Genomic DNA, 230686 nt, shown 5'->3' with positions numbered 1-230686 from the left:
CCGCCGGACGCACCCTGCACCAGCACGGTTTGACCGGGACGCACACCGGCCTTCGTGAAGAGCATGCGGTATGCCGTCAACCACGCCGTCCCGAGCGCCGCGCCGTCGCCGAAGGTGAACGACTCGGGGAGCCGAATGACGTTGCGGCACGGCACGATCACAGTTTCCGCGAAGGTCCCCTGATGTCTCTCGGTCAGGAGCGATCGCCGCGGGTCGAGAGTCTCGTCACCCTGCCACGCGGGCTCGTTGATGACGGGATGGACGACAACGCGCGTCCCATCCTCGGTCTCACCGGCGGCGTCCATCCCGAGGATCATTGGGAAGTCCTCCGCCTTGATCCCCACCCCACGCATGGTCCACAGGTCGTGCATGTTCACGCTGGCGGCCTTGACCCGGACGCTGACCCAGCCCTCTGGTGCCACCAGCTCGGGTCGCTCGCCGGCGACGAGCGCGGCCAGCGGGTCATCCGGGTTGGGTGCATCGGCATAGACGGCGAACATTGGTTTCCTCCTTGTGGTCTCTCGGCTCTCGGACGCGTCGGCTCAGCGTCCGGCGGAAGCCCAGGCGAGTGTCTTGTCGCCGAACTTCTCGGCCCGCACGTCTCCGGAGCGCGCGTGGCCCTCGAAGAGCTCGACGCGGGCGGCGCGCCCGCAGAGCTCACCGAGGCCAGCGCTTGCCGCATCGCTCGTAACCTCCTGATAGGTGACCGTCTTGAGGTACTTGCCGACCCACAGGCCGCCGGTGTAGCGGGCCGCACCGCGAGTCGGAAGGGTGTGATTGGTGCCGATCACCTTGTCGCCGTACGAAACACAGGTGCGCTCGCCCAAGAACAGGGCGCCGTAGTCGTGCATCTTGTCCAGTGCCTCGCGCGGCTGGTCGGTCAACACCTGGACGTGCTCCGACGCAAAGGTGTCGGCGACCTCGTAGGCCTCGTCGATGTCGTCGACGACGATCACCTGGCCGTAATCGCGCCACGCCGGTCCTGCGTAGTCGGCGGTCGGCATGTCGAGGAGGATCTCGTCGATGAGCTCCAGGACCCGGTGACCGAGGGATTCGGAGGTCGTGATGAGGACGGCCGGCGAGTCGGGTCCGTGCTCGGCCTGGCTGAGCAGGTCCACCGCGGTGATGAACGGGTCGGCGTGCTCATCGGCAATGACGAGGACCTCGGTCGGGCCGGCGAAGAGGTCGATGCCGACCTCGCCAAATAGCTGCCGCTTCGCCTCTGCAACAAAGGCATTGCCCGGTCCGACGAGCAGGTTGACCTTCTCGATCGCGTCGGTTCCGATCGCCATCGCGGCGATTGCCTGGATCCCGCCGAGGAGGTAGATCTCGTCCGCTCCGGCCAGGTGCAGAGCCGCAACAGTCGCCGCGGGGATCTCACCTCGGATCGGCGGCGTACACGCCGTCACCCGTGGCACCCCGGCAACCTTGGCTGTCACGACCGTCATGTGAGCGGATGCCACGAGCGGATAGCGCCCACCCGGCACATAGGCGCCCACTGCGGAGACCGGGATGTTCTTCTGTCCAAGGAACACCCCGGGCTCGGTCTCCACCTCGAAGTCCTGCAATGAATCCCGCTGGTGTTGCGCGAATTTCCGCACGCGGTCCTGGACGGCAACGATGTCCTGGATGACCTGGTCGGGGAGTGACGCGACGATCTCCTTGATCTCGACCTCGCTCAGTTTGAAGCTCTCCGGCGACCAGCCGTCGAACTGTTCCGAGTAGCGGCGCACCGCCTCGTCGCCGTGACGGCGGACGTCGTCGATGACCGCCGTCACGGTGTCTCGGACACCCGCCAGACGCGGGTCGGTGCCGCCGGTTACAGCCGGGGTCTTGAGGTGCTTTTCCATGCTGATCTCTCCTAATTGGGTACGCCGGCACAAACCGGCCAGCTGCCCCGTGGGTGTTTGACGAGACGCGCGAGCGAGCGCTCAGGCGCCAGTAGTGGAGCCCCGTGTCACGAGCGTGACGGGGAGTTCTTCGAGGCGGCCCGCCGGGCCCGCCTCGTGTTGTGCGGCGTCGAGAATCGCCAAGGTGGCGCGGGCCATCTCGTCGACCGGTTGCCGCAGCGTGCTCAGGTCGTAGGACGGCCAGCTGGCGGACGGGATGTTGTCGAAGCCGACGACGGCTATGTCGTCCGGGACTCGGCGTCCGCGCTGACGGAGCCCGTCGAGCACGCCCATGGCGACGATGTCATTGCCGCAGAACACGGCATCGACGGCTTTCGGCTCGGAGACGATCCGCCCGGCCGCCTCAAAGCCCCACTCGTAACTGTAGGAACCGTCGACGTCGAGGACGAGCGAGTGGCCGGCTTCGGTCAACGCGTCCTGGAATCCGCGCCGCCGCTCCTGATTCGTCGACGTGCCGGCTAGGCCGCCGACGAACCCGAGACGTCGTCGTCCCAGGGACAGCAGGTGCTCCGCCGCGAGTCGTCCGCCGCCATAGTTGTCCGACTGGACGCCGGACGCGCCGCTGCCGGGTAGATAGCGATTGAGCAACACGAGCGGGACCTCTCGCTCACGACACAGGTCGACGACGTGCGACGAGAGTTCGGCAGAGCCGACGACGATTCCGGATACCCGGTGTGAAAGGGCTTGTGGCAGAATGTCGTCGACCTTGCCGCCGCGGGGCACGGTGAAGAGGAGGACGAACCTGCCCTCGGCGGTCAGTCGTCGCGTCAACTCCTCCAACACATAGGGATAGAAGGGGTTGTGGATGTCACCGAGCACGATCGCGACCAGGTTCGATTGGCCAGTCACCAGGCTGCGAGCGATCGCATCGGGTTCATAGCCGAACTCCCGGGCCGCGCGCAGGACCTTCTGGCGGGTGCTCTCGGCAACCCGGCCGCCACCGAAGGTGCGTGACACGGCCGACTGGGAGACGCCGGCCAGGCGCGCAATGTCCGCCTGTCGCAAGACGCCTGGGGCCTCGGTCATACCAATCCCTTTCCTGCTCAACGCCCTAGGACGTTTTGCCTAACTTCAGCAGCACGCCGCTCAGGTGCTCGTAGCTCTTGGCCGCGTCCTCGATGGATCCGCACTCCACGGACAAGACCAGGTCACGCGGAGCCTTCATCGCGATGCCGACGATGTGCTCCCAATCCAAAACCCCTTCGCCGCAGGCGCATCCGAGCATGCCATTGATCTTGCCGCGCATCGTCGCGGCCACATCGGTGGGGATGTCCTTGGCGTGGATGTTGACGACGTTGTCGAGGATCTCACCAAGCCATTGCGCCGGATCGTTGCCGCTGAGGAAGGCGTTGCCGGTGTCGAAGTTGATTCCTACCGACGGGCTGGTGCTCAAATCCAGGACGCGCTGCAGGCGTTCCGGGTTGTTGGTGTAGTTGCCGTGGGTCTCGATGGCCAGCGTGACATCGCGACGCTCCGCCAGCGGCGTGGTCTCGGCGAGTGTGTACTTCATCAGCATGAAGTCCTCCTCCGGGCTGGTCCACTCCGGCTTCGGCCCGTCATCGGTGACGACCATCGGGGCGCCGCACTCCTTGGCGAAGCGCACCGCCTGCTTGAGGTAGTCGACGCTGACGTCCGGCTTGGCCAGCGGTGCATGCGAGGACAACCCGGAGATCCGCACGCCGTGCTTCTCGCAGGTGGCGCGGACCTCCAACGGGTCATCCAACATCGATCGGGTGTGGAAATACCCTGCGGCACTGAGGAGCTCGCGTCCCCAGTGGACCATCGGCTCGACATACTCATAACCCATGTCAGCGGCCGCAGCCACGGCCCAGTCAAAGCTCTTGTCGGCGTATCGAACGAACTCGAGGTTGAGTCCCAACTTGACCGGACCCATGTGTTCACGTCCTTTCGTGTGGTGGTGTTGTCGTGATCTCGATCAGAAGCCGCGCTTCGTCTCGTATGCCGTGCGCTGCTCGCCGAGATAGGCCGGGACGGTGATGTCCCACCAGCCCGTGGGGTGCTGGCCGCTGTATGGGTAGTCGCGGGCCACGAGTGCCTCGACGACCGTGGGCTTTCCGGAGGCGAAAGCCCGCCTGAGGGCCGGACCCACGGCGCGCGGGTCCTCGACCCGCTCCGCCTGCACCCCGAGGCTCCGCGCGAAAGCCGTAAGGTCCGCCTGGTAGGGGTTTCCATTGGCGTAGCGGAAGCCGCTGATCATCTCCCGGTCGGCGCCGAACAGATTGAGCTGGAGGTTCTTGATGGCCTCCCAACCGCCGTTGTTGACGATGAGGAAGACGACCGGCAAGTCGAGCATGGCGGCCACCGCGAGCTCTTGGCCGGTCTGGAGGAAACTGCCGTCTCCGCACAGGCATAGGACCGGGGTTTCCGGTGCGCCGAGCTTGGCGCCGATCGCGGCGGGGATGGCGAACCCGATGCCGGAGAAGCCGCCTGCCGTGATGTGGGTGCCGGGACCATAGACGGGGAACTCGTTATAGGCCTGGTTCTGCGGGTTGCTGGAGTCCGTCACGAGAATTCCATTGCGCGGCAATACCTTACGAGCCTCCACCAACACACGGGAGATGGTCATCGGGGTGCGGTCCGTGGTGCGCATGGGTGCCAGGTGCTCATACCACTGAGCCTTCAATTGCTGCAGGCGGGTGAGCCGGTCGAGGCCGGCGAGATCCACCGGTTCCGCTCGGTGCTCGGTGACTGCGGTCAGCAGGTCGGCCAGCACCGAGGCGGCGTCGCCGATGATGCCGACCTTGACCGGATAGTTGCGGCCGATCTCGAAGGGGTCGATGTCGATCTGGATGAACTGGGTGGAGCGCGAATCGAAGGTGACGCCGTCTTTGTAGGAGGAGGCGATCCGGTCGGAGAACTTGCAGCCGATGGCCAGCACGACATCGGCCTCACGCGTCATGGCGTTGCCCGAGGAGGAGCCCATGTCACCGCACGGCTCGGCATACAACACGTGGTCCTCGGCGATCGCGCCCTTGCCCATGAAGGACACCGTCACCGGGACCCCGAGGTGCTCGGCGAGCGCGACCATCTGGGCGGATGCTCCGGCGGCGATGACTCCGCCGCCGGCCACGATGACCGGGCGCTCGGCGGACAGTAGCAACTGGGCCGCGCGCTCGATCGACTCGGCATCGCCACGTGGGGGTGCCGTCGGATGTGCTTGCGGGGCAATGAGTTCAAGCTCGGCTTCCTCGGCCTGAAGATCCTGCGGGATGTCCAGCAGGACCGGGCCGCGCCGGCCTTCGCGCATGCTGCGGAAGGCCTGGTCGAGCATGAGCGGGAACTGTTGGAGCGAGCTTGGCTGCCACCACCGCTTGACGACCGGCTCCGCCATCCGCGGGAAGGCGGCGTCGTGGGTGCGGTTGATCTCCTGCAGGATGCCGCGGCCGACCATGTAGGTGTGCACGCCGCCGGTGATGAGCAGCTGGGGCATGGAATCGGCGAAGGCGGTGGCGACACCGGTCAGGGTGTTGGTCGCCCCGGGGCCGATGGTGACGCAGCAGGCCGCGATGGTGCCCGACGAACGAAAGAACCCGTCGGCCATGTGCGACGCGCCCTGTTCGTGCATCGCCGGCAGGACGGTGATCTTGTCCTGAACTTCAACGAAGGCATCGAGGAGGGCGGTGTTCCCGTGGCCAGGTATGCCGAACATGTGAGTGACGCCCTCGTTGACGAGGTGCGCGGCCACGGCCTGTCCTCCGGTGTACTTCATGGCGACTCCAAATCCATTGTCGGGCTGCTTGATTTCGCATGGTGAGGCTGGGAGCTCCGGGGGATCCGCTCACCACGTCACTCGTGCCGAACAGCTGTGCATACGCATGCATCAGCGGGTAGTGCATACGCTTGCACACCCCGCCGGGAGATGTCAACCCGGCAATTCGGGACAGGTGGACTAATCAGTTCGGTGGCGGCGGAGCAGTGCTGCCGCGGACCACCAAGTCGGTCGGCAGCGTGACGGTCGCGGCCTGTGCAGGCGCCGAAACCGCCTCCAGGAGTAGCCGCGCCGCATGGGCCCCCTTGGCCACCTGGGACTGCCGAATGGTGGTCAGGTCGGCGGCCGCGGCGGCTGGGATATCGTCGAAGCCGATCACGGACAGCTGCTCGGGCACGCGAATCCCGCGATCACGTGCCGCGTCGAGGACGGCCAGTGCCATCACGTCGGTAGCCGCCAGCACGGCCGTGACATGTCGGGCATCGAGCAACGCCTCGGCCGCCGCCCGAGACTTCTCGTAGTCGAAGCCGCCGGCTTCGTAGACCGCCGGGGCCGCGCGTAGGGCCTCGCCGAAGGGCTCGAGATAGCCGCGGACCCGCGCCTTCAAGACCCGGTCCTTGGCTCGCGAAATGCGCGCGGCGCTGACCTCACCGGTACGGCCATCCGCGCTCAGCCGGCTGGCGAGGATCCCGACGTCACGGTGACCGAGAGTGAGCAGGTGCTCGGCGGCGCTCCGGGCGGCGCTATGATCGTCGATGCCGACGAAGGAATGACCCGGGAGCTGTGGGCCGTCGATGGCCACGACGGGCAATCCGCGCTTCAACACCAGATTCACCATGGGGTGAGCGTCCGGCAGTGCATAGATCAGGAAACCGTCGACCAGGGCGAGAGAGGTGTCCGCGGCGGCCTCCGGAACCGTCGCGAGCGGCGCCGGCAGCAGGGTCAGCGCCACCTGTGCCAGCTCCCCGACCTCAGAGATCCCGCGCATCAAGGACGCCGCGCCAGGGTCGTGAAAGGCATACGACAGCGAATCGGTCAGGACCAGCCCTAAGGCGCCGACCTTGCCGGTGCGCAACGCTCGCCCGGCCGGGTTCGGACCGGCATAGCCGAGTTCCTCGGCGACGGCGAAGATGCGCTCACGCTGCTCGGCGGACACCTTCTCCGGCCGGTTGTAGGCGTAGGAGACCGCCGCTTGGGAGACGCCGACCTGCCTCGCCACGTCGCGCATGGTCACCACGGGCTACACCTCCGACCACATCCGTCTCGACCGTTGCCCTCCGGCCACGGTCGATACGTTATCTCACCGGGCAGCGATAACTCATTCCTCACGCTCGCGCCACGTGAGAGGACCCAACAACCGCGGCACCACTTGCGCTAATATGGTTAATCGGATAACCTCGGTGCTGTCAAACAAAGCAGTAGGTCAGAGAGGACGCCGGAGATGCCCAACCTGAACATCGGCCTAGTCGGCGCCAGTTTCGTGGCCGCGGATCGGATGATGCCGATGTTCGCGCCGAACGGCTTCGAGGTCTCAGCTCTCTTCGACACAGACGAGCAGCGCTTCCCGCTGTGGGCCGAGCATCAGATCCCCATGGTCTCCGATGATCTTGACGCCGTCCTGGGTAGCGACATCGACGCGGTCTACATCTCCTCGCGCAACGAGCAGCACGCCCCCCAGGCCTTGGCTGCCGCGGCCGCCGGCAAGCACATCCTCCTGGAGAAGCCGATGGCCCTGACCATGGCCGACGCGCGCGCAGTGGTGGACGCGGCATACCGCAACGGAGTCAAACTCGCCGTCAATCACCACCTGCCCGGCGGCCCCGTACATTCGACCGTGCGGCGCCTCGTGGACGAGGGTCGTATCGGCCGGCTCTACTCCGCCCGGATCAACCACGCCGTCGCGCTCCCGCAGAAGGTGCGCGAGTGGCGCCTCGCTCCCGTTCCCGGAGGTGGCGTGATCCTCGACATCACGGTGCACGACGCCTCGGTCCTCAACCCGCTCTTTGGGACGATGCCGCTTCGGGTGAGCGCGCTGGGTGTCTCGCAAGCGCCGTGGAACGTGCATCGGACCATGGACTCGGTCATGACCACCATCGAATACGCCGCCGGTGACGGACTTCCGAAGCTCGCGCAGACGCACGAAGCCTTCGGCGTGCCCTTCCCCGGCACGAGCATGGAGGTCCACGGCGAGGACGGTGCCATCGTCGTGCACGACGCCATGACCCCGACGATCGAGGGCACCGTCACGTGGCACAAACCGGACGGAAGTGTCGAGGACATCCCGACCGGAGCGGGCGAGGACCTCTACAGCATCAACCTGCGTCGGTTCCGCGACTTCATCAGCGACGAGGGCACCCCGACGGTGACGTCGGACGAGGGCTTGCTGGCGCTCGCTGTCGCCTTGGCCGCGGAGCGGTCCATTGGCGAAGCACGCACGATCCCCCTTGAGGAGATGTAATCCGCCACGAACGCCATCGAGCCGACCACCCCACGTCCGGTAGCCGACGTCATCATTGTCGGATCGGGAATGGGTGGAGGCACGCTCGCCTTCGGTCTCGCCGGAACCGGCTTGACGGTCCTGCTGCTCGAACGTGGTGACTTCCTTCCGCAAGAGCGGCAGAATTGGGATCCGGTCGAGGTTTTCGGTCGCGGGCGCTACCAGAACGCCGAGAAGTGGTATGCCGCGGACGGCACCGCCTTCGTCCCCGGCACCTACTACTACGTCGGCGGCAACACGAAGTTCTACGGCGGTTCGCTGCCCCGCTTCCGTCGCGAAGACTTCGACGCCGTCCAGCACGCCGACGGGCTCTCGCCGGCCTGGCCGTTCGGCTACGACGACCTGGCGCCCTACTACGCTCGCGCCGAGCAGCTGTATGACGTGCACGGCGCCGACAACGACCCGACGTTAGTGCGGGAGAAGGACTTTCCCTTCCCGGCCGTTCCCCACGAGCCGGCCATCGCCGCCCTGGCTGATCGGCTCACGAAGAACGGACTGACTCCGTCCACGATCCCCCTCGGCGTGGATCTGCGACCCGACGGCACCTGCATCCGCTGTGCAACATGTGATGGTTTCCCGTGCCGGCTGCTGGCCAAGGCCGACGCCGAACGCAATGCCGTCCGTCCGGCACTGCGCTCGCCCAATGTCACCCTCCTGACCAATACCTATGTCCGCCGCGTCCTGACCGACCCGAGCGGCGCCATCGTGCGCGGCGTCGAGGTCGAGACCGACGGGGAAGTCCGCGAGTTCCTCGCTCCCACCGTTGCCGTCTCGTGCGGAGCCGTCAATTCCGCTGCCCTGCTGCTGCGTTCGCGCAGCGAGCAGCACCCGCAGGGCCTCGCGAACTCCTCAGGGCTGGTCGGTCGGCGCTACATGGTGCACAACAACACCGTGGCCATGGCGATCGACCCGCGCCGCAAGAACCGCACGGTCTTTCAGAAGACCCTCTATGTCAATGACCACTATCTGCCTGGCTCGGGCGGTCAGCGTGATGCGCTCGGCCACGTGCAGATGATCGGCAAGCTGCAGGGCTCGATGCTCAAGGCGCAGCGGCCGCGCATCCCGGAGTGGCTGCTGCGTCTGGTTGCCGAGCGCAGCACCGACTGGTGGCTGTTCACCGAGGACCTGCCCGACCCCGAGAACCGAGTCACGCTCACCGACGCTGGTGACATCCAGGTCGCCTACACGCCCAACAACGTTGCGGCACACAAGAAGTTGGTCCGCAAGATCCGCAAGGCCTTGCGCCGGGCGGGATACCCGATCCTGGTCTCCCAGCGCGCCGGCATCGAGGTCAACTCCCATCAGGCCGGCACCGTGTGCGCCGGCACCGACCCGGCCACGTCGGTCCTCGACCCTCAATGTGCCGCCCACGACGTCGGCGGGCTGTATGTCGTCGACTCGGCCTTCTTTCCCTCCCTGCCGGTCATGAACCCGGCTTTAACAATCGCCGCCAACGCACTACGCGTCGCCGACCACATCGCGCAGCAAACCCCGCGCGATGCGGCAGCGCAACCTCAATCCAGCACTCAGAACTAGCACGATCGAAGAGAGAACCCCAATGAACACCTCAGGTCCCGACGCCAAGGTCGCCACGCTCGACGGCCTCACCTCGGCCAAGATCGCCAAAATGGTCGACCACTCGATGCTGCACCCGGCCTTCACTGACGCAGAGCTGGAGTCGGAGTGCCAGATCGCACGCGAATATGCCGTTGGCGCCGTCTGCGTCAAGCCGTACCACGTCCGCCGCGCGGCGCAACTGCTCGCTGACAGCGGTGTCCTCGTTTCTGCAGTCGTCGCCTTCCCGCACGGCAACAGCACCACCGAGCTCAAGCTCGCCGAGACCAAGCAGGTTCTCGAAGATGGCGCCACCGAGGTCGACATCGTCGTCAACATCGGCAAGGTCATCGACGGCGACTGGGCTTATATCGAGGACGAGATCCGCCGCGTCAACGCACTCGTTGTCAGCTATGGCGCCATCCTCAAGGTCATCTTCGAGAACGACATGCTGACCGACGACGTGCAGAAGGTCACCCTCTGCACGATCTGCAGCAAGCACAAGGTGGCCTTCGTCAAAACCTCGACCGGCTACTGCTACAACAAGCAAGAGGACGGCAGCTACAACTACCTCGGTGCCACCCACCACGACCTAGCCCTCATGCGGGCCAACTCCGCGTCGTCTGTCCAGGTCAAGGCCGCCGGTGCGGTGAGCACCCTGGAGCCGGTCCTCTCCGCATACGAACTCGGCGCGACCCGCTTCGGCCTCAAGAACGTCAAGCAGCTCGTCGAGGACGCGCGCGCGAGGTTCGGCGAATAGCACCATGAGTACGGCATACCTCCTCGGTGTCGAGATCGGCGGCACCAAACTCCAGGTGGCGCTGGGGACGCCGGACGGCCGGATCGTCGAGCTGGCGCAGGGCCGCGTGGACCGCGGCCGCGGCCCCGCAGGGATCCTCGAGTGGCTGGCGGCCAACGCCGCCGCACTGAACGCTCGCGCCGGCGAGCACGGCGGCGACGTATGCGGCATCGGCGTCGGCTTCGGCGGGCCGCTGGAGACCGTCGGCGGCCGGATCATCGAGTCGGTGCAAATCCCGGACTGGGAGGGCTTCGAGCTCGGCCACTGGTTCGAGGACCACTTCGACCTGCCGACGCAGGTCTACAACGACTCCAGCGCTGCTGGCTACGGCGAATACCGTCTCGGCAGCGGGCGCGGCACGAGCGAGTTCTTCTACACCAATATCGGCAGCGGGATCGGTGGCAGCCTCATCGTCGACGGCCGGCTCTACGACGGCCAGGGGGTCGGCGCCGCGGAGTTCGGCCAGACCCGGATCCCGGACTGGACCTCGTCACGACCAGGCGCCGACATCAAACTTGAGGCGCTGTGCTCCGGCTGGGGGATCGAGCAGCGGCTGCGCGCCCCCGGCTACGTCCCCGCCGACTCGGCCGTCCTGGACCTCGCCGGTGGCGCCATCGAGCGGATTACCTGTTCGGCGCTCGGCGCGGCCGCGGCCGGCGGCGACGCCTTTGCTCTCGCCGAACTCGACGCCGTCGCACGAGGATTCGGCACCGCCCTGGCAAGTCTGCTGGTCATGTTCCAGCCAGAACGCATCGCCATCGGCGGCGGCGTGGCGCTCATCGGTGAGCCGCTGCTCGAACCGATCCGGCGGCATACGGCTGAGCGGGCTTTCATCAGCAACCTCGGCCGCTACGACATCGTCGCCTGCGAACTCGGCGAAGGCGTCGTCCTCCACGGAGCGCTCCTCCTCGCGCCCCACACCACGGCAGCAGCTTGACACGCAAGGAAGAAGCAACCATGAACCGTTCGCAGTTGATCAAGGACCGTTTGCACGACGTCGAGTTCCACGCGAAGAAGCAGTGGTGGGGGGAGGATCTGACCATCTTGGACGACCCGGCGACCTGCGCCGAACCTCTCGTCGTGCGCAAGGCGCTCGCCTGCCGTTTCGTCCTGAACAACATGCCCGCCGAACTCAAGCCTGACGAACTCATCGCCGGCATCTGCCGAATGTCGATGATCGGCTTCGGGCACACCTTTCCGCAGTACGCCCTGCCCGAGGAAATTGCCGACGCAGCGCGCGTCAACCTCTCGCCCTTGTCGGTCTGGGGGCATCAGCCCCCGAACTACGAAAAGGTTCTCGCCATCGGGCTCTCTGGTCTGCGCGTCCAGGTGCAGGACAGGCTCGACGCGGAGCTCGACGCCGCCCGTCCGGACACCGAACGCACCAATCTCTTCCGGGCCATGATCATCGGCCTGGACGCCATCCGCGATCTCGCTGCCCGCTACGCGACGATGTGCGAAGCGGCTGCGCGCGCCGAAACCGATCCCGCGAGGCGCGCCGAACTGGCCGCCATGGCCGAGCGTTGCGCTCGCGTCCCCGAACACCCGGCCACCTCATTCGCCGAGGCCCTCCAATGCGTTTGGTTCATCTACATCGCCTTGCAGAGCACCATCGAGAACATCCCCCTCGGCCGCATCGATCAGTACCTCATGCCCTACTACACCGCCGACATCGAGCGCGGCGCTCTCGAGGCAAGCGAGGCCGAGGAACTGGTCGTCAGCTTCCTGGCGAAGTTCAATGAGCGGGTCCAGCTCGACCCCGAGCTCTGGGAGGACCATAACGACCCGAGCATCTACTCCTTCGGATCAGACCCCAGCGATCATTCGATGTACATCGACCTGGAGAACGGCGAGACCTACAACTACGGCGTCTCGGCGAACCACTGGGACCTCAACGTCATCCTGGCGGGAGTCCGCCCCGATGGTGTCGACGGGACGAACGAGCTGACCTACCTCTTCCTGCGGGCCTGGGACTTCCTCAAGGTCGTCACCCCCGTGGTCTCGGTCCGGCTGAACCACGACTCCCCCGAGGAACTCTATCGAGCGTGCGCGGACATCCTTCGGGTCGGCACGGGCGAGCCGGTGCTCTACAACGAGACCCCGATCATCGACGCCTACGTGCGACTCGGCATCCCTGTCGAGGACGCCCGGGACTTCTCCAACGACGGCTGCTGGGAGACGCTCATCCCTGGCAAGTCGCACTACTCGTTCTCGCACATCGAGGTCCTGCAACTGCTCGAATACGTCTTCCAGCGCGGGCAGAGCCTGGTGCGTGGCGTCAAGGAGGGCCTGGATCTGGGCGATCCGGCACATCTGGAGACCTGGGAACAGTTCTATGCCGCCTTCAAAGCCCAGCTCGACACCAAGGTCGAAGAGGTCGTCGAGAACCGGATGAAATACTACGGCGCCTCCTATCGCATCGCTCCGGACCCGATTATCTCGACGCTGATCGACGGCTGCATCGAGAGCGGCAAGGACCTGACCGACGGCGGCGCCCAGTACACCATCTACTCTCCACTGCTGACCGGCGTCTCCGACTGCGTCGATGCCCTCGCAGCCGTCAAGAAACTCGTCTACGACGAACGCAAAGTCTCAATGGCCGAACTCGCCGAGGCGCAGCGGACCGACTTCGCCGGTCGCGAGCCGCTGCAGCACATGCTGCGTAACCGGGCGCCGAAGTTCGGAAACGACGACGGGTATGCCGATGACATCGCTCGGCGACTCGTGGCCGACTTCGAGGCCAAGGTGCAGGAACTTAACGTCAAGCACCCCGAGATCGTCATGCCGCTGGGCATCGGCACCTTCGAGAACTACAGCAAGTTCGGGCACAAGGTGGGCGCCTCGGCAAGCGGTCGCGCGGCGCAGGCGCCGATCGGCAGCAACTACTCGCCCGCCTTCGGCATGGACAAGAGCGGTCCGACCGCGGCGGTGAAGTCCGTCGTCGCTCCCGACTTGTGGCGGTTCGCGACGGGCGCTCCCTTGGACATCCAGGTCAACGCGGGCGAAACCTCCGGAGAGCCCAGGCTGCAACGCCTGGTTGGGCTGATCAAGGGATTCCTCGACGTCGGCGGCAACATCCTCACCATCACCGGCGTGAGCACCGAGATGCTCCTCGATGCCCAGAAGCACCCCGAGAAGTACCGCACCCTGCGCGTGCGTATGGGTGGGCTGTCGGCCTACTTCATCGCGCTGCCGAAGGAGATGCAGGACACCCTCATCAGCAAGACCAAGTTCTCCATCGGGTGACTCCGACCGATTGCCACCTCGGAAGGAGGCGAGTGTGATGCTCCAGGTCGAACGCACGAACAAAGCGGGTGTCCTCGACGGCCGACTCGCCGTTGTGACGGACATTCAGCGCTATTCCCTGCACGACGGGCCGGGCATTCGCACGCTCGTCTTCTTCAAGGGCTGCCGGCTGGCCTGCGAATGGTGCGAGAACCCCGAGACGCTGCGGCCGAAACCGCAATTGCTGTTCATCGAGTCCCTGTGCATCGCCTGCGGGCTGTGCGCCGAGGCGTGCCCAGAGCAAGTGATCTCGTTGCGGGACAAGGGTATCGCGTTAGATCGAGACCGATGCACTGAATGCGGGGCGTGCGCCGAGGTGTGTTACCCGGGCGCGCTGGCGATGGCCGGGCGATATCTGAGCGTCGAAGACATCATGGCTGACGTCCGCAAGGACGAGCCGTTCTATGCCAGCAGCGGCGGCGGTCTCACCCTAAGCGGTGGCGAGGTGCTTGTGTATGCCGCGTTCGCAACCCGCCTGTTGAGCGCCGCCCAAGACGAAGGCATCCATACCGCGATCGAGACTTCCGGTTTCGGGCGGTGGTCGGAGCTGGAATCCCTTGTGCCACATACCGATCTGTTCCTCTTTGATATCAAGCACGTCGATCCGGCGATCCATCGGGCGCGCACGAGCCGCGGCAACGCGGTGATCCTGGGCAACCTGGCCCGGCTGCGGCAGGCCGATGCGCGGGTGATCATCCGGATACCGGTTATCCCCGGCTTCAATGACGACCTCCAGACCGTCGCGGCGATCGGGCAGCTGGCCGTGGCGCACGGCATTGGCGAGGTGCACTTGTTGCCGTTCCACCAATTCGGCCAGCCGAAGTGGGACATGATCGGCCGGCCCTATGCCTTCGGCTCAGCGGGGTCGGTGCCCGAGGGCACCCTCGCGGTACTTCGCGAGTCGCTCGAGTCGCTCGGCCTCGACGTGAGTCTGGGCGGCAACTAAGATCGCGGGCCTGGCGGCGGTGGTCGGCCCTGGTGTTCGGGGCCTCGCAGTCGGGGATCGCGTTGCCGTGCTGCATTATTCGGGTTGCGACTACTGCTCGTGGTGCCGACAGGGCTTGCCGAACCACTGCACCGACAAGACCGTCTAGTCGTTCTCGCGGGATGGCGGTTTCCAGGACAAGTTGTTGGTCGACGCGGCGGTCCGCGCCAAAGTTCCCGACGCGATGACCATGCTTGCAGCCGCATTCACTGCCTGCGGCGGCGCAACGGCGTATCAGTCCATCTGCCGCGGCGGAGTGCGCGCGGGCCACCGCGTTCTCGTCGTAGGCCTCGGCCCGGTTGGCATCGTGACGATGATGTGGCTGCAGGCATTAGGCGCCACCGCCGAAGGGGTGGACATCGACGCCGCGCGGCGTGCGTTCGCCCGGACCATGCACGTGGGCGAGGTCTTGGACCGTGCGGACTTCGATGGGTATGACGTGACCATCGACTGCTCCGGTAGCGCGGACGGTCGGGTCTTGGCGGTCCGCAGGGTGAAGATCCTCGGCACCGTGGTCCTGGTCGGGCTCGGATCCGGTCTGGACGTCCAGGTGAACGAGGACCTGATCTATCGTCAGGTTGCCCTCGTCGCCTCCCACGTGTTCGGGATGCCAGCAATGATGGAGGCGGATGCGAAGGCGGCCGAGCTCGCGCTGCCGCTGGACCGGGTGATCACCGAGACGTGCGCTCTGGCTCAGGCTCCGGACGCCGTCCGGAGCTTCACCAGCGCCGACGGGTTTGCGCGGATGCGCCCACAGGTCGAGCCGGCATTCGCCTCCTGGGTCACGCAATTCCTCGTGGCCAGCTCCAAGAAGCGCAGCGCCCGCACGACCGCCGCGCTCCAGCAACTCGCCCGACAGGCCCAAGGACACGTCGAGGCGTTGCTTGAGCGCAACGTCGCCTTCGAACACCACACCGACGGACTGGCCGTCGTCTTCAAACAAGAGGACAACCTCGCCCATTACCAGCATTCTCGGGATTGTCGGGACGGTCATCACCCGCGTCACCGAGGACCTCGCCATGTCGACGTTCTGGGAGGGGCGATCGTTGCCTCGTCGCTGATTGGCATCTTTGTCGGTGCGCCGGTTGGCGGCTGGGCCAGTGACAAGTACGGTCGCAAGCCGCTCTTCATGGTGGACATGGCGCTCTTCGTCCTGGGCTCGGCAGTGCAGTTCGTGGTCGACACGCCCATGCAGCTCTTCCTGGCCCGTCTCGTCATGGGAATCGCGGTCGGCATGGCGTATTCCGTGGGCTGGCCGATGCTGTCCGAGTTCGTCTCGAGGCGCTCGCGGGGCCGGATTCTCGCCCGGAACCTCGTTGCCTTCGATGCCGGATTCATGATCGCCTTCATAGTCGGCTATCTCCTGACCGAGCACAGCGCGCTCGACTGGCGCTTGATCCTCGGCTCGTCCACCTTCTTGGCCGTCGCGTTGTTCGTGTGCCGGGTCGGCCTGCCCGAGTCACCCAGGTCGCTGATGGGTAAGGGGCGCATTGAGGAGGCGCAGGCCGTCGCCAGCCGCATCCTCGAGCACCCTGAGGACATCGACGACATCGGTCAGGAGACGCACACGGAGGGCACGTTCGCGACGCTCTTCTCGGGCCGCCACTGGCGTTCGACGCTCTTCACCTCGATGTTCTGGCTGAGCGCGGTCACCCCTGCTTCGCCATCGCAACCTTTGCCGAGAAGATCCTCGACAGCTACGGCCTGAGCAGTGGCCTGGTCGGCGGCTTAGCTTAGGCCTGTCCGCGCTCGCGCCCGCAGGCGTCCTCCTGACCGTCTATCTCATCAACAAGGTCGGCGGCCAGCGCCGCGAGCGCCACCTCCACTTGATCGCTCGTCGCAGCCGTTGCGTCAATGGCCACATGCGGTACGTGCGGCTGCGGCGGAGTCACCTCGTCGCGCGCATGATCGCGTGGATCTCCGCGGCGAACCCGCCGGGCCCGGAACTCCTCGGCCGGCCCGGCGAGATAGAGGACGACCGGGCTGGCCGGAGTGAGGCTCTCTCGCAAGGCGGTCCACTCTCGGCCCCCGGCGAGTTCGGCCGTGAACGGGGCGACGAGAACGACTCCGACCCCGACCGCGACAATGTCGGCGGCGGTGGCACGCAAGGCGGCATACCGCCCCGCGCGCACGCGCTCCGCAAGCGGCCCGGCTAGCCAGTGCGGGCCGGCGGTGGGAGTGATCTCGTCGAGCAATGGGTTCGTCAGACTGTCCAGGTCGAGGATCGGCAGCTGCAAGGTCGCCGCCAATGCCCGGCCGAGCGTGGTCTTGCCGCTGCCGGCGACGCCGGTCACCACAACAACGACCGGGGGCGGCTTGTCCAGACGGGCCATCGGCATCGCCGAAATCGCAGCAGCTCAGCGTTTGACGACGAGCACCGGGATGGGCGATTCAAGGATGAGGTCCTGGGCGATGCTGCCCATCAGCGCCTTGCCGACGGGCGAGCGCTGGCGCGCGCCGATGATCAACAGCTCCGCGCCCAGGTCGGCGGCCGTGGACAAGACGGTGTGCGCGACATCGTGGGCCAGCGGTGCGACATGGACGCGCCACGAGATCTCGTGGTCACCCTTGACCTCGTCCACGACGTCACCAATGCCGACTTCCAGCGCCTGGTTCTTGTCCATGTCGAGGTCACCGGTGACATTGAGGATCACCAGCTCGACCTCCCTGAAGGCGGCCTCGCGCACGGCTTCGGCCAGCACCTTCGCGCTGATCTCGGAGGCCTGGTGGGCAACGACGACGGTCATGAGCGACGGTCCTTCCCTGGTCGGATGCGAGTTCGGCAAGCCTACTGATCGACGCCGTCGACTGACGAGATTTCGCGCGGGGGCGCGCTCGAGCGGCGAACGACGAGCCGGGGAACGACGACGACGTCGGTGTCGCTCGCCAGCGGCCTCGCAGGGGGATGGCCATCGAGCCGGGCGCCGAGGATCGCCATCGTCGCGGATGCCAAGCCGACCGGGTCCTGACTGACCGAGGTGAGCCCGACCGTGCCGAGGCGCGCGAGCGCACTGTCGTCGTAGCCCACAACGGAAACGCCTTCCGGGACATCGATTCCCGCGCGAATAAGGCTGTCGCGCAACCCGATAGCGCAACGGTCGTTAAAGCACACGATCCCCGTGGGGCGGCCAGCGGGGGCCCGAGCGACAACGACGCCGGCGGCCGCGACACCCCCCTGCTCGGTGCTCCCGCCAGCGATGACGTCGACCAGGCCAGACAGGCCGTGCCGCGCCATGGCCTCCCGATAGCCGCGCCGCCGGGCGGTAGCGATGCTGCCGCGGGGGCCGTCGACGAAGGCGATCCGCTCGTGCCCCAGGCCGGTCAGGTGGTCGACCGCGACCTCCAGGCCCTGGCCATCCGCGGCCCGCACGCCCGGCACCTCGCGCGACCCGGTGCGGCCAATCACGACGGTCGGGCAGCGGACGCCGAGCTGGTCGAGCGCGGCTCGCGGCATGCCCGGGCCGAGGAGGGCTAGCCCCTCGCAGCGGAAGTCGAGCAGGGTCTCCACGGCGGCCGCCTCGTCGCGGCGTGCGGTCGTCGTGCTCAACACCAGGTCGAGACCGCGCGCTCCGGCAGCCTCGTCCAGGGCGAGCACGAGCTCACCGTGGAAGGGATGGGTGACGTCGAGCAGCACGCCGATCAGGCGACTGCGGTGTCGGGCAAGCACACTCGCGGCGCGATCGGGACGATAGCCCAGCTCCTCGGCGACCGCGCGCACGCGCTCCCGCGTCGCCGCGCTCGGCCCCGGCCGGTCGCGCAAGACCAGCGAGACCGAGGCGGTCGACACGCCGGCGCGCTCGGCAACGTCCTCGATGCGCACGCGCACGCGGCCTCCCGCGGTGGATCGGTTCAAGCGCTTCACATCCTAGCTACTCCGCAATCCGGGCCCGCACCAACGTCACCCGTGGCGGTGCCTGCTGCGGGTGCCTGCCCGGCCCGCAGGCCTTGACAGGACGGGCCGGGCGCGGCATTCTGGTGCCGTTCTTAAAGCGCTTTATATCACGCCCTGGTGGACAACCGCCGGAGAGAGGAACTCCCCCATGAGCAACCCGATCGGCGTCGCCGTCATCGGGGCCGGAATGGCCGGCCGAGCCCACTGCGCTGGATATCGCAGCGCGCCAACGCTCTTCGACCCGCCGCTCCCGCCGATCCGGTATGCCGCTGTCATCGACGCCGACGCGGCCGTCGCTGCCGACGCCGCCACGCGTTATGGCTTCGAGCGCAGCGGGACCGACTGGCGGGAACTGTTGACCGACGACGACGTGCACGTGGTCAGCATCGTCGTCGCCAACGCTCTGCACCGCGAAATCGCCGAGGCCCTCCTCGACGCCGGCAAGCACGTCCTGTCCGAGAAGCCGCTTGCCGACACGATCGACAATGCTCGCGCCATGGCGGACGCTGCCGCGGCACATCCCGATCTGGTCACCGGCACCGCCTTTGTCTATCGGCGTCAGCCGGCCGTCGCGGCCATCAAGAACCTCGTCGCCGAGCGCCTCGGCGCGGTCTCGCACTTCAACGGCCGCTACTGGTGCGACTACGCCAACAGCCCGCTGACCCCAATGGCCTGGCGCTACCAGGGCGGCCCCGGCACCGGAGCCCTGGGCGACATTGGCTCCCACCTCATCGACCTCGCCGAGTTCGTCTGCGGGCCTCTGCTTTCCGTCTCCGGCGCGGCCTTCACCACGCTCGTGAAGGAACGCTTCGTCGCCAAGGGCACGACCTACGGCCACTCCCGCGCGGAGCTGACCGAGGAGAAGCGCTCCGTCGAGAACGACGACGTCGCCACCTTCACCGCGACCTTCGCCAATGGTGCCGTCGGGACCTTCTCGATCTCGCGCATCGCCCCCGGGCACGCCAACTCGATGGCCTTCGACGTCTTTGCCCAAAACGGCGCCGCGAAGTGGGACATGGACCGGCCGGCCGAATTCTCGGTGGTGCTCAACGAAGCCGACGACGCGCTCGCGGCCTACAACGGCTACAACCAGGTCCTCGTCGGCCCGGCGCACCCCTACCTCAAGGGCGGCGTCCCGATGGACTTCCCCGGGGTTTCGTATGGCGTCGGCGACCTCTTCGGCTTCCAGGCCCGCGCCTTCCTCGAGCAGGTCGCCGGCATCGACGGTGGGCTGCCGCCGGTCGCGAGCTTCGCCGACGGGTTGCGCGACCTGGAGATCATCAACGCCGTCATCTCCTCGGCCGCCGCCGGTGGCGCCACGGTCGAGTTGCCGGCCCACCACTAAACCCCACGACGTGTCCTAGCTCCGCTGCTGTTACTTCGCGGGGAACCGGCCAACAAATATCCGAACCAGGAGTGACCAACTATGTACATCGGTGTCTACAATGCCTGCCTCGGCGACAAGTCGCTCGCCGAGGCCCTCGACGTCATCAAGGGTCTCGGGCTGAACAGCGTCGAGATCAACTCCGGCGGCTTCCTCCCGCCGATCCACCTGCCGGTCGCGGAGCTCAAGTCCAGCGAGGACGCCCGCCAGCAGTACCTCGGCGAGTTCGAGTCCCGCGGCCTAACGCTGACGGCGTTGAACTGCAATGGCAACCCGCTCTTCCCGACCGAGGGCTTCCCGCACGCCCAGGACCTCATCGACTCCATCGAGTTGGCGTCCCTGCTCGGGGTCAAGCGTCTGGTGACGATGTCCGGCGCCCCGGGCGCCGAGGCCGGTGGCAAGCACATGGCGTGGAACGTCCTGCCGTGGTGGAGCCCGCTGCTCGACGTACGCGACTACCAGTGGGAGGTCGCCGTGCCCTTCTGGAAGGACATCCAGGCCCGGGCTGCCGACGCAAACGTCAGGGTCGCCATCGAGATGCATCCCGGCAACATTGTCTACAACCCTGCGACGATGCACCGGCTCGCTGAGGAGATCAACGCCACCCACGTCGGCGCCGAGATGGACCCGAGCCATCTCTTCTGGCAGGGCATCGATCCCGTTCTCGCGCTGAAGGATCTCGGCTCGCTCGTGTATTGCTCGGCTGCCAAGGACACCCGGATCAACGAGGCCGCCAAGGTCAACGGCGTCCTCGATGACCGCTTCACCCGCGTCGCCGAGGGCGAGAAGGGTTACCTCCCGCTCGGCGGCGGCACCACCCTCTCCGGCTGGCCGAGCAACTCCTCCTGGGACTTCGTCGCCATCGGCAAGGGCCACGATGTCGCATTCTGGACCGAGTTCCTGCGCACGTTGCAGGAGATCGACCCCGACCTGCCGTGCAATATCGAGCACGAGGACGCCGAACTCGGTCAGCTCGAGGGCCTGGAGTTCGCCGCCCGCAACATGCTGGCCGCGGAGCAGGCGTTGTGACGGCTTCGAGCGCCGGCGAGCCACTGCGCATCGGGATCCTCGGCGCCGCCCGGATCGCGCCACTATCGATCGTCAGCCCAGCCCAGGCCACTGGCACGCGGCTGGTGGCGGTCGCGGCCCGGGACCGTTCTCGCGCAGCGGACTTCGCCGCCGAGAACGGCGTCGAGCGGGTCGTGGAGTCGTATGCCGCCCTGCTCGCCGACCCCGAGGTCGAGGTGGTCTACAACCCGCTCGCCAACGGCCTGCACGCGCCGTGGAACGCCAAGATTGCGGCTGCCGGCAAGCACGTGCTCACCGAGAAGCCCTCGGCGGCCAATGCCGCCGAAGCCCGCGACGTCGCCGCCGCCGTCCGTGAAGCCGGAACGGTCCTCATGGAAGCGTTCCATTACCCGTATCACCCGCTCTTCCAGCGGGCGTGTGAGCTGATCGCTCAGGGCGCAATCGGCGAGGTGCGACACATCGACGTCCCGCTGCTCATGCCCGATCCCGGCGCCGACGACCCGCGATGGCGGCTGGATCTGGCCGGCGGCTCGACGATGGACCTCGGCTGCTATTCGTTGTCGTGCCTGGCTTTGCTCGGCGAGCGGTTCTGCGGTGGGGCGTTCACCGTCAGCGAGGCGGTCGCAGCCGAGCGTGCCGGCCACCCCGGAGTCGACTCCCACCTCTTCGTCGCTGGCGCCTTCCCTTCGGGCGCAACCGGATCGGGCGGTTCCGACATGGATGCCGATGACTGGTCGTTCACCCTGGTGGTGACCGGGAGCGAAGGCGAGATCGTCGTCCCGAGCTTCCCGCTACCGCATCAGGACGACCGACTGATCCTGCGGCATACGGCATCGACGGCGCGGGCGCGCCGCTCTCCGCAGGACGCGGCCGACCTGGTCGCCGAGCGCGACGGCGATGTCGTTGAGAAGCTCGGCAACCGCTCGAGCTATACCTTCCAGCTCGAAGCCTTCACGGCCGCGGTCCGAGACGGGGCGCCGGTCACGACCGACGCCGACTTCGCGGTCCGCAACATGACGCTCGTCGATGCCGCGTATGCCGCCGCCGGCCTCCCCGCGCGGCAGTCGATCTCGCCGGGCTAGATCAGCCTCTCCGCGATCGCCCGGTTGCGCACGACCACCGTCGGGAGAATGCTGGGGCGGGGTGCTCCCGCACCTCAACGGCGAGTGAGGAGAGGCAAGGGCATGACGGGCGCATTGGCGGGCAAGACGGCGGCAGTCACCGGCGGGGCAAGCGGGATCGGAAAAGCGAGCCTGGACGCAATGGTGGCCGCCGGTGCTCGCGCCGTCGTCATTGATCGGGACGAGGCCGCAATGACGGCCCTCGCGGAGGAGCACGGCGATGCGGTCGTGCCGGTCGCCATCAACCTGCTCGACCCCACTGACTGCGCCACCTTGCTGCCACGGATCCTCGACGTCCTCGGCCACCTCGACATCTTCCACGCCAACGCCGGTATCTATGTCGGTGGCGACCTGGTCGATGCCACCGGCGAGGCGATCGACCGGATGCTTAACCTCAATGTCAACGTCGTCATGAAGAACGTCCGCGACGTGCTCCCGCACATGATCGAGCGCGGCACCGGCGACATCGTGGTCACGAGTTCACTTGCTGCGCATTTCCCGACACCGTGGGAGCCGGTCTATGCCTCGAGCAAGTGGGCGATCAACTGTTTCGTGCAGACCACGCGTCGGCAGGTCTTCAAGCACGGGATCCGCGTCGGATCGGTCTCACCCGGACCGGTCGTCAGCGCCCTACTCGCCGACTGGCCGCCGGAGAAGCTGCAGGAGGCGCGCGACTCGGGCTCGCTCATGGAGCCCAGCGATGTCGCCGACACCATCGTATTCATGCTCACCCGGCCACGACATGTGACGGTGCGTGATGTGGTCATGCTGCCGACCAACTTCGATCTCTGAGGCGCCGAGATGCTGACCATCTGGGGGCTGCTCATCGTCGTCATCTTCATGACGCTGATCATGACCAAGCGGACGACCCCGTTCACGGCGCTGGTCCTTAGCCCGGTGATCATCGCCATCTTCGCCGGCTTCGGTGGCAAGCTCGGCGAGTACAGCTCCGACGGGGTCAAGGGTGTCGCTCCCACCGTCTTCCTGCTGCTCTTCGCGATCCTCTACTTCGGGCTGATGCTGACGGCCGGGTTGTTCGACCCGCTGGTGCACGTCATCCTGCGGGCGGTCAAGGGTGACCCGCTGCGTGTGCTGGTCGGCACCGCGTTGCTCGCGGCCGTGGTGTCCGTCGATGGCGACGGTTCGACCACGACGATGATCGTCTGCTCCTCGATGATCCCGGTCTACCGGCGGCTGAACATGCGGATGATGGACCTCGCGGTGATCATCATCATGGCCAACTCGATCATGAACCTGCTGCCCTGGGGTGGCCCGACCGCGCGCATCATCGCGGCCCTGAAGGTCGATGAGGGCGAGCTGCTGCGCCGATTACTCCCGGGGATGCTGGTCGCGATCGTCTGGGTCGTGATCGTCGCCATCCTGCGGGGGCGTGCCGAGCGCAAGCGGCTCGGCATACATCAGCTCTCTGCCCAGGAGATCGCGGCGCTCTCCCCCGGCAGTTCCATGATCGAGGCGTCCAACGACAGCTCCGAAACGGCCGCCGCGCTGGAGCATGAGGCAGAAAAGCTCAAGCGCCCCAATATGATTTGGCCCAACTTCATCCTGACGATGATCATGATGGTGCTGCTCATTTTCGGAGGCATCGGCTTCATCCCCAAGGTGCCGTCGTTCATCATCTTTGAGATCGGCTTCGCGATCGCCCTGCTGCTCAACTACCGCAAGCTCAATGAGTCTCGTGATGTCATCGAAATCCATGCCGCCAACGCGATGCATGTCATCGTCATGGTGCTTGCCGCCGGGATCTTCATGGGGATCCTCAACGGCTCCGGCATGTCCGAGGCCATGGGCCAGTCCATCGCCGATGTCGTGCCCGCATCGCTCGGCGACCGGTGGGGCCTGGTCACGGCGTTCGCATCCATCCCCGGGACCTTCCTGCTGTCCAATGACGCTTTCTATCTCGGGGTGTTGCCGATCCTCAACGAGACCGGTGCCACCTATGGGTTCACGCCCATGCAGATGGCCGTCGCCTCGACGACCGGCCAGGCTTTCCACCTGCTCTCGCCGCTGGTCGGCTTCATCTATCTGCTGCTGCACCTGACCGGTGTCGACATGGGCGCCTGGCAGCGGACGGCCGCCAAGTGGGGCATCGGCACGTTCGTCATCTTCTTGCTGAGCGCGGTCACCGTCGGGGGTGTCCCGATCTGAGCCGCTAAAGCGTGAAGGCCTCCCGGAAGCGGGCCAGCGCGCGGCCGGAGTCGGTGGATGCAAACGCCTCCATTCCGACAACCCCGCGATATCCCATGTCCGCCAACGCTCTTGCCACGCCGGCGTAATTGATCTCACCGGTCCCAGGTTCGCACCGGCCGGGCACGTCCGCCACCTGGATCTCGCCGATCCATGGCAGCGCGGCGCGGCAGAGCTCGATGAGGTTCCCCTCGCCGATCTGCGCGTGATAGAGGTCGAGGTTCAGCTTCAGGTGGGGTGAGTCAACCCCGCTCACGAGGTCCAGGGTGTCGGCCGCCCGCGCGAACGGCGTGCCCGGGTGGTCGACGGCGAGGTTGAGGTTTTCCAGGACGAAGGTGACCTGCTCGCGTTCGCCCAACTCGGCAATCCGCCCGAGCGTATGCCGCGCGCACTCCCACATCTGCGGCGTCGCCTCGGTGCCAGCCGGGAGCGCCACGACGGGCAGACCCCGGTTGTCGAGCCCCGTGCCATGCAGGTTGAGTGCCCAGGCGCCGATCCGTCGAGCGATGGCAATGGACTCGGCAGCGGTCCGCAGCAACTCGTCCGCGCCCTGCGGGTCGCCGAGATTGCCGATGGTGTAGCCGGTCATCGAGGTGAACGTAACCCCGTCGGCGTGCAGTCGCTCCAGCTCGTCGATGTCGTGACCTCGCCAGTCCCAAATCTCCACGTGGAAGCCGCGGTCGCGGATGGCGATGATCCGGTCCCGGACGGGCAGATCGGGAAAGAGCATCTCGGCCGATGCCGCAAGGATGAAGCCGGCGCTTGGGCTCGCCGCGGGTGTCGTCATGGTGCCTCCATCATCTGGATCCAGGCATTCCGCTCCGGGTTTTTGTGCGCTAGTCTATATGTCCTAACAAAGTAACAACCTAGGGAGTATGACGATGACCACCGCCCAGACCAGCCAGCAGGCAGTGGCGACGGATTCGCCGTTGCTGACCATGACCCAGACCACACCCACGGTCTTGTGGAACGACAGCGCCGACCCCAAGGAGTTGAGCGAAGCCATCGGCTGGGGTGCCGTCGGCGCCACCTGCAACCCGGTCATCGCCCTGGCCGCGATCAAGGCCGACCTGCCCCGCTGGACCGCCCGACTCCACGAGCTCCTCGAGGAGATGCCCACGGCCACCGAGTCCGAGCTGGGCTGGCGAGTCGTCGAGGAGGTCTCCATCGACGCGGCCAAACTGCTCGAGCCCGCCTTCGCGAAGTACAACGGCCGCAACGGCCGGCTGTCGATGCAGACCGACCCGCGCCTGTGGCGCAATGCCGACGCGCTCGCCGACCAGGCCGAGCACTTCTCGACGCTCGCGCCCAACGTCATCGTCAAGATCCCGGCCATCAAGAAGGGGATCGCCGCCATCGAGGAAGCGACCTATCGAGGCGTGAACATCAATGTCACCGTGTCCTTCTCGGTGCCGCAGGCGATCGCGAGCGGCGAGGCCATCGAGCGCGGGCTCAAGCGCCGTGAGGCCGAGGGCAAGGACGTCTCGACGATGGGGCCGGTCGTCACGATCATGGTCGGCCGGCTCGACGACTGGCTCAAGGAAGTCGTCAAGCGAGACGGCATCGACATCGACCCTGCCCACCTCGAGTGGGCCGGCGTGGCCGCCGTCAAGCGCGCGTATGCCGAGTTCCAGGAGCGCAGCCTGCGCGCGCGGGTGCTCGTCGCGGCATACCGGAACAACCTGCAGTGGACCGAGTTGATCGGCGGGGACATGGTGCTCTCCCCGCCCTTCGCCTGGCAGCAGAAGTTCCAGGCGAGCGGGCATGACCCCAAGTCGACGATGGACACCCCGGTCGATCCGGCGATCATCGCCTCCTTGGAAACCATCGAGGACTTCCGCCGGGCCTACGAGCCGGACGGCATGACCGAGGACGAGTTCATCGACTTCGGCGCCACCCGCAAGACGCTGCGGCAGTTCCTCGGCGCCGACGAGGAACTCGACCACCTGGTGCGCGACATCCTGCTTCCCGCCCCCTGAGGTCACGGCAGTCGTCCTGACCCGCCCTCGATAACCTCCGCGATCGACACCCGACGTCCACTCTCGGCGGAACGCCAGGCCGCCAGGGCAACGGCAAAGGCGGCCTTGGCATCCGCTCCGCCAGCCCCCACGGGCGTTCCGCCCCGCACCGCGTCGCAGAAGGCGACGAACTCGGCTACATAAGCATCGTGCATCAGCTCGGTGTCGCTGCGGCTGGTGCGCCGACTCACACCCGCAGCGGTCCAGTGGGCCGCCGACTGCTGGACGGGACCACCGACGGTGACCATCCCGGCGGATCCAAAGGCTTCTGCTCGGACGTCATATCCGTATGCCGCAGCGAAGTTCGCCTCGGCCGTGGCCATCGCGCCGTTGTCAAAACGCATCGTCACAATCGCGGTGTCCAGCAGGCCGCCGGCGGCGAAGTCGGGGGCGACAAGCGCATCGGCAAAGGCGTGCACCTCCACAACGGCGGCACCCGGGTTGAGCCACAAGAGCGCGTCGAAGTCGTGGATCAGGGTCTGGGTGAAGATCGTTCCGGGAGGGACTGCTCCGGGGTTGGCGAGCCCGGGATCGCGCGTCAGCGAGCGCAGCAGTTGCGGCTTGCCAATCCCCCCGGAGTTGATGATCTCGTGCGCAGCAACGAAATCTGCGCTGAAGCGCCGGTTGAAACCCACTTGGAGAGGCACTCCTGCCAGCTGGCACGAGGCGATTGCGGCATCGAAGTCAGGGAGTGTCATCGACATCGGCTTCTCGCAGAAAACGGCCTTGCCCGCCGCGGCGGCCCGCTGGATCAGTCGGCTGTGCGCCGTGCTGGCGGCGGTAATCACGATCGCCTCGATGGCCTCGTCGCCGAGCAGCGCATCGATAGAAGCGGCCGCGGTGCCGAGCGCTTCGGCCAATGCGTGCGCCGCGGGTCGGTGGGTGTCCGCGACGCACACGAGGTTGGCACCCGGGACATGGCGAGCGAGAGCTGTTGCGTGGTGCCTGCCGATGCGGCCCGCGCCGATCAGCCCGACGCGAACGGGTGGCGGGGGTGCGTTCATGAGCTGCCGATCTACTAGAGCGCTCTAGGGCTGGGACCATCATGCGGCGCGATGACGCGGCCGTCAAGACCGTTCGCTAGAGCGATCTAGTAAACTGTGCACCCATGGCTGGATCCCGACCGACGATGGAGGATGTGGCGGCTCGGGCGAGTGTCTCGCGGGCGTTGGTGTCGATCGTCTTCAGGGGTGTGCCCGGAGCGTCCGAGCAGACTCGGCAGCGAGTGTTGACGGCGGCTGCTGAGCTGGGCTATGAAACCGACCGCAGGGCCAGCCGCCTGGGCCGCTCGCGCACCCGCATGATCGGTGTCGTCTTCGACTTCAGCGGTGACTTCCACGCCCACGTGATCGACGGCCTGTACCGGTCAGCCGATGAGCACGACTACGAGGTCGTCCTGTCGCCGGCAACCCCCCATCGCTCGGAGCGGCAGGCGATCGCGTCGGTCCTCGGCGAACGCTGCGAGGGCATCGTCCTCATCGGGCCGCGGATCGCCTCAACGGAGATCGCCGACTTGTCTCGGAGAATGGCGACGGTCGTCTTGCTCCGCCAAGTCAGGGCCGCGGGAGTCGATTCCATTCGCACCGATGACCAAGCCGGACTAGATCTGCTCGTCGACCATCTGGCCGGCTTGGGCCACCGGGAGATTCGTTATGTCGACGGAGGCGAGGCCGCTGGAGCTTCGCCGCGGCGCACGGCTTACCGGCGGGCGATGGCGCGGCTGGGACTCACCCCGCAAACCCTGGCGGGGGGCATGGACGAGGAGGCCGGCGCGGTCGCCGCCGAACTACTGCTCGGCGAGGCCTCGGTGAGCTTGCCGTCGGCGATCGTCGCCTTCAACGACCGCTGTGCCCTGGGGATCCTTCACCGCCTTCGCGGTGCCGGTCTGCACCTGCCCGGCGACTTGTCACTCACCGGCTTCGACGACATCGCGGCCGCTGGCTATCGTCACAACGCGCTGACCACGGTGCACCAGGACACCACGGCCCTCGGCGCCCTGGCCATGGACCGGCTGCGGGCGCGGATCGAGGATGACGGCGCGCCTGGAACTCGGCTGCTCGTCCCGCCCCGGCTCGTCCACCGCAAGACGACGGCAGCTCCCCCGCTCTAGACTTGGACCGGCAGGGCCCATCACGTGAGCCGGAGCGACGTCATGGCGTCGCTCCGGCTCATCTGACCGCTCACGTGCAATTGGTTGATCAGGTGTTCTGCGGGAAGCCCAGGTTGAGGCCACCGTGGGAGGGGTCGAGCCAGCGCGAGGTGACGACCTTGCCCCGGGTGAAGAAGTGCACGCCCTCCATGCCGTGGGCGTGGCTGTCACCGAAGAGCGAGGCCTTCCAGCCACCGAAGCTGAAGTAGGACACCGGGACCGGGATCGGCACATTGATGCCGACCATGCCGACCTCGACCTCGTTCTGGAAGCGCCGAGCGGCGCCACCGTCATTGGTGAAGATCGCGGTGCCATTGCCGTAGGGGTTGTCGTTGATCATCTTCAGGCCGTCGTCATAGGAGCCGACGCGCACGACCGACAGGACCGGGCCGAAGATCTCGTCGTCATAGACGGGCATTCCCGGAGTGACATTGTCGAAGAGTGTTGGCTTGAGGAAGAAGCCGTCGCCGTCGGCGTCGACATCGCCGTCGCGGCCGTCGACGACCAGCGTCGCACCCGCCTCGACACCCTTGTCGAGATACGAGATGACCTTGTCGGCGTGCTGGCGGGTGACGAGCGGTCCCATGTCGGAATTGCGCGTCCCGTCGCCGGTGACGAGTTTGCCCATCCGGTCCTTGATCTTCTCGATCAGGTCATCGGCAATCGGCTCGACAGCGAGCAGGGCGGAGATCGCCATACAGCGCTCCCCGGCGGAGCCGAAGCCGGCGTTGACGGCCGCGTCGGCGGCGAGGTCGAGGTCGGCGTCGGGGAGGACGAGCATGTGGTTCTTGGCGCCACCGAGGGCCTGGACCCGCTTGCCGTTCGCGGTGCCGGTCTCATAGACGTACTTCGCGATCGGGGTCGAACCGACGAAGCTGATCGCCTTGACATCGGGATGGGTCAACAGCGCATCGACCGCCTCCTTGTCGCCGTGCACGACGTTGACGACGCCGTCCGGGAGCCCGGCTTCCTTCCACATCTCGGCGACCGCGTTGACCGCCGACGGGTCCTTCTCGGACGGCTTGATGATCACCGCGTTGCCGCACGCCACCGCGATCGGCACGAACCACAGGGGGACCATCGACGGGAAGTTGAACGGGCTGATCACGCCGACGACGCCGAGGCTCTGCCGGATCGAATAGACGTCGACCTTGGTCGAGGCATTCTCGGTGAAGCCGCCCTTGAGCAGATGTGGTATGCCGCAGGCGAACTCGACGACCTCCAGCCCACGCGTGACCTCCCCGAGGGCGTCGGAGAGCACCTTCCCGTGCTCGGCGGTTATCAGGGCGGCGACCTCCTCCTTGCGGTTGTTGAGGATCTCGCGGAACTTGAACAGCACCTGGGTGCGCTTGGCCAGCGAGGCGCTGCCCCACTCCTGGCTCCAGGCCTGCTTGGCCGTCGCGACGGCCTCGCCGACCAGGTCGGTCGAGGCGAGGTCGAGGACACCGGTCTGTTGACCGGTCGCCGGGTTGTAGACCGGGCTGGTCCGCTCGGCGGTGCCGTCCCAGGACTCGCCGCCGATTACGTGGGTAATGCGGGTGGGGGTGGTCATCTCTCGCTCCTGTTCAACCAAATGTCAGTACATTCTAACATAAGCTCACTGCAGGATCTCGCGATCGGCGAGCGCGACGGCGACCGGCGCGCCGCTCGCGAGCGATTCCATGCCGGCCGCGCAGACTGCGGTGGCGGCATAGCCATCCCACGAGGTCGCGCCGACCACGCTACCGCGACGGGAGGCGTCGGCCCAGGCCTGGATCTCCAGGTCGTATGCCCGGTTGAACCGGACGGTGAAATCCGGATCGGCCAGCCCGCCCCAATAGCCCTCGCCGCCCTCGGCAAGCGTCGTGTAGAGACCGGTTTGTGGACGTCCGGCGATGGCCGTGCCGCGCTCGCTGACTGCTTCGCAGCGCACCTCGTAGCCGACCTGGCAGTTGACGAAGACCTCGTTGGTGACGATGCCGCCCCCGGCCATCGTGAAGACAGCGACCTGGGGGTCGATAACGCCCTCGCAGGCGTGACTCGTGGGTGCGGGGGAGAGGACCTGAATGGTCGTGATCTCCTCACCGAACATGAAGCGGGCGACGTCGACCTCGTGGACGAGGCTGTCGCGCACGATCATCTCGGATCGGAACTCGGGGTTGGGCACAGTCTTGTTTCGGTGCGTGTTGTGCAGCAGCAGGGTCCGGCCGAGTTGGCCGGAGGCGAGCAGCTGCTGCAACTGCGCATACTGCGGGTCGAAACGGCGCATGAAGCCGACCTGGATCAGCGCTCGCCCTGCGTCGCGCTCGGCTCGCAGCACGCGCAGGGAGGACTCGCTGTCCATGGTCAGCGGCTTCTCGCACATCGCGAACTTGCCGTTCGCAATGCATGCCAGGACCTGCTCCTCGTGGACGAATCCGGGGGAGGCGATGATCACCGCGTCCACGTCGTCGTCGGCCACGAGGGCCAGGGGATCCGCGATCATCCGGGCACCGTCATAGCGCGCGGCGAGGGCCCCGGCCCGGGCCGTGTCGGGGTCCGACACGGCCACGAGCCTGGCACCGGCGATGCGGTGGGCGACGCGCTCGGCGTGGTCGGCGCCCATCATGCCGACCCCGATGATCCCGACGCGCAGGTCCTGGGTGCTCATCACTTCTCCAGCGGGTCCGGTCGGACTTCGGTGGTCGTGTCCGAGACCTGGATCCCGAGCGCCCCTTCCAGCTCGTCCTCGACCGCGTCGGCGGCGGCGGCGTCGGCGCTGCCGTCGGTCTCGCTCGCGCGCAACTCATGGCTGAGCGCGGCGAGTTCCTGGCCACCGGCCATCTCCGCCGTTAGCTGGTCGAGCGTGATCTCGTCGCGGTGGGCGTCGAGGACCAGGCGGCCGAGCTTGAGGATGACGAAGTGGTTGCCGACCATGTAGGCGTGGTGCGGGTTGTGGGTGATGAAGATGACCCCGAGGCCGCTGTCGCGCATCTTAGTGACGTACTTGAGCACGACACCGGACTGCTTGACACCGAGCGCAGCGGTCGGCTCGTCGAGGATGACGACCCGGGCACCGAAATAGATTGCCCGGGCAATCGCGATGCACTGCCGCTGGCCACCGGACAGGGCACCGACCGGCCGGTCAAGGTCGGGGATGACGATCCCCATTTTCTGCAGTTCCTCGCCGGCGACCTGCTTCATGTGGTCGATGTCCAGCCCGAAGCCCTTCTTGACCTCGTTGCCGAGGAAGAAGTTGCGCCACACCGACATCAGCGGCGCGAGCGCGAGGTCCTGATAGACCGTGGCGATCCCCTTGGCCTGCGCCTCGCGCGGGCTGTTGAAGCGGATCTCCTCGCCGTCCATCCGGACAACGCCCTCGGTGTGTTGGTGCAGGCCGGCGATGATCTTGATCAGCGTCGACTTGCCGGCGCCGTTGTCGCCGAGGACACAGGTGACCTCGCCGGGGCTGACGTGGATGTTGACGCCGCGCAGAGCGTGCACATTGCCATAGCTCTTGCCGACGTCGTCGAGCTCAAGCAGGTGTGTCCCGGTTTCAGTTGCTGTCGCAGTGGCCATCAGGCGTCCGCCCTCTTCTTGACGTTCATGTTGATCAACACAGCGGCGATGAGCATGACGCCGAGGAAGGTGCGCAGCCAGTCGACATCCCAACCGGCATAGTTGATGCCGAGCACGGCCATGCCATAGATCAGGGCGCCGATCGAGCCGCCGACGATCGACCCGAAGCCGCCCGTGAGCAGGCACCCGCCGATGACGGCCGCGATGATGTAGATGAACTCATAGCCAGGGCCGGTGCCGGACTGCAGCGTGTTGTACTCGAAAAGCGTGTGCATCCCGAGCAACCAGGCGGCAAAGCCCGTGCCCATGAACAGGGCGATCTTGGTCGCCACCACGGGGACACCGACCGCACGAGCCGCCGCGGAGTCGCCACCGGCCGCGAGGATCCAGTTACCGTATTTGGTCCGCAGCAGCAGGAACGACACGGCGAGGGTGAGCAGGACCCAGTAGATGATCGGGATCTTGATGTTGATCGACCCGATCGAGAACTCCGAGGCGAAGACCGCGTGCGCCGAGTTGAACCCCTGCATGTCGCTGATCGAGTTCGAGGACACCCCACCAGTGACGATTCGCGTCATCGCGAGGTTGGCACCCCAGAAGACGAAGTAGGTGCCGAGCGTGACCAGGAAGCTCGGCAGCCCGGTGATGTGCAAGAGCCAGCCGTTGAAGGCGCCGATGGCCAGAGCGAAAAGCAACGAGAGCAGGACGCCAACCCAGACGTTCAGGTTGAAATACCAGGCCGTGTGTGCCGCCGTCAGTCCGGCCGTCGTGACCGCGACACCCGTCGACAGGTCGAACTCACCGCCGATCATCAACAGCGCAACGAAGACGGCCATGATGCCGATCGTCGACGACGAATACAGGATCGTCCCGATGTTGCCGACGCTCCGGAACGCCGGTGCGGTCACAAGGAACAGGCCCGCCAGCACGACGGCACCAATCAAGGCCCCCACGGCCGGCATACCGAAGAAGGTCGCCGCCGCGGACTTGGTGCGGACCCTGTCGTCGGATGCGGTTGCGGTCGATGTCGTCATCGCTCGCTCACCGAGTCCCGTTCGCGGCGAACGTGGCCACCGCATCGATGTTGGTCGAGTCGATGAACGCCGGTCCGGTCGGAACGCGCTGGCCACCACCGATCGTGTTGCCATTGATCTTGTAGAGGTAGAGCGAGGTCACCGCGAGGTAGCCCTGCAGGAAGGGCTGCTGGTCGATCGCCCAGGTCACCTTGCCGCTCTTGACGGCGCCGACCAAGGCCGGATTGGTGTCGAAGGTGCCGATCTTGGCGGCCGATCGGGAGTCCTTGACGGACTTGATCGCGTCGAGTGCGAACGGCGCGCCCAGCGTGACAACCCAGTCGATCGTCTTGTCCTGGGTCAGCTTGGCCTGGATGTTGGTCGTGACAGCGGCGTCATTGCGGCCGTCGACGTAGAACCGTTCGACCTTGACGACGCCTCCGGCTCCTTCTTCAACGCCCTGGCAGCGCTCTTCGAGCTGCTGTTGGCCCTGCTCCTGGATGACACAGATGGCGTTCTTGGCACCATCCTTGGCGAGCCGCTCCCCGACCGCTACGCCCGCGTCGGTCTCGGCCTGACCAAAGTAGCCGATGACGCCGAGGCCCATGGCGTCCGGGCCCCCCGCGTTGAACATCGATACCGGTATGCCCGCGGCGATCGCCTTCTTGACTGCAGGACCGATCGCGCCGGTGTTGGGGTTGGTCGCGGCGATGCCGTCAACCTTCTTGTCGATGGCGGCCTGGATGAGCTGGGCCTGCTTGGTGGCATCGGGGTCGTTGGTGTATTCGAGCGTCACCCCGACATCGCTGGCGGCCTGCTCGGCACCCTTGCGGATGATGTCCCAGAAGGTGTCACCAGGAGCCTGGTGGGTGACCATCGTGACCGTCATCGTCTTGGCCTTGCCACCGTCGGCGCCGGCGCGCTTTTGGGTCATCTGCCGGCCGCCGGTGGAGGAACAGGCGGCGAGGGAACCGGCCAACGCCAGCGCGAGTGTCGCGGCGCCGATCTTCTTGCTGTGACTCATGTCGTTGCACTGACCTTTCGAACATCACCGCTTCGTTGAGGCGGTGTCCTGGATGGTTCAGGGGCTGACCTAAAGGAGGGGCCCCGCGGTTGCGGAGAGCGGATCGGGTCGAGGATCGGTCACCGCGAGGGCCGCTTGCCTGGGAGGTGGTCCAAGGATGCGGTCCGGTGGCAAGTGGCCGACACGGCACCGGTGGGTGCCCGCGGTCACCGCCTGCCCGTCTTGCGGGTCGGCGCCGTGGCCGGCGCGAGGAACTGGCGTTGGGTGGACTTGTGATCGGTGTAGGTGTGGTAGGCCGCCTTGGTGGAGGCGAGGTCGCTGACCTGCGAAACGGGAACGTCCCACCAGCTGTCACTGTCGGGAGCAAAGACGAACGGATCGGTCTCGACGTGGATGACGACCGGCCCGCCCCCTTGCGGCCAGGCCTTCGCCTCGGCGATCGCCGCGGCCAGCTCCTCACGCGAGTGGACCTCGATGACGTGGCAGCCCAGTGAGCGGGCATTGGCGGCCAGGTCGACGGGGACGAACTCGCCGTCGAGCTGGCCGGACTTCTCCTCGCGCATCCGGTAGCGCGTGCCGAAACGTTGCGAGCCGAGGCTCTCCGAGAGTGAGCCGATCGAGTGGAAGCCGTGATTCTGGACGAGGACGACGATGACCTTGACCCGCTCTTGAACCGCGGTCACCAGCTCGGTCGGCATCATCAGGTAGCCACCGTCCCCGAGCATCGCGAAGACTTCTCGAGACGGATCGGCGAGCTTGATCCCGATCGAGGCCGGCACCTCATATCCCATGCAGGAGTAGCCGTATTCGACGTGGTAGGCCTTGCGGTCACGCACCCGCCACAGTTTGTGGATGTCGCCGGGCATCGAGCCAGCCGCACAGAGCACGACGTCGCGCGGGTCGGTCAACTCGTTGACGGCGCCGAGCACCTCACCTTGGGTGAGCAGGCCCGGCGCGAGCTTGCGCGTCACCGACCTCGGCGGGTCGTATGCCGCTTCGACGAGCTTGTCCCAGTCCTTCCACAGCTTGCCCTGCTTGCGCCGGTAGGCCGAGGTCACCGACCACCCGTCGAGCGCGGCGGTCAGCTCGATCAACGCTTCACGAGCGTCGGCGAGCACCATCAGACCGCTGTGCTTGACCGCATCCACCGGGGCGACGTTGATGTTGACGAAGCGGACGCCGTTGTCCTGGAAGGCTGTCCGAGAGGCCGTGGTGAAGTCGGAATAGCGTGTCCCGATGCCGATGACGACATCGGCTTCGCGGGCCAGGGTATTGGCGGCGGTCGTGCCGGTGGACCCGATCGCGCCCATCTCCTGCGGATGCCCATGCGGCAGCGATCCCTTGCCGGCCTGGGCTTCGCCGACCGGGATGCCGGTCGCGTCGCAGAACGCCAGCATTGCGTCCTCGGCGCCGGAATAGTGAACTCCGCCACCGGCAATGATCAGCGGCCGCTTGGCCGAGCGGATGACCTCCGCCGCGGCTGCTATGGCCCACGGCTCGGGGCGGGGCACGGCGACATGCCAGGTCCGCTCCGCGAACAGCTCCACCGGCCAGTCATGCGCCTCGGCCTGGACATCCTGGGGCAGCGAGATCGTCACCGCACCGGTCTCGGCGGGATCGGTCAGCACCCGCATCGCGCCGATCAGCGCCGAAACGAGCTGCTCGGGACGATTGACCTCGTCGAAGAACTTCGACAGCGGCCGGAAGGCGTCATTGACGGTGACATCCGCGGCATACGGCAGCTCGAGCTCCTGCAGCACCGGGGAGGAGGCGCGGGTGGCGAAGGTGCCCGAGGGCAGCAGCAACACCGGGATCCGGTTGATCGTCGCCAGGGCGGCGCCGGTGAGCATGTTGGTCGAGCCCGGGCCGACCGAGGCGGTGCATACCCAGGTCTGCAGCCGGTCCTTCTGCCGGGCATAGGCGACCGCCGTGTGCACCATCGCCTGCTCGTTGCGCGCGAGGACATAGGGCAAGTGGTCCTCGCCGCCGGCAAGTTCGTTCTGCAACAGCGCCTGACCGAAACCGGCGACATTGCCGTGCCCAAAGATGCCGAAGCAGCCGGCAAACAGCTTCTGCCGCACGCCGGCTCGCTCACTCCACTGGTTGGCGAGGAAGCGCACGGCCGCCTGGGCGACGGTCAGGCGAACGGTTTGGCTCACGAGGACGCACCTCCGGGGAAGGGGAGACGGGGATCGACGGGCAACTGCGGCCAGGAGTCGCGCACCCAGGCATGCGCCGGATCGTCGCAGATCCGCCAGGCGCGGACCGGCCCGGGACCGGCCATGACGTTGAGGTAGTAGAGGTCGGCGTTGGGAGCTGCCATCGACGGGCCGTGCCAGCCGTGCGGGACGAGGACGACGTCGCCGGTGCGGACCTCGGCGACGACGTCGATGGGCCGATCCGCGTGGTGTTCGGGGGAGCCATAAACCCGCTGGTAGCCGACCGGGCGCGTGCCGCGGTCATCGGTCGCGCGGCATTCGAAGTAGTAGATCTCCTCCAGCGGCGTCTCGGACTCGGTCTCGATGTCGTGCTTGTGCGGCGGCCACGAACTCCAGTTGCCGGCGGGGGTGATCACCTCACAGACGAGGATCGAGTCGGCGTCGAGGACATCGGGCAAGCCGAAGCCGCGCACCTCGCGGGAGGCGACTCCGGCGCCGCGCAGCTCCACCGGGACCTCCGCGGCCGTGATGTGCCGGAAGGGCTTTGGCTCTGCCGTTTTGTGTGCGGGGGCGCCGGCGAGCGCGACGCGGGCCGGCCCGTCGAGCGCGGTCAGCCGGATCCGGGAGCCCCGTGGGGCATAGGCGACATCGGTCGGGCCGGCGAAGACGTCGGGGCGTCCGGGCAGCGTGACATCGTGGGTGTCCCCATCGGCGTCGACGACCTCGACGCGCACCGATCCGCTCAGCGGCACGACGACAGTCTCCTCCTCGCCCGCCTCATGCGCCACTACCGTCCCAGGAATCAGCTCCGCCACGCGCAGCATCGTGTGCTGCCAGCCGTCGTGCGCGGTGATGCTCACCGCGAAGTCTGCCGCGGCGGCGCTGCCCAACGGGCGCACCCACCGCGCGTTGTCGCGTCCGGTTCCGGTGATCATTGGACCTCCCCATGCACAAGGTGAGCGGCGATGTCCACGGCGGCGGCGACATCCCCATCGGGTGGATAAAGCAGCGCTCGCCCGACGACCAGCCCGCGGACCGGGGGGATTCCCAGGGCGGCCGCCCAGCGGGCATACGTCTCATCGGGGCGTCCGTGGGGGTCCCCGCCGAGCAGCAGGGTCGGCAAGGTCGTGGCGTCCATGACTCGGGCCAGGTCGTCGACGACCGGCAGTTTGAGCCAGGTCTGGGCGCTGGTCGGGCCGAGGCCGGAGGCGATGTGGATGGCCCGGATCGCCGAGTCGGCGTCGAGCAGGTTGCGCACCCGGCCGTTCTCGACCGCCGAGAGGAACGGCTCAATCAGCGCCATGAGTCCGTATGCCGCGAGCTCGCCCACCGCCTGCGCGCTCGCCTCCAGCGTCGCGGACGTGCCCCGATCGGTCAGGGCGATGCGGGTGAGCATCTTGCCGCCGTCGATGCCGCGCGCGGCCAGCTCGGTGGCGGTGTAGCCGGTAAACCGGTCGTCAAGCTCGAAGACGGCGCCCTGCAGCCCGCCGCGGTTCATCGAGCCGATGGCGAGTTTGCCGTCGAGGGCGCCCATCAGCAGCAGGTCGTCGAGGACGTCGGGTGTGCCGAGAACACCGTCGACGCCGGGATGGGCGGCGGCGGTGGCCAGGCGCGCGAGGAAGTCGGTGCGGCTGGCCATCGCGAGCGGCTCGTCGCGCACGCCCAGGGCACCCCGGGCGGGGTGGTCGGCGGCGACGACGAGCAGCCGGCCGTCCGGGCCGATCCGCTGGCGACGCGGGCGGGTTGCCCAGGACTGCGCGATCCGGTGCGGCTCGCGAACCCGGATCTCGGTGAGCTGGTGGGGAGTCATCCCCGTGGTCGCGGACAAGGCCGGCGCACCCGGGGTCACGAGGTGCCTCGCGAATCTGCAAGCGCGGCCTCGATTTCGGCGCTGGTCGGCATCGCCGTCGAGCACTCCAGCCGCGAGGCGACGATCGCGCCGGCGACATTGGCGAACTCGATGACCCGACGCAGGTCCCAGCCGACGAGCAGGCCGTGCACGAGCGCTCCGCCGAAGGCGTCGCCGGCGCCGAGGCCATTGACGACGTCGACGGGGAAGGGCGCGACCTCGACGCGCTCCTCCCGCGTGACCGCCAGCACGCCCCTGGGGCCCTGCTTGACGACGGCCAACTCCAGCCCGCGATCGAGGAGGGCGTCGGCGGCGCGCTGGGGGTCGCTCTCGCCCACGGCAACACGGCACTCCTCGCGGTTACCGATCGCCGCGCTGACGTGCTCCAGCGCCGCGCCGATCTGCGTGCTCGCCTCGCTCGGATCGTCCCAGAACATCGGTCGGTAGTCGAGGTCGAGCACCGTGTGACGCTGCCGCCCGCGAGCCCGCCAGGCAGCGAAATGCGTTTCGCGAGAAGGCTCTTGGGACAACCCAGTGACCGTTGCCCAAAAGACGCGCGCCCGGGTGATCTCGGCGAGCGGCAACTCGCCGGGGTGGATGAGCAGGTCGGGTGCGGCGGGATAGCGATAGAAATAGAGCGGGAAGTTGTCGGGGGGAAAGATCTCGCAGAAGGCGACCGGTGTCGGCGGGCCATCGCCCTCGATCGCCGTGATGAACCGCGGATCGACGCCGAGGCGTTGGCTCTCGCTTTTGACGAAGCGCCCGAAGGGGTCGTTGCCGACCTTGGTCACCAGGGCGACGGCGTGCCCGTGCCGCGCAGCGGCAACGGCGACATTGGTGGCGCTGCCACCAAGGAACTTGCGGAACGTGTGGATGTCCTCGAGGCCGACGCCGTGATCCAAGGGATAGATGTCAATCCCGGTGCGCCCCATGGCAATCAGGTCATACGGCGTGTCCACGTCAGCTCACTCCGGGGATCTCGGACAGGTCGACGAGGCGCCGCTCCCGCCGGGAGAGATCGCATGCCTGGGCGATCCGGGTCGCCTCCAGCGCGTCGCGCACGGTGCAGGCACTGGCCGCCCGCCCGGCGGCGACGTCGATGAACGCCTGAAGTTCCTTGACATACGCCTCCCGGAAACGCTCGAGAAAGGACCAGCACTGTGGCCCGGTCGGGAAGTCGACATCGTCCTCCAGCGAGCGCAGCGCAAGCGAGTGGTCGAGCCCGACGGCGACCGCGCCCGCAGAGCCGGTCAGCTCCATCCGGATGTCGTGGCCGGCGCCGTTATAGCGCGTGGACGTCACCGTGACGAGAGTGCCGTCGTCCATCGTGATGATCGCGGCGGCGGTGTCGACATCACCCTCCTGGGTGAAGACCGGGTCGCCCTTGTTCTCTCCGGTGGCAAAGACCGCCGTGGCCTCACGTCCGGTGACGAAGCGAATGATGTCGAAGTCGTGGATATTGCAGTCGGCAAAGATGCCGCCGCTGGCGCGGATGTATGCCGCAGGCGGCGGCGCCTGGTCGTGCGTCGTCGCCCGGACCGCGTGCAGGGTGCCGAGTTCCCCGGACGCCACTGCGGCCCGGGCGCGCTGATAGCCGGTGTCAAACCGGCGCTGGAAGCCGATCTGGGCCGGGGTATGGCTCGATTCCTCGAGTGCGGCCAGCTCAAGGGTTTCAGCCAGGCTGGCAGCCACCGGCTTTTCGCAGAAGGTCGGGATGCCCGAGATCAGCCCGCGGCGCAACAGCGGTGCGTGCCCAGGAGTAGCCGTCGCAATGACAAGCGCATCGATACCGGCCGCCACGAGCGCCTCGGGGTCGGCCACGGCATCCAGGCCGAGTTCGTCGGCGACCCTGCGGGCCGCGGCAGCGTCCACGTCGGCCAGGACGAGCCCGTCGACTCCGTCGATGGTGGCGAGGGTCGCGGCATGGATCGCACCGATGCGACCGACCCCGGCCAGCCCGACTTTCATGTGCACGTCCTTGTCACTGCGTCGACTTCTCCCTCGCGCGACAGCGAGGGCGTCACGGGACCAGGATTCCGGCCGTAGCAACGGCTGTCAACTAATTGTCCTTACATTCTCATATTTTCTTGTGTGCTCGTCATCCCCCCGAACGCGGTCAACGTGGCTAGAGTTCGCCCATGGGCGCCCAGCTCGTCAACGTCACGATCGACCGGGATTCTCCTGTGCCGCTCTACCACCAACTGTCCGAGCAGTTGCGGGCGGCCATCGCCGACGGCCGGCTGCAGCCTGGTGATCCGTTCGAGAACGAAGTGGCTCTCGCGCAGCGGCTCTCCCTGTCGCGGCCGACCGTGCGCCGGGCAATTCAGGACATGGTCGATCAGGGTCTGCTGGTGCGCCGCCGCGGGCTCGGGACGACGGTTGCCAATCGCAAGGTTCATCGTCGCGCCGAATTGAGCAGCCTCTTCGACGACCTCGTCCGCGACGGCCGCGAGCCGCACACCACGGTGTTGGGGCACGAGATCGTCACCGACGAGCGTGCCGCCGCGGCCCTTGATCTGCCGTCCAGCACGCCCTTGCTGCACATCGTGCGGCTGCGCTTCGCGGGTGAGGCCCCGCTTGCCGTGCTGCACAACTGGCTCCCGCCGGCGACCTCCTCGATCACCCAGGAGGAGTTGGAACAGACCGGCCTGTATGCCGCCTTGCGCGCCCGCGGCGTCAAACCGGTTGTCGCCCGGCAGACGATCGGCGCCCGGATGCCGACCAGCGCCGAACGCAAGCACCTGCGCATCCGCGGCTCCGCCCCGGTGCTCACGATGACCCGGATGGCCTTCGATGCGGCCGGCAAGGCCGTCGAGTTCGGCGACCACTGTTACCGCGCTGAGGACTACGAGATCGACATCCTGGTCGACGAGCGCTGACCAGGACGCCAACCCCCCTGCGTCCCGGGGTCCCAGCGAAGCATCGGGGGACCTGGCGCACGCTCTGCGTGGGAAGGAGCGCAGAACTTCGTGGGGAACCTTAGAGCGTGACCCAGCCGGCGCCGGCGGCGGAGGTGACCATCGCGTCCAGCGCGCGGGCGGAAGCGACGGCGTCGGCGAGGACGGGCCCCTCGGGCATACCGGAAAGGATTGAGCGGACGAAGCCGGCCAGCTCGATGACCTTGGTGTCGTCATAGCTCGTCGGGATCGCCGATCCGGGCTGGAAGCGGCCGTGATCGCCGGCACCGGGGCCGACGAGGAAACGCTGGGTGGGCTGATCGGCATACGTGGTGCCGGTGGACAACCGCAGCTCGCCCGGGGAGCGGAAGTCCCACTCCACAAGGCCCGTCGTCCCGTGCACCTCGATCCCGTAGTTGTTTTGCTCGCCGACCGCCACCCGGCTGGACTCGAGCGCGACGAGAACTCCGGAACGGGTGCGGATCATCGCCTGGACGTAGTCCTCGTTCTCGACGATGCCGGTCGGGGCCTCCGGGTCGCCGAGGCCGTGGCCGTAGGTCGCGGCGCCCGGGACGAGCTGCGGGCGCTGCTGAATATAGATCGCCGTCTGGGCGACGAGAGACTCGAAGTCACCGAGGACGAAGCGCGCCAAATCCACTGCGTGCGAGGCGAGGTCGCCAAGGACGCCGTGCCCACCGGAGGCCAAGCTGTATCGCCAGGTGAGCGTACCGAGCGGGTGGGCGGCATAGTCGGTCAGCAACCGTACGCGCGCGTGCGTGGGGGTGCCGATCGCCCCGCCCACGACCAGCTCGCGCAGCTTGGCCATCGCCGGGATCGCGCGATAGTTGAAGCCGACGGTCCCCTGAACGCCTGCCGCGGCGACGGCCGCGGCAACCGCCTCGGCGTCGCCGGCCGACAGTCCGACGGGCTTCTCGATCCACAGGTGCTTGCCGGCTTCGGCGACCGCGACGCCGATCTCGCGGTGCAGCGCGTTGGGCGCGGTCACGCTGACCGCCTCGACGGCCGGGTCGGCGATCAGCTCGTGCCAATCTCCGTATGCCGTGGCGAACCCGTGCTTGCCGACCGCCGCCGCCCGCGCGCCCGGGACGCTGTCGGCGACGGCCGCGAAGAGCGGGGTGACGCCGAGGTCGCCATAGTGGTGACGCAGGCGTCCCCACGCGCGGGCGTGGACATCGCCGAGCCAGCCGGCGCCGATGACGCCGACACCGATCGTGCGGGGTTCCGACCTCATTGCCGGCGAAACCATTTGGGTCACATCACTTTCCGGGTGAGTCAGCGGCCTCCCCAAGCAGGGATCAGGAGGCCGGGGTGATCGGTTGGGGCAGGCCGGTCTCGGTCTCGTGGCGCAGGGCGGCGAGCTGGTCGCGGATGCCGAAGGGGCGGATGCCGAGCACCTCGTCGGTGCGTGGTGTTGCCAGGCTGGTGTCGGCCGGCATTGCCGCGGGGAGCATCTGTCCCTCGGGAACCGGCCCGGTCGCGATCAACGCGGCGTCGAGGTCGAAGACCTCGGCAGCGGCCCGGGCAAGCTCGAGCCGGGTGACGGCATCGGCACCGACCACGTGGAGGATGCCGGTCGCCTCGCGTTCTAGGGCCAGCAGCAGGCGCGCGCCGATCTCGGCCGAGGTCACCGGGCTCGCGACATTGTTGATCGCCGGATCCTGCCATACGGTGAATTCCGTTCCGGCAGAAAGGGAGTCAACGAGAGAGAGGACGAAGTAGCCGAAGCCGCAGTCCTGCTGCCGGGGGGCCGCCGGCTGGGTGAGATGCCTGCCTTGGACCCCGCCGACCCGAGCGACGAAGCCCCGGTCGGCGCGGTCGATGATGACCTGCTCAGAGAGCGCCTTGAACAGGCCGTAGAGGTTGAGCGGGTTGACCGGTTCCTCCTCGTCGACCAGGTGCCCGGTGCCGTCGAAGACCCAGTCGGTCGATAGGTAACCGAAGTGGGCATTCGCCGCATTGGCCGCGTCGACCAACCGTCGGGTCATCCCGACGTAGGAGTCGAAACCCGCGCGGCGGTCGCGATAGAGGCCGTGCAGGTCATTGTCGATTGCCAGGTGGAGGACCGAGTCCGCCTCGTGCTCCGACAAGGCGGCGGCGACATCGCCGGGGTTGGCCAGGTCGGTCAGCCGCCAGGGCCAGGGGAAGTCGGGTCCGGGGTCGCGCCGCACCGTGCACAGCACGTCGGCGCCGCGGTCGGTCAGCACCGCGGCGACATTGCCGCCGACGAATCCGGTTGCGCCGGTGAGCAGGACGCGGCGGCTCATGTGGGGACCTCGAGAAGTGCCTGGCGCAGTGGAGCGGGGTGGGCCCCACGCTCGGCGTGGGAGGAACGTCGTGGGGTGATGCTCATGCTGTGATCTCGTCGAGCCGGACCGGGCGGCCCTCCTTCAGGGACCGGGTCGCGGCGAGGCCCATGCGCACCGGCTCGCGGCCGTCGCGGGTGCCGACGGGGGAGTCCCCGCCGCCGCGGACGTAGTCGGCGAATGCCGCCCACTCCAGCCGATAGGACGGCAGATAGCGGTCGAGGAAGAACCACGGCAGCGGCTCGCCGGCAGTGGCCTCGGCGGTGCGCACCCAGCCGTTGTGACGGGCCGGGTTGTCGGACGCCGCCATACCGCCCGAGCCGAAGGCCTCGATGCGCTGGTCGTAGCCGTAGACGGCTTCGCGGCTGTTGTCGATCGTCGTGATCGTGCCGTTCTCGTGGGTGAGGACGACGACGGCGGTGTCGACGTCGCCGGCCTCGCCGATCCGCGGGTCAACCCGCACGGCGCCGCGGGCAAAGACCTCGACGACATCGGAGCCGGTGACGAAGCGGACCATGTCGAAGTCGTGGATCATCATGTCGAGGAAGATCCCGCCGCTGACCGCGACGTATTCCGGCGGTGGCGGGGCGGGGTCGCGGCTGGTGACCCGCAGCAGGTGGAGGTCGCCGATGGTGCCGTTCTTGACGGCCTGCGCGACCGACGCATGTCCCGGGTCGAAACGGCGGTTGAAGCCGACCATGAACGGGACGCCCGCGGCGTCAACGGCGGCGAGCGCCCGGTCGACCTCGGCGAGGTTGAGGCTAACCGGCTTTTCGCACATGATCGCCTTGCCCGCCGAGGCGGCCTTGACGACGAGGTCGACGTGGGTGTCGGTGCTAGTGCAGATGGCGACGGCCTCGACGTCGGAGTTGGCGAGCAGTTCGTCGATGCCGAGCGCCTGCACGCCGAGGTCCGCCGCGACGCTGGCTGCGACGTGCGGGACGGCGTCGGCCACGGCGACCACGGTCGTGCCCGGCACTTCGCGCAGCAGCAGGCCGGCGTGCATCCGGCCGATGCGGCCGACGCCGATCACGCCCATCCGGACCGGCGGTGTCGAATCGGCTTCGGCCTGGGCAAAGCCGGCGTCACGCGTGCTCACGGGTGAACTCCTTCGTTCTCGGTGTGGATGGCGGTGCTCGGAGTGAATCTGGTAGGAAGTGAATCCGGTGGTAGCGCGGCGTTCAGGCGGTCGCGGTCAGGCAGTCGCGCTCAATCGAGGGACGACGTTGTCGGCGAGATAACTCAGGCAGGCCTCGACGTCGTGGACCGGGCCCTCGCCGTCGCCCGGCAGGGCCTTCAGGGCGGTGTCCTGCTCCAGGGCATACCACCCGCGATAGCCGCCCTCCTCCAGCGCGACGACGGCGTCGGCAATGGCGACCTCGCCGTCGCCAAGCCGGCGCATCATCCCGGCCTGGACACCCTCGACGAGGCTGAGCTCGCCCGACAGGACGCGTGCGGAGGTTGCGGTGTCGACGTCCTTGAGGTGGACCAGGCCGACGCGACCGGCGTGCTCGCGGGCGAAGGCGACCGGGTCGACGCCGCCGATCTGCAGGTGGCCGGTGTCGAGGCACCACAGGACGTCGGTGTGCTCCAGGGCGAGGTCGACGTCACGCTTGGTCTCAACGACGGTGTCGACGTGGGGGTGCAGGACCTGGGTCAGGCCGTGGGCGGCGCAGACCTCGCCGACCTGCTTTAGGCCCTCGCCGACGACCTGCATGTCGGTGGCGCTGAGCGGGATCGGCTTGGACCAGTCGTAGTCCTGGACCAGCGCGGTAACGAACATCGTGGCCCCGGCGGCCTGGAAGAGTTCGGCAACCTCGGTGGCGCGGCGCAGGGCGTCCTCGCGCTGGGCCGGGTCGTGCAGCACGAGCGGGACGAAGCCGCCCACGAGGCCGAGATCGTGTGCGGCGAGAGTGGTTTTCAGGGTCTCGGCGTCCTCGGGGAGGAAGCCCGGAGCGCCGAGTTCGGTGGCCGGGATGCCGAGGGCGTGCATCTCGGACAGCACGCGCTCGGACGGCATCACCTCGCCCCAGCCGGGCACCTCGCAGATGCCCCAGGAGATCGGTGCCGCCGCGACTCGTCCGTCCAGTGAGCCGAGAGTGGGGGACATCCGAGAACCTCCTGTGTCTGGCCCGGCGCATCGTCGCACGGACGCTCAGACTCCATGATGGGACCGGTCCCATCGCCTTGTCAAGATTTGTCCTGACATTACCTCAATTCCTTACTCCAGCACCGGGGCTCGTGCGGTCGACGTTCGCACGACGAGGCCCGTCGTCAAGACCTCCACACGAGTCGGACGGGCCGGGACGGCGATCCGCTCGATGAGCAAATCGGCGGCCTGACGGCCGAGCTCGCGCGCATCGGCGTCAACGGTGGTCAGGTCGGTGAGATGCATCTGTGCCACCGACGAATTGTCATACCCGACGACCGAAAGCTCCTGTGGCACACTGAATCCCAGTTGACGAGCGGCGCCGAGCACGCCGAGGGCGGCGAGGTCGTTGGCGGCAAAGATGGCTGTGGGACGGCGCCCCGGAGCGACGTCGAGGAGGCGACGGGCAGCGGCATACCCACCGATCTCGGTCGTGTCGCACGGCTGGACGATCGGCGCCAGGAGGTGCCGGCTCATCCACGAGATGTATGCCGCGCGGCGCCCGAGCACGGACGACCCCGCGGTCCCCGCGACATGCGCGATCCGCGTGTGGCCCAACTCGTGCAGGTGCTCCAGCGCGAGCGTGGTGCCGTGGACGTCGTCCGGGACGACGACGTCCACTCCCGGCACGACCGCATCGCGGCTGCCGGCCAGGACGGTCGGTATGCGGCTCGCCGCCTCGGCGAGCACCGGCGAACTCGGCATGGCCCCGGCGAGGACGAGCCCGTCGACGCGCATCTCGATGAACGCCCGGACCAGTCGGTCGTCGATCAACCGGTCCACGCGGCCGTCGCCAATGAGCGCGTGCAGCCCGGCCTCCCCAAGGGTCGTGCCGAGGCCCTCGAGCATCCCGGCGAACCACGGCTGGCCCAGGTCGGCGACGATCACCCCCACGGCCATGGTCCGCCGCTGGGTCAGGCTGCGGGCCGAGGCATTCGGCCGGTAGCCCAGCTCCCGGATCGCCCGCTCGACCGCCTCCCGCTTGGCCGGGCTGACCTGCGGCGATCCTTGGAGCACGCGCGAGACCAGTGACTTGGAGACCCCCGCGTGGGCGGCGACGGTGCGCAGGGTCACGGTCCGCGGATCCTGGCCCGCTCCACCCGCCTGCGCGGCCACGGTGAGCCTCCTGCCCGCGGGCCCGGTGGCCTGCTCGTCGGCGCAGCCTACCCAGATTCGGCGGTATTGGCCCCCCACGGCCCCCTGGCCGGGTGGCCATAAACGACACGTCCGGCGCGGCCGCAGCCAAAGTCGAGGCAGATCATGTATCCTGTCGACGTATCGCATCGATATATCGAGGAGACGACATGGCGACGAAGCGGCACCAGCTGCTCGAGTTCGCCGTGCTCGGGCTCCTCCACGAGACGCCGATGCATGGGTATGAGCTGCGTCGCCGCCTCAACCTCGCCCTCGGCCCCTTCCGGGCCTTGTCCTTCGGGACGCTCTACCCCTGCCTGCGCTCTCTCGTCGAGCGCGGCGACATCACCGAGTCGGCGTCCCCGGCCACCACCTCACGGCGGCCGCGGATCGTCTACGAACTCACCGACCCCGGCCGGCAGCACTTCGCCGAGCTCGCCGCCCGCAGCGACGACGGGGCGTATGAGGATGACGGTTTCGAGCTGCGGCTGGCCTTCTTCGGGCGCACCGAGACCAGCGTCCGGCTGCGGATCCTCGAGGGGCGCCGGGCCCGCCTCGAGGAGCGGCTGGCCCAGTTGCGCGAGCAGGCCCGGCTGGGCACGCGCGACACCTGGGCGAGCGCGTTGCATCGGCATACCGAGGAGAGCCTGGAGCGTGACCTGCGCTGGCTCGGCGAGCTGATCGCGGCCGAGCGGGGAGCTCCGGCCGTCCGCCCGGGGAGCCTCACCGATCCCAACCACCCGGCGTTCACGCCGCCCCCGACCCATCCCACCACCCGCTAAGGAGCACATCATGGGTTCGATTCGCGTCGCCATCGTCGGCGTCGGCAACTGCGCGAGCTCGCTCGTCCAGGGCGTCCACTACTACCGCGACGCCGACCCGGCCGGGAGCGTGCCCGGCCTCATGCACGTCCAGTTCGGGCCCTACCACGTGCGCGACGTCGAGTTCGTCGCCGCCTTCGACGTCGATGACAAGAAAGTCGGCAAGGACCTCTCCGAGGCGATCAACGCCAGCGAGAACAACACCATCCGCATCTGCGAGGTTCCGACGACCGGCATCACCGTCCAGCGCGGCCACACCCTCGACGGCCTGGGCAAGTACTACCGGATGACGATCGACGAGTCCGCCGCGGAGCCGGTCGACGTCGTCGCCGCCCTGAAGGAGGCGCAGGTCGACGTCCTCGTGTCCTACCTGCCGGTGGGCAGCGAGGAGGCCGACAAGTTCTACGCGCAGTGCGCGATTGACGCCGGCGTCGCCTTCGTCAACGCGCTGCCGGTCTTCATCGCCTCCGACCCCGCGTGGGCGGCGAAGTTCGAGGCGGCGGGCGTGCCGATCGTCGGCGACGACATCAAGTCCCAGGTCGGCGCGACGATCACCCACCGGGTCATGGCCAAGCTCTTCGAGGACCGCGGCGTGACCCTGGACCGGACCTACCAGCTCAACGTCGGCGGAAACATGGACTTCAAGAACATGCTCGAACACGAGCGGCTGGAGTCCAAGAAGGTCTCCAAGACCCAGGCCGTGACCTCCAACCTCACCGGCTCCCTCGCCGGCAAGAAGGAGGACCGCAATGTGCACATCGGCCCGTCCGACTACGTCGCCTGGCTCGACGACCGCAAGTGGGCGTATGTCCGCTTGGAGGGCCGCGCCTTCGGCGATGTCCCGCTGAACCTCGAATACAAGCTGGAGGTCTGGGACTCCCCGAACTCGGCGGGCATCATCATCGACGCGATCCGCGCCGCCAAGATCGGCAAGGACCGCGGCATCGGTGGCCCGCTGCTCTCGGCCGCGGCATACCTGATGAAGTCCCCGCCCGAGCAGCGCGAGGACACCGCCGGCCGGGCCCGGCTGGAAGCCTTCATCGCCGGCACTGAGCCGCGCTAACTAACCCGCCCAGTCCTGCGCGGGTGACCTGCAAAGAGTGCGCTATGGCTCACCCTTTGCAGGTCAGCCCCTGTCGTTTGGCGTCAGTCGACGAACGTCTCCAACTGGCTCGCCACACCGTCGGAGACAGTGGCCGGGCCGCCGAGGACGACTATTCTGGTCGGTTGCAGGCGGCGCAGCTCGGTGGCGATCGAGTCCGGGATCGCGTCGGTGTCGACGAGCAGCAACGGGGAGCGGTTCATGCCGGCCACCGGCGCTCCGGACAGGGCATCGGGGAAGACGCGGCCGGACGCCACATAGACGGTGTTCGCGCCCGACTTGAACCCGGTGCGCGAGATCGCCGCCGACGTGGCGAAGCGATCCTCGCCCGACCACCGGGTCACGGTGCCCGAGGTGTACTGCTGCAGATCGGCATACAGGCTCGGGGTCAGGGTGTTCTCCCCACCAACGACGACGATGTTCTTGGGCAGCAGCCGGCGCAGCTCGGAGCGAATCGATCCGGGGACGTTGTCGCTCTCGACCAGCAGGGTCGGGCCCGGTGTCATCCCGGCGACGGGTCCGACCGAGAGGGCGTCGGGGAAGACCGAGCCGGAGGCGATGAACGCCCGGCGAGCGCCGGGGTCGAAGGACAGCTTGCTCATCTTGGCCGAGGCCGAGTAGCGATCCGGGCCGGCCCAGCGCTCAGCGGGGAACAAGTTCTTCAGCTGGTTGAAGACATCGCGCGAGACCGAGCTCTCCCCGCCGAGCACGATGATCTGCTGGGGTTGCAGCGTCGTGATCGCATTGAGCACCGCGTCGGGAATGGTCGTCGACCGCACCAGCAGGACCGGGCCCTCGTCCCGGGCGGCGATCGGGGCGCCGGACAAGGCGTCGGTGAAGACCTCGCCCGAGGCGACGAACACCCGAGCGAGCCCGGGCGAATAATTCTCGGTGGCGATCGTGGCCGACAGCTCATACCGGTCGGCACCAGACCAGCGGACCACGCCCGCGCGGGCGTCGTCGCTGGCGCTGGCCGGCGCGCTCAGCGTGGGCGAGAGCGCCAGGGCACCGCACGCGAGCGTAGCGGCGAGCACGGATCGACGGGTGGAGGGACGCATGCGGAAGAGCTCCTTCAGTGCGGAATCGGTTGGCGCCGAATCGAACGAGTCAGATTCGGCGGATCGGGGAAGGACAGATCAGGGAACGACATAGTCGGCGAGCTGGTTCTCGACCGTGGTGCTGATCGAGGCGGTGCCGCCCAGGACGACGATCTGCTTCGGCTGCAGCCGGCGCAGCTCGTCCCGGACGGCCGACGGGATCTCACTCCCGGCCACGAGCAGCATCGGGCCGCGGCGGATTCCAGCGACGGGGGCACCGGACAGGGCATCGGAAAAGACCTGGCCATAGGCGACGAAGGCCACCGGGACTCCGGGGTCGAACGAGGCCGCCGAGATCTCGGCGGACGCGGCATACCGATCGGCGCCGAACCAGCGTTCCACCCAGCCGGAGCTATAGGCACTCAGCTCGGCAGCGACACCATCACTGATCGAGGCGGGCCCGCCCAGGACGACGATCCGGCTCGGTCGCAGCCGACGCAGCTCGGCGTCGATCGAGTCAGGGATGCGGTCGGTGTCGACGAGCAGGAGCGGATCGCGGTCGCGGCCGGCGACCGGGGCACCCGAGAGCGCGTCGGCGAAGACCCGCCCGGACGCGACGAACGCGGTGTCGACTCCGGGGGAGAACGAACTGCGACTGATCGCTGCCGAGGCCTCGAAGCGGTCGGCGCCCTGCCAGCGCTGCACGCCGCCGGATCCGGCAAAGCCACGCAGGCGCGTCTCGACGCCGGTGCCGATGCTCGCCGGACCGCCTAGGACGACGATCCGCTGCGGGCGCAGCCGCGACAGCTCAGTCGCTATGGCGTCGGGCACATCGGTGGCGGTCACGAGCAACATCGGCCCACCGCTCTTGGCGGCAACCGGCGCGCCGGACAAGGCGTCGGTATAGATGCTGCCCGAGGCCACATAGGCAACCGGAACACCCGGGTCGAAGGATCGCGCCGAGATCGCCGCCGAGGCTTCGTAGCGGTCGGCCCCGGCCCAGCGGACCACGCCGGTGGCACGCGCCTCCTGCGCGGCCGCCGTGACCTGCTCTGCGCGCTGCTCGGGGGCGGCGTTAGCGGACGACCCCGCCGCAGCAAACACGGCAAGCCCCGCGCACGCCGCGGCGAGGGCTCGACTGCGGACGGACCTGGACCCCAACCTGCCTAACACGACGCGTCAGACTAGTCGACGTTCCTGATCGCGCACCCGGGCGGGCCGGTCTGCGGACGCCTCATGGGCCCGAGCAGGGCCCGGTGGCCCCGCCGCCCGGTGCCGTCGGCTAGTGGCGAACATAGGCCTGCAGCGCGGCGGCCGCCGTGTTGGTGACGCTCGCCGGCCCACCGAGGATGACGATCTGCTTGGGCCGCAGCCGGGTCAGCTCGGCAGCAACCGGATCGGGGATCGAAGCGGTGCGCAGCAACAGCAGCGGAGCCGGAGTCTTGCCCGCGACCGGGGCTCCGGCCAGCGAATCGGGGAAGACCAAGCCGGAGGCGACGAAGACGGTCTCGGCGCCCGACGGGAAGGAGCGCTCGGAGATCGACGCGGACACGGCATACCGATCGGCACCGGCCCAACGCTCGACCGCACCGGAGGTGAACGTCCCCAAGGTGGCGAGCACGCCGTCATCGATCGTCGCGGGACCGCCGAGCACGACGATCCGGCCCGGCCGCAGGCGGCGCAGCTCGCTCGCGACGCTATCGGGGACGGCGGTGCTGGGGACAAGCAGGACCGGCCCGCCGGTCTTGCCGGCAACAGGGGCACCCGCCAGGGCGTCGGGGAAGTTCTGCCCCGAGGCGACATAGGCGACCGCGACACCGGGCGAGTAGTTCCGGGCGGAGATCAGCGCGGACGTCTCGTAGCGATCTGCTCCCGCGATCCGATCGACCGGAACGAGACTCAACCCGGCCTCGACCCGGGAGCTGATCGTTGCCGTCCCGCCGAGCAGGATGATCCGGCTGGGGTTGAGCCGCCAGATCTCATCGAAGGTGGCGTCGGGGATCTGGTCACGCTTGACCAGGAGTAGCGGCGCGCCCTCCCGGCCGGCGACGGCCGCGGCGCTGAGCGCATCGGTGAACACCTCACCCGAGGCGACATAGAGCCGGTCGACGTCGGACCCGAAGGATGCCCGGGTGATCGCGGCAGCAGCGGCATACCGGTCCGCGCCGCTCCAGCGATAAACCCCGCTCGAGTTCGGGAAGCTGATCGCGACCCGGGCCCCAGCGGCAGACACGGACAGCACGGTCACGCGGACCCGGCCGCCGGGCAGCGTGTAGCTCTCGCCGGCTTCCATACCGGGGTGGCGCCCCAGGGTGGACAGATCACCGTCGGGATGGAAGTCCACGACATCCTGCTCTCCCCACTGGCCGAAGCCGGCGACATTGCGGCGCATCACCAAGCCGCCTCCCGGGTCGGTCCGGCGCACCCCGCCCGGGTCGACATAGGTCGCGTCATCGATCCAGTCATCCAGCCCTGCAGGGGTTCGGTATTCGAGGAAATAGCTCGCGTCACCGTCACTGAACTGGGCGCCGCGCACCCCGCTGGTCGCGGTCAGGGGCGCCAAGGTCAGTTCGGTCGCGAACGAGACCACGGTCGAACTACTCGCGGGCAGCACCCCAAGCCGGCGCAGGTTCTCTGCGGACATCATCCCACCGCCATACGGCTGGTTGCCCATCAGGTCCCAGGGGTCGGAGTAGGTCTCCTGGTCGCAGTCGCCGGACAGGGGAACGGCCTCGGTGTGCTGCGCATCGTCCCAGCAATACAGCGAGCCGCTGTGCATGAGTTCGAGGTTGTGCCCGAACTCGTGGCCCCAGATCGACGCGACCGGGTAGTCGTTGATCCACACAAAGCTCTGGCTCTCCCCGGTGCCCAGGTTGGCCAGACCGGCCCACCAACAACTCGGGAGCTGCTCCATATAGGCGACGATGTGGTGCGTGGCGTCGGTCGTGTAGCTGCCGGCCAGCCGACGGACGGCCAGTTCGATGGCGTCGTTGTCGCACGCCTCCTGCTGGGCGGTCGTCAGGCTGATCTTGGTCCATGGACGGACGCTGTCCGCCGTGAACCGGATCTTTCCTTGCGTTGCGGTTTGGTAGTAGTTGTCGGTTTCCCTGACGACGTCGCGCAGTTCGTCGCTGGTCACCGTCGGCTGGGAGCGCCAATAGACGGGCACGACCAGCACGTGGTGCAGCCCCAGGGTGGGCCGGGCCGCGGCGGTGGATCGCACCCCCTCGACCCGGGCGCTTCCGGTGCGCAGCAGGTCACCGATCGAACGCGCGTCCACCCGCGCGCCGGGCGGCGCGGTGACCGTCACCTCGACCGGGCCGCTGGACAGCCCGCGCGCCAGGTCGGCGTCGAGGTCAACCGTGTGGTCTCCGACGCGCACGCGCACCAGTTGTTTCGGCGATCCCGCCGAAGGCGTGGCACTCGGGCGAGGGTCGACGATCGTCACCGTCAGTTCCCCCGGCACTCGCACCGATTGCCCGTATGCCGCGGGGCCCGCCCCCGCCGACAATCCACCAAACGCTAACCCGAGAACCGCCGCCACCACGGCCAGCAACCAGCGCCTCCACATCCGTGCCGCTGTGCCCACGTCGGTCATCCCCTTCTGGTGTCCATCTATAACCCCTGACGTCCCAGCACGCAGCCCGGTTTCGTGCTTCTCCTCGCACGGCCGCCGGCAACAGTGCTGCTACTCCTCGCCGGCATCGATCAATGACCCCACCTGGTCGGCTACGACATCGACGACGACCACCGTGATGTTGTCGTGGCCACCACGAGTGAGGGCGGCCGTGACCAGCGCTTCGGCGGCTTCCTGGGGACCGCCGGCGGTGTCCATGACCCAAAAGATCTCGTCGGGCGGCACCTCGTCGGTCAGACCGTCCGAGCAGACCAGCACCCGATCGCCGGGGATCAGCTCGATCCGGTCGTGATCGACGGCCACCGAGTCGGCCGCACCGAGGGAGCGGGTGATGACGTGCCGCATCGGGTGCACCGCGGCCTCCTCCGGAGCAAGCAGCCCGAGTTCGACCATGTCCTGGACCTCGGAGTGGTCGGTGGTCAGCTGCCGCAGTTCACCCTGGCGGGTCATCAGCACCCGGGAGTCCCCGACGTTGAGGACGGCCCAGCTGCCGTCCGCCAGGGCGGCGATGCCGGTGAGCGTCGTGCCCAGTCCTCGCCGACCCGGCTTGGTTCCTTCCGCCCGAATCCGGCGATTTGCCTCCTGGACCTGCGCGACCAGCATCGGCAAGCTTGGCTCGCTCTCGCCGATCTCGGCCATTGTTTCGGTCGCGATCGCACTGGCCACTTCGCCTGCGGCGTGGCCGCCCATGCCGTCGGCGACGAGGAAGAGCGGGTATGCCGCCACTGCGGCATCCTCGTTCCCCCTGCGGTAGTGGCCCTGGTGGGTGGCCGCGCCGACGTCGATCACGCGGCAAATCTCCCACACGCGCGGCGCCTTGTGCCACGCGTGCCGGAAATCACACTGCCCCACGTGGGTGAGCGGAGAACTTTGTGGGGTGTCTGACGGGGTCCCCGCAAAGTATCGGAGCTGGGTCCCACGCTCTGCGTGGGTGAGCGCAGAACTTTGTGGGGTGTCTGACCCGGATCCGCGAGTAGTGGTGGGGGGTGCGGCGTGTGATGTGACGAAGGTGCTTGTCCTACTGGGAGAATCGGGGTTACGAAGCCTTCGATCGTCCAGCTAGGAGAAGCACCTTGTCGATGAAGAGAGTACGTGGTCGTGGCCGGGTGCGGAAGCGGGTGCGGATCGGCGCGCCGGATCCGTCGTTGACCGGGATCTCGGGGGTGGCAGCGCTCGCGGAGTTCATCGAGAAACTGGATCTGGTCGGGCGCCTGGACCGGGGGATCGGTGCGATCAAGGAGCGGGAGCGGGGCGCGACGGGCGGGCAGGTGCTGGTGTCGCTGGCGCAGTGCCAGCTGCTCGGCGGGGATGTGCTGGCCGCGTTGGACCGGCAGCGCCAGGATGTGGCCGGGTCCGCGTTGTCGGCGGTGCCGGTGTTGGCCTCGACCACGGCGGCGGGGTTGGCCCGCCGGTTCGGGCCGGCGCAGCTGGCCGGCCTGGAGAGTGCGGTCGCGGACCTGACCGGTCATGCGGTGGCCTTGTTGCCGGCGTCCCGCCGGGCGGTGCTGGCCGCGGCGGTGACGGTGGACTTGGATTCCACCGATGTGGAGGTGTACGGGCCGACGAAGCAGGGCGTGGCCTACAACTATCACGGTCAGCGCGCGGGCCGTCCGCATCTGGGGACCTGGGCCGAGGCCGGGCTGACCCTGGCCGCGGAGTTGCTCGCGGGGAATGAGGATGTGAGGCCCCGGGCCGCTGACCTGTTGCGCCGGGTCCTGGCCGGGATCCCCGAGGACATCCGCTCGGCCGCGGCCGACTGGGATCGGTTGCGGGTGCGCGCGGATGCCGGCTACTTCACCGCCGACCTGGCCCACGCCGCGGTGGAGGCCGGGTGTGACTTCGCCATCGCCGCGAAACGGAACACCGCGATGTGGCGCGCCTACGCCGCGATCACCGAGGACGCCTGGGGTGCGGCGGCGAGCGGGATGCCCGGCGCGCAGGTCGCCGCGGTCGACTACGCCCCGCAGGGGTGGCCGCCGCACACGTACACCATCGTGCGCCGGGTCCGCATCGAGGCCGAGGACATCTCCGACGACCCCCGCTCACGGCGCCGGCGCACCATCGAGACGAACCAACTCACCCTCGCCTTGGAGGGCGCGGCCACCCACGCCCACGCGGTCTCCTTCATCGTCACCAATATCCCCGCCAACGACCACCCGGCCAACCCCACCGAGCCGGCCGAGCCGGCCGAGCCGGCGGAGCCGGCGGAGCCGGGTGAGGCGGCCGCACCGGTTGCCTCGATCACGCAGGTCGAGTCCTGGTTCCGCCGCCGCACCGACATTGAGGACCGGATCCGGGAAGCCAAACTCGGGGCCGCGCTGCGGCATCTGCCCTCGGGCGACCACGCCATCAACACGGTGTGGATGTGGGCTGCCCTGCTCGCCGGGAACATCTCCGTTCTGCTGCAAGCCCTGACCGGGATCGACCAGCGTCACCGCGCCCACGGCGCCCGCCTACGCCACGAACTGCTCTGCGTCCCAGCCCGCATAGTCCGCCACGGCCGCCAGCTGATCCTGCGGCTGCCACCCGACCGCCAGCTCCTGCCCACCGTCCTGGCCCGGATCCGGGCCTTACCCACCGCGGCCTAACCCGCGAATCCCCCGTCCCGACGACCCAGGACCCCGAAGACCCGCCCACCCGAGCGCCACCGGGCCATCCGCGCTGCCCGCACCCAAAAACACACTGCCACAACACAAAATCTATCCGCCGTTCACTGGCCGCCCAACCCACACGCAAGCTACTCGCGGATCCGGGTCTGACGGGGTCCCCGCAAAGTATCGGAGCTGGGTCCCACGCTCTGCGTGGGTGAGCGGAGAACTTTGTGGGGTGTCTTTGTGGGGTGTCTTTGTGGGACTCCTTTTAGGGAAGGTAGGCCGCCAGCTCGGCCTGGACACCGGTGGAGACGGTGGCCGGGCCGCCGAAGATGACGATGCGGCGCGGCTTGAGGCGGGTCAACTCGGCACGCACGGAGTCGGGGATCGACGTCGTGTCGACCAGCAGCACCGGGCCGCGGTCGCGGCCGGCGACCGGCGACCCGGAGAGGGCGTCGGTGAACACCCGCCCGGAGGCGATGAACGCCGTGCGCACCAGCGGCGCATAGGCATGCGCGGTGATCTCGGCCGAGGTGCTGAACCGGTCGTCTCCCGACCAGCGCTCAACCGTGCCGGCATACCCCTTGAGCACGGCGAGGGCCCGCTCGGAGATCGTCGCCGGGCCACCCAGGACGACGATGCGCCGGGGCGACAACCGCCGGAGTTCGCCGGCCACCACGCTCGGGATGGCATCGGTGTCGACCAGCAGCACCGGGCCGCGGTCGCGGCCCGCGACCGGGGCCCCCGACAGGGCATCGGTGAATACCCGCCCGGAGGCCACCAAGACGGTGTCGACGCCCGCGGGATAGCTCTGCGCCGCGATCGCCGCCGAGGTGGCGAAGCGGTCGGCGCCGCTCCACCGCTCGACCTCGCCGGTGGTGTAGGAGCCGAGCTTGGCCTCGACCGCCGGCGTGATCGTGGCCGGGCCACCGAAGATGACGATCTTGCGCGGACGCAACCGGGTCAGCTCGGCAGCGACGACGTCGGGGACCGCATCGGTGTCGACGAGCAGCACCGGCCCGCGGTTCTTGCCGGCCACGGGCGCCCCGGAGAGGGCATCGGTGTAGACCTGCCCGGAGGCGACATAGGCCACCGGCACGCCGGTCGAGTAGTTCTTGGTCGAGATGATTGCCGAGGTGGCGAACCGGTCCGCGCCACTCCACCGCTGTACCTTGGACAGCGAGGGAAAGCTCACACTGATCGTCGCGCTCGTCGCCGACGCGGCCCCGACCCGCAACGACCAGTGCCCGTCCGGGCTGGTGTAGCTCTCGGCCCGCTCCAGACCGGGGTGACGCTTGGTGTCCGCGGTCACGGCGTCGGCGTGGAAGTCGATCAGTTCGCGCGGCCCGAGTTCCTCGCCGAGCAGCTGGCGGTGGACGATCACCCCGCCGCCGGGATCGGTCCACGTCTTGGGGCCGATCGTCGCGGTGCGGTCGTCGATCCAGGCGTCCTGCCCGGCCGGGACGCGGTAGTCGACCAGGTAGCGATACCCACCGTCGTCGAAGTAGAAGCCCTGCTTGCCGCTGGCCGCTGTGAGCGGCGCGATGGTGACCGTCGTGTTGGTCCCCGTCTCGATGCGGGGGAAGTCGGTGTCCGCTACCAAGCCGAAGCGCCACAGTGAGTCGGCCTGCGGCATACCGACCTTGCCGTATGGGGCAGTGCTCGTCGGGTCCCACGGCTCGGTGCCCTCGCGATAGGTGCACGAGGAAGACAGTGGGCTCGGCTGGCCGTCGGCAACACAGTCGAGAGAGCCCGTCGCGGTGGCGCCGGCATTGATGGAGATGATCCGGCGGAAGAGCGTCTCCGACATCACCCCATTGCTGATCGTGTAGCCGTCGCCGAAGGCGGACGGCCCCACCGACTCCAGATCGGTGAAGTCGCACGCGGATTCGTTGTTGAGGTAGACGATGAGGTGATCGGTCGGCCGGCCGCCACCGACGATGTCACGGACCTTGTCGCGGATCGCGATGCGATCACAACTGGCGGCCTCGGTCTCGGTCAACGCGAGCTTCTGCCACCCCGAGGCCCAGCCCAACTTCGCCGTCATCTGCCCGTTGGAGACGCCGCTGTAGTAGCTGCCCGCGCCGGCGACCATCGACGTGATCGCGTCGTCATCCAGGGGGGCTGGTGCCGAGCCGGACCAGTAGACCGGCACGATGAACATCTCGTGCTGACCGAGCGCCCCGCGGGCCACGTGGCCGGTCGGTTGTGGCAGCCGCGGTGGTGACGAGGAGTCGCCGGCGGCTCCGGTCGCGGTGGCGCCGAGCACCACCGTGGCAGCCACAGCGGCCGTGAGCGCGCCTCGAAGACGTGCGCGCATGATGTCCCACCCGAAGATTCCCACGCGCTGACGTTACCCGCCGAAGCCAGCAGAGTGCAGCAGAGTGCAGCAGAGTCACCGCACGAATTGTCCGCCTTCACTCGGCGTGCTCGGCCCACCAGGCGCGCAGCCGCTCCGTGGCTGCCTCCTTCCCGATCGGGCCCTCATCCAGGCGCACCGCGAGCAGGTACTGATAGGCGCGGCCGAGGAGCGGCCCAGGAGGTACGCCGAGGAGCGCGCCGATCTCGTGACCATCCAGCTCGGGACGCACCTTGCCGAGTTCTTCTTGCTCTTGCAGCCGCTCGATGCGGGCCTCCAACTCGTCATAGGTGGCCGCCAGGCGCCGTGCCTTGCGGACGTTGCGTGTCGTGCAGTCGGCGCGGGTGAGCCGATGCAGGCGTGCGAGCAGCGGCCCAGCGTCGGTGACATACCGGCGCACGGCCGAGTCGGTCCAGCTGCCCTCGCCGTAGCCGTGGAATCTCAGGTGCAACTCGACCAGCCGGGAGACTGCGGCAATCGTGTCCTTGTCATAACGCAAGGCCTTCAGCCGGGTCCGGGCCAGCTTCGCTCCGACAACCTCATGGTGGTGGAAGGAAACCCCGCCTCCGGCCTCAAATCGCCGAGTCTGCGGCTTGCCGATGTCGTGCAGCAGGGCCGCCAGCCGGAGCACGAGGTCCGGCCCGGGGACCTGCGCCGGGTCGGCGTGCGGCGGACCCTCCAGGGCGATCGCCTGCTCCAACACGGTCAACGAGTGCTCGTAGACATCCTTGTGCCGGTGATGCTCGTCGATCTCCAGCCGCAAGGCCGGCAGCTCAGGCAAGATCCGCTCCGCCAGACCCGAGTCCACGAGCAGCGCAAGGCCGGGTCGCGGGTCGGGAGCCAGGAGCAGCTTGGACAACTCGTCCCGCACGCGCTCGGCCGACACGATCGCGATCGAGTCGGCAAGTTCACTCATCGCGGCCAGAACCTCGGCGTCGGGAATCAGTCGCAGCCGTGCCGCAAACCGCGCGGCTCGCATCATCCGCAGCGGGTCGTCGGCGAAGGAGGTGGTGGCCGGCCCGGGCGTGCGCAGTCTGCGGGCAGCGAGGTCGGCCAACCCGCCATACGGGTCGATGAACTCCAGCGACGGCAGCCGCAGCGCCATGGCGTTGACGGTGAAGTCGCGCCGGCGCAGATCGTCCAGGAGGTTGTCGCCGAACGCGACGACCGGCTTGCGCGTGGCCCGGTCGTAGGCGTCGGCACGGTAGGTCGTCACTTCAACGGTGGTGCCGCCACGGACTGCGCCGATCGTGCCGAAGGCGCGACCGATGTCCCAGGTGGTTTCGGCCCAGGCGGCCAGGATCGCCTCGCTCTGGTCGGGCCGGGCACTCGTGGTGAAGTCCAGGTCGGGCGCCTCGCGCCCGAGAAAGGCATCCCGCACCGGGCCACCGACCAACGCCAGCTCGTGCCCTGCCTCGGTGAACGCCGTCCCGAGATCGCGCAGCAGGTCCAAGGAAGGGGCCAGGTGGGCAACGGCACGACGCAAGACCGCCAGGTCCGGCGCGCCCCGAGAGGTCGCTGTCATGAGGTCCAACGGTAATGCTGGGCCGGCAGGTGACTTCGTGTCCGCTTCCCTTTCCGGCGCGGAAGCTCCCTTTAGAGTGACCACATGACCTCGCCAGCACCGGAACGGCCGCAGCGGCGGCTGCCGGCTGTCGAGGAGCGTTCCGCCGGGGGCGTGGTCGTCGACATCCACAACGGGCGGGCGCGGATCGCCGTGATCGCGCGCCGCAATCGCGCTGGGCGGCTCGAGTGGTGCCTGCCCAAGGGGCACATCGAGCGGGGCGAGACTCTATCGGAGACGGCGGCGCGGGAGGTCGCCGAGGAGACTGGCATCGAGGCGCGCGTGCTGATCAAGTTGGGCACGATCGATTACTGGTTCGCGACGGGGGACCGGCGGGTGCACAAGTTCGTCCATCACTACCTGCTCGAAGCGACCGGAGGCTTCCTCACCATCGAGAACGACCCCGACCAGGAAGCCGTCGACGTGGCCTGGTTGCCCCTGGAGAACGCCCACCGGCACCTGACCTTCCCCAACGAACGCCGGATCGCCCGGGAGGCGTGGCAGCGTCTTGCCGGGGCCGAATGATGCTTGCGCCCCGACGGCGCCGGGCCACCGCCGCGATCGGCGCGGCCGTGGCACTCGTGCTGTCGGCGTGGCCGCCTGCAGCTCCCACGTCCCCAACGGCGGGCCTGGAGCTGCGCCTCACCTCGATCACGCCGGCCGTCGCCGATCGGGGCAGCAAGGTCGAGGTGAGCGGCACCGTGCGCAATCCTGGCGCGACCGCCATCCCGGCACCGACGGTCATCCTCCGAGGGAGTGCGACGGGGCTGACCCGCCGCAGCGAGATCGCCGCCTGGGCGGCGGGATCGACGGCGGGTGTGGACGCGACCATTTGGGACGAGGACAGCCTCTCCGGAAACGTCGAAGCCGGGCAGACGCGCACCTTCCGGCTGCGCACGCGGCTGGCCCCTCACTCTGCCGCGTCGTATGCCGCGTTGCCGCTCGCAGTTGACGCCGCCGGGGCGCGGGTTTCGACCTTTCTCCCGCAGTCCGGTCCGGGAGATTTCCCTCCCCTAGACACCGTGCTCGTCCTCCCGGTCACCTTGCGCGCGCACCGGGCCCTGTTCGGTGAGTATGGCGCCACTCGCCTGGCCGCCTGGCTGAGCGAGATCGGTCCCGAGGGCCGCCTGACCCGGTTGCTCGCCACCGGCATCGAGCGGCGGGCCGCCTGGGCGGTCGACCCGACGCTGCTCGCGGCGCCGGCGGCGATTCCCGCCGAACGGCCGATCGACCCCGAGGCCGGCGCGGCGTGGGACCGCATCGGGCCGCAGCAGCGGGCCGAGGCTGCCGCCCGGAGGACCTTCCGGGCTGCGCTGATCGACGCCGTCTCCGACCAGGACTGCTTCGTGCTGCCGATGGCCGACGCCGACCTCGTCGCCGGGTTGACCGTCCCCGCGGCGCAGCCGCTGCTGCGGCTGCTCGTCCGGGACGGCATCGCCGCGGGGGCCGAGGGCCTGCCCCACTGCTCGACGACGCTGCTGTGGCCCGCGGACGGGATCCTCAGCAGCGCGCGGGTGAGCGAGCTCGCGGCATACCTCCCTGACGGCCATGCCGACGCCGTCCTCGGCCGCGCGTCCAGCACTCCCGGTGGCGCCACCGCGTCATCCTCGCCGTGGCGCAGCACATCCGGCACCCCCGCGGTGGCCTATGACGACGCGCTCAGCGCCGCCTTCCTCGAGTTGCCCAGCGACCCGGCAGGTGTGGTGACCGGGCAGCGGCTCCTCGCCGACTCCCTCGCACTCTTCCTCCAGGCCCCGGCAACTCGGCGAGAGCTGACCCTGGCAGTGCCGCGGGGGGTGGCCTTCAGTGGAACCGGCCTGGATGCCGCGCTCGACCGGCTGGAGCAGGCGCCTTGGCTGCGGGCCGCTGCCCTCGACGACACGATCGCGGCCGCCCGGACCGGCCCGCCGCTTGCCGACGCCACACCCCGCGACGTTCCCGAGCCGGCGGATCTCCCTCGGGATCCGGTCGCCTTGTCGCCCCCGGCGATCACCGCCAACCGGCTGCGCGCCCTGGAACGGGCACTCGACCAGGTGACGACGACGGCCAAGGTGCGTGCCGACGGCCCAGAGCAGGTTCGGCTCTGGAATGCAGCCCTCGCCCAGCTCCTCTCCTGCCGTTGGCGCGGCGACAACTCCCAGTTCCAAGGGCAGATGCGGCGCCTGCGCACAGCCGGGGCCGAGGCAAGCACCGGCGTGCAAGTCACTCCCGAGACGATCAACTTCTTTGCCGACACCGGACGGTTGCAGCTGACCGTCACCAACGACCTCGGCGTCGGGCTGACCAATCTCCAGGTCGACCTGACCCCGCTGTCCGGCTGGCTGCGCCTGGACGATCAACCCCGCGCGGTCGATGTCGGCGCACACTCCAAAGCCGTGGTCACCGTGCACGCGACCGCTCTCGCTGCCGGTAGCGTTCCGATCCGGGCCCGGTTGTCCGCGCCCGACGGAAGCGCGGTCGGACCGGACACGACGGTGCTGATCCGGGTTCGGCCGACGGGAGATTGGATCTACTGGGCGATGGGTGGGCTAGCGGCCGTGCTCATGACGCTGGGTGCCTGGCGCAGCCGTAGGCACCCGAACCGGCCTCGGCTCGCCCGATGACCGGGGGTGGCGCTGGCGACACGGTCGCGCGCTCCAGCGCCGTGATGGCCTCGGGGACGCTGGTCTCTCGCGTCCTGGGCCTGGTGCGGACCAGCCAGCTCGGCTATGTCGTCGGCATCACCGGACTGACCGCGGACGCCTTCTCGGTCGCCAACACCCTGCCCAACAACATCAACCTCCTGGTCGCCGGCGGGATCCTGCAGTCGGTGCTCGTCCCCCAGATCGTTAAGGCCTCCACCCAGGGTCGACAGGGGGAGGACTATGTCAATCGCCTGGTGACCTTGTCCGTCGTGCTCATGCTGGGCGTCACCCTGGTGGCGACCGCGGCGGCTCCGGCGCTCGTGTGGGTGATGAGCGACACTGTCGACCCGCAGGCCCGCCGGCTGGCCGTGGCGTTCGCCTTCTTGTGCCTCCCGCAGATCTTCTTCTACGGCCTCTACACGCTGCTCGGCAACATCCTCAACGCTCGCGGCCGATTCGCCGCGTATATGTGGGCGCCGGTGGTGGCCAATATCGTGGCGCTCGCGGGTCTGTTCGCCTTCCGGTTCGCCGGCTTCCCGGCGGGCGCGTCCCCGGGTGCGTGGACGCCGTCGATGGTCTGGTTGCTCGCGGGCACGACGACGTTGTCCATCGTCGCGCAGGGCGTCTGTCTCGTTATCCCCTTGCGCCGCAGCGGATTCCGTTTCCGCCCGACGTGGGGGTTTAGAGGTGTCGGGCTCAGGTCGGCATCCCGCGTCGCCCTGTGGTCTTTCCTCGCCGTGGCCTTGAGCCAGCTCGGCTTCGTCGTGACGAGCAAGGTGCTCACCCGCGCCACCCGCCTGGCCGCCCATGCGCCCGGGCACGTCGTTGCCGCGGGCAAGGCGTCGTATGACTATGCGTTCTTGCTCTTCATGCTGCCGCACTCGCTGATCACCGTCTCGCTGGCCACCGCGCTGTTCACGCGGTTGTCGATGTCCGCACATCAGGGCCGCACCGCGGAAGTCGTCGACGACTTCGCCCGCGGCCTGCGAATGCCGTCACCGATCCTCGTGCCGATCAGCGTCGCCGGGTTTGTCTTTGCCCCGATGGTCACCGCGCTTTTCTTCCCGAGCTTCCCGCCGGCCCAGACCAATGCCGTCGCCGGCGTGCTCGTTGCCATGCTCACCGGGCTGATTCCGTTCGGCTGGCTCTACCTGATCAACCGGGCCTTCTATGCCTATGAAGATGCCCGCACGCCGTTTTATCTGCAAGTCGTCGTCACCACGGTCGCGACGATCGTCAACCTGTATGCCGCGACCGTCGCCGTCCAGCACACCGGCATCTGGGTCGGCATCGGGCAGACCGTGAGCAATCTGGCGGGGGCGCTGCTCGGGCTGGTCTTGCTGCGTCGGGTCATCGGGCCGCTGGGGATGGGGGCGACGGTGCAGACCTATGTCCGGCTGGGCGTGGCCAGCCTGCTCGCCGCCGCCGTGACCGTGTCACCGGTATGGGCGCTGCGGTCCCGACTGGTTGGCGATCGCCTGGCGCAGCTGGCCGCGCTGGGCATCACCGGGACTCTTTTCATGGCCCTGACCTGGCTGATCGCGCACCGCCTGCGGGTGCGTGAGGTGGCCGACCTCGTCGGCCCGCTGGTGCGCCGGGTGCGGCGCTGATGTCGAGATGCAGCGAAAATCGCACCCGCTCGTGCGCGCGACTTTGGTGCGCCCTCCCCGCTTGCACCTCGTCTGTTGGACAAGTCAGCGTGGGCGCCCGTCTCGATACTGCGGTGATGGCTGCAGGCAAGCCACCACGGCTGGACAAGCTCGGCTCTCGGAGCGGGCCGCAGACTTGACGGCAGCATTGGACCTCCCCACGACATGCCGCAAGCGTCGGGTCCTGAAGTCGGAGCTGGTGCGGGTCTTGTGGTGGTTGTCTGCCTATCCCCGAAGCGAGGACGACTGATGGACACTGAGGTGCCCCTCGCTGAGGTGTCAGTCGGCGGTCGTAGGGTGACGGTCACGCGCGAAGGAGATGTCTTGTCGTCGATCCAAATGCCCCTGATGGATGTCGCCCTCCCCGCCTTGGCTCAGGTTGAGCACTATCCACACATGAGGTATATGGGCTCGAAGTACCGGCTGCTCCCGACGCTCGCGCGCGTATTTGATCAGATTGGCGGCCAGACTGCTCTCGACCCCTTTTCGGGCTCTGGTGTCGTTTCGTACCTGTTGAAGAGTCAGGGGTACAGGGTGAGTTCAGGCGACTACCTGCGCTTCCCCGTGACGCTCACCGACCACTTCGGCACGCACCAGGCGGCCAGTCGCCGTGAGGCTGTCGAGTATGTTGTGGTCGCTTCGTGAGCTGAAAGCCTGCATGGGACACGGACGCATGCCCGCCGTGCCGTTCCAAGACTATGTGGCTTCGCTTGGTCGACTCACCGCCGTCATCGACCCGACGGCCTCAACCCCAGAAGCTGATGACATCGGTCAAGTCCTGATGCGTGGTGTTTGAAGGTTTTTCATCCTTCGGGCGTGTCGGGGTTACGCGGTGATCGCGGTGAGTGGGTTCTGGGCGGGGGTTTCCTGGCTCATCCCAAACGAGAGTGTAGTTGGGGTCTGAATCCGCCGGCTTCGAGCAGACTGCGGGCAATGTAGTTGGTCAGGTTCCGGAACCCGAGGGCGGAGCCGCGCAGGTGTTCGAGCCGGCCGTTCAGGGCCTCGGTGGGGCCGTTTGAGGTGCCGGGCCGGTCGAAGTAGGCCAGGATGTCCGCGGCGCGCTTCTTCAGGGTCCGGCCCAAGGTGATGATCTCGGTGAGCGCGGCCGGGACGCCGGCGCTGATGGAGTCGATGACAGCCTGCATCCGGGCCTTGGCGGCGGCACGGTCGGGATCGCGGTAGGCGCCGATCATTCGCTGGTAGATGCCCCAGGTCGCTTCGACCTCGACATGGTCCTCAACGGCAAACAACGCCTCGATGCGGGCGCGTTGGCGGTCGGTGAGCAGATCGGCGCCGGTGTGCAGGGTCCGCCGCGCGGCATACAGCGGATCGCCTTTGCGGCCGCGGTGGCCGGTCGTGGCCTGCTGGACCCGGCGGCGTGTCTGATCGAGAGCGTCGCCGCCCAAGCGGACCACGTGAAACGGATCCATCACCGCGGTGGCGGACGGGAGTTCTTGGGCGGCCGCGGATTTGTACCCGGTGAAGCCATCCATCGCGACGACCTCGATCCTCTCCCGCCAGGCCGGGTCCCGCTCCGCGAGCCAGGTCGCGAACACCGCTGAGGAGCGGCCCTCGACCATATCCAGCAGCCGGGCCGGGCCCGTCTTGTCCCGCACCGGCGTCAGATCGATGATCACGGTGACGTACTTCTCGCCCTTGCGGGTGTGCCGCCAACAGTGCTCGTCCACGCCCACAACGGCCACACCATTGAACCGGTCCGGGTCATCGATCAACACCCGGCGTCCTTCAGCCAGAACCGCGTCGTTCGCGGTGTCCCAGGCCACCGCCAACGCCTCGGCGACCCGGGCGACCGTCAGGTGGTAGAGGACCAACGCCTCCAACGCCCAGGCCAGCGCGGCCCGGGACAGCTTCGCGCGCGGCTCGGCTGCTCGGCTGGTGTCCTGGCGCCACACCTTCCCACACGCCCCGCAGCGGTAGCGGCGGACCGTGATCTCCAAAACTGTTGGCCGCCACCCGAACGGGACATGCGCCAGCCGGCGCACCACCGTGTCCCGCACCCGGCCTTCGCTCCCGCAGCGCCGACACCACGGATCGGGCTCGAGGACCCGGCAGGCCAGCACCGCACGACCGGTCTCAAGCCGCTGCCCCGTGATGACCAGACCGAGATCATCAACACCGGTGAAGGTGTCCAGGTCGGGGCAGGTGAAGGTAACGTCAGCCATGTCGAGGTCTTCCAGATGGGAAGTGTCAGAGCTTCCATCATCGGAAGACCTCGACCCTCAACCCGGCAGCGACGCGCCACCCCCCACACTCTCGTTTGGGAAGAGCCGGTTTCCTCCTTGGGGGTGAGGGCTTTGCGGCATTGGGCGAGGAGTTCGAGGCCGAGGTAGCGGCGTTGTTCGGTCCACTCGTCGTGTTGTTCGGCTAGGACCGCGCCGACCAGCCGGATCAGGGCGTCGCGGTTGGGGAAGATCCCGACCACATCGGTCCTCCTGCGGATTTCCCGGTTAAGCCGCTCCTGGGGGTTGTTCGACCAGATCTGCTTCCAGGCGCCTTTGGGGAAGACGGTGAAGGCCAGGATGTCGGCGCGGGCGTCGTCGAGGTGCGCGGCGACCGCGGGCAGTTTCTCGGTCAGGGTCTCGACGATCCGGTCGAACTGGGCGTGCACGCTTGCGGCGTCGGGCTGGTCATACACGCTGTGCAGCAACGCTTTCACCCACGGCCAACTGTTCTTCGGGGTCACCGCCATCAGGTTCGCCGCGTAGTGAGTACGACAACGCTGCCACGCCGTCCCGGGCAGCGTCGCGCCGATGGCCTCGACCAGTCCGGCGTGGGCATCGGAGGTCACCAGACCGACCGGGCCGGCGCTGGTCAGGCCGCGGGCGACCAGATCCCGGAAGAAGGTGAGCCAGCCGGCGCCGGTCTCGGCCGTGGACGCCTGGACACCGAGGATCTCCCGGTACCCCTCGGCGTTGACGCCGGTGGCGAGCATGGTCGCGATCTTGACCACGCGCCCGCCTTCACGCACCTTGATCGTCAACGCGTCCGCGGCGACAAAGGTGTACGGCCCGGCGTCCAACGGGCGGGTCCGGAACGCCTCGACCTGACCGTCGAGATCCTTGGCCATCTCACTGACCGTGGACTTCGATAGGCCGGTGATCCCGAGCGCTTGGACCAGCCGGTCCATCCGCCGGGTCGAGACCCCCAGCAGGTAGCAGGTCGCGACCACGCTGGTCAGCGCCTTCTCCGCCCGCGAATGCCGGGTCAACAACCAGTCCGGGAAGAAGGTGCCTTCCCGCAGTTTCGGGATCGCCACATCGATGGTGCCGACCCGGGTGTCGAGATCACGGTGGCGGTAGCCGTTACGACGATTCGACCGTTCCGGGGTGCGGGAGCGGTACTCCGCCCCACACACCGCATCGGCCTGCGCGGACAGGATCGTGTGGATGAACGTGGACAACATCTCCCGCATCAAGTCCGGGCTCGCCTGCGCGAGCTGTTCGTCCAAGAAACGGGCAGGGTCGATACTGGGTGGTGCGACGGTCATCGGGACCATCCTTTCGAGAGTGCTGTGATGGGTTCACTCGAAGGATGCCCGGTGGCCGTCGTGTCTCCCGGGAAGGACACGAACAACCACCGGCCTCGTACACCAACGTTACGGACTCAACTGATGACATCACGAGTGCCGTCGACTCCCTTGAGGCAGTGGACAGCATTGACGTTGACCGTGTGGCTGCGTGGGCAATCGCCCATCCCGAGCAGACGTATGTGCTTGCGCTCGTTGTCGGCCTGAGCCGCGAGAAGTTGAAGAACCACCTGCGCAACTGGTTCGACACGGCGAGTTGGAGGAAGGCAGCCCTTGAGCAGAGGGCCGAACTCGTTGAGAAGCTCGACGAAGAGTTCGACCTTTTCCGCCTGCTTAGGACGCAACGCAATTGCGCCTACACCTTCGGTGACATCCTCGTGGCTCGCGCGGGCACGCGCGCCACGGCCACCACGGCAGGGCAGTCCGGACGCAAGATTGAGGACGAGCTTGAGGCGATCGCGAAGTCATTGAACTTGCCATATGTCCCGCGTGCGCGTTTCGTAGGGCGGAACGGGCGAACTGCTCCTGCCGACCTCGCTGTGCCAGCGACCGGTCGCGAGTGCGTGATTGCGGTAGCGGCAAAGGGCTTCGACTCGACAGGCTCGAAGCTTTCGGACGCGGTCGGAGAAATTGAGGAGATGGCGGACGCCAGGACCGGGGGCCAAGTGGCTCTGGCTGTGGTCGACGGCATGGGTTGGAAGGGGCGGATTGCTGATCTGACCCGGATCCGCGAGTAATGGTCGGGGGTGCGGCGTGTGATGTGACGAAGGTGCTTGTCCTACTGGGAGAATCGGGGTTACGAAGCCTTCGATCGTCCAGCTAGGAGAAGCACCTTGTCGATGAAGAGAGTACGTGGTCGTGGCCGGGTTCGGAAGCGGGTGCGGATCGGCGCGCCGGATCCGTCGTTGACCGGGATCTCGGGGGTGGCAGCGCTCGCGGAGTTCATCGAGAAACTGGATCTGGTCGGGCGCCTGGACCGGGGGATCGGTGCGATCAAGGAGCGGGAGCGGGGCGCGACGGGCGGGCAGGTGCTGGTGTCGCTGGCGCAGTGCCAGTTGCTCGGCGGGGATGTGCTGGCCGCGTTGGACCGGCAGCGCCAGGATGTGGCCGGGTCCGCGTTGTCGGCGGTGCCGGTGTTGGCCTCGACCACGGCGGCGGGGTTGGCCCGCCGGTTCGGGCCGGCGCAGCTGGCCGGCCTGGAGAGTGCGGTCGCGGACCTGACCGGTCATGCGGTCGGGTTGTTGCCGGCGTCCCGCCGGGCGGTGTTGGCGGCGGCGGTGACGGTGGACTTGGATTCCACCGATGTGGAGGTGTACGGGCCGACGAAGCAGGGCGTGGCCTACAACTATCACGGTCAGCGCGCGGGCCGTCCGCATCTGGGGACCTGGGCCGAGGCCGGGCTGACCCTGGCCGCGGAGTTGCTCGCGGGGAATGAGGATGTGAGGCCCCGGGCCGCTGACCTGCTGCGCCGGCTCCTGGCCGGGATCCCCGAGGACATCCGCTCGGCCGCGGCCGACTGGGATCGGTTGCGGGTGCGCGCGGATGCCGGCTACTTCACCGCCGACCTGGCCCACGCCGCGGTGGAGGCCGGGTGTGACTTCGCCATCGCCGCGAAACGGAACACCGCGATGTGGCGCGCCTACGCCGCCATCACCGAGGACGCCTGGGATGCGGCGGCGAGCGGGATGCCCGGCGCGCAGGTCGCCGCGGTCGACTACGCCCCGCAGGGGTGGCCGCCGCACACGTACACCATCGTGCGCCGGGTCCGCATCGAGGCCGAGGACATCTCCGACGACCCGCGCTCACGGCGTCGACGCACCATCGAGACGAACCAACTCGCCCTGGCGTTGGAGGGCGCGGCCACCCACGCCCACGCGGTCTCCTTCATCGTCACCAATATCCCCGCCAACGACCACCCGGCCAACCCCACCGAGCCGGCCGAGCCGGCCGAGCCGCGGAGCCGGCGGAGCCGGGTGAGGCGGCCGCACCGGTTGCCTCGATCACGCAGGTCGAGTCCTGGTTCCGCCGCCGCACCGACATTGAGGACCGGATCCGGGAAGCCAAACTCGGGGCCGCGCTGCGGCATCTGCCCTCGGGCGACCACGCCATCAACACGGTGTGGATGTGGGCTGCCCTGCTCGCCGGGAACATCTCCGTTCTGCTGCAAGCCCTGACCGGGATCGACCAGCGTCACCGCGCCCACGGCGCCCGCCTACGCCACGAACTGCTCTGCGTGCCCGCCCGCATAGTCCGCCACGGCCGCCAGCTGATCCTGCGGCTGCCACCCGGACAGCAACTCCTGCCCACCGTCCTGGCCCGGATCCGGGCCTTACCCACCGCGGCCTAACCCGCCGCGCCCCTGCCCCGACGACCCAGGACCCCGAAGACCCGCCCACCCGAGCGCCACCGGGCCATCCGCGCTGCCCGCACCCAAATACACACTGCCACAACACAAAATCTATCCGCCGTTCACTGGCCGCCCAACCCACACGCAAGCTACTCGCGGATCCGGGTCTGAAGCGCATCTGGGACTTCTGGGACACTGGCGAGATCGATGGCCTTTACACGCTCGCGACGCTCGATCAGTTTAGGGCTGACCTTGACAACTTCGCCACGCGTAGAGGCGTTCCTCGCCTGAGTGCTTGACCCTGTATTCAAGCGCGCTTAGTCCAGTCTTGAGTGCATCCCGACAGATTTGCTGACCCAACCGGTCGGGGCGCCGTCAGCGTGCCACCGGCGAGGGCGCGGCCGACCGAACTAGGATGGCGGCGCCGTCGCGTCCGCCGGGACGCCTGATCCGCAGGAGAGAGCCGGTGCCAACCCTTGCCCCCGCAGCCGTCCTCGGCGGTCGCTATACCGCCCAGCGACTGCTCGGCGAGCGAGCCGGTGCGCAGTCCTGGGCCGGGATCGACGCGGCGAGTGGAGCCCCGGTTGTGTTGCACGTCTTGCCCGCAGCCAATCCGCAGGCGCCGGCGGTGCTCGATGCGGCGCGACGGACCACCGGCATCCACAATCCCCGGGTGGTGCGGATCCTCGACGCGGGCACGGACGGCGCGCATGTCTTCTTCGTCGAGGAGGCCCTCGAGGGCGGCCAGACGTTGGCGCAGCTGGCCGGTCGCGGTGGGCTGGCCGCCAGCGAGGTTCGTCGGCTGACCGGAGAGGCTGCCACCGGGTTGGATGCCGCGCAGCGGCGTGGCCTGCACCACCTTTTCCTCACGCCCGAATCGGTCATCCGCCTGCCGGATGGGTCGGTTAAGCTCGCCGGGCTCGCGACCGAAGCAGCGCTTGCGGGACAAGACCACATCGGCGGCCCCCGGGCCCTGCGCCGCGACGCCCAGGGTCTGGTCTCCCTCGCCTATGCCGGGTTGACCGGGAGGTGGCCGCACGGAGGCGACACCGGCCTGGCGGCGGCACCGCGCGTGTTCGGAGGCGTTCCGCGGCCGTCCGAGATCGCCGTCGGCGTTCCCACCGATCTCGACACGATCTGTCGGCAGACGTTCAGTGAGGGCCTGGGCCCCTCCAGCCCTGGCGACTACGCCGCGCAGATTGCGCCGTGGCCCCCGCTCACCGGCACCTCTCTCGGTCTTAGGGATGTCGCCGACTCCGCTGATCCTGACTCGGCTGCGGCTGTCGCGGGCCCAGCTGGCGACGAGAGCGATCCGGAGGAGTTGATCGCCACTCACCCACGCTCGGTGCCGCCCGACCGTTCGCCAACCCCGGCCGTCGCGGCGTCACCGGAACCACTGACCGCACCCCTTCCGGCCTCGACGCCAACGACAAGCACAACCGAGCCCGGAGCCGATTCCGACACCGACGGGCCGCCGGCCGAGCCGGCCAGCGTCAGCAGTGCCCCAGCCGAGGGCCCGAGCGCAGCATCCGGGCGCGTGGGAGTCGTTGCCGGCCGGGCCGGCGCCGCCACCGCGGCCCTGACCTCGCGCCTCGGCGGACTGACCAAGACCGCTTCGACCCGGGCCGGCGCTGCCTTGTCCGAGCGGCGTTCGTTCAAGGCGGCCATGCGGGAGGAGGAGGACCGCAGCCGGGTGGGGCTCTCCGAGACCCAGGCCGCCGGCGGCTACGAGTCTCCGGCACCGTTGCTGCCGGCCGAGGCCGGGGCCCCACCATCGCCCGCGCAGCGCCGGCTGGTTCTCGTCGTGTTCGCGGCGGTCGTGGCGATCGCCGGCTTCCTCGCGGCGATCGGCGTGTCCAAGATCGGCTCGCACACCGACATCGAGTCCATCCTCGGCGGCAGCAGCGCCCGCCCCCAGCCGAGTGTCAGCGTGGCACCGACGAGCAGCGCGCCCGGGTCCGGTGAAGCGCTCGGAATCGTGAGCGCCACCGGCTACGACCCGGACGGCAACGACAAGAGCGAGAACAACGACCTCGCGCCCCGGGTCTACGACGAGGACCCGACGAGTTCTTGGCAGACCGAGGGATACGAGAATCCGCGCTTCTCCGGCCTGAAGGACGGCGTCGGTGTCCTGCTCGACATGGGGCAGGTCGTCACTCCGCGCGAGGCCCGCCTGATCGTGCCGACCGCATCGCCCTTTGATCTCTACATCAGCAACGATCCGGGGCTGGACGGAGCCACCAAGATCGGCTCGGGCGTGGGCAACGGGACGAACTGGGTAACCGTCGAGACCGGCGGCCGGACGCCGGGTCGGTTTGTGATCGTGTGGTTCACCGACGCCCCGCAACAGCCTGACGGCCGCTACCGTTCGGCGCTCGCCGAGATCGTCCTCACCGGGTGATCCCCCCGCCCATGACTCCTCGCGCTGACCTGGCCGACCACAGCGATCGCGAGCTGATGGCGCTGCACACGGCCGGCGACCCGGACGCTTTCGGCGAGATCTTCCGCCGGCACAAGGACCGGATGTGGGCCGTCGCCATGCGCACCTGCGGGGACCGCGAACTCGCCTCAGACGCCGTCCAGGACGCCTTCATCTCCGCCTTCCGGCGCAGCGATTCCTACCGCGGCGACGCCGCGGTGACGACCTGGCTGCACCGCATCGTCGTCAACGCCTGCCTCGATCGCCTGCGACGGCAGCGGCCGACCGCCCAGCTGCCCGAGCGCGACCTCGGCGATGGCCGCGACGACACCGGCAACCTCGAGACGCGCCTCGACGTCCACGCGGCGCTGGCCGCGCTCCCGGAAGCTCAGCGGGCCGCGCTCGTCCTGGTCGACATGCATGCCGTCCCAGTTGCGGAGGCGGCCGCGATCTTGGGTGTGGCCGAGGGGACGGTCAAGTCCCGGTGCAGCCGTGGCCGGGCGGCGCTCGCGCAGTTGTTGCGGCCGGGCGTGGAACCGCGGCCTGCCCCGATGGAACCGGACGGTGGCCGATGACGTCCCACCTCGTCAGATCAATCACACGACCAGGGAGAATCCGGTGACCACGGGCCCCGAAGACGGCACCGTCTCGTTCGAGGACGACCCCAGCTCGTTCGATGACGACCCGACCGGGATGCGGGCGCTGTTGGGTGCCCTGCCCGATCCGGGACCGATGCCTCCCGATGTCGTCACGCGTATCCGCGCGAGCTTGGCCGCCGAGGCGGCCGCGCGCACCGAGACCGCCGGGCGGCAGGTGGAGGCGGGCAGGGTGCCGCCCCTACCGCCCCGCTCCGAGCGCCGGCTCGGCGCCCATATCCCGCGTCGGCGGCTGACGGGTCCGCCGAGATGGTTGCTCCCGGCAGCCGCTGCCGCCATTGTCGTGGCGGGCGGCGGGGCGGTGGTGAGCGGCATGCTCAAGAGCGGGTCGCTGTCGGCCGGTGCCGGCGACATGGCAGGCGAAACCTCGGCCGCGGCCGACGGTGGGTCACAGTCGGACGCAATGCAGGGCAAGGCCGCGCCCACCACGACAGATTCGACGGCGGCACCGCCCGCGGGCCGGGCTGAGGTTTCGCTCCGCGCGTTCACCCTCGGTGCACTGGCCGACGACGCCAGCCGACTGGTCGAATCGGTGCCGACCAACACCGGCGATCTGCACGCCGGCTCGACAGGCTTGGGCACCGAATGGGTGCGTGTGTGCGCCGAGCGACTCGGTGCACCAGCCGCGGCCACAGTTCGGGTGGAGTCCGGCAGCTATGCCGGTGCGCCAGCAATCCTCATCGCGTATGCCGCCCGCCCGGGAACCTGGACGGCCAACCTCGTCGCGCCCACCTGTGGCGCCGACGGCACCGATCGGCTCGCCGGGCCGGTCAGCGTGAACACGGGAACAAAGTCATCCTAGGATCGGTTTGACCGACCATCGCCGGCCCGGCTGGCGCTGGCTCCGCATACCTGCCCTAGGGGTTGATCTTGGTGTCGTCCGACGACTCGACCACGCGATCCGTCATCATCATCGGCTCGGGTCCGGCCGGCTACACAGCGGCCATCTATGCCGCCCGCGCCAACCTGCGCCCACTTCTCTTCGAAGGCGCAGTGACCGCCGGTGGCGCCCTCATGAACACCACCGAGGTGGAGAACTTCCCGGGGTTCGAGAAGGGCATCATGGGCCCCGACTTGATGTTCGCGATGCGTGCCCAAGCCGAACGATTCGGCGCCGACATCATCACCGACGACGTGACCGGAGTCGACCTCACCGGCGAACTTAAGAGCGTGACCTCGGGTGAGGGTCAGACCTCCCACGCGCGGGCGGTCATCCTGGCTATGGGCTCGGCCTATCGCGAGCTCGGACTGCCCGACGAGAAGCGCCTGTCCGGGCACGGCGTCAGCTGGTGCGCTACCTGTGACGGCTTCTTCTTCCGTGATCAAGACATCATCGTCGTCGGCGGCGGGGACTCCGCCATCGAGGAGGCGACCTTCTTGACCAAGTTCGCCCGGTCGGTCACTATCGTTCACCGGCGCGATGAGCTGCGGGCAAGTAAAATCATGGCCGATCGCGCGTTTGCCAACGACAAAATCTCCTTCGCCTGGAACAGCGCCGTCGCGGCGGTGCACGGACAGGACAAACTCACCGGCGTCACGCTCCGCGACACGGTCACCGGTCAAGAGCGCGAACTCGCCGTCACCGGAATGTTCGTCGCGATCGGCCACGACCCGCGCAACGACCTGGTCAAGGGTGTTGTCGACCTCGACGATGAGGGATATGTCCTCGTCGACGGGCGCACCACGCTGACCAATGTCCCCGGCGTCTTCGCCTGCGGTGACCTGGTCGACCACCGCTACCGGCAGGCGATCACCGCCGCCGGCAGTGGCTGCGCCGCCTCTCTCGACGCCGAAAAATTCCTGTCCCACTGAGGATTTCACGACTCACCGATAAGGACCTAGCCATGACCGGAAGCACCATTGTCACAACCGACGCAACCTATGAGCGCGACGTCATCCAGAGCGACAAGCCGGTCCTTGTGGACTTCTGGGCACCCTGGTGCGGTCCCTGCCGGGCGGTTGCCCCCGTGCTTGAAGAGATCGCCAGGGACTACGCCGACAAGTTGAGCGTCGCCAAGCTCAACACCGACGAGAACCCCGCCGTCACCGGCAAGTACGGCATCACGAGCATCCCCACGCTGCATGTCGTCGTCGGCGGCGAGGTGGTCAAGTCGTTGGTGGGGGCCATGCCGAAGCCGAAGCTGCTGCGCGAACTCGAGCCGTTCATCGGCTGACTCCCACACATCGGCTGACTCCCACACCGCCGGGACGCCCCTTAGCCTCACCAACCCTGTGGTGATCGCGACAGAGCACCAACGGGTGCCGAAGTGGCGCCGCGTGATGGCCCTTGGGGTAATGGGTTGGGGGGGGCCCTGATCGCTGTCGCCCCCTCTTTCCTGCCGACCGGCTACAACCTCATCCGTCAGACCGTTTCCGAGTCGGCGGCCCAAAGGATCTGCTGCATTCCATTGCGTCTGCGGTGGTCGGCATTTGGCATGAGGGGAGCACTGCTCGCCGCTGCCGGTGCAAGCTGGCCGCGTCTGGATCCGCTCGCGACGGCCGCCCTGGTGCCGGTCCTCGCCGGGCCGGCCCTGATGATGGGGATCCCCTCGATCGCGGGCCTCGTCCAGCGCGTGATGTTCGCCGTGGTGGCGCTCTGGTTGGCCGCCAGCCTGGGCCCCAGGATCGCTTACTCGGGCGCTCGGTAGCCGATCGCGTCGAGGATGCGATGGAGGTCGTCGACGCCGGCGAACTCGATCGTCACCCGTCCCTTGTGCTTCCCCAGCGAGATCGAGGCCCGGGTGTCCAGGAAGTCCGAAAGCCCGTTCGCCAATCCCAGCAGTTCGGGAGCGGCCGTGCGGCCGCCGCGGGGCGCCGGTGGCCCGGGCCGCTGCGAGGTCTCCTCGCCGAGGGCGACGATCTCCTCGACCGTGCGGACAGACAGACCTTCGGCCACGATCCGCCCCGCGAGCCGCTCCATCGCAGCACCGTCGGTGAGGCCGAGCAGGGCCCGTGCGTGACCTGCGGACAACACCCCGGCGGCGACCCGGCGAGCCACCAGCGGCGGCAACCGAAGCAGCCGCAAGGTATTGCTCACCTGCGGGCGGGAGCGGCCGATCCGGGCGGCTAGTTCTTCCTGGGTGCAGGCGAAGTCGTCGAGGAGCTGACGGTATGCCGCGGCCTCCTCGAGCGGATTTAGCTGGCTACGGTGCAGGTTCTCCAAGAGCGCATCCCGAAGGAGGGCATCATCGTCGGTGTCCCGGACGATCGCGGGGATTCGCTCGAGCCCCGCGGCCTTGGCGGCGCGCAGACGCCGCTCGCCCATGACGAGTTCGTAATTATCGCCTTGCGGCCGCACGACAATCGGCTGAAGAACGCCGATCTCCTTGACGCTGAAGGTCAGTTCGGCCAACTCGTCGTCATCGAAGATGGTCCGCGGCTGGCGCGGGTTGGCGACGATAGCGTCGACCGCGAGTTCGGTGAAGCGTGCCCCGGGGACGGGGACGAGCGCCACCGCAGGGCCGGACACCGCGCTGCTGTGGTCGCCGACTTCTGGGTCGGCGTGCTCATCGTGCGCGTTCTCGGAGTGGGTCCTCTCGCCCGCACCCGGTGGCGTCGCATGGTCGTGCCGGACATCGTCGGATGGCTCCCACGGCGTGGTCGGTGGTGCGGGCGCATCCACCTCCTCCGCCGGGAAGTAGACATCGATCGGCCGCGGCTCGGCGCCGGGCGGGGCCATCGGGATCAGGGCACCCAGGCCGCGGCCGAGGCCTCGACGTCGCTCGGTCATGCGCTGTCCGTCATTTCAGCTCGTCTCCATCCGTGCGCGAGTCGGACATGCCCGAGTCGGCAGCTGCCGACCGCGGTGCGTGGCTTCCCTGCGGGTCGATTGTCCCCGAGCCCGCGGCCGGATCGGGATCGGCGTGACGTGCTGGACGGTCTCCGGAGCCGGCGGCCAAGCGGTGGGCGAGTTCCGCCGCCGCCTCCCGATAGGCGAACGCGCCCACCCCGCCGGGGTCGTACGTCAGCACCGTCTGACCGTAGGACGGGGCTTCGGAGATCCGCACGCTGCGCGGGATGGTCCGGGTGAGGACCCGACCGGGAAAGTGTTGGCGCACTTCGTCGGCCACCTGCGCCGCCAGCCGGGTGCGCCCGTCAAACATCGTCAGCAGGATCGCGCACAGCTCGAGACGCGGATTGAGTCCGGCCCGGACGAGTGAGACCGTTCGCATCAGCTGGGTGAGACCCTCCAGCGCGTAGTACTCGCACTGAATGGGGATGAGGATGTCATCGGCGGCCGTCAGGGCGTTGATCGTGAGCAGACCAAGGCTTGGTGGGCAATCGATGATGACGTATTCGGGCGTCGCCCGGCGGAACTGCAGCAGCCGACTGCGGAGGCCATCGATGGCCACGCGAAGGAGGTGCTCGCGGGTGTCGCGGGTGACCAGTTCGATGTCGGCACCGGCGAGGTCGACCGTTGCGGGCGCACACCAGAGCGTCGGGACGTGCGGACATGCCTGCACCGTGCGGATCAGCGGGACGCCATCGATCAGGACGTCATAAATCCCCAGCTGATCCGCGGAGTGTGGGTTCATTCCTAGCGCCGTGCTGGCATTTCCCTGGGGGTCAAGATCGATGACGAGAACGGGGAGGCCACCCTCGGCGAGGGCGGCAGCCACGTTGACGGCGGTCGTCGTCTTGCCGACGCCGCCCTTTTGGTTGGACACCGCGATGACGCGCGGTCGCGGTGGCGCCGGAAGGGGTCTCGGTCTCGTTTCACGTGAAACAGTCACGGACCGGCCCGTCGACCCCGGCGTTTCACGTGAAACATCTCTCCTCGAATCCCGTGTCGATTGCACCCGCGGCCACGACGACCGTCAAATTCTACGCGACTGATCACTCCTCCGACGTCACCCCAGCCCCGAGCGACGACCACGTCAGCCCGTGCCACGATCGACACCCGATGTCAGCCGAGGGCCACCGATCTTGGTTAAAACGACCACGCGCGTCGGCACCTCCAGGACGTCAGCTCCGACGGCGCGGATCGCCCCATCCGGTGGTTCGATCAACTGCAGTCGCCGTAGCTGCCTGCGCGCTTCGTCCAGCTCGACCGCCGCGCTGCTTCCCTTCATGGCGACAATCGCGCCCCCGGCAACGACGAGCGGGGCACACCAGCCCAGCAGAACCGGCAATCGGGCCACCGCGCGCGCGGTCACGTACGCGCCGTCAAGGCGGCCGTGGAGTTCCTCGGCGCGCGCCCGATGGATCGTGACGTTCGGCAGGTGCACGACCCGCAGGCACTCCTGCAACCAGTCCACCCGCCGCTGCATTGGCTCCACCAGATGAACGTCCAGATCCGGCCTCGCCACTGCCAGCGTCACCCCCGGGAGTCCGGCTCCCGACCCGACATCGATCACCCGAACCCCAGGCGCGGGCATCGCCTCGGCAACGACGGCGCAATTGAGGATGTGCCGCTCCCACAGCCGAGGGATCTCCCGCGGCCCGATCAGGCCGTGGCGGGTTCCGGTTCCCGCAAGCTGCTCGGCAAAGGCGACCGCCTGCGGCAGCCGATCGCCGAACAGCACACGCGCCGCTTCCGGCGTATCCCCCAGCGATCGACCGGTGTCACCCGGGAGAGACAACGACATACCGCCGCGGCTCGACGCCGCTGGACTGCGACGACAGCCCGGCCGCGAGGACCTCGTCATGGACGACCTTGCGCTCGAACGCGGTCATCGGCTCCAGGTTGACGTCCCCGCCGCTCGCCTTGCACTCCTCGATCGCCGCCTTGGCAATCGTCACCAAGGCCGCGCGTCGCTCGGCCCGGAAGCCGGCGACGTCGAGCATCAGCCGAGAACGTTCACCGGTGACCGATTGGACGGCCAGCCGGGTCAATTCCTGAAGTGCCTCCAAGACCTTTCCTTCGGGGCCGACCAGGCGGCGGGGAACTCGTCCCTCGTCCGAGTCCACCACGGCGACCGCTGCGCGATCCCCGTCGATGTCCAGGTCGATGTCGCCGTCAAGATCGGCGATGTCAAGCAGGGTCTCCAAGAAGTCGGCGGCCACCTCTCCTTCCCGCTCCAGGGCCCGCCGGCGACCGCCGCCGCGAGAGGCCGGGTCCTCGCTCCCGGAGTTGTCCTCGTCGTCTTCGTTCTCGACCTCCCCATCGGCATCCGCGAGGGGCGTGGTCGCCGCCGAGTCCGCCATGAGCGATCCGTCATCGCCTGGCACGCTGCCGGTGTTGTCCGCCACGGCATCGGGAGTGGAGACCGCGCCATCCTCCGATGGCACCGACTCGCTATCGGGGTGCGGATTGGCCGGGTGCGTCATGTGCTTTCTCCTCAATCCGGCCGAACCGCATCGGGACGGCCGGGCCACTCAACTGGTCGTTACAGAACTCCGGTTAGGAATCCGTCGGCTCGCAGTCCTTGGGCTGCGTGCGATCCGGCGGCGTCGTGGGCGGCCGGGATCCGGGCGAGCCCAGCTTGGCCGAGCGGGGGCCGCTGCGGCCCTTGCGTTTGGGCTGCTGGCGCTGGCCGCCCGGCTTGGGGCGTCCTGCCGTGTCGTCGGCCACGGTCGAGCCGGACGCCGTGTTCTTGCCGCCCTTACCCGCCGCGTCCGGGGCCGCAGGAACGTCCAGTCCCTTGCGCCGGCGGCGGTCGTGCAGTGCCTGCTCTGCCAGGGAGCCAGGTGCTGGCATGCGCCGGATGACATAGAACTGTTGGCACATCGACCAGACGTTGGTGACGAACCAGTAGATGAGCACGCCGATGGGGAAGTTGACACCGGAGATCGCAAAGAAAATCGGCAATACATAGAGCAGAACCTTCTGCTGCCTGGCGAACGGGTTGTCCAGGGCCGACGCCGGCATGTTCTTGGTCATCAGCTGGCGCTGGGTCGTGAAGGTCGTCACTGACATCAAGATGATCAGCACGACGGTCACAACTTTGGTGCTCAGTGTTTCGGCGCCGATGAACTTGTCGGAGAGCTGCGCCCCGAAGAGCTGGGCCTGCTCTGCCTGGCTGGCGACTTGTCGAGTGATCGGGCCGATCCCCTCGCGACGGCCGGTCGCGATGCTCTCCAGTCCGTTCAGCACCCGGAAGAGCCCGAAGAAGAAGGGCGACTGAGCCAGGATGGGCAGACACGAGGAGAACGGATTGGTGCCGGCCGTCCGATACAGCTCCATCGTTTCTTGCGTCATCTTCTGACGCGACTCGGGGTCGGTCTTGCCCTTGTACTTCGCCTGGATCTTCTGCAGCTCCGGGCTGATGGTCTGCATCTTCCTGGAAGCGTGGATCTGTTTGACGAAGAGGGGAATCATGAGCGCCCGCATGACGATGACCAGGCCGACGATGGACAAACCCCACGTCCACCCGGACGCCTCCGGCATCCCGATCGCCGAGAGCGCCGCGTGGAAGCCGTACATGATCCACGCAACGATCCACTCGATCGGGTACAGCACATTGTTGAAGAAGTCGCCCATGCTCGTCCTAACTGGTGGCGGCGGTCGGAAGTTCGGCGGTGGTCATGACGTGTCTCGCAACCTCGCCGGATCCCGCTCGGGAACGTGGTCGACCCCTCCCGGAGCCCACGGATGGCAGCGCGCGAGGCGACGTGCCGCCAGCCAGCCGCCGCGCACCAGGCCGAAGCGTCGCAACGCGGTCACGGCATACGCGGAACAGGATGGGTAGTAGCGGCAACTCGGCGGCGTCAGCGGAGAGATCAGCAGCTGATAGGCGCGGATCAATCCCACCAACGGCTGAGCAAGCAGCTGACCGAGAGTCATTGCGGGCATCCGCTGGGCGCCAGTCGATCCCATGCCCGGTCCAGAGCGGCGCCCAGGTCGCCACTGCTCGCCGTGGCCGCGGCCGGTGTGGCCCGCACGACGACATCGACCCCGGTCCCGAGCCGCTCCAGGCGTGCGCTGCACAGCTGCCGCAGTCGCCGCTTGACGCGATTGCGCACGACCGCGTTGCCGACGGACGTGGATACGACGAAACCCACTCGACTCGGGGCGTCCCCGCGGTCGGGCGGACACAGGGTGTGCACGACGAGCAAGCGAGACCCGTGACGGCGGGCGCCGGGGCCGCGCACGACCGCGGCGAATTGGGATGGGGTCCGCAGCCGATGGGTGGCCGGCAGCACGACCGGAGGCGTCAGGCGGACAGCTCGGCGCGGCCCTTGCGGCGCCGGGCAGCGATGATTGCCCGGCCGGCGCGGGTGCTCATCCGGTGGCGGAAACCGTGCGTCTTGGCGCGACGCCGATTGTTGGGCTGGAAGGTGCGCTTGCTCACGTTGGTCCACTTCCGCTAGGTCGCCGGTCACGGTCGGGGCTGTCGACCGCTGCCGGATGCTGGCACAAAAGGATGCCCCTCGGCCGCAATCGGAAACCCACGGCGGGCGCCGTGGGCATGCGAAAACGGCCGATAGGCCGAGACACAACGGTACGGCAGCCAGGTCGAGAGGGTCAAACTGTACTCGTCGGTCGCGGGCAAGCCGCACAGTATGGCGTCCGACACACGGCACATCCGGGCCGACACGCCGAGCGAGTCGAAATCGATGCTCGATCGGGGTTTAATTGGCCGTCCAGCGCGCGGCTATCCGGGGCTGTCGCCGTGTTAGCGTCGGCGCCTCGGGAGTGGCCTGGCAGATTTCCCACAGCCTGTGGACAGCGCTGTGGACAGTGGCGACCCAGCGCGACGGCGGGGAGGAGGAAAGGGCCAGGGTGAGCGAGCGTCAACTCGATCGTGCCGCCATCTGGGCCGATGTTCTCGTTCGGCTCGATGCGGATGGCATCTCGGCCCAGCACCGTGCCTTCCTCGTCGGCGCCCAGCTGAAGGGTCTCCTCGACGGAACCGCGCTCATCGCCGTCCCGAGCGACTTCGCCAAAACCATGCTCGAGCAGCGAATCCGCGTTCCTGTCGAGCAGGCGCTCGCGGCGCAGCTGGAGCATCCGGTCAACCTCGCTGTCACTGTCGATCCCAGCCTGGACGTTGAGGACGCCCTCACCGAGGTCGAGCCGTATGCCGCTGAGCCCTCTCCCTTTGCCGCCCGGACACCCGCCACCTTGTTCGACGACTTGGACAGCGGCCAGCTCGACCAGCCCCGAGGCACCCGAGCGAGCGCGAGCAGCCGCCCCGACAGCCAACCCGAGAAGGTCGATGTCACCCGGCTCAACCCCAAGTACGTCTTCGACACCTTCGTCATCGGAGCGAGCAACCGGTTTGCCCACGCGGCCGCCGTTGCGGTCGCCGAAGCGCCCGCCAAGGCCTACAACCCGCTGTTCATCTATGGCGAGTCCGGTTTGGGCAAGACCCACCTGCTGCACGCCATCGGTCACTACGCCCGCAGCCTCTACCCGCACGTCAAAGTGCGCTATGTCAACTCCGAAGAGTTCACCAACGACTTCATCAACAGCATCCGCGACGACCGCGCCGCCAACTTCCAGCGCCGCTATCGCGAAGTCGACGTGTTGTTGATTGACGACATTCAGTTCCTGTCGGGCAAGGTGCAGACCCAAGAGGAGTTCTTCCACACGTTCAACACGTTGCACAACGCCAACAAGCAGGTCGTCATCACCAGCGATGTCCATCCCAAACAGCTGAGTGCCTTCGAGGAGCGGATGGTCTCGCGCTTCGAGTGGGGTCTGCTCACTGACGTCCAGCCCCCCGACCTCGAGACCCGGATGGCCATCCTCGGCAAGAAGGCGCTGCAGGAGCGGCTCAGTGTGCCGGCCGACGTTCTCGAATACATCGCCAGCAGGATCTCCACCAATATCCGCGAGCTCGAGGGCGCCCTGATCCGGGTGACGGCCTTCGCCAACCTCAATCGTCAGCCGGTGGACCTCTCCCTCACCCAGATCGTCCTGCGCGATCTGATGCCGGTCGAGAGTGCCAACCACATCTCCGCAGCGACGATCATCGCTCAGACCGCGGCCTACTTCGGATTGACCATCGAAGACCTGCAGGGAGCCAGCCGCTCTCGGGTTCTGGTAACAGCGCGCCAGATCGCGATGTATCTATGCCGCGAGTTGACCGATCTGTCGCTACCCAAGATCGGGCAGCAGTTCGGCGGACGTGACCACACCACGGTCATGCACGCCGACAAGAAGATCCGACAGCTGATGGCCGAACGGCGCGCGATCTACAACCAGGTCACCGAGCTGACCAACCGGATCAAACAGCAATCCGGCTGAGCCGAGCAACGCTCGTCCACAGGCCTGTCCACAGTCCGTGTATAGCGCGTAATCCGGTTGTGACCTGGCAGACGCACCGGCGACACCGCGCCCATCAATGCTCCCGGGCCGAGTCGCGCGCCGTTGTCCACATACTGGGGATAATCCTGGGGACAAGAAGCTCGATACTCCGCGCGCGCACCCGGACGTGGCAGAGCACCCTGTGGATAACCGATCCGTGGGTGGGATCTCCCGGTGTATAACCGGCAGGAGTTGTCCACCGCCGCTGCTGCACCTTGGGGATCTCGCCTCGTCGTCCACACCCCGGCGGGGTCGCCGGGATCTTCCTCCCCACCTGCCAACCACCGGCACGATGCGCGCTGACCTGCATCTCTGGGGGTTATCCACAGATTGCACACCCCCGATGACTCCGATGAGACCTCTTCGCAGATCAGGCTCGACCCGATCATGCCTGGGGACAACAGAGCCGTCTCGTTGCTCGGCTTCCCAGGGCGCACGCCGACGGCTACGCTCGGCAATCCGCCGCGCGCTCGCGGTAGGTTGTCCTTCCGGTGCGGGCCCATCGAGCCTGCGCATGTGTCAGCCAGAGGTGGTCTGCCGTGAAGTTCCGCATGGACCGTGATGTCCTCGCCGACGCCGTGACCTGGGTCGCGCGAGGCCTGCCGGTTCGTCCAGCTGTGCCTGTGCTGGCCGGCGTGCTGCTCGAGGCGGGAACGGATGGAACCGTGACCCTGTCGGCCTTCGACTACGAGGTCTCTGCGCGGGTGACAGTGCCAGCCGATGTCACCGAGGCGGGAACGGCCCTGGTCCTCGGCCGCCTGCTGTCCGACATCTCCCGGTCGTTGCCGGCAGAGAAGCCGGTGGACGTCGCGACCGACGGCAACAAGGTGGCAGTGACGTGCGGCTCGTCGCGGTTTGCGCTGCTGCAAATGCCCGCCTCCGACTACCCCACCTTGCCGACCCAGCCGACTCCGAGCGGCACCATCGACGGGCAGACGTTTGCCCAGGCCGTCACTCAGGTGGCGATTGCTGCCGACCGGGGCGACACCCTTCCGATCCTGACCGGCGTGCGGGTCGAGATCGAGGGCGAGAAAGTCACCTTCTTGGCTACGGACCGTTATCGGCTCGCGATGCGCGAGTTCACCTGGTCCCCCAGTGAGCCGGACGCCTCCCATGTCGCGCTGATCCCGGCCCGCACTCTGGCGGAAACAGCGCGGGCCCTCGGACAAGGCGGATCGGTTGCCGTGGCGCTCGGTCAAGCCGCCGGCGGCGACGGCCTCGTCGGGTTTGAGGCCGGTCAGCGCCATAGCACCTCCCGGTTGCTCGACGGGGAATACCCCAAGGTAGCCAAGATCTTCCCGACCTCCTCCGAGACCGAGGCGGTCGTCAAGACGAGCGAGCTGGTCGAGGCGGTCAAACGCGTGGCTCTGGTCGCCGAGCGAAACACCCCGATCCGGCTGCGATTCGCCGACGGTCAGGTCGCCATCGAGGCCGGCACCGGGGAGGACGCCCAGGCGTCGGAGGCCGTCGAGGCGAGCGTCGAGGGGCCCGCCCTGGAGATTGCTTTCAACCCGGCCTTCCTGCTGGACGGACTGGGCGCACTGCATATGCCGTATGCCCGGTTATCGTTCACCCAGCCGCTCAAGCCGGCCATGCTCACCGGACAGGCCGAGGTGGATGGTTCGCCCGAGGTGAACTATCGCTATGTGCTGCAGCCGGTGCGACTGACGTCTTAGAGTGGCTCGCGCAGGTGACCCCACCCGACAGCGGAGAAGGAGAACGGCATGAAGATCGGTTTGATCGGGCTCGGCAAGATGGGTGGCAACATGCGCGAGCGCATCCGTCGCGCTGGGCATGAGGTTGTCGGGTTCGACTTCAATCCCGAGGTGACCGACGTCCCCACGTTGGGAGACCTGGTGCAGGCGCTCGACGCTCCTCGTGTCGTGTGGGTCATGGTGCCGCACGGTGAGCCCACCTCCTCGACCGTGCGGCAGCTCTCCGATCTCCTTCAGCCCGGTGATCTCGTGATCGATGGCGGCAACAGCCGGTTCACCGAAGACTTCGTCAACGATGCCTTGCTGGCAGAGAAGGGCATCGCCTATCTCGACTGCGGGGTCTCCGGCGGGATCTGGGGTCTGGAGAATGGCTACGGCCTGATGGTGGGCGGCCGCGAGGAGCACGTCGAGCTGGCGATGCCGATCTTTGATGCCCTCCGCCCGGAGGGTCCTCGCGACGAGGGCTTCGTTCACGCCGGTGACATCGGCGCCGGCCATTACACCAAGATGGTGCACAACGGCATCGAGTACGGCCTGATGCATGCCTACGCCGAGGGCTATGAGCTGCTCGAGAAGAAGGACATCGTCAAGAACGTTCCGGGCGCCTTCAAAGCCTGGTCGCGAGGGACCGTGGTGCGGTCCTGGCTGCTGGACCTCATGGTCAAGGCGCTGGAGGAAAACCCGTCGCTCGATGACGTCTCCGACTACACGGTCGATTCGGGTGAAGGTCGGTGGACGGTCGAGGAGGCGATCGCCAACTCGGTGCCGATGCCGGTGATCTCCGCGTCGCTGTTTGCCCGATTCGCCTCGCGCCAATTGACCTCGCCGACGATGCAGGCCGTGGCTGCCTTGCGCGGCCAGTTCGGCGGACACCAAGTGATGACGATCGCCGAAGGCCAACGGTTGCGCGACGAGGCCGCTGCCGGCCCCACGAGCGCTCCCGAGGTCAAGGAGCACGCCGGCGAGCTGCCGCCGCAAAGCGCCCCCGAGGCGGCCGCCAAGGGCGCCGAGGCGGCGTCGGCCGGTCCCTCCTGCGGCGGCGGCAGCACGGACTGACGGGCGGCGCCCAAGGGGACAGAGGACGTCGTGCTGGTCCGGCACCTGAGCCTGGTCGATTTCCGCAGCTATCCGCGGGCCGAGGTGGCCTTGGGACCGGGGGTCGTGACCCTCGTCGGAGCCAACGGGCAGGGAAAGACCAATCTCGTCGAGGCGGTCGGCTACCTGGCGGCGCTGGCCAGCCACCGGGTAGCGACCGACGCGCCGCTGGTGCGCTTTGGGGCCTCGCAGGCCATCGTCCGCGGGTTGATCGAGCGCGACCACCGCCAGACCCTGCTCGAGCTGGAGATCAACCCGGGCAAGGCCAACCGGGCACGCTTGGGGCGGGCAGCGCTGCCGCGCCCACGCGAAGCCCTCGGCACGGTTCGCTCGGTGCTTTTTGCCCCCGAGGATCTCGCACTCGTCAAGGGCGACCCGGCGGCGCGGCGCCGATTCGTCGACGACCTGCTCGTGCAGCGGCAGCCGCGATGGTCCGCGGTGCGCGCGGACTATGAACGGATCGTCAAGCAGCGCAACGCGTTATTGAAGTCGGCGGCGCCGGTCTTGCGGCGAGGGCGGGCGCGGGCGGCAGACCCGGACGCGCGGGCGGCGGCGCTGCATACCCTGGATGTCTGGGATGACCACCTTGCCCAGGTCGGGTCGCAACTTCTTTATGCCCGGCTGCGGCTGCTGCGCGACCTGCGGGGCCATTTCGGGCGCGCCTACGAGCAGGTGAGCGACGGCGCGGGGGAGGCGCAAGCGACCTACCGCTCCTCATTGCTGGAACAGGCGGCGGCGGCGATCGCCGGCGGCGACGTGCCCGAGATCGACAGCTTGCGCGGTGTCTTTACCGAGAGCGTGGCCGCCGCGCGCACGGACGAGATCGAGCGCGGGGTCTCACTGGTTGGGCCCCACCGCGACGACGTGCTGTTGCGCTTGGGGGAGATGCCCGCCAAGGGCTACGCGAGCCACGGCGAGTCCTGGTCACTGGCCCTGGGGCTCAAGCTCGCGGCATACGAGCTGCTGCGGCACGACCTCGGGGAGGATCCGGTCCTCGTCCTCGATGACGTCTTCGCGGAGCTGGACTCCGGGCGCCGTCGGCGCTTGGCGACCCTCATTGGTGACTGTCAGCAGGTCCTCATCACCGCCGCCGTCGAGGACGACATCCCGGATGTGCTGCACGGTGACCGGCTCGTCGTGACGAGCGGCAGTGTGGCGGCCGGGGAGTTGGCTCCCACCTCACCATGAATTCGGCAGGGGACTCACCGGCCGAGCCGGATGCGGCGGCGCAGGCGTTGTCGCGGGCCCGGGCGGCGGCCGCGGCCAAGGGGTTGCGCCCCGGCGTTCGGGCGTCGGCGCCGCCACGGACACCACGTCGCTCCGCTGAGCGAGATGGCCGCGATCCGACGACGCTCGGCGATGCCGTCAGCCGCCTGGTCGCCGATCGTGGGTGGGAGCTCGACCTCGAGGTCGGTGCGGTGATGGGTCGGTGGCCGCAGATCGTGGGGCCGGAGATCGCCGCCCACTGCGCTCCGGTCGGCTACGAATCCGGGGCGTTGACGATCAAGGCCGACTCGACGGCGTGGGCCACGCAATTGCAGCTGTTGCGCAGCCAGCTGCTCGCCCGAATCGCCGCCGAGACCGGCCCGGACACGGTGACCGATGTGCGCATCGCCGGACCGGCCGCGCCCACGTGGAAGCACGGGCGACGCGGAGTGTCCGATGCCCGCGGGCCACGGGACACCTACGGGTAGTGGTCACCAGACACCTACGGGGAGCGGTCGTTGCGGCGCGCACCCGGGCCGCGATAGTGCGGCAAGCTGTCGAGATCGGCCGGAACGCCGCCCTCGCGGAAGGTGTCGAGCACCGTCACGACCTCGGGTGGCCACGGGGCGGCGACGTCACCGCGGCGCAACACCACCGTGGTCGTCGCCAGCGCAATGCAGCTGCCGAACTGCCATGCGGCCGCCTCCTCCACCAGGGAGGAGGTGCCGACATGAGCCGTTCGGCAGCGCAGATGGATCGGTTCACCGATCCCTGACTCGGCGAGATAATCGATGGTTATCTGCGCGACGAGGAGGACATAGGGATCGGGCAACTCGAACAACCGGTGCAGGTTCATCCGGTCATGCCGCAGCACGCGGACGTGTTCGAAGAAGCGGCCGTAGGCGACGTTGTTGAGGTGGCCGTTGGGATCGATGTCGTTGTAGAGAACCGGCAGGTCCAAGCCGGGTGGGGGATAACTCTGCGGGTCGAGCCGTTCATCGGGGAATCGCCCCATAACCGGGTCACCTCCGTGACGTGTGTGGAGGTCCATGCCACCAGAGTCTCGAGCCGGTTGCCAACCGTGCCGGCAAACCAGTTGGTGGCGCGAACGTGCGGTTGTCGGTGGTCTGGCTGAGACTGTGTCTATGACGCGACACACTCACCCCGCTGACCCAGACCTCGGCGACCCAGACCTCGGCGACCCAGACCGCGCCCACTCGGATCACGGGGATGGCCGGCAGGCCGCTCGATGCCACATCGTGCCGCCATTCATCCTGGAGCGGCTGAGCGAGTCCAGTGACGCCGAGATCGCCGCGCTTGCTCGACACGCCTTGCAGGTCGACCAGCATCGCCGGTCGGCTCGTGGCGCGGCTGATGGGGCACCGGCCAGACCACGCGTGCCGGCAAGCACCATCGAGGGCGGTCCCAGCCGGCTGATCTGCGATGCTCACAACACCGAGGAGTTGCCCGGAGACCAGGTCCGCGCCGAGGGCGGCGAGGTCACTGGAGATGTCGCAGCGGACGAGGCCTATGCCGGTCTCGGTGACACCTGGACGCTCTATGCCGAGGCGTTCGAGCGCAACTCCTTGGATGGCAAGGGGCTGCCACTGCGCGCCACGGTCCATTTCGGGAACGGCTACGACAATGCCTTCTGGGATGGCACTCAAATGGTTTTCGGCGATGGTGACGGCAAGGTCTTCGGCCGATTCACCGCCAGCCTCGACGTCATCGGTCATGAGCTGGCCCATGGGGTGACCGAGCACACGGCCGGGTTGCGCTACCAGGACCAGCCCGGGGCTCTCAACGAGTCCATGTCCGACGTCTTCGGTTCGCTCGTCAAGCAGCACAAGCTCGGCCACGACGCCGCCGCCGCGGACTGGCTGATCGGTGCGGAGCTGTTGATCGGCGAGCTGGCCGGGCAAGCGTTGCGGTCGATGAAGGAGCCGGGCACCGCCTACGACAACCCGATCCTTGGCAAGGACCCCCAACCGGGACACATGGACGACTACGTCGAGACCGACGACGACCACGGCGGGGTGCATATCAACTCGGGCATCCCCAACAAGGCCTTCTATCTGCTTGCGACGACGCTCGGCGGGCCCGCCTGGGCAGATCCCGGCCGGATTTGGTATGCCGCGCTCACCGGCAAGGACATCGCCGCCGACTGCGATTTCGTCACCTTCGCCGGCCTGACGCAAGCGGCGGCGGCCACGCTCTTCGGCGAGGACTCGGCACAGTTGCGGGCGGTGACCGACGCATGGACGGCGGTTGGGGTGTTGGGAGCGGCGGACGGGGCGGCTGCCCCGGTCGTGGTCGCCGCCGATGACATTCCTGGCGACGACCCTCCCGCCGACGACACCTCTGCCGAGGAGCCCGGCCACCACGAGCCCAGTCCCGATGATTACGACAGCGAGGGCCGCGACGTCCCGGCCAATGCCGTCGTCGAGGTCAAGCGCACCGGCGGCTTCGCCGGCATCACCGTGCAGCGCACCGTGGCGCTGCACGAGTTGTCACATCACGACGCGAGCGTCTGGCGAGCGGTGCTGGGCCGGCAAACGCTGCAGTCGCTTGGCGGCCAAGACCTCACCCATCCCGACAGCTACTGCTATGGCGTCTCCTGCGCGCAGCCGGAGCTAGATGTGCGCATCCCTGAGCAGCATCTGCCGGACGACCTCAAGGGCCTCTTCGAGCGGACCCTGCGTGAGGGCTGACCGGCATGGCGCCCGCTCGGGTCGCGGGTTAGCGTTAGCCCGCTCGCCCGCCCCGATGCCGGCGACGCAGGCAACGCCCCTGACGACGGCGCCGTGGGGGCCGCGGGTCGAGCCCGGGCCGGAGGCCGAAGGTCAGCCAGCCGGGTAGCCGTAGCGCCTGCGGCCACGCCAGGTCAGGAGGTTGACCAGCTTGCGGTCGCGCGAGGACATGTCCTCCCGCCACCGCTCATCGGCGCGCACGCGGGTGGGACCGCTTTGCATCCGGCTGGGGTTGCCCCAGACGCTGTGGTCCTTGCCCAGGTCCACGGTCTCGCCGTCGATGAACGACAGCCCGTGGGCGCCCGGGTCGACATCGAGGAAGCGCAGGATCTTCTCGGTCACATCGCGGGGAGAGGCGACGAAATCCTCATACTTGACGGTGACCGTGGGGACACCGCGCCGGCGCAGCAACTCGAAGCCCTCGTTGAAGGCCTCGCCGCGAATTGCGCTGCGCCATACCGGCATCCGCAGCATTTGTTGCTGGGAGTCGGCGCGGGTTTGGCGTTTGGCCCACGAATAGCTCACCCCGTGGCTGGCGCGCACGAGATGGATCACCCGCACGTCGACCCCCGGGCTGCCCGCCAGGAGCAGCGCCCGGGACGGGTGCTTGGAGTTGTCGACGAGCACCTGCGCATCGGCGACCCGCAGCATGGCGGCGAAGAGCCGCCGGTTGATCGTCCGGTAGACCTCGACCTTGTCGGCGAAAGCCGGTCGCAGAGTGGGGCGCAGCAGCAACGGGAACTGCTTGAGGAATTCGACTTGGGTCCGCAGTCGGGCAATCGCGGCGGCATCGATATTGGCCCAGCCGCCGAAGGCTAATTCGCCGACCTGCTGCCAATACGGGCACTGGGAGAACGGCACCCCGCATCCGCATGGGGTGTCACGCAACACGCTTTGATGCCACAAGTTGGTCAGCTCACCAGCCGCGATGACACCCGGGGCACGGTCAAGGGTGCGTGAGACGAGCGTGCTGCCGCTTCGGCCGATGCCGCCGAGATAGGCGACCCGGATGGGCGCGCCATCGTCGGATAGGTCGGTGCCGCTCGTGCCGATGAGGTCACTCAGCTGCACTGGGGTCGCACGTTGGGAAGTCACCGCCACATCATGCCGGATCGTGGCAGACACCACCTTGGCAGCCACCACCGCGGCTCCCCGCCTGAGTGTCGCGGGCCGCTCAGCGCAGGACCGGCCCCGATGCCACCTCGGCGTCAATCAGCCGTTGATGCAAGATCGGCGCGACCGCGTCGACGAACGTCCGGGTCAGGTGGGAGCCGGCCCGGTAGAGCGCGATCCGGTTCAACACAGCGGGGCACTGGGTGGCGGTTGGGCAGATGATGTCGTTCATCGAGATCAGCCGCGCATCCGGGACCGCCGCGGCCACCTGGCGCAGCCCAGGCGTTCCCGATCCGTCGTTCTTGCGAACGGCGCAATCGAGCCAGTAGTCACTCGCCGCCGCCAGGCAGGCCGGCACGGACTCGCGGCCCGGTTGGATGGTGTCTTCGACCACGACTGCACGGGTGCCCGCACTCTTGTGCAGCTGGGTCAACTGGTCGGTCTCGGAGGCGACCACCGGATCGGAGCGCGCAATGTGGGAGACGAAGACCAGCCGTGGCCGGTCCTGATCGCGCAGCCGGGCAAAGACCTTGCCGGCGAAGCTCGCGCAGCTATCGGTGACTCCTTCGGTGGCGAAGGCGCACGAGCTGCGCGAATAGAACAGCAGCTCCCAGTTCTCAACGGCGGCGATGCGCTGCAACGCCGGCATCCATTGCCCGATCTTGGAGTCCCCGACGATCGCCACCAGTGTGCCGCCGGAGACGCCGTAGTGACACGTCCCGGGTGCTGGGGGGGTGGTGGCGACGGCGAGAAATCGGCAGCCGTCGTCGTAGTAGTCCGGATCGTCGGTGAAGGTGGCCGGCCCGACCGGATGATAGGGACCGGTGCGGGTGACTGATTCGGGCAGGTCGGCGTCGGGGTTGCCCGGACTTGCCGTCGCGCGGTCGGCAGATGTGCTGGATGCGGCTGAGAATCCGGGATCGGGTGGGCCCGGTTCGGGGCCGGAGCAACCCAGGGCCAGCAGCACCGGGACGAGGGCGATCACTGCCCGCAAGCTGCCGGAACGGTGTCGGCCCGGGCGGCTCACGACGCCGATGCGGGCGGAGCCTCGAGGGTCATGCGCCGATACTTGTGCGCGGCCAGGAGGAAGTCCTTGACGTCCGCGAGCGGAGCGGTCCACGAGCCGCCAGTGCGCAGCCGCACCGAGGCGGTGCGCTCCTCGAGCTCGCGCCCGCCGACGACGATGGTCACCGGGACCTTGCGCATCGAGTGGGTGCGAATCTTGGCCTGCATCCGCGCATCCGAGACGTCGGCCGCGGCGCGCAAGCCCGCGGCATACAACTCGTCGGCGACGGCCTGAGCACCCGCATCGAAGGTGTCCGTCACCGGGACGACGACGATCTGCTCCGGAGCCAGCCAGAAGGGGAAGGCGCCGGCATAGTGCTCGGTCAAGAAGGCGACGAAGCGCTCGTGGCTGCCCAGCGGCGCGCGGTGGATGACGACCGGGGTCTTCTCGCTGCCATCCGGCGCCTTGTAGGTCAGGCCGAACTGGCGCGGGGTGAACAGGTCGACCTGGTTGGTCGAGGCGGCGAACTCTCGGCCGGTGACCGACCTGATGATGAAGTCGATTTTGGGCCCGTAGTGCGCAGCGCCGCCGACGTCGAGGACGAACGGGATGCCGGACTTCTCCATCGCGCCGCGGGTGATCGCCTCGGCCGTGGTCCACATCTCGTCGTCGTCGTGGTACTTGTCGGTGTTGTTCGGGTCGCGGACGGCGAGCACCATGTGGAAGTCGGTGATGCCGAGACCCTGGTAATACATCTCGTGCATCCGCATGACCTCGAGGAATTGCTCCTCGGCCTGCTCCTGCGTGCAATAGATGTGGGCGTCGTTCTGGGTGAAGCCGCGTGTGCGCATCAGGCCCTGGAGCTGGCCGGACTTCTCGAAGCGGTAGACGGTGCCATATTCGCCGAGCTTGTAGGGCAGGTCCCGATAGGACTTCGGCCGGGCCTTGTAGACCATGTGGTGGTGCGGGCAGTTCATCGGCCGCAGGTAGTAGACCTCGTCCTCAATGGAGATCGGGGCATACATGTCCTCGGTGTAATAAGGCAGGTGGCCAGAGAGGTAGTAGAGGTCCTCCTTGGCCAGCTGCGGGGTGACCACCCGCTTGTAGCCCAGCGAGCGCTCGGTCTCGCGGGCCCAGGTCTCCAGCTCGTCACGAACGATGGTGCCATTGGGCAGCCACAGCGGCAGGCCCTTACCGATGTGCTCATCGAAGGTGAACAGGTCGAGCTGCTCGCCGAGCTTGCGGTGGTCGCGCTTAAGCCGCTCCTCCCGCTCGGTGAGGTAGGCCTTCAGCGCCTTCCGGTCGAGGAAGGCGGTGCCATAGATCCGTTGCAGCTGTTGGCGTTTCTCATCCCCGCGCCAGTATGCCGCGGCGGCGTGGGTCAGGGTGAAGACGCCGAGGTACTTGGTGTCCAGGACGTGCGGGCCGCGGCACAGGTCGGTCCACTTGCGCTCGCCGTCATACGACAGGTTGTCGTAGTAGGAGAGGGCATCATCTCCGTATGGGTCGCCCGCGAACCGCCACGGGACCGGGTGGGTCTCGATGAGCTCCTGCTTCAGCGGCTCGTCGGCGGCCTCGGCCTCGGCGGCGCCGACGCTCGCGAGAACGCGACGGCGGAAGAGCTGTCCCTCGCCGACGATCCGGCGCATCTCCTCCTCCAGCGCGACGAGATCCTCGGGGGTGAAGCCGCCGTCGGTGAGGAAGTCGTAGTAGAAGCCCTCGGCAGTGGGCGGGCCGATGCCGAGGCGGGCGGAGGGGAAGAGGTTCTGGACCGCCTGGGCCATGATGTGCGTGGTTGAGTGGCGGATGATCGCCAGGCCCGCAGGGGAGTCGCGCGAGATTAGCTCGACCTCGACGTCGGCATCCGGGACCCAGGTCAGGTCGCGCTCGACGCCGTCGTCGGTCTTGACGGCGATCACTCCGGTCGGCCCGTTCAGGAGGATGTCCTGCGCCGTCAACGTGTCGACCACTGCGGCTGCTGCGGGCAGGGTCAAGCGGCGCTGGGCGGCGGACATGACGAGATTTCCCTTTCGATGGGGGCGGCGACGCGGATCGGTGCTCAAGTCTACGGGGCGGGGCCGGCGCGCCGCGCCGCCGCCGCGGAGGTGGTTGGGTTTTCAACTAATGTCGGCCGTCCGTTGTGCCAGGCGACGGGTGTGACACTAGGAAAACGCGCAGGTCAGCGCCTTGGGGATGGGCCGACCTCAACCACACCCAGGGAGGATCGCATGATTCGCACCATCACCGTATCCGCAGTGGCGGCAGGCCTCGCCGCCGGCGTGGCCGTTGCCGCCCCGGCGCAAGCAACCATGTCAGAATCAACACCGCCCGGCGACCACTGCGTCGGCAATGTCGACGGTCGCCTCCTCGGCTGCTACGCCACCGAGGCCGAGGCTGATCGCGCGATGAGCGGGGCGCGCTGGATCCCGCTCGTGAAGTTCTATGCCCGCACCGGATACGCGGGCAAGACGCTGCGACTGGGCGGCGCCAAGGCGTGCACCGTGACCCTGAACGACGTCAACTACGCCCATCCCAACCTCGGGGTGTTCGGGTGGAACAACCGGGCGAGTTCCTTTGTCACGCGCAACCACTGCGACATGGTCGGCTATGACGGGAAGTCCTACCGGGGCGACCACTTCAAGCGGTGGGTTGATCACGACATCAGGCTGGTTCGCTGGAACAACGACATCAGCTCGTTCGCGCTCAGCTGACCTAGCCCACCACCGGTGCTCGGTTGTCCGCGGCCGATAACCGGCTGACCTGCCCGATCGAGGCGAGGTTCGGGATCTACCCGGCATACCTGGCGTGCTCATGGCGTTGCCGTGGGCACTGCCGGGTGTGCTCGTTTCGGCGAGCGGGCTGCGGTGGTCGGATCCACCGCGTCGGATCTCGACCACGGGCCCGAAGTCCGGTCGGGTGCCGGACCTCGATTCGGTGCCCGTCTTGGACGGAGGCGGGCCCGACGGGGGTCGGCCCCGGCCGGGCGCTTCGGCCCGTGGCTACCGCGAGACGGGAAAGCCCGGCAGGTGACCCTGCCGGGCTTTCGTGTTCGTCCAGGGTCAGGCAGCGAGCTTGACCCGCGTGCGTAGACGCGCGTCGAGCCGGTCGGCCAGGTTGGCGATCGAGACCAGGCCGACGATGTCGGCCGCGTGCAGCACCGTGGGCAAGGTGGCATCGGTCCACTGCGGGAGCGCGCGCACCACCTGGCGGCGCCCGGCGTCGGTCACCACACCCTCGGCCGTGACGAAATCTGCCAGCGCGACATCGCCGCGCACGAAGCTGATCAGGTCATCGAACGGCAACAGGACATCGGTCTCTCGCTCGATGCGGAAGAGGATCTCGACGATATCGAGGCTGACCGCGCCGAGGTCGTCGATCAGCGCCGCGTGCGGCGTGACGACCTCATCCGGCAAATGCAACACCTCGGCCACACACCGTCGCACGATCGAGAACGCCTCGGTCACCCGCGCGGGAGCTGGCCCCGCGTGTCGGTGAACGGGAGTGGCCGTAGGCCAGACCGCCCCGCGCGTCGGCGTCGGCCGACCAACCGCTCGCCCGGCGGCTGGCGCCGGCGTGACGCTGGAACCGTTCTCCTCGGCCATCATCGGGCCGAGGATGCGTCGCAGCCGGCGTAGGCATCGGGTTCGGGTGGGGCCCACCGAACTCGGCGCCATGCCGAGGCGCTCACCGATCTCGGCATACGAGAGCGGGGGATCCATCAGAACGAGGGTGAGCAGCTCGCGGTTTTGCGGAGACATCTGCTGCATTGCCTCGGCGACCATGCGGACATCGTCATTGCGCAAGGTGGCGTGCACCGGGTCCGAGCTGGAATCGGCAACCGGCACCGCCCCATCGAGCGGCGCGGCCATGGGCACCGCACGGCGGTCGCGGGTGATGGTGCGCAGGGCCTCGTTACGGGCAACGGTGGCCAGCCAGTCGGCCAGGCTCTCCGGGTTGCGGATCGAGCCGGTCCGCTGCAAGAGCCGGACCCACGTCGCCTGCACGACATCGTCGCACTCGGCGGTGCTGAGCCGGTGGCGCCGGGCCACGCTGTAGACGAGGCGGCCATAGCGGGCCACGACCTCATCCCAGGCACGAGAGTCGCCGACGTGGCAGCGGGCGAGCAACTCGGTCGTGGTCAGATCCTTCGGCGCGGCGTCGGCCGACGCCGCGGCGGCCAGATTCAGGTCGATCGGTTGAGTGTCGGTGACGAGCATAGGAAGAGTCCTTCGGTGTCGGTCCCGGCCCCTGCATGGGGACGCGATAAGGCGAACTCCGCGCGTTCGGACGAGAACCGACCTGGTGTGGCCGGCGTCGTCGTTCCCCGCGTTCGGAAGAACTCAAGGCCTTGAGTCGAGGTGGTCGTGGTGACCGCCACGCACCATGGTGGGTTGGCCCGACCCGGGGCACAATGCCTCCGCTATGGCTGCAACCGGCCTGTCCGGATGCGGACATCACCGGCGTTTCCGGCGCCTTCGCCGGGCGCCCCGTGGCCACATGCGGACGCGGTGACCGGCTTCGGATTCCGGACTCCCCAGATCCTTCCCGACCGGTAACCTTCGACTTAAGGAGAAGGTGATGGAGGAGCGAGCCCGCGCAACGCCTGAGTCGGGACCCGACCCGACGGGGTTGGGTCCCGACTCGCGTGCGCTCTATGCCGCGCTCCTCGAACTCGGTGGCGACGCTGCGACGGTGCGCACGCAGGCCGCGGCCGGCATTGACGTGGACGCGGCGCTGGCCGTCTTGTCTCGGCTGCGGCTGATCCACCGGGTCGCCGGCGCCGATCACTACGAGGCGGTCAGCCCGAGCGAGGCGGCCGAAGAGGTGGTCGGGCCGCAAGAGGCCGCGGCATACGCCGCCCTGCGGGAATCGGCGCAGCTGCGCCGCACGATGCGCGACCTCGGCCCGCTGTATCGGGCGGCGTCCCGCGGCACGGAGGTGGCCTCGTCCTCGGAGATCCTCCGCAGCGGGCAAGAGGTCAACGACCGGCTCCAAGAGCTGCTTCCCGGCGTGCGCCGGGCCGTCTCCTCGGCGCACCCGACGATGGCCCCTCCCGAGGTGCTGGAAGGTTCCCTCGAATCCGACGGCGAATTGCTCTCCCGCGGGATCGAGTATCGGCAGCTGTTCACCCACACCGCTCGTCGCTACCACTTGTCGATGACCTATCTGCGGACCATGCAGCGCCTGGGTGCCGAGGTCCGCACGGCCGCCCTGATTCCGAGCCGGATGATCCTCATCGACGATCAGTACGCCCTCTTGCCGGTCAGTTCCGGCGATGCGGTGGCGGCGATCGTCCGGGATCCCCCCGTCATCGGCTATCTGCATGAGTTCTTCACCTTCCTCTGGGAACGCGGCCAGCCGCTGACCGGCGAGGAGGAGAGCGAGGATCGAGTCCCACAGGAAGTCGAGGTCGCGATCCTGCGCGAACTGGCCGAGGGACGCACGGATGAGGCGATCGCCCGCCGACTGGGCATCTCCTCGCGGACCCTGCGCCGCTACCTGTCCGGGATGTTCGCCAACTTCGGCGTCGATACCCGCTTCCAGCTGGGTATGGCCGCGGTGCGGCAGGGGATCATCAGCGAGAGCGACGGCGACGGCGACTGCTGACTCCCGAGGGTGCGTCGCAGCGGCATACGGGCAATAACCCCCGTGGTCAATGATCCTGCGTCAATGCGGCCCTGCGCTCGCGTCAAATGTGCCCCCACGGTCCGGGAAATGGCATCGTGGAACCCGATCGGGCGGTAGAATTGAGGCGACCGCCGCCGGTGTCAGCCCGGCGGCTTCCTCTCGAATCCGCCGAAGGAGACCCCTTGGCCGAAGAGCCAGACGTCAATCCTGCGTCCCCGGAGCCCGATTCGGCCGATCCCGCGTATGACGCGAGCGCGATCACCGTCCTGGAGGGCCTCGAAGCCGTCCGCAAGCGCCCGGGGATGTATATCGGCTCGACCGGCGAGCGCGGCCTGCATCACCTGGTCTGGGAGATCGTCGACAACGCGGTCGATGAGGCCCTGGCCGGCTATGCCGACACCATCGACGTGACGTTGATGGCCGACGGGTCGGTGCGGGTCAAGGACAACGGGCGCGGCATACCGACCGATATCCACCCCACCGAGGGGGTCAGCGCGGTCGAGCTCGTGCTCACCCAGCTGCACGCCGGCGGCAAATTCGGCGGCGGCGGCTACAAGGTGTCCGGCGGTCTGCACGGGGTGGGGTCCTCGGTCGTCAACGCGCTGTCCACGCGGCTCGACGTGTGCGTGCGGCAAAAGGGCCACGCCCACCGGATGAGCTTCGACCACGGCGTCCCAACCGGGCCGCTGACCCAGATGGAGGAGACAGCGGCCACCGGCACGACGATCACCTTCTGGGCCAATCCGGACATCTTCGACACGGTCGAATACGACTGGGAGACCCTCCGGGCGCGGCTGCAGCAGTACGCCTTCCTCAACAAGGGCCTGGCGATCACGCTCATCGATGAGCGCGTCCCCGACGAGGCCAGCGAGGACGTCGACCTCGACAACCTGGCCGACGACGTCGAGGACGTGGTCGACGCCGAGGCCCAGGCGCTGGGTCAGACCAAGACCACCAAGGCCAAAAAGATCACCTACCGCTACGACGGGGGCCTGGTCGACTACGTTGGCCACCTCGTCGGCTCCAAAAAGGCCGAGCCGGTCAACGCCGACGTCATCTCGATCGAGGTCGAGGACGCCACCCGCGGGATGACGCTCGAGTTGGCCATGCAGTGGACCAATGCCTACAGCGAGTCGGTCCACACCTACGCCAACACGATCAACACCCACGAGGGCGGCACCCACGAGGAGGGGTTCCGGGCGGCGCTGACCAAGCTGATCAACGAGTTCGCCAAGCGCCAGAACCTGCTCAAGGACAAGGACGAAAACCTCACCGGAGACGACGTCCGCGAGGGCCTGACGGCGGTCATCTCGGTCAAACTCGCCGAGCCGCAGTTCGAGGGACAGACCAAGACCAAGCTCGGCAACTCCGAGGTCAAGGGCTTCGTCCAGGGCGCGATGACCAGCGAGTTCGGCGATTGGCTGGAGCGCAATCCCAACACCGGCCGCGACATCGTCCGCAAGGCGATCCAGGCCGCCGCGGCCCGCGTGGCCGCCCGGCGTGCCCGGGAGGCCACCCGCAAACGCGTCCTGGAGTCCGGGGGTCTGCCCGGCAAGCTGCGCGACTGCCAGGCCAAGGACCCGGCGATCTCCGAGGTCTTCATCGTCGAAGGCGACTCCGCCGGCGGCTCCGCCGTGCGCGGCCGCAATCCCTACAACCAGGCGATCTTGCCGATCCGCGGCAAGATCCTCAACGTTGAGAAGGCCCGCCTCGACAAGATCCTCGCCAACCAGGAGGTGCAGGCGCTGATCTCGGCGTTCGGCACCGGCGTCGGCGAGGACTTCGACATCGAGCGCGCCCGGTATCACAAGATCGTGCTCATGGCCGACGCCGACGTCGACGGCATGCACATCCGCACCCTGCTGCTGACCCTGCTCTTCCGGTTCATGCAGCCGCTGATCGAAGCCGGCTATGTCTACCTCGCCCAGCCCCCGCTGTACCGGCTGCGCTGGAGCAACGCCGAGCACCAGTTCGCCTACACCGACCGCGAGCGCGACGGGCTGGTCGCCGACGGCCAGGCCAAGGGCTGGCGGCTGCCCAAGGACAACCCGATCCAGCGCTACAAGGGTCTCGGCGAGATGGACTATTCCGAGCTGTGGGAGACGACGATGGATCCCGCGCACCGCACCCTGCTGCAGGTCACGCTGCAGAACGCCGCGGCCGCCGACGAGATCTTCTCGATCCTCATGGGGGAGGACGTCGACTCTCGGCGCAGCTTCATCCAGCGCAACGCGCGTGATGTGCGGTTCTTGGACATTTGAGCCGTATGCCGCCTCGCACCTTGCGCTTCGCGCCGCCCATTGCGGCGGCCGAGATCCATCCGCGCTTCGCGCGCTGCGCGCACTTCTCGCTTCCCGCCAGACCCAGCCACGGTCGCCGCACCGGCCGCCGCTTCGCGTGAGTTCATTGACCGTTTCGCTTTCTGTCGCAAGGACATCCCATGACTGAACTTCCGCCCGAGGGCGCCGACGCCATCGAGCCGATCGACCTGAATGCCGAGATGCAGCGCTCGTACATCGAGTATGCGATGTCGGTGATCGTCTCGCGGGCACTGCCGGATGTGCGGGATGGGCTCAAGCCGGTGCACCGACGGGTGCTTTATGCGATGTGGGACGGCGGCTACCGGCCCGATCGCGGGTTCAACAAGTGCTCGCGGGTCGTCGGCGACGTCATGGGCAAATACCACCCGCACGGGGACAGCGCGATCTATGACGCGCTGGTGCGGTTGGTGCAGGACTGGTCGCTGCGCTATCCGCTGGTGTCGGGGCAGGGCAACTTCGGCTCTCCCGGGGACGACCCGGCGGCGGCCGCCCGCTACACCGAGTGCCGGCTGGCGCCGTTGTCGGTCGAGATGGTCCGTGACATCGACCAGGAGACCGTCGACTTCCGGCCCAACTACGACGGCAAGGAGTCCGAGCCGGAGGTGTTGCCGGCCCGGTTCCCGAACCTGTTGGTCAACGGCTCTGCCGGGATCGCCGTTGGCATGGCCACCCAGATCCCGCCGCACAACCTTCGTGAGGTCGCCGACGCGGCGCTGTGGATGCTGGCCAACCCCGAGGCATCCCGGGAGGAGGCGCTCGTCGCGGTGATGGCGCGCATCTCCGGCCCGGACTTCCCGACCGGCGCGCTGATCATGGGCCGCAAGGGAATCGAGGAGGCCTATCGCACCGGCCGCGGCCTGATCTCGATGCGGGCCGTCGTCGAGGTTGCCGAGATTCAAAACCGCACCTGCCTCGTGGTCACCGAGTTGCCCTATCAGGTCAACCCCGACTCGCTCGCCCACAAGATCGCCGAACAGGTCAAGGACGGGCGGCTGCAGGGGATCGCCGACATCCGCGACGAGACCTCCGGGCGCACGGGTCAGCGGCTCGTGATCGTGCTCAAACGGGATGCGATCGCCAAGGTCGTCCTCAACAACCTCTACAAACACACCCCACTGCAGACGACCTTCGGCGCCAACATGCTGGCGCTTGTCGACGGCGTGCCGCGCACCTTGCCGATCGACGCGTTCATCCGGCACTGGGTCGACCACCAGGTCGATGTCATCGTCCGGCGCACGGCATACCGGCTGCGCAAGGCCGAGGAACGCATCCACATCTTGCGTGGACTTCTGAAAGCACTCGACCGGCTGGATGAGGTCATCGCCCTCATCCGGGCCTCGCGCACGGTGGAGGACGCCCGCACCGGGCTGATGGCGATGCTCGAGATCGATGAGGCTCAGGCCGAGGCGATCCTCGAGATGCCGTTGCGGCGCCTGGCCGCCCTGGAGCGGCAAAAGATCATCGAGCAGCACGACGAGATCGAGGCCGAGATCCTCGACTACCAGGACATCCTCGCCAGCCCCGGGCGGCAGCGCACGATCATCAGCGAGGAACTCGGCGAGATCGTCAAGAAGTTCGGCGACGAGCGGCGCACGACGATTGTGCCCTTCGACGGGGACATGCGGATGGAAGACCTCATCCCCGAGGAGGATGTCGTTGTCACGATCACCCGCGGCGGCTATGCCAAACGCACCCGGGTGGCGGAATACCGCTCCCAACGGCGTGGCGGCAAGGGCGTGCGGGGCGCGCAGCTGCGCGGCGAGGACGTCGTCTCGCACTTCTTCACCACGACCTCGCATCACTGGTTGCTGTTCTTCACCAACCTCGGCCGCGTCTACCGGGCCAAGGCCTACGAGCTGCCCGACAGCGCCCGCGACGGCAAGGGCCAGCACGTCGCCAATCTGCTCGCCTTCCAGCCGGAGGAGACGATCGCCGAGGTGCTGGCGATCCGCGACTACGAAGCGGCGCCCTATCTGGTGTTGGCGACCAAGACTGGCCTGGTCAAGAAGACCCGGCTCGCCGAATACGACTCGCCGCGCAGCGGTGGCGTCATCGCCATCAACCTGCGCGAGGACGACGAGTTGGTCGGTGCCGAGCTGGTTGCCAATGTGGATGACCTGCTGCTCGTCTCCCGCAAGGGCCAGTCGGCGCGATTCGCGGCCGACGACACCCAGCTGCGTCCCATGGGCCGGCCCACGTCCGGTGTGACCGGCATGAAATTCCGCCCGGGTGACTGGCTGCTCGCGATGAGCGTCATCCCCGCCGGTAGCGATCCGGACGTGTTCGTGGTCTTCGAGTCCGGGCTAGCCAAACGATCGAAGGCCTCGGAGTGGACGCGCAAGGGACGCGGGATCTATGGCGTCGCGGTCGCGAAGTTCAGCGAGCGCGGCGGCGACCTGGTCGGGGCGCTAACGGTTGCCCCCGACGACGAGGTGCTCGTCGTGATGGAGAAGGGCAACATCGTCCGTTCGCGGGTCGACGAGGTGCGTCTGACCGGGCGCAACACGATGGGCGTCAACTTCGCCGCGCCGCGCGCAGGAGACGCCATCGTGGCCGTGGCCCGCAGCGAAAGCAGCTCCGATCCAGAGGCAGAGGGGGGCGACACCGATGACGGCGGACCGGCGGAGCAAGCGCCGGCTGGCGCCGCTACGAACGGCGCACCGCCCGAGCCCGCTGGGGAATTGGGCGCCGACGGGGTACCGTCTGAGGCGGGCGACCAACCAGCCGGCCCCGAATCACCCGACGACAGCACCGGAGGTGAGCAGTGAGTGTGAGCGAGGTCGACTCGCCGACCGCTCCGACGCGGCCCACGCCCAGCTCAGCCGTCACCGTGACCACGACCGCCGATCCCGCTCCCCGGCCCGGCCCGCGCCGCGTGCGGCTGACGGTCTCGCGCGTCGACCCGTGGTCGGCGATGAAGGTGTCCTTCCTCGTCTCGGTCGGTCTCGGCGTCGCGATCGTCGTCATGATCACCGTGCTGTGGATGCTGCTGTCGGGCATGGGCGTCTATGACCAGATCAACACGATGGTCAACAAGATCATCGGCGACAACGAGACCAAGTTCGACCTGCTCGACTTCGTCGGCTTCGGGCGAGTCGTCTCGTTGTCGGTGGTCATCGGCGTGATCAACGTGCTGCTGCTCACCGCGCTGGCCACCCTCGGCGCCTTCCTCTACAACATCTGCGCCTCGCTCGTCGGCGGCCTGCAGACCACGCTCACCGACGAGTGACCTGCGGCCGCGGGGCGAATCGGTTTTGTGTGGTGCACCGCGGGTGAGGTAGCCTCGTGCGGCGCGCCTCGCGCTGCTGGGGCCTATAGCTCAGACGGTTAGAGCGCTTCCCTGATAAGGAAGAGGTCACAGGTTCAAGTCCTGTTAGGCCCACCAGCATCAACCCGTATGCCGAGCACACCGCTGGGCGTCGGACCACCTCGCCCGGGAGGAAAATCCATGAAGAAGTGGCTGCTCGTTCTCGGTGCCGCGATCGGCGCGAGCATCGTCAAGAAGAACATCGACAAGTCCCAGGCCGACAAGGATCTGTGGGCGGAGGCCACCGGCAAGCCGGCGTCGTCGGCCCAGGACACCTCCAATGTCGCCGCGGTCTCGGGCGGCACGTCCGCCAGCTGAGGTCATGACGCCGGGCGACCGGCGTCTGGGGGCCATGGCGCAATTGGTAGCGCACCTGCTTTGCAAGCAGGGGGTTGCGAGTTCGAGTCTCGTTGGCTCCACCACGTTTTCGCAGGTCACAGCCGTGACTCGACGCGTCGCTAGAGGCGACCTGGCTTCCCCGGGTCCCCGTGGGGGAAGCGTGGGGGAAAGTTCAAGAGCGCAACTCGGCACCCTGGAGCCTCACTCTTGACCCCCGCGAGGCGGCTTCCCTCGATCGCGGCCCGTGCTCTCATCGTCGGCGCGAAGTCGTTGGCTACCTACGTCGCAGCCCAGAATGAGGCAACCGGGCTCCGCCGAACGTGAGGTACCCGAAGACGAGGGCCTGAATTAGCCGGCTGGCGATGCCTGCGCGACCAGGGCACGGCGCCCGGGGGCCGGCACAGGCACCGGCTGCTCGCCCGCCGGAGCTCCGGGGTCGAGCAACGCGGCCAGCAGGGCCAGGCCCCCCAATCCATCGGTGACGACGTGGTGCATGACGATGACCAGGCCTGCTCGCCTCCCGCGCATCCCGGTCAGGAGGACCGCTGCCCAAAGAGGCGCGCTCCAAGGCAACGGGGGACATGACCGCAGCCAGCGCGACGTCATAGAGGTGCTGATCGTGGGCGTCGTCGGGGACCACGACCTCACGGACATGACGACGGATGTCGAAGTCGGGGTCGTCGACCCAGATCGGGCCACCGCAGCCCGGCGGCACTCGCACGAGTTTGCGTCTCAAAAGCGGGACGGATCGTGTCCGCTCCTCCAACACGGCCCTCAAGCGGGCCAGGTCGAGAGACTCGGCGGGCTCGACGAGGAAGAGCAGGACACCGATTTGTTCGGGCACGCCACCGCGGGCACCCATCGCCAGCATGGCGCGATCGGTCGGTGAGATCCACAGGATGGTCACGGCCCTCGTGGCTCCTTTCTGGCCATCGGGCTCAGCCCGGCCGGGGTCGACACGAACGCCGCAGAGGCGCCCTCCTGGCGTCGGTCCGGCCCGGCGAGGGTCCTCAGTCCCGGCGGAGTCGCCACGCGGCAATGACCCAGCCGAGGATGCCGATGCCGCCGAGCGCCACGGGCGCGAGGAAATCCCAGCCACCGGCATCCGCCATGAAGTGCGTGACCAGCACGATCGTCGCGCCCAGCTCGCGCACTTGCTCCCTCAGCCGCCGGGTCACCCGGCGGGCGGATGGTTCCAGCCCCGTCGTTATCTCGCCGAGGAAGACCAGCTCGGCCTGGTGGAGCAGCGCCAGAGCCACAAACAGGCGCTGCCGCCGGCGCCCGGACAGGTTGCCGAACGCGGTGCCCCGCTTGGCCGCCCGTCCCCACTGGCCAAGAGTGGCGGGCGATGTCGACGCGGCAGTCGGCCACCGCAGCGAGAAGGCGTAACGCCTCAGCCGGCCGCAACCGGGAAGGCAACAAGGAGTCCTGCAGCTCGCTGCCGATCCGGCGGCGCAGCAGGTCCACCTCCGTTCATGGATTCAGGCCGAGCACCTGCACCCTCACCGTGATCGCCCGTCATAGTCCCCGCAGACACTCCACCGTCGTGGCGTGCCCGGCGCCGTTGGGCCCAGAGGGGCCCACGACCTCGCCCGGGGCCACGGTGAGGGAGACGTCGCCGCACCGTGGCCCCGGGCATGGGACTTGCCCAGCCCACGCACTGACACGGCCACTGTGCGGGCCCCGGTCTGCGGGGGTGGTGCTTATGTCGACTGCGTCGCGTCGTCGTGGCGGACGGGGGCCGACGGCCACCGCCATGCGATCCGGAAGATCGCAGCGAGCAGCAGTACCTCAACGACGCTGCCGACGATGTAGTACGCCCACGACTCGCCGACGGCGGCCGCGATGATGCTGCTGATGTACGCGACGCTCACGACGAGTTGGACAACCCGGTTGACCCTGGCTCTGAGCGTCAGGGACAGGGGCACCATGAGCGCCGGCGCGAGGATGTAGACCAGAGTGAGAACGAGAAAGGCCTGGTTGACGGTGAACCCCGTGGTCGCCACCTTCCCGGCCATGGCGGCGTGCAGGACATCCGCGCGCAGGTAGGCGAAGATGTCGATGTAAGCGAAGACGAACAGCATCGCTGTCCACAGGCCGCTCAGCATGACCTTGACGTCGACCGGGTCGTCCCGGCAGGTCCGGACGGTTGGTACTCTGCGTGTCGCCTGCATGGTGGTCATGTCGATCAACTCCGTTTCCACGCCATCGGAATCGATCCGATGGGGTGATCTTGCGTATGCCGTCACTTCACCGGTACCGGGGGGTCGGTCGGCCGTTACGGTCGCTGCGCAAGGCCGCCCGCCGGCCCTCGCGCAGCATGGCGATGCCGAGCCACAGCAGCCAGGCAATGAGGCCGACACCATTGACCGACATCAGCGGCAGTGAGTTCAGAAGCACCGAGAAGATGCCTACGGCACCAAGCAGCAAGCCCAGGTAGTTGAGCAACCGGGGGAGTTCCCGGGCACGCAGCGCCGCCCAGCTGAGCACCAGCACCCACAGCGAGAACGTCATCGTCTCGCCGCCTCCGGCACCCAGGCCGGTTTCGATGGAGGTGAGCGTGGTGTAGACCGTGGCGGCTTGTGCCGGGTCATGACTGTGGAGCCTGACCACCGTGTCCAGGTCGGTGATCTGCAGGGTGCCGATGACGATGACCAGCACCGCATAGATCAGACCCGCGGTGGTCGCGGCGTGAACCAGGGAGGATCGAGACTTGAGGCGCTCCGAGAGCGAAAGCGACAGGACGACGAGGCAGGCGCCGAAGACCAGGTAGATGATGATGTACCACGCGCGCATAGCGGCGTGGTTGTCGGAAAGGAGTCCCACCGCCTTGCCGGGAGCGGCTTCGGTGCCGCCCAGGCCTTTCGGCAGCAGCATGGCGATGAACACGGCCGGGCCAGTGAGATTCGTCGCCGCTCCAGCCAAGGCGGCCATGCCGCCCGTTCGCCACGAGCTGGTCGTCTCCGGAATCGTGGCCTGCGGTGCAACTGTATGGATGCTCGTCATTGCGATCTCCTCACCTCGTCGACGGGACACATCAGACGACCCTCGCGGCCACGACGTGACCGCGGTGGGGCCGGGACGTGGTGATCAGTGACAAGCCGTGGGGAACCAAGGCCACAGCCAGGGCGAAGGCGGCCAGGAGATTGATGATCTCGGCGCCGTCCGGGAAGCTGACGAACAGCAGGCTGACCGCCAGGAGTCCCACCTGCCAGCGCGGAAGTGCTCCGGTCCTCCAGAGGCCGACCGTCCGGAGGAGCACCCCGAGCGGTCCCAGCACCATGCCCCAGACCAGCGCCATCCAACCCTTGAACGAGAAGGTCGCCACCAGGCCCGGCATCATCTGCTCGAAGCTGTGAGCGGGCAGGGTGTCTAGACCGAAGTTACGGCTGGTTGACGTGGCGAACCCCCTGCTGGGCAGGGGGTTCGCTGGTTTGGGTGTTGGTGGTTCTGTCTACTTGCCGTTGATGGTTAGGGGGATGGGGGCGTTTAGGAGGGCGAAGGTGTGGCGTTGGGTGGGGGGTGGGTTCGGCCAGGGTGGGCACGAGGGGTGTGGTGTGGTCGGTGCCGTAGCGCAGGTCGTTGCGGGTCAGGGTGGCGAGGTGTTTGAGCAGGGCCGGGAAGGACCGCACGGGCTGGTCGTGGTCGTCGGTGTGTCGGGAGGCTTTGCGGTCCGCGGCTGGGGAGCGGTGGGCGGGGGCGACCGGGTCGGCGGGTGTTGGCGGGTGTTCGTCGGTGTAGGTCAGGGGGGCTAGGGTGGCGCGTAGGTGCCAGGTCAGGTAGGCGGCGAGCATCACAATCAGGACGTGGGCGCGGACGCGGTCTTCGAGGCGGTGGTAGATCGGGCGCAGGTCGAGGTCGGTGGCTTTGATGCTGCGGAAGTCGCGTTCGACGTGGGCGAGGTTTTTGTAGGCCTGGACGATGCTGGCGGGGGTGAGGGTCTCGGCGGGCGTTGGGGTGCGTAGCACGTAGATGCCGTCGAGGGCGGCTTCGGCGGCGATCTGGCTGGTTTTGCGGGTGATCACCACGGTGGTGTCGGTGATGGTCAGGTCGAAGTGTTTGGCCATCGGGTATTTGTTGAGGAGTTTGCCGACCCGCAGGCCGATCGTGTCGGCGCCGGCTAGCCGGCCCTCGGCCACTGCTCGCTGGGTGGGGGCCAGGGCGGTTTCGGTGGCGGTGAGCAGGTCCTCGCGTTTGCGGGCGCGTTCGGTGGCCAGGAACGGGTTGCGGCAGGCGATCAGCCGTTCCCCGGGGTAGTCGGGGTGGCTGATTTCGGCCAGGTTGTGTTCATCGAACAGGGTTGGTTGAAGCGGGCCGCCCTCGGCGGCAAGGGTTTTGATCGCGGGGGCGCGCAGCGCGGTGATCCAGCCGAGGTCGGCTCGGGTGGCCGGGTCGGTGTTGGTGTGGCGGATCGCGGTGATCCGGGCGGTGGTGATCATGCCGCGGTCGCCGACCATGACCATCTCGGTGAGTTTGAAGGTGTCCCGCACCAGGGTGACGGCCTCGATGAACGCGGTGGGGTCGGCGGTGTTGCCGGGGAAGACCCGGATCGCGACCGGGCGACCGGCCGGGTCGGTCAGCAGCCCGTACTCGATCTGGGTGCGGTTCTTCTTCCCGTCGCGGGAGTAGCCGCGCCGGGCCAGTGGGCAGTGGCTGCCTTCCATCCACGAGGACGATAGGTCGAACAGCGCCATCCGGGCGGGGTTGGCGTCGGCGGCCAGGTGGCGCCGGGCCAGCTGCTTCTCGATCGCGTCCTGGCGCCCGAGTAGCCAGTCCATCGCCGCGTAGACCTCGTCGGTGGAGGCACCGGCCAGGTCGAGGTCGACGCCCAGGGTGGTGTCGGCCCACCAGGAGATGGTCGCCAGCTTCGAGCCGGGTGCCAGCACTCGGGCGATGATCAGCCCCATCGCCAGGTCCCGGGCCCGCCCGGGCGGCCCGAGTAGCCCGGGTAGGCCCAGGGCCCGGGCTTGGGCCCACACCGCGGCCACATGCCCGTGCGGCAGGGAGCGGGTGATGGTGGCGGCCTGGTCGGCCGGGATGAACGCCTGCCCGGCCAGGCGGGCCCGGATCACCTCGATCAGCTCGGCCGGCAGGTGGGAGAGGTTCGCGACCGTCTCGTTGCGTACCTTGCCGTTCTCCCGCCAGGAACGCCGCAACAGGTGGGTCTCGTAGTCCCGGGCCACCCCGTCCTTACCAACATAGTGACGACGGTGCGTGGTCACATGAACCGCTCCACCACGTTTCGCCATACCGCCAAAATATCACACCGTGCCGGATCGATCGATCCACTTTAGTGACGACACACCGAGGGGTTAGAAGCCGCATCACTGCAGGTCAAAACGGGGATCAGCCCTCAAACCACTCGCAACTTCGGTCTAGAGCGCTCATCGTCAGGCACATCGCGCCCTTGTCGGCTGCCAACAGGCATGCGCCCACCATGGCCAGGCCGCCACCGATGAAGCCGATCGGTGCGGATGGAGTGTGCTCGAGCAGGTGCATGAAGTGCAGGGCGACGACGATCATCAGGGCCGTGTTGAGCGTGACCAGGACGTGGGCGAACTGAAGCATCCCGTTCCCTTGGGCCCTGCGGATAAGCTCCTCGGGCGTGAGCAGCTGGGGATGCAGCAGGTCCGGGTGGACTGCGAAGGCGAACACCCAGATCGTCGGGAACACAATGAGCGCCACGCCCGTGCCGAAGGTCTTTGCGTGTGTCAGGTCGTGGATCCGGTTCATCGCTGCGCCTCCGTGGCGGCGAGTCCGGGCTCGATCCGGAACACGGGATAGTTGACGGCGATCGCCGCGATCTCCTCCACGGTCGCGTCGGGTTCGATGCCGAAGTAGTGACGAGCCTCTGCGGTGCGGACCATGGGTCGTCCGCGCGGGCTGGGTCGATGCACATACGCGTAGATAATCTCGGCGCGCTGCGCGACGGGCACCTCGGCCAGGTGCGCGGCATACCGACGCTGGTCGCTGGTGAGCATGACCTGCCCATCGGCCGCGCGGACGTTGCGGACCCACTCGGACTCGCCGGCCAAGGACACCAGGTAGTGCTCGCCCTGGATATCGGTCCGGACCAGCAGGGTCCTACGTGGCTGACCCGTGCGACGGCCGGGCACTTCGAGCTCGACAACGTAACCGGGGGTCATGCCGAGCTTCCTGAAGAACGGCGCGATCGACTGGAGCCGTCGATAGAAGCGGGGCGGACGTCGGTAAGGGGTGCGAGCGGCATACTCGACAGGCCCGAAGAAGCCTTCGGGGAGTAGGCGACGGCGAGTCATGGGGCATCTGGCCTTTCGGTGTCGGGGGGATGAGGAGTCCGCCGGCGAGTGCCTCGAAGAGCATGGGCACGTAGGAGATGCCCCGGACGGCTCGGTAGGCCGTCGCGAGGGGGGTCAGCGAGATCGCCAGGTTCGCCAGCCAGAAGCCGTTGCCCCGCCAGGGTCACCCGGGCGAAGATCCTGCGCGGGAGCGCCGAGGCTGCCGTGATCGCTTCGTGGCGCCGAGCCCGTGGGCTTGGATCAGCCGGGGGGTTCGATACCGTTCTCACGTTCTCTGCCACCCTGATCGAGCCGGAATGGTGGATAACGGTCCGTCAGCAGGCTGGCGTAGGCGATCACCCGGAACACCCACCCGTTGAGGCCGACGACGAAACGCCACAGGCCGCGGGGGTAGGACGCCGTGAACAGCAGGGCGATACCGGCGAAGAACGCCAACAGGCCGATCAGTCCCGGCACGCTGGTGCCCTGTTCCCAGCCGCCGTCACCGGTAGAGGGCTGGGATCCGAGCAGGATGGCGAGGATGAGGAAGTGCGGTATCGGCAACAGCCACCATTGCACCAAAGCCTTTCCACGCGAAGGGTGTTCGGGATAGGAGATGGTCAGCCGGGCCGGATAGTCCGGCACGTCGGCGAGCGTGAATGGCGGATAGCGGTCGGTGGCCAGAGCGCTGTAACCGTAGTACTGCACACGCCACGACCAGCGCAGCACGCCGCCGGTGTAGTCGAACGCCCAGCGCGGATACCGCCCGGTCGTCAGGATGGCCACGAACGCGATCACCGTGACGACCAGGTAGCCGACGTAGAGCACGAGCAGCACCAGGCAGTGTGGGATCAGCAGCAGCCACTTGACGAGCCACAGCCACCTGGACAGCGGCTCATCCAAGGTTGCGTCGAGTTGCAGCGGGTATGCCGTGGACGGCGGTGCCGGAGGATCGGTCCCGGTGGATTCCATGGCCGCCGATGGGAGGACAGTTGACATGATGTGCTCCGTTCAGTGGTGCGGGATTGGGGGCTGGCCGGACGCGACAGCGACCGGAGTGGAGGTGGTGCCTGCCGCCGCGATTGTCACTGGCGATCGGCCATCCGCCGGACCGGTGGCCACGGCTTCGAGAAGCTCGGGTTCCAATGCACGCGGCGGGGTGAACCCCTTGGCGATCAACCACACCGCCATCACCATCTCCTGCACCAGGATCGGGATGTTGAGCAACGTGTTGACCGTGGAGAACCCGAAGGCCTGGGTGTAGCCGGCGTAGATGGTGGCGATATAGGACAGGGCTACTGCTGCGATGCCCCATCCCGAGAGCCAACGCGGCAACAGTCGCGCCCGGAACAGTACGAGGTAGTACAGGAGTGCCCCGGTGAGAAACGCGAGCAGGCCGAGGAACCCGAGCGCCCAGTGGCGCATGGCCAGCATCGAGTCTGCGGCGGCCTGGGCCGCTGGCGCGAGGGCACGTGCCGTCTGGGCATCCTGACTCAGGGTCAACGCCGCGAGCAGGCCGAGGGAGGCGACCATCACGAACACGCCCTCGACCAGCCTTCCGGCGACAGCTCCCAGGGCAAGCCCGCGGTTGTGACTTCGCAGGACCGGATATAACGCGACGGCGATCCCGGCGCCTGTAGCTGCCCACAAGAACTCCAAGAGGGCGGTCAGGAGCACACCGCTCTGACGGGACGGCAACTGGGCGAGGTAGTTGCCGTTGTCCAGGGTTGAGCCCAGGGGTGCGGCGCTCAGGATGCTGATGACCGTGCAGGCGATGAGCAGCACTCCTGCGGCGATTGCGTGTCCTCGATACGGCTTGAGGGCGGATTGCGACGGGACGTGTGTCGACATGGCGGGTTCCTCACTCACGGGTGGGGGCAGCGGGTCGCTGGCGGCCGGTGCCTGAGCGGGCTGGGCCGTTCTCGGGTTTAGCGGCCGGCACTGGACGGCTGGTGACCCCCTGGTTGGCCGAGGTCTCGGCCGATCTGGGTTGGATGGGCTCGACCGCGTCGAAGCCCTTGGCGAGCAGCCAGATACCGAAGACGATCTCCTGGATGCCGATCGGTAGGGCGAGCGGCACGTAACTCGTCACCGGCGCGTCGGCATATAGGGCCAGGCAGCAGGCGATGGCCATCAAGGGCAGCGCGGCGATGCCCCACCCCGAGAGCCATCGCGGGACGAGCCGGGTCCGGTAGAAGGCGATGTAGTACATGAGCCCACCGGCGACGAAGGCGCTGACCGCTGCGATGCCGGCGCGATCGTGAACGGAGACCAGGGTGTCACTGACGGCCTGCCAGGCGGACTGTCCACCGGCCGATCCGGGGTGGGCGGTGGCGATGCTGAGCACCGTCATCAGGCTCACGGCACCGACGATGTAGAACACCGCTTCGATTGACCTGAAGACGACCGCACCCAAGGCGAGTGTCGGATGGGTGCGGCGCAACACGGCATACAGCGCGATGGCGATGCCGAGACTGCACCCCGCGGCGAGCAGTCGCAACAGGAGCGCGGTGGCCATCGTGCCGGGGCGTGCAGCCACCCGGGTCAGGTAGTCGGTTCCGGTCAACTCGGGCGCCACACGATCGGCGACGAGAGTAGCGGCGGTGGCGATGATGAACAGCGTCCCGGCGATGATGGAGATCCTGCGGGTCGGGTTCATGACGAACTGCCTTGATCTGCCGAGCCGGCCCCGCCCAGAATGCGGGGCGTGCCGCTACGGCCAAGCGCGAACAGCCGGTGCCGCACCAGCGCGAACCGCAGCGGCAACAGCAGCCCTAGAGCAGATAGGCCGGCCCGATCAGCGTCCTGAATGTCTCGCTGAGGATGCCCAGCGCGCCGGTGACGATCCCGAGCACGGCGAGGGCCCGGCCGAAGTCCTCCCGCCTCATCGGTGCAGATGCGGTACAGCCTGGCCCAGGACAGCTCGGCTGGCGATGCGATGACGCCTGGATGGGCTGCTGGTTCAGCGCTCATATCGGTGTCCGATGCCGACGGTGAGCAGGTAGCCCATGATCCACACCTCGCCGACGATGGATGGCAGCGTGATGAGCTGGCTGACCAGGTCGGTGCCCGGCAGCAGGTATGCCGTGAACGCACTGAGGAGGTATCCGACCCCGGCCAAGACGAGGGTCCACCCGAGCGCCTTCGGCTGCCAGCGAGAACGCAGGACCAGCCACCCCATGGGGATGAGCCAGAGTCCGAAGAAGACCGCAGCGACCCCCCAGAGGTGACCGCTCGTGACGTAGAGCAGTTGAACCGTCGCGGCCGCGCCGATACCGGTGGCCAGGGAGGTGTCGGTGGCCACCTGGTGCGCGGTGGCGAGCAGCGCCGCGCTGCGGAGGATGGCCGTCGCGCCGGCCATCCCGAACAGCACCAGCGCGCCCGCAGCGACACGGTCGACGCCGCGATACAGGCGATAGAAGCAGAGTGCCGTCAGAGCCTGGGCCAGGACGATGGCGAGCTCGAGGGCGATGCCGAGTCGCACCAGCCCCTCGTGCCCGGTGAGGTTGGATAAGGTGGCCGCGGGATCGCCGTCCACGAACAGCTGTCCGCGGACGACGAAGGTCCCGAGGATCCCTGCGACGAAGAACGCAAGATAAAAGGCCCCCGTGGTCCGGGCCGTGTTTCTCAGCTCCGTGCCCACTGCCGCTGGTGCTGCCGCGATGATCGCGTCGGTCATGCGCACTCCTTGATGTCATCGATACGGTCTTTGTGGCCACCGGGCGAAGGGCCGTCCCTGCGCCTGGCTCTGGGTGAATGTGCTGCTGTCCTGGCCACACTGACGTGACCTAAAGGCCAGCTCTGCATTGGCATCACGAGGAGAGCGCGGCTCACGACGAGTCAGAACATCACCTGGTTCAAGGCCAAGGGTTCAAGGCCAAGGGTTCAAGGCCAGGGACTCGAGGCCGCTGGCTCAAGGCCACGGCGACGCCCACCAGGCCCACCAACCCCGGGCCGGATGGATCCCACCGTCCACCCGTCCGATGCCTACGACAGTCGACCGGTCCGCACGAGAGGCCATGTCACGCCCCATTCCCTGGGCCCCTGAGCGACCTTCTGATCTGCCCTCAGACCCATCTTCAGTATGGGCGTCCGCCAGGTTTGCAGGCAGATGAATGTGACGCATCAGACTCATTCCGTGCTTGACTTCCGGGGATTGCTTGAGTAGGTAGCGCTTGCGGCTATGAGTGGGCTCGGAGGGCTCGGCTGCTGGCATGCGGTCGGCGAACGTGATGGCGCATGCGTTCAGGGCCGGCTTTCGCGGTACGGCCCAGCAAGCGTAGGCGATGGAGAGAGCGGACCGATGGGCGCAGGCGAGGCGGTCAGCGTCATGCCATGCAGCATTGGGCCTCTTGACGTGTCACAGAGTGTTACATGGAATGCACAGTATGAGTCATAGCCCGGCTTCAGCGATGGACCGTCGGGACAAGGCACGGCGCAACGCCTTCCTGAACACGGCAACCAAAGTCTTCGCTCATCGGGGCTTCGAGGCGCCGACGATGGAGGAGACTCGCTGTTGCCTGCAGGTGCCAGCGGCGCACCCTGTACCGCTACATCGCCTCCAAGGACGACATGTTCTGGGCGGCGGCGGTGCTGGCCTACTCCAGTCTGGTCGAGCGCTTCCAGATCGTCTTCGGGATCTGGGAGTCAGCGCAGCTTCCGTCCCTCGCGCGACTGCGCTCCTGGGGTGACACCTACCTGCAGTACTCCCTCGACTTCCCCGAGGCATTCCGGATGGTGATGGCGGGACGCGAGCGGACCGTCGCAGCCCACGCGGCCGCACGGGCCGACCTTGAGCATCTGGCTGCAGCAACAGGGATGGGTCCCCGGCTGGCGGAGCTCGCGGCCCTTGACCAAGCGATGCGAAGAACGAGGAGCGTGGGATTCCCCTTGGCCACAACCGGGGATCCCGACTTGGCCACCAGGGGTTTCTCATGGCCAACAGACAGCTCGAAGAGGGCTCGGCGGCAGCCGCCATTGCCGCGCCTGGGTAGCGCATCAACGATGGCACGATCGCGACAACTGGTGGCAGGCGCCCCGTCATCACGACCTCTTCGATGCGCCCCAAGCACTCCGCTCGTTTGAGCACTACTAGCTGGCCGGCACCAGGGACATGATGCGTCCTTGGTACTTGAAAACCATCTACGTACCGGAGTACCCTAGAAGGGTACGCGATTGGATGCGCATCCTCGGAGGTCGTCATTACCGCATCAACGGAAACCATGACCGCGACGTTCTTCGAGCTCGTCGTCCGGTTCGGGTACCGCCGGGCCACCGTCGATGACGTGGCCCGGATCTGCCGGGTCTCCAAGCGCACTGTCTATGAGCGGTTCCCGAGCAAGGAGGCCCTCTACGAGGCCGCGTTGACCCAGTGGGCCCGTGGGCAGCGGAAGTCGGTGCAGGCCCGGCTGACGACGACCGCCCCAGCGGCGCAGGTGCGGGAGCTCATCGCGTTGGCGTTCGCTGACGCACGCGCGGCCTCGGACGTGGCCCCGCCGCCGACCACTGGGGTCGACGAACCACTGGACCTCGTCATCGAGGTCAACGAGCGCGTCTTCGCACCCATGGTGCTCGACCTCATCCGCCGCGGCAACGTCGATGGCTCCTGGCACGTCGAGGACCCTGAGACGACCGCGCGGTTCTGCATAGCCGTCGGCGTCGAGGCGATCAACCAGCTGCGCCGCGACCCGACGCGCGACCTCGAGCCCGCCACCGCAGCCGCCATGCTGCGCCTGCTCGGAGCCCCAGAACACACCACGAAGCAACGCACGAGGAAGTGACCTCATTATGTCGCACCCTGTCGATGCCCCGGCAACCCGAATGGTCGTCCGCGTCTTCGGCCTGATCGCCGCACTCGCCGGCACCGAGCACGGGATCGGAGAGATCCTCCAAGGCCCGATCGCGCCTTTCGGGGTGGTCGTGCCGTCCTGGCCCGGCTCCCCGTTCTTCCGGATCGAGGGCGGTGAACCCGCCCTGGTCCTCATCCCCGACCTGCGCACCGCTGGCCTGGTCACCATCGTGGTCAGCGCCCTCCTGACGATCCGGGCCTGGCGCGCCGCCAACAGCGCCCCCCGCTGGCGGGCGGAGCTGCTGGCGCTGTCGGTGGCCCTGCTGCTCGCCGGTGGTGGCTTCGGTCCGCCACTGCTTGGCTGCGCCATCGCCGCTATGGCCGGGCGGACGCACCGCTCCCCACGCATGGATCGGCATCCGGTGCTTCGGTCTCGGCTCGCCGCCTTTTTCCCGGCAACCTTGTATGCCGCTGTCGCGGCGTGGCTGCTCGTCCTGCCCGGGCTGCCGCTGATCGACCAGGTCGTCGGTGTCAGCGGCGTTCTCGTCGGGCCAACCGTGGCGCTGGCCGCCCTGGCCCTGTTGTTGGCTGTCGCGTCCGCACGCGCCACGGACGCGGTCTCCTCAGGGCAAGAAGCGACGCTCAACGCTGGCCTGGTTCCCGGTGTGCGGGCGGGCTGGGCGAAGTAGGCTGACGGTGTTGAGTTACGTTGTGCCGTGCGCGGGCACGTGTTCGCGGTGGAGAAGCCAAAGCAACGGCGCCGCGACCCTCATGCCGGGCAGAAGTCTCCATCGGGAGGCACGCATGGGCACGCCACAGCCGCATCCGGGTAGGCCCTCCGAGCGCGTTTCGGTGGTCGCCACGGCGGCAAGCGATCGGCATACCCTGCGGGTGGTCTGGGGTTGGGTGTGGGCCGTTGCCATCGAGGTGCTCTTCGCCGCCGTCACGGGGCTCACGCTCTCCTTGTGGGCCACCGATGCCGGCTATGTCGAGACGACACCGGTCACGGACGTGGGGTTCGGCGCCCTCGGGGCCGTCATGGTGGCCGGGTTCGCCAGCCAGGTCCGGCGTCGGCCACCCCCGACCGGTGCGGTCCAGGCCGTGGTGGCGGCACTGGCCCTGGCGCTGGCCGGACTCGGCGGGGCCCGCGTCGAGCCCCTCGCCGGTGGGCTGTTCCTGACCGGGATGGGCGCCGTGATGTGGTGGCTTCGCCCCCGGCCGTCCCCGACGCGCCAGTCTGGACAGCTCGGTCCCAGCTTGGGCGTCCTCACCGTGGTCGCGATCGCCACGGCCATTCCGTATGCCGTGCATCTGACCGCTGCGGCCCGCGACAGCGGGGCCTCATGCTTCCTTGGCCGGTGCGCGCACGGAGACCGGCTTGCCGAGCTCGCCGCTCTCGCCCTCACCATCGCGGCCCTGGCGGTCGTCGCCGCCCGGTCCGGGGGTCGGCTGCCGATTGGAGCGCCGGGGTCGCCGCCGCCGTCCTGGGCGTCTCCTCGCTGGCGCTTCCCAAGGCCCAAGGGTCCTTGGGCGTCCTCGGCGGGATCGCCGGCCTGGCCTGGGGATGCGCCTTCGTCGCAATCGGCGAACACCACCTCAAGCACCACCCGAGAGGAGAGGCATCATGAAGGTTCTCGTGGCCTACGCAACCCGCCATGGCTCGACTGCTGGCATCGCCCAGCGGGTCGCCGCGACCCTGACCGAACACGGCGTTCCCGCGCAGGCCCAGCCGGTCGAGCAGGTCAAGGACACCAGCGGCTACGACGCCGTCGTGCTCGGCGGGGCGGCCTACATGTTCCACTGGCTCAAACCGGCGACTCGCTTCGCCAAGAAGCATCACGCGGAGCTGTCCAGCAAACCGGTGTGGCTGTTCAGCAGCGGACCGATCGGCACCGACCTCGTCGACGCCAAGGGCAACGACGTTCTCGAGACCACCCGCCCTCGGGAGTTCGACGACCTCGTCGCCCTGCTGCATCCGCGCGGGGAGAAGGTCTTCTTCGGTGCCTACGACCCCGACGCCCCACCGATCGGGCTCAGTGAGCGGATCGTCCGGCACATGCCCGCCACGCGCGACAGCTTCCCCGCCGGAGACTTCCGCGACTGGGCCGCCATCGACGCCTGGGCAGAGCAGATCGCAACCGAGCTCACCCGGCCCAGCGAGCCGACCTCCTGACCCAGCGAGCTGCGGCTACGACCGGGAGTTCCGCGGTCCGGAGCGAACCGGACCGTGCCGTCGGACCGCGAACAACCCGAGGCCCGCCATCGCGGCCGCTGCGGCGAGGTAGAGCCTCTCGGTCGGGGTGGGTTCGGACAGACGGGCAAGCGCGACGCCGGGCCACAGGTAGCTGGTGAACGCCGTGCCGGACAGCAGGTCCAGCCCGAGATGGTCGTCCTCGAGCCCGGCGGCGAGCGCGGCCCCGCCGCCGACTGCGGTTGCCGCGACGAACCCATCCACCGGCAGCAGGGCCCATCGGAGGCACCGCCCAGCTTGGTGTCGCTGGGTTCCTGTTGTCATCCCCCGCTGCCTTACCTGATCGTCATCCGATCGGCTCATCCGCGCCACGCACGGGTGCGGCATACCTGACCCCACGCACGAGTAGCCAGAGCCCGAGGCCGAACTCGGCAAGGAAGCCGACCACCCACGACGGGTAGCTGATGGCCCGTAGCTCCGGGACCAGCAGCGCCTGCCCGAACCATACGAGGACTCCTGCCCCGTCGAGGAGCAGGAGCCACCCGAGCAGGCGCGGCAGGAACCCGGAGCGGAGCACGAGCCACCCGAGCGGGAACAGCCAGGCGGAGAAGAACAGTTGGGCGGTGGCGAACCCGGTTTGAGAGGCGGTCACGGACAGCAGGGCGAGGTCCTGCCGCTGCGGCTCCGTCAGCGACGGTAGATCCGTGCCGGCGCCGTGCTGGGAGAGCACGAAAAGCAGCGGCAGGTAGCTCGCGCACTGCACCGCCACGCCAACGGCGTTGAGGACCAGCAGGAGCAGCGCCAGCGTCCCGTCGACAGGTCGGAGCAGGACGTAAAGAGCCCAGGCCGTGAGGACGAAGAGCAGGGCCGAGGCGAGCGCCGCCACCAAGCCCACCCGGAACATGCCCTCGTCGTCGAGGATGCTCGCACGCAGGGTCGTGGCGTCGCTCAAGCCGATGTGGCCCAAGCGGCTGGCCAGGATATTGGCGAGGATGTAGGCGAGGTAGAGACCACCGGCCCACCGGGCCACCCGGTTCGGGCTCCATTGCTGTGGCGTTGCGGTCATGGCGCTTCGTCTTCCGGTGACAGGCGGCGAGAGCTCGGTGCCCATCGGTGCGCGCCGGTGACCCAGCCGATCGCCACGCCGAGGGCGAGGACGCGGACGGTGTTGAACACGGTCGCCACGAACAGCCAGCGGCCGAGGTCGGGCAGTCCGGCCCGCAGCTTCGCCGGCACCTCGATCACCACGGTGAGGACGACCAAGGCGGCCAGGGCGAGCGCCAAGGCCTTGACCATCGGCCGATCGCCGGGGACGTGCCGCGGATAGCGCGCCAGCACGAACGTCACAGCGGCTGCAACCACCAGGCCGCCCGCGGCCGCCTCGAGCAGCATCGGGACGTAGGCGATGGACAGGGCCGATCGGTAGTCGGCCGCGACAGGCGTCAACGAGATGAGCAGGTTGGCCAGCCAGAAGCCGGCCGCCCCGGCCAAGACCGGCCCCCACCATCGGGTCCGAGCCGACGCGGTATGCCGTGGGCGGGCTCGGATCGGAGAGCTCGCGACGATGTTGGTCACCGCCCTTCGGATGCCGGGTCTGGTGCCCGGCTCCTGTCCAGCATCCTGCGCGGACGAGGCACAAGGAGCGCGGCTGGCTGGAAGGTCACACCCGAGAGCGTCGGTTCGCCCGGCCCGTTTGTGCGCCCGACTGGATGACTTCAGCACCAATCGCTACTCCCCTGCGGCCCCTCCGGCGGCACCGTCCTCGAGCATGGCCTTCAGGCCGGTCCAGATGGCGCGTTCCTGGCGTCGGCCGATGATCGCGACGATGGGGCCGAGCAGGCGGGCCGGCCCAGCGAGCGACACGTCCCAGTCCCACTGGAACCGCGTGCCCTCCGGGATGGACGCCAACCGGACCTCACCGACCGCGACGCTGCCCGCCATGGTGCTGCGGGAGGCCAGCAGGTGCGGCCGGTCGTAGCCGGTGTACTCGATGTCGATCGCGAGGGGCTTGCCGCCTCTGAGCATCGTGGCGTGGAAGCGGGTGCCGACACCGATGGGTCCGTCGGTGACCTTCTCCGAGTGGGTCATGGCCGGGTTGTAGCGCGGCTCGTTGGTCTGGTCGGCCAGTAGGTCGAAGACCTCCTCGATCGGGCGGTGGATGACGATGCTTCCGCGAACGTGTGCCATATCCTCTTCCCTTCCGTCATGCCGCTGACGAAGAGGGCGTACGCCGTCCCGTCCTTTCAGGTGCTCGTCGTGAATCCCGGGCCAGGTGGAGGAGCTTGACGCCGACCCAGAGGAACCAGGTCGGCAGGAGCAGCCCGTACAGCAGGTAGCTGACACCCATGACGGGGCGCAGCGCCTCGGAGACGATGCCGAGCGCGCCGGTGACCACGCCCACGACGGTCAGCGCGGTGCCGAACCCGCCGCGACGCATGAGCAGGGAGAGCACGAGGATGGCCGCTGCGGTGAGGATGCCCGCCCAGGAGACGGCGTTCGTCGCGGCGATCAACGCATCGGCGGCGCTGACGAGGCCGGCCCGCTCGGTGTCGTTTGCGGCGCCGGCGTACTGGGTGCTCAGGACGACGAGGCCGCCGTGCAGCGACTGTGGGCTGCTGCCCGGGGCCAGCGCGATCGTCTCGGACACGATGCCGGCCAGGCCGCCGAGCGCCGCCATGACCGGGTCCACGCCTCGCAGGGCCAGGGCGAGTGCCGCGAACACCACGAGCGCGGGGACCGCGAGCCCGACGAAGCACACGAGCTCGACGAGGTAGACCGCTCGGTGCTCGGCGATGTAGGCCAGTAGCGGCCCACCCCGGTGGGGCGGCACCGGTGCGGTGAAGACCAAGACGAGTGGCACCAGGACCAGCAGCGCATAGACGCCGCCCGAGATGCCTCCGATCCGATACAGCCGCCGCCAGGTCCACTCCGAAGTCTCCGGGTGATTCGACTCGGCTGTCAAAAATGACATCGAACTCGCCTCCCTAACCTTGTTAGGTTCTCTTCGAGTCTCCCACCTAACTTTGTTAGGGTCAAGGGGTGGTGACCAAGAGAGCGAAGGTGAGGGGTCGCGGCATACGACCGACTGCCGGGACCGAGCGGGCCCCGGTGACCCGGGACCTGCTCTTCCGACGCGCGTTGGCGATCGTCGATGCCGACGGCCTGGATGCCCTGACCATGCGCCGCTTGGCCGCCGACCTCGGTGTCGAAGCGGCGTCCCTGTACCACCACGTCCCCAACAAGCAAGCCGTCCTCGACGGCGCCGTCTCCGTCCTGCGCGAGGGCATGGTCTTCGAGGAGCCGATCCCCACCGACTGGCGGGACATCATGGAGATGGTGTTCCTGCGCTACCTCGACCTGCTCATCGCACACCCGAACATGCTGCCGCTGGCGACCCGCCGCGTGGAGTCCGGCCAGCCCGAAGGGCTCCCCTATCTCGTCGCGTCCGGGCTCAGCGAGGACGACGCGGTCGCCCTGTGGCAGTCGATCTTGGCCTTGGTCGTCGGCTTCGCCACCCTTGCCAGCGGGACCACGGCCGCCGATCTCGACCACCTGCCACGCGGGCTCGCCAAACGGATGACGCGCTGGCGCCGAGAAACCGCCCGCGACGCCCTCCGAGCGCTCTTGGCGTGCCACGGCCCCCGGGCCTGTCCAGTAAGCAGACTGGTCCGGCGCCCGCCGGCCGCTCCTCTCACAGTGCGCGAGCCTCATGACCGGCTTCACGGCTGCCCTTAACGAACACCCCAGCGGAGCGCATGCGCTCAATGCGAGTAGACCATGAGCACCGACACCGGACCCAACCGCTGCCATGACGGTTGTGCCGACGGCAGTCCGCGTGCCGTGCGGCAACGGGCCGGGAGTTCGAATCCCGCCCCCACTTGCAGGGCCTTGCAAGCAGGGGGTTACGGGTTCGAGTCCCGTTGGCTCCACAACGAAAGTGCCCGGCGAAGCCGGGCTTCTTTCGCTGTGGACGCTGGCGCCGTCGAACCATTGGATTCTGGGCCCTTGCGCCGAGCGCAGCGTGGCGAAGGGCGTCCCCTTGGCTGCCGCAGGTCAGGGGCCCGTGGGGTGCGGCCCGTTCGTCCTCGGTGTCCTGGCCGCCTGGCACCACCTCTCCCGAGTCCGGTCCGCACCGCTGGTCCCGAGCACATCAAGCAGCCCACACGAGCAAGCTGCTCGCGCGGAGAGCTCGAGGCCGGAACCGTCAACCCACGAGTTCGTCGAACGTCCGCCGCAGCATGGTGGTCAGCAGCCGCTGATCCGCGTCGTCGATGATATCGGGATCGACCAGCACCGTGACGGCAAGTTGCCCCGCATAGGAGAGCACCGCGAACGCGACCCCGATGTTGCCGCTCACCTGCCCCATGGGAAGGATCTCGCGGATCGGGCGGCCGGCGAAGTGGAGGACGCGCGAGGGACCGTGGACGTTGGTGAGGAAGGTGTTGACCAGCCGCTGGTGATCCACGAAGCGCTGGAACACGCCAGCCGCGGCCAGCCCGCGGAAGACCAGGCCGAGCGGGACTGCAGACGAGCCTCTGCCGGCCTTCGGTTGGTCCGCGGTGAGTGCGACGATGCGCCGAAGCCGTTCCCTCGGGTCACTCATGGTGGGAACTCGCAGCGGGCGCACCCCAACCTCGTTGCCGAGGTCGCCATGCGCGTCGGTCCGCCGTGCCGAGACGGGCACGGACACGACCAGATCCCCAGGGTGCTCGCCTCTGATCGCGAGGAACTCGGTCATCGCGCCGGTGGCCGCCGCCAGGACGACATCGTTCACTGTCCCGCCGACCCGATGCGCGGCGGGAACGACCTGGGACAGGTCCACGCTCGTCGCTGTCAGTCGGCGCCGGGGACCGGTGCGACGGTTCAAGGAGGTCGCTGGTGCAGCGCGGGGACGCTGAGCACCGACGCCGAGCTCCCGAGCTCCACCGCCGAGCCTGCGCACCCAGGCGGCGGCCTCGGGCAGCGCAGCCAAGCGTGACCCCCACGCCTCGCGAACGAGGTCGACACGTCGAGGTGGTGGCAAATGAGGCGGCCGCGTAAGCCCGCCGTCCGAATGCTGGGAATCCGTCAAGCCGGCAAGCACGGCCAGCCCTCCCAGTCCGTCGGCGAGCACGTGGTGGAGCACCACTACGAGCGCTGCGTCTCCATCCGGCAATCCGGTCAGCCAACGGGCCGCCCACAGCGGCCGATCCCGACGCAACGGCGTCGCAAGCAGCCGTGCGGCTTCGGTGAGAAGTCCTGAGTCATCCGCGGAGTTGTCCGATCCCGCAACGCACAGGGTCTGGAACGAGAGATGGTCATCGATGTCGAAGTCCGGCTGATCGACCCAGAACGCTCTTCCGCCACCGAGTGGTGCCCGGCGCAACACCTGGGTCAGACGGGGCATGTGCTGGATCCGCTCACCGATGATGCCCGCGACCGTGTCCACGCCCAGCTCGCTGCCGCGTTCCAGCACCACGACAGCACCCAGGTGCATCGGCGCGGGTCCTCGGTCAGTTGCCAGGAGCACCGCGTCGTTCGCGCTGATCCGCGCGATCATCGGACGCCCGCTCCGCGCCATGGTCACCCCTTCGCCCTGGACGTAGTCAACGATGCCACGTGCGCCGGGCCGGCTGCCGCGGAGCCGTGTGGCAGCGATCTGAGCCGGGCAGCCGATAGGTCGCAGCTCGCTGAAGTCGTGTCGATCGCAGAGGCGTACCGTGGTCGGGAGGAGAAGGTCATGGACATCGCTGACCACCACGCCGATTGGCGGGGGCTGCTTCGCCTCGCAGCCTGGGCTGCGTTCTGCTCGGTGGGGTTGCTCGTGGTCCAAGTGGTGGTAATGGCCGTGTGGCCGCCGGTGCACACCGTGCCCGACGTCCTCGCGTTGATGCAGCGGTCCCCGGTGCTCGGGTTGGTCTCCCTCGATGTGCTGCTCCTCGTGAACAACATCCTCGTGCTGCTGGTCTACCTAGGCCTGGCGGTGGTCCTGTGGCCGACTTTCCGTTCCGGAGTCGTCGTCGCGGTGGTACTCGGGATCGTTCAGATCGCCGCGTACTGCGCCTCCAACCCCGGCGTGGAGCTGTTGATGATGGCGCGCGCGGATGCCCGCACCACTGACCCCAGCCTGCAATCCGCGTACCGGGCCGCGGGCGAGGCCCTGCTGTCCTCGTGGAAGGGCACGGCCTTCCTCGTCTACTACTTCCTCGGCGCGGTTGTCCTGCTCTTGTTGGCGGCGTTGATCCGCCGTTCGCCGGTGTTCAGCAGCGCCACCTTCTGGTGGGCGCTCGCGGCGGGGGTGTTGATGGTGGTCCCCTCGACGTCCGCGTGGTGGGGATGGGCTTCGCCCTCGCGTCCCTCGTGCCGTGGAGTGTGTTGTGCGTGCTGCTCGGCACCCGGTTGATCCGGCTGGCCGCCACCGGTTCCTCGCCCTCGGATCGCTCTCCGGCGATGGGTGTGGGCTCCCCCGACGCGGTGCCCTCCGACGCGACGGTGCCCCGCTGACGGCGGTGCGAGGAAGACGTCCAGGCTGAGCAGCGGCCGGCCAGGCGGGTGGGAGGTCCCGAGCCGTGCGGTCAGCTCGGCTGCGGGTCAGGTCCGAGCAGCTGGGTCGCCGGGAGCAGGCCGAGCTGGCGCAGGCCGGACCCGGTGTCGACGACCTCCCACATCTCGACGATCCGGCCACCGTCGACGCGCGCGAACAGGGCTTGGTCCACCTCGAGGCGGTTGCCCGTGGCCGCCACGCCGAGGAACGGGCCGTGGTGGATTGCAATCACGCGTACCCGTGCCGCCGTCAGCACACCGGAGTGCACCTCCGCGACGACATGGTGGGTCAGCTCGGCCAGCCCACGATGGGCTGCGGCCCAGGTCGCGAGCAGGTCCGTGACGTCGTGGATGACGCCGCCGCCGGGGCTGTGCGTGAGGATGTGTTCCTCGACGAGCCCCCGCAGCCGGTTCTCGTCGCTCGCGTCGCCCGCAGCGAGGTATTCCTATGGTCTTCAGTGAGCCTTGATCGTCGGCGTACTTCGCCCTGTAGGCCTGGCCCACGGCCGCGACCACCGCCGGGTCTTCGACCCTTGTCAGTGCCACGTCCGTCTCGATGCCGTTGGCCCGCACACGGGCCCGGCCGCGGCGGACTGCCCGCTGATACCACCCGCCCTCGGCCCCGTACGCCAAGCGTACGTAGAGGTCATCGCCCACGCGAATGCCCCAGATCGGGGTCAAGGGCCGCGTCGTGCCGTCCTTGCGATATGTCGTGATGTGCAGCACGGCGGCGTCGGCCAGCCGCTCAAGGTCGGTCGCGTTCCAGGGCATGGTCATGCTTCCTTTCGTCAGCCCTACGCATCCTGCTGGTTGGCGATGGTGATCATCCTGCCGACCCTCGTGAAGTCATGGCGGACCAGATTGGCCAGACCGGAAGTCGCCAAGGGTGTCCAGCGATCAGATCACCAGAGCACCATTCTCACGGTGGGTCGCCCAGTCACGTGGGTCATGGTTCACCCACACGGTCGTGTCGGGCTGGCTGGCAAGCAGGCGCAGCCGCTGATACGAGGTGCGCTTGATACGAGGGTCGACGTCGAACGGCATCCCGGCGTCAAGTGCCAGAGCCTCCTGGAGGTGGGCCGCGTCTCCCGTCAGGACAAACGTGCGACCATCGGGAAACCGAAGTTGCAGGCCCAGGGTGCCGACCGTGTGTCCGGGCAGAGACAGTACGACGACGCTGCCATCGCCGAACACGTCGTGGTCGACCCCAGCCGGGACCGCGTGCCACGTCTGGGGACCTCCGTCGAGGTCGGAGGTGCGGAACATCGCGGCGTCCTGCCGGCCCGGCCGGTGTACGTAGTCAAGCTCGCCCGCGCCGACGAAGCCCTCGGCGTCGGGGAAGTGGGCAAGACCCCCGGTGTGATCCCAGTGGCCGTGGGAGAGGACCACCCGCTTGACATCGCCCGTCGTAAAACCCAAGTCCGCGAGCTGTCGGTCAAGGCGCCTGCTCTCGGGGAAGTCGATCGGGAAGACATCTGCCATCTGGCCGTAGGCGTGGTGCGGGTCCCCCGCGGCGTCGATCGCAAGCCCTGTGTCGAAGGCGAGTAGCCCATGCCTTGGGTGCTCGATGACGAAGGTGGCTGAAGGAATGGTGATGTCGCCGTCAGCCAGCAACTGGATCACGCTTCTGTGGACCGTGATTGCGGGCGCCTCGAGAGCCCACAAGTGACGAATCGTGCCAGTAGAGGCCATCAGGAACTCCTTGGTGCGGGTTGGGTCGAGCTGTGCGGTGGGCAGAAAGGCATCGACGGCTGGGCCGGGGGGAGTGGTGCTGTCAAACAGCGACTTGTGGCCGCGGTTGCCGTGCACCTCCAAGAGGAGAGCTGCGGATGGGCGTTGGGGGAAGCGGCTGTAATCGGAGGCAATGACCAGGTTCGCCACCGGTCCATTGGTGCCGAAGGAAAGTCAGGCCAATAGTGACATATATAATGTAGGGCCGTCGAGCCCCTGTCGTCTCGACAACCAGCGGGATGTGCCTCCAGCGAAGGGATAACCGGAGGATCCGGATCCTCCTCCATGCGTTCCAGCTCAGGGAACACGAATGTCAGGCTCACCGAAACAGGCGCCGACGGGTATCCGAGACGGCGCGCCGACCGTCGCGCTGGCTCGATGTCCAAGGCGACCTTGGACTTCACCATCACCGATGACGAGATCACCGCCGCCAACCTTCAGTACGCCCAGCGCCGCGTCAGCTCCCGTCCGCTATCAGGCATCGGCTAGGTGGGCTCCTCGAGGATCCGCGCGAGTTCTCCAGGCGCCTCCCACGGAACAAGGTGCCCCACGCCGGGAAGCTCGACGAGCCGGGCACCCGGGATCAGGTCGGCAAGCGTGTGGGCGTTTCGGGGGAGGACGAGCGGGTCAGCCGAGCCGTGGACGACCGTCGACGGCGCGCTGATGCCGCGCAGGCGATTCGGGCCACGCCACGCGGCGATCGCGCGAGACTGCTCGAGGAGGAGCCGGGGAGGAGTCGGTCGGCGCAGCATCTGAGCACCGAGCTCGGCCTCGACCTCCGGGTCGCCGACCAGCTCCGGTCCGGCGAACCGAAGGAGCTGGCGGCCGGCGCGGCCCTGACGCGCCTCACGGCTCGCCATGCCGCCGTGGATGAGCATGCTGGCCATGAGGTCGACGTCGGTGTGGAGCACGTGGCGCGACGACGCCAGGGCACTCGCGGGCGATGGGGGGATCGTCGAGACGAGGACAAGGTGCTCGACGAGCTGTGGATGGCGCATGGCGAGCTCCTGGGCGATCGCCCCACCGAGCGACATCCCGAGCACGCGACCTCCGGACAGCCCCAGCTGCCGTAGCACGGCGGCGACGTCGTCGGCCATGTCGGCCACGGTGAAGGGAATCGGCGCCCGGCGAGACCACCCGGTCATCCTGTTGTCGATGCGGATGACGCGATGCCGCTCCTCGAGGTCGGCGAGCCAGCCAGAGGGCCACAGCAGGCCACTCGCGCCATATCCGTTAATCAGGACGACCGGATCGCCGGCTCCACCCTCGTGCCACGTGACCACCGGCCCGTTGGTGGTGTCGGTACCGACGACTCCTTCGGGGCGCTTGGCCGCCTCCTCGCGTCGACGGCGCTGAGCACGCTGCTCACCCCCGGTCACACGGCGCACGGCTCGCTCGCCATGGATTCCCCACTCCGTGAGGGCGGCAGCGGCATTGAGCACGAAGTCCACGGTGTTCATCGTGCCCGGTTCGGCTGCGGCATAACCGGCGGCGGATCCGGGGATGCGAACGCGCCGTGGATGGCATTGGTCCTCACATCACGTAAGATATATTATCTTTCATGGTGAGGGTTCGAGGCACGTCGACGCGAGCCTTGCCGGATCAGCGAAACCATCCCATTTTCTCGACACGCAGAACGCCAGCGCCGCGTCGCTCACGTTCCGCGACTACGGAGGCACCATGAGCGCCACCACCGCCCAGCCAGCCGGCTCCGTCCAGCGCGAGTTAGAGCTCGTCGCCGCGACGGTCGGCCATCTCGACGAGGTCTACATGGCCGGCGAGTGGATCGCCGGAGACGGAGGAACGTACGACGTCGTCTCCCCCTCGACCGAAGAAGTCATCGCGTCGGTCAGCCTCCCGAGCCTCGCCCAGGCCGACAGGGCGATCCAGCTCGCCCACGATCTCGGACAGCAGTCGTGGTCCCGGGTGCCCGTCGCGGAGCGGGTCGAAGCCGTGCGCCGCTTCTGCGTCGCCATGGAGGCCCGGTTCTCCCAGATCGCCGTCGCTTGGGCCCTCGAGGCAGGTGCACCCGTGCGCTACAGCAAGACCCTCCACCGGTATGCCGCTGCCGGCGCTTGGCAGACGGCCTTGGACTGCGCAGTCGAGGCGCTCGCTGACGTCCGCCGGGCCACCCCCCTCGGCGAGGTCATCGTCCGTCGGGAACCAGTCGGCGTCGTCGTCGGTGTCATGGCGTACAACGGCCCGGTCGTGACCGTAGCCTCCAAGGTGATCCCCGCGCTCCTCGCGGGCTGTCCCGTCGTCGTCAAAGCTGCTCCCGAGTCACAGCTGGTCATGCGGCTCCTCGCCGACTGCGCCGACGAGGCCGGGTTCCCTGCGGGCACGCTCACCCTCTTTGCCGGCGACATCGACCTCGGCCGTCGCCTCACGGCTCACGAGCAGACGGACTTGGTCTCGCTCACGGGTGGTACCCGGGCAGCCCAGGAGATCATCGATGCGACCCGGAATCGATTCGCGCGAACGCATCTCGAGCTCGGCGGCAAGTCTCCCGCCCTTATCCTTGAGGATGCGCCGGTCGCCGAGACCCTCCGGACCCTCGTCGCCGGAGCGACCGGCGGCACGGGTCAACTGTGCGCGCTCCTGTCGCGCATCCTCATACCACGATCTCAGTGGGATGAGTGGCTTGGGGCACTGACCGAGGCCTGGTCAAAGATCAACGTCGGCGACCCGCTCGCTCCGGAGACCCTCGTCGGTCCGCTCGCCAATGCCGCGGCCCGTGATCGGACCGAGAGCTTTGTCGCGACGGCCCGCACCGAGGGGGCGACGGTCGCCTCCGGGGGGCGCCGCCCCCCGGACTTACCCACCGGGTACTACTACGAGCCCACGCTGCTCGTCGATGTCCACCGTGATTCGACCTTGGCGACAACGGAGGTGTTCGGGCCGGCCACCGCGGTCATCACCTACGACGACCTCGATGACGGCATCGCGCTGGCCAATGCCACGACCTACGGCCTGGCGGCCTCGGTCTACACCGCAGACCGCGAGAAGGCCTGGTATTGCGCCGAGCGGATCGAGTCCGGTTCGGTCGCTCTCAACGCGTGGGGGCCGTCGGTCGCCGCGCCGTACGGCGGTCGCAAGCACTCGGGCTGGGGCCGCGAGGGCGGACCCGAAGGCATCCATGAGTTCACCGAGCTCAAGCAGATTCTGCTGGGTCCCGGCCTCGCGAACTGAGGGCCCCGGCGGGCTCAGTCTGTCTCGGCGGGCTCGAGAGTTGCCCGCGCCGTGACCGTGCCGTGGACGTCGAGCACCTCGACTCCGTGCTCGAGTCCCGCGGCGTCAGGCACGACCCGCAGGGTCTGCGGCCCCACCATGGGCGCGACGAGCCGGTAGTTCAGTTGCTGTCCGAGCAATCCACCGCCGAACCGCCGCAGCAGTTCGCTCATCATCAAGGCCTGGAGCGGGCCGTGGACGACGAGGTCGTCGTAGCCCTCGTGGGCCGCCCACGCGTGGTCATAGTGGATCCGGTGCGCGTTGTAGGTCAGGGCCGAAAAACGGAACAGTAGGGCCTCGTCAACCTTTAGGTCCAGTGCGGGCTGACGGTCGACCTGCGCCGGAGGAAGGTCGAGGCTGCCGCGTCGCTGCCGGACCGCACCGGTTGGAGTGAGGTAGACGATGTCCTGCTCGTCGACGATGACGACGCGACAGGACTGCACGATCTCGTGGCGCACGGTCACGAGCGTCATCGGTCCCGAGCGCCCGTCCTTCTCGACAGAGCGCGCGACCCGGGTGGTCCGCGTGGCTGGCTCGTCGAGCAGCAGCAGGTCGTGGTGAACGATCCGGCCACCGGCATACATCCGCTTACGCCCCTCACCCGGTGGGGCCGGCACGCCCCACGAAGGGTGGCCGTCGGGTCCTAGGTCGATGTGGGGGCGTCGCTCCATGAAATAGACCCAGTGCCATGTCTCGGGAAGCTGCCCGACCGGCGGCTCGACTCCGAGAAGTCCGGCGAGCGCCTCGGCCTGGACCGAACTGACCGTCTCCGAACGTTCGAGGACTTCGCTGGCGTTCATGGTTGCTTCTCCGCTTCTGTGATCACGTGGCGTGCTCGGGCAAGGACAGGGGCGTCGACCATCTCGCCCCCTAGTACTACAGCCGCATTTATGGGAATGCGCCACGGCTGGCGTAATGACATCGGCGGGCTCGGGCTTGGTGCCGGCGACGCCAGGATGACCAGTGAAGAACTTCGGCCGGGTCTGGGTTGTGTTTCCAGATCAGTTGCGCCAGAAGGTGTTTGACCTCGGGGACGGTGAGCGGGATCAGGTCCGTGGGGTTGGCTCGATGGCCCCCTTTTTGGGGGTTGCCGTGGCCGCGGTGGTGATGGTCAGGAAGGCGTGGGCGAGCATGGCCAGGGTGATGTGCCGGTACCAGGATTCGTATCGGCGGACCTGGTACTGGTCCAGGCCGACCTGTCCCTTGGCGCTCTGGAAGGTCTCCTCGATGGCCCAGCGGGCCCCGGCGACACGGACAAGCTCGCGCAGCGGCGTGTCCTCGGGCCCGCAGCACAGGTAGTAAGCCAGGTCGGTGGGGTCGCTGATCGAACGGCGCACCAGCAGCCAGTAGCCATCGGCAGATTCCAGCGGACGGATCTGGGCGCGGGCCCAGTGATAGAGCCGGGGACCCTTGGCGCCGTTGCCTGCGGAGATTTTCTTGAACGCCTGCGCTGGAAGCGATCTCGCGAGTTCGTCCGCACGCAGCTTGGCGACCCGGTCGCCGGTGTCCGTCTCGACACGGGCGATGACGCGCTGGTTGACCGGCACCGCGAGCACGTACGGCATGCCACGACTCTCCAAGGTGGCGCGCAGCCCGCCGTGCTGGCCGTATACCTCGTCGCCGGTGACCCATCCGGCCGGCACCCCCGCATCCAATGCCCGACCGATCATCGCGATCGCTAGCTCCGGTTTGGTCGCGAAGGCCACCTCGTCGCCGATCCCGGCCTCTCGGCAGCGGTCCCGGTCCTCGGTCCACGCCTTTGGCAGATACAGCTCCCGGTCCAGGAACGTGCGGGCGACGGGCGTCGCGTATGCCAGGAACACCCCGATCTGACTGTTCTCGATCCGCCCCGCGGTGCCGGAGTACTGCCGGGCCACCCCGGCCGACTTCGTGCCCTTCTTGAGGAACCCCGTCTCGTCCACGACCAGCACCCCGGCCGGGTCGCCCAAGTGCTCGACCACGTACCCACGCACGTCGTCACGAACCAGGTCCACGTCCCAATCCGCCGCCGCGAGAAGGCGTTGCATCCCATCCGGGTTCGCCGCTCCGGCCCGCTCCGACAGCGTCCACCCGTTCTTGCGCTCCACCGGCGAGAGCAACCCGCGCACGTACTCCAGCGCCCGCTCCCGCGGCTCAGACCGCGCGAACCGCGACGCGATCCGGGCATGCACGGCCGCCAGCCCCTCCGCCCACAACTCCACTTCCGCCACACAAACCTCACTGATCACATAAGCACCATGGCCCCAGTCATCAGTCTGACATCCACGACACGCCGGTCAACCACAAATAAATGCGGCTGTAGTACTAGACGCACGGCACTCGCCGGTGACTCTGCGGCAGCCGCGAGCACCCGGTGCGCCCACGCAATCTGCTCCGCAGTCGGCGCGAAGGCGCGGTGGATGATCTCGACCTGTCGAGGGTGGATGCAGAGCTTGCCACCCATGCCGAGGCGGCGCGCCCGTCGGGCGTCAGCATCGGTGATCGACTCGTCGTCGAGGTTCGTCGTGACGCCGTCCACGGGACCCGGCAGACCGGCGGCACGGCTGGCCAACACTAGGACGGACCGAGCGTGGTGCACGGCCTCATCGACCGGCTCGGCGTCGATGTCGGCGGTGAAGTCCAAGTGTGCGAAGGCGAGCCGGGCAACGCCGTCTGCCTCGGCCAAGTCCGTGGCGCGGAGGATCCCACGAGCCGTCTCGACAAGAGCGAGAACCGGGGCACCGGTCAACTCGTGGACGCGGGTCAAAGTTGTGGGGTCCTCGGCCATCGGGACGACGACAGCAGAGAGCCCAACGACTCCCGCGAGTGCGGTCAGGTCGGCATCGTGCCAGGGTGTGCCGGCGGCGTTGACCCGGACTGCGCCATTCCCCCCATCGGACAGCCACGCGGCGACGTTTCCCGCGGGCGGCGTCCTTCTGCTCGGCGCCCACTGCGTCCTCGCGGTCGAGGATGACGACGTCGGCACCCGAGGCGATCGCCTTGGCGAAGCGTTCGGGCCGGTCTCCGGGGACGAAGAGGTAGCTCCTGTCCATCAGGCGCCCTGGGACATTGGACGCTTCGGTCCGTCCGCCGTGAGGAAGCCAGCCACGATCGGCAGGGACCGCTCAGGCTCATCGAAGAGCAGCATGTGCCCCGCTCCTGGGACGATCTCGCGTCGGGCCCCCGGGATCCGTCGCGCCAGGACACTGCCAGTGCTCACGTGGATGATCGGGTCCTCCTCGCCGAGCAGGACGAGCGTCGGAGCCTTGATCCGCCGCAGCCAGGGCAGGCTCGTCCAGCCCATGACGGACAGCTGCTGGAAGCGGTACCCGCGTTCGGTGGGCGGAGTTCCTTCACGTTCGTCGAGGATTGCGGCGAGCACCTCGGGGTCACGTGCCGAGCGTCCTCCCGCCAGCATCGGGATCTGCTTCTCGGCCGCCTCGCGACTCCGGTATCGACTGGTGGATGCGAGCGCCCGAACTGCGGACGGCTTGGGCATCCGAAACCACGCGCCGCTCATCGTCGCGACGAGCACCAGCCGGCGGACGAAGTCTGGGTGGCGGTGGACGACCTCCTGAGCGAACGCGCCGCCGAGCGAGAAGCCGAGGACGTCGGCCTGGTCGACCCCGAGCTCGCGGGCTGCCGCGACGATGACGTCAGCGACCCCCCCTACCCGTAGCGGGTACTTGGGGACGTCGGACCTCCCTGCTCCGGGGGCATCGACCATGAGGACGTCGCGATGGGGGAACGCCTCGAGCACCGTTCCCCAGGCCTCGAGTGAACCGCCGATCCCATGGAGCAGCAGCAGTGTCGGCCCTTCCGGTCCGGGTCGACGCCGGGTGTTCAACCGGAGACCATCGATCTCGACGAAGCGGTCGACGACGGCGCTGGGGGACATCGCCATGTCATGCCTCCAGTGACTCGTCGAGGATGACGACGGCGCGGGCCCCTTGCTCACCGGAGCAATACTCGATGGCCTGCTGCACCTCGTCGAAGGCGTAGGTCCGGGTGACGAGCTCGTCGAGCCGCAGATGGCCCTGCTCGTAGAGGTCGACGAGCATCGGGATGTCGTGTTGGACGTCGCTGGAGCCGTAGAGGCACCCTCGCACCGCGCGGGCGGCCATGATGACCTCGGTGAAGGCGTCCTCAATGACCACCTCGGGAGCCGCCCCGACCAAGCTCACGTCGCCCCCGCGCCGAGCGGCCCGGACGGCGAGGTTCACGGTCGCCTGCCGGCCCGCGACCTCGATCACCTTGTCCGCGCCGAGCCCGCCGGTGAGCTCGCGAATGTGTTCGATGACCTGGTCATCGGAGAGCAGCGTGTGGGTCGCCCCGAGGTCCGCCGCGATCTTCAGCCGGTCCTTGTGGAGGTCGACGGCGATGATCGTCGTCGCGCCAGCGATCCGCGCGCCCTGGACCGCGTTGAGTCCGACCCCACCGCAGCCGACGACAACGACCGATTCACCGACGCGGACTCGCGCCGTGTTGACGGCAGCCCCGAAACCCGTGACAACGCCACAGCCGATGAGGGCCGCAGTCGTCATCGGAAGCGTGCTCGGGACTTTGATCGCCGACCCGGCGTGAACGACGACCTCGCGGGCGAAGGTGCCCAGGCCGCAGAACTGGTTCACGGGCACGCCGTCCACCCGGGCCGGCAGGCGACGACCGGGGAGCGCGTTGTTGCCGAGCTGGCTGCGGCCCTGGGCGCAGAGGAAGGCCTGACCGCCTCGGCAGAACGTGCACTGGCCGCACTGGACGAGCCAGGACAGCGCGACGCGGTCACCCGGCTCGAGGTGGGTGACCCCTGCCCCCACGTCGACGACGGTCCCGGCGCCCTCGTGGCCGAGGATGATCGGGCGGCGGGTGGGCAGGTGGCCGGTGTAGACGCCGACGTCGGAGTGGCACACCCCGGTCGCGCCCATCCGGACTCGGACCTCTCCCGGGCCTGGCCCGTCGAGCTCGACGTCGGCGACGCGGACCTGCGTGGGTTCCTCGAGGAGGATGGCCTGAGTGGTCATCGAGTGGTTCTCCTGTCCTTGGGGGTGGTGCTGGTGGTGCGGGCAGCGCGGGCCCGTCGGTAGGTCCGACCGTCCTTGGTCAACTGCCAGATGGCTTGCGAGCTCGGTGCGGACCGGACGTCGGATACCCGTGGGCGACCCCATTCGGTGAGTGGCATGGCGTCCATCACTCGCACTCGGGTAGGCCTCGCGTCCGAGGGCAAGGAGCGGAGTCCGTCCGCGATCGCCTGGCCATCCAGTCGCCGGCCGGGGAGCAGGGTCACCGCAGCCTCAATGAGTTCCGCATCGTCAGGGCCCTCTTGACCGTATGCGACGGAGAGATCCACTGCGTCGATGCGCTCGAGCGCTCGCACGACGACGTCTGGCGACACCGGCCCGGCGACCGTCCGGACGAGATCGGCAACACTCCCAATCCGCCACAGGTCATCCCCGGAGTCGCGAGAGAAGAGGTCGCCGGTCACTTGCCAGGCGTCGTCCTTCACGAAGAGGGAACGCAGCACTTCTCCGCTCGCGCGCTGCGGCTCCACCTTGGCCACGAGGACCCCTGGCTCGTCCGAGCCGCACTCTCGCGCCATGCCGTCGGGACCGAAAGCGGGCCGATTCGCGTCGAGATCCCACTCGACCACGCGAACCTCTGCCGTGCCGGGCACGCGTCTGCCCGCTGCCCCAACCTTGGACCCGGTGGGGTTGGCGAGGATCGCCTCGCCGGTCGTGGAGGCGTAGAACTCGACGACCCGGGCCATCGGGAAACGGTCGGCGAGCCGCTTCCAGAGGCTGCGCGGCATACCGGAGCCAATGAACGCCTGGATGGGATGGCCATGCTCGTTGGGATTGGGCGGTCCGTCCACGATCCCGCGCAGGGAGGACCAGGTGTAGGTCACGTGGGTCACGCCGTAGCGCCGGACCTCCTCCCAGAACGTCGCCGGCTCGGCGTCGGTCGCGAACGCGAGGCGTGCGCCCGAGCTCACTGCCGCACCGACTGCGGTGAGCAGCGCGGACGAGTGATGGAGAGGGGTCACGGAGTAGACCGTGTGGTCCGGGGTGAGTGCAAGAGCTCCGGCCGCGCCGAGGGCGGACAGTGCCCATCTCCGGTTGGTGATCTCGTGCGGGAAGATGTCCTCCCCGGCACCGGTGAAGAGAACGAACGCCACGTCGGTTGCCCGGGTCGGATTCGCTTGGTACCACGCGGGGAGTGCGATCTGAGCGGCGTCGATGCGCTCGAGGTCGACGACGCCGTCGGGGAGGTCCTGCTGGCCGGGCCGGCCCCCGAGGACAGCCCACGGCATACCGGGCAGGTCGGCGGTCGCGGCCGCATGCTCGGGGTCAGACACGACGAGCCGTACACCGCCCAGCTCCGCCTCGCGGGCGAGCGGACCTGCCGGCCGGAGGAGGACGGCCGTCGCGCCGAGCCGGCTCAGGGCAGCCGCTGTCGTGAAGGCCGATGGGCGCGGGTCCATGAGTATGCCGACCCGGTCGCCTGGCCGCACCCCCAACGAGACCAGGCCGCGAACGACGCTGTCCACGCGATGTTTGAGCTCACCGCGGCGCGCGACGCGGTCCTCGAACAGGAGAGCCGGCGCCTCCGGATCGTGCGCGGCACTCTCGTCGAGGAGGAGGCCCAGAGAAATGGCGCTGTCGGGCCGCAGGGCACTGATCCGGTTGAGGAACGGCAACCCCTCGGTCTGGTCGCGGGCGGTCGAGCTCACGAGATCGCCGAGTTCGCCGACGATCCGGGCTGCGCCACGAGCGGTGCCGACCCCGAGTCGAAGCACGCTCTGGGCCAGTTGCGACCACGCGGAGGGGGACCAACCTGTGGTCTGAGGTGCCTGATCGGCCGGGAGGATGACGTCCGGAAGCTCGCCCTGCCCCGCGCGCCAGCGGATCCACTCGGCCACCCGTGGCCACGTCGTGCGGCGGGCTCGTGAGCCCGCGACGATGCCGAAGTGGCCGGTGTTCAGTTGCATCTCGAAGACGTCGGCCCGAGGAGCTGCCTGACGGATCGCCCGCACCGAAAGCGGATGCCCCTCCTTGTCCGACTCACCGACAATCGTGAGGATCGGGACGGTGATGTCGGCGAGGGAGACGGCGTGGTCTCCGACGACGATTCCGCCTTGAACCATGCGGTTGGTCACCAAGAAGTTCCGGAGCAGATCGGCGAACGCAACTCCTGAGTACGCTGTCCAGCCGTGTCCCTCGAGGAACATCCGCTGTTGCTCACCCGGGAGGAGCCGCTCACGATCGTGGAGCTGTCTGAGGTATTGAAGCTGGAAACGGGCGCTTCCCAAAGGGTCGAGCATCCGGGTGGCGGCTCGGTTGTACCAACTGGGCAATGAGACCTGGTCGAGCAGCCCGGTCTTGAGGATGCCCTCGGCAAGCGTCGCAAAGGTGTCGGTCGACACCGGGATCGGCATGGGGGCCAGCCGGAAGTCGACCGGGGCGCCGAAGGCGATGATCGAGTCCACTTCCGCGTTGCGACGGTATGCCGCGGCTTGGTACGCGAACATCCCTCCCTGCGAGTAGCCGCCGAGGACGACATCCCGCCCGGTGGTCCGTGCGACAACCTGCACGGCCTCGCTCACGGCCATGACGTGGTCGGCGATGCTGCGTTCGAGCCCGCCGTCCTCCTCCTCCGGGCGACCGAAGTCGACCAGCCAGACGTCGACGCCGAGGTCGTGGACCGCCCGGACCGAGCTCGAGCGGGGGGCGACGTCATAGAGATCCGCCATCATCATCAGCGGTGGAACCAGGAGGAGCGCGCCCTGACCGGAGTCGGCTGGTACCTCCTCGGGGAAGTAGCGACGGAGCCGGTAGACCTCGCCGCGGTGGACGACGTCATACGGCGAAGACTCCTGCTCGACCCGCAGACCCCCGTAGCGCAGGTACTCCGCAACATTGCGTGCCGTTCCGCCGGCGCGCTGGGCGGCGTGCGTCACGTCCGAGGGCGCCGGCATCGCCAACCCCGGGAGGCGCGGGAGGTCGGGGCTCATTGCGGCAGCTCTTGGCTGGGCTCGGTGAGCTGCGCCCGGATGACGGCCTTGAGGACCTTGCCGTTCGCGTTGCGCGGGAGGTCGGTGACCACATGGAAGTACCGCGGGACCTTGTACTTGGCGAGCCGCTCCAAGCAGTAGGCCCGCAGGGCATCCACATCGACCTCGATGCCCTCCTTCGCCGTGATCATGGCCGCACCGACCTCAATGAACTTGACGTCGGGCACACCGACGACCGCGGCGTCCGCGACGTGCTCGTGACCGGTGAGAACCTTCTCGACTTCAGCGGGATACACATTCTCGCCACCACTGCGATACATGTCCTTGGCCCGGCCGGCGAGGGTGAGGAACCCGTCGGCGTCTATCCGCGCGAGGTCACCGGTGTGGCACCACCCGTCGACGAAGGTCGAGGCGTTGGCCTCCGGCAGGTTCCAATAGCCGGGGCTGACGGCCGGGCTGCGAACACACACCTCCCCGACCTCACCGACCTGCACCTCCCGGCCGACCGAGTCCACCAGCTTGATCTCGGTGAGTGCCTGGGGGCGACCGATGCTGCTCTCATGGTCTTTGGCGAGGTCATGGTCGAGGCAAGCGCTGACGGCGCCGCCTTCGGTGAGGCCGTAGGACTGGATGAGCTCGACCCCGGGGAGTCGCCGGGAGAACTCCTCGTACACCCATGGCATGACGGTGTCCCCGCCGGTGACGACAGCCTCCAGAGTGCTGGGGACGAGCTGCTCGAGGTCGGGAAGGCGCAGCATGTCAGTGAGCATGAACGGGTAGACCAGCATCTTGGTGGCGGAGCGTGTTCGCGACACGTTGAGCAGTTGCTCGAGGGTGAAGCCACCGGACGGGAAGGTCACCGCCGTCCCGTGGTTGACCAGGGCCGGCAGGAGAAGCACCTCAAAGCCGCCTGCGTGGAACAGTGGTCCGCTCGTGACAGCGACCGAGTTGCCGTCGAAGCGCCACTTCTGTGTCTGGATGGACGCCGTCCACAGGGAGTTGCCGTGGGTGAGTACGGCGCCCTTGGGCCGCCCGGTTGTGCCGGAGGTGTACATCAGCGTGGCACCGTCACTCATGTCCAGCTCGGGCAGGCCGTCGGTGACCGACAAGGTGTCCGCGAATGTCTCGAACGGCTGTGCCCACTCCGGGACGGGTGACCCGTCGTCGATGGCGACGAAGGTCTGGACTGGAGACCCGTGCCGCTGGGCGTCGACTGCCGCCGCGAACTCGGCTCCGAAGATGAGCACCGAGGCGCCGGAGTCACCGAGGATGAAGCCGATCTCCGGGGCGCTGAGTCGCCAGTTGACCCGGACCGACATCGCACCGGCCCTGGCCACTGCGAGATAGAGCGCGACGTACTCGACGGAGTTGCGCAGCAGGAGGCCCACGCGGTCACCGCGACGGACTCCAGCGGCACGCAGGGCCTGGGCGCATCGCAGCTCAAGTTCGCGCAGCTCGCGCCAGGTCAGCATCGCTTCACTGCCGAGGGCGACTGCCGACTTGTCCTCCGCGACGCTGGGCAGGGTTGCGGCGACCGAGTCGGTCACCCAGTTCAGGCTCATCCCCATTGATGGCTCACTCCTTTGTTGTGTTGGGCCCGTTCTGCTCTCAGAACGGCGTGACGGTGCCTCGCTTGACGAGCTGGGCTGCGATGACGTTGCGCTGGATCTCGTTGGTGCCTTCGCCGACGATCATGAGCGGGGCGTCCCGGAAGTAGCGCTCCACGTCGTACTCCGTGGAGTAGCCGTATCCGCCGTGGACGCGGACGGCATTCAGGGCGATCTCCATGCCGGTCTCGGAGGCGAGCAGTTTGGCCATCCCGGCCTCCATATCGGCGCGAGCGCCGGACTCATACTTGCGGGCGGCATACAGGGTGAGCTCGCGGGCCGCGGTCAGCTTGGTGACCATGTCGGCGAGATAGGTGCCGATCGCCTGGTGCTTCCAGATCGGCTGGCCGAAGCTCTCGCGCGTCTGGGAGTAGGCGAGGGCGTCCTCGAGCGCCGCCCGACCGACGCCAAGAGCACGCGCGGCGACCTGGAGGCGGCCGACCTCGAGGCCGCGCATCATCTGGCTGAAGCCCTGGCCTTCGACGCCGCCCAGGAGGGCATCGGCCGGGACCTCGAGCTGCTCGAAGACGAGCTCGCAGGCCTCGACGCCCTTGTAACCGAGCTTGGAGAGGTCCTTGGAGATCGTCAAGCCAGCCGGGTCGCCCGTCTTGTCGACGAGGAGGATCGAGATGCCGGAATGCCGCGGGGTGGCCTGCGGGTCCGTCTTGCAGAGGAGCGCGACGAGACCGGACTTTCGGGCGTTGCTGATCCACGTCTTGGATCCGTTGATGACGTAGCCGCCCGCACCGGGTCGGGCGACAGTGCGCATGGCTTGGAGGTCGGAGCCGCCGCCGGGCTCGGTGAGAGCCATCGTGGCGCGCAACTCACCCGTGGCCATCCGTGGGAGGTAGGCGTCCTTCTGCTCCTGGGTGCCGAAGTCGTGGATGAGTTTGGCAACGACGGTGTGGCCACCCATCGCGCCGGCCAGACTCATCCAGCCACGCGAGAGCTCCTCGGTGATGAGCACGTATGCCGGCATGCTCACCTTCGTGTCGCCCCACGGCTCGCCGATCGCGAGGCCGTAGACACCCATCTGCTTCATCTCCTCGATGAGCTTCTCGGGGTAGGTGTTGGCGTGCTCGAGCTCGTTCACGACGGGCTTGACCGCCTCGTCGACCCACTGGCGCACGGCGAGGACGATGTCCTTCTCCTCCGGGGACAGGTCGTCATACATGTCAGGGCTCCTCGTGGACGATGAGAACGATGAGGGTGGCGACGCAGCCGGGTCGATCCCGGCCCTCGACGTCGACGGTGTAGGTCGTCGCGACGCGGACGCCGGCACGGGTCTGCTCGATCCCGGCGATGGTCGCGCGGACCCGGACTCGCGACCCGGTAGGCACCGGGCCGGGGAAGCGGACGGTGTCGGTGCCGTAGTTCACGCGGGCCGAACCCAATTCGAGGGTGAGAATCTCCCGGGCGAGGACAGGGATGAGCGACAGCGTGAGGAATCCGTGGGCGACGGTCGTGCCGTACGGCCCGGTGGCTGCCCGCTCAGGATCGACGTGGATCCACTGGTCGTCGCCGGTCGTCTCGGCGAACGCGTTGATGCGGTTCTGGGACATCGTCAGCCAATCGGAGGCGCCGACCTCCTGTCCGATGAGTCCGGTCAACTCCTCGAGCGTCCGGACGACTCGAGGGCTCACGATCCGACCCGTTCGAAGACCGCGGCCAGGCCCTGGCCACCGCCGATGCACATGGTGACGAGGCCGTAACGGCCCCGCCGGCGCACCAGCTCGCGAGCGAGGCTGCCGACCATGCGGGCGCCGGTCGCGCCGACGGGATGGCCAAGTGAGATACCAGAACCGTGAACATTGATGCGCTCCTGGTCGGCCGCGGTGAAGCCCCACTCGCGCATGACGGCGAGCGCCTGCGCAGCGAAAGCCTCATTCAGCTCGATGAGGTCGAGGTCTGCCAGGGTGAGCCCGGCGATGTCGAGCGCCTTGGCCGTCGCTGGGACCGGTCCGATGCCCATCGTCGCGGGGTCGGTGCCGGCAACGGCCCAGGAGACAAGTCGCATGAACGGCTGGAGTCCCTGCGCCTCCGCGGTGGATCGGTCAGCGACGACGACTAGGGCGGCCGCGTCGTTCTGGCCGCTGGCGTTGCCAGCGGTCACGGTCGCCTCGGGGTCGGACGAGAGCAGGATCGGGCGGAGTGCGGCGAGGCCCTCCATCGAGACATCCGCGCGGGGGTGCTCGTCGGTGTCGATCACCGTCGGTGCCCCGCGGCGCTGGGGGACGGAGACCGGGATGATCTCCTCGGCGAAGACGCCATTGTGTTGGGCAGCCACCGCCCGGCGGTGCGACTCCAGGGCCAGGGCGTCCTGCTCCTCCCGGGGGATGCCGTACTGGCGGCGCAGGTTCTCGGCCGTTTCGATCATTCCGCCTCGAACCGGGTGGTTCCTGCCGCCGGCCATCTCCCGGGCCCGGGTGAGCATGTCGTGAATCTGCACGCCCGTCCCCTTGGCGCCCCAGCGCATGTCGAGGGAATAGAACGGGCTGTTGCTCATCGACTCGACGCCGCCGGCGACGACAAGGTTGTTGGCGCCGGTGACGACGTGGAGGACGCCTTGGATGATGGCCTGTAGTCCGGAGCCGCAGCGACGATCGAGGTGCATCCCGGTGACGCTCGTCGGCAGGCCGGCGTCGAGGGCGATGATTCGGCCGAGGGCAGGCGACTCCCCGCTCGGATTGCAGTGCCCGAGGATCACGTCGTCGATGGCACCCGGCTCGAGGTTGGTCCGCTCGATGATGCCGGTCAGCAATTGGGCGCCCAGGTCAGTCGGCAAGAGGGGTCGGAGCGAGCCGCCGAAGCCTCCCACCGGCGTGCGGTAGGGCGCCGCGATGACGACGTCGTCGAGGGTTCGGATCGCGCTCACATGAACCGCCCCCCGGTCACCTCGAGGACGGTCCCGGTCATATACGAACTGAGGTCGCTCGCGAGGAAGAGCGCGACGGACGCGATCTCGGAGGGTTCCCCGGCGCGGCCCATGGGGATCTCGGATAGTTTCTGGTCCCAGACCTTCTGTGGCATCGCCTCGGTCATCGCCGACCGGATCAGCCCCGGCTGGATCGCGTTGACCCGGATCCCGTGGTGCGCCAGTTCCTTGGCGGCCGCCTTGGTCATCCCGACGATCCCGGCCTTCGCGGCCGAGTAATTGCTCTGCCCAACCATGCCCACCTTGCCCGAGAGGGAGGAGATGTTGACGATCGCTCCGGACTGCTGCTCGCGCATGCGGGCGGCCGCGAAACGGGTCCCGTTCCAACAGCCCTTGAGGTGGACCGAGATGACCTGGTCGAAGTCGTCCTCGCTCATGGTGCGCAGCGTCGCGTCACGAGTGATCCCGGCGTTGTTGACAAAGACGTCGAGCCGGCCGAAGTGCCCGGTCGCGGCGTCGACCAGCGACTGCACCTGGTCGGCCCTGACGACGTCGCAGGCGACACCGATTGCTGCCTCACCGAGGGTGGCGGCGGCCTGCTCGGCGCGGCTTTGGTCGAGATCACCGATGACGACACGCGCACCTGCATCGGCATACGCCCGGGCCATGGCCAGACCGAGGCCCTGCGCCGCCCCTGTGACGACAGCGACCCGTCCTGCGAGCAGCGTCATGCTGTTCCTCCTCGACGTTGGGAACCGGCCGCACGGAGCAGCTGCTTGGCAATGATGGTTTTCTGGATCTCGCTGGTGCCCTCGTAGAGCCGGTAGAGGCGGGCGTCGCGATAGAAGCGCTCGACCTTGGTCTCGCGCATGTAGCCCATACCGCCGAAGATCTGGACGGCGCGGTCGGCAACCCGTCCGACCATCTCGGTGCAGTACAGCTTGGTTGAAGAGGGTGCGATGCGCCGGTCCGACTCGTCGTCGTACGCCGCCGCGGCGGCGATGACCATGGCCCGTCCGGCGTACCACTCGGCGTGGGAGTCGGCCAGCATGGCCTGGACGAGCTGGAACTCGCCGATCACTGTGCCCCCCTGGGTCTGTGAGCCCGCATGGGCGACGGACTCCTCGATGAGCCGCTCGGCGAGACCGACGCTCAGGGCGGCGATGTGGATGCGCCCCTTGACGAGGGAGCGCATGGCCGCGCCGAACCCCTCCCCCTCGACGCCGCCGATCAGCGCGTCGGCGTCGACGAGGACATCGTCGAAGAAGACCTCCGCGGTGTGTGCTCCCCGCTGGCCCATCTTCTTGTCCGCGGGACCCACGACAACACCCGGCAGGTCCGCGTCGACCGCGAACACCGAGATGCCCTTCGTGCCCTCGGTTGTGGCGCCCGTCCGGGCGAAGACCATGAAGACATCGGCCTCGGGCGCGTTGGTGATGAACCGCTTCTGACCAGAGATCCGGTAGCCGTCGTCTGTCCGCACCGCCTTGGTCCGGATGCCCGACGGGTCCGAGCCGGCGTCAGGCTCGGTGAGTGCGAAGGACGCGATGGCTTCCCCGGAGGCGAGTCTGGGGAGGTAGCGCTCCTTCTGCTCCTGCGTACCGAAGTTCACCAGGACCTGGCCGGCGATGCCGTTGTTCGTCCCGAACATCGACCGGAAGGCAGGCGCCGTCCGTCCGAGGACCATCGCCAGTTGGACCTCCTCGCTCATCGTGAGGCCGAGACCGCCGTACTCCTCGGGCAGCGCGTAGCCGAACAAGCCCATCTCGGCTGCGGCGGAGCGGATCCGCTCAGGGATCTCGTCGTGCTCCTCGATGTTGTCCTCTGCCGGGACCACCTCGCGGTCGACGAACGTGCGGACGGCGCTGAGAACTGACGCGAACTCCTCGGTGTCCATGTGCACTCCTGTCGCAGTGGGTGAATGAGTCCAAGAATATATGATATTTGTGTCGTGGACAAGGCTCCGCTTCAGGTCGGGCAGGCCTCGCCGAGAAGTCCCCGGTTCACATATACGATCTATCGCGAGGTCACCACGCCGACGCATCGAGAGAAAGGCACGCGATGGCACTCCGAAGCAGGACGCAGTTGCCCGAAGAGGTCGCCGCCTACGTGCGCGAGCTGATCATCTCCGGCAAGGCCAAGCCTGGCGAGTTCCTCCGGATGGAGCCGATCGCCGAAGCCGTCGGCGTGAGCATCACCCCGGTCCGCGAAGGTCTCCTCGCACTCAGCGGCGAGGGCTTCGTCGAGCTCGTGCCCCGGCGGGGGTTTGTCGTCACGAACTTCACACCCGAGGACGTCCGTGACATCTTCTGGGCGCAGGCGCAGTTCGCCGGGGAACTCGCCGCCCGAGCGGCGAAGCGGTCAACTCCGGCGGACCTCGACCGGCTCCGGGAGATCCAGCGCGAGTTGGACGCGGCCATCGAGGCAGGGGACGAGGCCCGCGTGGCCGAGCTAGGCCACGTCTTCCACCGTCAGGTCAACCGGCTCGCCGCCTCCCCGCGCCTCGCGCGGCTGCTGAAGCTCGTCGTCAGCCAGCTCCCGAACACCTTCTATGCAGCGATCGAAGGACACCTGGAGACCACGAGCCACGACCATGAGGAGCTGCTGCGGCACCTCCAGCGGTCCAATGGCACCAAGGCGCGCGCGGTCATGTCTGCGCACATCATGCACGGGGCGGACCGTCTCGTCGAGATGCTCAACTCCCGGGGGCTGTGGAGTGCCACGGAGGACGCTCGAGCCGGCTGACGCGTCGAGCGCCGGGTCGACCAAACGTTTCCGCCGGCGACATTGACGAGCTGAAACCTATCATATATTTTATGGGAAATAATTGACCAAGGGAGTTCGCATGGCTGCGAAGGACACCTTCGATTGCTTCTTCATCGACGGGCGCTGGGCCTCCCCCACGGGGACCGAGCAACTCGTGGTGACCAATCCCTTCACGACGCAGCCGATTACGACGGTTCCCGGTGGCCGGCCCGAGGACATGGACCGGGCCGTCGACGCCGCCCGGCAGGCCTTCGATCACGGAGCGTGGCCGCGGACGAGCCCGGAGGACCGGATCGCCGTCCTCCGACGCCTGAGCATTCTCATGGGGGAGCGCGTCGAGCAGATCGCTCAGCTCGTGACCGACGAGATGGGGTGCCCGATCACGTTGTCCAGGGGGTTCCAGTCCGCGGGTGCCAAGGCCGCTCTCGACGCCTTCCTCGAGCTCGCCCCCGACTACCCCTGGCGCAGCCTTCGTGAGGGGCCGACTGGCCGCGGGCTCGTCGTCCGCGAGCCCGTCGGAGTGGTTGCCGCGGTCATCCCGTGGAACGCACCGCTCCAGATCGCCCTCATGAAGGTCGCCCCGGCGCTCCTCAGCGGCAGCACCATCATCGTCAAGCCAGATCCCAAGACGCCGATGAATGCCTACCTGCTGGCGGAGCTTGTGGCCGAGGCCGGGCTTCCCGACGGTGTCTTCAACCTCGTTCCGGCAGATCGCGAGGCGAGCGAGTACCTCGTGACGCACCCGGGGGTGGACAAGGTCACCTTCACCGGATCCAGTGCCGCGGGTCGGCGTATCGCGGCGCTCTGCGGTCAGGACCTGCGTCGGCTCACGCTCGAGTTGGGCGGCAAGTCGGCGGCCATCCTGCTCGACGATGCCGACCTCGCGGCCGCAGCCGAGTCCCTGCGGATCGGCTCGTTCCGCAACACCGGCCAGGTCTGCAGCCTCAAGACCCGGATCGTCGTTCCCGCAGCTCGAGAGTCGGAGTTCCTCGACGCCTTGGTTGGAGTCGTGGAATCGATGCCGATCGGCGACCCTCGTGACCCCGAGACCCAGCTGGGGCCCCTCGTCAGTGAGGTGCAGCGCGAGCGGGTCGAGGGCTACATGGCGTCGGGTCGCGAGCAAGGAGCCCGCGTCATTGTCGGGGGCGGGCGGCCAAAAGGCCTGGACCAGGGCTACTTCGTTGAGCCGACGATCTTCGCCGGCGTGACCCCCGACATGCGAATCGCCCAAGAGGAGATCTTCGGCCCTGTCGTGTCGGTCCTCACCTACGAGGACGAGGACGAGGCGGTCGCGATCGCCAACGACTCGGCATACGGCCTCAATGGCTCGGTGTTCACTGCCGACCCGCAGCGCGGCCTCGAGATCGCCCGCCGAGTCCGCACCGGCACCGTCGAACTCAACGGTAGCCCGGCCGGCTTCTACGCCCCCTTCGGCGGCTTCAAGGCGAGCGGCATCGGCCGCGAGGCCGGACCCGAAGGTTTCGACGCCTACGTCGAGACCAAGTCGATCGGGCTGCCCCAAGGCTTCACCCCCATCCACTGAGCAACACCCCACCCCCTCACCATCACAACACCAAGGAGATTCCCATGGCTGGAGCACACCTCGAGACCCAGGCCCGCCTCGTCGTCTCTGGTGTCGGCGCTGACGGCAGGTCAACGATCGTCAGCGACGCCGACAGCACGGTCCGGGTCGCGACCCCGGGCTTCACCGTCTGCGAGCTCTGGCAGACCGACAGCCTGCCGACTCCGGTGCTCGCCGACTCGAGCCTCGGGACGGACCCGGTCATCGACCCTCCGGCGGCCGGCCTGGTCGTCCGGATCGCCTCCTTCCCCCCGGACGCCGAGTTCGACCCTCAGGCCTACGCCGAGTCGCTCGAGGCCTTCGGCCATGACGATGCGCACGGTGGTACCGAGGACACCCCTGATGCCGCGGCCGGTGGAGCCTGGCACGAGACCGACACCGTCGACGTCGTCACCGTCATCTCAGGAGAGGTCTATGCCGTCCTCGAGGACTCCGAGACGCTCCTCAAGCCGGGAGACACGATCGTGAACCGCGGGGTTAAGCACATCTGGAGCAACCGGACGAACGAGCCCTGTGTCATCATCGCGACGATGATGAAGGGGACACGCTGATGCGAGGCGTGGTCTTCCGCGGCAACCGGGAACTGGAGATCCTCGACTTCGAGGATCCCACTCCCGGACCGGACGACGTCGTCCTCGAGATCAAGGCATCGGGCCTCTGCGGCAGCGACCTGAAGTTCTATCGCGACCCGCCGGAGGAGGCCCTCAAGGCGCTGGGGTTCAAGGACTTCGCCTCGCGGGGCCTTACCGACATCCCCAAGATCGTCGCCGGACACGAGCCGTGCGGCGTCGTCGCAGCAGTCGGATCCAATGTCGACGCCTCGGCATTCGCCGTCGGCGACCGTGTCATGCAGTTCCACTACAAGGGCTGCGGCGTCTGCGATCCCTGCCGGACCGGGTGGACCCAGATGTGCGTCCGCGGGGCCACGATCTACGGCGCCACGGCCAACGGTGGCCACGCCAACCTGATGCTTGCGCCAGCGAGCACCCTCGTCCACCTCCCGGACGAGGTCTCCTTCTCGGCCGGAGCCGCCATCGCCTGCGGCACCGGGACGGCATACGGGGCCCTGCGCCGCGGCGGCGTCACTGCAGCCGACACCGTCGTGATCTCCGGCATGGGTCCCATCGGCCTGTCCGCCGTCCAGTTCGCGGTGGCGATGGGTGCGCGCACGATCGCCGTCGACATCTCCGACGAGAAGCTCGCGACAGCCCAGCGGTTCGGCGCCCACGAGGTCGTGAACTCTGGCACCACCGACCCGGTCGAAGCCATTCGGTCACTCACCGGTGGACGCGGAGCCACGGTCGCCATCGAGGCATCCGGGGCACCGGTGGCCCGGGTGAGCACCACCCGCGCGCTCGCCCGGTGGGGCCGCATCGTCCTGGTCGGCCTCGGAGGAGGGATCGAGCTCGACGTCTCCCCCGACATCGTCATCAAGCAGATCTCGATCCTGGGGTCGTACACGTTCTCCATCGTCGGGATGCGCGAGTGCGCCCAGTTCGTGGCCGACCACTCCATCGACGTGGACGCGCTCTTCACCGATCGGTGGAGAATCGACGACGCGGCCCAGGCGTATGTCGAGTTCGACAAGCAGACCCGCGGCAAGGCCGTCATTGAGTTCTGAGCGGGCGGCGGGCCTGACCCGCTGTCCTTGCCGGCCGACAACTCGACCAACCCCAGGAGCATGAGTTGACCACTGCCAACCCGATCGACACCGAGCAGTCGCTCGTCCTGGAGCAGCTCCTGCGCGCTCGTCACAGCTGCCGCGCGTACCGACCGGAACAGGTTCCGAGGGACGTGATCACACGGCTCCTGACCATCGCCCAGCGGTCAGCCTCGTGGTGCAACACCCAGCCGTGGCAGGCCATCATCACCGAGGGAAGGGCCACCGAGCGGTTCCGGACCGCCCTCGAGGATCACGTCCGCTCCACCGGCCCGAGCAATGCCTTCGACTACTCGGCTCCCGAGTCCTACGAGGGCATCTACCTCGAGCGGCGCCGGGAGGCCGGCTGGCAACTCTACGGTGCGGTGGGGATCGAGCGGGGGGATCGGACGGGGTCGGCCCGGCAGGCCATGGAGAACTTCCGCCTCTTCGGCGCGCCCCACGTCGCGATCATCACCAGTGACGCTCGTCAGGGCACCTACGGCGCGGTCGACGCAGGCGTCTACATCGGGACGTTCCTGCTCGCCGCTCAGGCTCTGGGCCTCGGCGCGATCGCGCAGGCGGCCATCGCAGGGCAGGCGCCTTTCGTCCGGGACCACTTCCAGATCCCCGAGGACCGCAAGGTCCTGGTCGGCATCTCGTTCGGCTACCCCGACACGGCACACCCGGCGAACAGCTACCGCACGAGCCGGGCGGCCATCGAGGACGTCGCGACCTTCGTCGACCGCTGACGACCTGCTGTCCTCGCCAAGGTCACCGGCGGGGCGAGTACGCGACGCCGCTCGCGATGATCCGATCGACCTCAGCGGCATCGAGGACCTCGGCGAGGATCGCCGCGGTGTCCGCGCCCACACGCGGTGTCGGCCGGTCACGTCGGGCCCGTTCGCCGTCGAAGGTCCACGGTGGCCGGACGAGGCCGAGGCCGTCCTGCTCGGGCTCCATCAGTTCGAGCCATCGGGTCTGCTCGTCCTCGATGAAGCCCGCGGCCCCGTGAACTGGAGCGAACGGCACGTCGAAGTCCGTGAGCACCCGCTCCCAGTCCTGTTGGTCCCGAAGGCGGAACTGCTCCGCCACGTAGGGAACGAGCTCGAAGTAGTTCTTGACGCGGTCGTCGTAGGTGACGAAGCGGGAGTCGTCGAGCAGATCGGGCCGGCCGATGGCCTTCATGAACTGGGCCCAGAACTTCTGCGAGGAGGACAGGTGGACCGCGATGAACTTCCCGTCGGAGCTCTCGACGCAGAAGTTCTGCGCCTGGGGGTGCCGACTCTGGCGAACCGGGTCCTCCCCGATGTCGTAGTACTGGGTCAGCTGGTCGGTTGTGAGGAGGGTGACCGCCTCCATGAGGGAGGTCTGGACGCGCGGGCCGTCGGCGTGATCGCCGCGCCCGATCAGGCCGGCCATGACTCCCATCGCGACGCAGACGCCGGAGATCATGTCGGAGAGGATGACGCCGGAGAGCTGGGCCTGGCCCCGGTCGCCGAGGAGGGAGTACAGCCCTCCGACGGCCTGGCCAATCGTGTCGTAGGCCGGACGCTGGGCCTTGGGGCCACCGGAGCCGAAGCCTGTGACCGACGTGTAGACCAAGCGTGGGTTGAGAAGCGCGCAGTCCTGTGCTCCCAGGCCCAGCCGGTCGAGGACTCCGGGGCGGAGGTTCTCCACGATGACGTCGGCAGAGGGCACGAGGGCGTGCACGACGCTCACCCCCTCGGGGGTCTTGAGGTCGACTGAGAGGCTTCGCTTACCGGCGTTGTACTGGCGGAAGTAGGGGCTGCGGTCATCGACGCCGCGGCGGAAGTCGTCGCCGACGACGGGCTTCTCGACCTTGATCACCTCCGCGCCCAGGGAACAGAGCAGGGAGGTCCCGAACGGACCGGCGATGTAGCCCCCGAACTCGAGGACGCGGATGCCGGCGAGGGGTTGGGAGGTCACGAGAGCCGCGCCGTCTCGCAGGTGGACGACACCGACGCCGGACTCCACTCCGTGCACAAGTTCTCCAGGTCGGCGCGCGCTGTCTCCGGTGCCGACGGAGTGCGCGAGGGTGTTCTGCTGAATCGTGGGGAGGGTGCCGGGTGCAGGACGCCGCCGATCTCCCGGAAGACGCCGCGATGGCGGTTGTGGGGATCCGAGGCCGCCTCATCGAAGGTGAGCACGGGAGTCACGCACGCATCGGTGCCGGCGAAGACGTCCGCCCATTCGTCCCGTGCCCGGGTCCCGAGGATCCCGGCGATCCGCCCGCGCAGCTCCGGCCACCGGGCGGTGTCCGACTGCGCCGGCCAGTCGGAGGTGTCGACACCTAGCCCGGCGAGGAACACGTCGTAGAAGTCGGCCTCGAGGGCGCCGACCGCAAGGAACTTGCCATCGGCGCAGCGGTAGGTGTCGTAAAAGGGAGCGCCCGAGTCAAGCCAGTTCGTCCCCGGCTCGTCGGAGAAGCTGCCGGCTGCTCGAAGTCCCTGCAGCTTGGAGGTGAGCAATGCGACGCCCTCGACCATCGCCGCGTCGACGACCTGGCCGCGCCCGGTCCGTTCGGCGTCGTAGAGGGCCGCGATGACTCCCATCGTCGCGACGGTCGCGCCGCCAGCGTAGTCACCGAGCAGGTTGATAGGGGGCCTCGGCACCTCGCCGGCCCGGGCCATGGTGTGCAGGGTGCCGGACTGGGCGACATAGTTGATGTCGTGTCCCGCCTGCCGGGCGAGCGGACCGTCTTGGCCGTAGCCGGTCAGCCGTGCGTACACCAGTCGTGGATTGCGCCCCAGCAGCTCGGACGGTCCGAGGCCCAAGCGCTCGGCGACACCGGGTCGGTACCCCTCGACGAACACGTCGGCCGCGTCGACGAGTCGCCGGAGCTCCTCGGTCGCCTCGGCGTCCTTGAGGTCGACCTCGACCGAACGGACACCCCGGTTGACCACGTCCTGCTCTTCCGTCATGCCCTCCGTCGCTCCGAGCGCGCGTGCAGCGGCGGATACGGGTCGAACGACTCGGACGACATCTGCACCGAGGTCTGCGAAAAGCATGCCGGTGAAGGGCACGGGCCCCATGCCAGCGAGCATGACGACCCGGACGCCGGTCAAGGGGCCGCTCATGAGAGCACCTCCGCGAGCTCGGCGCCGAGTCCGGCGCGGTGGTCGGGGTGCGCGACGGCGATCAAATCGCGGCGACGCTCGGAGAGCGTCTTGCCTCGCAGGTCTGCGATCCCCCACTCGGTGACGACGTAATCGACGTCGCTCTTGGTCGAGGTCACCGGACCGGAGAGGGACGCGACGATCCGGCTGTCGCCGTTGGGGTGGGTCGAGGCAAGCGCGAGGATGGCGGCTCCGGCCGGGGCCGTCCGGCTGGCCCGGAAGAAGTCTCCCTGCCCCCCGACGGCGCCGACATAGCGTCCGGCGACGACTTCGGCACCTAGGGAACCGTCAAGCGAGACCTCGATGGCGGAGTTCACCGAGATGTAGCGACTGCACGCGGCCAGTGCCTCGGGGGCGAGGAGCTCCGCGTGCGGCCGCAGTTCGACGAGGTCGGTCCGGCCGAGCAGATCGTAGAGCGCAGGTCCACCCAAGACCATGCCGGTTGCGGACGAGCCCGGGGTCGGGTCGAGCGCGCCAGCGTCGTGGAGCCCGATGAGCCAGTCACCGGCCAGTCCGGAGCGGACGCGCAGACCGCGACGTTCCTCGAGCTGGGCGCCAATGGCGTTCGCGAGCGCTCCGGCACCGAGTTGGATCGTCGCGTTGTCGGGAACGAGTCGGGCGACGTTGGCGGCCACAGCGAACTCGACGTCGTTGGCCGGCCTGGCCGGGTCAGTCGCGAGCGCTGCGGAGGTCGGGAAGGCCGCAGTCACCCGCTCTGCGGGGAGAGCGCGAGTGGCCCGCGTGATCGGCACGTTGTCGTTGACCTCGACGAGCACGACGCGTGCCCGCTCGGCGGCCACGGACACGTAGTCGACGGTCAGTCCTAGGGGGTAGGTGCCGCTGGCCTGATCGAGCGGACCGACCTGCAGGAGGACGACGTCAGGGCGCAGGACGTCCTCGCGGATGAGGCGGTCGACATGGTGCAGGTGCACGGGCAGCGGGTCGATGAGCCCGCGGGCCTCGACCTTGCGCAGGGCGCCATGGGCGGCATACGCCTTGATCCGGGGGCCGGTCTCGGTGGTGCCGTTCCACGCGGGGGTGAGGGAGTAGCCGCACACGACCGAGAGGTCCGCGATCTCCTGGGCCGCGGCGACCAGTGCCTCGACGAGCCGCGGAGGTTCGGCCGTGGCCTGACCGACGAATACCTGATCCCCCGCTCGCAAGAAGTGTCGGATGTCCAGCTCAGTCATGTTTTCCTCCGTCAGGGGCTACGCGGGCGGCGCCGCTGGCGATCAGGGACTCGATGTCGGCGTCGGTGTAGCCGACGTCTCGCAGAACATCGGCGGTATGCCGGCCACCGTCGGGCACGGCGGCGGGCGCGGCGAGCGGCGTCCGATCCAGACGGGGCGCCACCCCCGGGGCGAGGTGTCCGTCGAGCTCGAGATAGGCCGCCCTGGCCACGATCTGTGGGTGGTTGCGCGCCTCGTCGAAGGTCAGGACGGGAGACATGCACGAGTCCCCGCCGGCGAGCCGCTCGGCCCAGTCGTTGCGGCTGCGCGTGGCGATCCGCTCAGCGAAGATGGCGGTGAGCTCCGGCCATCGGGTCTTGTCCCACTGGGGTGGCAGCTCGGCGGGGTCGAGGTCCAGCGCCTGAAGCGCCTGGGCATAGAACTCGGGCTCGATCGCCCCGACGGCGAGGAAGCCCCCGTCCGCGCTGCGGTAGCAGCGGTAGAACGGCGCGCCCCCGTCGATCATGTTCGTGCCGCGCTGGTCCGACCAGTTCCCGCGGGCGCGTTCGCGAAGCAAAGTCGAGGCCATCCAACTCACGCCGTCGACCATCGCGGCGTCGACGACCTGGCCCGCGTTGGACCGCTCGCGCTCCTGGAGGGCGGCAAGGATCCCGACGAGGAGGAACATCGTCCCGCCGCCGAGGTCCGCCCCATAGTTCAGGGGCGGCGTGGGCGGTTGGTCCGCCGGGCCCATCGGGTAAAGGGCGCCGGTCACGGCAAGGTAGGTGATGTCGTGACCGGCGGCCAGGCGCAGCGGCCCGTCCTGGCCCCAACCGGTGAGTCGGCCGTAGACGAGGCGCGGGTTGCGCGCAAGCATCTCCTGCGGCCCAAGCCCGAGGCGTTCGAGAACTCCGGGGCGGTAACCCTCGATGAGGACGTCCGCGTCGTCGATGATGCGCTGGGCCGCAGCGAGACCTCCGGGTGACTTGAGGTCCAAGACGACGGAGCGCCGGCCCGAGCGGAGCAGATTATCGGAACGGTCGGCCGGGTTGCCCGGGCGGTCGAGCCGGATGACCTCAGCCCCCAGCGACACGAGGAGCATGCCGGCCATCGAGATCGGCGCGTGGCCAGCGAGCTCGACGACGGTGATCCCGTGCAGTGGTCCCTCGGCCGCGATGACGGGGGTGTCGGTCATGGTGCGCATCCGCTCAGTACGACCGCGGCAGCTTGAGCGCCTGTGACGAGATGTAGTTGAGCACCATCTCCTGCGAGAAGGGCGCATTGCGCAGCAGCCGCACCTCTCGCCACAGCCGCTCGATGTGGTACTCCTTCGCGTACGCGTATCCGCCATGGGTGGACATCGAGCGATCGCACGCCTCGAAGCCGGCCTCGGCCCCGAGGTACTTCGACGCCGCTGCCTCCAGGCCGCAGGGCAGCCCCTGGTCGAAGAGGTCTGCGGCGTTCATGCAGACCTGGTTGGCGGCCTCGAGCCGGATCCAGCTGTCCGCGAGCGGGTGAGCCACGGCTTGGTTTTGCCCGATGGGCCGGTCGAAGACGACCCGCTCCTTGGCATAGGTGCTGCCGAGCTGAAGCGCGAGGCGACCGATGCCGATGCCCTCGAGACCAACGACAATCCGCTCGGGGTTGAGTCCGTCGATGATGTAGGTGAAGCCCTTGCCGACCTCGCCAACGACGTCCTCGTCCGGGATGAAGAGGTCGTCGATGAACAGCTCGTTGGAGTCGATCGCGGCGCGGCCGAGCTTCTCGATCTCGCGGACCGTGATCTTCTCGCGGTCGAAGTCGGTGAAGAAGATCGTCATTCCGTCGAGGGGCCGCTTTTCGTCACGGGGTGACGTGCGTGCAAGCAGAAGGATGCGGTGCGCGTTCTGTGCATTCGTGATCCAGACCTTGCGGCCGTTGACCTTCCACCCACCCTCGACCTTCTCGGCCCGCGTGGTGATTCTGGACGTGTCCACACCGGCGTCGGGCTCGGTGATCCCGAAGCACATGAGGATCTCACCGGCCGCGAGCTTGGGCAGCCACTTGGCCTTCATCTCATCCGACCCGTACTTGATGACGGGCGCTGGCGGGAACACGTAGAAGTGGATCGCCGAGCCGCCGGACATACCGGCCCCGGAGGCTGCGACCTCCTGGAGCATGACGCCCGCCTCCGCGAGCCCGAGGCCAAGCCCTCCGTACTCCTCGGGGATGAGGGCACCGAGCCAGCCGGCGTCGCGGAAGGCGTGGACGAATTCCCACGGGTACTCGTGGTTCTTGTCCTTTTGGCGCCAGTACTCCAGGTCGAACTTTGCCGCCAGCTCGCGAGTGTGCTTGCGCACCTCGGCTAGGCTCTCACGCTCGATGCTCATCGTTGCTCTCCTTGCTCGGTCCTGATGTCGGGGGTGTGCTGGACAGGGATGTCCTCGAGCGGGGTGGCCGGGTCGAGAGACGACATGTCGCCGGCAGCGGTGCCGAGGTGGCGTGCCCGGATCGCGCGACGCATGATCTTGCCGTTCTTCGTCTTCGGCAGGGTCCGCACGACGATGAGTTCGGGGGCGAACGACTTGCCGACGTTGGTTAGGGCCGCGGCCGTGAGGGCGGCCGGGTCCGCGCTGGGGTCGTTGGTCGCGACGAAGGCAACGATCCGCTGGCCGCGGGCCTCATCCGGTATGCCGATCGCGGCGGCCTCGACGATGCGCGGGTCCTTGAGGATGCCGGCCTCGATCTCGGCCGGACCCACCCGACGGCCTGACACCTTGATCGTGTCGTCCGACCGGCCGTGGATCCGCCAGGCGCCAGTGTCGTCGACACTGGCCAGGTCGCCGTGGAGCCACACACCGTCCCAACGGCTCCAGTAGGTGTCGAGATAGCGCTCGCGGTCCTGCCAGAAGGCGTGGGTCATGCCAGGCACCATGTTGAGCAGAGTCAACTCGCCGACCTCGCCCATGACGGGGTGACCGTCCGGGTCCACGACTGCGGCGTCCATACCGATGACGGGACCGTTGAAGCTCGCGGCGCCGATCGGGAGGAAGGGGTAGCTCGTGAGGATGCCCCCGCCGACTTCGGTCCCGCCGCTGTAGTTGATGATCGGCCGGGTGCCCTGGCCCACCTCGTGGAAGAGCCAACTCCACGTCGGCTCGTCCCACGCCTCGCCGGTCGACGCGAAGGCGCGCAGGGAGTCCAGGCCGTCCGGGCGCTCTGGTCGTTCGGCCATGATCGCCCGGGCCGCGGTCGGTGCGATGCCCATGAGGGTGATCCGGTTGCGGTCGATGAGCTGCCACATCCGTGAGGCGTCAGGGTAGGTCGGCGTTCCTTCGATGAGGACCATCGTCGCGCCGAGCTGGAGGCACGACAGGATCATGAGCGGACCGACGAGCCAGCCCATGTCAGAGATCCAGCCGACGGTATCGTCCTCTTGGACGTCGAAGGTGTAGCCAAAGTCGAAGGCTGCCTTGAGCGACAGGCCGGCGTGCGAGTGAACGATGCCCTTGGGTCGTCCGGTTGTCCCCGAGGTGTAGACGATCGCGAGCGGGTCGTTCGGGTCCATCTCCTCCACGATTGCCTCGGGGAGGTTCGTCTCGAGGTCGTTCCAGTACACGTCGCGCCCAGCCCGCATCGTGACGGCCGTGCCGAGGCGGCGGACGACGATGACCGCGCGCACGGTGTCGGTCTGCTCGAGGGCATCGTCCAGGGTGGCCTTGAGCGGCACCGGCTTGCCACGGCGGGTCGTCGCGTCGGCGGTGATGACGGCGACCGCCTCGGAGTCGACGATCCGACTCGCGAGCGCGTCGACGCTGAATCCGGTGAAGGCGGGCACGAGGACAGCGCCGATCATGGCGCACGCGAGGAAGGCGACGGTGGCCTCAGTCGAGACGGGGACGAAGAGGACGACCCGGTCGCCTCGGCCGATGCCGAGATCAGTCAGAGCAGCCGCGACGGAGCGGACCTGCTCGTCGAGATCGCGGTAGGTGAGGACTTCCCGCGTGCCGTCGTCCCCTTCGTAAACAACCGCCTCCTTGTCCGCCAGTGGACCATTGCCGTAACGGAGAGCGCATAGGGTCGCGGCGTTGATCCCGCCATCGACAAACCAGCGCGGGAAGGGCTTGCCGTCGGTCTCGTCGATGACCCGGGTGAAGGGGCGCGTGAAGGTCACGTCGAGGTCATCGACGACGGCGCGCCAGAACCACTCGGGGTCGTCGATGGCTCGAGTGTGCAGGTCCTCGATCCGCTCGATGCCCCAGGTCTGCATCGCCCGGAGGAGACGGCTGCGTTGGCGAACTGCCGCGTCCGGCACCCAGACCGGTCCGGCCCCAGCTCCGAAGAGGTTCTGTCCTCGCATCGTCGGCCTCGGTTCTACGCAGGGCTGCCGGCGTCGGCAGGCCGCTTCATCATCAGGCCGGTTCGGTGGCACTCGCAGACGATCTCGTCACGCTGGCTAATCCCGAGGTGCTTGAAGAAGACGATGCCGGAGTCGGTGCGGCTCTTGGATTCCCGCTTGTCCTCGATGATCGTCTGGACGTGGATCGTGTCCCCGTGGAAGACCGGCTTGGGGAACTTGATATCGGTGAAGCCAAGGTTTCCGAGCGTTGTACCCAAGGTCGTCTCCGGCACGGTGACTCCACAGACGAGCCCGAGGATGAACAGGCTGTTGACGAGCCGTTGGCCGTAGATCGATTCCTTGCTGTACTCAGCGTCCAAGTGGAGCGGGGCGACGTTGAGAGTGAGGGTGCTGAACAGGACGTTGTCTGTCTCGGTGACCGTGCGTCGGGTGGGGTGGTCGATGACCTGGCCCACCTCGAACTCCTCGTAGTAGAGACCAGGCATCCGGGGACCAACCTTTCGGGAGTGGGGATTTCGCGCCTCAGGCGGACGCGAGCGCTCGGGCCTGCTCGAGGATCCCCTCGGCAGTGCGGACGTGGGCGAGGTCGATCATCTGGCCCTCGAAATCGATGGCGAAGTGGCCCTGGGCCTCGGCCTGCCGGAAGGCTTCGATCATCCGACGCGAGTACTCGACCGTCTCGAGCGAGGGCGTAAAGATCTCGTTTGCCGGCGCGATGTGTGAGGGGTGGATCAGCGCCAGACCGCGGTAGCCGAGCCGTCGCTGGTCGAGGGCGAAGCTTCTGAACCCATCGAGATCCTTGATGTCCTGCCAGACACCGCCGATCGGGTGGTGCAGGCCATTGGCCTTGGAAGCGAGGACGATCCGGCTGCGTAGGTACAGCGACTCCAACCCTTCGAGGGTGAACTCGAAACCGACCGAGCGGGCGACATCGGCGTTGGGGCCCGTCGCTCCCAGGAGCGCCGCGATCCGCGGACTCGCGGCGGCGATCTCCTCGCATGCGGCCATCGACTGCGGGGTCTCGTAGCTGATGATCAGCTCGACGGTGCCAGCTGTCACTCCGGCCTTGGCTTCGACGTGGCCGACGACGGCCTCGATCCCGACGACCTCTCGGGCGGTGAAGACCTTGGGCAGGAAGAGCCCGGCGAGACCCGGTGTCACCACCCCTTCGACGTCGGCACCAAAGAGTCCGCTGTCGACGCTGTTCGGGCGGACCCACAGGTCGGTTCGCGGATTCGTGGCCGCGATTCGCTCGATCGTCTCGCGGACAGTGATTCGAGCCGTCGCCTTCTCGGCCGGGGGGACGGAGTCTTCGAGGTCGAGGATGACAGCATCGGCGCCTGCGGCGATGGCCTTCTCGGCCCAGCCGACCTTGTGGCCGGAGACGAAAAGCATCGTGCGGTACGGCTTCATTGGCGTTCCTCTCGCTGTCGGTGACCTACGGTTGGAAAGATCATATATTATATGTAGAAGGAGTCAAGCCCTTGTCTGCCGCGAAACTCCATCGCCGGATCGGCGTCCGTGTGCTCCTCGCATCGTGGCCGCGCTGTCAGTCGGCGTCGAACCGGTCTGGAGCCAAGCCGCGCTCAGTCATGACCTAGCCTGTGCGCTCTTCTTGCGCCCCTTCTTGCGTCGAGGTCAACCAGGCGCCGTCAAGGCAGATGCGGAGCCAGGGGGCGTGCGCCGACCGAAGATGGGTGGAAATTGGCCATTCCCTGTTAAGGAAAGATCATATATGATCCATTATCTATCCGATTGACTCACGTCCGAGTTGACGGAACAGGCCCTTGGAAAGGAACGCAGGATGACCTCCAATCCCGCTGTGAGACCCACCCCGGCCGCTAGTGGCCTTGGGGTGGCCCTGCTCTGTATGGCGATCAACATGGTCGACGGATTTGACCTGTTGATCGTCGGCTTTGTCCTCCCGAACTTGGACCGCGATTTCGCTAGTACGCCGCAGAAGGGCTGGGTCGTCAGCTTGGGCCTGGTCGGCATGGCCGTGGGTGCCATCGGCCTCGCCCGATTCGCCGATCGATACGGGCGGCGTCTGATTGCCCTCGCCGGCGCCGCCACGACTGCCGTCGGACTGCTGCTCTCCGCATGGTCGCCAACGGTCGAGTTCATGATGGGTGCCCGATTCATCACGGGAATGGGCATCGGGATGATCAGCGTGGTGATTGTCGTCGCCGCTCAGGAGACGGCGGAGCCACGCCTGCGCAACTTGGCCACCGGACTTGTCATGATCGGCTATCCCCTGGGGAGCCTGTTGGCGGCCCTCAGCACCAATGCGATCACGTCCACCTTCGGCGCCAACTGGAAGGCGCTCTACCTCCTCGGTGCCGGACTCACGGTCCTTGCCTTCGTCGCCATGTTCGTGGGCCTTCCGGAGTCGGTGCAGAAGGCCGAGGCTGCCTTCGAGTCCGAGGCCCACATCAGCCATGAAGCGGCCGAGGCCAACCGGTCGATCTTGAGCAAGGCGTTGCTCGCCATCACCGTCCTCCTCTGTGTCGGGTACATGACCGTGGCTGGCGTGTTCAACTTCGCCGCGGGCCTGACCCCAGAGTTCGTGAAGACTGCCATGCTCGCGGGCTCCGACTCGAGCACGGACCCCGCGACGCTGGCCACAGCGACGGCGGCTGCCCGCTCAGCCGGCCAGAACATCGGTCTGTGGCTGAGTGCTGGGTGCCTCGTCGGCGCAATCTCGCTCGCCGTGGTCGGACTGGTCATGAGTGCGGTCCGCCTCACGTGGATCTACTGTGCGATCGCCGTGGCGTCCATGGTTGGTTTCGCCAACTCGTTCCCGCACGCCGGTGAGTCCCCCTCGACCGCGCTCGCAGTCTTCGCGGTTCTCCTGGGCATCGGCATCTTCGGCGCCATCTCCTCCTACAGCGCCCTCGTACCGATCTCCTACCCGCCGTACGCGCGCGCCAAGGGCTACGGAGCGATGCTTGGCTTCGGTCGCGCAGGAGCTGTCGCCGCCCCCCTCGTCTCGGCCTACCTCGTGAGCGAGATTGGCCCGCAGCGTCTGTACAACTACATCAACCTCCTCCTCGTCATCTCTCTCGCCTGCGCCGCGGGTGTGGTGCTCATGGCGCGCAGACGCGGACCAGCGGCACTGACCCTCTCCAGCTGACCGCGGGAGTCTCCACGGCGACCTCCCACGAAGCAGCCCCACCCACATGTGATGCCCCGGGCCGGTAAACCGGTCCGGGGCATCACGCCGAGGGTCGAGGTCAGTCTGTGGGTGGCGTCAGTGGCATCAACAGGGCCGTTTCGAGGTCTTGGACGTCCCGCATGGACAGCACATCGCGAATGAGCTGCTCGCCGACACCGGAGGGCAGGGGCATCGCGCTGTAGGGCACACACGCCCAGAACTTGTCGATGTAGTCCTGCCGATCCAGCGGCAAGTCGGGATGTCCCTTGACGTAGTTGTGTTCGGTGGTGATGCTGCGGCCGTCTCGAAGGCGTGTGGTCACCCTGGCTCCCCAGCTGGTCATGGTCGGGTCGACCGATGCGGAGATGCGGGTCATCAGCTCTCGCACGTCGCCTCGCTCGCGGGAGGTGGCCGAGTACGACTCGACGAACACGCGGCCGTCATGGGCAGCGACGGCCACTACGTAGGGAAGGCTGAACTGACACTGGGGAACGGTTCGTGGCTCCCACTTTTCGCTTACCGGTTCACAGACGGCCAGCCAGCCCGATTGGGAGATGTCGAGGTGGATCGATGCGATGTCGTCTGCCGAGAAGCCGTGCGTCGTCATCTGCTCGAGGATGCCGTCGATCGAGGAGTGCGAGAAGTAGCACGCGCTGTGCCGCTTCGTGGTGATCCGGGTGGCCTGCCACGTGGTGCCGAGATCCGCGGTCACGAACTCAGGTCGGGTGTCCCAACGGGCGGTTGTCAACAGCCCCGTGGGTCCGGCGAGCACCTCGCGAGGCCCGGTGATACCGCGCTGAGCGAGCTGGCAGGCCGTGATCGCTGCCTGACACACCAGGCCATGGTGCACCCGGACCATCAAGGTGGCGGGGGCGTAGATGGCCATGGTGTGCGGCTGGGTCATCGTCCGCGCGATACCCTGCGCGTCGAGAAGCTCCTCTCGGCTCAGGCCGAGCAGCGAACCCACGGCCGCGACCGCGCCGAGGATGTAGTGCCCACCGCAGTCCCCGGCCGGGATGGCCGAGCTGATGACGCCGTATGCCGCGCCGATCCGGACCAGCGTCTCCTGGCCGATGACGAAGGCAGTGAGGAACTGCTGCCCGGTCACTCTCGGAACCAAGCCGGTTGCGGCCAGCAGGGCGCTCAAGACGTACTCACTGATGTGCCCGGCCTCCTCGTGCAGATCCCCGCAGTCCATGGCACGCGGCATCGGCCCGAGCGCCAGGGCGGCTTCCGCAGCTGGGACCCGGCCCCCGTAAAACGGCAGGAGCGACTCGGGAGCCCCACCGCGAGCCTTGACGAGGTCGATGATTGCGGGGACCCCTTCCATAGCGGAGCCGCCGATGAGCACGGCCATGCTGTCCAGCAAGGTGTACTGGGCATGTTCTACGACGTCAGGCGGGAGATCGCCAAAGCGGGTCTCCACCGCGAAACGGCACAGTGCGCCCATCGGGTCTTCGGTCGGAGCGTCCATCGTCGTCATCTCCTGAGATCAATCGTGTGTGTCGTGGGATGCGAATCGCGGCGCGGGGGCGGCCGTGATTCCGTTGGGCCCGTCGACCAGGCTCTGTCGCGCCCGCAGTTGCGGGTGGTCGGCGGCCTCGGTGATGGTGAGGACGGGCGTGACGCAGGCATCTAGCTCCGCGAACACCCGTTCCCAGTAGGCCCGGGGGTGGGCGGCGAAGGTCCGGGCGAACGCCGCCCGCACCAGGGGCCAGCCGTCCGGATCCTCCTGATCCGGCAGCCCGGCGTCGCGCAGCCCCAGACCCGTGAGGAGGTTGGCATATAAGTGTGGCTCCATCGCGCCGACCGCGACGTGGCGCCCATCGCTGCACGAATAGACCGCATAGTAGGGGCGTCCGCCGTCGAGCAGGTTCTCGCCCCGTCGATCGCTCCACTCGCCGTGAGCCCGTAGTTCGAGGATGGCCTGCATCAGCGAACTGACAGCGTCGATGGTGGCGACATCGATCAGCTCGCCGCGTCCGGTGTGCTCGCGCTGCAGCAGGGCCGAGAGCACTCCGATAACGGTGTACGTTGCCGCACCGCCGTAGTTGCCGAGCAGGCTCAGCGGGGGCACCGGGGTGTCCGGCGTTCCGATGGCATGCAGGGCCCCGGTTGCGGCGATGAAGTTGATGTCGTGGCCCCCCGTTGCGGATAAGGGCCCGCTCTGGCCCCACCCGGTGACGCGGGCGTAGACCAGTCGTGGGTTCTGCGCGAAGCACTCCTCAGGCCCCAGGCCGAGCCGTTCCGCGACTCCGGGTCGGAAACCCTCCAGGAGCACATCGGCCGTCCGGATCATGCCAAGGACCCCGGACAGTTGGACGTGGTCCTTGAGGTCGGCGGCGACCACGCGCCGCCCCCGCAACAGGTGCGCGCTGCCCATCAGACTCGCGTGTTCGCCCGGCCGAACGACGCGAACAACCTCCGCGCCGAGGTCGGCGAGCTGCATTCCCGCATGCGGCACGGGTCCCAGCCCCTCGAGCTCGATGACCAGTATGCCGCTGAGCGGGCCGGTCACTGGGCCGGCCCTTCGAGCTGGGTCACGGCTCGCACGCGCAGCTCGGTGCGCAAGAGCTTGCCGAGGTCGTTTCGGGGGAGGCCGTCGGACACGACCTGGATGTGGCGCGGCACCTTGTAGCCGGCCAGTCTCTGCCGGCACTCGCGCCGAATGGCGTCGGCGTCGAGTCCCGTGACGCCAGCCTCGAGCACGACGAACGCATACACGATCTCCATCGAGCGCGGGTCGGGTACGCCCAGCACCGCCACCTCCCGCACCCCGGGGATTTGGGCGATGACATTCTCGACCTCGGCGGGCGAGACGCTGTTGCCGTCGGTCTTGATCACGTCCTTGATCCGGCCCATGTAGCGGACATAGCCGCCACGATCGATGACGCCGAGGTCGGCCGAGTGCAGCCAGCCACGTTCGTCGATGAGGGCGGCCGTCGCCTCCGGCTCCCCGTAGTAGCCGGACGTGACCGAGGTTCCGCGAATCAGGATCTCGCCCACCTCCCCGTGCTCCACGATCGAACCGGTGATCGGGTCCGCGATGATGATCTCCACACCGGGCAGGGGTGTGCCGATCGAGCCGAGCCGAACGTCGACTGGGTCGCCTGGGCTGGTCATCGTACTGACACCGCCGGACTCGGTCATCCCCCACCCGTTGTGATACTCCGGGACGCCCAGCTGCTCGTAGATCGCCCTGGCCATGTCGGGGGTGAGGATCCCCACTCCGGTCCGCAGTGAGCTGAGGTCGTAGTCGCCCCGGTCGTTCGCCTCGATGAGGTCTTGGAAGAGGGAGCCGACCCCATACATCGAAGTGCAGCGCTCTCGCTCGATGAGCTCTAGGCATCCCGTCGCAGTGAATCGGTCCAGGAGAACGAAGGTGCCCAGATGGCTCAGGATCGCGACGAGACCATGTGCACAGCTGAACGCCGAGGGGAGCGGTAGGACGAAAAGCATCCGATCCAGCGGTGTCAGGCGTTGCCGCTCGCCGCTCGCAAAGTTGTTGGCGACGATATTCCGGTGGGTCAGGGCCACGCCCTTGGAGGCGGACGTGGTCCCGGAGGTGAAGAGCAGGAGGAAGAGGTCATCGACCGACGCCTCGGTTCCAGCCATCTCCGGGCTGTCGGTGGTTGCGTTGTCGCCGAGGCGCTGGACCATTGCGTACGTGCGGGCGCTGCTCGGGCACTGCGCGCCGAGCACGATCACTTCACGCAAGGCCGGGAGCGCGGGGCTGGCCAGGGCGCCGGGTGGGCCGTCGTCCACCTCCGGGACCATCGAGCGCAGGACGTCGAGGTAGTCGTGCTGCCCGTACCTATCCTGGACCACGAGCGCCTTCGACCCGGTCGTGCGCAGGATGTGGCCGCACTCCGACGCCGTGTAGCGCGGGTTGAGCGTGACCAGGACCCCGCCGATCTTCGCCACGGCGAAGTAGGTCACCAACCACTCCGTGCGGTTCACCATCCACAGCGCGATGCGGTCTCCGCGGCCCACGCCGATCTCGCGCAGTCCCGCAGCGAGCCGGTGGACCTCGTGGGCCAGCTCCCGGTAGGTGAGCCGGTCCTGACCGCTGACGACGGCCTCGCCCTCAGGGCGTTCTCGGACGGCGCGTTCGAAGAGATCCCAGACGGTCATATCGGCCCAGATCGGCACCTCCGCCGGTGTGGACCCGTGGCCTGTGGTCGTGGTCCGCGGATCAGAGGATCGGACCGCGGAGGTTGGGCGAGAAGCGGTGACCTCCGCCCGGACGCGCTCGGTGTCCTCGCCGAGCTGCGGCACGCGAGGCGCCTCGGCACCCGTCCAGTCGCCACCGACCAGGGGGGCCCGCAGGGCGGGAACCGTCGCCCCCGCGACGGTGGCCTGCGTCCACCGATGCCGGTCGACGAGCTGCGGATGGTCCGGCAGTTCGAGGGTTTGGTTGAGCCGACCATGACCCAGCTTGGACGTGTCGGCCTTCTGTTGCAGCTCGTCGAGGGCGTGCCGGGCGGTCCACTCGCCGATGTGCGCGTCGAGTTCGGCGCGATGCCGGATACGTGCGTTGTTGGTTGCGAACCGAACGTCGCTCGCAAAATCCGGATCCTCCATGAGGTCCTCCGCGAGGCGCCGCCACTCCCGGTCGGACGTCGCTCCGAGGACGATGGAGTGGCCGTCGCGTGTGGGGTAGACCCCATAGGGGGCCAGTAGGGGCGTGCCCAAGGGGACCGGCTCGGGCTGGCGACCTGTGTGGATGACCTGGTTCAACGCGAAGCCGCTCATCTCGGTGGCCACGTCGAACATCGCGATGGGGATGTAGGCGCCTCGGCCCGTCCGTGTCCTCGCGAAGAGCGCCGTCCCGACGGCCGCGAGGTTGTAGAGGGCAGCGCCGATGTCGACGGCGGGAACGCCGGGTTTGACCGGGAACCCGGGTGCGCCCGTCAGGGAGCAGATCCCGCTCTCCGCCTGGACGATCAGGTCATAGGCGCGCCGCTCGGAGAGGGGACCACCGGCGCCGAAACCCGAGATGTCGACCACGATGAGCGAGGGGTAGCGGTTGGTGAGCTCGCGCGGTTCGAAGCCGAGCCGACCCAGGGCTCCGGGCGCCATATTCGTGACGAAGACGTCGGCGTGCTCGAGCAACCGCTCGAGCACGACCCGGTCCTCGTCGAGCCTGAGGTCCAGGGCCACGGACTCCTTGCCGCGGTTCAGCCAAACGAAGTGGGCGGACATCCCGTGGACCGACTCGTCGTAGTAGCGGGTGGCGTCTCCCGCCGGTGACTCGACTTTGATGACACGTGCGCCCAGCTCCGCGAGATGACGCGTGGCGAGCGGACCGGAGATCGCCTGCTCGATGGAGACGACGAGCACGCCGGCCAGCGGTGCCGACGTATCCTCCACGGCCCTGGTCACGAGAACCTCGGGTCCCGCTTCTCGCGGAAGGACGCGACGCCCTCGATGACGTCGGCCTCACCGAAGTTGTAGAACTCCAGCCCGAGAGAGGCTTCGAAGATCGACCAGTTCTGGCGGTACCAGTTGTTCAGTGCATGCTTGGTCGCCCGGATGCCCCTTTGCGACCCACGGGCCAGGCGTTCGGCGATCTCTCGTGCGGTCGACTGGACGAGATCGTCGTCGACGCACTTGGACACCATGCCGATCCGTTCTGCTTCCTTGCCCCGGATGGGCTCGTTGAGCAAGAGGTGGTACTTCGCGTGCGCCATCGACATGAGGAGGGGCCATACCAGGGCGGCGTGGTCGCCAGAGGCGACGCCGAGCCGCGGGTGACCGTCGACGATCGTCGCTCCCCGTCCCGCGATCGTGATGTCGGCGCAGGCGGCCGTGACGAGCCCGGCTCCGGCGGCCGGACCGTTGATCGCCGCGACGATCGGGACCGGGCAGTCGATGATGTTGCGGACGAGTTCGCGGGTCTCGCGCAGGACGCGCGTGCGCACCTCGACGCTGGCGATCATCGCGTCGACCAGGTCGAAGCTGCCCCCGGAGGAGAACGCCTTCTCCCCTTCGCCCCGGACGATGACCGCTCGCGCGCGGTCGTCACGGGCGATGTCCACCCAGACGTCGACCAACTCCCGATGGGCCTCGGCAGTGACCGCATGGAGTCCCGGACCGAAGAATGAGACTGTGACCACTCCCTGCGCGTCCGGGCCCTCGACCCGGATCGCGGCGTACCTTTCGTACCCGGTCATCTTTGACTCCTCTACCGCTTTCAGTGCGCAGTTCCAAACATTATATATTATCAACTAAGCCTGGGGAAGTGGCGCATCCGTCACTACTCCGCCTCAGGCAGGATGCCCCGTGTCTTATGGGGACCCTTGGGCCTCGCCCAACCGCGACCACGTGGCCCAACTGGGCCGGAATGGAGCGGGTGGCGATCCCCCCCGAGTGTCGACCGTTATCCTTGCTTCGCGTGCAGCAATCGGGGTGCGGGTGACGTCGGAGCGGCTTTGCAAGCAGGGGGTTACGGGTTCGAGTCCCGTTGGCTCCACCACGTTTGTGCAGGTCACAGCTGCTGTTTCCAGCGTGACTTCTCGCCCGTGACGTCGGGGCAGGGTCTGTGGGGGAAGCGTGGGGGAAGGATCTGGGGTTTCACAGCGGGGATTCTTCTTGTAATATCCGTTTTCCGCTGTCAGCGGAGAACTAGTATTGCGTGATGGTCGGTGTCAAGAAGTCGCTGAACGAAGCTGAGCTGGCACGTCAGGTCGTGGGTCAGCTGCGCGACCGGCTGCCCGCTGGATGGTCGTTGGCTGAGGACCGCGAGGTGAGAGCCGCGGATCTGCTGGCCGATCTGGTCCTGACACTGACCGGACCCGATGGCTCCAAAGCACGGGTCGTTGTTGAACTCAAACAGGCATTGGAAGGACGCGACATCGATGCCGTCGCAGCGCAGCTGACGGCCATCAGCGCGCTCGTGAATGGTGAAGGGCAGATGGTCGGGGCGCGATACCTCTCCCCCCAGACTCGCGCCAAGTTGACCGATAGAAGCATCGCCTACGTTGATGCGACCGGGAACCTCAGGCTCCAGCTAGACCAACCGGCCCTGTTCGTGGCCGACCGAGGCGCCGATGCTGATCCGTGGCGTGGGCCCGGGCGTGCGAGGGGAACGCTCAAAGGTGCGCCAGCAGCGGATCTTGTCCGCGCCATCGTGGACATCCGAAGCCAGTGGCGTGTAGCCGAGCTACTGCGCGTGTCTGGGGTGTCGACCGGCGCGGCATACCGAGTCCTGGACTTCCTCGAGAGCGAGGGCTTGGCGCAACGACCAAGCCGAGGAGTGATCGCCATCCCGGACTGGGCCGCAGTGCTGCGTCGGTGGAGCGAGGACTACGGCTTCGTCAGCCACAGTCGCCTCACCCGGTGGATCGCACCGCGCGGCCTGGACGACCTCGCCCAAGGGGCCGCCCGATCCCCCGCCGACCTTGACTACTGCTTCACGGGCACGATCGCAGCGTCGGAGTGGGCCCAATACGCACCGGCGCGGGCCGCGATGATCTACACCAAGGACGCTCCGGCTGCCGCGGAACGATGGGGTTTGCGACCGGCAGATGCAGGCGCCAACGTCCTCCTCGCCGAACCAGACCTCGAGGTCCCCTTCGTGCGCACCGTCCAACGCGAAGACGGCCCCATCTTGGCCGCGCCCGCGCAGGTGGTCGTCGACCTGCTCACCGGACCCGGCCGCAGCCCCTCGGAGGCCGAAGAACTCCTCACCTGGATGCAAGCCAATGAATCGACATGGCGAGGCCAGCCATGACCGACGACCTCCTTGTCCAGTCACGCACCGCGCTCCTGGACGCGCTCGAGGCGTTGGCAGACCATCGGGATGCTGTCGTCATCATCGACGCTCAGGCTGTCTACTTACGGACCCCGCAGCGCCGGTCGCGCTGGCTGAGGCGACCAAGGACAGTGACTTGGCCCTCGACCCACAACTTCTCGGGGACTCGCCGCTAATCGAGGAAGCCATGACGGCCGCCGGCTTCATCCTCAACCCGACGAGCAACCAGCCCGGCGCCTGGCAGACCGCTGCCGGCATTCCCGTGGATCTCATGGTGCCCGAGAAACTGGCCGGTCCCGGGTCCAAGACCGTGCGGGGGGGGGCGCGACTCCCCCCGCACGACAAGCGTGCGATGCGCCGCGCGACGGGACTCGAAGCCGCCATCATCGACAACAGCATCGAGACCGTCACAGCCCTCGACCCAGCGGACACGAGGACCTTCGACGTGAAGGTCGCGGGGCCAGCAGCGCTCATCGTCGCCAAGATCCACAAGCTCACCGAGCGGCTCGACCACCCAGATCGACTCAACGACAAGGACGCCCACGACATCTACCGGATCCTGCGAACCGTCGACACTGCAGAACTGGCCCGCTGCTTCCGCGCCATCATGCGCGACCCCATAAGCCAAGACGTGACCCGCGCTGCCATCGCTGGGATCCAGGTGCACCTTGCCGCTGGTGCCGGATCGACCGTCGCTCTCATGGCTGGTCGCGCTGAAGAGGGCATCGGTGAACCAGCGGCGGCTGGCTCTCCGGACACACCGTCTTCAACCTCAACGTCGCCAACACACACATACATCGCCGCGGGAATCGATGTCCACAACGCAGCGTGTTCTGTCGCTACAGGGCAGCGGAGCGAAGCCTTCTATGCTGGACGCCGGGCCCTTCAACCTCGAGAAAGCTATCTTGGTCGCAGTGGCAGGAAGCGCATTTCCGATGGCGGCACCCGTGGCGCTGTCGTCGAGATCAAGAATGTTCATCGACTGGGGCACACTAGGCAGATTCACGACGCAGCCGATTTCGCCCGTAGAACAAATGGGCAGTTGCACATTGTTGTGCGGAGATCGACAAGGGATCTCGGCGCCGCTCCAGCGTGCAATCAACTTGGAGCTGTGGCACCGTCGGGAGACGGAGTTGCGCCGATCAGTAGCCGTCCTCATGCGCGACATTAGCGGCTACGCGACCATCCCTTCCGCGCACGTCGTTCGGCAGCTCGAGGCTCGCGAGCTGGCGATGTCTTGGAAGGGGCGAATCCGAGACCACATCAAGCCGCGCATCCTCGGACACGGTGCCGCGCACGGCTTACGGCAAGACCCCGCTGGCGTTCCTTACGATGCTCAGGGGAGATCCTCGCGGAGTGTCTGCGCGAGACCGACCTCACCGTGACCGCTGCGATGCAGCGCGTGGGATGGCACTCCCGCTCTCATGCCAGCCGCCTCTTCCGCGAGTACGTTGGCGTGACCCCCGGCCACTACCGACGCATGGGCGTTCTTCATGCTGTGTAGTCGCGATCCGGAGCCGCATACGGAGATGGTTGTTCAGTCGTTGCCTGAGTCGAGTTCCGCGGCTCGTGACCGGATCAGGCATCCGAGGACGCCGATCAACGCCGCGACCAGGAACGCGCTCTGTAGGCTGCTTGCTTCTGCGATGGCGCCGATGGCAAGTGCTCCGCCTGCTTGGCCGAGTGCGATCACGAGGAATGCGAGCCCTACGCCCGCGGCAGGGGTCTCGGTGTAGATCCGAGTGCCCCAGATCAGGAGCAGTCCGGTCAGGCCGATGTAGGCGCACCGAACACGGCTGCGGCAGCCCATGCGATGAAGCTACTATCTGGTGCCGCGGCGATAAGGGCGGTCGCGGCGGCCAGGGTGAGCATGATCGTCGTCCACGATCTCGCAATCCCGAAGCGTTCTGCGAGGTCGCCCGTGGCGGCACCGGCGACCCCGAACGCGCCGAGGACGATCCACGCGGTCGTCGAAGCCTGTTCGCTCATCTGCCCCTCGGTGACGAAGATGTCGCGTCCGAATGTCCATACCGCTGCGCTGGCGATGCCCATCGTCGCGGCGGCCATCACCATCCGGCCGCTGCCCTTGGGGAGTACTGGGTGCGGGAGTACCTGCTGCAGTCCGCCCGCGCGACGATCCTGCGCGGCGGCTCCTGGCACGCATACCGCTGCCCAGATCGTGACCAGGGCGCACAGGGCCGAGAACACCAGCCAGGCGGTGCGCCAGTGCTCATGGGTCAGCAGCGCGATGGGCCCGGCGATGGCGACGCCCACGCCGGTGCCGGCGTTGATGACCGTCTGCGCACGGTTCCGCCGTGCCGCGGCCACGGTGTGTGCGACGGCATGCGCTACCGGCGGCGAGGCGACCCCGGTGCTCGACCCGGCCAGCAGCATGCCCGCCGTCAGCACGATGGTGCTGGGTGCGGCGGCGATCATAAGCGTGCCAGCGGTCGCGACGACACCGGCCGCGACCGCTACTATCCGACCCCCGAACCGAGGGGTGAGCACGGTCGATACGACGATGGCGACACAGTAGGCGGCGTACGACCCGGAGGCGATCGCCCCGGCTGTGGCCGCATCAAGGTCGAACTCGGCGCGGAACACTGGCACGAACAGGCCGTAGGCGAACCGGGCCAGCCCGTAGCAGACTGCGATCAGCGACAGCCCCGCCCCGGTCAGCCGGAGCACCCCGCGCCTGCTCAGCAGCCCCGGACCCTCGGATGCCGTCTCTCGTGCTCGCTGGCTCACTCACTCCCTCACTTCACAGATCTGTGAACCTCGCGTCGAGCATAGGTACACTGGTCTGTGAAGTCAATCTGGCGAGGAGCGAAGGTGATAGCGATAGAGACCGTAGATGAGCTGCGGGTGCCGGAACTGACTCCGGGGGCGCAGCGGATCGTGGAGGTCGCCTCCGAATTGTTCTACCGGCGGGGTATCCATGCCGTCGGGGTGGACACCATTGCCCGCGAGTCGGGCATTACCAAGCGCACCCTCTACGACCGCTTCGGTTCCAAAGACGCCCTCGTCGCAGTCTACCTCCGGGCCAGGCATCAGGCCTGGTGGCAGCACCTGGAACACCAGATCGCCGAGACCCCCTCGCCTCGGGCGCTTGCCATGTTCGATGCATACGCCGACCAGGGATGGGCGTCTGATCGTGGGTGCGCTTTCCTCAATGCCGCCGGTGAGCTGGCCGCAGATCACCCCGCTTATCCAGTGGTGCGGGCACACAAACAAGCTGTGCGTGACCGCCTGACGGAACTCGTTCGCGCCGACTGCCCTGACGCCGATGATCCCGAGACATTAGCTGAGCACCTGTTCCTGCTGCTGGAAGGCGCCGTCGCACACCGTGGGATCGACGACAACACAGCCTTGCTCACTTCTGCCCGAGAGCTCGCAGAACATCTCGTCTTGCAGCCCACGGCGTCGTGAGAGATGAAGGTCAGCCAGTGAACCAGACTTACCGATCTTGCGGGAGGACGATGGCGACGGCAAGCGAGATGTGGCGTCCTGACTGGACTTTCCCCGTCCTGCAATAAACTGGCTCATCCCAAACGAGAGTGTAGTTGGGGTCTGAATCCGCCGGCTTCGAGCAGACTGCGGGCAATGTAGTTGGTCAGGTTCCGGAACCCGAGGGCGGAGCCGCGCAGGTGTTCGAGCCGGCCGTTCAAGGCCTCGGTGGGGCCGTTTGAGGTGCCGGGCCGGTCGAAGTAGGCCAGGATGTCCGCGGCGCGCTTCTTCAGGGTCCGGCCCAAGGTGATGATCTCGGTGAGCGCGGCCGGGACGCCGGCGCTGATGGAGTCGATGACAGCCTGCATCCGGGCCTTGGCGGCGGCACGGTCGGGATCGCGGTAGGCGCCGATCATTCGCTGGTAGATGCCCCAGGTCGCTTCGACCTCGACATGGTCCTCAACGGCAAACAACGCCTCGATGCGGGCGCGTTGGCGGTCGGTGAGCAGATCGGCGCCGGTGTGCAGGGTCCGCCGCGCGGCATACAGCGGATCGCCTTTGCGGCCGCGGTGGCCGGTCGTGGCCTGCTGGACCCGGCGGCGTGTCTGATCGAGAGCGTCGCCGCCCAAGCGGACCACGTGAAACGGATCCATCACCGCGGTGGCGGACGGGAGTTCTTGGGCGGCCGCGGATTTGTACCCGGTGAAGCCATCCATCGCGACGACCTCGATCCTCTCCCGCCAGGCCGGGTCCCGCTCCGCGAGCCAGGTCGCGAACACCGCTGAGGAGCGGCCCTCGACCATATCCAGCAGCCGGGCCGGGCCCGTCTTGTCCCGCACCGGCGTCAGATCGATGATCACGGTGACGTACTTCTCGCCCTTGCGGGTGTGCCGCCAACAGTGCTCGTCCACGCCCACAACGGCCACACCATTGAACCGGTCCGGGTCATCGATCAACACCCGGCGTCCTTCAGCCAGAACCGCGTCGTTCGCGGTGTCCCAGGCCACCGCCAACGCCTCGGCGACCCGGGCGACCGTCAGGTGGTAGAGGACCAACGCCTCCAACGCCCAGGCCAGCGCGGCCCGGGACAGCTTCGCGCGCGGCTCGGCTGCTCGGCTGGTGTCCTGGCGCCACACCTTCCCACACGCCCCGCAGCGGTAGCGGCGGACCGTGATCTCCAAAACTGTTGGCCGCCACCCGAACGGGACATGCGCCAGCCGGCGCACCACCGTGTCCCGCACCCGGCCTTCGCTCCCGCAGCGCCGACACCACGGATCGGGCTCGAGGACCCGGCAGGCCAGCACCGCACGACCGGTCTCAAGCCGCTGCCCCGTGATGACCAGACCGAGATCATCAACACCGGTGAAGGTGTCCAGGTCGGGGCAGGTGAAGGTAACGTCAGCCATGTCGAGGTCTTCCAGATGGGAAGTGTCAGAGCTTCCATCATCGGAAGACCTCGACCCTCAACCCGGCAGCGACGCGCCACCCCCCACACTCTCGTTTGGGAAGAGCCAATAAACTGGAAACGCACAAAACCGCAGATCAGGGCGTAACTACTTTTGCAACCCCACCGCGTCCAGACCGCCTGAACCGGACGCGCGTTGTTGTTAAGGAAGACGACCCAGTAGCGAGGGGGAACGGCCGGGAAGAGCCGCGGATTGACGGACTGCACAGCCGTGTAGGCCAAGACCTCGGCGGCGGTGGAGTCCGGATGGATTCCGGGTACCCCGTCGGCGTGGACGGAAACACACGTGTGTCGCAGCACCATGGTCCGGTCGGGGTCGAGACCGGCGATGGCCAGGATTGCGGCGAGGGTGAGCGTCATGAGACTCACCCTGACAGACTCCTCCGGGCCGGCGGCCAGCTCGGCTCGACGCGCGCGCACGAGGCGCCTGGCCTAGGCTGGGTGCAATAACCGATCTGTCTTGATTCGCGTTCGCGTCCGTCTTGCGGGGTCCTTCTGGGAGGCATGAGCATGACCGACGACACGGTCTCCGTGCTGATCGTTGATGATGAGCCCCTGATCCGGATGGGGCTGCGCGCCCTCATCGAGAACGAACCTGATCTGCGGGTGGTCGGCGAGGCGGGGGACGGCACCGAGGCGGCCGAGAAGTGCAAGCGGTTGCTGCCGGACGTCGTGATCCTCGACGTGCGGATGCCGCGGATGGACGGCTTGGACGTCCTGCGAACGCTCTCCACCAGCCCCGCAACCCAGAACATCCGAGTGATCATCTTGACCACCTTCGAGCAGGACGACTACATCATGCGCGCCCTGCAGGACGGCGCGTCTGGGTTCCTGGTCAAGGATGGTGATCCCGGGCAGCTGCTCGCGGCGATCCGGGCGGTCAACGCCGGCGATTCGGCGCTCGGGCCCAGCGTGACCAATCGCGTCATCGAACAGCTCGTGCGGCGTACCCCCACCTCCACGGGAGTCCCCGGGATGTCCCTGCTCACCGACCGGGAGCGCGAAGTCGTCGTCCTCGCCGCCCGTGGGCTGACCAACAAGGAGATTGCCCGCGAGTTGTTGATCAGCGTCGCGACGGTGCGGACGCACGTCACCCGGGCGATGTTCAAGCTCGACGTCCACGACCGCTCCCAGCTGGTGGCGCTCGCCTACCGGACCGGCATCGCCTACGAGGGCTGAGTACGCCGCCGCGGCACACCGTCTACGTCAATTACGGTAGTCGCGGACCCGTGGCCGCAGGATTCGCCGCCTACCCCCGTTGGCCCACGATCGTGCCCATGGACCAGCACACCAGGTTGGGGGGTGACCACCCCCGCGTCGAGTCGATCATGACCCGTGTGCTCATCGACGCGCTCGAGGCGGTCGCGCTGATGATTGTCGGCTACACCCCACCGACCGAGCGCGGACTTCGGTTCGGCTCCCGAGGCGGTCCCCGCGTGGAAACCCCGGGTCGATCCGGGCGCCGAATTGCCCCCCGAAAGGAATCGCGATGACCGTCACCGAGATGCGCCGCACCCACACCCCGCGCGCGGATCATCCATTGCTGCGCCCGGCCCCCACCGCCGTCACGACCACGGCCGAGCCGCCCAAGCAGGCCGCCGGCACCGCCACCTCGCCGCGCCTGGTGCGCATCCTCCTGGTCGACGACCACCCGATGTACCTCGAGGGGCTGCGCGCCGCGATCGAGACCGAGTCGTGGCGGGTCGTCGTGGGCAGCGCCCACACCGGCCGGGACGCCGTCGTTGCGGCCCGCACGCTGCGTCCGGACGTCGTCGTCCTCGATATCAACCTGCCGGACGCCTCCGGCTTCGACATCGCCCGCCGGTTGGGCCACGAGCTGCCGGCCACCAAGGTGTTGATGCTCACCATGGAGGAGGACATCGACACGGCGCTGGAGTGCGTGCGCGCGGGTGTGCTCGGGTATCTGCTCAAGGGGTCCAGCTCCCGGGAGATCATCAACACCCTCGAGATCGTCAGCCAAGGCCACGCCGTCCTGGCGCCGCAGATTTCGCAGCAGCTGCTGGACCACATGAGCTCCCCGGCGGTCAAGGAAGTGCCCTTCCCCGATCTGACTTGCCGGGAGCGCGCCGTCCTGGAATTGATGGCCGATGGCCGCCGCAACGCGGCGATCGCTGTCGAGCTTGGACTGTCCCTGAAGACCGTTCGCAACTACGTCTCCCGGATCTTCGTCAAGATCCAGGTGGCCGACCGGGCCGAGGCCGTTGTCGTGGCCCGGCGTGCCGGGCTCGGCAAGTGAGCCCATGCGGGTGCTGATTGCCGGGGCGAGCGGCGGCACGGGTCGGGCGGCGACGCTGCTCGCCCTGAGCGCCGGCCACACCGTGACCGCCGTCGCCCGGCGCCCCGAGCGACTCGGACTGCAGCAGCCGCGGCTGGCCCTCGTTGCGGCGGACGCCCGCGACCCGGGCACGATGTCGGCCGTGGTGCGCGGTCACGACGCCGTCGTCTCAACCCTCGGAATCGGTATGCGGCGCCATCCCACCGATGTCTATTCGGCCGGCACCCGCGCCATCGTCGCTGCCATGGTCGAGCAAGGTGTCTCCCGGTTGATCGTGCAATCCAGCAGCGCCCTCGATCCACGGCCGGTCGCTCCGAGCCACGCCTACCGGGCTCTCATGGCACTCCTGCACCGCGTCCTCGCTGCTCCGTATGCCGATATGCGCGCGATGGAGGACATCGTCACCTCCAGCCCGCTCGCCTGGACGCTCGTGCGGGCCGCCCGCCTCACCGACGGCGGGTTGACCGGGCAGGTCCGCGTGGGCACCGATCGCGGTCTGCCGGACGCGTGGTCGATCTCCCGCGCGGACTGCGCCCGCTGGATGGTCGACCACCTTGACGCCGCTCCCGAGACCCACCGCGCGGTGATCAGCCTGGCCTCCTGACCGGCGGGCAGGACCTGCAAAAGGTGCGCTACGGCGCACCTTTTGCAGGACCTACCCGCCAGTAGGCGTCGTGACGTGGGTCCCCGGCGCCGGGTTGATTGCCCAGGCGGGGTCGAGAGGAGCGTGTCGGTACGGTTTGTGGCGGCGATAACCGTGCCGACCGGGTCCTCTCGATGGGCGTCCGCCATCGACTCACCCCTGGACGGTTCGGCGACGACAGTCGCGACCGCTCAGCTGTCCGTCGCCGGGATGGTGGCCACGACCTCGGTGCCGCCACCGGGGCGGCTGCGGATGTCCAAGGCGCCCCCCAACCGCTCGATGCGCGAACGCATCGAGGCCACCCCCATACCCTCTCCCTGATCGGCCGGGTGTTGGCGCCTGCCGTCGTCCACGACCCGGAGGCGAACGCCGAAGCGGTCCCGGTGGACCTCGACGACGCACTCGGCGGCCCCAGAATGCCGCACGACGTTGGTCAACGCCTCGGAGACCACGAGCAGCAGCTCCCGCTGGACCCGACCCGGCAGCTCGTCGATCGCGCCCGTGGTGTCCAGGGTGATCCACGCCTGCCCCCGCGCCTGGGTGAAGACCCGCACACGGGCGGCGAGGGCGACGCTCAGACCGCCGCGCCCGTCACCGCCGCCACTAGCGCCGCGCCCGCCACGACCATGCAGGATCGCGCGGACCTCGGCGATGACGTCGTCGAGGTCCTCCTCCAACCGCGCGAGCAGGTCGCGGGCCGTGGCCGTATGGGCGGCATCGTCACGATCGAGATGATCCCGGATCGTGCTCACGCGCAACGTCAGGGCCGACAACACCGGGCCGAGCCGGTCATGCAGGTCGCGGCGCACGTCCGGGTCGCACGCTCCCCGCGCGTCCGGGTCGCACCCTCTCCGGCGGGGGCCGCGGGCCGATGCCGCGCTCACGCCACGCCATCCAGCGTCATGGCCGGGTTGCTCAAGTCCCGGGGGAGATGGGCAACCACCGCCCAGCCACCGCTCGGCAGCGGGCCGGCGTGGAATCGGCCACCGAGGGCGAGCACGCGATCGGCCGTACCGGCCAGCCCGTGCCCGCTGACGCCGTCATGGCGGCCGTTGCCGTCATCGGTGACCCGGATGGTGATTGTGCTCTCGTCGGCGCTCACCGCCACTGCGGCGTGCCGCGCCTGGGAATGACGCACGACATTCGTCAAGGCTTCCTGCACGACGCGATAGATCGTCAGGTTGAGCAGCGGCCCGAAATCATCGACGTCCTCCCCGACGGTCGTCTCGACGCTTAAGTGCTCGGAGCAGACGCGTTGGCCGAGAACCTCGATGGCGCCGATCGACGGGCTTAAGGCAGGTCCCGCATCGGCCCCGGGCACGCTCGGGCCGAGCGAGCCGATGGCGATCCGCACGTCGTGCAGCGCGCTGCGCGAAACGTCCCGGATCGTGCGGAGCAACTCATGGGCGCGCTCCGGGTTGCTGGCGAAGAGGTGATCGGCGATCGCCGCCTGGGAGGCAATGACCGCCAACCCGTGCCCGACGATGTCGTGCACCTCCCGGGCAAGCAGCATTCGCTCGGCATCCAGGCGGGCCCGTCGGGCCTCGTCATACTCGCGCAGATTGGCCTGCCAGCGATCCCGGATGACCGCGGCTGCCGCCCACGGGCCGAGCATCCAGCCGACCAGCGCCAGCGCATGCGTGAACTCCAGGTCCCGATGGGCGCTGACGCCGGCGTGATAAGCCTCGCCGAGCAACAGCTGGAAGGTGCCGATAGCCACCACGCCGAGCGACCAGGGCAACGGGATCGATGCCGTGAGCAGGGCGTCCAGGACGCCGACGCACAACAACACCGGGCCATAGGGATACCCCATACCGAGGAAGACGGCGGTGGCGGTCGTCGCGATGAGGAAGCAGAGGGTCCGGTTGTAGGAGTGCAGCGCGACGCAGGCTCCGACGACAGCGACGATGACCCAGGCGAGCAGGTCGATCGGCCGTCGACCCGGCTGCCAGGACTGGCCGTGGTAGGTGCCGACGCCGAGCACCACGACGAGCGCCAGCAGCGGCAGCACCGCTCCGGGATCGTGGCGCAGCGTGCCCAGGCGGGCCATTGGTTCCCCCCGTCCATGCGCGACCAGAGACGCTTCGACCCTACTGACGCAATCGTCGCGGCGCAGTACGTCAGTTGCCGTACTGCGCGTGAGCAGCCCAGCGGATGCGTCGGCACGGGCACCCGGGCGACTCTGGCACGCGTACGCCATCCGCGTTGCCTGCCGCCATTCCGGGCGGGGGCGAGAAAGGACCCGTGATGACACAGCATGCGAATACGCAGGGGGCCGGTGCCGCCGAACCACCTGCGACGCGGCCCAGCCGGGTGGTCTTCGGCAGCCTGTTGCTCGTCATGAGCCTGGCGGGTCTCGACCAGACCATCATCGCCACATCGCTGCGCGCGATCGTCGCCGACCTGGGCTCGGTCGGCGCGCTGGCCTGGGTGGTGACCGTCTATCTGATCGCCTCGACGGCCACGACCCCGCTGTGGGGCCGCCTGGGCGATGCGCGCGGCAAGAAGCCGATGCTCATCGCGTCCGTCGTCATCTTCCTGCTGGCGTCCTGCGCCTCCGGGGCGGCCACGCACATGGGCTGGCTGATCGGCGCGCGGGCCGTCCAAGGGATTGGCGCCGGCGGCATGATGGCGCTGTCCTCGGCGACGGTCGCCGATCTCGTCGAGCCGCGCCAGCGGGGCCGCTACATGGGGTATGTGCAGTCGATGTTCGCGCTGGCCAGCGTCGTCGGCCCACTGGCCGGCGGTGCGCTGGTGGACCACGCGAGCTGGCGGTGGATCTTCTACGTCAACCTGCCGATCGGTGTGCTCGGCCTCGTCGGTCTCGTGCGCGGCCTCCCGGCGCGCGGTGAGCGGTTGGAGCATCGGATCGACTACTTCGGCGCGGCCCTGCTCGCCGCCGCCGTCGTCAAACTGCAGCTGCTGGTCTTGTGGGGTCCCGAGCGCGGCTGGACCTCGGTCGAGGTGCTGGGCCTGCTCGGCCTGCTCGTCCTCGGGTTGGTCGTCCTCGTCTGGCGCCAGCGCACGGCGGCGGAGCCGATCATCCCGCCGAGCCTGCTCGCCGACCCGACGATCCGGGTGGTGGCCACGGCCTTGTTCATCGCGACCGGCTCACTGTTTGCCGCGACCACGTTCATGCCGCTCTACCTGCAGGTCGTGCGCGGCGAACCGGCGACCACCAGCGGCCTGCTGTTGATCCCGATGATGCTCGGCATCACGATCACCACCGCGATCGTCGGGCGGGTCATGTCGGCCACCGGCCGCTACAAGATCTTCCCGGTCACCGGCATGCTCGTCACGGCGGCGGCGCTCTTTGGCTGCTCCCGGCTGGACACGGACACGAGCTGGGCGTGGGTGCTGACCGCGCTGCTCGGCGCCGGGGTCGGCTTCGGGATGGTCACCCAGGTGCTCGTCGTCGCGATCCAAAATGGTGTCGACGGCCGCCTCCTGGCCTCCGCGACGGCCACGGCCAACCTCTTCCGCTCGCTCGGCGGCGCCATCGGTGTCGCCGTCCTCGGCTCGGTTTTTAACGCGGGGCTGGTGTCCTCGGGCGCCGCCGGGACCGACCGCTTGGTCGCCGACGCCGACGCGGCGCGCGCCACGGGCTCGGCCACGCCCGCCGCACTCGCCGGCGTCCAGGACGCGCTGACGCTCGTCTTCGTCGTTGCCGCGCTCGCCGCGCTGGTCGCGGTGGCCTTCTGCCTGCGCATTGAGGAGCGGCCGATGCGGCAATGGGGCGCACCGCCGGCGGGGGGCAAGCCAGCCGGCCAGCAGGGCGATCACCCCGCCGGTCAGCCGAGCGATCGGCCCGCCGGCCAGGCAGCGGCACCGCCGCACGCCGGACCCGACTCCCGCGACGCCGTCCCCGCGAGGCCGTCGTGAAGCCGATGCCCCGGCCCGCGCGCCAAGCCATGGCCATCCTGCACATCGTCAGCTCCGTCGCCCTGCTCGGCAGCGCCGGCGCCGTCGGGGTCCTGGTCGGAACCGGACACCCGGCCGCCGCCCCGGTTGTCGTGCACACGATCGGCATACCGTTGGCGCTGGCCGGCCTGCTCACCGGCCTGCTGCTCGCCCTCGGCACCCGCTGGGGGTTGCTGCGGCACGCCTGGGTGACGCTCAAGCTCGGCCTGCTACTGCTCGTCCTAGCGATCGGCGTCCTCGGCGTGCGACCCGCTCTCGCCGACCTCGTCGGCGGCGATCTGGGCGCGCGCACGACCGTGACCGTGCTCAACAGCATTCAACTGGCCGCGCTGTTCCTCGCGACTGTGCTCTCGGTGACCAAACCGCGCACCGCCGGCCCGCTCGGCTCGCCTCAATCCCGACCCGCCCGACCCAGGAGTTCGTTGTCATGACCATCCAGCTACCCGCCACCGACCTGCGACCGCACCACGTCCTCGCCGACGGCGGCCGGGTCATCCGTCACCTCGGCTCGCAGATGCGTTTCCTGGAGACGACCGAGACGACCGCCGGACAGTTCTGGCTGGCCGAGCAGACCTCCGGGCGTGGCGTCGCCAGCCCGGTCCATCGGCATACCCATGAAGACGAGACGTTCATCGTCCTCGAGGGCGAGCTGCAGGTCGGTGTCGGCGAGGAGAGCGTCACGCTCGGCGAGCGCGAACTGCGGTTTGCTCCCCGCGGCCTGCCGCACAGCTTCACGGTGCTCTCTCCCGAAGCGCGCTTCCTGATCCTGGGCACGCCCGCGCGCTTCGAGAACTGGTTCTTCGAGACCGCTGATGCGCCCGACACCCCGCCGGACGCGCCCCCCGACTTCGGCCGGCTGATCGGCGCCCTCGTGAAGTATGACGTCGAGTTCATTGCTCCACCGCCCGGCATGATCCCCGGCGGCCCCCCTCGCTGATCCTGCCCACCCCCAGGAGGCCCTCCCCGACACCTGTCGGGGAGGGCCTCTCGCATTGCGCCACAACACCACCGAGGAGTTCGTATGCCGCTTCGGCCGGGACCGCGCGCCCGGTCCGAGGGCTTCGCGCACCGGTCCGGGCCGGGTGGTTTCCTGCCCCGGGTGGGACGCGAGACCCATGCGGCGGGGACCGCGAAACGAGAGCGTGGACACCGAGATCAGCACCGACCAAGGAGCACCGACATGGCCCGCCAGCTCATCATCGCCAAGGCCTCCGCCGAGGACCTGTCGACGATCGCCCGCATCTTCGGCGAGTCCGATCGCACCGACCTGCCGCACCTCGCCGGCGTCACCCACCGCTCGCTCTTCCACCTGGGCGATGTCTATGCCCACCTGGTGGAGACCGCCGGCGCCGGCGCCGTCGAGCGTGCCCGTCATCACCCCGAGTTCGCCCGCGTGAGCAGGGAACTCGAGCCCGTCGTCGCCCCCTACCTGGCCACCTGGCGCGGCCCGCAGGACGCCCTGGCCACCTGCTTCTACCAGTGGAACGCGGTCGCGCCATGAGCCAGTCGGCCATCGACCAGGACCGCCCGGTCTGGACCAAGTGCAGCGGGTGCGAGCGGCTGCTATATGCCCGCAAGCAGGAGCGCAACCTCAATGTCTGCCCCGAGTGCGGTCACCACGAGCGGCTCACCGCCGCCGACCGGCTCGCCCAGCTCCTCGACGCGGACAGCTTCACCGCCCTGCCGGTGCGGGCCGCGCCCGACGACGTCCTCGGGTTCGTCGACTCCCGGCCCTACCCACAGCGGCTGGCCGCTGCCCGCGACGCCACCGGCCTGGACGAGGCGGTCGTCGTCGGCACCGGGCGCGTCGGCGGGATCACCGTCGGCGTGGCCGTCATGGACTTCCGCTTCCTCGGTGGCAGCCTCGGCGCCGGCACCGGCGAGCTGATCGCCCGCGCGGTCGACCACGCCACCGACATCGCCGCCCCGGTCGTCATCGTCACCGCCTCGGGGGGCGCGCGGATGCAGGAGGGCACGCTCTCGCTGATGCAGATGGCGACCGTCAGCCAGTCGCTCTCGCGCCACCGCGCCGCCGGGCTGCTCAGCCTCAGCGTCATCACCGACCCGACCTATGGCGGGGTCGCCGCCTCCTTCGCGACCAATGTCGACATCATCATCGCCGAGCGGGGTGCCCGGATGGGGTTCGCCGGCCCGCGGGTCATCGCCCAAACCGTCAAGGTCGACCTGCCGGCCGGCTTCCAGACCGCCGACTTCCTCCTCGAAAAGGGGCACATCGACCTCATCGCCGAGCGGCGCGACCTGCGCGACACGCTCATCCCGCTGCTCGGGGCGACCCGGCCGGTGCTGCGCCTCGCGGAGACGGCGCCGGCCCCGGCCCAGCCGATCGGGCCGCCGGCCGACAGCAGCGCGGCGATCGCGACCGCCCGGGACATCGGCCGGCCCACCTTCCTGGACTACATCGGGATGCTGGCCGACGATTTCGTCGAACTGCACGGCGACCGCACCAGCGCCGACTGTCCGGCGCTGGTCGCCGGCCTGGGCCGGCTGCGCGCCCGCCCGGTCCTCTTCCTCGGCCACCAGCGTGGCCACTCCACCGCCGAGCTGGTCGCCCGCTCCTTTGGTATGCCGATGCCCGCCGGCTATCGCAAGGCCACCCGGCTGCTGCGCCTGGCCGGCCGCCTCGGCCTGCCGGTCGTCGCACTCGTCGACACCCCGGGCGCCCATCCTGGCCCCGACTCCGAGCAGGCCAACCAGGCCGGTGCGATCGCCGAATGCATCCAAGCGCTCGGCGAGACCCCCACCCCGGTCGTCTCGGTCATCACCGGCGAGGGCGGCAGCGGCGGTGCCCTGGCGCTTGCCGTCGCCGACCGGGTCCTGATGCTGGAGAACGCGATCTACTCGGTGATCAGCCCCGAGGGCTGCGCCGCCATCTTGTGGGGAACGGCCGCCCAGTCCGGACGCGCCGCCGAGGCATTGCGGGTGACGGCCACCGAGCAACGCGCCCTCGGCGTCATCGACGACATCGTTCCCGAGCCGAAGGGCGGCGCCCAGGCCGACCCGCAGCGGATGGGCAAGCTGCTCGCCGACGCGCTCACTGCAGTGCTGGACGCCCACGCCGGCGTCCCCGCGGACGAACTGATCGGCGCCCGCCGTGAGCGCTTCCGCCGGCTGGCCGCATCCCGGATCACCCAGGAGAGCTGACATGAGCACCGACCTGACCACCACCGCCAGCACCCGCCTGCAACCGGTCACCGAGCACGATCAACCGGCCCCCAGCGACCTTCTCGAGGCCGTCGAACGCGCGGGCGAGTTGCTGCAGCGCATCCCCGGCAAGCTGGCCCGGCTACACATCGAGAACGGCGCCGCGCGCATCGAGATGGAGTGGCAGCCCGCCCCGGTGCCCGGCGCGGGGCTCGCACCGGCACCGGCACCGGCAGCGGCGAGCGGCATACCGCAGTCACCGGCAGCGCCGGAGGAGCCCGGCGGCGAGAGCGACATCACCCACGCGGGGGAGTGCGTCCGCTCGCCCCTGGTCGGCACGTTTTATCGCTGCCCCGAGCCGGGCGCCGCGCCCTTCGTCGCCGAGGGCGACGCGGTCAGCGCCGGTGATGTCGTCGGCATCGTCGAGGCGATGAAACTGATGAACAACATCACCGCGCCGGTCTCCGGCCGGGTCGTCCACATCGGTGTCGAGGACGCACACAGCGTCGAATACGACCAGCTGCTGCTTGTCATCGTTCCCGACGGCATCGCTCCCGACAGCACGGGGGAGTGAGCACGATGTTCGACAAGGTGCTGATCGCCAACCGCGGCGAGATCGCGCTGCGCGTCGTGCGGACCTGTCGCGAGCTCGGGATCAAGACGGTCGCCGTGCACTCCACCGCCGACGCCGAGTCCCTGCCGGTCCGGCTCGCCGACCAGAGCGTGTGCATCGGCCCGGCCAAGGGCAAGGACAGCTATGCCCACCCGCCGGCGATCATCGAGGCCGCCCTGCTCTCCGGTGCCCAGGCCATCCACCCCGGCTACGGCTACCTCTCCGAGGACCCCGACTTCCCGCAGATCTGCGCCGACAACGGGCTGACGTTCATCGGGCCCCGCCCGAGTGTCATCGCCGACCTCGGCGACAAGGCGGTCGCCCGGACGTTGATGGCCCAGCAGGGCCTGCCGCTGCTGCCGGGCAACCGCGAGCCGGTCGCGACAGCCGGGGCGGCACTCGCCGTCGCCGAGGAGATCGGCTTCCCGGTGATCATCAAGATCGCCAAGGGCGGTGGGGGCATCGGGATGCGGGTGGCCCACGACCCGGAACAGTTCGTGCGCGAATACACCTCCGCCCGGGTGGTTGCCCAAAACCTCTACGGCGACGGCAAGGTGTATGCCGAGCGCTACCTGGAACGGGCCCGCCACATCGAGGTGCAGGTGCTGTGCGATGAGCACGGCAACGGCATTCATCTCGGCACGCGGGATTGCACCACGCAGCGCCGTTTCCAGAAGCTGATCGAGGAGGCACCGGCGCCCTTCCTGTCGCCGCAGACCGCCGACGCGATGGCGCAGGCCGCGGTCCAGGCCGCCCTCGGCGTCGGCTACACCGGGGTCGGGACCTTCGAGTTCCTCCTCGATGAGCAGGAGCGCTACTACTTCATGGAGGTCAACTGCCGCCTCCAGGTCGAGCACACGGTCACCGAGGCGATCACCGGGATCGACCTGGTCGAGCAGCAACTGCTCGTGGCTGCCGGCGAGCCGCTCACGCTGACCCAAGCCGACATCCGCCTCAACGGGCACGCCATCGAGTGCCGGGTCAACACCGAAGACCCCTTCCGCGAGTTCGCGCCGACTCCCGGCCGGCTGACCACCTACCGCGCCCCGGCGGGCCCGTTCACCCGGGTCGATTCCCACGCCTACGAGGGGATGAATGTCTCCCCCGACTACGACTCGCTGCTCGCCAAGGTCGTCACCTGGGGGCCTGACCGGGCGGCGGCGACCGCGCGGATGGCTCGGGCCATGGACGAATTCGTCGTCCGGGGACCCGGCGTACACACGACGATCCCGTTCCACCGCGCCGCGCTCGTCAGCGACGACTTCCGCGCGATGCGGCATACGACGACCTGGGCAGCCACGCTCGCCCCCCAGCCCATCGACTCGCCGACCTAGCCAGCCATCGATAACCACGAGAAGGGACCCATTCCAATGCCGAACACCACCATCGACGCGATCGCCATCGTCTCTACGATCCTGGAGTCCTCCTGCGGCGTGGCGGGCGAGGCGCTCGCTCTCGCACCGCACACCCCCCTGATCGACCTCGGCATGGACTCCCTCGCCGTGCTCGAGCTGCAGGCCAAGGTCAGCGAGCACCACGACGTGGAGCTGCCCGACGACGCCGGCGAGTTGTCGCTGTCACAAATCGCCGACCTGGTTTCGGCGGGAGGCCGGCGATGAGCGCCCGCACCGAGAACTCCGTCCTGATCGAGGCGCCCCTGGAGCTGACCTGGCGGATGACCAACGACCTGGAGCGATGGACCGAGCTGTTCACCGAATACAAGGAGTGCACGGTCCTCGAGCGCTCCGGTGACACCTTCACCTTCCGGCTGACCACGGTCGCCGACGAGTCCGGCACCGAGTGGAGCTGGGTCTCCCAGCGCACCCTCGACGCGGACGCCCACGAGGTGCGCGCCCACCGGGTGGAGACCGGACCGTTCGAGTTCATGAACCTGCACTGGACCTACGAGCCGGTGGCCGAGGGCACGCTGATGACCTGGCACCAGGAGTTCGCGATGAAGCCGACGGCACCGGTCAACGACGACCAGATGGCCGACCGGATCAACCACAACAGCCCGATCCAGATGGCCGGGATCAAGGCCAAGGTCGAGGCCGCGGCAACCGCCGCCAAGCCGCCCACCCCGGTGCCCGTCGGGCCCTGCTGTGCCGTCCCGGTCGACGGGCAGCCGGTCGATGTCCGTCGCGGCGGGCAACTGCGAGTCGTGCTGGGACCCAAGACGGTCGGCGCCACCAGCGGCTTCATGGGCGTCCTCGACCTCGCGCCGGGCGAGCGCTTCGCCGAGCACTACCATCCCTACTCCGAGGAGTTCCTCTTCGTCACCTCCGGCGCGATCGTTGCCGACCTGGACGACGTCCCGACTCCCGTCCCGGCCGGATCCGGCGTGTTCGTCCCGACGAAGGTGCGCCACCGGCTGCGCAATGTCGGCTCCGAGGACGCGCGCATCGTCTTCCATCTCGGGCCGCTCGCGCCGCGCCCGGAACTCGGCCACGTCGACACCGAGGGATCGTCGTGACCGCCCAACACCCGCGTCGGCGGGTCGTCGTCTCCGGCATCGGCGTCCTGGCCGCCGGCAGCCTCGGCCGGGAGGACTTCTGGGCGAGGCTGAGCGCCGGCAAGAGCGGCATCCGGCGGATCAGCCACTTCGACCCGGCTCCGTTCCGCTCCCAGATCGCCGGCGAAGTCGACTTCGACCCGGCCGCGCACGGCCTCAGCGAGGACGAGATTGCCCGTGCCGACCGCTACGTCCAGTTCGCCATGGTGTGTGCCCGGGAGGCGCTGATTGATTCCGGTCTGGAACTGACCGATGCCCAGCGCTCTCGGGCCGGCGTCGTGCTGGGCTCGGCGGTCGGTGGCACGGTGCGCCTGGAGCAGCAGTACGTCCGGGTCAGCGACTCGGGCACGCACTGGCTCGTCGACGCCGAGGCCGCCGAGCCCTTCCTCTACGAGGCGCTCGTGCCGAGCAGCCTCGCCGCCGACGTCAGCGCCCGCGAGCGCCTGCACGGGCCCGCGCAGGTCGTCTCGACCGGCTGCACCTCCGGCATCGACGCGATCGGTCACGCGCTGACGTTGATCCAGGACGACGAGGCCGACGTCATGGTGGCCGGTGCGTCGGAGTCGCCGATCTCCCCGGTCTCGGTCGCCTCCTTCGACGCGATCAAGGCGACCACCCCGAGCAACGACTTCCCGGAGCAGGCCTCCCGGCCGTTCGACCTCAACCGGCAGGGCTTCGTCCTCGCCGAGGGCGCGGCCGTCCTGGTCCTGGAGGAATTGACCGCGGCACAGGCTCGGGGTGCACACATCTACGGTGAGATCACCGGCTATGCCAGCCGCAGCAACGGCTACCACATGACCGGGCTGCGTCCCGACGGCCTGGAGATGTCACTCGCGATCGACGACGCGCTGCGCCAGGGCGGCACGCCGCCTGAGCGGATCGGCTATGTCAATGCGCACGGCAGCGGCACCAAGCAGAACGACCGGCACGAGACTGCCGCCTTCAAGCGCGCTCTCGGCGGGCACGCCCGCACGATCCCGGTCAGCTCGATCAAGTCGATGATCGGGCACTCCCTCGGGGCGATCGGTGCCATCGAGGTCGCCGCGTGCGCGCTCGCGCTCGACCGGGGCCTGGTGCCGCCGACGATCAACTACACGACTCCCGACCCCGAATGCGATCTCGATTACACACCCAATGAGGCACGCGAGGTCGACCTCGACGCCGTCCTATCGGTCGGCAGCGGCTTCGGCGGATTCCAGTCGGCGATCGTCCTCGACGCCGCGGCGAGGAGGGCGGCATGAGCGCCCCGACCCGCCCCGTCGGCGTGGTCACCGGCCTCGGTGTCGTCGCCCCCAGCGGTCTCGGCGAGCAGCCCCTCTGGGAGACCGCCCTGGCCGCAGCCAGCCGGATCACCCCGATCGAGCGCTTCGACCCCAGCCCGTATGCCGTGCGCGTCGCCGGCCAAGTGCCCGACTTCGACGCCAGCGAACATCTCGAGTCGGCCCGCGTCCAGCAGATGGACCGCTGGAGCCACCTGGGCATGGCGGCCGCCACCCAAGCCCTGGTCTCGGCCGGCCTCGATCAGGTCGCCGCCGAGGACGGCGCGCTCGACCCGTATGCCTGCGGCGTCTGCCTGGCCAGCTCGTCCGGCGGAAACATCTTCGGCCAGCAGGAGCTGCAGCGGCTGTGGTCGCAGGAACGACGCTCGGTCAGCGCCTATCAGTCGATCGCGTGGTTCTATGCCGCGACGGTCGGCCAGGCCTCGATCCGCCACCAGTTCAAGTTCCAGTCCACGGTCTTGGCCGCCGAGGCGGCGGGGGCGATCGACTCGCTCGCGCAGGCGACCCGCTCGATCCGCCGCGGCGGACAGGTCATCCTCGCCGGCGGCACCGAATGCCCGCTCAGCCCCTATGCGCTGGTCTGTCACCTCGACAGCGGCCTGCTGGCCGCGGCCGACGAGCAGACCAGGGCGTATGCGGCATACTCCGCGGACGCGCGCGGCCACCTGCTCGGCGAGGGCGGCGCGGTCGTCGTCGTCGAGGAAGCCGAGCGGGCCGCCGCCCGCGGTGCCACCGCCCGCGCCGAGGTCGCCGGGTGGGCCGCCACCCACGACGCCCGGCCGTGGAGCCCGCTGTCCACGGGTGGCGAGCCGGCCGGACCCGGTCATGAGCACTATGCGCGCGCCATTGAGCACGTCCTCACGCGCGCCGGGATCTGCGCCGCCGACATCGCCGCGGTGCTCCCCGACGCCATGGGCGTGGCCGCCTTCGACCGGGCCGAGGCCCGGGCGATCCAGGCCGCCGGGGTCACCGCCCCGGTCACCTCGGTCAAGCCGGTGCTCGGTCGGGCCACCCAGGGCGGCAGCGCGATCGACGTCGCCCTGGCGGTCTTGATGCTCGAGCACGGCGTGATCCCGCCGTTCGCCGGACCCCGCACGGCCGACGACGGCTTCGGGCTCGACCTGCCGAGCACCGCCCGCCCCCTGGACGGCGATCACGTCCTCGTCCTGGCCCGTGGGCGGGACGGATTCAACAGCGCCCTGGTGCTGTCTCGCCCCACTCGGCGGGCGAGCCGGCCGGCACGGAAGGAAGCAGCATGACAACCCCGATCCCCCTTCACCCGGCGACCACGCCGTCCGGCGCGACGCCGGCCCGCGTCGTCTTCCTCGTCACGGTGCCCCCGGAAGCGAGCGAGGCCTTCCTCGCGGCATACGAGCGGATCCGGCTCGAGGTCGCCGACGGCGTCGACGGCCACATCGTCGACCAGGTCTGCCGCAGCGACGACGATCCGGCACAGTGGCTGATCACCAGCGAGTGGGAGTCCCTCGCTCACTTCCGTGCCTGGGAGCGCTCGGAGGGGCACCGTACCCTCGTCGCGCCGATGCGGGCCTGTATGACCGCGGCGGTCTCCCTCAAGTTCGACGTCATCGCCGAGACGCGCGGCGACCCGGCCAGGAAGGTGGTGGGGTGGTCATGAGCACGACCACTGCACGTCCGTGGGTCGTGGCGGCCTCCGGGATCCAGCTCGGGACGCTGTGGATCATGAAGACCTCGATCATCCCGATGCTCGATGCGCGCCCCTACGGCGACTACGTCAAGAACGCGCAGCTGATCGACATGCACCTCTTCCACCCGGTCGCGTTCTGGAACGGGTTGATCACCGCTGGGCTCGGCGCCGCCGCCGCCCGCAAGTCGGCCTCTCCCGCCCAGGCCGCCGCGTATGCCGTGGGCTCGGCCGCCATGCTCGGCGTCGGCCTGGCCTCGGAGGGGGTCAACCGGCCGATCTGGCGCAAGGTCGAGCACCTGAGTCCGCACACGCCGCCGGACGGGTGGGCCCGAATGCGGCGGCGGTGGAACCGCGCCCACGACGCGCGCACGCTGTCGGCCGCAATCGGGGTCGGCGCCTTCCTGCTCGCCCAACGCCTGGGGATGCGGACATGAGCATCGACGTCCACGGCCACATCACCTCCCCGGAGCTGCTGGCCCGCTATCCGATGCCGCCGGTCCTCGGCGACATCGAGGGGATGCTCGCCGCCCGCCGGGCGGCGGGGATCACGACGACGATCGTCGGCAGCCCCGTCGGGGCGGGGACAATGATCCCCCGCCCGGGCGCGGACAACTTCGCCCAGCCGCCGGGCGCGCTGGAGAGCTACCACGACTGGCTTTCCGAGCAGGTCCGCCAGCACCCGGACGCGCTGCGGGCGTATGCCTTCGTCGACCCCTTCGGCGGCGCCGCCGAGCTGGAGCGGCTCGCCGCCCGGCTCGCGCAGCCGGAGTTTGCGGGCATCATCGTCAACAGCAGCGTCAACGGGCGCCTGCTCGGCGAGGCCGCCCTGGCCGACTTCTGGGCGCTCGCCGCCGAGCACGACGCTCCGGTGCTGGTGCACCCGCCGGCCGAGCCGGTCGGGTGCCCGGTGGTCCCCGACCTCGGACTGCTCGAGGGAGTCGCGCGCATTCACGACGTCGGGCTTTCGCTCGCGTCGTTCGTGCTGGCCGGCTGGTTAGAGCGGCATCCCGATCTGGTCGTCATCGCCTCCGGCACCGGCGCCAGCCTGCCGCTGCTCGGCCGCAAACTCGACGCGGCCGCGGCGCTGGGCCGGCCCAACCCGGCATACGCCGGGGACGGCCACCTGCGCCAGGTGGATCATCCACCCAGTGCGGCGCTGCGCCGGTTGTATGCCGACACCGGCAACGCCGACCCGGTTGCGCTCGCGGCGGCCCTGGCGTTCTTCGGTTCCGACCGGGTGCTATTCGGCACCGACTCGCCTCCCTCGGGGGAGCCGCTGAGCGCCATGGCGCAACGGGTGGCCGAGGCGGCCGGGCCCCACCGGGAGTCCGTCCTGACCCGCAACGCCGCGCGGGCCTTCGGGCTCGGCGCCCACGCGAAGGAGGCCGTGGCATGACGCTCATCGACGATATGACCGAACTCGCGGCGATCGACCTGACCGGACAACGCATCCTGGTCGTCGGCGGCTACGGCGGCATCGGCGGAGCGGTGGCCCAGCTGCTCAGCTCCGCCGGCGCCGCGGTCGCCATCGCCGGGCGAGACCCGCACCGGGCGCAGCACGCCGCCGGCTACCTGCCGCGTGCCGTGGGCGTCCTGTGCGATGTCACCGACCCCGACAGTTGCGCCGCCGCCATCGCCGACACGGTCACCGCGCTCGGAGGGATCGACATCCTGATCAACTGCGCGGGCAGCCTCAGCGTCGCGCCGTCGCTCATCGTCGACAAGGAATCGCTGCAGGCGACGGTCGACAGCAATCTCGTCGGCGCGTTCACGATCGCCCAAGCCGCCGGCCGGGCGATGAAGGCGGCCGGCGGCGGCCGGATCATCCAGGTGAGTTCGGTGCGTGCGTATGCCGGGACCAAGACCGGCTTCGCGGCATACGGCGCGGCGAAGGCCGGGGTCAACCAGCTGGTCCGCCAGTTGGCGACCGAATGGGCCGAGCACAACATCCTGGTCAACGGGATCGCGCCCGGTTTCGTGGAGACGCCCTTTGTCGATGCACCGACGCACAACAAGGAGTTCGTCGAGCGGGTCCGTCGGCGCATCCCGATGGGCCGCCTCGGCAAGCCCGAGGAGATCGCCGGGGCGGTGCTGTTCCTGTGCAGCCCGCTCAGCACCTTCGTCACCGGCCAGATCATCGTGATCGACGGCGGCGTCACCGCCAGCCAGTAGGCCCTAAACCCAAGGAGAGAACCCATGTCCCAGTGGCACGCCCTCTACTACCCGATCAAGGCCGGCTCCGAAGAGGCCGTGGCCGAGATCTTCCGCACCAGCGGCCGCCCGCAGTTCACGATCACCGACCCGCAGGGCAATGAGGTCGGCAAGCTGCTCGGCACGATGGCCTTCGTCGGCACCGAGATCGCCGTGCGCGTCATCGAGATCGAGGGGGACCTGCCGGTCGTCGCCGCGCACATGAGCCGGCAGCCGGCGGTCCGCGAGTTCGAAGACCGGCTGGACGGGCATCTGAAGGAGGAGCGCGACATGCGCTCACCCGAGGGTGCCCGGGCCTTCTTCCGCCGGGCCGGGATGCGCAATGTGCTGCTGCGCCGGCACGACGAGCCGATCGAGCAGGTGGCCTGATGGGTTCCACCGGCATGGCGGGTATGGCCGTCGGCGTCGGGTTGCCGCACAACCTTCCCGGTGTCGACGGCCCCGCCCTGCTGGAGTGGGCCACGCGCGCCGAGCGCCTCGGCTTCCACTCGCTCGTGACGACCGACCGGCTCGTCTATCGCGGCCACGAGAGCCTGGTGACGGTCGCGGCCGTCGCCGCGGTCACCTCCCGCATCCAGTTGCTCACCGGCGTGCTGATCGGCCCGGTGCACAGCAACACCGCGCTGTTGGCCAAGCAGACCGCCTCGATCGATGCGTTGAGTGGCGGCCGGCTCCGGCTCGGCCTGGCCGTGGGCGCTCGCCCCGACGACTACGCCGCGAGCGGGCTGCGTCCCGATGGCCGCGGCGCGGCGTTGGACCGGCAGATCGACGAACTGCGCCGCATCTGGGCCGGTGAGCGCCGCGGGATCGCCGGGCCGATCGGGCCCGCACCGGTCCAGGCCGACGGCATCCCGATCTTGCTCGGCGGCCAGAGTGCACCCGCCTTCCGCCGGGTGGCGGCCAAGGGCACGGGTTGGATCAGCGGCGGGGCCGGGCCCAAGGCGTTCGCCGGTGGCCTGGCCGCGATCCGCGGGATCCACGCCCAGGCCGGGCGCCCGTTCACCGGCCCGACGGCCGCGTTGGCGTATATCGCTCTCGGCAACAGCGCCGAGGCCGACGCCGACCGGTTCGTCACCGACTACTACGGCTTCGCCCCGCCGCTCGCGGCGATGATCCGCTCCGGCGTGCTGACCACCGAGCGCGCGCTCCGGGGGGCGGCAGCGGCATACGAGGAAATGGGGTGTGACGAGCTGATCCTCGTTCCGTGCGGAGCCGACCCGCGCACGCTCGAACTCGCTGCAGACGCGGCACTGCCAGTGGAAGCCCCCGTGTAGCTCAGTCGTTGCGGCATAGACAGCCGGAGGTGCACGCACCACAGACGGTCGCGGTGACCCGGCGTAGTCTTGCGTCTTGCGTCAATCTCGATCCTGCTCTTGAGTCTTGCCGCGCCCTCGCTAGCCCGCGCTGAGCCAGTTGACGACCCGGGTGCAATCCCGCCCGTCGAGGTTAGGTTAGGCAGGAAGAACTACACGATGCGTAAATCATTTCGACTTGCCGCCGTTGGCGGGCACGCTGCCGTGCTGCTGCCTGCTGCTTTGCTCGCGTCGGCCGGTGCGGACGAACCACCAGCCCGGCCACCGCTCGCTCTTCCTACGGCGTATCTCCAAGTTCAAGTCGACTCGCTTGTTCCTGAAGTCGACTCGCTCGGTGAGTTGGTGACCTATGGACAGCATCTCGCGCGGATCCGGATAGAGTCCGAGCAGACTTCCGAAATGAGTTCCGATGAGCGGCAGGATGCCTATGGGGTTGTTGGCCGACGGTTAACCTATAGCGTATTGGACACGCTGTGGTCGCAGTCGGGTGTGCAGCCATTGCCGAGCAGCGGCACGACCAATGGCAATGGGTGGCTTTACGATCACGGCACGTTGACCGCGATCAAAGCCGCCGATGTGCCGTGGCTGAGTGTTGGGCACGACTACCTGGTCATGTTCTCGTCAGTCCGGATCCCGCCCCAACTGCTTGCCGGGAACGCTCCTGCGGGATGGTCGATCGTAGCCCCTGAGACAGTTGTCGCGGCCGACGACGGAGTCTTTGGTCGAGGGGAACCGTTGAGCGGGGGGTCGCCGGTTCGGGCCCAACTCACCGGATTGACCAGAGCGCAGATCGTCGCGCTAGTCGGGAGCGCCAACCCGGACCGCACCGCGCCTGCCTATGCCGGCATCGACCCCTCCCGCGCGAAGGGCTGATGACCGAGCCTTATCCCTGGTCTCGTGGCCCGGCCGGTATTGATCGACGTCGGCCGGGCCCGGGGTCATCCCGGCCGGCGCCGCAGCTGTGGGGTCATCCGGCCAGCCTGAGGCGTTCGCTGACCTCGCGGACGTAGTCGACGACTGCAGAGCAGTCGAGGGCGCCGCGCCCGGAGGCAGTGGCCTCATCGAGCACCAACCGGCTCGCGGTCACCGCGGGGGTCGGGACGCCAGCGCCCGCACCGAGGTCCTCGGCGAGGGCGAGGTCCTTGCGCATCAGCGTGAGCCGGAAGTCGGCGCGCTCCCAGGCCTGCGCGGCGATCGCGCGGGTCTTGAACCGCATGACCGGCGAGCAGTAGCCGCTCTCGGCGATGGCGCCGAGAATCGTCTCGGTGGGAAGTCCGCTCCGTTCGGCGATGACGACCGCCTCGGCGAGCGCCTGCATCTGGACACCCATCAGCAGGTTGAGGGCGATCTTCAAGGTCGTGGCGGCGCCGTAGTCGCCGACGAAGCTGACCTGCTTGCCCAGATCCTGCAGGATCGGGCGCACCCGGTCCAGGCCGGACTCGGGGCCGGAGACATAGATCCGCAGCTCGCCGCTGGCGGCGTGGGCGTTGTTGCCGAGGACGGTGGTCTCCAGCAGGAGAATGCCGTCCTCGCCGACCTGCTCGGCGAAGGTGCGCGACCACTGCGGATCCACGGTGCTGAGATTGCACAGCGCCGTGCCGGCGGGCAGTGTGCGCGCCAGGCCGTGCTCGCCGAGGACGATGCCGGCGACGCTCTCCCCGTCGGCCACGCTGACAAAGGCGATGTCGGGCTCGGCGCGGCCGAGGTCGGTGATGGTCTCGGCCAGCGTCGCGCCGGCCTCGATCAGGGGGAGGGCCTTGGCGGGCGTGCGGTTCCACACGGCCACCTCGTGGCCCTGGTCGAGCAGGCGCCGGATCATGCCGGCGCCCATCGCACCGGTGCCGGCGAAGGCAATCCGGCTCATCGGGCACCCCGGGCGGCCAGCAGCTCGCCGATCCCGAGATCGGCGATGATGCGCGGGACGTCGTCGCTGATCCAGGACTCGACGACCACGCCGTCGACGATCCGGTGCATATCGGTGCCCTGCACTTCCACCGAGCGCAAGGTCGGCGGCACGCCGAAGAGCGGACCCTGGTGCGTGCCGGTGGTCCGGAACCGGTTGGCGACGAACTCGCCCTCGGCGACCATGTGCTCGATGGACACATGCCAGTCGGGGAAGGCATTGCGCCACAGGCCGATCGCCAGGTAGTAGCCGCTCGGGCCGGGCGGCAGGCTCAGTCCTGCGCCGCGGACCTGGTAGTCGGGGGCAAAGAGGTGGTCGAGGTCGGTGTTGCCGCGGTTCATGCCCTGCTCGGTGATGTGGCGGACGAGTTCCTTGTTGGCGTCGAGGGTGGCGTGGAGTGTCATGGTGGTCCCTTCGGAGACGGTGGTTCGGCCAGTCTGTGCGCCGGGAATCCCCCGCGGTTGGGCGGGGAGTCCCACGCCCGCGGGGAAGCTGGCCCGCCCGGCCGTGGGATCGTCCCGAACCCGTTTACCCGCCCGCCCCCGCTTGGCGAGGCTGGACGCACGCTCGTCGCCGACGAGCGCTATCGATGCGAGAAACGGAGAAGCCATGAAGAGCGAATGCATCGTCGTCACCGGCCGCGGGGGGCCCGAGGTCTTGCAGCGCGCCGAGCGGGACCACACCGCCGGACCGGGGGAGATCCTTATCCAGGTGATGGCCGCCGGAGTCTCCTATGGCGATGTCCTGGCCCGCGCGGGCGTCATCCCCGGCGGCCCGAAACCACCCTATGTGCCCGGGTTCGACGTGACCGGCACGGTCGTGGCGTGCGGCCCGGGCGTGACCAGCGTGCGGGTCGGCCAGCCGGTGACCGCGCTGGTGCGCGAGGGGGCCTACTGCGACCTGGTCGCCGTTCCGGCCGAGCGGGCCGTGCCCCTACCGGCCGGCCTCGATCCGATCGTCTGCGCCGCCGGGATCCTCAACTCGTTCATCGCCTGGCAGATGCTGCACCGTGTGGCGAAGGTCCAGCGCGGGAGCACGATCCTGGTCCACGGGGCCGCTGGTGGTGTCGGGCTGGCGCTGGTCCAGCTGGCCCGCCTCCACGGCGTCGAGGTCCTCGGCACCTGTTCGGCAGCCAAGGCCGAGATCGTCGCCCGCGAGGGTGCCCGGCCGATCGACTACGAAACCGAGGACGTCCTGCAGGTGGTCCGCGATGTCACCCAGGAGGGTGTCGCGGCCGCCTTCGACCACATCGGCGGCACCCACTTCCTGATCTCGTATGCCTGCCTTCGCTCGCCCGGCATCCTGGTCGCCTATGGCCAGGACCGGGCGCTGCGGAATGGCAAGAAGTTCATGCCCGCCGGCGTCGTCGGTTTCCTGGGTGGGATCATCGCGCCCAAACTGGTGCCGGACGGCAAGAGCACGACGTTCTACAACGCCTGGTCGCTGGAGACCTCCGAACCGCTCGCGTATCGCGCCGACTTGGCCCGGGTCATGGACCTGATGGCCCGTGGCCGGCTGCGCCCGATCCTCGCCGGGACCGTGGCGCTGGAGTCGGCCGCCGACGCGCACCGCGCCCTGGAGGGTCGCACGGTGCGCGGCAAGCTCGTGCTCGTCCCCGGGAAGGCGGCCTGACATGCGGATCCTGCTTATCGGCGCCGGCGGCGGACTTGACGAGGCATTCCTTCGCGAGGCCAGCCGCCGCGGCCACGAGATCATCCAGGACGGCAAACTCGAGCCGGTCGAGGGCCGCCACCGGGCGCTCTCGGCGGCCGGTCAGGGCTCGCGCTGGCTGCACGCGGCTTCGCCCATCGGTATGCCGCCCATCGGTATGCCGCCGGTCGGTATGCCGCCCGCCGTCACGCCGTCGGCCCCGGACGCCGTCGCGCTGCTGTTGCCGATCACCTCGCAGCGCACGACGCACGCCTGGTCGGAAGCCGTGGACCGGCTCGTCGAGCGCCTCGACGGGGCGCTCGGAACCCGGGTCCTCGCGCTGTCCTCCCCCCGGGTCGACACGCCGCAGGAGTCGCGGCTGCGCGCCGCGTGGGAGGCCTATATCGTCGAAAAGGTGCTTCGCAATCCGCTGCTGGATCTGGCCCGGATGGAGGCCGCCTTGCGCGCGAGCGACCTCTCCTGGACCGTCGTGCGCGCCATGCCGGTGCGCTCGGGGTCGGGCCAGGTAGGCGCCGACCGGGCTCGGAAGGACCTTGTCCGGATCGCCCGCGACACGCGGCTCTCCCGCCCACGAGGCTTGTCGGCACGGGCCCTGGCCGTAGCCCTGCTGGACGTCCTGGAGGATCCAGCCACCGAGCGGCGCATCGTCGAGGTTGGCTGATCGGCACCCCAACGAAGCCAACCAACCTCCCCGAGCCCCCGAGCCCGGTGTGACCGCGCGTGTGGTCACGCCGGGCTGGTTGCTGTCCGCCGGCCGCAATCGCCCGCAGGGGACGCAATACTCGCCCGTGGGGGGCTCGTGCCTTAGGCCACCTCAGGCCACCGCGGGCAGTCCGGAGACGACCGCGATCGCCTCGGCTCGGGACAGCCCGGTGACCGGCGGCTTGCCGCCGGCGGCCATCCGCAGGCCGACCCGGGTCTTGATCTCCGGGTCGTTGTAGAGCGGGCCGGGGGCATCGAGCATCATCATCGTGCGGGCCAGGCGCCGCCAGACCACCTCGTCGCTCCCCGCAACGGCGGCGAGCAGGCCGAAGCTCAACGGCGCCGCCGTGTTCGGGCCACCCGGCGGCGGGCCACCGGGAGGGCCGCCAACCCGTGGGCCACTGGCGGTGGGACCCGCGGGCCGGCCACCGGAGGGCGGACCCCCGGCGGGAGGCCCACCGACAGGCGGCCCGGCCGGGCGCCCGGCGGCGGCCGCCGACCACATCCCGATCCGGGCGGCGTCGTTGGCGCGGGCTTCGTCATACCAGGGCCGGTAGTGCTCGGCGGCGGCCGAGACCAACTCGGCGAACAGCGCCTCGCCGATCTCCTCGACCCCGGCGAGCCGGTCGGCGAGAGCCGCCGCATGGGTCAGTGCGAGGCTGACCCCGCGGCCGTATGCCGGATTGGTGGTGCACTGCGAGTCACCGACCCGCAGCAGCCCGGACACCTGGCCGGCGCCGTCATCGGCGATCGGAGTCCAGCTGTTGGCCAGCCCGCCCATCGCAAAGACATCGGATGCGGGCACCGAGACCGCCTTGTCCAGCCAGCCAGCGAGCAGTGGCGTCGCGGCCACCAGTGCGGTGAAGGCGTCGGCGTCGCGCAGCCCCTTGAAGACCTCGTCGCCCGGGCTGACACCCAGCGAGATCGTGAACGCATCGCCGTCGCCGAGGAAGAGGACGGCCGTGTAGCTGTCCCACACCCCGCCGGCGCCGAAGCCGCGGTTGAGCGGGCCACCCAGCCGGTCGCTGACCCGGCGGTAGTGCCGGGTGTAGTAGGTGATGCCCGAGGACTCGCTCTCCTCCTCCGGAACCGCAATTCCCTTCTCCGCCAGCCAGGTTCCGACAGGAGAACGTCGTCCGGCCGCGTCGATCACCAGGTCGGCGGTCACCACTTCACCGTCGTCGAGGACCACCCCGGTGACCCGGTTGCCGTCGAGCTGCAGCCCGCCAACCTTGGTGTCATAGCGGTGGACGACCGCGGAGCGGCTGGCGGCGTCGCGGTGCAGGGCCCACTCGAGGATGTTGCGCCGAGAAAGCAGCATGGTCAGCTCGGCGTCGCTGGCATCGCCCCGGAAGGGCTGCAGCGACGGCGGCGGCGGCTCGGCGAGGCCGATCTCGCGCACGCCGACGGCATACATCGCGGTCAGGGTGTCGGGGAAGCGCTCCCGGATGACGGCGCAGCCGGCGGAGGCGAAGGCGTGGCTCTGCCGGGCCTGCGGCACCGTCGGCCGGTCCCAGTCCCACAGGTCTTTGGGGGCTCCGGTCGGAGGGGCCGGGGCCCGCTCGATGATCGTGACCCGGTGGCCCTGCTCGGCGAGGGCGCAGGCGCAGGCGAGTGCGGCGATGCTGCCGCCGATCGTGACGATGTCCATCACGCGGCCTGCTCGGCGAGGGCGGCGGTCCAAAAGGCGTCCACCGCATACTGGTCCTCGGGAAGGGTCCAGAAGTCCTGGATCTTGCCGTTCACGATCGTCGAGATGTTGACGAACATCATCTCCAGGTGCTGGCTGTCGGTCCGATACTCGGTGTGCACCCGGGCGTATGCCGCCTCCTCGCTCGCCCCGAGGTCGAGGATCGTCATCGTGATCCGCCCCTGGGTGATCTCGAACATCTTCCCGGCGAAGCCGAGCGCCGACTCGATGCCGCTGTGGACGCCGGCAAGGGGGCTGGCCCCCGGGTAGAAGTGGGTGCAGTCCTCATTCCAGAAGGTCGCGGCCCGCTCGACGTCGCCGGTGAGGAAGGCGTCGTAGACCTGCTGCATGACCTTGAGGTTTTCCGCTGCGGACATGGGGATTCCTTTCTTCGAGGTTTCCCGGGGCCGACTGTGGCCCCGGAGTGGAGGGGGTGCGTTCACGCGGCCGGCCGGAGCAGCTGCTTGCCGAGGATCTCGGCGGCCGCAGCGGCGATGTCGCGGGCGGTCGGCAGGCAGGCGTCCTCCAGCGGCGGGCTGAACGGCGTCGGGACGGCGGGGGTGGTGATCCGGCGCGCGCCGGTGCGCAGAACGCCCGCCTCGGCGACGACGGCGGTGATCTCGCTGGCCAGGCTGCACACCGGGTAGCTCTCGTCGACGACGACCAGGCCGCCGGTGCGCCGCACGCTGGCGATGATCGTCTCGGTGTCGAGCGGGGCGAGGGTGCGGGGATCGATGACCTCGGCCGCAATGCCCTCGGCACTTAGGAGTTCTGCGGCGGCAACGGCCGTCGAGCGACAGCCCCCCAGGGCCACGATCGTGATGTCGTCACCGGGCCGGATCGTGTCGGCGACACCGATCGGCACGATGTAGTCGCCGTCCGGAACCTCGCCGCGCTGGAAGTACAGCATCTTGGGCTCGAGCACGACGACCGGGTCGTCATCGCGGATGGCCGCGGCGAGCAGGCCCTTGGCGTCGGCGGGAGTGGCGGGCGCGAGCACCTTCAGCCCGGGCAGGTGGGCGAAGAGCGGCGCGAGCACGGCCGAGTGCTGGGCGCCACGGCGCATACCGGCTCCGGTCAGGGCGCGCACCACCAGCGGCACGCTCGCCTTGCCGCCGGACATGAACCGCAGCTTCGAGGCCTGGTTGAGCAGTTGGTCGTAGCAGACGCCGACGAAGTCGACGAAGAGGATGTCGACCACCGGCCGCAAGCCGGTGGCGGCGGCACCCACGGCGGCGCCGACGAAGGCGGATTCGGTGATCGGTGCGTCCCAGATCTGCCGGGGCAGCACCTCGTTGAGGTCGCGGGTGGCCCCCCAGGCCCCACCGGACTCCCCGGCGCAGCCGGTTCCGCCGATTGTGTCTTCGCCGAAGCAGACCACGCGCGGATCGCGCTGCATCTCCCGCAGCAGGGCATCGCCCAGGGCGTCGCGATAGTTCATGACGGTCATGACGTGGTCTCCTTGACGGGAATCGGTGTGGCATAGACGTGCTGGGTTAGGTTGGCGGCGCTGGGGAAGGGCGCGTGCAGTGCGCGCTCGGAGGCGTGGGCGATCTGCTGCCAGGCCGTCTCGACGGCCGCGTCGATCTGCGCGGGGAGCAGCAGGCCACGCTCGGTGGCGAGGCGGCGGAAGACGGCCAGCGGATCCCGCTCGAGCCACTCCCGCTCGATCTCGCCCTCGCCACGGTAGGCCTGCCGGTCGAACCCCTCCATGTGGCCGAACAGCCGGGCCACGTGGCACTCCAGCAGAGCGGGGCCGGCGCCACTGCGGGCATGGCCGATCGCCCAGGCCGCGGCCTCGCGCACGGCGAAGTAGTCGCTGCCGTCGACGGTGCGCCCGGGGACGCCGTGCGCCTCGCCGCGCTGCCGCACCGGGATGCCCTGAAGATGAAACGGGGTGCCGGTCGCCTGGGCATAGCCGTTGTCCTCGACGACGAAGACGACCGGCAGATCCCAGACCGCCGCCAGCGTGAGGCTCTCGCTGACCGCCCCCTGGTTGACCGCACCGTCGCCGAGGAAGGCCACGGCGATGCCCCCGGTGGCGAGGTACTTCGCGGTCAGCGCCGCGCCGCAGGCCATCGGCACACCGCCGCCGGCGACACCATTTGCGCCGAGCATGCCGCGCTCGAAGTCGGCCACGTGCATCGACCCGCCGTAGCCCGCGCACACGCCGCCGGCGCGGCCGAGCACCTCCTCGAATAGCGCGACCGCGTCGCAGCCCTTGGCCAGGGCGTGACCGTGGCCGCGGTGGGTGCTGCTGATGTGATCGCGCTCGTCCAGGACCGAGCAGACGCCAACGGCGACGGCTTCGTGTCCGGCGGCCAGATGTACGGCACCGGGCACCTGCTCGGCGGCGGCCAACTCCTTGAGGCGCTCCTCAAAGGCGCGGATGGTGGCGATCATGGTGATATCCCGCAGCAGATCCGTCTGCTCCGGGGGTGCGCCGGCCTGGCCGGCGGCCTGGGGTGTCGTCGACGTGGTCACGGGAACTCCTTGGGTTGGAAGGGCTCTGGTGACCACCGTCGACCCGCGCGTTCCATTGCGCGTGGGGACCGGCACCCCGGGCGGCGCGGATGTTGTCCCGGCTCGCCGGGGACACGCGCCTACTGCGCATGGCCGCGCCGGCACGCACACGAACGAGCCCGGCGGACAGTGTCCGCCGGGCTCGTCGGGAGGGAGGGGAATGGGTCAGGAGGCCACGGACGCGCCGACGCGACGAGCCGGGGCGCGCCCGGTGCGCTGCCGGACGGCCTTGGGGAGGATGAAACCGACCGCGATCAGCCAGGCCAGCGACCCGAAGCGGCCGATCGGCAGCAGCGGGTCGAATCCGTGCGAGAGCAGGTCGAGGGTCGCGACTTCGCAGACGAGGGCGACGACCAGGCCCGCGAGGGCCAGCGGGCGTGGCACCAGCCGCAGGATGTATGCCGGGACGGCGACGCCCGCGACGAGCAGGCCGAGCGGTACGACATACCCGGCGCCGCCGGCGGCGAAGGCGAGGACGGTCAGCGCGGACAGGACCTCACCCGAGACCCCGCGGGCGGGGTCGCCGAGTTCGGCCGCGGCATACAGCGCGCTGGTCGAGATGAGCATGGCGGCGCTGGCGGCGACGCCGCCGAACATCGCGATCGACGGACCGGGCACCGTGATCCCGAGTCTCCGCAGGTGGGCATAGAGGGTCGCGGTGAGGATGCCGAGCGGAATGGCGGCTGCGAACTGCAGCAGTGCGGTGAGCCGGGCGGCATCAGCCGAGGTGTCGAAGTAGGCGCGCACCTCGCCGGGGATGGCGGTCGGGAGCACATAGCCCTGGTGTCCGGTGATCACCCCCGGCAGGGCAACGGCGGCGACGACGAGTGCCGTGGTGATGATCGCGAGCGCCCCGGCGTGGGGGCCGTTGGGGTGGCGCGGCTCAGGCCGAGCCGGCGTCCCGGCGCTCACCGGGGTGGAGATGGCCGAGGTGGTCATGACGTTCGGTCCTTCCTTCGGGAGTAGGGCACATATTGAATGATTCACTCTATACATGAATCTGTCAATGATCTATTCTCGGGAATATGCATTCCGTGTCGCGGCCCCCGGGAGTTGCCTTCTTGTTGGCCCAGATCGGGACCGAAGTCTCCCGGCGGTTTGGCGAGCGGCTGCTCCCGCTGGGGATCACCGCCGCGGATGCCGCCTGCCTGCGCATCGTCGCCACGGCGGGTCCGCTCAACCAGAGGCGGCTGGCCCATCGGCTGGGGATCGTGCCCAGCCGGGTGGTGTCACTGGTCGACTCCCTGGAGCGCCGCGGCCTGGTCGAGCGGCGGGTGGCGCGGGCCGACCGGCGCAGCCGTGAAGTGACGCTGACCGGTGCCGGTGGCGAGCTCTTCGGTCAGCTGCGCACGGTTGCCCAGGCTCATCAGGAGGAGATCGCCGCCGGGCTGGACGCGGATGAGGTGGCCCAACTTGCCGGGTTGCTCCGGCGCGTCGCGGCCGCTCGCGGGCTGAGCCCCGACTCCCAGCCTGGCCCCGGCGCCTGATTCCCATTCCCTGGCCGGGGTGGGACCTGGGCCCCTTGGGTATGGGCCCTCTCGACGTCAGGATCGAGATCAGGCGGGATTCCCCCGCCGCCGTGCTTCGACCAACAGCCGCCGTGCTTCGAACAGGAGATGCCACATGCGACGTTCACTCTTGGCCTGGGGCGACAACTCCAGCGCGCAATTGGGGCGCACCGGATTCGACGGTGCGCCCGCACCCATCCCCGTCGACCCCACCCGCGACGGCACCGCGATCAGCGCGCTGTCGACCGGCTGCGGCCACACGCTGGCCCTCCTCGACGACGGCACCGTCATCGGCTGGGGCCGCAACGTCTTCGGCCAGGCCGGCGGCGGCCGCCCGGGCGGCTACATCGAGCCGACTGCGGTGCCCGGGCTGCGCGAGATCGTCGCCGTCGCCGCCGGTGGTGGGCACTCGATCGCCCTTGATGGTGCCGGGCGCGTCTGGGGTTGGGGGGCCGGCTTCTTCGGCATGCTCGGTGGCATCGGCGACCAGGTCCACCCGCTCCCGCAGCCGATCGACGGCCTGGACGGGATCGTCTCGATCGCCGCCGGGGGCTCGCATAACCTGGCCGTGGCCGCGGACGGCACCCTGCTGATGTGGGGTCGCGACGACCACGGCCAGCTCGGGGACCCCGATCGCTCGTATGCCGCGGGGCGCCGCGTCGTGGAGTTCGCCGGGCAGCGATTCGAGACCCGCTTCGCGCCCGCGCCCGTCCCCGGTGTCCGTGACCCCCGGCTGATCGCCGCCGGCGGCGGCCACTGCGTCGTGACGACATCAACCGGGCAGGTGCTGACCTGGGGGTTCAACGACCGCGGCCAGCTCGGGCAGGGCGATGTGCTGGCGAGCGCGACGCCGCGTCCGCTCGCCGGCCTCGACGAGGTCACCTCCGTCGGCGCCGCCTATCACCACACGGTGGCGGCCTCCGGCGACGGATCGGTGTGGGCGTTCGGGCTGAACGACGGCGGGCAACTCGGTGACGGCGCCCGCCACGACCGGCTCAACCCCGTCAAGGCGATCGGCCTGCCGCCGGTCGCCGCGGTCGACGCCAATGGCGGCGGCTCCGACGTCCTGCCGGGCAACGCCGGCCACTCGCTCGCCCTCGCCGAGGACGGCAGCGTCTGGGAATGGGGCTACCTCGCCGAGGGTGAGGGCCAGGTCGACGCCGTCACCGCCGTCCCCACCCCCCGCCGGATCGAGCTTCCGGGCCCGGCCGACTCCGTGCACGCCGGCGGCGAGATCCCCGACATGTCCCGTCGCGCCACCGAGGGCGAGTATGCCGAGGAGCCCACCGGCGGGTTCTGCCTCGTCACGATCGAGGTGACCCCGTGAGCGACTCGACGTTGACCCTCAGCCGTCCCGCCGCGGCCGCGAGCGACAACCCCGGCTCACCCCAGGACGGCGCGGCCGAACTCGCCGCGGCGATGTTCCCCACCACCGTGCCCTGCCTGACGACGGTCGCGCGGCTCGGCGTGGCCGCGGCTCTCGACGCCGGCCCTCGGACCATCGGCGATCTCGCCGCCCAGGCCGGGTGCGACCCCGAGGCCCTCACCAAGGTGATCGCCGTGCTCGCCGCCGAGGGGATCTTCGCCCTGTCCCCCGACGGGACGGTCGCCCACACGCCTCGCAGCGAACCGCTCAGCCCGGCCCACCCGCGCAGCCTGCACGACATGGCGCTGCTTATCGGGGAGGAGTGGTTGTGGCGGTGCTGGGGTGTGCTGCCCGATGCCGTGCGCACCGGCGCCCCCGCGTTCGCGCTCGCCTTCGGCGAGAGCGCGTGGTCGTGGCTGCCCCGTCACCCCGACGCCGGCCGGGTCTTCCACGCGGCGATGGCGGCCTTCTCCCGAACCGTCTCCGACCAGCTCGTCGCCGCGTTGCCCGTGCTCGCGGGTGAGCGTGTGGTCTGCGATCTCGGCGGCGGCACTGGCACCTATCTCGCCGCAATCCTGCGCGCGAACACCTCCGTCGAGCACGGCATCGTGTTGGACGCCCCGGACGTCGTTGCGCAGGCCCAAGCCCACCCGGTCGACCCGGAGCTGTCCGCCTGCGGCCGGTTGCAGTTCACCGCTGGGAACTTCCTGGAGCAGGTCCCCGCGGCCGACCTCTATGTCGCCAAGCAAATCATCCACTCCTGGACCGACGACGATGTCATCGCGCTGCTGCGAGTGGTCCGCGAGGCCAACCCACGTGCCCGCGTGGTCATCGCCGAGTTCGTCGCGGATGCGTCCTCGCCGCGCTTTGCCCGCGACTTTGACCTGACGATGTTCCTCACCATGCCCGGTGCGGTCCGCCGCGCCGAGGACCTCGAGCGGATCGTCGCCGCAGCCGGTTTCGAGTTGGTGGGCATCCACGCGACCGCAAGCACCCTGAGCCTGATCGAGGCGCGGCCGAGGGGGGCCGAATGACCCGGCACTCGAACTTGCCCGGCACCCGGGACCGGGCCGGGAGGCACGCGGCCGGCGCCGGCCCCCGGTCCGGGCTCGGCGGGCGGCCCCCGTGCGCACTAGGGTCGAGCAGGTGGGTGGCGTTGAGCGATGGGCCGCGCTGGCTCAGGTGCAGGTGCGCGCTCCCGCGCTCGGTCCCGACGACCTCCCGCACACGCCGGCACCCGGCCGCCCGGGCCGCCTGGCCGCGCTGTGGCAGGTCGACCGGCTAAGGGCCGCGGTCACCGCGGCCGCCCCCGCGCTGGCCGGCGAGATCGACAGCTGCCTGGCCGACCCGGCCAGCGGTGGGGAGGACCGGCTGGCGGCCGCGCTGCATCGGTATGCCGTGCGGGCCACCACTCGGGCCACCCCGCGTGGGTTGCTGGCCGCGGTCGGGTTCACCACCTGGGGTGACGCGACCGCAGCCGCTCCCGGGACGGGCCGGCTGGCGGCGTGTTCCGGGGTCGCCGCGCGCGTGTCGGCGCCGGAACCCGCGCTGATCGTCGCGAACCCGTCGCTGATCGTGCGCCCGACCGAGCAGGTCGCGACCTTCCAGGTCCCCGGGGACGATGCCGAGCGGGCGCTGCGGCTCTCCCCGGCGGCGCTGGCCCGGCTCGCGGCATGGACGACACCGGCGACCCGCGCCGAGGCGCCGTTCGCCCCGGAAGAGGTGACCGCGCTGCTCCGCGCCGGCGCCCTCGTCGACACCACCCGCCCCACGGCACCCCAGGCCCGGCCGGAAGGCGCCGGTCCCGAGCGCCACGACGGCGGCGACGAGCTGTGCTGGGTCGAGGCCCCCGTGATCGCGCACGAGACCCGGCGCCGCCTCGAGAAGGCGATGACCGCGCTGTCGCGGCTGGGCCAAGCGCTGCCGGCCGATCCGGCGCTGCGGCGGTATGCCGCGGCATACGAGGCGATCTTTGGCACCGAGGTGACTCCGCTGGATCGGGTGGTCGATCCGGTGCTCGGGCTGGGGCGTCCGCCGCCTAGGGTGATCCGGTGGGCACGGCTGCCCGAGGACACCTCCGTCGACGACGAGTTGCACCGGGCCCGGGTGGCGGCGGCGACCGAGGCGCTGCGCGCCATACCCGATCTCGCTCGTGCACAGGGAGTCGAGGAGCAGGTCGCCGACGACCTGCTCGAGGAGGTCCGGTCCCAGCTGGACCTGCTGACCGGCGAACACGAGGACATCGACGAGGCCAGCGCTCGCTCGGAGCAGGCCCGGACGCTGCGGCTGGCCGTGATCGCCCACAAGCGCCGCACCGTGGTGCATCTGCGCGACCAGGGCGTCATCGATGACACCGTGCTGCGCCAGCTGCAGGCCCACCTCGACGGCGAGGAGATCCGGCTGCGCCCCCTGGCAGACTGCCCGCATGACGACAACGACGTGCACCTTCACCGTGAGCGGGACCGAGCCGGTGGACTACCGGCCGGAGATCTCCACCGCGTTGCCGCTGGGGATCATGCACATGGTCAAGGAGTATGCCGGTGATGTCACCGGCCGCAGCATCACCACGGCGTCATCGTTCCCGGCAGCGGCACCGGTGATCTGGCCGGGATCACCGGCACCGTGCGTCTCGACATCGACCCCGACGGCACCCACCACTTCACGTTCGAGCATTCCCTGGACTGAAGTGAGGGGCCAACGCTGAAGTTCAGCGTTGCATGTTGCGGTCGGCGTTGGCGTGGATCGCGTCGCGGACGTATGCCGCCAGGCCGGGCGCGAGGTCCTCGTAGGTCGCGGTGAACCTCGGGTCCGCGACATACATGTCGCCGAGGCCGCGGTGCATCGCGTAGGACACGTCGTAGAACCGGTCGTGGATGTGCTGCCGGTGTTGCTCGGCCGCGTCCATCGCCGCCGCGCTGGTTGCGGGTTCTCCGGACGCCATGGCGGTGACGAACGCTGCGTTCACGGCGTCCTGCTCGGCCTTGACCGTCGTCCAGTCGTCCTTCGTGTAGCGCGCGGTGCGCTCCCGGGACTGGCTCCAGGCGGGGGTGTCACCCCAACGGTGCTCTGCCTCAGCGGCATACGACTCGTCGAAGGTGTCTCCGAAGAGGGCCCTCAGGTCCTCGGTGGTTGCGGGCTGGTTGCTCATCTCTGCCTCCAATGCGTGATCGAGTGCCTCGACGAGTTCGCGCAACTCCTCCAGGCGGGACGTGACCGCCGCGCGTTGACGACGCAGGTGCTCGACCAGGTTGCCTTCTCCGGCAAGGAGTTCGGCGATCTCGTCGAGCCCGAACCCAAGGCGGCGATAGACCACCACGGTGGCCAGCCGCTCCAGGTCGCTCTCGGTATAGAGCCGGTAGCCGGCGAAGGTCCGCTCACTGGGGGTGAGCAACCCGAGGTCGTCGTAGTGGTGCAAGGTGCGCACCGTCACGCCGAACCGCTCGGCAACCTGCCCGACCGTGAGCAGATCGGGTGTCGTCTCGGTCATGGAAAACACTGTGCCGCCTCACGTTGCGTGAGAGTCAAGCCGACCCGCGTCAGGTCATCACCAGCAAGCTGTGCCTCGACCAGCCTCGTGTGCGAGTGAACCCGAGCTGCCGGTAGAAGCCGGCGACGCCGAAGGTCTCGCCCACGCTGATGCTGCGCAGGCCGGCGGCCCGGGCGAGCGTCATGGCCGACCGGACCAGGTCAGCGCCGACTTCGAGCGGTGCATCCGGTGTGACACACAGGGTTTCGGGTGTTTCTCGTTATCCGTCGCTCGGGTGAACGGCGGAGTCTGGGGGGCGCCGAGGTCAGGCGCGGGCAGCGTGGGCGCCGGCGTGGTGGCGCAGCCGGGAGCCATCGGGGAGGACGAATTCGCCGAGGGGGGCAACGATTCCGTCGAGCCAAGCAGCGAGCCGGGCGCCGTCGGCGCCCCATTCGGCCCGGATCCGCGGATCCTGTAGGGCTTCGGTGAAGAAGGCCGCGCGGGCATACGACAGCACGAGCCGGTCGACGGCGGCCGGCAGCTCGGGGGTGCCGGTGCATCGCGCGAGCGCTCCGAGATAGAGCACCGCCTGGTGGCTATAGACGTGGTATGCCGCGAAGCACCGGTCGGCGGAGAAATAGCGGGGCAGCGCGACTCCGGGCATCGCCCACGGCACCGAGGCCGTGGCGCTGTCGGCATCGACATAGTCCGGGCGGAACAGTGCCCGGGCCAGCGAAATGTCGTTGAGTTTCTGGTGCAATGCCTCGTGCTGCAGCAACTCGGCGGCGAGGAAGCGGTCGTCGAAAAGGGTGGAGTTGACAAAGACGACCAGAGGCGCAGCGGTGGCGAAAGCGCTCGCCAGGTCGCCGTCGAACAGGCCAAGGATCGGCGCGCACGCGAGGACGTCCGCGCTCAGCACCGGGACGGCCCGCCGCAGGAACGCGACGGCCGCCGCGCGGCCGGTGCGTTGCCCGTCACTCGGTGCGGCGATGCGGATGTCGCTGCCTTCCGGGCGCCCGGACATGGTCTCCCCGAAGCGGCGCACCAGCGTCTCCGCGACCGGGTCACCGGCCCAGGCGTGCGCGAACTCGCAGCCGGCGCCGGCGCTCCACGCGGCCGCGTCGATGGCGAGGGCATCGGGGACGGCGGTGTCGCCAACCTGGGCATGGCGGCGCACCGAGTCCACCGCGGCGTCCACCTCACCGCGCAGCAACTCGGTGAGGGCGGCATCGAGGGCGGCCCGCCGCAGGCTCTCCAGTTGTGGCGCCGGCTGGGCCGCGAGCGCGGCGGGCTCGATTGCGAGCGCGTCGGCGATCACCCTCCCGAGGCCACGGTAGTAGGTGGCTGCGGTGGCACTGATCGCCGCACCATTGCCGAACGGCCCGGTCACACAGTAGTTTTCCAGGTCGGTCGTGAGTCGGTCGGCTCGGGCGAGCAGATCGGACTCGATCGTTGCGAGGGTCATGCCGGGCTCCTCGATTCGAGGGTAATCAGTTCGGCCTCGAGCAACCGCCCGATACGCCCGTCGACGATCTCCGTGGCGTCGGGGCGCTCGCCCAGCACGGTGCGGGCGTGCTCGGTGATCTCGCCGGCCGACCGGCCGTCGCACAGTTCGAGGACCAACCAGGTCAGCCGGTCCAGGACGTGGACGCCGACCGGGGCGCTGGAGAAGACGAACGCGGCCGAGTGATCGGCATACGGAGCAAGCTGCCAGCCTGGGGTGCGGTGCGGAACGGTGGCCGGGGAGATCCCGGTTGCTGTCCGCACGCTGTCACCGCGCAGACTGCAGTGTGGCCCAGAGGATTCCGGGAGACTCGAAGTTGGCCAGGTCGAGCGCCTCCTCGGGGAAGGTCACCCCGTAGCGCTCCTCCAGCTCGGCGAGCAGGCCGACAGTCGAGATCGAGTCGAGCCCGTAGTCGCGCAGCGACGTGGAGGCGGTCAGGGCCTCACTTGGGTCGAGGAAGGGAAGGAAGCCGCGCAGCGTGGTCTCGAAGTCGGCGTCCCAGGTGGTCACAGGTGTCGTGGTCATGACCCGAATTCTTCGCAGCCCTGTCAACCGCCGGCCACCCCAGCCGACCACTACGTTCCCTCCGGCGCGCTGTCCTAGGACCTAGGGGTCTGCCTGCTTATGTCGGGGTCCCCGCAAGGTATCGGAGCGAGCTTGTGAGCGTAGAACTTTGTGGGGTGACTGAGGGGTCGCCGCTGGGGTCGCGCCCGGTTGTCCGCCCAACCATCACCCGGCGAAGCTCAGGCCGCGCAGCATATTTGCCCGCTGTGTCGGCAATTGAAGGGATAGCGACGATGACCGCAGAACACTCGATTCACGCGCGCTTCAGCGCCGGCCTCGCGCGATCCGCGCACCGGCCGGCGTTGCGAATCGGCGAGCGCTCCTGGACCTATCAGCAGGTCCACGATCTGGCCCTGACTTGGGCCGAGCGGATCCTTGAGGTGACCGGGCCCGAGCGGGAACGCCCGGCCCGCGTCGGCCTGCTGTGCGGCCGCGGCCCGGAGGCCTATGTCGGGATTCTCGCCACCTTGTATGCCGGGGCCACGGTTGCCCCGTTGCTGGCCGACTTCCCGGCCGAACGCACTGCCGCAATGGTCGCCGACCTCGACCCCGACCTGGTGCTGCTCGACCCGGCCGGTGCGAAGGTGTGGCCGCAGGTCGGCTCGGCGGTTGCGACGCTGGCGACCGGGACGGTGCCCGAGCACGTCGATGTGCGGCCGCGGCTGAAGCAGCCGGTGTGGCGCGGCGCGAACGACGACGCCTATGTGTTGTTCACCTCCGGCTCGACCGGGCGACCCAAGGGCGTCCGGTTGACGCACGGGAACCTGACCACCTACTTCGCCTTCACCGACGCGGAATACGGCTGGGGCGCACACGATGTCTTCGCCCAGGCGGCAAACCTCAACTGGGACTCCAGCGTTTCCGACGTCTGGTCGGCCTGGGGCGTTGGCGCGCCGCTGGTGCCGATCCCGACGCACGCCTACCGCAACCTGCCTGCGTTCATCAACGTCAACAGCATCACCGTGTGGTTCTCGGCGCCGAGCGTCGTCGGGCTGGTCCGGCGCACCGGCAACCTCACCCCGGGCTGTATGCCGTGGCTGACGCACGTCATCTTCGGCGGCGAGGCGCTGTTGTGCAGCGACACCGCCGAATGGCAAGCGGCGGCACCCAAATCGCAGATCATCAACGTCTACGGGCCGACCGAGACGACGATCACCACGCATCGGCATACCTGGCAGCCCGGGGTTTCCGACGTGCAGGCGGTCAACGGTGTCGTCCCGATCGGCGCTGTCCAACCGGGGGCGCGGGAACGGTTGGTGCCGCTCGACGACGGCGCCTGGAACACCGGCGAGCTGTGGCTCGGCGGGGAGCAGGTCAGCGCGGGCTACGTCCGCAGCGAGCAGGAGCAGGGTCGCTACGTGCTGCGGGATGGGCAGGTCTGGTATCGCACCGGCGATGTCGTGCGCCGCCTGCCCAGCGGGGAGCTGGCTTTCCTCGGCCGGGTCGACAACCAGGTCCAGATCCACGGGCTGCGAGTGGAACTCGGCGACATCGAGCACGCGCTGCGAGCGGTCCCCGGTGTCCAAGAGGTCGTCGTCGTGGGCGTGCCGAGCGATGGCACCACCCAGCTGCGGGTCTTCTACACCGGAAGCGAGGTGGCCGCCGTCGACTTCAACCGGACGCTGCAACAATCCTTGCCGATGCAGCTGATCCCGCGCTGGTATCGCCGGGTGCCGGAGTTCCCGTTGAACTCCAACCGGAAAATCGACCGGAAGGAATTGCAGCTGCAGGCGTCCGGATCCTAGGGCGGGTGGGCTCTCTAGGGGTGTGCCGCTGCCCGGCGAGACGCGACGCCGGGCGGGAGGCCACCCCTTCCGTCCACACTTAAGGATCACCGCATGTCGTCCTCAACCATGTCGTCACGCCGGGTCCGAGCCCGATGGCTCTCCCTCACGACGGCCGCCGCAGCCGTGGCCGCGGTCGGGCTCACCAGCGTTGCCTCCTCGGCGACCGCAGATCCCAACCAATTCTTCACCTCCTCCACATCCTGGGAGAACTACGGCAACGACGTCTTCAACACGCGGACAAGCTTCTTCGAGAGGAAGATCAACTCGACGACGGCGAGCCGGCTGAAGGTCAAATGGACCTTCAAGACCCGCGGCGACGTGTCGGTGACTCCGACCGTCAGCAAGGGCGCGATCTACTTCTCCGACTGGAGCGGCTGGCTCTACAAGGCCGACGCCAAGACCGGCCGCAAGATCTGGGAGCGGTATGTCCCCGACTTCACCGGCAACCCGGAGTCGGTGGCCCGCACCAGCCCGGTCGTCGACACAGCGCGCAACGCGATCTATATCACCGACTGGACCGAGGCCAACCTGATGTCGGTCGACCTGTCCACCGGCGCCCTGAAGTGGATCAAGCGGATCGACACGCAATACAAGTCGGTGTTGACGATGGCGCCGCTGCTCTACAACGGCAAGCTCTACCAAGGGGTGTCCTCCCGCGAGTCGGAGTTCGCCTGGGACACCACCCACGAGTGCTGCACCTTCCGCGGCAATGTCAACGCGATCGACGCCAACACCGGGGCGATCATCTGGAAGAAGTACGTCGTCCCCGACAACGGTGGGGTCCCTGGGGGCTACAGCGGTGCCCCGCTGTGGGGTGCGCCGACGGTCGACCCGACAACCAACACCGTGTACTTCACGACCGGCCAAAACTACTCGCTGCCGCAATCGGTCTATGACTGCCAGGACAATGGCGGCACGCCGGCCGAATGCCACGACCCGGACAACCACTACGACTCGGTCCTCGCCTATGACGCCAGGAATGGCGACCTGAAGTGGGCCAGCGGCAAGCGCACCTTCGACGCGTGGAACGCCGCGTGCGTGCCCGGCCTGCCGCCGAACAACTGCCCGCAGAACCCGGGAGACGACTACGACTTCGGCGACGGCGCGCACCTGATGCTGATCAACTACCAGGGCCGGCTGCGCAAGGTCATCGGCGCCGGCCAGAAGTCCGGCCAATATTGGATGATGGACGCCAACACCGGCACGGTCTTGTGGAACGCCGCCCCCGGCCCCGGAGGCCACATCGGCGGCATCATGTGGGGCACCGCCTGGGACATGAAGCGGATCTATGTCGCCGAGGCCAACTTCAACAAGACGCCCTACCAGCTGGCCAATGGCCAGACGACGACCCACTCCTCGTATGCCGCGCTCGACCCGTCGACCGGCCGCGTGCTCTGGCAGGTGGCGGACCCGGCCGACGGCTGGGCCTGGGCGCCGCTGACGGTCGCCGGGGACGTCGTCTTCGGCGCCAACACTGCCGGTGACATGTATGCCATGAACACCCGGGACGGCAGCATCCTGTGGACCTTCAAGCCGCCCTACAGCACGGTCGGAGGTCCCTCGGTCGTCGACGGAACCGTTTACTGGGGCAATGGCTACAACCGGTTCAAGTATGGCGCCGGCACCACGGGTAGCAACACCGAGGGCACCCTCTACGCGTTCAGCGTCGACGGCCGCTGACCGGCGCCGATGGCTGACCTCTATGCCGTGAGCGACATCCACGTCACTCACGCCGAGAACGCCGACCTTGTGCAGGCGATGCAACCGGTCGACCCAAGCGACTGGCTGATCGTCGCGGGTGATGTGGCGGCGACGGTCAGCCAGGTCCAGGACACCCTCCAGCTGTTGCGGCAGCGGTGGTCTCGGGTCCTTTGGGTTCCCGGCAACCACGAGTTGTGGACCACTCGCGAGGACGCGAACCAGGCACGCGGCGCCGAGCGCTACACCGCGCTCGTCGCCGCCTGCCGGCAGGTGGACGTGCTCACCCCGGAGGACCTGTCGCCGGTCTTTGCCTCGGTCGAGGGGCCGCGAGTCGTCGCCGGGATGTTCCTGCTCTACGACTACTCGTTCCGGCCGCGGGGTATGACCGCGGCCCAGGCGATGGCCTGGGCGCACGACAGCGGAGTGGTCTGCAATGACGAGTTCCTGCTGCATCCCGACCCGCACTCGAGCCGGGAGGCGTGGTGCCGGGAGCGAGTCGCGCTGACGTCGAACCGCCTGGACAGACTGGTCCGTGGCCTCGACGCAGACACCAAAACCGTTCTGGTCAATCACTTCCCGCTCCGGGCCGAGCACACCAAGCCGCTCTACTACCAGCAGTTCGCGCAATGGTGCGGCACGGTCCATACCGAGGACTGGCACCTGCGGTATCGCGCGAGCGATGTCGTCTATGGCCACCTGCACATCCCGCGGCACAGCGTCACCGACGGTGTCCGCTTTCACGAAGTCTCCATCGGTTATCCCCGCGAACGCCAACTGCGGGGCTCCGCCCCACTGGCGCCGCGACTGATCCTGCGAGGAGCATCGTGATCGACCGTATGCTGCCCCCCTTCGTCGCGACCCACGCCGTGCGGCACGACCCGCACGACGCCCACCTGCTGCCGCAGGAGGAGGCGCACGTGAGCCGGGCCGTGCCGCACCGGCGCACCGAATATGCAACAGTCCGCTGGTGTGCCCGGAAGGCATTGTCCCACTTCGGTGTTCATGGCCACGCCCTCGTCAAGGGGCAGGCGGGCGAGCCGCATTGGCCCGAGGGCATCGTCGGCAGCATGACCCACTGCCGCGGCTTCCGCGCGGCCGCCGTCGCCCTCCGCGAGCACGCGCGCTCGATCGGGATCGACGCCGAGCCGCACGAGTCGCTCCCCCACGGGGTCCTCGACGCGATCGCCGACGACGCCGAGAAGGAGCACGTCCGCTCCCTCCGCGCCGCCCACCCGCACGTCCATTGGGACCGGATGTTGTTCTCCGCCAAGGAGAGCATCTACAAGGCCTGGTATCCCGTGGTCCGTCACCGGCTCACGTTCGACGAGGCCCGGGTGCGTTTCTCCCCGGATGGCGCGTTCACGGCCGACCTGGTGATGAGCCCGACGACGCCCTGGCCGACGATGACCGGCAGCTGGCAGGTCGAGGACGGCATCCTCGCCACCTCCGTTGTCACCCAATGATTCTCGTTGAGGCGATGATTGTCGTTCAGGCGGCGAGTTCGTGGGCACCCGCGCCGGCGATCTCGCCATCCGCCTGGTCCCGGTCGTGGCGGCGCTGCATGGTCGACAGCGCGTCCAGCAGCGTGCCGGAGGTCAGCCGGGCGGAGGTGCCCGGGGTGACGATCCCCTGCAGCGGCAGGCCACCGATGTCGATCCACTCGATCCGGCCGGTGGGGTCGACGCCGCTCCGTGCCCGACCCGGGTTGTCCGGGTGCAGGCAATAGGGCACATCGAGCATGCCCCGCTCGAACGCGATCAACAGCGCCTGGCCGACATCGGGGTGCAACTCGAGCGTCGCCTGGACCAGGGCCCGGGCCTCCCGCTCGACCTGCGACATCCCCTCCGGCCGCGGCACGACGATGTCCGGGCTCTGTGCAGCCGTCAGCGCGGCGTGCTCGAGGGCATGCACGTTCTCGGCGACGGTCGGGATGCGGCGCGATTCGGCATACGTCTTGACGATCAATCGCTCGCTGCCGGTGCTGCGGGCCAGGTGCACCGACTGCTCCAGGACGCTGAGCGAGCCGGGCACTGAGCGGGGATAGAGTCCCATGTAGGTATAGATGACCACGTGCCAGTCGACGTTGAGCAACTCCGCTGCGAGAGAACGCAACGCGACCACGGCGTCGTAGTCCTGGCCCGGGTCGATCTGCTGGGCGTAGCTGAGCGAGACCGACGGCAGCCCCCGCTGGGCGAGGAAGCAGGCCTCCAGCACGCTCATCGCGACGAGCATGCTGGGCGGGCACAACTGGCCCATCAGGCAGCCGCCGAAGGTCTCGACGTGCGGGTCATCGTTCAGGTCGGTCAGCAGGTCACAGAATTCCCGCCAGTCCTCCATCGCGCTCGCCAGCGGCGTGCGGCTGTAGGGCAGGCAATAGGAGACCGGCCCACCTTCGGTCACCGACAGGCCGACCCGGGCCATCGCATGCGCAATGTGCTGCGGCCGAGCCGAGCCGTGCCGCACTTGCACGGGAAAGTCGTTGTCCCGTATGCCGTGTAGCACGGCCGCCGTCACCTCCGGGGTATGTGAGGCGATTGGGTAGCCGTTGAGCGCATCGCCCCGGGCGAGTGCCTCGGCGGCCGCGTTGAGGGCGTTGACCCGGGTGTAGCTGTCGAGGGTGATCGTCCCGACGGTCGCGGCGTGGGCGCCGCGCACGGCCTGCAGGCCGGCGCGCATCGCCATCGGGTCGGACATGCCCATGCGCGGCTGCACCACCAGGGTGCCGCGGGTGTTGTGGTCGCGGATATAACGCGCGAAACTCATCACGCTCTCCTGTCAGTTCAGCTCGCGGCGTTGCGCCCCGCGGGCCAGCAACTCGACGAATCCCGATGTCCCGTGGACCTGTTCCTCAAAGACGGCGTCGAAGCCGGCCGTGGTGAGCCGGGCGAGGGCCTCCACCGACTCCCCGCCGTGAATGCCCAGCTTGCCACCGATGACCGCGGGCAGATGGCCGAGGTCGGCGCACTCCCGCAGCGCGGTGATCAGCCGCAGCCCGTCGAGGTAGCCGTGGCCGTTGACCGTGCTGACCACGAGCAGGTCGGCAGCATGGAGACGACAGGCCTCGATGACGAGTGCCTCCGGTGTGCACGGACCGAGGTTGACGACCCGATAGCCGAGCTCCTCGACGAGCAGCTGGACATAGACGAGATTCCACATGTGCGAGTCCGATGCCACCGAGGTGACCACGACGGTAGGTGCCGGCAGTTCATCGAGGTGCTCCTTCGTGGGGGTCGCGACGGCGGTCATGACCGCACCAACCGCAGGTGCTGGACGGGCAGGGGGATGACCGGCTGGTCGATGACCGTGGCCCGGCGCACGAGCTCAAGCCGAGAGCAGGACACGACGGTCTCTCCCTCAATGAGGACCTCGGTGGGCGCGGGACGGCCGAGGAAACCGAGCAGGCTGGCGCTCGGGCCATACGCCCCGACATTGGGAATCGCGACGAGATCGCCCTCGAGGAGCGGCGGCAGCGCGGTGTCCCGCGAGAGCCAGTCGCCGGGCGTGCAGAGCGGGCCGACGAGACTGGCGACATTGTCCGCCTCGCCCTCGTGCAGGGTCTCGACCGACATCGGCAGCAGCCGGTTGAGGCCGGAAAGCCCACCCAGGGTGTTGACGCCGGCGTCGACGATGACGAACCGCTTTCCGCGGCTGTCCTTGATGTTGGTGACCCGGGTGAGCAGCGTGCCGCTCTCCCCGACGATGTAGCGGCCGGACTCGACGGCGAAGTGGGTGTCGCCGTCGCGCCAGCCGGGGAACTCCTCGTCCAGCATGGCGGCCAGCCGGGTCGCAAGCTTCGGGTATGCCGTCCGCTCGCCCCGCCGCGTATACGGCGAGGAGAAGCCGCCGCCGAGGTCGACGACCTCCATGGCGAGCCCGTAGGTCTCGCGCAGCTCGTAGGCGAGCCGGGCGGCGCGACGGAACTCCCCGACCAGAGCATCCTCCTCGACGACATTGCTGCCGGCATAGAAGTGTGTGCCGACCACGCGGATCCCCGCCGTGGTCCGCAGCGTCTCGGCGATCTCGGGGAGGGTCTCGGCGTCGATGCCGAACTGCGAGGGGCGGCCCATCATCTGGATGCCGCTACCGCTGCCGGTGGCGCTCTGGTTGATCCGCAGCATGGCCTCGGCGACGCGCCCGGTCATCCGGGCGAGCTCGGCGATCCGGTGGAAGTCGCCCATCGACTCGATCGAGAAGTGCGTGACGCCGGCGTCGAGGCAGATCATCACCTCCTCGCTCGTCTTACCGGGACCGGTGTAGAGGACCTCGTGCGGCGCGAAACCGGCCTCCAGGGCGGCGGACAGCTCACCGACCGAGCTGATCTCGGCGCCGACCGGGCCGGGCGCCGACTCTCGCACCGCCATCGCGATGTCGGGGTGCGGGTTTGCTTTCAATGCATAATAGACGCGGAATCCGCTTGGGAGAGAAGCGAACAGCTGGTCGCGACCGGCGCGGACCTGCTCCAGGTCATAGACATAGAGGGGCGTCCCGAAGCGGCGGGTCAATTCCTCGTGGGCGATCATGGTGGTCAGGCTCCGATCAGCAGCGGACGCAACTGGTCGACCGCGTGCTTGCCGTGGGTGGTCAGGGGGATGGCGTCGACGCGCCGACAGATCGCCGGCACCTTGGCCGGCTCCAGGCGCAACCGCAGCTCGCGGATGACGTCCTTCTCGTTGAGGTCGGTGACGACGCAGATGCCGAGGTCGTGCCGTTCACCGGGCGGGACGACGCAGGCATTGGACACGCCCGGGACGTCCATCGCTGCGGCCTCGATCTCCAGGGCGCTGACCCGGATTCCCTTGCGCTTGAACATATCGTCGCGGCGACCCTCGAAATAGAGGTAGCCGTCCGCGTCCATCCAGCCGTAGTCTCCGGAGCGCAGGATCGGGGTGCCGTCGGGGTCGGTCTGGAAGGTCCGGGCAGACAACTCGGGATTGCGCCAATAGCCGGCCATGACGTGCCGGCCGCTGGCGACGATCTCGCCGACCTCGCCGGCGGGCAGGCTTTGCCCGTCGGGCCCGGCGATGCGCACCTGGGTGCCAGGCATCGGCAGCCCGACGCAGCCGGGACGCTCGGTGTCCTCCTCCGGAGGCATGACCGTGATCCGCTTGCACTCGGTCTGGCCGAACTGGCGCACCACCCGCGCGCCCGGGAAGACCTCGCGCAATTGGGCGATGGTGGCCTCGGGCAGGGCGGCGCCGGTGTTGCTGATCAGCCGCACCGGGGCGGTCAGGCCGGGCTGGCGGCGGGCCAAGGTGGTGAGCATCCCGGCCAGCGACGGGACGAGCGGCAGCACGGTCGTGCCGGTCTCGACGATCCGCTTCAGCAGCGTCAGGTCGGCCCCGGTCGGGGCGAGCACGATCTCGCACCCCGCGGCAAACACGAGCAGCACCTTGTAGAGCCCGTAGTCCCACGAGATCGGGAAGCGGCAGAAGACGACGTCGTCGGCGCGGTAGCCGAGGGCCGCCCCGAGGGAGTAGGTCGCGAACACGACCTGTGCGTGCGGCTCGACCACGCCCTTGGGCAGCGAGGTGCTGCCCGAGGTGTAGACAATGACCGCGACATCGCTGCCGGCCAGGGTCTGCGGCGTCGCACAGGGCAGGTCACCGTCACCGGTCATCTCGGTGTGGTCGTGCACGGGCACCGTTGCCAACTCGGCGAGCGCCGCCGTCAACTCACCACCACCGATGACGATCACCGGCTCGGCGTCGCGCAGCACGGCCTGCAGGTGGAAGGCCTTCATCGCGGTGTTCAACGGGACAAAGATCGCGCCGACGCGCGAGACCGCCATGAACAACGCCACCAGGTCGCGCTGGGTCTCCATCTGCACGAGGACCCGATCCCCCGGCCGCACCCCCTGCCCGGCCAGCCAGTGCGCCATCGCGTGGCTGCGGCGGGCGACCTCGGCATAGGTCCAGACACCGTCGTCGTCGCGCACGGCCGGCGCATCGGCATACTGCTCACAGGCCCGGTCCAAGATGGAGTGCACAAAGGGTATGCCGCTCCCGTAGTCCGTCGTATCCATCGCCTACTCCTCGTTATCCGCTTGTCGCAGTTGTCAACTTCGCTCCGGGCGGGTGGCCCGGGGGCGTTGACGACGAAGGTAGGAGGAGGTGTCCAGATCCGGAACCCCTATGTCCCACTACGGCCATCCGGCGCCCGGACGGGGCGGTCGGCGGGTCTACCTGAGCGCAACCAGGAGAGGGGACGCCGATGAGCGACACCGAGGCAGTGGCCGTCGTGTTCCCGGGCATGGGCCCGGTCGAGCGCGGCGAATACCTGCGCTTCCTGCTGTTGACGCCCGCCGGCCGGGAGGTGCTGGCCGAGGCGGAGGACGCGCTGGAGCACCGGCTGGATGCCGCCTGGCTGGCCGACGACGTCGCGTATTCGCCTGCGGCACAGCTGGGTTTTCTAGCTGCGACCCTTGCGCTCGCCGAGTCGATCGAAACCGAGTTGGACGAGCCACCGGTGGCACTGGCCGGGCCGAGCTTCGGCTGCCGCGCGGTGGCGATCCGCTCCGGGTCGGTCGCCGTGGGGGCCGGCTTCCGGATGGCCGCGCGCATGGCCGCGGTAATGGACGACTACTTCACGACCCGCCACCCCAGTCTGGTCACCCAGTCCTTCGGCCGGCTGCGCCCCGACGTTGTGGCCGAGATCATGGCCGGCCTGGAGAGCCGCGAGCGGCCGGCCGACCTGTCCTGCCGAGTGGACGAGGACTTCGTCATGATCACCCTCGACGCGGCCGACCTCGAGGAAGTCGTTGCGACGGCCCGCAAGCACGGCGCCATGCCGCTGTTCACGATGAAACCCCCCATGCACGCGCGCTATTTCGCCGGACTGCGCCAGCGCCTCGATGCGGAAGTGTTCGCGGACATCGACTTTCGCGACCCGGCAGTCCCGGTGGTCGGGGACCAGGACGGGCAGCTGCTGACGAGCGGAAGCGGCATACGGAATCTGCTGTTGCGCGGGTGCGACGAGATGGTCGACTGGCCACGTGCGCTCGACGGTCTCGCCGAGCGGGGTGTCACCCAGTTGGCGGTCGCCGGCGAGGACGGACTGTTCACCCGGGTGCCGGGGACGACCAAGCGTTTCCGGGTGCGGCAGTGGGGAGTTCGGGCGCAGCTGCGTCCCCGGCGCCGCCTCCCCCTGGTGGCATGAACGCGGTCATGCCACCAGGGGTGAGGTCAGACCAGCAGCGTCGACGGCTCGTTGGCCTGCGGCGCGGGCTTGTAGCCGAACTGCATCGCGGTCAGCTTGTCGAAAGCGCGGTCCGGCAGGAACTTCGCCATGGCGACGGCGACATTGGCGCCCTTGCCGACCCGGTAGCGGGTCTTGGGCTTGGTGTCGGTCGCGGCCTTGACGATGACGCGCGCCACCTCGTCCACGGTGCTCATCTGCTTTGCGACTCGGCCGCTGGCGAAGTAGGTCCGCATGGCGCTCGCCATATGGGCATAGGGGCCGGCGCCGGATGCCTCGGCGAGGCGCTCCATCGCGACATCGTGCCAGTCGGTGGCGACATAGCTCGGCTGGACGATCGCGACGTCGATTCCGAACTGGCCGACCTCGCCACGCAGCGCGTCGGAGAGGGCTTCGAGGGCGAATTTGCTCGCGTGATACCACCCGCCGAGCGGCGAGGAGAACTCGCCGGCGAGCGAGGAGACGTTGACGATCCGCCCGTTGCGGGCGCTGCGCATTCCGGGCAAGGCCTCTTGGATCAGCTGCATGGCACCGAAGACGTTGACATCGAGCTGGCGCTTGGCGTCGTCGATGCCGGTCTCTTCGATGGTGCCGAACTCGCCGTAGCCCGCACAGTTGACCAGGATGTCGATCGGGCCGGCCTCGTCGGTGACGGTCCGGATCGCGGCCCGGATGCTCTGCGGGTCTTCCAGGTCCAGCCGGACCGGCACGACGCCGTCGATGGTGGCAACCGCGCCGGTGCGCCTGGCCGCGCCGAAGACCTGCACGCCCTCGGCAACGAGCAGCTCGCACACGCGGGCGCCGATGCCCGAGGACGCGCCGGTCACGAGGGCGGTGATGGTGTGGTTGGTCATGGGTCTCTCCATTCGGTTCGCTATCCGTGCCATTCACTAACTGTGAATCACTAATACAGATTGTTACAGTGCCTGCCATGACCTGTCAACCCGTCGGCGCAAACGGTGATCGTGCCCTGCGGCTGCTGTGGGGCGTCGAGCCCGGTCCGGCCCGTGGCCCTAAGGCTCGCTGGACCATCGCCGATGTTGCGGCGCGGGCCGTCGGCGTTGCCGACCGCGGGGGACTGGAGAGCGTCACGCTCGCCAACGTCGCCGCCGAGCTTGGCGTCACGACAGGCGCGGTCTATCGCTACGTCGACTCCAAGGACATCCTCGTCGAGTTGATGGTGGATGCCGCGGCGGGAGACCCGCCCCCGTTGACCGGTCAGACCTGGGATGCCCGGACGCGCGAGTGGGTCTGGGCATTGCGGGATCGCTATCGACAGCACCCGTGGATGGCCGATGTCCGACCGTCCGGTATGCCGCGCCAACCCCGCCCGTTCGCCTGGATCGAGACGCTCGTGCTGGCGCTCGCCGACCGGGAGGACCTCGACGGGATGCGCGTGGCCCTGCTGTTGGAGGGCCTGGTGCGCACCTACTCGGCAATCGCGCAGGGTTTGACCGCCCGGCGCGAGCCGGCAACGTGGCTCGGTATGGCGGTCGCCGACCGGTTCCCGACCCTGGCCGCAGCCGCCGACCGCGACTGGGCCAATGCGGATGCCGAACTCGACTATGCCATCGAGATCGTCCTGCGCGGGATCACTGCCGGCTGAACAGCATTGCCCCAGTAGAGAAAAACAATCGATGAGGCCCGGCCGCCTGCGGCCCCTAGTTGCTATCCCCTTGACCCTCAAGGCAGTTCGCTCAGGGCTGAACGCGGGCTGATCTCAACCGGCCCGTCCGCTGAATCTTCTCGATCGGTACGGCGACATCTCGGCGGTGTGAACAGCACCCAACCGGCGTGCGCCGGTCCAGCCGTCGCGCCAAGAAACGCGCCACACCCACAGTAAGGAACAGACATGCAATCCCAACTCGCTGGGCGCAAGGAGTGGATCGCACTCGCGGTCCTGTGCCTGCCCATGCTTATCGTGTCGATGGACGTGTCGGTGCTCTTCTATGCCGTCCCGTTCATCGCCGCCGACCTACAGCCCACCGCATCGCAGATGCTGTGGACGCTGGACATCTACGCCTTCGTGCTTGCCGGCCTGTTGATCAGCATGGGCGCCGTCGGTGACCGGATCGGTCGTCGCCGGCTGCTGCTGATCGGTGCCACCGCCTTCGGCGCCGCCTCGGCCGTCGCGGCATACGCCCACACCGCCGAGGTTCTCATCGGGGCCCGGGCCCTGCTCGGTATCGCCGGGGCCACGCTCATGCCGTCGACGCTCGCCCTGATCCGCAACATCTTCCACGACGAGGCCCAGCGTGGGAAGGCGATCGCCACCTGGAGCGCCGTGCTCACCGGAGGCGTCACCCTCGGCCCGGTCGTCAGCGGCATCCTGCTGGAGCACTTCTGGTGGGGCTCGGTCTTCCTGATCAACCTGCCGTTCATGGTGATGTTGCTGATCGCCGGCCCGATGCTGCTGCCGGAGTTCCGCAGTGAAACCCGGCCGCGGTTCGACGCGCTCAGCGCCGTTCTCGCGCTCGCCGCGATTCTCCCGGTGATCTATTGCATCAAGTCGATCGCCACCGAGGGGACCTCGCGGGAACTGCTCGCGTATGGCGCGGCGGGCGTCCTCGCCGGCATCGTCTTCGTCGTCCGCCAGTTGCGTAGCGCCAGCCCGCTCGTCGACCTGCGGATGCTCGCGAACGGCGCGGTCGGTGGCGGCGTCACGGTCAACGTCATCGCGATGTTCGTCATGATGGGCTCGGCGCTGGTCATGACGCAGTACCTCCAGTCCGTCCTCGGCCTCAGCCCGCTGCGCGCCGCCCTGTGGAGCCTGGCTCCCGCGGTCGTCGTCGGTGGCGCCGCCCCGGTCGCGGTCGCCCTGTCCGGCAAGCTCGGCAACGCGGCGGTCATGTCCGGCGGGATGATCGTGTCGGCCGGTGGCTTCGTGATGCTCTCTCGGGCCGCGGCGGACTCGGCGTTGTGGTACCCCCTGAGCGCCGCCGGCCTGATCTCGGGTGGCATCGTCGCCATCCTCTCGATCGTCAGCACGGTGATCATGGGCGCCGCTCCGCCGGAGCGAGCCGGCTCGGTCGCCGGCCTGCTGGAGACATCCAGTGAGCTCGGTGGGGCGCTCGGCCTGGCCCTGCTCGGGTCGCTGCTGGCCAAGGTCTACCGCTCGGAGATGGCCGACACCCTGCCCCAGGGGGTCCCCGCCGAGGCCGCGCACGCGGCCGAGGAGACCCTTGCCGGCGCCCAGGTCGTCGCCCAGAGCCTGCCCAGCGGCATCGCGACGATCGTGCGGCACGCGGCCGAATCGGCATACCTCATCGGGATGCGTTGGACCTGCCTGGCCGCCGCCGTCGTTCTGGCCGCGACCGCGGTCGTCAACCTGGTGGTCCTGCCCAAGGGCGTGCCGGCCCCCGTGGCCGAGCCGGTCGAGGCGCCGGAACCGGTGGCTGCCTGAGCACACGCACGTCCCGATTCCCCCGCGAGCGGGGTGCCCGCGGGGGAATCGGCAGTCAGACCAATCGCACGGACCTGCAGGAAGGTGAAACCGGATGAACGCGGCCAGCCATGACAGTGCAGTGGCCACGCTGCTCGCGTGCTACCGCAACGCGCGTTCCGGCCGGGGCGGCGTGGCGACGATCACCGGGCCGCTGTCCTGCGGCAAGTCCGAGGTCCTGGAGGACCTGTCGGTGGCGATTCACGCCGACGGCGGGCAGGTATTGCGCGCCACCGGATCGGCCACCGAGCAACACCTGATGGGGGGGATCGTCGACCAGCTCCTTCGTTCCAGCCCCGATGTGGATCTGGACCCGGTCGGGCTCATCGGCGCCGAGGGATTGTGCGGCGAGCAGTCGTGGCAGTTCGGGTCCGGATTGCCGCCGCGGGCGGCACGGATGGCTCACCAGCTCTCCTCCCAGCTCCTGGAGATCGGTGGCGGCACCGCGAGCGTCGTGCTCGTCGACGACGTCCACTTCGTCGACCTGGCCTCGCAACACGTTCTCGCCGCGCTCGCGCGGCGGATGCGGACCCTCCCGCTGCTCCTGATCCTCGCCGGCCGGAATCTCGCCGAGTCGGGAATACCGGTGCTGGCCAACCAGATTTCCAGTATGCCGGTCACGGCCGTGATCCTGGAGCCGCTCACTGCGTCGGACATCGGCCGGATGGTGCAGCGGCTCGGTCCGGAGGTCGCCGAGTCGGTCGCGACCTGGCACGAGCTGACCGGCGGCAGCCCCACGTTGGTCAAGGCGCTCGTGGAGGACTGGCAGGCGTCGGTGGCCGCGGCGGGGGCTGGGGATTCGGGGGCGGTGGTCGCCGGGGCGACCTTCGGCCAAGCCGTGCTCGCCGGTCTCCAGGGGTGGGGGCATGACCTGCTGGCCGTCGCCCGCGTGTCCGCAGTGACGGTCAATGCCCTTGCGCCAGAGGCGATTGCGGACATCGTGGGCCAAAGCCCCGACCAGGTGCGCAAGCTGCTCGGAGTGCTCGACAACGCCGGCCTTCTAGCGCAGGGGCGGATGCGGCATGCCGCCGTGGCGGACGCTGTCGCGGCCACGATTTCGGCGGCGGAGCAGACCGCCCTGCACGACCGGATCGCCCGGGTCCTCTTCGACCGTGGTGTGGACGCGATCGACATCGCTCGGCATGTGTTGGCCGGCAGCGGGGTCGATGAGGAATGGGCCCTATCAGTGCTGATCAGTGCCGGCCGGCGCGCGCTCGGGATGGACGACATCGCGTTCGCCGAGCGGTGCGCCGAGGCCGTGTCCCGGACCTCCTCCGCGCGCAGCGTCGCCGGTCTGGTGCTGCGCATGAATACTTCCTGGCGGGTCGGGCCCGCGCACGCGGGCACCCGGATCGCACAGTTGGTCGATGCCATGGCGGCGGGGGAGCTGACCGATGACGAGGTCATCCAGCTGTGCCGGCTCTGCTTGTGGGCCGGAGACGACGACAACGCCGCTGCGGCACAGGACCTCCTGGTGACCAGGGAGAAGCTGACCGATCCGCGGTTGAGCATTCAGCTCGCCTCCGCGAGGCGGTGGTATGCCGGACTCGAGCCACTCGGCATACCGGACGAGTGGTTGCAGCCGGGGAGCACGGCGGTGGCGCCGTGGATGTCTTCGGCCCTGGCGATTTCGCGGGACGGCTTCGCGGCGGACGCCGACAGCGCGGAGGCGCTGGTGCAGAGCTGCGTGCTCTCGGTGGAGAGCTATGAGCTGATCAACCGCGCCCTGACGATCCTGACCGTCGCCGACCGCCTCGATGTTGCGGCACGGTGGGCGGGGGAGTTCCTCGAGCAGGCCAAACGGGGCGGCAGCCGCGCCTGGGAAGCGATGATGCGCAGCCACTTGGCCGCCATTGCGCTGCAACGCGGTCGGCTCATCGATGCCGCCGACGCCGCGCAGCGGGGCATGGAGACCATCTCGCTGGACAACTGGGGCCGCCTGGTCGGCCATCCCCTGGCAACCCTGCTGATCGCGAATTCCCGCTTGGGTCGCCAGGATTCGTCCGAGTCCTGGCTGCGCCGAGTGACCCCCGATGCATTCGATGGCTGGCATGGGCTGGGGCTGGTGCGGGCGCGCGGCGTCCACCACCTCAGCGCCGAACGCCGCCTGGCCGCGATGGCGGACTTCCAGCGTTGTCAGACGATGCTGGCCGGGCGTGACCTGGCGCTGGAGCAAATCGTGCCGTGGCGGCTGGATCTTGCCGAAGTGAACATCTCCTTGGGCCGCAACGCCGTTGCCGAGGAACTCGTTCGGACGTATGCCGAGAAGGTGCGCCCCAAGGATGCCCGTACCCGTGGACGGGCCCGGGTGCTGCTCGCGCGTTGCCGGCCGCTGCTGGAGCGGCGCGGCTTGCTGGAGAAGGCGGTTGGCGAGTTGGAGCAGAGCCTGGACCACTACGGCCTGGCTGAGTGCCTCAAGGAGCTGGCCGAGGTCTATCAGGCACTGAGTGAACTCGACCGCGCCCGAGCGGCGATTCGCCGGGCGGGGCAGGAGCGCAAGGCCTGCCAACTCATCGAGACGGCCCGCCCGATGGTCGGGGACCGGTCGGCCGGCAGCGCGAGTGCCGGCAGCGCGAGTGCCGGCGGCGCGAGTGTCGGCGCGGCGGGTGAGGCGTTTGGGGGCACCGCGGATAGCGGTGCGAGCGGGGGCGTGGCTGGTGCCGGAACGGGTGTGGCCACTCTCGCGGCCGGGGATCACGCCCGAGTCGCAGCTGCGGGTGACGGTTCCGTCCCCGGGCCAGCGAGCGCTGATGGCATCGGCGGCAGTGCGGTTGCGGCTCGGGGCGCTAGTGCAAACTCCGGCGTCGCAGGCCTGAGCGAGGCACAGCGGCGGGTGGCCGAGTTGGCGGCCCTTGGGCACACGAATCAGGAGATCAGCCGCAAGCTGTTCATCACGGTCAGCACGGTCGAGCAACATCTGACCCGGGTCTTCCGCAAGCTGGGTGTCGATGGCCGTGACCAGCTGTGGAGCCTGCTGCACACCGACCCCGCCGAGACCACCGCCCTGAGCGCGTAACGCAGAGGACGTGAAGCGTCGGTTGCAGGAGCGCGCCCGGCGGCGCGGGGTGTCGATGGGGCGGAAGCTCGCGACACCCTCACCCGCGATGTCGCCCGGCGGGATTGACCGTGAGCCACCTGATCGCACTCAGGTGCAGCGGCCGGCGGACCTGGAGTGACGCGCCTGGTCCTGGCGGGACTTCAGCGTTTCGGCCGCCGATCTACCGAGAATTGACAGCCTGGCAGGAACGCAAAGGCACGCCGAAACCAATGGCGGACATCATGATCGCCGCCATTTGCCTGGTGAACGCCTGCGGCCTGGCCACCCGCAACAGCGGACTTCTCCGACGCCGGCCTGGCCTTGCTGGTCGACCCGTTCGTGGCGAACTCTCCGAAGTCGCGACCATGATCGGTGAGAACCGGTTTTCAGCGATGAACAGCCGTGGTCGAGGATCGACCGCCGCCACGTGTCACGATCGAGTGCATTCGCGGCCGAGTCCGCCGAACGCCGCCGGTCGCCCTGCACCACGCGCTTGGCAACCGGACCCCCGCTTCCCGCCCCCACGGTGGCCGGCGCAGCCGGCCCGGGTCACTGACTCGACGAGTTCGGTGAGTGGCGTGGTGACTGGACCGATGTTGGGCGCCGGACGCGAGGACCTACCCGCCAGTAGGCGCCGTGTCGTTGTCCCGGAGCGGCGGATGATCGGCCGCGGGCCGGGTGACAGCGGGCCGAGCACGGCCGCGGGACATGGATGGCGAGCAAAGGCCCCCTCTTCCCCACCCCCGGTGGCCGCCGCGCGGGGCGGCCCGGGCCACAGAATCGAAGAGCTCGTGAGTGACCGGGAGGCCGGACGGAACTGAGCCCGTGTGTTACCCCCGTCGCGGCATTATTGCCGGCCGAGGACAGACAAGCCCGACCCGGCGCCGGGTCGCGGCGCCGGGTCGGGTGGAGGGAGGCGAGGCGTCAGAGGGTGTCTGCAGCCTCGCGGATCAGCGCCATGACGTCCATGGCGTGGTCATTGAGATAGAAGTGGCCGCCGTCGAACCAGTGCGTCCGGTATTCGGCCGTGGTGTGCCGGCGCCAGGCGTCGACCTCCTCGCCGGTGACCTCAGGGTCCTCGAACCCGTTCATGGTTGTGATCGGGACCGGCAGCGGACCCCAGGTCGCAGGGTGCCGATAGGTCTCGGCGGCCTTGTAGTCGCCGCGCACCGCCGGCAGCACCGTCCGCATCAGCTCTTCGTCAGAAAACAGCTCCGGCGCAGTGCCGCTCATCGTGCGCAGCGTGTCGAGCAGCTGGGCATCGCTCCCCAGGTGCACGTTCTCGCTCGGCCGAGGTGTCGACGGTGCGCGCCGGCCGGACGCGAACAGCAGCGCCGGCGCCAACCCCCGGGCGCAAAGCCGCTGGGCCACCTCGTACGCGAGCGTCGCACCCAGGCTGTGCCCGAAGAAGATCGTGGGCCGGTCGATCAGACCCGAAACCTCCTGCGCGGCGCCATCGGCGAGCGCAGCGACCGAGTCGAGGCAGGGCTCCATCCGGCGATCCTGGCGTCCCGGATACTGCAGGGCGCACACGTCAAAGGTGCTGCTCAGCGTGCGCGAAACGGGGAAGTAGTAGCTGGCAGAGCCCCCAGCATGGGGAAAGCACACCAGCCGGTAGGCCGCATCCGGCCGCGGATGGAATCGACGGATCCACTTCTCCCGGGCGGTGATCGGCGAACTCGTGATCGGCGAACTCGTGATCGACGAGTTCGGGCGCGTGGCAAGGGCAGTCATTGGGTCTCCTTGTGGGATGACAGTGTGGGATTGTAGGGTGGGTCGGCTCGGATCAGAGTGGCGGGTTGCCGTGCTTGCGGGGGGCGGTGAACTTGCGCTTCGACTCGAGCATGTTGAAGGCGTCGATCACCCGCTCACGGGTGTGCGCGGGGTCGATGATCTCATCGACAAGGCCGCGCTCGGCGGCGTAGTAGGGGTGCATCAGCTCGCCTTTGTATTCGGCGATCCGCCCCTCGCGATGGCCTTCCGGGTCGGCATGCTTCGAAATCTCCTTGCGGAAGATCACGTTCACCGCCGCCTCGGCGCCCATCACGGCAATCTCGTTGGTGGGCCAGGCAAAAGACACGTCACAACCGATCGAGCGCGAGTCCATGACGATGTAGGCACCGCCGTAGGCCTTGCGCAGGATCACCTGCACCCGTGGCACCGTGGCGGCACAGTAGGCATAGAGCAGCTTCGCGCCGCGACGGATGATCCCGTTGTGCTCCTGATCCCCGCCGGGCAGGAATCCCGGCACGTCGACGAGCGTCAGCAGCGGGATGTTGAACGCGTCGCACATCTGCACGAAGCGCGCTCCCTTCTCCGAGGACGGGATGTCGAGCACGCCGGACAGCTGCATCGGCTGGTTGGCGACGACGCCGACGACTCGCCCGCCGACCCGGGCGAGCCCGCAGACGATGTTGGGCGCCCACAACTGGTGGAACTCGAAGAAGTCGCCGTCATCGACGATCGACTCGATGACATTCTTGACGTCGTATGCCTGATTGGCTTGCGCAGGCACGATATCGGCAAGTTCCGGGCACTCCCGATCGATCGGGTCGCTGCACTCCTCGACCGGCGACGGCTCGAGGTTGTTGGCCGGAAGCAGTGAGATCAGATAACGCACATCCTCCAGGCACTCCTCCTCGCTGTCATAGAGGAAGCCACCGGCGCCGGACCGGCTCGTGTGGACCAGCGCCCCACCCAACTCGTCGTGGGTAATGCTCTCCCCGGTGACGGTCTGGACCACATCCGGCCCGGTGATGTACATCTGTGAAATGTCCCTGACCATGAACACAAAATCGGTCAAGGCAGGGGAGTAGGTCGCGCCGCCGGCGCACGGGCCGAGCATGACGCTGATCTGCGGGATGACCCCCGACGCCTCGACATTGCGCCGGAAGATCCCGCCGTAGCCCGCAAGCGCGGTCACCCCCTCCTGGATCCGCGCGCCGGCGCCGTCGCTCAGCGCGACGATCGGCGCACCCGCGGCCAGGGCAAGGTCCAAGACTTTGTGGATCTTGGCCGCATGCGCTTCACCAAGCGAGCCGCCAAAGATGCGGAAGTCGTGGGCATACGTGAAAACCTTGCGGCCGTGCACCATTCCCCACCCGATAACGACCCCGTCCGTCGGTGGGCGCTTGTCCTCCAGGCCGAAACCAACGGCCTGGTGCCGGCGCAACTGCTCGATCTCGCGGAAGGTGCCGGGGTCAAAGAGCAGCTCAAGCCGCTCGCGCACGGTCAGCTTCCCGCGGTCGTGCTGGGCTTGCGTGGCCCGCTCCGAGGGCCCGTCCTGGGCGCGCTGCTGCAGGCGACGCAGCTCGATCAGCCGGCTGGTCATATCGGGCTCGACGGCGCGAAGGAAGGCCGCCTCGGTGTCTGGTGCTTCGGCATACGGCCGAGTCTCGACAATGGTCATCGGATGCTCCTTTAAGCGATCGGGACGACGCCATTTCTAGTGAGCACCAGGCAGATTGCGAACCCCTCACCTCCGGCGCGCCCACCCCAGCGCCCACCAGCAGGGTGGGTCGTGGACGGCTAGGGGTATGCCGCGTCAGCGGCCGGAGCTACCGTGCTGCGGCGATCCGCAGATCCGGTCTGGGGCGAAAACCGCTCAGCTGCAGGTGGTTCCGACGCAGTCGCGCTCGGTCTCGAGCGCCTGGGACCACGCGGCGACGTCGTGGGTCGCGGAGGGCGTGCCGTAGGCCAGCGGGATGAGGTTGGTCAGCTCGGCCGGGTCGGCGATCGTGTCGTAAAGCTCCTGGGTCACCGGAGCAGTCCCGGGCGTGTCCGAGTAAGTGACGATGAATTTGTACTGACCGTCATACAGCGAGGCCCAGGTCGGATAGGGGGCAGGCTTGGCGCTCGTCCACCGGTCGAACCAGTATTCCGACAACAGCTTGGTGTGCCCGGTCGGGGTCGTGACGAGCGACTTCCCGTCGATGGCGGGCAGCGCGGGGTCGGGAGTCAGGCCGACCAGATCGAGGATCGTCGGCAGGATGTCGATGTTAGTGACCTTGGCGGTTTGCGACTCGAGGTCCGCAGGGCTGCCCGGGGCGAAGGTGCCGGGGAAGGAAATCATCAGCGGCACCCGGACCGAGGGCTCGTAGGCGACGAACTTCTTGGTCAGCCGGTGTTCGCCGTTCATCAGTCCGTTGTCGGAGGTGAACACGATCACCGTGTTGTCTAGGACGCCGGCGGTGGTCAGCTTGGTGACGACCTTGGCGAACCAGTCGTCGACGGACTTCAACGCTCGCTGCGAGGTCGGGCAAATGGTCTTCCAGCCGAAGTCACCGGCGAAGTTGGCCTGGACGAAGCGGGGCTTGTCGGTGCGGTCGTCCTCGACGGGCGGCTTGACGCACCCCGGCACGGCCAGCGTTCGGTACTTGGGCTCGACCATCGTGTACGCCAGGTTCGCGTCGTGCGTGTGCGGTGCGGTCGGGTCGAATTCCAGATAGAACGGTGTTGCCGGGTCGGCGAGCGCGCGGTCGAGGTAGTTCGTCGCCTGCTTGCCGATCCACGTCGTGTTGTAGTTCAGCCCGGTCTTGGGGTCGCCGTAGATCTTCTGGGTGGTGCCGCCCTTGAAGGTGGCGACGAAGTTGTAGTACCACTTCGGTGTGCCAGGCCCGGCGCCACCCCCGACGATCGTGACGAACTCGTCGAAGAGCGGCGGCTGCTTGATCAGGTTCAGGTATTTGCCGAACAGGGC

210 protein-coding genes, 2 tRNA genes and 6 pseudogenes (1 of these 218 cut by a window edge) are annotated in these 230686 nt (G+C 68.6%); 99 read left to right on the top strand and 119 right to left on the bottom strand.

Going from position 1 to position 230686, the window contains the following annotated elements; translation table 11 throughout:
- From V9G19_RS03470 to V9G19_RS03445, 6 genes are all read right to left on the bottom strand, one after another.
- On the bottom strand, positions 1-500 hold the 5' portion of the coding sequence (locus V9G19_RS03470) for a zinc-binding dehydrogenase (protein ID WP_462284099.1). It extends 496 nt beyond the left edge of the window; 500 of the gene's 996 nt are visible here — the first part of the coding sequence; its start codon is at positions 498-500; its stop codon lies off the left edge, out of view.
- Between the two features lie 42 nt (positions 501-542).
- Positions 543-1850 carry a histidinol dehydrogenase gene (hisD, locus tag V9G19_RS03465; protein ID WP_462284098.1) on the bottom strand — a complete coding sequence of 436 codons (1308 nt, stop codon included), beginning with the start codon at positions 1848-1850 and terminating at the stop codon, positions 543-545.
- 81 nt (positions 1851-1931) lie between these two features.
- Positions 1932-2936: a LacI family DNA-binding transcriptional regulator gene (locus V9G19_RS03460; RefSeq protein ID WP_462284097.1), complete on the bottom strand. Its 1005-nt coding sequence runs from the start codon at positions 2934-2936 to the stop codon at positions 1932-1934.
- Positions 2937-2961: 25 nt separating this feature from the next.
- Entirely contained in the window at positions 2962-3804 is an 843-nt protein-coding gene (locus V9G19_RS03455) for a sugar phosphate isomerase/epimerase family protein (RefSeq protein WP_462284096.1), read from the bottom strand.
- A 42-nt stretch (positions 3805-3846) separates the two neighbouring features.
- Positions 3847-5640: a thiamine pyrophosphate-binding protein gene (locus tag V9G19_RS03450; protein WP_462284095.1), complete on the bottom strand. Its 1794-nt coding sequence runs from the start codon at positions 5638-5640 to the stop codon at positions 3847-3849.
- A 184-nt stretch (positions 5641-5824) separates the two neighbouring features.
- Positions 5825-6859, bottom strand: coding sequence for a LacI family DNA-binding transcriptional regulator (locus V9G19_RS03445; protein ID WP_462284094.1), 1035 nt, complete (start codon positions 6857-6859; stop codon positions 5825-5827).
- A gap of 222 nt (positions 6860-7081) precedes the next feature.
- Between V9G19_RS03445 and V9G19_RS03440 the strand changes: the two genes are divergently transcribed.
- The 8 genes from V9G19_RS03440 (at position 7082) to V9G19_RS03405 (ending at position 16468) form a co-directional block, all read left to right on the top strand.
- The gene (locus tag V9G19_RS03440; RefSeq protein WP_462284093.1) at positions 7082-8098 is read left to right on the top strand and encodes a Gfo/Idh/MocA family protein; all 1017 of its coding nucleotides are present in this window, start codon (positions 7082-7084) and stop codon (positions 8096-8098) included.
- A 69-nt stretch (positions 8099-8167) separates the two neighbouring features.
- Positions 8168-9673, top strand: coding sequence for a GMC oxidoreductase (locus tag V9G19_RS03435; RefSeq protein WP_462284092.1), 1506 nt, complete (start codon positions 8168-8170; stop codon positions 9671-9673).
- Between the two features lie 22 nt (positions 9674-9695).
- Positions 9696-10451 carry a deoxyribose-phosphate aldolase gene (gene deoC / locus V9G19_RS03430; protein ID WP_462284091.1) on the top strand — a complete coding sequence of 252 codons (756 nt, stop codon included), beginning with the start codon at positions 9696-9698 and terminating at the stop codon, positions 10449-10451.
- 4 nt (positions 10452-10455) lie between these two features.
- Positions 10456-11427, top strand: a complete 972-nt coding sequence (locus V9G19_RS03425; protein ID WP_462284090.1) for an ROK family protein — start codon at positions 10456-10458, stop codon at positions 11425-11427.
- Positions 11428-11447: 20 nt separating this feature from the next.
- Positions 11448-13736 carry a pyruvate formate lyase family protein gene (locus tag V9G19_RS03420; protein ID WP_462284089.1) on the top strand — a complete coding sequence of 763 codons (2289 nt, stop codon included), beginning with the start codon at positions 11448-11450 and terminating at the stop codon, positions 13734-13736.
- A gap of 37 nt (positions 13737-13773) precedes the next feature.
- Positions 13774-14721 carry a glycyl-radical enzyme activating protein gene (locus tag V9G19_RS03415; protein ID WP_462284286.1) on the top strand — a complete coding sequence of 316 codons (948 nt, stop codon included), beginning with the start codon at positions 13774-13776 and terminating at the stop codon, positions 14719-14721.
- A 1-nt stretch (position 14722) separates the two neighbouring features.
- Positions 14723-14869 (top strand): alcohol dehydrogenase catalytic domain-containing protein, encoded by a 147-nt coding sequence (locus V9G19_RS03410; RefSeq protein WP_462284285.1) that lies wholly within the window; start codon positions 14723-14725, stop codon positions 14867-14869.
- Between the two features lie 75 nt (positions 14870-14944).
- A complete protein-coding gene (locus tag V9G19_RS03405) occupies positions 14945-16468 on the top strand; it encodes an MFS transporter (RefSeq protein ID WP_462284088.1) in 1524 nt (507 codons plus the stop codon).
- 25 nt (positions 16469-16493) lie between these two features.
- On the opposite strand, the gene V9G19_RS03400 is transcribed toward V9G19_RS03405, so the two are convergent.
- The 3 genes from V9G19_RS03400 to V9G19_RS03390 are packed head-to-tail and all read right to left on the bottom strand — an operon-like array spanning position 16494 to position 18613.
- Positions 16494-17099 carry an AAA family ATPase gene (locus V9G19_RS03400; protein WP_462284087.1) on the bottom strand — a complete coding sequence of 202 codons (606 nt, stop codon included), beginning with the start codon at positions 17097-17099 and terminating at the stop codon, positions 16494-16496.
- 18 nt (positions 17100-17117) lie between these two features.
- Positions 17118-17507, bottom strand: a complete 390-nt coding sequence (locus V9G19_RS03395; protein WP_462284086.1) for a universal stress protein — start codon at positions 17505-17507, stop codon at positions 17118-17120.
- A gap of 41 nt (positions 17508-17548) precedes the next feature.
- Positions 17549-18613: a LacI family DNA-binding transcriptional regulator gene (locus tag V9G19_RS03390; RefSeq protein WP_462284085.1), complete on the bottom strand. Its 1065-nt coding sequence runs from the start codon at positions 18611-18613 to the stop codon at positions 17549-17551.
- A 187-nt stretch (positions 18614-18800) separates the two neighbouring features.
- Here V9G19_RS03390 and V9G19_RS03385 point away from each other — a divergent pair, with 187 nt between their 5' ends.
- The 5 genes from V9G19_RS03385 (at position 18801) to V9G19_RS03365 (ending at position 24352) form a co-directional block, all read left to right on the top strand.
- On the top strand, positions 18801-19997 hold the full coding sequence (locus V9G19_RS03385) for a Gfo/Idh/MocA family protein (RefSeq protein WP_462284084.1): 1197 nt from the start codon (positions 18801-18803) through the stop codon (positions 19995-19997).
- A gap of 81 nt (positions 19998-20078) precedes the next feature.
- Positions 20079-21065: a sugar phosphate isomerase/epimerase family protein gene (locus V9G19_RS03380; RefSeq protein ID WP_462284083.1), complete on the top strand. Its 987-nt coding sequence runs from the start codon at positions 20079-20081 to the stop codon at positions 21063-21065.
- Positions 21062-22147, top strand: coding sequence for a Gfo/Idh/MocA family protein (locus tag V9G19_RS03375; RefSeq protein ID WP_462284082.1), 1086 nt, complete (start codon positions 21062-21064; stop codon positions 22145-22147). The genes V9G19_RS03380 and V9G19_RS03375 overlap by 4 nt, the downstream gene beginning before the upstream one ends.
- A gap of 102 nt (positions 22148-22249) precedes the next feature.
- Entirely contained in the window at positions 22250-22978 is a 729-nt protein-coding gene (locus V9G19_RS03370) for an SDR family oxidoreductase (RefSeq protein WP_462284081.1), read from the top strand.
- A 9-nt stretch (positions 22979-22987) separates the two neighbouring features.
- A complete protein-coding gene (locus V9G19_RS03365) occupies positions 22988-24352 on the top strand; it encodes a CitMHS family transporter (protein WP_462284080.1) in 1365 nt (454 codons plus the stop codon).
- Between the two features lie 4 nt (positions 24353-24356).
- Here the strand turns inward: V9G19_RS03365 and V9G19_RS03360 are convergent, their stop codons facing one another.
- Positions 24357-25178: a TIM barrel protein gene (locus tag V9G19_RS03360; RefSeq protein WP_462284079.1), complete on the bottom strand. Its 822-nt coding sequence runs from the start codon at positions 25176-25178 to the stop codon at positions 24357-24359.
- 94 nt (positions 25179-25272) lie between these two features.
- Between V9G19_RS03360 and V9G19_RS03355 the strand changes: the two genes are divergently transcribed.
- Positions 25273-26370, top strand: a complete 1098-nt coding sequence (locus V9G19_RS03355) for a transaldolase family protein (protein ID WP_462284078.1) — start codon at positions 25273-25275, stop codon at positions 26368-26370.
- Between the two features lie 2 nt (positions 26371-26372).
- On the opposite strand, the gene V9G19_RS03350 is transcribed toward V9G19_RS03355, so the two are convergent.
- Positions 26373-27413 (bottom strand): Gfo/Idh/MocA family oxidoreductase, encoded by a 1041-nt coding sequence (locus V9G19_RS03350; protein ID WP_462284077.1) that lies wholly within the window; start codon positions 27411-27413, stop codon positions 26373-26375.
- 104 nt (positions 27414-27517) lie between these two features.
- On the opposite strand from V9G19_RS03350, the gene V9G19_RS03345 reads away from it, so the two are divergent.
- Positions 27518-28519 (top strand): LacI family DNA-binding transcriptional regulator, encoded by a 1002-nt coding sequence (locus V9G19_RS03345; RefSeq protein ID WP_462284076.1) that lies wholly within the window; start codon positions 27518-27520, stop codon positions 28517-28519.
- 88 nt (positions 28520-28607) lie between these two features.
- Here the strand turns inward: V9G19_RS03345 and V9G19_RS03340 are convergent, their stop codons facing one another.
- From V9G19_RS03340 to V9G19_RS03295, 10 genes are all read right to left on the bottom strand, one after another.
- Positions 28608-30110 (bottom strand): CoA-acylating methylmalonate-semialdehyde dehydrogenase, encoded by a 1503-nt coding sequence (locus V9G19_RS03340; RefSeq protein WP_462284075.1) that lies wholly within the window; start codon positions 30108-30110, stop codon positions 28608-28610.
- Positions 30111-30155: 45 nt separating this feature from the next.
- Positions 30156-31187, bottom strand: a complete 1032-nt coding sequence (locus tag V9G19_RS03335; RefSeq protein ID WP_462284074.1) for a Gfo/Idh/MocA family protein — start codon at positions 31185-31187, stop codon at positions 30156-30158.
- Positions 31187-32095, bottom strand: coding sequence for an ATP-binding cassette domain-containing protein (locus V9G19_RS03330; protein ID WP_462284073.1), 909 nt, complete (start codon positions 32093-32095; stop codon positions 31187-31189). Before V9G19_RS03330 ends, V9G19_RS03335 begins: the two co-directional genes overlap by 1 nt.
- Entirely contained in the window at positions 32095-33129 is a 1035-nt protein-coding gene (locus tag V9G19_RS03325) for an ABC transporter permease (protein ID WP_462284072.1), read from the bottom strand. Before V9G19_RS03325 ends, V9G19_RS03330 begins: the two co-directional genes overlap by 1 nt.
- 7 nt (positions 33130-33136) lie before the next feature.
- Positions 33137-34132: a substrate-binding domain-containing protein gene (locus tag V9G19_RS03320; RefSeq protein ID WP_462284071.1), complete on the bottom strand. Its 996-nt coding sequence runs from the start codon at positions 34130-34132 to the stop codon at positions 33137-33139.
- 206 nt (positions 34133-34338) lie between these two features.
- Positions 34339-36291, bottom strand: a complete 1953-nt coding sequence (iolD, locus tag V9G19_RS03315; RefSeq protein ID WP_462284070.1) for a 3D-(3,5/4)-trihydroxycyclohexane-1,2-dione acylhydrolase (decyclizing) — start codon at positions 36289-36291, stop codon at positions 34339-34341.
- On the bottom strand, positions 36288-37226 hold the full coding sequence (gene iolB, locus V9G19_RS03310) for a 5-deoxy-glucuronate isomerase (RefSeq protein ID WP_462284069.1): 939 nt from the start codon (positions 37224-37226) through the stop codon (positions 36288-36290). Before iolB ends, iolD begins: the two co-directional genes overlap by 4 nt.
- On the bottom strand, positions 37223-38101 hold the full coding sequence (locus V9G19_RS03305) for a Cgl0159 family (beta/alpha)8-fold protein (RefSeq protein WP_462284284.1): 879 nt from the start codon (positions 38099-38101) through the stop codon (positions 37223-37225). The genes iolB and V9G19_RS03305 overlap by 4 nt, the downstream gene beginning before the upstream one ends.
- 35 nt (positions 38102-38136) lie before the next feature.
- Positions 38137-39099, bottom strand: a complete 963-nt coding sequence (gene iolC / locus V9G19_RS03300; RefSeq protein WP_462284068.1) for a 5-dehydro-2-deoxygluconokinase — start codon at positions 39097-39099, stop codon at positions 38137-38139.
- A gap of 1 nt (position 39100) precedes the next feature.
- Positions 39101-40108, bottom strand: a complete 1008-nt coding sequence (locus V9G19_RS03295) for a Gfo/Idh/MocA family protein (protein ID WP_462284067.1) — start codon at positions 40106-40108, stop codon at positions 39101-39103.
- 170 nt (positions 40109-40278) lie between these two features.
- On the opposite strand from V9G19_RS03295, the gene V9G19_RS03290 reads away from it, so the two are divergent.
- A complete protein-coding gene (locus V9G19_RS03290; protein WP_462284066.1) occupies positions 40279-41019 on the top strand; it encodes a GntR family transcriptional regulator in 741 nt (246 codons plus the stop codon).
- A gap of 100 nt (positions 41020-41119) precedes the next feature.
- Here V9G19_RS03290 and V9G19_RS03285 read toward each other — a convergent pair whose 3' ends face one another.
- From V9G19_RS03285 to V9G19_RS03265, 5 genes are all read right to left on the bottom strand, one after another.
- Complete coding sequence (locus tag V9G19_RS03285) at positions 41120-42289, bottom strand: Gfo/Idh/MocA family protein (protein WP_462284065.1); 1170 nt, start codon at positions 42287-42289, stop codon at positions 41120-41122.
- 64 nt (positions 42290-42353) lie between these two features.
- Positions 42354-43322 carry an SDR family oxidoreductase gene (locus V9G19_RS03280; protein ID WP_462284064.1) on the bottom strand — a complete coding sequence of 323 codons (969 nt, stop codon included), beginning with the start codon at positions 43320-43322 and terminating at the stop codon, positions 42354-42356.
- Positions 43323-43404: 82 nt separating this feature from the next.
- The gene (gene iolG, locus V9G19_RS03275) at positions 43405-44460 is read right to left on the bottom strand and encodes an inositol 2-dehydrogenase (protein ID WP_462284063.1); all 1056 of its coding nucleotides are present in this window, start codon (positions 44458-44460) and stop codon (positions 43405-43407) included.
- A gap of 96 nt (positions 44461-44556) precedes the next feature.
- A complete protein-coding gene (locus V9G19_RS03270) occupies positions 44557-45471 on the bottom strand; it encodes a sugar phosphate isomerase/epimerase family protein (RefSeq protein ID WP_462284062.1) in 915 nt (304 codons plus the stop codon).
- A gap of 111 nt (positions 45472-45582) precedes the next feature.
- On the bottom strand, positions 45583-46626 hold the full coding sequence (locus V9G19_RS03265; RefSeq protein WP_462284061.1) for a LacI family DNA-binding transcriptional regulator: 1044 nt from the start codon (positions 46624-46626) through the stop codon (positions 45583-45585).
- A 188-nt stretch (positions 46627-46814) separates the two neighbouring features.
- Here V9G19_RS03265 and V9G19_RS03260 point away from each other — a divergent pair, with 188 nt between their 5' ends.
- Together V9G19_RS03260 and V9G19_RS03255 are read left to right on the top strand one after the other, a co-directional pair.
- A complete protein-coding gene (locus V9G19_RS03260; protein ID WP_462284060.1) occupies positions 46815-47426 on the top strand; it encodes a PadR family transcriptional regulator in 612 nt (203 codons plus the stop codon).
- A 10-nt stretch (positions 47427-47436) separates the two neighbouring features.
- On the top strand, positions 47437-48528 hold the full coding sequence (locus tag V9G19_RS03255) for an inositol-3-phosphate synthase (RefSeq protein ID WP_462284059.1): 1092 nt from the start codon (positions 47437-47439) through the stop codon (positions 48526-48528).
- Between the two features lie 83 nt (positions 48529-48611).
- Here V9G19_RS03255 and V9G19_RS03250 read toward each other — a convergent pair whose 3' ends face one another.
- The 4 genes from V9G19_RS03250 to V9G19_RS03235 all read right to left on the bottom strand — a co-directional run bounded on the left by V9G19_RS03250 (position 48612) and on the right by V9G19_RS03235 (position 54030).
- On the bottom strand, positions 48612-49625 hold the full coding sequence (locus V9G19_RS03250) for a cell wall-binding repeat-containing protein (RefSeq protein WP_462284058.1): 1014 nt from the start codon (positions 49623-49625) through the stop codon (positions 48612-48614).
- Between the two features lie 78 nt (positions 49626-49703).
- Positions 49704-50708 (bottom strand): cell wall-binding repeat-containing protein, encoded by a 1005-nt coding sequence (locus tag V9G19_RS03245; RefSeq protein WP_462284057.1) that lies wholly within the window; start codon positions 50706-50708, stop codon positions 49704-49706.
- A gap of 178 nt (positions 50709-50886) precedes the next feature.
- Positions 50887-53202: a cell wall-binding repeat-containing protein gene (locus V9G19_RS03240; protein ID WP_462284056.1), complete on the bottom strand. Its 2316-nt coding sequence runs from the start codon at positions 53200-53202 to the stop codon at positions 50887-50889.
- 90 nt (positions 53203-53292) lie between these two features.
- Positions 53293-54030, bottom strand: a complete 738-nt coding sequence (locus V9G19_RS03235; RefSeq protein ID WP_462284055.1) for a PP2C family protein-serine/threonine phosphatase — start codon at positions 54028-54030, stop codon at positions 53293-53295.
- Positions 54031-54320: 290 nt separating this feature from the next.
- Here V9G19_RS03235 and V9G19_RS03230 point away from each other — a divergent pair, with 290 nt between their 5' ends.
- Complete coding sequence (locus V9G19_RS03230; RefSeq protein ID WP_462284054.1) at positions 54321-55829, top strand: IS1380 family transposase; 1509 nt, start codon at positions 54321-54323, stop codon at positions 55827-55829.
- A 271-nt stretch (positions 55830-56100) separates the two neighbouring features.
- On the opposite strand, the gene V9G19_RS03225 is transcribed toward V9G19_RS03230, so the two are convergent.
- Together V9G19_RS03225 and V9G19_RS03220 are read right to left on the bottom strand one after the other, a co-directional pair.
- Entirely contained in the window at positions 56101-58176 is a 2076-nt protein-coding gene (locus V9G19_RS03225; RefSeq protein WP_462284053.1) for a cell wall-binding repeat-containing protein, read from the bottom strand.
- A gap of 73 nt (positions 58177-58249) precedes the next feature.
- A complete protein-coding gene (locus V9G19_RS03220; protein ID WP_462284052.1) occupies positions 58250-59716 on the bottom strand; it encodes a CCA tRNA nucleotidyltransferase in 1467 nt (488 codons plus the stop codon).
- 84 nt (positions 59717-59800) lie between these two features.
- Between V9G19_RS03220 and V9G19_RS03215 the strand changes: the two genes are divergently transcribed.
- The 4 genes from V9G19_RS03215 (at position 59801) to V9G19_RS03200 (ending at position 64673) form a co-directional block, all read left to right on the top strand.
- Positions 59801-60280 (top strand): NUDIX hydrolase, encoded by a 480-nt coding sequence (locus V9G19_RS03215; RefSeq protein ID WP_462284051.1) that lies wholly within the window; start codon positions 59801-59803, stop codon positions 60278-60280.
- Positions 60277-62358 (top strand): DUF6049 family protein, encoded by a 2082-nt coding sequence (locus V9G19_RS03210; protein ID WP_462284050.1) that lies wholly within the window; start codon positions 60277-60279, stop codon positions 62356-62358. Before V9G19_RS03215 ends, V9G19_RS03210 begins: the two co-directional genes overlap by 4 nt.
- Positions 62355-63989: a murein biosynthesis integral membrane protein MurJ gene (gene murJ, locus V9G19_RS03205; RefSeq protein WP_462284049.1), complete on the top strand. Its 1635-nt coding sequence runs from the start codon at positions 62355-62357 to the stop codon at positions 63987-63989. Before V9G19_RS03210 ends, murJ begins: the two co-directional genes overlap by 4 nt.
- A 288-nt stretch (positions 63990-64277) precedes the next feature.
- The gene (locus V9G19_RS03200; RefSeq protein ID WP_462284048.1) at positions 64278-64673 is read left to right on the top strand and encodes a DNA adenine methylase; all 396 of its coding nucleotides are present in this window, start codon (positions 64278-64280) and stop codon (positions 64671-64673) included.
- Between the two features lie 227 nt (positions 64674-64900).
- Here V9G19_RS03200 and V9G19_RS03195 read toward each other — a convergent pair whose 3' ends face one another.
- Positions 64901-66211 (bottom strand): ISL3 family transposase, encoded by a 1311-nt coding sequence (locus V9G19_RS03195; RefSeq protein WP_462283955.1) that lies wholly within the window; start codon positions 66209-66211, stop codon positions 64901-64903.
- Between the two features lie 101 nt (positions 66212-66312).
- Positions 66313-67536: pseudogene (locus V9G19_RS03190) on the bottom strand (IS256 family transposase); the annotation flags it as partial.
- Positions 67537-67694: 158 nt separating this feature from the next.
- Between V9G19_RS03190 and V9G19_RS03185 the strand changes: the two are divergent.
- The 9 genes and pseudogenes from V9G19_RS03185 to V9G19_RS03145 all read left to right on the top strand — a co-directional run bounded on the left by V9G19_RS03185 (position 67695) and on the right by V9G19_RS03145 (position 75645).
- Positions 67695-68312, top strand: a complete 618-nt coding sequence (locus V9G19_RS03185) for a hypothetical protein (protein ID WP_462284047.1) — start codon at positions 67695-67697, stop codon at positions 68310-68312.
- A 102-nt stretch (positions 68313-68414) separates the two neighbouring features.
- A pseudogene (locus V9G19_RS03180) lies at positions 68415-69338 on the top strand (transposase); the annotation flags it as partial.
- The gene (locus V9G19_RS03175) at positions 69305-69922 is read left to right on the top strand and encodes a transposase (RefSeq protein ID WP_462284283.1); all 618 of its coding nucleotides are present in this window, start codon (positions 69305-69307) and stop codon (positions 69920-69922) included. The pseudogene V9G19_RS03180 and the gene V9G19_RS03175, both read left to right, overlap by 34 nt.
- Before the next feature lie 466 nt (positions 69923-70388).
- Positions 70389-72323 carry a protein kinase family protein gene (locus V9G19_RS03170; RefSeq protein ID WP_462284046.1) on the top strand — a complete coding sequence of 645 codons (1935 nt, stop codon included), beginning with the start codon at positions 70389-70391 and terminating at the stop codon, positions 72321-72323.
- A gap of 11 nt (positions 72324-72334) precedes the next feature.
- Positions 72335-72916: an RNA polymerase sigma factor SigM gene (sigM, locus tag V9G19_RS03165; protein WP_462284045.1), complete on the top strand. Its 582-nt coding sequence runs from the start codon at positions 72335-72337 to the stop codon at positions 72914-72916.
- A 43-nt stretch (positions 72917-72959) separates the two neighbouring features.
- Complete coding sequence (locus V9G19_RS03160; RefSeq protein ID WP_462284044.1) at positions 72960-73799, top strand: hypothetical protein; 840 nt, start codon at positions 72960-72962, stop codon at positions 73797-73799.
- 71 nt (positions 73800-73870) lie between these two features.
- Positions 73871-74809, top strand: coding sequence for a thioredoxin-disulfide reductase (trxB, locus tag V9G19_RS03155; protein WP_462284043.1), 939 nt, complete (start codon positions 73871-73873; stop codon positions 74807-74809).
- Positions 74810-74841: 32 nt separating this feature from the next.
- Entirely contained in the window at positions 74842-75171 is a 330-nt protein-coding gene (gene trxA, locus V9G19_RS03150; protein WP_462284042.1) for a thioredoxin, read from the top strand.
- A 261-nt stretch (positions 75172-75432) separates the two neighbouring features.
- Positions 75433-75645, top strand: coding sequence for a hypothetical protein (locus tag V9G19_RS03145; protein WP_462284041.1), 213 nt, complete (start codon positions 75433-75435; stop codon positions 75643-75645).
- On the opposite strand, the gene V9G19_RS03140 is transcribed toward V9G19_RS03145, so the two are convergent.
- From V9G19_RS03140 to rpmH, 8 genes are all read right to left on the bottom strand, one after another.
- Positions 75627-76727, bottom strand: a complete 1101-nt coding sequence (locus V9G19_RS03140; protein WP_462284040.1) for a ParB/RepB/Spo0J family partition protein — start codon at positions 76725-76727, stop codon at positions 75627-75629. The genes V9G19_RS03145 and V9G19_RS03140 overlap by 19 nt on opposite strands.
- Before the next feature lie 10 nt (positions 76728-76737).
- Positions 76738-77664, bottom strand: a complete 927-nt coding sequence (locus V9G19_RS03135) for a ParA family protein (protein WP_462284039.1) — start codon at positions 77662-77664, stop codon at positions 76738-76740.
- 210 nt (positions 77665-77874) lie between these two features.
- On the bottom strand, positions 77875-78522 hold the full coding sequence (gene rsmG / locus V9G19_RS03130; protein WP_462284038.1) for a 16S rRNA (guanine(527)-N(7))-methyltransferase RsmG: 648 nt from the start codon (positions 78520-78522) through the stop codon (positions 77875-77877).
- 40 nt (positions 78523-78562) lie between these two features.
- Positions 78563-79267, bottom strand: coding sequence for a Jag family protein (locus V9G19_RS03125; protein ID WP_462284037.1), 705 nt, complete (start codon positions 79265-79267; stop codon positions 78563-78565).
- A 73-nt stretch (positions 79268-79340) separates the two neighbouring features.
- Positions 79341-80420 (bottom strand): membrane protein insertase YidC, encoded by a 1080-nt coding sequence (gene yidC / locus V9G19_RS03120; protein ID WP_462284036.1) that lies wholly within the window; start codon positions 80418-80420, stop codon positions 79341-79343.
- A gap of 42 nt (positions 80421-80462) precedes the next feature.
- On the bottom strand, positions 80463-80723 hold the full coding sequence (yidD, locus tag V9G19_RS03115) for a membrane protein insertion efficiency factor YidD (protein WP_462284035.1): 261 nt from the start codon (positions 80721-80723) through the stop codon (positions 80463-80465).
- Complete coding sequence (rnpA, locus tag V9G19_RS03110; RefSeq protein ID WP_462284034.1) at positions 80720-81082, bottom strand: ribonuclease P protein component; 363 nt, start codon at positions 81080-81082, stop codon at positions 80720-80722. Before rnpA ends, yidD begins: the two co-directional genes overlap by 4 nt.
- 11 nt (positions 81083-81093) lie before the next feature.
- On the bottom strand, positions 81094-81231 hold the full coding sequence (rpmH, locus tag V9G19_RS03105) for a 50S ribosomal protein L34 (RefSeq protein WP_462284033.1): 138 nt from the start codon (positions 81229-81231) through the stop codon (positions 81094-81096).
- 431 nt (positions 81232-81662) lie between these two features.
- On the opposite strand from rpmH, the gene dnaA reads away from it, so the two are divergent.
- From dnaA to V9G19_RS03080, 5 genes are all read left to right on the top strand, one after another.
- A complete protein-coding gene (dnaA, locus tag V9G19_RS03100; protein WP_462284032.1) occupies positions 81663-83132 on the top strand; it encodes a chromosomal replication initiator protein DnaA in 1470 nt (489 codons plus the stop codon).
- Between the two features lie 599 nt (positions 83133-83731).
- Positions 83732-84868 carry a DNA polymerase III subunit beta gene (gene dnaN / locus V9G19_RS03095; RefSeq protein WP_462284031.1) on the top strand — a complete coding sequence of 379 codons (1137 nt, stop codon included), beginning with the start codon at positions 83732-83734 and terminating at the stop codon, positions 84866-84868.
- Between the two features lie 48 nt (positions 84869-84916).
- Entirely contained in the window at positions 84917-85963 is a 1047-nt protein-coding gene (gene gnd / locus V9G19_RS03090; RefSeq protein WP_462284030.1) for a phosphogluconate dehydrogenase (NAD(+)-dependent, decarboxylating), read from the top strand.
- Positions 85964-85993: 30 nt separating this feature from the next.
- The gene (gene recF, locus V9G19_RS03085) at positions 85994-87190 is read left to right on the top strand and encodes a DNA replication/repair protein RecF (protein WP_462284029.1); all 1197 of its coding nucleotides are present in this window, start codon (positions 85994-85996) and stop codon (positions 87188-87190) included.
- A complete protein-coding gene (locus tag V9G19_RS03080) occupies positions 87187-87696 on the top strand; it encodes a DciA family protein (protein WP_462284028.1) in 510 nt (169 codons plus the stop codon). The genes recF and V9G19_RS03080 overlap by 4 nt, the downstream gene beginning before the upstream one ends.
- A 14-nt stretch (positions 87697-87710) precedes the next feature.
- Here the strand turns inward: V9G19_RS03080 and V9G19_RS03075 are convergent, their stop codons facing one another.
- Positions 87711-88223: an acyl-CoA thioesterase gene (locus V9G19_RS03075; RefSeq protein ID WP_462284027.1), complete on the bottom strand. Its 513-nt coding sequence runs from the start codon at positions 88221-88223 to the stop codon at positions 87711-87713.
- Positions 88224-88353: 130 nt separating this feature from the next.
- Between V9G19_RS03075 and V9G19_RS03070 the strand changes: the two genes are divergently transcribed.
- Entirely contained in the window at positions 88354-89919 is a 1566-nt protein-coding gene (locus V9G19_RS03070) for a protealysin inhibitor emfourin (protein ID WP_462284026.1), read from the top strand.
- Between the two features lie 132 nt (positions 89920-90051).
- Here V9G19_RS03070 and V9G19_RS03065 read toward each other — a convergent pair whose 3' ends face one another.
- From V9G19_RS03065 to thrS, 3 genes are all read right to left on the bottom strand, one after another.
- Positions 90052-91053 (bottom strand): hypothetical protein, encoded by a 1002-nt coding sequence (locus V9G19_RS03065; protein ID WP_462284025.1) that lies wholly within the window; start codon positions 91051-91053, stop codon positions 90052-90054.
- A 79-nt stretch (positions 91054-91132) separates the two neighbouring features.
- Positions 91133-92056 carry an SGNH hydrolase domain-containing protein gene (locus V9G19_RS03060; protein WP_462284024.1) on the bottom strand — a complete coding sequence of 308 codons (924 nt, stop codon included), beginning with the start codon at positions 92054-92056 and terminating at the stop codon, positions 91133-91135.
- A gap of 38 nt (positions 92057-92094) precedes the next feature.
- Positions 92095-94092, bottom strand: coding sequence for a threonine--tRNA ligase (gene thrS, locus V9G19_RS03055; RefSeq protein ID WP_462284023.1), 1998 nt, complete (start codon positions 94090-94092; stop codon positions 92095-92097).
- Positions 94093-94305: 213 nt separating this feature from the next.
- Between thrS and V9G19_RS03050 the strand changes: the two genes are divergently transcribed.
- Positions 94306-94788 (top strand): hypothetical protein, encoded by a 483-nt coding sequence (locus tag V9G19_RS03050; RefSeq protein ID WP_462284022.1) that lies wholly within the window; start codon positions 94306-94308, stop codon positions 94786-94788.
- A gap of 348 nt (positions 94789-95136) precedes the next feature.
- Here V9G19_RS03050 and V9G19_RS03045 read toward each other — a convergent pair whose 3' ends face one another.
- Entirely contained in the window at positions 95137-96294 is a 1158-nt protein-coding gene (locus V9G19_RS03045; protein WP_462284021.1) for a sigma-70 family RNA polymerase sigma factor, read from the bottom strand.
- 361 nt (positions 96295-96655) lie between these two features.
- Here V9G19_RS03045 and V9G19_RS03040 point away from each other — a divergent pair, with 361 nt between their 5' ends.
- The 7 genes from V9G19_RS03040 (at position 96656) to V9G19_RS03010 (ending at position 103755) form a co-directional block, all read left to right on the top strand.
- Complete coding sequence (locus tag V9G19_RS03040) at positions 96656-97684, top strand: helix-turn-helix transcriptional regulator (protein WP_462284020.1); 1029 nt, start codon at positions 96656-96658, stop codon at positions 97682-97684.
- A gap of 203 nt (positions 97685-97887) precedes the next feature.
- Positions 97888-99966, top strand: coding sequence for a DNA topoisomerase (ATP-hydrolyzing) subunit B (gyrB, locus tag V9G19_RS03035; RefSeq protein WP_462284019.1), 2079 nt, complete (start codon positions 97888-97890; stop codon positions 99964-99966).
- Positions 99967-100145: 179 nt separating this feature from the next.
- On the top strand, positions 100146-102794 hold the full coding sequence (gene gyrA / locus V9G19_RS03030; RefSeq protein WP_462284018.1) for a DNA gyrase subunit A: 2649 nt from the start codon (positions 100146-100148) through the stop codon (positions 102792-102794).
- A 2-nt stretch (positions 102795-102796) separates the two neighbouring features.
- On the top strand, positions 102797-103255 hold the full coding sequence (locus tag V9G19_RS03025) for a DUF3566 domain-containing protein (protein WP_462284017.1): 459 nt from the start codon (positions 102797-102799) through the stop codon (positions 103253-103255).
- Between the two features lie 79 nt (positions 103256-103334).
- Positions 103335-103411 (top strand) — tRNA-Ile (locus V9G19_RS03020).
- A gap of 63 nt (positions 103412-103474) precedes the next feature.
- Positions 103475-103651: a DLW-39 family protein gene (locus tag V9G19_RS03015; RefSeq protein ID WP_462284016.1), complete on the top strand. Its 177-nt coding sequence runs from the start codon at positions 103475-103477 to the stop codon at positions 103649-103651.
- 28 nt (positions 103652-103679) lie between these two features.
- Positions 103680-103755: transfer RNA gene (locus V9G19_RS03010), tRNA-Ala, on the top strand.
- Positions 103756-104020: 265 nt separating this feature from the next.
- On the opposite strand, the gene V9G19_RS03005 is transcribed toward V9G19_RS03010, so the two are convergent.
- From V9G19_RS03005 to V9G19_RS02945, 13 genes and pseudogenes are all read right to left on the bottom strand, one after another.
- Positions 104021-104278, bottom strand: coding sequence for a wax ester/triacylglycerol synthase domain-containing protein (locus V9G19_RS03005; protein WP_462284015.1), 258 nt, complete (start codon positions 104276-104278; stop codon positions 104021-104023).
- A 52-nt stretch (positions 104279-104330) separates the two neighbouring features.
- A pseudogene (locus V9G19_RS03000) lies at positions 104331-104534 on the bottom strand (wax ester/triacylglycerol synthase domain-containing protein); the annotation flags it as partial.
- 148 nt (positions 104535-104682) lie between these two features.
- A complete protein-coding gene (locus V9G19_RS02995; protein ID WP_462284014.1) occupies positions 104683-104931 on the bottom strand; it encodes a hypothetical protein in 249 nt (82 codons plus the stop codon).
- 444 nt (positions 104932-105375) lie between these two features.
- Positions 105376-105855 carry a DUF6326 family protein gene (locus V9G19_RS02990; RefSeq protein ID WP_462284013.1) on the bottom strand — a complete coding sequence of 160 codons (480 nt, stop codon included), beginning with the start codon at positions 105853-105855 and terminating at the stop codon, positions 105376-105378.
- A gap of 67 nt (positions 105856-105922) precedes the next feature.
- Positions 105923-106678 (bottom strand): DUF4386 family protein, encoded by a 756-nt coding sequence (locus V9G19_RS02985; protein WP_462284012.1) that lies wholly within the window; start codon positions 106676-106678, stop codon positions 105923-105925.
- 31 nt (positions 106679-106709) lie between these two features.
- A complete protein-coding gene (locus V9G19_RS02980) occupies positions 106710-107015 on the bottom strand; it encodes a hypothetical protein (protein ID WP_462284011.1) in 306 nt (101 codons plus the stop codon).
- Positions 107016-107055: 40 nt separating this feature from the next.
- Entirely contained in the window at positions 107056-108894 is a 1839-nt protein-coding gene (locus V9G19_RS02975; RefSeq protein WP_462284010.1) for an IS1634 family transposase, read from the bottom strand.
- A 124-nt stretch (positions 108895-109018) separates the two neighbouring features.
- Entirely contained in the window at positions 109019-109405 is a 387-nt protein-coding gene (locus tag V9G19_RS02970) for a hypothetical protein (protein WP_462284009.1), read from the bottom strand.
- Complete coding sequence (locus tag V9G19_RS02965) at positions 109402-109950, bottom strand: nitroreductase/quinone reductase family protein (RefSeq protein ID WP_462284008.1); 549 nt, start codon at positions 109948-109950, stop codon at positions 109402-109404. The genes V9G19_RS02970 and V9G19_RS02965 overlap by 4 nt, the downstream gene beginning before the upstream one ends.
- Before the next feature lie 240 nt (positions 109951-110190).
- Entirely contained in the window at positions 110191-110928 is a 738-nt protein-coding gene (locus V9G19_RS02960) for a DUF4389 domain-containing protein (protein WP_462284007.1), read from the bottom strand.
- A gap of 12 nt (positions 110929-110940) precedes the next feature.
- Positions 110941-111780: a DUF4386 domain-containing protein gene (locus V9G19_RS02955; RefSeq protein WP_462284006.1), complete on the bottom strand. Its 840-nt coding sequence runs from the start codon at positions 111778-111780 to the stop codon at positions 110941-110943.
- Between the two features lie 10 nt (positions 111781-111790).
- The gene (locus tag V9G19_RS02950; RefSeq protein WP_462284005.1) at positions 111791-112588 is read right to left on the bottom strand and encodes a DUF4386 domain-containing protein; all 798 of its coding nucleotides are present in this window, start codon (positions 112586-112588) and stop codon (positions 111791-111793) included.
- Between the two features lie 303 nt (positions 112589-112891).
- Positions 112892-113608 carry a DUF4386 domain-containing protein gene (locus V9G19_RS02945; RefSeq protein ID WP_462284004.1) on the bottom strand — a complete coding sequence of 239 codons (717 nt, stop codon included), beginning with the start codon at positions 113606-113608 and terminating at the stop codon, positions 112892-112894.
- 1543 nt (positions 113609-115151) lie between these two features.
- Here V9G19_RS02945 and V9G19_RS02940 point away from each other — a divergent pair.
- The 3 genes from V9G19_RS02940 (at position 115152) to V9G19_RS02930 (ending at position 117890) form a co-directional block, all read left to right on the top strand.
- The gene (locus V9G19_RS02940; RefSeq protein ID WP_462284003.1) at positions 115152-115709 is read left to right on the top strand and encodes a TetR/AcrR family transcriptional regulator; all 558 of its coding nucleotides are present in this window, start codon (positions 115152-115154) and stop codon (positions 115707-115709) included.
- Positions 115710-115716: 7 nt separating this feature from the next.
- On the top strand, positions 115717-116406 hold the full coding sequence (locus V9G19_RS02935) for a hypothetical protein (protein WP_462284002.1): 690 nt from the start codon (positions 115717-115719) through the stop codon (positions 116404-116406).
- Between the two features lie 935 nt (positions 116407-117341).
- The gene (locus tag V9G19_RS02930; RefSeq protein ID WP_462284001.1) at positions 117342-117890 is read left to right on the top strand and encodes a flavodoxin domain-containing protein; all 549 of its coding nucleotides are present in this window, start codon (positions 117342-117344) and stop codon (positions 117888-117890) included.
- A gap of 15 nt (positions 117891-117905) precedes the next feature.
- Here the strand turns inward: V9G19_RS02930 and V9G19_RS02925 are convergent, their stop codons facing one another.
- The 5 genes from V9G19_RS02925 to V9G19_RS02905 all read right to left on the bottom strand — a co-directional run bounded on the left by V9G19_RS02925 (position 117906) and on the right by V9G19_RS02905 (position 120879).
- Positions 117906-118172, bottom strand: a complete 267-nt coding sequence (locus V9G19_RS02925) for a hypothetical protein (RefSeq protein ID WP_462284000.1) — start codon at positions 118170-118172, stop codon at positions 117906-117908.
- Between the two features lie 82 nt (positions 118173-118254).
- Positions 118255-118974: a DUF4386 domain-containing protein gene (locus V9G19_RS02920; protein ID WP_462283999.1), complete on the bottom strand. Its 720-nt coding sequence runs from the start codon at positions 118972-118974 to the stop codon at positions 118255-118257.
- On the bottom strand, positions 118971-119483 hold the full coding sequence (locus V9G19_RS02915) for a hypothetical protein (RefSeq protein ID WP_462283998.1): 513 nt from the start codon (positions 119481-119483) through the stop codon (positions 118971-118973). Before V9G19_RS02915 ends, V9G19_RS02920 begins: the two co-directional genes overlap by 4 nt.
- 153 nt (positions 119484-119636) lie before the next feature.
- Positions 119637-120095: an SRPBCC family protein gene (locus V9G19_RS02910; RefSeq protein ID WP_462283997.1), complete on the bottom strand. Its 459-nt coding sequence runs from the start codon at positions 120093-120095 to the stop codon at positions 119637-119639.
- Between the two features lie 16 nt (positions 120096-120111).
- Positions 120112-120879, bottom strand: coding sequence for a hypothetical protein (locus V9G19_RS02905; protein ID WP_462283996.1), 768 nt, complete (start codon positions 120877-120879; stop codon positions 120112-120114).
- A 68-nt stretch (positions 120880-120947) separates the two neighbouring features.
- Here V9G19_RS02905 and V9G19_RS02900 point away from each other — a divergent pair, with 68 nt between their 5' ends.
- Complete coding sequence (locus V9G19_RS02900) at positions 120948-121643, top strand: TetR/AcrR family transcriptional regulator (RefSeq protein WP_462283995.1); 696 nt, start codon at positions 120948-120950, stop codon at positions 121641-121643.
- A 469-nt stretch (positions 121644-122112) separates the two neighbouring features.
- Here the strand turns inward: V9G19_RS02900 and V9G19_RS02895 are convergent, their stop codons facing one another.
- On the bottom strand, positions 122113-123447 hold the full coding sequence (locus V9G19_RS02895; RefSeq protein WP_462284282.1) for a wax ester/triacylglycerol synthase domain-containing protein: 1335 nt from the start codon (positions 123445-123447) through the stop codon (positions 122113-122115).
- A 180-nt stretch (positions 123448-123627) separates the two neighbouring features.
- Between V9G19_RS02895 and V9G19_RS02890 the strand changes: the two genes are divergently transcribed.
- Positions 123628-124290 (top strand): hypothetical protein, encoded by a 663-nt coding sequence (locus V9G19_RS02890; protein WP_462283994.1) that lies wholly within the window; start codon positions 123628-123630, stop codon positions 124288-124290.
- 172 nt (positions 124291-124462) lie between these two features.
- On the opposite strand, the pseudogene V9G19_RS02885 reads toward V9G19_RS02890, so the two are convergent.
- The 4 genes and pseudogenes from V9G19_RS02885 to V9G19_RS02870 form a co-directional block, all read right to left on the bottom strand.
- Positions 124463-124861: pseudogene (locus V9G19_RS02885) on the bottom strand (ester cyclase); the annotation flags it as partial.
- A 46-nt stretch (positions 124862-124907) separates the two neighbouring features.
- Positions 124908-125201 (bottom strand): annotated as a pseudogene (locus V9G19_RS02880) (DUF2255 family protein); the annotation flags it as partial.
- A gap of 126 nt (positions 125202-125327) precedes the next feature.
- On the bottom strand, positions 125328-126311 hold the full coding sequence (locus V9G19_RS02875; RefSeq protein WP_462283993.1) for an N-acyl homoserine lactonase family protein: 984 nt from the start codon (positions 126309-126311) through the stop codon (positions 125328-125330).
- A 335-nt stretch (positions 126312-126646) separates the two neighbouring features.
- Entirely contained in the window at positions 126647-127612 is a 966-nt protein-coding gene (locus V9G19_RS02870) for an alpha/beta fold hydrolase (protein ID WP_462283992.1), read from the bottom strand.
- A 229-nt stretch (positions 127613-127841) separates the two neighbouring features.
- On the opposite strand from V9G19_RS02870, the gene V9G19_RS02865 reads away from it, so the two are divergent.
- Positions 127842-129350: an aldehyde dehydrogenase family protein gene (locus V9G19_RS02865; protein WP_462283991.1), complete on the top strand. Its 1509-nt coding sequence runs from the start codon at positions 127842-127844 to the stop codon at positions 129348-129350.
- A 14-nt stretch (positions 129351-129364) separates the two neighbouring features.
- On the opposite strand, the gene V9G19_RS02860 is transcribed toward V9G19_RS02865, so the two are convergent.
- The 13 genes and pseudogenes from V9G19_RS02860 to V9G19_RS02800 form a co-directional block, all read right to left on the bottom strand.
- Entirely contained in the window at positions 129365-130189 is an 825-nt protein-coding gene (locus V9G19_RS02860; protein ID WP_462283990.1) for an HTD2 family dehydratase, read from the bottom strand.
- A 246-nt stretch (positions 130190-130435) separates the two neighbouring features.
- Entirely contained in the window at positions 130436-131599 is a 1164-nt protein-coding gene (locus tag V9G19_RS02855) for an IS701 family transposase (protein ID WP_462283989.1), read from the bottom strand.
- Between the two features lie 14 nt (positions 131600-131613).
- A complete protein-coding gene (locus V9G19_RS02850; RefSeq protein WP_462283988.1) occupies positions 131614-132354 on the bottom strand; it encodes an HpcH/HpaI aldolase/citrate lyase family protein in 741 nt (246 codons plus the stop codon).
- Positions 132347-132421 (bottom strand): annotated as a pseudogene (locus V9G19_RS02845) (hypothetical protein); the annotation flags it as partial. The pseudogene V9G19_RS02845 and the gene V9G19_RS02850, both read right to left, overlap by 8 nt.
- The gene (locus V9G19_RS02840) at positions 132421-133272 is read right to left on the bottom strand and encodes an alpha/beta fold hydrolase (RefSeq protein WP_462283987.1); all 852 of its coding nucleotides are present in this window, start codon (positions 133270-133272) and stop codon (positions 132421-132423) included. The pseudogene V9G19_RS02845 and the gene V9G19_RS02840, both read right to left, overlap by 1 nt.
- Position 133273: 1 nt before the next feature.
- Positions 133274-134386 carry a zinc-binding dehydrogenase gene (locus V9G19_RS02835; protein ID WP_462283986.1) on the bottom strand — a complete coding sequence of 371 codons (1113 nt, stop codon included), beginning with the start codon at positions 134384-134386 and terminating at the stop codon, positions 133274-133276.
- Positions 134383-137373 carry an AMP-binding protein gene (locus V9G19_RS02830; protein WP_462283985.1) on the bottom strand — a complete coding sequence of 997 codons (2991 nt, stop codon included), beginning with the start codon at positions 137371-137373 and terminating at the stop codon, positions 134383-134385. Before V9G19_RS02830 ends, V9G19_RS02835 begins: the two co-directional genes overlap by 4 nt.
- Complete coding sequence (locus V9G19_RS02825; RefSeq protein WP_462283984.1) at positions 137370-138941, bottom strand: class I adenylate-forming enzyme family protein; 1572 nt, start codon at positions 138939-138941, stop codon at positions 137370-137372. The genes V9G19_RS02830 and V9G19_RS02825 overlap by 4 nt, the downstream gene beginning before the upstream one ends.
- 40 nt (positions 138942-138981) lie before the next feature.
- Complete coding sequence (locus V9G19_RS02820) at positions 138982-140154, bottom strand: acyl-CoA dehydrogenase family protein (protein WP_462283983.1); 1173 nt, start codon at positions 140152-140154, stop codon at positions 138982-138984.
- Position 140155: 1 nt separating this feature from the next.
- Positions 140156-140590 carry a MaoC family dehydratase gene (locus V9G19_RS02815; protein ID WP_462283982.1) on the bottom strand — a complete coding sequence of 145 codons (435 nt, stop codon included), beginning with the start codon at positions 140588-140590 and terminating at the stop codon, positions 140156-140158.
- A 29-nt stretch (positions 140591-140619) separates the two neighbouring features.
- Positions 140620-141855 (bottom strand): acetyl-CoA C-acetyltransferase, encoded by a 1236-nt coding sequence (locus V9G19_RS02810; RefSeq protein ID WP_462283981.1) that lies wholly within the window; start codon positions 141853-141855, stop codon positions 140620-140622.
- The gene (fabG, locus tag V9G19_RS02805) at positions 141852-142586 is read right to left on the bottom strand and encodes a 3-oxoacyl-ACP reductase FabG (protein WP_462283980.1); all 735 of its coding nucleotides are present in this window, start codon (positions 142584-142586) and stop codon (positions 141852-141854) included. Before fabG ends, V9G19_RS02810 begins: the two co-directional genes overlap by 4 nt.
- Complete coding sequence (locus V9G19_RS02800) at positions 142583-143752, bottom strand: acyl-CoA dehydrogenase family protein (RefSeq protein ID WP_462283979.1); 1170 nt, start codon at positions 143750-143752, stop codon at positions 142583-142585. Before V9G19_RS02800 ends, fabG begins: the two co-directional genes overlap by 4 nt.
- A 188-nt stretch (positions 143753-143940) precedes the next feature.
- Between V9G19_RS02800 and V9G19_RS02795 the strand changes: the two genes are divergently transcribed.
- The 5 genes from V9G19_RS02795 (at position 143941) to V9G19_RS02775 (ending at position 148594) form a co-directional block, all read left to right on the top strand.
- On the top strand, positions 143941-144600 hold the full coding sequence (locus V9G19_RS02795) for a GntR family transcriptional regulator (RefSeq protein ID WP_462283978.1): 660 nt from the start codon (positions 143941-143943) through the stop codon (positions 144598-144600).
- Positions 144601-144700: 100 nt separating this feature from the next.
- A complete protein-coding gene (locus tag V9G19_RS02790) occupies positions 144701-146164 on the top strand; it encodes an aldehyde dehydrogenase (RefSeq protein WP_462283977.1) in 1464 nt (487 codons plus the stop codon).
- A 44-nt stretch (positions 146165-146208) separates the two neighbouring features.
- Positions 146209-146754 carry a cupin domain-containing protein gene (locus V9G19_RS02785; protein ID WP_462283976.1) on the top strand — a complete coding sequence of 182 codons (546 nt, stop codon included), beginning with the start codon at positions 146209-146211 and terminating at the stop codon, positions 146752-146754.
- Positions 146754-147824, top strand: a complete 1071-nt coding sequence (locus tag V9G19_RS02780; protein WP_462283975.1) for a zinc-dependent alcohol dehydrogenase family protein — start codon at positions 146754-146756, stop codon at positions 147822-147824. The genes V9G19_RS02785 and V9G19_RS02780 overlap by 1 nt, the downstream gene beginning before the upstream one ends.
- 65 nt (positions 147825-147889) lie before the next feature.
- Entirely contained in the window at positions 147890-148594 is a 705-nt protein-coding gene (locus tag V9G19_RS02775; protein ID WP_462283974.1) for a nitroreductase, read from the top strand.
- Positions 148595-148616: 22 nt separating this feature from the next.
- On the opposite strand, the gene V9G19_RS02770 is transcribed toward V9G19_RS02775, so the two are convergent.
- The 8 genes from V9G19_RS02770 to V9G19_RS02735 all read right to left on the bottom strand — a co-directional run bounded on the left by V9G19_RS02770 (position 148617) and on the right by V9G19_RS02735 (position 157903).
- The gene (locus tag V9G19_RS02770) at positions 148617-149792 is read right to left on the bottom strand and encodes a CaiB/BaiF CoA transferase family protein (protein WP_462283973.1); all 1176 of its coding nucleotides are present in this window, start codon (positions 149790-149792) and stop codon (positions 148617-148619) included.
- On the bottom strand, positions 149789-150943 hold the full coding sequence (locus V9G19_RS02765) for a CaiB/BaiF CoA transferase family protein (protein ID WP_462283972.1): 1155 nt from the start codon (positions 150941-150943) through the stop codon (positions 149789-149791). Before V9G19_RS02765 ends, V9G19_RS02770 begins: the two co-directional genes overlap by 4 nt.
- Positions 150940-152172: an acetyl-CoA hydrolase/transferase family protein gene (locus tag V9G19_RS02760; protein ID WP_462283971.1), complete on the bottom strand. Its 1233-nt coding sequence runs from the start codon at positions 152170-152172 to the stop codon at positions 150940-150942. Before V9G19_RS02760 ends, V9G19_RS02765 begins: the two co-directional genes overlap by 4 nt.
- Entirely contained in the window at positions 152165-153346 is a 1182-nt protein-coding gene (locus V9G19_RS02755) for a CaiB/BaiF CoA transferase family protein (protein WP_462283970.1), read from the bottom strand. Before V9G19_RS02755 ends, V9G19_RS02760 begins: the two co-directional genes overlap by 8 nt.
- A gap of 13 nt (positions 153347-153359) precedes the next feature.
- Complete coding sequence (locus V9G19_RS02750; RefSeq protein WP_462283969.1) at positions 153360-154520, bottom strand: acyl-CoA dehydrogenase family protein; 1161 nt, start codon at positions 154518-154520, stop codon at positions 153360-153362.
- Positions 154517-156400: an AMP-binding protein gene (locus V9G19_RS02745; protein ID WP_462283968.1), complete on the bottom strand. Its 1884-nt coding sequence runs from the start codon at positions 156398-156400 to the stop codon at positions 154517-154519. Before V9G19_RS02745 ends, V9G19_RS02750 begins: the two co-directional genes overlap by 4 nt.
- Before the next feature lie 104 nt (positions 156401-156504).
- Positions 156505-156975 (bottom strand): MaoC family dehydratase, encoded by a 471-nt coding sequence (locus V9G19_RS02740; protein WP_462283967.1) that lies wholly within the window; start codon positions 156973-156975, stop codon positions 156505-156507.
- A gap of 37 nt (positions 156976-157012) precedes the next feature.
- The gene (locus tag V9G19_RS02735; protein ID WP_462283966.1) at positions 157013-157903 is read right to left on the bottom strand and encodes an HpcH/HpaI aldolase/citrate lyase family protein; all 891 of its coding nucleotides are present in this window, start codon (positions 157901-157903) and stop codon (positions 157013-157015) included.
- 409 nt (positions 157904-158312) lie between these two features.
- On the opposite strand from V9G19_RS02735, the gene V9G19_RS02730 reads away from it, so the two are divergent.
- On the top strand, positions 158313-159623 hold the full coding sequence (locus V9G19_RS02730) for an MFS transporter (protein WP_462283965.1): 1311 nt from the start codon (positions 158313-158315) through the stop codon (positions 159621-159623).
- A gap of 100 nt (positions 159624-159723) precedes the next feature.
- Here V9G19_RS02730 and V9G19_RS02725 read toward each other — a convergent pair whose 3' ends face one another.
- Genes V9G19_RS02725 through V9G19_RS02710 form a run of 4 tightly spaced genes read right to left on the bottom strand, consistent with a single transcriptional unit; the run spans position 159724 to position 165820 of the window.
- Entirely contained in the window at positions 159724-161118 is a 1395-nt protein-coding gene (locus tag V9G19_RS02725) for an MmgE/PrpD family protein (RefSeq protein WP_462283964.1), read from the bottom strand.
- 18 nt (positions 161119-161136) lie between these two features.
- On the bottom strand, positions 161137-162162 hold the full coding sequence (locus V9G19_RS02720; protein ID WP_462283963.1) for a CaiB/BaiF CoA transferase family protein: 1026 nt from the start codon (positions 162160-162162) through the stop codon (positions 161137-161139).
- The gene (locus V9G19_RS02715; protein WP_462283962.1) at positions 162159-165029 is read right to left on the bottom strand and encodes a CoA transferase; all 2871 of its coding nucleotides are present in this window, start codon (positions 165027-165029) and stop codon (positions 162159-162161) included. The genes V9G19_RS02720 and V9G19_RS02715 overlap by 4 nt, the downstream gene beginning before the upstream one ends.
- Complete coding sequence (locus tag V9G19_RS02710; protein WP_462283961.1) at positions 165026-165820, bottom strand: enoyl-CoA hydratase/isomerase family protein; 795 nt, start codon at positions 165818-165820, stop codon at positions 165026-165028. Before V9G19_RS02710 ends, V9G19_RS02715 begins: the two co-directional genes overlap by 4 nt.
- Before the next feature lie 464 nt (positions 165821-166284).
- On the opposite strand from V9G19_RS02710, the gene V9G19_RS02705 reads away from it, so the two are divergent.
- The 3 genes from V9G19_RS02705 to V9G19_RS02695 all read left to right on the top strand — a co-directional run bounded on the left by V9G19_RS02705 (position 166285) and on the right by V9G19_RS02695 (position 168904).
- The gene (locus V9G19_RS02705) at positions 166285-167379 is read left to right on the top strand and encodes a hypothetical protein (RefSeq protein ID WP_462283960.1); all 1095 of its coding nucleotides are present in this window, start codon (positions 166285-166287) and stop codon (positions 167377-167379) included.
- 157 nt (positions 167380-167536) lie between these two features.
- Complete coding sequence (locus V9G19_RS02700; protein ID WP_462283959.1) at positions 167537-168571, top strand: putative toxin; 1035 nt, start codon at positions 167537-167539, stop codon at positions 168569-168571.
- A 222-nt stretch (positions 168572-168793) separates the two neighbouring features.
- Complete coding sequence (locus tag V9G19_RS02695) at positions 168794-168904, top strand: hypothetical protein (protein ID WP_462283958.1); 111 nt, start codon at positions 168794-168796, stop codon at positions 168902-168904.
- 263 nt (positions 168905-169167) lie between these two features.
- Here V9G19_RS02695 and V9G19_RS02690 read toward each other — a convergent pair whose 3' ends face one another.
- Complete coding sequence (locus V9G19_RS02690; RefSeq protein WP_462283957.1) at positions 169168-170148, bottom strand: MFS transporter; 981 nt, start codon at positions 170146-170148, stop codon at positions 169168-169170.
- Positions 170149-170232: 84 nt separating this feature from the next.
- Here V9G19_RS02690 and V9G19_RS02685 point away from each other — a divergent pair, with 84 nt between their 5' ends.
- Entirely contained in the window at positions 170233-170829 is a 597-nt protein-coding gene (locus V9G19_RS02685) for a TetR/AcrR family transcriptional regulator (protein ID WP_462283956.1), read from the top strand.
- A 113-nt stretch (positions 170830-170942) separates the two neighbouring features.
- Here V9G19_RS02685 and V9G19_RS02680 read toward each other — a convergent pair whose 3' ends face one another.
- Positions 170943-172253: an ISL3 family transposase gene (locus V9G19_RS02680; RefSeq protein WP_462283955.1), complete on the bottom strand. Its 1311-nt coding sequence runs from the start codon at positions 172251-172253 to the stop codon at positions 170943-170945.
- 569 nt (positions 172254-172822) lie between these two features.
- On the opposite strand from V9G19_RS02680, the gene V9G19_RS02675 reads away from it, so the two are divergent.
- The 4 genes from V9G19_RS02675 to V9G19_RS02660 all read left to right on the top strand — a co-directional run bounded on the left by V9G19_RS02675 (position 172823) and on the right by V9G19_RS02660 (position 175212).
- Complete coding sequence (locus tag V9G19_RS02675) at positions 172823-173491, top strand: response regulator (RefSeq protein WP_462283954.1); 669 nt, start codon at positions 172823-172825, stop codon at positions 173489-173491.
- A 98-nt stretch (positions 173492-173589) separates the two neighbouring features.
- A complete protein-coding gene (locus V9G19_RS02670; protein WP_462283953.1) occupies positions 173590-173805 on the top strand; it encodes a hypothetical protein in 216 nt (71 codons plus the stop codon).
- Positions 173802-174569 carry a response regulator gene (locus tag V9G19_RS02665; RefSeq protein ID WP_462283952.1) on the top strand — a complete coding sequence of 256 codons (768 nt, stop codon included), beginning with the start codon at positions 173802-173804 and terminating at the stop codon, positions 174567-174569. Before V9G19_RS02670 ends, V9G19_RS02665 begins: the two co-directional genes overlap by 4 nt.
- Before the next feature lie 4 nt (positions 174570-174573).
- Positions 174574-175212, top strand: a complete 639-nt coding sequence (locus V9G19_RS02660) for an NAD(P)-dependent oxidoreductase (protein ID WP_462283951.1) — start codon at positions 174574-174576, stop codon at positions 175210-175212.
- A 230-nt stretch (positions 175213-175442) separates the two neighbouring features.
- Here the strand turns inward: V9G19_RS02660 and V9G19_RS02655 are convergent, their stop codons facing one another.
- Together V9G19_RS02655 and V9G19_RS02650 are read right to left on the bottom strand one after the other, a co-directional pair.
- Entirely contained in the window at positions 175443-176135 is a 693-nt protein-coding gene (locus V9G19_RS02655; RefSeq protein ID WP_462283950.1) for a sensor histidine kinase, read from the bottom strand.
- Positions 176132-177301 carry a sensor histidine kinase gene (locus V9G19_RS02650; RefSeq protein WP_462283949.1) on the bottom strand — a complete coding sequence of 390 codons (1170 nt, stop codon included), beginning with the start codon at positions 177299-177301 and terminating at the stop codon, positions 176132-176134. The genes V9G19_RS02655 and V9G19_RS02650 overlap by 4 nt, the downstream gene beginning before the upstream one ends.
- A 197-nt stretch (positions 177302-177498) precedes the next feature.
- Between V9G19_RS02650 and V9G19_RS02645 the strand changes: the two genes are divergently transcribed.
- The 18 genes from V9G19_RS02645 (at position 177499) to V9G19_RS02560 (ending at position 192802) form a co-directional block, all read left to right on the top strand.
- Positions 177499-179133, top strand: coding sequence for an MDR family MFS transporter (locus V9G19_RS02645; RefSeq protein ID WP_462283948.1), 1635 nt, complete (start codon positions 177499-177501; stop codon positions 179131-179133).
- Positions 179130-179603: a hypothetical protein gene (locus tag V9G19_RS02640; protein ID WP_462283947.1), complete on the top strand. Its 474-nt coding sequence runs from the start codon at positions 179130-179132 to the stop codon at positions 179601-179603. Before V9G19_RS02645 ends, V9G19_RS02640 begins: the two co-directional genes overlap by 4 nt.
- Positions 179600-180109, top strand: a complete 510-nt coding sequence (locus tag V9G19_RS02635) for a cupin domain-containing protein (protein WP_462283946.1) — start codon at positions 179600-179602, stop codon at positions 180107-180109. Before V9G19_RS02640 ends, V9G19_RS02635 begins: the two co-directional genes overlap by 4 nt.
- Before the next feature lie 243 nt (positions 180110-180352).
- A complete protein-coding gene (locus tag V9G19_RS02630) occupies positions 180353-180673 on the top strand; it encodes a TcmI family type II polyketide cyclase (RefSeq protein ID WP_462283945.1) in 321 nt (106 codons plus the stop codon).
- Positions 180670-182334 carry an acetyl-CoA carboxylase, carboxyltransferase subunit beta gene (accD, locus tag V9G19_RS02625; protein WP_462283944.1) on the top strand — a complete coding sequence of 555 codons (1665 nt, stop codon included), beginning with the start codon at positions 180670-180672 and terminating at the stop codon, positions 182332-182334. Before V9G19_RS02630 ends, accD begins: the two co-directional genes overlap by 4 nt.
- Before the next feature lies 1 nt (position 182335).
- Positions 182336-182908, top strand: a complete 573-nt coding sequence (locus V9G19_RS02620; protein WP_462283943.1) for an acetyl-CoA carboxylase biotin carboxyl carrier protein — start codon at positions 182336-182338, stop codon at positions 182906-182908.
- Positions 182909-182913: 5 nt separating this feature from the next.
- On the top strand, positions 182914-184281 hold the full coding sequence (locus tag V9G19_RS02615) for an acetyl-CoA carboxylase biotin carboxylase subunit (RefSeq protein WP_462284281.1): 1368 nt from the start codon (positions 182914-182916) through the stop codon (positions 184279-184281).
- A 36-nt stretch (positions 184282-184317) separates the two neighbouring features.
- The gene (locus tag V9G19_RS02610; RefSeq protein WP_462283942.1) at positions 184318-184566 is read left to right on the top strand and encodes an acyl carrier protein; all 249 of its coding nucleotides are present in this window, start codon (positions 184318-184320) and stop codon (positions 184564-184566) included.
- Positions 184563-185420 carry a cupin domain-containing protein gene (locus tag V9G19_RS02605; protein WP_462283941.1) on the top strand — a complete coding sequence of 286 codons (858 nt, stop codon included), beginning with the start codon at positions 184563-184565 and terminating at the stop codon, positions 185418-185420. Before V9G19_RS02610 ends, V9G19_RS02605 begins: the two co-directional genes overlap by 4 nt.
- Positions 185417-186700 carry a beta-ketoacyl-[acyl-carrier-protein] synthase family protein gene (locus V9G19_RS02600; RefSeq protein WP_462283940.1) on the top strand — a complete coding sequence of 428 codons (1284 nt, stop codon included), beginning with the start codon at positions 185417-185419 and terminating at the stop codon, positions 186698-186700. Before V9G19_RS02605 ends, V9G19_RS02600 begins: the two co-directional genes overlap by 4 nt.
- Positions 186697-187998 carry a beta-ketoacyl synthase N-terminal-like domain-containing protein gene (locus tag V9G19_RS02595; protein WP_462283939.1) on the top strand — a complete coding sequence of 434 codons (1302 nt, stop codon included), beginning with the start codon at positions 186697-186699 and terminating at the stop codon, positions 187996-187998. Before V9G19_RS02600 ends, V9G19_RS02595 begins: the two co-directional genes overlap by 4 nt.
- Positions 187995-188375 (top strand): antibiotic biosynthesis monooxygenase family protein, encoded by a 381-nt coding sequence (locus V9G19_RS02590; protein WP_462283938.1) that lies wholly within the window; start codon positions 187995-187997, stop codon positions 188373-188375. The genes V9G19_RS02595 and V9G19_RS02590 overlap by 4 nt, the downstream gene beginning before the upstream one ends.
- Entirely contained in the window at positions 188372-188839 is a 468-nt protein-coding gene (locus V9G19_RS02585) for a hypothetical protein (protein ID WP_462283937.1), read from the top strand. Before V9G19_RS02590 ends, V9G19_RS02585 begins: the two co-directional genes overlap by 4 nt.
- A complete protein-coding gene (locus tag V9G19_RS02580; RefSeq protein WP_462283936.1) occupies positions 188836-189801 on the top strand; it encodes an amidohydrolase family protein in 966 nt (321 codons plus the stop codon). The genes V9G19_RS02585 and V9G19_RS02580 overlap by 4 nt, the downstream gene beginning before the upstream one ends.
- Positions 189798-190577 carry an SDR family NAD(P)-dependent oxidoreductase gene (locus V9G19_RS02575; protein ID WP_462283935.1) on the top strand — a complete coding sequence of 260 codons (780 nt, stop codon included), beginning with the start codon at positions 189798-189800 and terminating at the stop codon, positions 190575-190577. The genes V9G19_RS02580 and V9G19_RS02575 overlap by 4 nt, the downstream gene beginning before the upstream one ends.
- Positions 190578-190601: 24 nt before the next feature.
- Complete coding sequence (locus V9G19_RS02570) at positions 190602-190985, top strand: SchA/CurD-like domain-containing protein (protein ID WP_462283934.1); 384 nt, start codon at positions 190602-190604, stop codon at positions 190983-190985.
- Positions 190985-191890: an LLM class flavin-dependent oxidoreductase gene (locus V9G19_RS02565; protein ID WP_462283933.1), complete on the top strand. Its 906-nt coding sequence runs from the start codon at positions 190985-190987 to the stop codon at positions 191888-191890. Before V9G19_RS02570 ends, V9G19_RS02565 begins: the two co-directional genes overlap by 1 nt.
- A 198-nt stretch (positions 191891-192088) precedes the next feature.
- Positions 192089-192802, top strand: coding sequence for a hypothetical protein (locus V9G19_RS02560; protein WP_462283932.1), 714 nt, complete (start codon positions 192089-192091; stop codon positions 192800-192802).
- A 94-nt stretch (positions 192803-192896) separates the two neighbouring features.
- Here the strand turns inward: V9G19_RS02560 and V9G19_RS02555 are convergent, their stop codons facing one another.
- Together V9G19_RS02555 and V9G19_RS02550 are read right to left on the bottom strand one after the other, a co-directional pair.
- Positions 192897-193793, bottom strand: a complete 897-nt coding sequence (locus V9G19_RS02555; RefSeq protein ID WP_462283931.1) for an NAD(P)-dependent oxidoreductase — start codon at positions 193791-193793, stop codon at positions 192897-192899.
- The gene (locus V9G19_RS02550) at positions 193790-194236 is read right to left on the bottom strand and encodes an ester cyclase (RefSeq protein ID WP_462283930.1); all 447 of its coding nucleotides are present in this window, start codon (positions 194234-194236) and stop codon (positions 193790-193792) included. The genes V9G19_RS02555 and V9G19_RS02550 overlap by 4 nt, the downstream gene beginning before the upstream one ends.
- Positions 194237-194441: 205 nt before the next feature.
- On the opposite strand from V9G19_RS02550, the gene V9G19_RS02545 reads away from it, so the two are divergent.
- Both V9G19_RS02545 and V9G19_RS02540 read left to right on the top strand, forming a co-directional pair.
- On the top strand, positions 194442-195464 hold the full coding sequence (locus V9G19_RS02545; protein WP_462283929.1) for a zinc-binding dehydrogenase: 1023 nt from the start codon (positions 194442-194444) through the stop codon (positions 195462-195464).
- 1 nt (position 195465) lies between these two features.
- The gene (locus V9G19_RS02540; protein WP_462283928.1) at positions 195466-196164 is read left to right on the top strand and encodes an NAD(P)-dependent oxidoreductase; all 699 of its coding nucleotides are present in this window, start codon (positions 195466-195468) and stop codon (positions 196162-196164) included.
- A gap of 153 nt (positions 196165-196317) precedes the next feature.
- Here the strand turns inward: V9G19_RS02540 and V9G19_RS02535 are convergent, their stop codons facing one another.
- From V9G19_RS02535 to V9G19_RS02515, 5 genes are all read right to left on the bottom strand, one after another.
- Positions 196318-197856, bottom strand: coding sequence for an FAD-dependent oxidoreductase (locus V9G19_RS02535; protein WP_462283927.1), 1539 nt, complete (start codon positions 197854-197856; stop codon positions 196318-196320).
- Entirely contained in the window at positions 197856-198272 is a 417-nt protein-coding gene (locus tag V9G19_RS02530; RefSeq protein ID WP_462283926.1) for a nuclear transport factor 2 family protein, read from the bottom strand. The genes V9G19_RS02535 and V9G19_RS02530 overlap by 1 nt, the downstream gene beginning before the upstream one ends.
- A gap of 62 nt (positions 198273-198334) precedes the next feature.
- Positions 198335-199345, bottom strand: coding sequence for an alpha-ketoacid dehydrogenase subunit beta (locus tag V9G19_RS02525; RefSeq protein ID WP_462283925.1), 1011 nt, complete (start codon positions 199343-199345; stop codon positions 198335-198337).
- Positions 199342-200379 carry a thiamine pyrophosphate-dependent dehydrogenase E1 component subunit alpha gene (locus V9G19_RS02520; RefSeq protein ID WP_462283924.1) on the bottom strand — a complete coding sequence of 346 codons (1038 nt, stop codon included), beginning with the start codon at positions 200377-200379 and terminating at the stop codon, positions 199342-199344. Before V9G19_RS02520 ends, V9G19_RS02525 begins: the two co-directional genes overlap by 4 nt.
- 204 nt (positions 200380-200583) lie before the next feature.
- Positions 200584-201357, bottom strand: a complete 774-nt coding sequence (locus V9G19_RS02515) for a hypothetical protein (protein WP_462283923.1) — start codon at positions 201355-201357, stop codon at positions 200584-200586.
- Positions 201358-201443: 86 nt separating this feature from the next.
- Here V9G19_RS02515 and V9G19_RS02510 point away from each other — a divergent pair, with 86 nt between their 5' ends.
- The 5 genes from V9G19_RS02510 (at position 201444) to V9G19_RS02490 (ending at position 205977) form a co-directional block, all read left to right on the top strand.
- Positions 201444-201905 carry a MarR family winged helix-turn-helix transcriptional regulator gene (locus V9G19_RS02510; protein WP_462283922.1) on the top strand — a complete coding sequence of 154 codons (462 nt, stop codon included), beginning with the start codon at positions 201444-201446 and terminating at the stop codon, positions 201903-201905.
- A 136-nt stretch (positions 201906-202041) separates the two neighbouring features.
- Positions 202042-203253 carry an RCC1 domain-containing protein gene (locus V9G19_RS02505; RefSeq protein ID WP_462283921.1) on the top strand — a complete coding sequence of 404 codons (1212 nt, stop codon included), beginning with the start codon at positions 202042-202044 and terminating at the stop codon, positions 203251-203253.
- On the top strand, positions 203250-204326 hold the full coding sequence (locus tag V9G19_RS02500; RefSeq protein WP_462283920.1) for a methyltransferase: 1077 nt from the start codon (positions 203250-203252) through the stop codon (positions 204324-204326). Before V9G19_RS02505 ends, V9G19_RS02500 begins: the two co-directional genes overlap by 4 nt.
- 112 nt (positions 204327-204438) lie before the next feature.
- Positions 204439-205836 carry a lantibiotic dehydratase gene (locus V9G19_RS02495; protein ID WP_462283919.1) on the top strand — a complete coding sequence of 466 codons (1398 nt, stop codon included), beginning with the start codon at positions 204439-204441 and terminating at the stop codon, positions 205834-205836.
- A gap of 30 nt (positions 205837-205866) precedes the next feature.
- Entirely contained in the window at positions 205867-205977 is a 111-nt protein-coding gene (locus V9G19_RS02490; protein WP_462284280.1) for a DUF3224 domain-containing protein, read from the top strand.
- A gap of 22 nt (positions 205978-205999) precedes the next feature.
- Here V9G19_RS02490 and V9G19_RS02485 read toward each other — a convergent pair whose 3' ends face one another.
- The 5 genes from V9G19_RS02485 to V9G19_RS02465 all read right to left on the bottom strand — a co-directional run bounded on the left by V9G19_RS02485 (position 206000) and on the right by V9G19_RS02465 (position 208787).
- Complete coding sequence (locus tag V9G19_RS02485; RefSeq protein WP_462283918.1) at positions 206000-206779, bottom strand: MerR family transcriptional regulator; 780 nt, start codon at positions 206777-206779, stop codon at positions 206000-206002.
- A 49-nt stretch (positions 206780-206828) separates the two neighbouring features.
- Entirely contained in the window at positions 206829-206963 is a 135-nt protein-coding gene (locus V9G19_RS02480) for a hypothetical protein (RefSeq protein ID WP_462283917.1), read from the bottom strand.
- Between the two features lie 120 nt (positions 206964-207083).
- Positions 207084-208223 (bottom strand): hypothetical protein, encoded by a 1140-nt coding sequence (locus V9G19_RS02475; RefSeq protein ID WP_462283916.1) that lies wholly within the window; start codon positions 208221-208223, stop codon positions 207084-207086.
- Positions 208220-208525 carry a hypothetical protein gene (locus V9G19_RS02470; protein ID WP_462283915.1) on the bottom strand — a complete coding sequence of 102 codons (306 nt, stop codon included), beginning with the start codon at positions 208523-208525 and terminating at the stop codon, positions 208220-208222. Before V9G19_RS02470 ends, V9G19_RS02475 begins: the two co-directional genes overlap by 4 nt.
- A gap of 4 nt (positions 208526-208529) precedes the next feature.
- Complete coding sequence (locus tag V9G19_RS02465; RefSeq protein WP_462283914.1) at positions 208530-208787, bottom strand: acyl carrier protein; 258 nt, start codon at positions 208785-208787, stop codon at positions 208530-208532.
- A gap of 272 nt (positions 208788-209059) precedes the next feature.
- Here V9G19_RS02465 and V9G19_RS02460 point away from each other — a divergent pair, with 272 nt between their 5' ends.
- From V9G19_RS02460 to V9G19_RS02445, 4 genes are all read left to right on the top strand, one after another.
- Positions 209060-210571, top strand: a complete 1512-nt coding sequence (locus V9G19_RS02460) for an AMP-binding protein (RefSeq protein WP_462283913.1) — start codon at positions 209060-209062, stop codon at positions 210569-210571.
- Between the two features lie 93 nt (positions 210572-210664).
- Complete coding sequence (locus V9G19_RS02455; RefSeq protein ID WP_462283912.1) at positions 210665-212293, top strand: outer membrane protein assembly factor BamB family protein; 1629 nt, start codon at positions 210665-210667, stop codon at positions 212291-212293.
- Between the two features lie 9 nt (positions 212294-212302).
- Complete coding sequence (locus V9G19_RS02450) at positions 212303-213142, top strand: metallophosphoesterase family protein (RefSeq protein WP_462283911.1); 840 nt, start codon at positions 212303-212305, stop codon at positions 213140-213142.
- The gene (locus tag V9G19_RS02445) at positions 213139-213777 is read left to right on the top strand and encodes a 4'-phosphopantetheinyl transferase family protein (RefSeq protein ID WP_462283910.1); all 639 of its coding nucleotides are present in this window, start codon (positions 213139-213141) and stop codon (positions 213775-213777) included. The genes V9G19_RS02450 and V9G19_RS02445 overlap by 4 nt, the downstream gene beginning before the upstream one ends.
- 25 nt (positions 213778-213802) lie before the next feature.
- Here V9G19_RS02445 and V9G19_RS02440 read toward each other — a convergent pair whose 3' ends face one another.
- From V9G19_RS02440 to V9G19_RS02425, 4 genes are read right to left on the bottom strand one after another with little or no spacing between them, the layout of a single operon-like run.
- Positions 213803-215077 carry a hypothetical protein gene (locus V9G19_RS02440; RefSeq protein ID WP_462283909.1) on the bottom strand — a complete coding sequence of 425 codons (1275 nt, stop codon included), beginning with the start codon at positions 215075-215077 and terminating at the stop codon, positions 213803-213805.
- Between the two features lie 12 nt (positions 215078-215089).
- Complete coding sequence (locus tag V9G19_RS02435) at positions 215090-215560, bottom strand: cobalamin B12-binding domain-containing protein (RefSeq protein ID WP_462283908.1); 471 nt, start codon at positions 215558-215560, stop codon at positions 215090-215092.
- Positions 215557-216834: a type III PLP-dependent enzyme domain-containing protein gene (locus V9G19_RS02430; RefSeq protein WP_462283907.1), complete on the bottom strand. Its 1278-nt coding sequence runs from the start codon at positions 216832-216834 to the stop codon at positions 215557-215559. The genes V9G19_RS02435 and V9G19_RS02430 overlap by 4 nt, the downstream gene beginning before the upstream one ends.
- A 5-nt stretch (positions 216835-216839) precedes the next feature.
- A complete protein-coding gene (locus V9G19_RS02425) occupies positions 216840-218336 on the bottom strand; it encodes a class I adenylate-forming enzyme family protein (RefSeq protein WP_462283906.1) in 1497 nt (498 codons plus the stop codon).
- A 188-nt stretch (positions 218337-218524) separates the two neighbouring features.
- Here V9G19_RS02425 and V9G19_RS02420 point away from each other — a divergent pair, with 188 nt between their 5' ends.
- Positions 218525-219469, top strand: a complete 945-nt coding sequence (locus V9G19_RS02420) for a hypothetical protein (protein ID WP_462283905.1) — start codon at positions 218525-218527, stop codon at positions 219467-219469.
- A 26-nt stretch (positions 219470-219495) separates the two neighbouring features.
- Here the strand turns inward: V9G19_RS02420 and V9G19_RS02415 are convergent, their stop codons facing one another.
- On the bottom strand, positions 219496-220362 hold the full coding sequence (locus tag V9G19_RS02415) for an oxidoreductase (RefSeq protein ID WP_462283904.1): 867 nt from the start codon (positions 220360-220362) through the stop codon (positions 219496-219498).
- 77 nt (positions 220363-220439) lie between these two features.
- On the opposite strand from V9G19_RS02415, the gene V9G19_RS02410 reads away from it, so the two are divergent.
- From V9G19_RS02410 to V9G19_RS02400, 3 genes are all read left to right on the top strand, one after another.
- The gene (locus V9G19_RS02410) at positions 220440-221114 is read left to right on the top strand and encodes a TetR/AcrR family transcriptional regulator (protein WP_462283903.1); all 675 of its coding nucleotides are present in this window, start codon (positions 220440-220442) and stop codon (positions 221112-221114) included.
- Positions 221115-221360: 246 nt separating this feature from the next.
- Complete coding sequence (locus tag V9G19_RS02405; RefSeq protein ID WP_462283902.1) at positions 221361-222911, top strand: MFS transporter; 1551 nt, start codon at positions 221361-221363, stop codon at positions 222909-222911.
- A 94-nt stretch (positions 222912-223005) separates the two neighbouring features.
- Positions 223006-225966 carry a helix-turn-helix transcriptional regulator gene (locus V9G19_RS02400; RefSeq protein WP_462283901.1) on the top strand — a complete coding sequence of 987 codons (2961 nt, stop codon included), beginning with the start codon at positions 223006-223008 and terminating at the stop codon, positions 225964-225966.
- A 945-nt stretch (positions 225967-226911) separates the two neighbouring features.
- On the opposite strand, the gene V9G19_RS02395 is transcribed toward V9G19_RS02400, so the two are convergent.
- From V9G19_RS02395 to V9G19_RS02385, 3 genes are all read right to left on the bottom strand, one after another.
- Positions 226912-227721 carry a thioesterase II family protein gene (locus V9G19_RS02395; RefSeq protein ID WP_462283900.1) on the bottom strand — a complete coding sequence of 270 codons (810 nt, stop codon included), beginning with the start codon at positions 227719-227721 and terminating at the stop codon, positions 226912-226914.
- A gap of 52 nt (positions 227722-227773) precedes the next feature.
- Positions 227774-229396 (bottom strand): acyl-CoA carboxylase subunit beta, encoded by a 1623-nt coding sequence (locus V9G19_RS02390; protein ID WP_462283899.1) that lies wholly within the window; start codon positions 229394-229396, stop codon positions 227774-227776.
- A 195-nt stretch (positions 229397-229591) separates the two neighbouring features.
- On the bottom strand, positions 229592-230686 hold a 1095-nt coding region (locus V9G19_RS02385; RefSeq protein ID WP_462283898.1), incomplete at its 5' end, for a sulfatase-like hydrolase/transferase.

The sequence above is a fragment of the Nostocoides sp. genome (assembly GCF_037045025.1).
Lineage (GTDB): Bacteria > Actinomycetota > Actinomycetes > Actinomycetales > Dermatophilaceae > Nostocoides_A.
The sequence above is the reverse complement of the archived record's forward strand: the minus strand, read 5'-3'. Positions and strand labels throughout refer to the sequence as shown.

Bases quoted from the DNA above. Each gene is read 5' to 3' on its own strand.
- hisD (WP_462284098.1), bottom strand. From the start codon at position 1,850: ATGGAAAAGCACCTCAAGACCCCGGCTGTAACCGGCGGCACCGACCCG.
- V9G19_RS03460 (WP_462284097.1), bottom strand. From the start codon at position 2,936: ATGACCGAGGCCCCAGGCGTCTTGCGACAGGCGGACATTGCGCGCCTG.
- V9G19_RS03455 (WP_462284096.1), bottom strand. From the start codon at position 3,804: ATGGGTCCGGTCAAGTTGGGACTCAACCTCGAGTTCGTTCGATACGCC.
- V9G19_RS03450 (WP_462284095.1), bottom strand. From the start codon at position 5,640: ATGAAGTACACCGGAGGACAGGCCGTGGCCGCGCACCTCGTCAACGAG.
- V9G19_RS03440 (WP_462284093.1), top strand. From the start codon at position 7,082: ATGCCCAACCTGAACATCGGCCTAGTCGGCGCCAGTTTCGTGGCCGCG.
- V9G19_RS03435 (WP_462284092.1), top strand. From the start codon at position 8,168: ATGGGTGGAGGCACGCTCGCCTTCGGTCTCGCCGGAACCGGCTTGACG.
- deoC (WP_462284091.1), top strand. From the start codon at position 9,696: ATGAACACCTCAGGTCCCGACGCCAAGGTCGCCACGCTCGACGGCCTC.
- V9G19_RS03425 (WP_462284090.1), top strand. From the start codon at position 10,456: ATGAGTACGGCATACCTCCTCGGTGTCGAGATCGGCGGCACCAAACTC.
- V9G19_RS03420 (WP_462284089.1), top strand. From the start codon at position 11,448: ATGAACCGTTCGCAGTTGATCAAGGACCGTTTGCACGACGTCGAGTTC.
- V9G19_RS03415 (WP_462284286.1), top strand. From the start codon at position 13,774: ATGCTCCAGGTCGAACGCACGAACAAAGCGGGTGTCCTCGACGGCCGA.
- V9G19_RS03405 (WP_462284088.1), top strand. From the start codon at position 14,945: ATGACCATGCTTGCAGCCGCATTCACTGCCTGCGGCGGCGCAACGGCG.
- V9G19_RS03400 (WP_462284087.1), bottom strand. From the start codon at position 17,099: ATGCCGATGGCCCGTCTGGACAAGCCGCCCCCGGTCGTTGTTGTGGTG.
- V9G19_RS03395 (WP_462284086.1), bottom strand. From the start codon at position 17,507: ATGACCGTCGTCGTTGCCCACCAGGCCTCCGAGATCAGCGCGAAGGTG.
- V9G19_RS03385 (WP_462284084.1), top strand. From the start codon at position 18,801: ATGAGCAACCCGATCGGCGTCGCCGTCATCGGGGCCGGAATGGCCGGC.
- V9G19_RS03380 (WP_462284083.1), top strand. From the start codon at position 20,079: ATGTACATCGGTGTCTACAATGCCTGCCTCGGCGACAAGTCGCTCGCC.
- V9G19_RS03370 (WP_462284081.1), top strand. From the start codon at position 22,250: ATGACGGGCGCATTGGCGGGCAAGACGGCGGCAGTCACCGGCGGGGCA.
- V9G19_RS03365 (WP_462284080.1), top strand. From the start codon at position 22,988: ATGCTGACCATCTGGGGGCTGCTCATCGTCGTCATCTTCATGACGCTG.
- V9G19_RS03360 (WP_462284079.1), bottom strand. From the start codon at position 25,178: ATGACGACACCCGCGGCGAGCCCAAGCGCCGGCTTCATCCTTGCGGCA.
- V9G19_RS03355 (WP_462284078.1), top strand. From the start codon at position 25,273: ATGACCACCGCCCAGACCAGCCAGCAGGCAGTGGCGACGGATTCGCCG.
- V9G19_RS03350 (WP_462284077.1), bottom strand. From the start codon at position 27,413: ATGAACGCACCCCCGCCACCCGTTCGCGTCGGGCTGATCGGCGCGGGC.
- V9G19_RS03345 (WP_462284076.1), top strand. From the start codon at position 27,518: ATGGCTGGATCCCGACCGACGATGGAGGATGTGGCGGCTCGGGCGAGT.
- V9G19_RS03340 (WP_462284075.1), bottom strand. From the start codon at position 30,110: ATGACCACCCCCACCCGCATTACCCACGTAATCGGCGGCGAGTCCTGG.
- V9G19_RS03335 (WP_462284074.1), bottom strand. From the start codon at position 31,187: ATGAGCACCCAGGACCTGCGCGTCGGGATCATCGGGGTCGGCATGATG.
- V9G19_RS03330 (WP_462284073.1), bottom strand. From the start codon at position 32,095: ATGGCCACTGCGACAGCAACTGAAACCGGGACACACCTGCTTGAGCTC.
- V9G19_RS03325 (WP_462284072.1), bottom strand. From the start codon at position 33,129: ATGACGACATCGACCGCAACCGCATCCGACGACAGGGTCCGCACCAAG.
- V9G19_RS03320 (WP_462284071.1), bottom strand. From the start codon at position 34,132: ATGAGTCACAGCAAGAAGATCGGCGCCGCGACACTCGCGCTGGCGTTG.
- iolB (WP_462284069.1), bottom strand. From the start codon at position 37,226: ATGATCACCGGAACCGGACGCGACAACGCGCGGTGGGTGCGCCCGTTG.
- V9G19_RS03305 (WP_462284284.1), bottom strand. From the start codon at position 38,101: ATGACTCCCCACCAGCTCACCGAGATCCGGGTTCGCGAGCCGCACCGG.
- V9G19_RS03295 (WP_462284067.1), bottom strand. From the start codon at position 40,108: ATGAAAGTCGGGCTGGCCGGGGTCGGTCGCATCGGTGCGATCCATGCC.
- V9G19_RS03290 (WP_462284066.1), top strand. From the start codon at position 40,279: ATGGGCGCCCAGCTCGTCAACGTCACGATCGACCGGGATTCTCCTGTG.
- V9G19_RS03285 (WP_462284065.1), bottom strand. From the start codon at position 42,289: ATGAGGTCGGAACCCCGCACGATCGGTGTCGGCGTCATCGGCGCCGGC.
- V9G19_RS03280 (WP_462284064.1), bottom strand. From the start codon at position 43,322: ATGAGCCGCCGCGTCCTGCTCACCGGCGCAACCGGATTCGTCGGCGGC.
- V9G19_RS03270 (WP_462284062.1), bottom strand. From the start codon at position 45,471: ATGTCCCCCACTCTCGGCTCACTGGACGGACGAGTCGCGGCGGCACCG.
- V9G19_RS03260 (WP_462284060.1), top strand. From the start codon at position 46,815: ATGGCGACGAAGCGGCACCAGCTGCTCGAGTTCGCCGTGCTCGGGCTC.
- V9G19_RS03255 (WP_462284059.1), top strand. From the start codon at position 47,437: ATGGGTTCGATTCGCGTCGCCATCGTCGGCGTCGGCAACTGCGCGAGC.
- V9G19_RS03250 (WP_462284058.1), bottom strand. From the start codon at position 49,625: ATGCGTCCCTCCACCCGTCGATCCGTGCTCGCCGCTACGCTCGCGTGC.
- V9G19_RS03240 (WP_462284056.1), bottom strand. From the start codon at position 53,202: ATGACCGACGTGGGCACAGCGGCACGGATGTGGAGGCGCTGGTTGCTG.
- V9G19_RS03230 (WP_462284054.1), top strand. From the start codon at position 54,321: ATGAAGAGAGTACGTGGTCGTGGCCGGGTGCGGAAGCGGGTGCGGATC.
- V9G19_RS03220 (WP_462284052.1), bottom strand. From the start codon at position 59,716: ATGACAGCGACCTCTCGGGGCGCGCCGGACCTGGCGGTCTTGCGTCGT.
- V9G19_RS03215 (WP_462284051.1), top strand. From the start codon at position 59,801: ATGACCTCGCCAGCACCGGAACGGCCGCAGCGGCGGCTGCCGGCTGTC.
- V9G19_RS03210 (WP_462284050.1), top strand. From the start codon at position 60,277: ATGATGCTTGCGCCCCGACGGCGCCGGGCCACCGCCGCGATCGGCGCG.
- murJ (WP_462284049.1), top strand. From the start codon at position 62,355: ATGACCGGGGGTGGCGCTGGCGACACGGTCGCGCGCTCCAGCGCCGTG.
- V9G19_RS03200 (WP_462284048.1), top strand. From the start codon at position 64,278: ATGGACACTGAGGTGCCCCTCGCTGAGGTGTCAGTCGGCGGTCGTAGG.
- V9G19_RS03195 (WP_462283955.1), bottom strand. From the start codon at position 66,211: ATGGCTGACGTTACCTTCACCTGCCCCGACCTGGACACCTTCACCGGT.
- sigM (WP_462284045.1), top strand. From the start codon at position 72,335: ATGACTCCTCGCGCTGACCTGGCCGACCACAGCGATCGCGAGCTGATG.
- trxA (WP_462284042.1), top strand. From the start codon at position 74,842: ATGACCGGAAGCACCATTGTCACAACCGACGCAACCTATGAGCGCGAC.
- V9G19_RS03145 (WP_462284041.1), top strand. From the start codon at position 75,433: ATGAGGGGAGCACTGCTCGCCGCTGCCGGTGCAAGCTGGCCGCGTCTG.
- V9G19_RS03140 (WP_462284040.1), bottom strand. From the start codon at position 76,727: ATGACCGAGCGACGTCGAGGCCTCGGCCGCGGCCTGGGTGCCCTGATC.
- V9G19_RS03125 (WP_462284037.1), bottom strand. From the start codon at position 79,267: ATGACGCACCCGGCCAATCCGCACCCCGATAGCGAGTCGGTGCCATCG.
- yidC (WP_462284036.1), bottom strand. From the start codon at position 80,420: ATGGGCGACTTCTTCAACAATGTGCTGTACCCGATCGAGTGGATCGTT.
- yidD (WP_462284035.1), bottom strand. From the start codon at position 80,723: ATGACTCTCGGTCAGCTGCTTGCTCAGCCGTTGGTGGGATTGATCCGC.
- gnd (WP_462284030.1), top strand. From the start codon at position 84,917: ATGAAGATCGGTTTGATCGGGCTCGGCAAGATGGGTGGCAACATGCGC.
- V9G19_RS03080 (WP_462284028.1), top strand. From the start codon at position 87,187: ATGAATTCGGCAGGGGACTCACCGGCCGAGCCGGATGCGGCGGCGCAG.
- V9G19_RS03075 (WP_462284027.1), bottom strand. From the start codon at position 88,223: ATGGGGCGATTCCCCGATGAACGGCTCGACCCGCAGAGTTATCCCCCA.
- V9G19_RS03070 (WP_462284026.1), top strand. From the start codon at position 88,354: ATGACGCGACACACTCACCCCGCTGACCCAGACCTCGGCGACCCAGAC.
- thrS (WP_462284023.1), bottom strand. From the start codon at position 94,092: ATGTCCGCCGCCCAGCGCCGCTTGACCCTGCCCGCAGCAGCCGCAGTG.
- V9G19_RS03050 (WP_462284022.1), top strand. From the start codon at position 94,306: ATGATTCGCACCATCACCGTATCCGCAGTGGCGGCAGGCCTCGCCGCC.
- V9G19_RS03045 (WP_462284021.1), bottom strand. From the start codon at position 96,294: ATGCTCGTCACCGACACTCAACCGATCGACCTGAATCTGGCCGCCGCG.
- V9G19_RS03040 (WP_462284020.1), top strand. From the start codon at position 96,656: ATGGAGGAGCGAGCCCGCGCAACGCCTGAGTCGGGACCCGACCCGACG.
- gyrA (WP_462284018.1), top strand. From the start codon at position 100,146: ATGACTGAACTTCCGCCCGAGGGCGCCGACGCCATCGAGCCGATCGAC.
- V9G19_RS03015 (WP_462284016.1), top strand. From the start codon at position 103,475: ATGAAGAAGTGGCTGCTCGTTCTCGGTGCCGCGATCGGCGCGAGCATC.
- V9G19_RS03005 (WP_462284015.1), bottom strand. From the start codon at position 104,278: ATGACGTCGCGCTGGCTGCGGTCATGTCCCCCGTTGCCTTGGAGCGCG.
- V9G19_RS02990 (WP_462284013.1), bottom strand. From the start codon at position 105,855: ATGACCACCATGCAGGCGACACGCAGAGTACCAACCGTCCGGACCTGC.
- V9G19_RS02985 (WP_462284012.1), bottom strand. From the start codon at position 106,678: ATGACGAGCATCCATACAGTTGCACCGCAGGCCACGATTCCGGAGACG.
- V9G19_RS02980 (WP_462284011.1), bottom strand. From the start codon at position 107,015: ATGATGCCGGGCCTGGTGGCGACCTTCTCGTTCAAGGGTTGGATGGCG.
- V9G19_RS02970 (WP_462284009.1), bottom strand. From the start codon at position 109,405: ATGAACCGGATCCACGACCTGACACACGCAAAGACCTTCGGCACGGGC.
- V9G19_RS02965 (WP_462284008.1), bottom strand. From the start codon at position 109,950: ATGACTCGCCGTCGCCTACTCCCCGAAGGCTTCTTCGGGCCTGTCGAG.
- V9G19_RS02960 (WP_462284007.1), bottom strand. From the start codon at position 110,928: ATGTCAACTGTCCTCCCATCGGCGGCCATGGAATCCACCGGGACCGAT.
- V9G19_RS02955 (WP_462284006.1), bottom strand. From the start codon at position 111,780: ATGTCGACACACGTCCCGTCGCAATCCGCCCTCAAGCCGTATCGAGGA.
- V9G19_RS02950 (WP_462284005.1), bottom strand. From the start codon at position 112,588: ATGAACCCGACCCGCAGGATCTCCATCATCGCCGGGACGCTGTTCATC.
- V9G19_RS02945 (WP_462284004.1), bottom strand. From the start codon at position 113,608: ATGACCGACGCGATCATCGCGGCAGCACCAGCGGCAGTGGGCACGGAG.
- V9G19_RS02940 (WP_462284003.1), top strand. From the start codon at position 115,152: ATGACCGCGACGTTCTTCGAGCTCGTCGTCCGGTTCGGGTACCGCCGG.
- V9G19_RS02935 (WP_462284002.1), top strand. From the start codon at position 115,717: ATGTCGCACCCTGTCGATGCCCCGGCAACCCGAATGGTCGTCCGCGTC.
- V9G19_RS02930 (WP_462284001.1), top strand. From the start codon at position 117,342: ATGAAGGTTCTCGTGGCCTACGCAACCCGCCATGGCTCGACTGCTGGC.
- V9G19_RS02920 (WP_462283999.1), bottom strand. From the start codon at position 118,974: ATGACCGCAACGCCACAGCAATGGAGCCCGAACCGGGTGGCCCGGTGG.
- V9G19_RS02910 (WP_462283997.1), bottom strand. From the start codon at position 120,095: ATGGCACACGTTCGCGGAAGCATCGTCATCCACCGCCCGATCGAGGAG.
- V9G19_RS02905 (WP_462283996.1), bottom strand. From the start codon at position 120,879: ATGTCATTTTTGACAGCCGAGTCGAATCACCCGGAGACTTCGGAGTGG.
- V9G19_RS02895 (WP_462284282.1), bottom strand. From the start codon at position 123,447: ATGATCGCGCGGATCAGCGCGAACGACGCGGTGCTCCTGGCAACTGAC.
- V9G19_RS02890 (WP_462283994.1), top strand. From the start codon at position 123,628: ATGGACATCGCTGACCACCACGCCGATTGGCGGGGGCTGCTTCGCCTC.
- V9G19_RS02865 (WP_462283991.1), top strand. From the start codon at position 127,842: ATGAGCGCCACCACCGCCCAGCCAGCCGGCTCCGTCCAGCGCGAGTTA.
- V9G19_RS02860 (WP_462283990.1), bottom strand. From the start codon at position 130,189: ATGAACGCCAGCGAAGTCCTCGAACGTTCGGAGACGGTCAGTTCGGTC.
- V9G19_RS02840 (WP_462283987.1), bottom strand. From the start codon at position 133,272: ATGGCGATGTCCCCCAGCGCCGTCGTCGACCGCTTCGTCGAGATCGAT.
- V9G19_RS02835 (WP_462283986.1), bottom strand. From the start codon at position 134,386: ATGACCACTCAGGCCATCCTCCTCGAGGAACCCACGCAGGTCCGCGTC.
- V9G19_RS02830 (WP_462283985.1), bottom strand. From the start codon at position 137,373: ATGAGCCCCGACCTCCCGCGCCTCCCGGGGTTGGCGATGCCGGCGCCC.
- V9G19_RS02825 (WP_462283984.1), bottom strand. From the start codon at position 138,941: ATGGGGATGAGCCTGAACTGGGTGACCGACTCGGTCGCCGCAACCCTG.
- V9G19_RS02820 (WP_462283983.1), bottom strand. From the start codon at position 140,154: ATGTATGACGACCTGTCCCCGGAGGAGAAGGACATCGTCCTCGCCGTG.
- fabG (WP_462283980.1), bottom strand. From the start codon at position 142,586: ATGACGCTGCTCGCAGGACGGGTCGCTGTCGTCACAGGGGCGGCGCAG.
- V9G19_RS02800 (WP_462283979.1), bottom strand. From the start codon at position 143,752: ATGGACACCGAGGAGTTCGCGTCAGTTCTCAGCGCCGTCCGCACGTTC.
- V9G19_RS02790 (WP_462283977.1), top strand. From the start codon at position 144,701: ATGGCTGCGAAGGACACCTTCGATTGCTTCTTCATCGACGGGCGCTGG.
- V9G19_RS02785 (WP_462283976.1), top strand. From the start codon at position 146,209: ATGGCTGGAGCACACCTCGAGACCCAGGCCCGCCTCGTCGTCTCTGGT.
- V9G19_RS02780 (WP_462283975.1), top strand. From the start codon at position 146,754: ATGCGAGGCGTGGTCTTCCGCGGCAACCGGGAACTGGAGATCCTCGAC.
- V9G19_RS02765 (WP_462283972.1), bottom strand. From the start codon at position 150,943: ATGAGCGGCCCCTTGACCGGCGTCCGGGTCGTCATGCTCGCTGGCATG.
- V9G19_RS02760 (WP_462283971.1), bottom strand. From the start codon at position 152,172: ATGACTGAGCTGGACATCCGACACTTCTTGCGAGCGGGGGATCAGGTA.
- V9G19_RS02755 (WP_462283970.1), bottom strand. From the start codon at position 153,346: ATGACCGACACCCCCGTCATCGCGGCCGAGGGACCACTGCACGGGATC.
- V9G19_RS02750 (WP_462283969.1), bottom strand. From the start codon at position 154,520: ATGAGCATCGAGCGTGAGAGCCTAGCCGAGGTGCGCAAGCACACTCGC.
- V9G19_RS02745 (WP_462283968.1), bottom strand. From the start codon at position 156,400: ATGCAGACCTGGGGCATCGAGCGGATCGAGGACCTGCACACTCGAGCC.
- V9G19_RS02740 (WP_462283967.1), bottom strand. From the start codon at position 156,975: ATGCCTGGTCTCTACTACGAGGAGTTCGAGGTGGGCCAGGTCATCGAC.
- V9G19_RS02735 (WP_462283966.1), bottom strand. From the start codon at position 157,903: ATGAAGCCGTACCGCACGATGCTTTTCGTCTCCGGCCACAAGGTCGGC.
- V9G19_RS02725 (WP_462283964.1), bottom strand. From the start codon at position 161,118: ATGGACGCTCCGACCGAAGACCCGATGGGCGCACTGTGCCGTTTCGCG.
- V9G19_RS02710 (WP_462283961.1), bottom strand. From the start codon at position 165,820: ATGACCGGGTACGAAAGGTACGCCGCGATCCGGGTCGAGGGCCCGGAC.
- V9G19_RS02705 (WP_462283960.1), top strand. From the start codon at position 166,285: ATGGTCGGTGTCAAGAAGTCGCTGAACGAAGCTGAGCTGGCACGTCAG.
- V9G19_RS02695 (WP_462283958.1), top strand. From the start codon at position 168,794: ATGCAGCGCGTGGGATGGCACTCCCGCTCTCATGCCAGCCGCCTCTTC.
- V9G19_RS02680 (WP_462283955.1), bottom strand. From the start codon at position 172,253: ATGGCTGACGTTACCTTCACCTGCCCCGACCTGGACACCTTCACCGGT.
- V9G19_RS02675 (WP_462283954.1), top strand. From the start codon at position 172,823: ATGACCGACGACACGGTCTCCGTGCTGATCGTTGATGATGAGCCCCTG.
- V9G19_RS02670 (WP_462283953.1), top strand. From the start codon at position 173,590: ATGGACCAGCACACCAGGTTGGGGGGTGACCACCCCCGCGTCGAGTCG.
- V9G19_RS02665 (WP_462283952.1), top strand. From the start codon at position 173,802: ATGACCGTCACCGAGATGCGCCGCACCCACACCCCGCGCGCGGATCAT.
- V9G19_RS02660 (WP_462283951.1), top strand. From the start codon at position 174,574: ATGCGGGTGCTGATTGCCGGGGCGAGCGGCGGCACGGGTCGGGCGGCG.
- V9G19_RS02650 (WP_462283949.1), bottom strand. From the start codon at position 177,301: ATGGCCCGCCTGGGCACGCTGCGCCACGATCCCGGAGCGGTGCTGCCG.
- V9G19_RS02645 (WP_462283948.1), top strand. From the start codon at position 177,499: ATGACACAGCATGCGAATACGCAGGGGGCCGGTGCCGCCGAACCACCT.
- V9G19_RS02635 (WP_462283946.1), top strand. From the start codon at position 179,600: ATGACCATCCAGCTACCCGCCACCGACCTGCGACCGCACCACGTCCTC.
- V9G19_RS02630 (WP_462283945.1), top strand. From the start codon at position 180,353: ATGGCCCGCCAGCTCATCATCGCCAAGGCCTCCGCCGAGGACCTGTCG.
- accD (WP_462283944.1), top strand. From the start codon at position 180,670: ATGAGCCAGTCGGCCATCGACCAGGACCGCCCGGTCTGGACCAAGTGC.
- V9G19_RS02620 (WP_462283943.1), top strand. From the start codon at position 182,336: ATGAGCACCGACCTGACCACCACCGCCAGCACCCGCCTGCAACCGGTC.
- V9G19_RS02615 (WP_462284281.1), top strand. From the start codon at position 182,914: ATGTTCGACAAGGTGCTGATCGCCAACCGCGGCGAGATCGCGCTGCGC.
- V9G19_RS02610 (WP_462283942.1), top strand. From the start codon at position 184,318: ATGCCGAACACCACCATCGACGCGATCGCCATCGTCTCTACGATCCTG.
- V9G19_RS02605 (WP_462283941.1), top strand. From the start codon at position 184,563: ATGAGCGCCCGCACCGAGAACTCCGTCCTGATCGAGGCGCCCCTGGAG.
- V9G19_RS02595 (WP_462283939.1), top strand. From the start codon at position 186,697: ATGAGCGCCCCGACCCGCCCCGTCGGCGTGGTCACCGGCCTCGGTGTC.
- V9G19_RS02590 (WP_462283938.1), top strand. From the start codon at position 187,995: ATGACAACCCCGATCCCCCTTCACCCGGCGACCACGCCGTCCGGCGCG.
- V9G19_RS02585 (WP_462283937.1), top strand. From the start codon at position 188,372: ATGAGCACGACCACTGCACGTCCGTGGGTCGTGGCGGCCTCCGGGATC.
- V9G19_RS02580 (WP_462283936.1), top strand. From the start codon at position 188,836: ATGAGCATCGACGTCCACGGCCACATCACCTCCCCGGAGCTGCTGGCC.
- V9G19_RS02575 (WP_462283935.1), top strand. From the start codon at position 189,798: ATGACGCTCATCGACGATATGACCGAACTCGCGGCGATCGACCTGACC.
- V9G19_RS02570 (WP_462283934.1), top strand. From the start codon at position 190,602: ATGTCCCAGTGGCACGCCCTCTACTACCCGATCAAGGCCGGCTCCGAA.
- V9G19_RS02565 (WP_462283933.1), top strand. From the start codon at position 190,985: ATGGGTTCCACCGGCATGGCGGGTATGGCCGTCGGCGTCGGGTTGCCG.
- V9G19_RS02560 (WP_462283932.1), top strand. From the start codon at position 192,089: ATGCGTAAATCATTTCGACTTGCCGCCGTTGGCGGGCACGCTGCCGTG.
- V9G19_RS02555 (WP_462283931.1), bottom strand. From the start codon at position 193,793: ATGAGCCGGATTGCCTTCGCCGGCACCGGTGCGATGGGCGCCGGCATG.
- V9G19_RS02550 (WP_462283930.1), bottom strand. From the start codon at position 194,236: ATGACACTCCACGCCACCCTCGACGCCAACAAGGAACTCGTCCGCCAC.
- V9G19_RS02545 (WP_462283929.1), top strand. From the start codon at position 194,442: ATGAAGAGCGAATGCATCGTCGTCACCGGCCGCGGGGGGCCCGAGGTC.
- V9G19_RS02540 (WP_462283928.1), top strand. From the start codon at position 195,466: ATGCGGATCCTGCTTATCGGCGCCGGCGGCGGACTTGACGAGGCATTC.
- V9G19_RS02535 (WP_462283927.1), bottom strand. From the start codon at position 197,856: ATGGACATCGTCACGATCGGCGGCAGCATCGCCGCACTCGCCTGCGCC.
- V9G19_RS02530 (WP_462283926.1), bottom strand. From the start codon at position 198,272: ATGTCCGCAGCGGAAAACCTCAAGGTCATGCAGCAGGTCTACGACGCC.
- V9G19_RS02525 (WP_462283925.1), bottom strand. From the start codon at position 199,345: ATGACCGTCATGAACTATCGCGACGCCCTGGGCGATGCCCTGCTGCGG.
- V9G19_RS02515 (WP_462283923.1), bottom strand. From the start codon at position 201,357: ATGACCACCTCGGCCATCTCCACCCCGGTGAGCGCCGGGACGCCGGCT.
- V9G19_RS02510 (WP_462283922.1), top strand. From the start codon at position 201,444: ATGCATTCCGTGTCGCGGCCCCCGGGAGTTGCCTTCTTGTTGGCCCAG.
- V9G19_RS02505 (WP_462283921.1), top strand. From the start codon at position 202,042: ATGCGACGTTCACTCTTGGCCTGGGGCGACAACTCCAGCGCGCAATTG.
- V9G19_RS02485 (WP_462283918.1), bottom strand. From the start codon at position 206,779: ATGACCGAGACGACACCCGATCTGCTCACGGTCGGGCAGGTTGCCGAG.
- V9G19_RS02480 (WP_462283917.1), bottom strand. From the start codon at position 206,963: ATGACGCTCGCCCGGGCCGCCGGCCTGCGCAGCATCAGCGTGGGCGAG.
- V9G19_RS02475 (WP_462283916.1), bottom strand. From the start codon at position 208,223: ATGACCCTCGCAACGATCGAGTCCGATCTGCTCGCCCGAGCCGACCGA.
- V9G19_RS02465 (WP_462283914.1), bottom strand. From the start codon at position 208,787: ATGACCACGACACCTGTGACCACCTGGGACGCCGACTTCGAGACCACG.
- V9G19_RS02460 (WP_462283913.1), top strand. From the start codon at position 209,060: ATGACCGCAGAACACTCGATTCACGCGCGCTTCAGCGCCGGCCTCGCG.
- V9G19_RS02455 (WP_462283912.1), top strand. From the start codon at position 210,665: ATGTCGTCCTCAACCATGTCGTCACGCCGGGTCCGAGCCCGATGGCTC.
- V9G19_RS02450 (WP_462283911.1), top strand. From the start codon at position 212,303: ATGGCTGACCTCTATGCCGTGAGCGACATCCACGTCACTCACGCCGAG.
- V9G19_RS02440 (WP_462283909.1), bottom strand. From the start codon at position 215,077: ATGAGTTTCGCGCGTTATATCCGCGACCACAACACCCGCGGCACCCTG.
- V9G19_RS02435 (WP_462283908.1), bottom strand. From the start codon at position 215,560: ATGACCGCCGTCGCGACCCCCACGAAGGAGCACCTCGATGAACTGCCG.
- V9G19_RS02430 (WP_462283907.1), bottom strand. From the start codon at position 216,834: ATGATCGCCCACGAGGAATTGACCCGCCGCTTCGGGACGCCCCTCTAT.
- V9G19_RS02425 (WP_462283906.1), bottom strand. From the start codon at position 218,336: ATGGATACGACGGACTACGGGAGCGGCATACCCTTTGTGCACTCCATC.
- V9G19_RS02420 (WP_462283905.1), top strand. From the start codon at position 218,525: ATGAGCGACACCGAGGCAGTGGCCGTCGTGTTCCCGGGCATGGGCCCG.
- V9G19_RS02415 (WP_462283904.1), bottom strand. From the start codon at position 220,362: ATGACCAACCACACCATCACCGCCCTCGTGACCGGCGCGTCCTCGGGC.
- V9G19_RS02410 (WP_462283903.1), top strand. From the start codon at position 220,440: ATGACCTGTCAACCCGTCGGCGCAAACGGTGATCGTGCCCTGCGGCTG.
- V9G19_RS02405 (WP_462283902.1), top strand. From the start codon at position 221,361: ATGCAATCCCAACTCGCTGGGCGCAAGGAGTGGATCGCACTCGCGGTC.
- V9G19_RS02400 (WP_462283901.1), top strand. From the start codon at position 223,006: ATGAACGCGGCCAGCCATGACAGTGCAGTGGCCACGCTGCTCGCGTGC.
- V9G19_RS02395 (WP_462283900.1), bottom strand. From the start codon at position 227,721: ATGACTGCCCTTGCCACGCGCCCGAACTCGTCGATCACGAGTTCGCCG.
- V9G19_RS02390 (WP_462283899.1), bottom strand. From the start codon at position 229,396: ATGACCATTGTCGAGACTCGGCCGTATGCCGAAGCACCAGACACCGAG.